The sequence below is a fragment of the Curtobacterium sp. MCSS17_008 genome, from assembly GCF_003234185.1.
In the GTDB taxonomy this organism is placed as follows: domain Bacteria; phylum Actinomycetota; class Actinomycetes; order Actinomycetales; family Microbacteriaceae; genus Curtobacterium.
The window spans coordinates 1-224,685 of record NZ_QKSM01000002.1; the positions used below are offsets into that span (position 1 = coordinate 1).

The window sequence follows — 224,685 nt, forward strand, 5'->3', positions numbered from 1 at the left end:
CCCCGCCGTCCTGCCGTCCCGCCCCGCCGCCTGGTTCTGGTCGCACGACTCGCCGCTCGACTCTGCGAGGGGCGGCGTGTCGTGCGACCTCGGCGACCGCGGGCGGCGTGTCGTGCGACCGCAGGGTGAGGCGGAGCGGAGCCGTGCGTGGCGCGGACGCGGCCAGGCCGGACGGGAGGCCCGGATCGCCGGCACCCCGCGGCCGCCGGTCCGGCGGTGGGTACGCTCGCCGCATGTGGCCGACCGAGCAGGACTGGCGGGTGTCCGTCCCGGGGCTGGTCCGGCGCGCGGTCGAACGCTGGGACCTGCTGCCCGGCGCGCCGTTCCCCGGCGGCAGCGTCTCGCACGTCCTCCCCGTCCGGACGCCCGACGGCGCTGACGCCGTGCTGAAGCTGTCCCTCCCGCACCGCGAGGCCGAGCACGAGGCCGCCGCGCTGGCCTGCTGGGACGGCTGCGGAGCGGCGCGCCTGCTCGCCGTGGACCCGGACGACCCCTTCGTGCTGCTGCTCGAGCGGTGCGACCCCGGCACCCCGCTCGCCGAGCGCGACGACCTGCCCGCGGCCGAGCGTCTGCAGACCGCCGCGGGCCTGCTCACCCGGCTCTGGGCGGCCGGCGTTCCCGACGACGCACCGTTCGAGTCCGTCGCCGACGTCACCGCGGAGTGGGCGACGCTCGTCGAGTCCCGGATGCGGGACCTCGCTCCACCGTTCGACCCGGGGCTCGTCCGCCACGGGGTCGACCTGCTGCGCACGCTGCCGGGCGGGGCCGGGCGCTCGGCGATCGTGCACGGCGACGCGAACCCGGGCAACGTGCTCGCTGCGAGTCGCGAGCCGTGGCTGGTCATCGATCCGAAGCCCATGGTCGGGGACCCGGCGTACGACCTCTGCCCGCTCGTCGTGCAGGTCGACGACCCGTTCCGGGCGGCCGACCCCCAGCACACGGTGCGGGAGCGGATTACACTGCTCGCCGGGTCGACGGGGGAGCCGCCGGAGCGGATCGCAGCGTGGTGCACGGCACGCCTGGTGGAGTCGGCGCTCTGGTCGGTCAGCCGGGGCAGGGTCGAGGACGGTCAGGACGCCGTGGCCCGCGCGGCCGTCACCGCCGCGATCACCGACGCGCCCGGGGCTCAGTCGGTCGCACCCCGCGGCGGATCGACGAGCAGCGCGACGCGATCACGCAGGTAGTCGTCGAGCGGCACGGCCGCACCGGCGGCGGGGGACCACCGGACGACGGGTTCGTCGTCCACCACGGCGAGGACGCCGTCGGCTCCGACGAGCGAGTCGTCGAGGGGGATCGCGACCGCGCCGTGGTTCACCGTGTCGCCCCGGTCGAAGTGCCCCTTCGCCGCGGCCGCCCGGTACGCGCGGCGGACCTCCGCGGACACGGACACGAACTGCTGCCGACCGGGGTCCGTGACGCGCGTGATCCGCCCGGTCGCCCACGCCCGCCCCGCCGTCTCCGGTGACGACCCGAGCAGCAGGGCACCGACGCGCCACACCCGGCCGAGGGACCGGATGGTCGGCTCGCGCCGGATGCCGAGCACTGCCCGGGGCTCGACGTACTCGCCGAGCGCCTCGTCGCGCACCCCCGCGGTGCGGAGCCGGGTGGTGGCCGCGTCGAGCAGCTCCCGGGTCCGGTGCACTGCGTCCGCCACGCCCTCGTCCTCCACGACCCCCGAGCGTAGACCGCGCGGCGCGAGGGGACGCAGGGCGGGGCCCGCCACCGCGGACGCCTCCGCGTTCGCCGGGCCGCGGACGTGTCCACGGGACCGCTCCACGCGTCCGCAGTGCCGGGCCGAGCGGGGCCACGCAGCCACTGGAATGAGCACGCACCCCCGCCGGTTGCACGGTCACGGAACGAGGAGGAGACCCATGGGCATCGTGCGGTGGCTGTTCGACGCGCAGCTCGTCATCGGCGACCAGACCGTGCTCTGGCGCGAGGTGATCGGCAACGTGTTCGGGTTGCTCAGCGCCCTGGGCGGGATGCGCCGCAGGGTCTGGGCGTGGCCCGTCGGCATCCTCGGCAACGTCCTGCTCTTCACCGTCTTCATGGGTGCGCTCTTCGACACCCCGAACCCCGTGAACCTGCTCGGACAGGCGGGTCGGCAGGTCATGTTCATCCTGGTGAGCGTCTACGGCTGGTACCGCTGGACGCACCGCGCGGACGACGCGACGACCGTGGTCGAGCCGAGGTGGGCCTCCTGGTCGACGCGGGGCCTGCTGGTGCTCGCGCTGGTGGGCGGCACCGCCGTCCTGACCCCGCTGTTCCGTGCGCTCGGGTCGTACGAGCCGGTGTGGAGCGACGCGTGGATCTTCGTCGGTTCGGTCCTGGCGACCTACGGCATGGCGAAGGGCTGGGTCGAGTTCTGGCTGGTCTGGGTCGCGGTCGACCTGGTCGGCGTGCCGCTGCTGTTCTCGGCCGGGTACTACGCCTCCGGCCTGATGTACGTCTTCTACGGGGCGTTCACCCTGACCGGCTTCTTCGTGTGGATGCAGCAGGGCCGGAAGCCGTCCGCGGCGCCGGTGACCGTCGGCTGACCTGGACGACCGATGTCGCGTGCCCCCCGCACGGGGTGAAGACATGCGAGCGCTCGTCATGTGGACTGTCGTGATGGCAGACATGCACGGCGCGCCCGTCGAGGACGACGCGTCGCTGGCCGAGCGCATCGTCCGCGGGGCGATCCGGGCGTACCGCCTGCACCCGTACCACGACGTCGACGCCGTCGTCGTCGCCGAGACGTGCGGGCTCGCGCCGGAGGTCGTCGAACGGCTGTTCCCGACCTGGGACGCGCTGCTCCTGGTGACGTACGACCGGTGGGCGCAGCTGCGCGGTACCCGCCGGGCGACCGTCCCCAGGTGCACCGTCGACCACGTCCGCATGACGCTGGCCGAGGACGTCGCCGACCCGGGGCTCGTCCGGGTCCTCGCCGGTGCGGTGACGATCGCGGCGTCGGAGCGGGACTTCGCGGAGTTCTTCCGGAAGCGCTTCGAGGAGTACGTCGAGGAGCTCACCCGCGGGCTGCAGCGCGACGTCGACGCCGGGGCCGAGCAGATCGGCATCCCCGCGTACCAGGCAGCCACCCAGCTGCTCGCGGTGTACGAGGGTCTGCAGGTGCAGATGCTCGTGCGGCCGTACCTCGACGTCCTGGTCGAGTACGACCGTGCCGTGCGGACGCTGCGCCAGGGCTGGCGCACGCCGGAGCCGGTGTCCTGGGACCTCGACGCGGCGCTCGTCCGGAGCTGACCGTCACGCCGCGCGGTGCCTGCCGGGCGCCCGCCCGGCGCTGGAGGCGCTCGAGGCGCTCGGCGCTGGAGGCGCTCGACGGTCCTGCTCAGCGCTCGCGGGGGCGGCCCCGACGCCAGGCGGCGACCTGCCGCAGCGTGACCTTCGACCCGTACTGGGCGACCGAGTGCCGGAACAGGTACTCGGCGAACCAGAGCAGCACCGCCGCGGCGGCGAACACCTCGACGATGCAGACCACCGACTCGGTGACGGACAGGGACCCGACGGCGTTCCGCACCATGGCGGAGATCGGCGTGAACGTCGGGAAGTACGTGAAGAACGCCGCAACCGGGGACGACGGGGTCGTCATCACGAAGAACGCCGCGTAGAGCGGGATGATCAGCGCGAAGATCGCGGCGGACTGCAGCGTCGAGGCGTCCTTGATCGACGGGACCGCCGCTCCGACCACGACGAACAGCCCGCACGCGAGCAGCACCCCGCCGACCAGCAGGAGCGCCCCGACGACCATGCGCCACGGGTCGACCGACAGTCCGCCGAGCCTCGGCGCCACCAGCGGCAGCGCCAGCAGGGCGACCGCGAGCCCGGGCACGGCGACCACGCCGACCTGCACCAGCCCGACGAGCAGCATCGCGAGCACCTTGCCGCGGATGAGGTCACCGGCGGTCACGGCGGTCAGGATCATCTCGGAGATCCGGTTCTCCTTCTCCTCGACGATCACGGTCACCATGCGCGTCGCGAGCAGGACCACGATGCCGAAGAACGCCGCGACGAAGAGCAGGGGCGGCACGATCGACAGCCAGCCCGGCGCCACGCGTCCCTCGTCGTAGGTCGTGAGGTCGGTGGACGGCGGCGACCGGAGGAGTGCGACCGCCTCGTCGTCGCCGACCGAGGCCGCGACGCTCCGCTCGAGCACCCGTTCGGCGAGCGACGAGTACCCGCCGTTCTCGAACAGCCCGCGGTCGGCGGCGTCGAGTCGGATCGGCTCGCTCGACGGTCTCGCCGGGTACTCGACGAACAAATCGAGCGTTCCGGAGCGGACCGCGGCGCGGTCGCCGGCGGGGTCCTCCGAGGGGGAGCCGCCCCACTTCGCCGCCACCGATGCGGACACCAGACCGGAGTGGTCGACGTAGCGGAACGGGGTCTTCGCGGCCGACGCGCTCGACGACACCGACTCGGAGCCGGCGGCCTGCCCGATGCCGACGAGCACCGAGACGAGGACCACCACGATCGGCAGCGCGAGGGTACCGATCCAGAACGCGGGCTTCTTGACGGCGCGGACGAACTCGAAGCGGACGACCGTCCCGAGGCGGCTCACGCGGCCGCCCCGGTCCGTGCGCCGGATCCGACGTCGGCGCGAGGGACGCCCACCGTGTCGTCGGCGCCCGCGTCGTGGCCGTAGACCTGCACGAAGATCTCGTCGAGGGGGATGCGCCGCATCTCGAAGCCGGTGACGTGCACGCCGGCGGACACGAGCGACGCCAGGATGTCCGCGCCGTCCGCGGCGGCCGCCGGTGTCGGCACCAGGTGGGCGACGTGCCCCTCGTGCCGGGCGAGGCGGTACAGGTCGGACCGCGGGACACCGCCGTCGAGCTGCACGCGGGCGACCGCACCGCCGAACGTGTCCTGCACGTCCGGGATGCTCCCGTACGCGGCGGAGCGGCCGTCCTTGAGCAGGAGGATCCGGTCGCAGAGCCGTTCGACCTCGTCCATGTGGTGGGTGACGAGCACGACGGTCGCACCGTCGGCCTTCCGCTCGTCGACCAGGTCGAGGAGCAGCCGACGGTTCACCGGGTCGAGGCCCTTGGTCGGTTCGTCGAGGATGAGCAGTCGCGGCCGGTCCATCATCGTGATGCCGAGCTGCACCTTCTGCTGCTGGCCACCGGAGAGCTTGTCGACACGGAGCTTCGCACGGTCGGCGAGCCCCACACGCTCGAGGTACCCGGTGCTCCACGCGGTCGCCTCGGGGCGACGGAGTCCGCGGAGCGTCCCGAAGTAGGTCATCACGTCGATGACGGACTCCTTGCGGTACAGGCCTCGCTCCTCGGGCAGGTACCCGATGCCGCCGGTCGCCGGGCCGTACGGCGCGCCGTCGACGTACAGGGTGCCGGCGGTCGGGGTCGTGATGCCGAGCAGGGCGCGGATGGTGGTCGTCTTGCCGGAGCCGTTGCTGCCGAGCAGCCCGAACGTCTCGCCGGGCGCCACGTCGAACGACAGGCCGTCGACGACGTCGCGGTCGCCGAAGCGCATGACGAAGTCCCGCACGCTGATGCTGGCGCCACTCATGCAGCCGACCCTACCGGCGGCCTCGGCGAGTTCCGCCCGCCCGTTCCTTCCCAGCGCACGTGCCGTGGGAAGTGAGAACGGGCGTACCTGGTCGAACGGTTCGACCGGGTACGCCCGTTCTCGCCAGGGGTGCCCGGTTCCGGCAGGCAAGCGATGGGACCCGACGGACGGGAGGCACGGTGCCGCCCGCACCGTGCCTCCCGTCCGTCACCCGGTCGCGTCAGGAACGCAACCAGGCGGTCCCCACACCCGACAGCGCGCCGTCTGCCACCGGCGCGGAGGCGAGCAGCAGCTCGCCGGCGGGGAGTGCGTACGGCTCGTCGCCGAACACCGTCACGCTCGTCCAGCCGTTCGGCCGACGGAACGCGAGCACGTCGTCACGACCGGTCTCGAGCCACTCGAGGTGCTCCTCAGTCTGCAGCTGACCGCGCAGGCCCAGCGCCTTCCGGTACAGGCCCAGCGTCGAGTCCGGGTCGGCGTCCTCGGCCTCGACCGACGACTCCGCGAACCAGGCCGGCTGCGGCAGGTGCGAGCCGCCCGGGCCGAACCCGAAGCTCTCGCCGGTCCTCGTCCACGGGATCGGCACGCGGCAACCGTCGCGACCGACGTCGACGCCCGGGTTCCGGAAGAACGCCGGGTCCTGCCGGTCAGCGTCGGGGATGTCGCCGACCTCGTGCAGGCCGAGCTCCTCGCCCTGGTACAGGTACGCGGAGCCGGGCAGCGCGAGCTCGAGGAGCGTCGCCGCCTGCGCCCGACGGAGTCCGAGGGCCCGGTCGAGCTCGTCCTGCGAACCGCCGGCGAGCAGCCACGCGGCGCCCTGCTTCTGCTCGGCGCCGTTCCGCGCGGGCAGTGCGTAGCGGGTGGCGTGCCGGACGACGTCGTGGTTCGAGAACACCCACGTCGTCGACGAGCCGGACTGCTCCGCGAGCCCGAGGTTGAACTCGATGATCGTCCGGAACTGTTGCGCGTCGAAGTCGGCCTCGAGCAGGTCGAAGTTGAACGCCTGGCCGAGGCCCTCGGCGCTGGCGTAACGGGCACGACGGTCGGCGGCGACCCACGCCTCGGCCACTGCGGTGCGAGCCGGCGTGTACTCGTCGAAGACCTGCCGCCACTCGGCGTAGATCTCGTGCACGTCGTCGCGGTCCCAGAGGATGTGCTGCCCGTCCTTCGGGCTCGCGAGCACCTCGGCCCAGGTGGGCAGCTCGCCCGCGGGCAGGTCCTTCGCCAGGCCGTGCGCGACGTCGATGCGGAAGCCGTCGACCCCGCGGTCCGACCAGAAGCGCAGCGTGTGCAGGAAGTCGTCGCGGACCTCGCGGTTCGCCCAGTCCAGGTCGGGCTGCTCCTTGGCGAAGTTGTGCAGGTACCACTGACCGTCGCCCACGGCCGTCCAGGCCGGGCCGCCGAAGATCGACACCCAGTCGGCCGGCGGCTCGCTCTGGTCGGGCCCCGTGCCGTCGCGGAACACGTAGCGGGCGCGGGCCGGGCTGCCCGCCGGCGACGCCAGGGCTTCGCGGAACCACTCGTGACGGTCGCTGGTGTGGTTCGGCACGATGTCGACGATGACCCGGATGCCGGCGCCGTGCAGTGCCTCGACCATCTCGTCGAAGTCGGCGAGCGTGCCGAGTCGCGGGTCGACGTCGCGGTAGTCGTCGACGTCGTAGCCGCCGTCGGCGAGGGCGGACGGGTAGAAGGGGCTGAGCCACACGGCCTCGATGCCGAGCGAGGCCAGGTACGGCACGCGCGAGGTCACCCCGCGGAGGTCGCCGATGCCGTCGCCGTCCGCGTCGGCGAAGGAGCGGGGGTAGACCTGGTAGACGCTCGCCTGGCGCCACCAGGTGTCGGCTTCCGGGGTGGCTGCGGGCTGGACGGCCGGGTCGAGCACGTCGGTCATGGTGGTGGGGGTCCTCTCGGTGGTCGGTGTCGTCACTTGATCGCGCCCTGCGTCACGCCGGCCATCACCCATCGCTGGGTGACGAGGTAGACGAGGATCGCCGGGGCCATCGCCATGAGGTACGAGGCGAACGACACGTTGTAGTTGTTGCTGAACTGCGTCTGGAACATCTGCTGCAGCACCGGCAGGGTCTGCAGTGCCGGGTCCGAGGTGATCAGCGACGGCATCACGAAGTCGTTCCACGACGCGAGGAACGCGAAGATGCCGACGGTGGCGCTCATCGGCGCGAGGAGCGGGAACACCAGTCGCCAGAACACCTGCCCCGTACTCGCGCCGTCGATGCGTGCACTCTCCTCCAGCTCCGCCGGGATCGACCGCAGGAACGCGGTGAAGAGCAGCACGCTGAACGACAGCTGGAACATGACGTGCAGGATCGCGACGCCGACCGGGTTGTCGAGGTGCGCCAGTCCGGTGAGCTTCACCTGCGACAGCGCGAGCACCGGGAACGGCAGGAACATCGCCGCGAGCAGGTAGAAGAACGACCAGCGGAAGAGCCGGCGGTCCCAGTTCCGAGCGATGGCGTACGCGGTGAACGACGCGAGCAGGATCGTGCCGGCGACCGTGATCGCCGCGATGAACACCGAGACCCCGAACGCCCGCGGGAAGTCCGTGAGTTCCCACGCCTGCACGAACCCGTCGACGCTGAACGGAGCGGGGAGCGAGAACGCGTTGCCGTCCACCGCCTGCGACGTCGTCTTGAACGCCATCGTGACGGTGACGTAGAGCGGGACGAGGACGGACAGGGCGCAGAGGACCAGGACGATCGTGACGGGCCAGTTGAACCGCTCGCCGCGCCGCCCGGCGGTGCGGTCGGCGTCCACCGAACGGATCGTGCCCGTGGCGGTGGTGCCGGGGCGCAAGGGTGCTTGCAGGGACATCAGAGCGCTGCCTTCCCGCGGGTCGCCCGCAGCTGGATCACGGCGATCACGACGGCGATCACGAAGAAGATCGTCGCGTTCGCCATCTGGTAGGCGTAGTCGCCGCCGTTGAAGCCCTTGAAGATCGACATCGCCACGCTGGTGGTCGAGGTACCGGGGCCGCCGTCGGTCAGGCCGACGATGATGTCGTACGAGTTCAGGAAGTTCTTGAACCCGATGACCAGGTTGATGAGGATGTACCCCGCGGTGAGGGGTGCCGTGATCGAGACCAGCTGCCGCCACGAGCTGGCACCGTCGAGGGCTGCGGCCTCGTACACCTCGCCGGGGATCGACAGGACGCCCGCGATGTAGATGAGGAGCGTCGACGGGATCGCCTGCCAGGCCGTCACGATGACGATGGCGACCCACGCCAGGTCCGGGTCCGCCAGGATGCTCTGTTCGAGCGGGGCGAACCCGACCGCGGACGCGAGCGCCGGCAGGCTGTTCGCGAAGAGGAACGAGAACACGTACGCGATGACGATGCCGGAGATGACCATCGGCAGCACGAACACCGCGCGGAGTGCGATCTTGCCGCGGATCTTCGACGTCAACGCGATCGCCAGCAGGAACGCGATCGCGTTCACGACGAGCACGGTCACGAGCGAGAACCCGATGGTGAACAGGTACGCCTGCAGGATCGCGGGGTCGGAGAACACGGCGACGTAGTTCGTCAGACCGGTGAACCGGAACTCGCCGAACCCGACGGAGTTCGTGAAGCTCAGCACGATGCCCATCACCGCCGGGAGCGTGATGGCGAGCGTGAAGAGCACGAGCGTGGGGACGAGGAACACGAGGAACAGCGGGTCGACCGGCCTGCGGCGCGCTCGTGCGCCGTTCCGTCCGGTCTGGAGGCGCGGTGCGGCTCCGCCCCGTCGGCGCCGGTCCGCCGTCGTGATCGACTCGGTGGTCGTGGTGGCCATGCGTGGTCTCCTTACGCGGCCGAGCGGAGCGCGAGACGCGCCCAGTCGGCGTCGAGGGTGCGGAGCTGTCGCTGCGGGTCGCCACCGAAGGCGATCGACTGTGCGTAGTTCGCGACGGGGATCTCGGCGGGGATGAGCTGTGAAGCGCCGAGGAAGAAGGCGGCGTCGTCGTAGTACGACTGCATGCCGGCGAGGGCTGGGTTCGACGCCGGGGGAGCGTCCCGCCGGACGCCGAACCCGTTGTTGTCCGCGTTGTACCGGTCGTTGACGGCGGGGCTCATGAGGAACGACAGGAACTCGCGCGCGGCCTCCTGCTTGCGGGACGCCTCCGGGATCCACAGCGCCAGGTCGACGTTGACGCGCACCTTGCGGTCCGCCGGGTCGTCGGTGACGGGGAGCGGGAACGTCCCGAGGTCCATGTCGGGGTTCGTCTTCGCGATCTCGCCGAGCGCCCACGGCCCCTGCAGGTACATGGCCGCCTGCCCCTTCGCGAACGCCGTGTTCCCGTCGCCGTACCCCCGGCTCGCCGCGCCCGCCTGGTGCCACTCCAGGAGCTGGGTCATGCGCTCCATCGGCGCGGCGAACGCCTTCGTGAACGACGGCGCCGAGCCCGTGCCGACCGAGGTCCCGGCCCGCTGCAGCGCGGCGAAGGTGGACGGGACGTCCACCATGCCCCCGATCGAGTAGTCGAACATGCCCTGGGCGATGGTCCAGTTGTCCTTGAACGTGCCGTAGATCGGGGCGATCCCGGCTCGCACCAGTCGCTCGCAGACGTCCGCGAACTCGCTCCAGGTCGTCGGGACGTCGAGTCCCTGCTCGGCGAAGCGGCGCTTGTCGTAGATGACCGACGCCGCGGTCACCGAGTAGGGCAGTGCGCTCCTCCGGCCCGGGTAGTCCGCGGTCTGCTCGAGGAGCGGCCACAGGTCCGGGTTGATCGTCGCGGCCTGCGGGAGGTCCGACAGGTCGGTGAGGGCGCCGTGCTCGACGAACGGTGCGACCGAGAAGTTGTAGTTCCAGCACCCGAGGTCCGGTGGTCGGTTCCGGACGAAGTTCGCGGACATGCTCGACGTCGAGTCCCGGACGACCCGGATCGTCGACTGGCTGTCGTGGAACCTCGCGATGACGTCGTCGAAGTACCCGATGACCTCGGGCTTCGACACGTAGAAGGTGATGGTCTCGGGTCGGCTGCTCGATCCTCCGAGCGGAGCGCACCCGGCGAGTGCCAGGCCCGCCCCGATGCCGCCCGCACCGAGCAGGAACCCGCGGCGGGTGACCCCGGCCGTGCCCCTGGTGGTGGCGTGTGCTTGCACGTCGTCTCCGTCCGTCCGGACCCGGCGTCCCTGCCGTTCCGGTCCTCGTGCCGACGTCGGTGTCGGCTCGCGGGACTAAATCTACCCAGAAAATCTAATCACGCAAGCAACTGGTCCCACGGTAGGGTCGGCGCATGCCACAGCGCCGTGAGACGACCCGCGTGACCAGCGCCGAGACGGTCCTGGCCTACGCGTTCGACGCCGCGGCCTTCACCGCGTCCGAGGCGATCGACGCCACCGGCCTCACCCGGTCGACCGTCCTGGCCGCGTGCACGGAGCTCGTCCGACTGGGGTGGCTGCGTGACCTCGACGACGCCCGGGCTGCGGGGGAGTACCGGAAGGGTCGGCCGGCCAGACGCTACGAGCTCGACGCGGACGCCGGGGTCGTCGTCGGCGTCGACGCCGGGCAGCACCGGGTCACGGCGCTCGTCGCCGACCTGCGGGGTGCGGTGCTCGCCCGGACCGAGGGCGCCCTCGGCGAGTCCGGGCTCGAGGTGCCCGTGCGGCTCGCGGTCACCGAGGACACCGTCGCGTCGGCGCTCGCCGCGGCCGGCGTCGAGCCCGTCCGGGTGCTCGTCACGGTCGTCGGCATCCCCGCCCCCGTCGACGCGACGGGCGCGTCACCCGACGACGGCGGGTTCTGGAACAGCATGAACCCCGGCTTCGCGGGCGTCGTGCCGCACGGCGTCGTCGTGGTGGAGAACGACGCGAACGCCGCCGCCCTGGCGGAGCGACCCTCGTCGGGCGATGCGTCCTTCGCCGCACTGCTCTCCGGCGAGCGCTTCGGAGCCGGGCTCGTCGTCGACGGCGCGCTGCTCCGCGGTGCCCGCGGTGGCGCGGGGGAGCTCCGCGTGCTCGACCTCGTCGACGGGGTGTCCTCGTCCGACGGCATCGGGCGGACGGCGCGGACCCTCGTGCGTGCTGCACGGGCCGAGGGGCTGGTGGACGACGGGTCACTGCTCGGCGGGGACGAGGAACCCGGAGCGGCCGAGGTGTTCGCCGCTGCCGCGCTGCGGGATCCGGTCGCACTCGAGGTCGTCGACCGGCTCGGCGACCGGCTCGCCCGTGTCTGCGTCCTGCTCGCGAGCCTGCTCGACATCGACCGGGTCGTCGTGGCCGGGGCGATCGCCGACGCGGCCGAGCCCGTGATCGACCGCGCCCGCGAACACCTGGCCGCGTGGGAGTACGACCCGACGCCCGAGGTCGTGGCGTCGCGCCTCGGTGGAGACGTCGTCGTGCTCGGTGCCGTCGCCCGCGCCCTCGACACCGTGCACGCCGACCCGCTGGCGTTCCCGCTGCCCGCGGCCCAGGGTGTCGTCACCGCCTGAACGGTGGCGCGGACCCACCTCGAACGCGTGCCGCCCGCCGCGGCCGTCGCACACGTCGACGGTCACGATCCGGTTCCGGTCCTGCGCTCGTCCGGGCGCGACCGGGGCCGCGGCTCCAGACTGGCTCCGTGGCGCTCCGTCCCCTCCTTGCTCCCGCGCTCCTCGGCGTCCTCGCGGTCCTGCTCACCGGATGTGTCGCCGTCGGACCCCAGCAGGGGTACCTCACACTGACCGGCAGCGACGCCGTGGCGCTCCCGCCGTGCGGGTCCCCGGACCCGGTGCCCGTGGCCGCGCTCGCGACGGACGTCCCTGCGGAGTGCGAGCCTGCCGGGCAGGCGCTCGTCTTCCCGGGAGGTGAGCAGGTGCAGCTCCCGGCCGAGACGATCGGCACGGGGGCGCAGGTCTCTGCCTCGGGTGTCGTGCGCTCCTACGTCGGTGTCGGCCGGTACGGCATCGTCGCGGCCGAGTCCGGCTCCGGCTGCTCCGAGGTCCGGGAGTGGGGCACGGCCGAGGGGCTCCGCCGCGTGCACGCCGCGTTCGGCCCCGAGTGGATGTGCGGCTGACGTCCGACCGGCAGGTCGAGACGACCGGCACCGTCCGCGGTTCCCGCCCGGTCTGCCGATCGACTAGAATGTCAGGCCTCACGTGTTCCGCCGCGTTCAGGAGGGGAAGGGTTCGTGCGTCGCCGGGATCGGTCAGGGGTGCTCGGGGTGTCCGCCGTCTTCGTGGCGTGTGGTGTCGCGCAGGCATCGTGGGCGGTGCAGCTGCCCTGGTTCCGCGCGGTGCTCGCGCTGTCCGACGGTGACACCGGACTGCTCACCGCGGCGCTGAGCGCTTCGTGCTGCGCGGGACTCGCCGTCGGCTCGTGCGCCCTGCGACGCGTCCTCGCCCCGCGGGTGCTCTCGTTCGCAGCCGTCGCGATCGTCGTCGGAGCCGTCCTGCTGCAGGCGGTGCCGGCCACCCGCTCCCTCCCCGTGCTCACCACGGCGCTCGCGGTCCTGGGACTCGGCATCGGGACCGCGGACGTCGCGGCGAACGTCCTCGGCGGTTCCGTCGAGCAGCGGACCGGGCGGGTGCTCCTGCCCGTGCTGCACGCCGGGTACAGCGCCGGGCTCGTCACGGGGGCCGTGCTCGGGCTGCTCGCCGGCGAGGGCACGCCGTCGGTCGGTGCCGTGCCGCTCGGGTTGTGCGTGGCCTCGGCACTCACCGGGCTGGTGGCGCTGCGGGTGGCGGAGGGGCGCGCGGACGGTAGCCGCAGCGAGCCGACGCCGACCGCCCGGGGGGCCGGTGTGCCGGTGGGCCGTCGGTCCGCGTGGCACGCGGTGGTGCCCCTCGGGGTGGTGCTCGCGCTCGCAGCGGCCGTCGAGGGCATCGGCGACACGTGGGTGCCGGTCCTCGCAGCTGACCGGACCGCCGGCCCCGTCGGCCCGTCGCCCGCCCTGGTCTACCTCGCCTTCACCGCTGCGGTGCTGGTCAGCCGCCTCGTCGTGCACCTCGCCGGCAGGCGGTGGCCCCGGCTCGTCCTGCTCCGCGCTGCGCTGCTGGTCGGCGGCTCCGGGCTGGTCCTCGTCGTGGTCGACGGGGCGGCACTGCCCGTCGCCGTCGCGCTCTGGGGTGCGGGGACCGGCGTCGCCTTCCCGCTCCTGGTGTCCGAGGCCGCCGCGCGCGGTGCCGCGTCGCCGCGGGTCGTCCCCGCGGTGACGGCCGCCGGGTACGCCGGGTTCCTCCTCGGCCCGGCAGGGGTCGGACTGCTCTCGCAGTCGACCGGACACGGCGTGATCCCCGTGCTCAGCGTCGTGCTGCTCCTCGCCGCGCTCCTCGTGGCCGTGGCGGTCCTCCGGCCGGGGTCGTCGGTGTCGGTCGCTCCGCTCCCCGTGTCGACTGCTCCGCATCCGTCGGCCGCCGACCCCGAGCGTCGGAGCGACCACGTCTCCCGGCTCGCCGCGTCGTCGCTCCGCCGCTGGAGCGCCCGCCGACGGGTCCGTGCGACGCGGCCCGGCCTCGCTGCGACCTCCACGCACCCGACCCCGACGGTGGGCACGCATCCGACGACGGGCGACGTGCGCGTCCCGGGAGGATCGCGAGGAGGCCCCCGGCGGCGTCGGTCAGACCGTCCACCGAGGTGACACACCGTGGGGCGACCGGTGACGTGCCCGCCGGGTCCGTGACCGGTCCTGTCGGCACCCCGGCCACCGTGTCGGCCAGCGTCCGTGCGGTGGGTCTCAGCGGATCACCACGGGAACGTCCGCACCCGAGCCGTCGCCGTCGTGCGAGTGCACGCCGAGCACCGCATCGCCCCGTGGCAGGTCCGCAGGCAGGGCGAAGCGACCGGTGACCGTGAGCGACGGGCCCTCGGGTGTCGGTCGGCCGAGCAGCACGCTGCGGTCCGTCGTTGCCGGGGTGATCGTCACGGTCACGTCCTCGGAGGCGCGGGGAGGCTCCCACCCGTGTCCTCGCACGTCTGGTACAGCCAGTCTGCCCGTCGTCTCGATCCGGTGACGATCCTCCCCGGGACGCCGGAGGTCATCACCACCGCCGGAGCCGTCAGGAGGACGACGACGGGAGCTCGTCCCACAGGTGCGCGATGGACGCGGCGCCGTCCAGCAGCGTGTGGACGTCGACGCTCTCGTCACTCGCGTGCCAGTGGTCCTCGGGGAGGCCGGTGCCGATGAACAGGACCGGCGCGTCGAAGACCCGGCCGAGCAGCTCGGCGGGTCCACCGCCCGCGTTCCCCATGCGACCGGCCGGCCGGCGCCCGTGTCCCGCCTCCAGGGCCCGGACGAGCGCGTCGAGCGCCGGACCGTCCGGTGTGACGTACGGGTCCTGCCCCGTCTCCTCCGGGATCGACAGCTCGTGGGTGAAGCCGTCCGGCAGCCGGTCGGTGACGAACGAGCGCAGCTGCTCGGCGATGGTCGCCACTCGCTGGTGCGGGACCGTCCGGATGCTGATCGTCGCCGTCGCCTCACGGGGGACGACGGCTCGGGGGAACCCCGTGGGGTCGCCGGCCAGGAGCGTCAACACCTCGATCGTCGGGCGGGCCCAGAGCCGTTCCTCGACGGTGTGGCCCGGCTCGCCGACGATGCTCCGGGTCTCGGTGCGGTCCGTCCACACGTCGCTGTCGAACCGCAGGTCCGCCAGCTGCTGCCGACGCTCGTGGGTGATCTCGTCGACGTCGTCGAGGAAGCCCGGCACGACGATCCGTCCGTCCGGGTCGTGCATCGCGGCGAGCACCGCGACGAGGGCGTGCGCAGGGTTGGGGGCCGAACCGGAGACGGCACCGCTGTGCACGTCGCGGGCAGGTCCGGTGACGGTGAGGGTCGCACCCGTGATCCCGCGCATCGAGGTCACGACGGCTGGATCGCCGACCTTCCACTGCAGGGTGTCGGAGAACACGACCACGTCGCACGCCAGCCGGTCGCGCTCGGCGTCCAGGAGCGCCGCGAGGTGCGCCGACCCGAGTTCCTCCTCACCCTCGACGAGGTACTTGAGGTTGACGGCCGGACCCGCGTCGCCACGTCGCTCGAGGTGTGCGCGGAGCCCCCACAGGTGCGCGACGACCTGGCCCTTCGCGTCGGACGCACCGCGGCCGTACAGGCGCCCGTCGCGCCGCACCGGTCGGAACGGCTCGGTCTCCGCCCACTCCTCGGGCTTCGCGTGCCGGACGTCGTGGTGGCTGTAGACCAGGACCGTCGGGCGCGACGGGTCCGTCTCCGTGCAGCCGAACACCGCGGGCGCCGGGCCCGCGCGCAGGATCGCCGTCTCCAGTCCGACCTCCCGCATCGCGCCGGCGAGCCACCGGGCGGACCGTTCGACGTCGGGCTGTCGGTCGGGTTGCGAAGCCACCGACGGGATCTCGACCCACTCCGCCAGCTGGTCGACGACCTCGTCGCGGTGGTGCTCGAGGAAGCGCCGGATCCGCTCGCCGTCGTCGGTGCTCACGCGCCCACCGTCGGGGCGGTCGTGCCGGTCGTCACGTCGGTCGTCACGCCGGTCGTCGCGCCGATCGTCACGTCGCTCGCCGCGAGGGCGACGGCGGCAACGTCGGCGGTGGCCGCGTGGAACGCGCGTTGGCGGGCCGCACCCGTCCCGAACCGGAACAGGTCCGCGGTCCCGCGTTCGACGAGCTGGTCGTCCCCGTTCGCCACGAGGGCGGGCAGGACCTTGGCGAGCAGCATCGCGACGACCTCGGCGGCCGGTGCCGGTGTACCGGTGGTCGGGTCGACGAGCGTCCCGCCCAGCCCGCCGAGCGCCGCGCACCAGTTGGCCAGGCGCAGCGCGCAGACCGAGGCCTGCGGTGCCGTGCCGCCGTTGCGCCACTCCTCGGCCGCCGTGTCGACCAGCGCCCGCGCGAGCCCCGCGACGGTGGCGGTGGTCCCGGCGTCGAGGGGGACGTCGGCGACCCGGATCTCGATCGTGGGGTGCCGGTGCGACAGCCGGGCGTCGAAGTAGAGCATGCCCGGGTCGAGCAGCGTCCCGGTGCCGAGCAGTGCGTCGACCACGCTCCGGTACCGCGCCGCCGAACCGTAGAGCTCCATCGGTCCGGAGGACGGCCACTGGCTCCACGACACCGAGCGCCAGCTCGCGTGGCCCGTGTCGACCCCGTCGTGCAACGGCGAGTTGGCCGTCATCGCGAGCAGGACGGGCGTCCACGTGCGGATGCGGTCGAGGACGGCGACGCCCTCCTCCGGTGACGAGACGGCGACGTGCACGTGCAGTCCGCACGAGAGGACGCGGCGCGGCAGGCTGCCGTACCGCTCGATCATCGCCCGGTAGCGCGGGTCGTCGGTCGGGTGCGGGACCGCCGCCGTCGGTGACGTCGCGAGCGCGGCGGCACGGGCCCCGAACCCCCGTGCCAGACGGTCCGCCAGCGTCCGGTTCGCGGTCACCTCCTCGCCGAGCGCGGTGAGGGACCGGTGCGGGCGGGTGATGACCTCGAGCATCTCGCGGTGCAGCTCCCCGGTCAGCGGCCCGGCGTCACCGGCCGTTGCAGCACGGGCGAGCAGACGCCCCGCCACGGGGACCGGCGCACCGGTCCGCCCGTCGATCAGGAGCAGTTCTTCCTCGACGCCCACGGTCCTCATGGGTCCAGTTGAGTCCGTCCGGCGTTGTTCGGCGCACAGGGTGCCACTTCACGCGGATCGGGCATCCGCCTTGCGCGGGGACGGCGTGCGCGGACCTCGTCGTCGGCCGCGGGGCGGTTCAGCGGGGGAGCGCCCCGAGCACCTCGGCGGCGCGGGCGGCGTCCTCGGCGCTGACGTCCAGGTGGGTCACGAGCCGGACGCTGCGCGGGCCGAGCTGCATCACCCGGACGCCTTGTCGCGCGGCCGCGGTCACGAAGCCGGGCGGGTCGGCGACCTCGGCGAAGACGATGTTCGTGTCGACCGTGGCCGGGTCGACGTCGAGCGCCGCGGCGAGCACCCGGGCGTTCGCGTGGTCCTCGGCGAGTCGGTCGACGTGGTACCGGAGCGCGTGGCGTCCCGCTGCGGCCAGGAAGCCCGTCTGCCGCATGCCGCCGCCGTAGCGCTTCCGCCAGATCCGCGCCGCGTCGACGTGCTGCCGCGACCCGACGAGCACCGAGCCCACGGGAGCGCCGAGGCCCTTCGACAGGCAGACGGACACCGTGTCGTAGCCCTCGGCGAGCTCGCGGAGCGGGGTGCCCGACGCGACGTGGGCGTTCCAGAGCCGGGCGCCGTCGAGGTGCACCGCGATCCCGTGCTCCCGCGCGAAGGCCTGCACGGCGCGGACCTCGTCGACGGGCTGGACGGTGCCGCCGCCGAAGTTGTGCGTGTTCTCGATCGCGATCGCCGTCGTCGACACGCTGTAGGCACCCGCGTTCGGCTCGGCGACCTCGGCGACCGCCGCGGCCACGAGCCGTCCGCGCTCTGACGGCCACGTCCGCGTCGTGATGCCCGAGAAGACCGCGGCGGCGCCGAGCTCCGCACGGACGACGTGGGCGCGCACGTCGGCCAGCAGCTCCTCGCCCGGGGCGACGTGCAACCGGAGACCGAGCTGGTTCGCGAGCGAGCCGGTCGGGGTGAACAGGCCCGCCTCGTGCCCGAGCAGGTCCGCCACCTCCTGCTCGAGGGCGTTCGTCTCCGGGTCCTCCCCGAAGACGTCGTCACCGACCTCGGCCTCGGCCATCGCCCGGCGCATCGCGGGCGTGGGGCGGGTGACGGTGTCGGAGCGCAGGTCGATCGGGGCGTCGGTCACCAGGCAACGCTAACGCGCTGCACAGACCGGCGACGACGCACGTCGCTACCGTGATGCCCATGCAGCCGCCCGCACCCGGATCCCTCCGCATCCTGCACCTGTCCGACACACACCTGACCGGCGACGGCGCCCTGCACCAGGGGTCGGTCGACACGACCACGGCGCTCGACGCGGTCCTGGGGCACGTCGACGGTGTGCCCGGGGTCGGGCTCGTCGTCGTCTCGGGCGACGTGTCCGAGGACGGCAGTGCGGAGTCCTACCGCACCGCTCGCGAGCGGATCGGCGCCTGGGCAGAGCGGCACGGTGCAGCGCTCGTGCTGGTCCCCGGCAACCACGACCTGCGCGAGGGGTTCCGCCAGGTGCTCGCCAACGGGCACGTCCTCGGCGAGGGCGGCAGCCCGCTCGCGCACACCATGGAGTACCTGCCACCGACCGTCCCGGTCTCGGGGCAGACCACCGTCGCGGGCTTCCGCGTCGTGACCGTCGACACGAGCGTGCCGGGAGCCGGGTACGGCGAGCTCAGCGGGACCGCGCTCGAGCGGCTGCGCTCCGCGCTCGCCGAGGAGCCCGTCCCGCACGGCACCGTGGTCGTCCTGCACCACCCGCCGCTGCCCTCGCCGACCCTGCTGCACGAGGCGCTGCGCCTGCAGGACCCCGAGGACCTCGCCGGCCTCCTCGACGGGTCCGACGTGCGCGTCGTGCTCGCTGGTCACCAGCACCACCACGCGGCCGGCTCGCTCGCGGGTGTCCCGGTGCTCGTCGCCCCGGGAGTCGCGAACGACACCGACGTCGTCGGCCCGTACGACGAGGAGTCCGCCCACGTCGCCCACGGAGCGCTCGTCGTCGACGTGGCCGCCGACGGCTCCGTCTGGTCGACCCCGGTGCGCGTCACGGATCCGGACCGCGACGCACTCGCGTTCTCGCTCGACGCCGACACGGTCGCGCGCATCGCGCAGCAGGCCGGACCCGCCGCGCGCTGAGCGCGCCCGGCGCACCACGCGCGGTCCGGAGGTGCGGCGCGGCCCGACCCGCGCCTGGCGTCCGCACCACCGTCGGACGGGAGGCGCGTCGCCGTCCCGACCCGCGCCTCCCGTCCGACGGTCCGCGGCCCGGTACCCCTCGCTCACGGACACCGCTCCGGCGTCGCGAGTACACCGGAGCCATGCCCACGGAAGGAGTCCCCCATGCGCATCGGTAGTGCAGTGCAGTACGACCGGTACGGCGGGTTCGACGTCGTCGACCTCGTCCCGCAGGAACGTCCCGAGCCCGGACCCGGCGACATCGTCGTCGAGGTCGTCGCCGCCGGCCTCAACCACGTCGAGCGGTTCCTCCGCGAGGGGCGGCTGCGCGACCACGTCGAGCTCGAGTTCCCCGCCCACCAGGGCGTCGACTTCGCCGGCATCGTGCGGGCGCGTGGCGCCGAGGTCCGCGACCTGAAGGTGGGCGACGAGGTCATGGGGCACGCGCCCGAGGGTGGCGCGCACGCAACCTGGGTCCGCGTACCCCGCGGTGCCGTGGTCAAGAAGCCCGAGCACGTCGGGTGGGAGGTCGCGGGCGGCCTGTACCTCGCTGGCGCCACCGCCGTGACGATGGTGCGCGACCTGCGCCTCGGCCCGGAGGACACCGTCGTCATCACAGCGGCGGCCGGCGGTGTCGGGCACATCGAGTGCCAGCTCGCCCACGACGCCGGCGCGACGGTCATCGCGCTCGGCAGCCCGCGCAACCACGACTACCTGCGGCAGATCGGCACCCTGCCCGTCGCGTACGGCAACGGGGAGGAGGACCGCATCCGTCAGGTCGCCGGCGGCCGCCCGATCACCGCCTTCATCGACAACCACGGCGACGACGCGGCGAAGGGTCTCGCGGCCCGCCTCGGCGTGCCCGAGGGGCGCTTCGTGTCCTCCGAGCAGCGACGTGACGTCGAGATCCGCTTCCTCCGCGCGCCGGCCGAGGACGAGGAGGCCCGCGAGCTGCTCACCCTGCTCGCCGGGGCCGTACAGGACCGCCGTGTCCAGGTGCTCATCTCGGGGTTCTACCCGTTCGAGTACATCGTCGACGCGTACGAGGACCTGGCGGAGATGCGCTCGCGTGGCAAGGTCGTCATCGGCATGCAGACCGTCGAGACCGGAGCGCGGTTGGACTGGTACCGCTCGGAGAAGGCCCGGGACCTCCGCGACCGGTACGCCGACGAGCGCGGCGCCGACACGGAGACGATGGCCGGCGGAACGGCGAGCCCGGAGGCCTGAGCAGCTCTGCCGACGGGTCGGGCCCGGTGTCCGGTGGGACGCCGGGCCCGACCCGTTCGCGGTCCCGCTGGCGTCAGCTCAGGACGTCCTTCGTGGCGAACCGGCCGTACGCCAGCGCGCCGAAGACGACCACGTAGCCGAGCTGCAGCAGCGTGTTCGACCCGAAGGAGTCGAACGAGATCGGGTCGCGGAGCAGGTCGCCGAACCCGAGCCACAGGTGCGAGAACAGGAACGGGTGCAACCAGTCGAGCTGCGGCAGCTGGTCGAGCACCTGCGACACCCCGGCGAGCACGACCGTCGCCGCCATCGCTCCGACCGGCACCGTCGTCAGCGTCGAGGCGAACAGCCCGATCGCGGACAGGCCGAGCATCGAGAGCGTCACGTAGAGCGCGAGCAGCACCGCGCGTCCGGCGTACGACCACCCGCCGACCTGCGTGCCCGAGAGCAGTGTGACCGGCCCGATCGGGAAGAGCAGCGCGCCGACCGCCGCGCCGACGAGCACGACCAGGAGCGTCGCCGCCAGGCAGAACGCCACCGCGCCGACGTACTTCACCAGGATGAAGCGCACGCGCCCGGTGGGCGCGACCAGCAGGTAGCGGATCGTGCCGTGCGACGCCTCGCCCGCGACGGTGTCGCCCGAGACCACGCCGACGGTGAGCGGGAGGAACAACGGGATCGACACGGTGAGGGCGGTGAAGGCGACGAACAGGCCGTTGTTCGTGATGTCGCCGAGGAACGCCGGACCGCCGGAGTCGGCGTCGGTGGTCAGCCGGACCGCGATCGCGATGAGCACCGGCACCAGTGCGAGGGCACCGAGCATCGCCCAGGTCCGTCGGCGCCGGAACAGCAGGGCGAGCTCGGAGCCGAGCAGGGCGAACGGCCGGGATGACCGCCGGGCGGTGTCAGGCTGCGACATCGAACCCCTCTCCGGTGAGCGCGACGAACAGGTCCTCGAGGGTGCCCCCGCCGACGGCGACCCCACGGACACGGACGTCGGCGCGGACGAGTTCGGCGGTGATCGACTCCGGCAGGAGGTCGGCGGGCAGGTCGGCGACCAGCGTGTCCGCGCCGGCGTCCCGTCGGGGCGTCAGCCCGAGCCGGACCAGCACCGCGGCGGCCTGCCCGACGTCCGGCGTGCGGACGGTGACGGTGCGGCCGCCCGTCGCGCGGAGCTCGTCGAGTGACCCCTGCGCCACCAGGTGCCCGCTCCGCATCACGGCGGCGTGCGTGCAGACCTGCTCGATCTCCGCGAGCAGGTGGCTCGAGACGAAGACCGTGGTGCCGTCGTCGGCGAGGGAACGGATGAGGTGCCGGACCTCGCGCGTGCCCTGCGGGTCGAGCCCGTTCGTCGGTTCGTCGAGCACGAGCAGGTCCCGTGGGGCGAGCAGGGCGTTCGCGAGGCCCAGGCGCTGCTTCATGCCGAGCGAGTACGCGTGCGCCTTCTTGTCCGCCGCGTGCGTGAGGCCGACGCGCTCGAGTGCCGAGGCGACCCGGTCGCGCCGTGTGCGTGGGTCCGAGGTCGGGTCGGCGGCGTCGAAGCGCAGCAGGTTCGCGCGGCCGGTGAGGTACGGGTAGGACGCGGGACCCTCGACGAGGGCGCCGACGCGGGGGAGCACCTCGCGCAGCGAACCCGGCACCGGGCGGCCGAGCACCTCGATCGCGCCGCTCGTCGCCGACGACAGCCCGAGGAGCATCCGGATCGTCGTGGTCTTGCCGGAGCCGTTCGGCCCGAGGAACCCGAAGACCGAGCCGCGGGGGACCGCGAGGTCGACGCCGTCGACGGCGCGCTGCTTCCGGAAGACCTTCACGAGTGCCTCGGTGCGCACCGCGAGCTCCCGCTCGGCCGTGCGTCCGCCGTGCTGGTCGGACCCGGCTCCCGGGGTCACTTCGCCGCGGCGACCAGGGCGGACGCCGGCACGGCGCCGGCCAGGACCCGGCCGTCGTCCGTCAGGTAGACCGACACGAGCGAGGTCTGCACGGCCCGGCCGCCGTCGACCGGCTTCGTCAGCTGGTCGAGGAGCCCGGAGGCGTCGGCGTCGGCGTCGGCGTCGAGCGCGGAGCGGTCCGCCGTGCCCGTGGGCAGCTCGACCACGGTGCCCCATCCGGACCCGGTCACGGTCGGCTCGGTACCGCGACGGTCGTCGCCGTGCCCGCGGGAGCCCTGCCGGTGCTCGTCGGACAGGTCCTCCGTGCGGACCTCGGCGCCCGACGGCGGGGTGAAGTCGAACAGGCGGGCGGCGGGGGCGCCGTAGTCGAGGTCGGTGAACCCGACCTGGAACGCCGGGTCGTCCTGCCCGGCTGCCGTCACGGTGACCCGGAGCGGCAGACCCGTCTGCTGGTCCACCGCCAGCCGGACGCTCCCGACGAGCGTGTCGTCGGACCGTGGCGTGAGCGTGACCTGCCACGCGTCCTGGCCCGCGACGCGGACCGCGGTGGGGTCGGACACACGGGTGGCCGGCGTGATCGCCTGCACCGCGCGGTCGGCCACCTCGGCCGGCGTCGTCGAGCCGGCGGTCGGCGTGCCGGCGGTCGGCGTGCCGGCGCGGTCGGGCAGCGTCACGTGCACCGCCTCGCGCTCCGCCGAGTCCCAGGTCCAGACGTCCGACCCGTTGCGGACGACGTCCTGCTCGGCGAGCTGCTGCGTCAGCTGGAACCGCTGCTTGTCCGGTCCGTCGACGTAGACCCGGGCGGTGTGCGAGGCGGTGAGGAGCCCGAGCACGTCGGACGCACCGTCCTCGAGCGACGATCCGCCGCTGCCGGTGGGGAGCTCGGGCAGGCCGAGGTCGCTCGTCTGCGACAGCGTGCCCGAGTACTGCGCGTCGCGCGACGCGGCGATGCTCGCCAGGACGTCCGCCGCGGTGGGGTCCTTCCCCGCCACCGGATCGGCCGCTGCGTTCGCGATGACCGGCGCGGCGACGGCACCGGCGACGACGACCGGCGCGATGACGGCGGGCAGCCAGGCTGACTTCTTCATCGGTTCCCCTTCGGAGGCTGGGTGGAACGGCGGAACGGTGGAGCGGTGGGTCGCGAGCACCGTACGTCGGGCAGCCGACAGCGCGCTGGGGATCAGCCGTCAGCGGCTCGGGCCGTCGTGTCCGCGCCCACCGGGGCCGAGCCGTCGTACCCGCAGATCGCCCGGACCTTGTCGGCACTCGCCGAGGTGGGGTCGAACGCGTAGCCGAGCCACTCGTGGACCAGGCGGCGGGCGAGCTCGACGCCGACGACCCGCTGCCCCAGGCACAGCACCTGGGCGTCGTTCGACCGCACCGACCGCTCGACCGAGAACGAGTCGTGCGCGGTGACGGCACGGATGCCCGGCACCTTGTTCGCGCTGATCGCCACACCGAGCCCGGTGCCGCAGACCAGCACCGCCCGGTCGGCTCGACCGTCGGCGACCATCCGCGCGGCCTCGACGGCGACGTGCGGGTAGGCGGTGTGCCCGTCGGCGTCCACACCCACGTCGACCACGCGCACCACGCGGTCGTCGGCCTCGAGGTCCCGCTTGAGCACCTCCTTGTAGTCGAACCCGGCGTCGTCCGAGCCGATCACGAGACGGAACGTCATGCCGTCACTCCTTCCTGCTGTGCGGTGTGCACGGCGAGCACCTCGCCCACGCGTGTGAGGACCATCCCCATCGACGTCGCGCCGGCGTCGGGTGTGCCGAGGCTCTTCTGGGCGAGCGGGCGGGCACGGCCGACCCGTGGCGCGAGGTCCGCGGTCGCCGCGGCCGCGTCCACGGCGACCGCTGCCGCCGCTCGCCAGGCCTCGGGCAGTCCCGTACCGGCGGCCACCTCGTCACGCAGTGCGTCGACGAAGGGCAGCAGGGCGTCGAGCAGCGTCTTGTCCCCTCGCGACGCGCCGCCCAGGTGCACGATCGCGTCGGCGAACGCCTGGGCGGCCTCCACGACCTCGCCCGCGCCGATGCACGCGGCGTCGTCACCGAGCGTGCTCCCGAACGCCTCGAGGGCCGCACCCCACAGGACACCGGAGGTGCCGCCCGCGCACGCGGCCCACGCGGCGCCGGCGCGGCCGAGGACGAAGGCGACCCCGGCCTCCCGGTCGGTGTGCTCGACGGCCCGCCGGGCCGCACCCGCCCCCTTCACCATGCCGCGCCCGTGGTCGCCGTCGCCCGCGACGGCGTCGATGCGCCCGAGCGTCTCCTCGGCGTCGCGGAGGAGCTCGTCCACCGCGACGATCGCGGCCCGCGCGGTCGCGGCAGCCGACCGGGAGGCACCGCTCGCCGCCGGCACGACCGTCGCCTCCGCCGTCGCCTCGGCCACCGCCGCAGCCGGCACGAGCGCGGCCACCGGCGCGGCCACCTTGCGGTAGGCAGGCGTGTAGGCGTCCGCGCGCCAGAGCCGCTCGAGCTCGTCGTCGAGCCACTGCAGCGTGAGCGAGCACCCGCCCATGTCCAGGCTGGTGACGAGTTCGCCGACCTCCGGCTCGACCACCTGGAGCCCCGCGCCGGTCAGGAGCGGCAGGACCCGCCCCCACAGCAGGAAGAGCTCCTCGTACTTGGTGTCGCCGAGCCCGTTGAGGACCGGCGCCACCCGGGTGCCGGCACCGTCCGGGCGGTGCGCGAGGAGCCGGTCGACCAGCAGCGAGGCGAGCTCCGACGCGGACAGCACCGGGACGTCCTGGATGCCCGGTTCGCCGTGGATGCCGAGCCCGAGCCCGAGGTGCCCTTCCGGCACGCGGAACAGCGGGGCGGAGGCTCCGGGCATCGTGCAGCCGGAGAACGCGACGCCGATCGTGCGCGTCGCGGCGTTGCAGCGTCGACCGGCCCGCTCGACCTCGTCGAGTGACGCGCCGGCGGCGGCAGCGGCGCCCAGCGCCTTGAACACCGCGAGGTCGCCCGCGATCCCGCGACGATCGGCCGCGGACCGGGCCGAGGCGACGTCGTCGGTGACCGCGACGACGCGGGTCTCGATGCCCTCGGCGCGGAGCCGCTCCGCCGCGAGCCCGAAGTTCATCCGGTCGCCGGCGTAGTTGCCGAAGGACAGGACGACCCCGCGCCCCTGGTCGGCGGCCTTCGCGACGGACCAGACCTGCGCGGCCGAGGGCGAGGTGAAGACGTTGCCGACGACGGCCCCGGTCGCGAGGCCCGGGCCGACGAGGCCGCAGAAGGCCGGGTAGTGGCCGGAACCGCCGCCGACGACGACGGCGACCTGCGGGTCGGCGCCGGCGGTGGGCAGGGAGACGACGCCGCCGTGGACGGCACGGACCCGGTCGGCGTAGAGCGCGGTCCAGCCGGCGAGCTGGTCCTCGGCGAAGTCCTCCGGGGCGTCGTGGATCGTGGTCATGGTGGGGCTGTCCTGTCGTGGTCGAGGCGCGAGGGACGAGGGGAGCGGACCGTGGCGCACGGGGCGCCGGGTCCGGCCAGGTCGCGACGACGGTACACCATCCGGTACTCCAGTCCAGAACATCACGTACTGCTACGGTGGCGTGGTACCCACCGACTCGCAAGGGAGCGACCATGACCACCGACCTCGCCGCGGCCCTCCGTCCGGGCCCCGCCACCGTCGACCTCACCAACGACCTCACCGGCCGCACCGCCCTCGTCACCGGCGGCGCCTCGGGTATCGGCGATGCCGTCGCCCGGGCCTTCGCCGAGCGCGGCGCCCGGGTCGCGATCGTGGACGTCCGCGCCGACGCCGCCGCGTCCGCCGCCGCCGACCTGCCCGCGGTCGCGGCCGGGGCGCACCTCGGACTCGCGTGCGACGTCACCGACGACGACTCGGTCGCGAGGGCCGTGCAAGCGGTCCTCGACGCGGCGGGGTCCGTCGAGGTGCTGGTGAACTGTGCCGGGATCGTCGCGCTCGACGCCGCCGAGGACCTCGGCACCGGGGCGTGGGCGCGCACGCTCGACGTGAACCTCACCGGGACGTTCCGGCTCGCGCAGGCGGTCGGCCGCCACATGCTCGACGCCGGTGCCGGACGGATCGTGAACATCGCCTCGCAGGCCGCGCACGTCGGCCTCGACCGGCACGCCGCCTACTGCGCCTCGAAGGCCGGCGTGCTCGGTCTGACGCGGGTGCTCGCACTCGAGTGGGGCGGCCGCGGGGTCACGGTGAACACGGTGTCGCCGACCGTCGTGCTCACCGACCTCGGTCGTGCGGCCTGGGCGAACGACGCCGGCCTCCGGCACCAGGACGAGATCCCGACCGGCCGCTTCGCGACCCCCGCCGAGGTCGCCGCCGCGGTGCTCTTCCTGGCGAGCGACGCCGCCGGCATGGTGAACGGCGCCGACCTGCGGGTGGACGGCGGGTTCACGATCCGCTGACCGTCGGGCCGGACTACGATCCGAGTGTCGAGCACGAGAAGGGTCCCGTCGCATGTCCTCCGAGAGCACCACCGGAACGGAGGGGGCCCGGGCCCGCTTCCCGCTCGACACCGTCTACCAGGCGGCGCGGATGTACTACCTCGAGGACGCCACGCAGGTCGAGATCGCCTCGCGGCTCGGGGTCTCCCGCCCGACGGTGAGCCGGCTCGTCGCCGAGGCACGTCGCGCGGGACTCGTCCGCATCGAGGTCGTCGACCCGTTCCAGGACGAGACCGTGGCGCTGGCCGAGCGCCTGCAGCTCGTGCTCGGCCTGCGGGCGGTCCACCTGACCGCGGTCACACACCAGGCGACGCTCGGTGCCGACCTGGCCGCGCCGATCGCGACCGCGGTCGAGGGCATGGGCCTCGTGCCGGGGGACGCCGTCCTCATGTCGTCGGGGCGCACGGTGTCCGAGGTCGCGCACCACGGCATGCCCCCGCTCCCGGGCGTCCAGCTCGTGCCGACGGTCGGCGGGCAGACGGACCCGACGCCGTGGTTCCAGACGAACGAGATCACGCGGGCCGCGGCCCAGCACTCCGGGGCGATCCCCGCCTTCCTCTTCGCCCAGGCCCTGCCGTCGCCCGCGATGCGGGCCACGCTCGACGAGGACCCGGCGTTCCAGCACGTCGTCGGGCTCTGGGGTCGGGCGAAGGGCGCCGTCCTCGGCATCGGCGCGCCCACCCCGACGCGCGACGCACTGGCGCGGGGCATCCCCTTCGACGACGCCGTGTTCGACCAGGCCGCCGGGGACGTCTGCCTGAACTTCTTCGCCCCCGACGGCGCTCCCGTCGAGTTCCCGGGGAGCGAGCGCATGGTGCGCACGTCGCGCGAGGTGCTGGCCGGTGTGCCGCACGCCGTCGGGGTGGCGGTGGGTGCTGCCAAGGTGCCGAGCATCGTCGGCGCGGTCCGCGCCCGGATGATCAACGAACTGGTGACGGACGCGGCCACGGCGCGCGCCCTGCTCGACGCGCTCGCCTGACGCGTTGACGCGCTGACGCGCTGACGCGCTGACGGGCTGATGCGGCCGGACCGCGGCGCGCGCTCCGGCCGGACGGGAGGCACGGGGCGGCGTCAGGACGCGCCTCCCGTCCGTCGGCCGGTCACGCCGGTCGCGCGGCCGGCTCCGTGGTGCGGCGCACGTCCCACAGGTGGTGGACGGGGTCGTGCGCGTAGTAGGTGGCGAGGGTCGCCACCGTGAAGACGCTGCCGTCCGACCGGCGGCCGGTGCGCGACAGGGCACCGTCGGGGACCGCCGCGAAGGCGGCTGCCGCCGTCTGCGCCGCCTCGGTGAGCTCCCGGGCGACGACGGCGGGGTCCTGCTCGCCGTAGCGGTCCGCCACGGCCGTGGCGTCCTGGTCCCAGTTCGGGAAGGCCGGGTCGTCCTCGGTGAGCACGAGACGGAGGCGCTCCGCCATCTTCCGGTGGACGTCACGGACGTGCGCGCCGTACTCGAGCGGCGACCACGTGCTGTCGTCCGGACGCGCGCGGACGTCCGTCCGTACGAGCTGCGCAGGCCACGCGGCGGTGTTCTCGGCGATCACGTCGGGCACGTCGCGGAAGGCCAGCGCGGCCCCGTCGAAGCCGCAGTCGGGGCAGGCCGCCCCGATCACCCAGGTCCAGTTCTTCGTGTCCGGTTCGATCGCCACAGCCGAGACGTTACCGCCCCGTGACCTCCGGACCGATCCGCGACGGGGCGCGGATCCGCCCCGACCCCCCTCCGGGTGACACGCCGTTGCCTGTGAATCGCCTGCCGATGACATTTCGGTCGCTCGGTACCGTTGCTGGCTGTTCCGCGCCGGTCCGACCGGCGCACCAGACACCCCGAGGAGATCGCGTATGGGTTCCGACCCCAGCAGTACCACCGCCCGCCCGCCACGACGTCTGCGCCTGAGCGACGTCACGGTGGTCGACCGGAGCATGATGCGCCGCGCCGTCAGCGGCATGGTCGTGGGCAACACCATGGAGTGGTACGACGTCGGGGTGTACGGCTACCTCGCCGTGACGATGGGGAAGGTCTTCCTGCCCACGGCCGAGCCGTCGGTGCAGATCCTGTTCAGCCTCGGTGTCTTCGCGGCGACGTACGTCGCGCGGCCGCTCGGCGGGATCGTGTTCGGCCGGCTGGGCGACCGGCTCGGGCGGCAGAAGGTGCTCGCCACGACGTTGATCCTGATGGCGTCGTCCACGTTCCTCATCGGTGTGCTGCCGACCTGGGCGACGATCGGTGCCCTCGCCCCGATCGTCCTCGTGGTCCTCAAGCTCGCGCAGGGCTTCTCGACCGGCGGTGAGTACGCCGGGGCCACCACCTTCGTCACCGAGTACGCGCCCGACCGTCGACGCGGCTTCTTCGCGAGCATCCTCGACTTCGGAAGCTACATGGGCTTCGCGCTCGGCGCGACGGTCGTGACCGCGCTCCAGGTCGCGCTGGGCGAGGAGACGATGACCGCGTGGGGCTGGCGGCTCCCGTTCCTGCTCGCCGGCGTGATCGGTGTCGTCGCCATCTGGTTCCGCCTGCGCATCGAGGAGTCGCCGGTGTTCCAGGCGACGCAGGCCGCCCAGGAGGCGGCCGCCGCGAACCGCGAGTCCGCCGAGGGCGGGCGTCCCGCCAACGTCCTCGTGATGGTCCGCGACCACTGGCGGCCGATCCTCATCGCGATCATGCTCGTCGGTGCGTCGAACACCGTCGGCTACGCGCTCACCTCGTACATGCCGACCTACCTGACGGACTCGCTCGGCTACTCCGCGCTGGACGGCACCCTGCTCACGATCCCGGTGCTCGTGCTGCTCGCCGTGATGCTCCCGGTGGCCGGACGGCTCTCGGACCGCATCGGCCGGCGCACCGTGATGTGGATCGGTGCCGGCACCACGGTCGTGCTCGTCGTCCCCGCGTTCCTGCTCATCGGACACGGTGCGCAGTGGTCGACCCTCGCCGGCCTCGGGCTGCTCGCGCTCATGACCGCGCTGTGGGTGTCGAACCAGGCCGCCTCGCTGCCCGCGCTGTTCCCCACGTCCACCCGGTACGGCGGCATGGGGTTCGCGTACAACATCGCGATCGCGGTGTTCGGCGGGACGACGCCGCTCATCGTGCAGGCGCTCCTCACCGCGACGGGCGACCAGCTGGCACCGGCGTACTTCCTCATGGCGATGAGCGTCGTCGGGGCGGTCGGCGTGCTCTGCATGCGCGAGTCCTCGCAGCGGCCGCTGCCCGGCTCGATGCCCGCGGTCGAGACCGAGGCCGAGGCCCGCGAGCTCGTGCTCACGCAGGACACGAACCCGAACCTCGACCTGGGGGACCTGCCCTTCGCGGCGCAGGACCAGGCAGACGCGGCCGTGCGGCGCTGAGCCGGGCCGGGCCGGTGCCGCGCGCCGGATGAGGAGTCCGGTCGGGTGGTCACCGGGTCAGTCGTGCCGGTGCTCGTGCGAGGGGTCGAGCGCCGGCCAGACCGGGAACGGGTCGGCCCAGGAGCGCCAGACGTCGGGCCCCGCGAGCAGCTCGCCCGCGGTGAGCAGGGCACGGTCGAGGGCGTGTTCGACGGCGTGCACGTCGAGGCGTTCGCCGACGAACCAGATCGCCTGACCGACGGGGGCGTCCTCGTCCCACGACGGGTTCGCGGTGGGGTCGAGCGCGAGCATGGCCCCGAAGCTCGACCACGACCCGACGTGGTCCGGGCGCGATGCCAGTCGGAAGAACCCCTTCGAGCGCAGGACCCGCCCGTTCGTCCCCGCGCTCAGGTCGTCCGCGATGACGGCTGCGAGGCGCCCCGGGTGGAAGGGCAGCGGCTCGCGGTACCGCATGGTCACGAGGTCGTCACGGGGGTCGCGTCCCGTGTCCGTGCGACCCCCGTCGGTCGAGAGTGCGCGCATCCACCCGGCACCCGAGGCCAGCAGCCGGGCCGCTCCGCCGTTCGACGCCGGGAGGTCGAGCGGACCCCGCAGTGCGGGGGCCGCGACGATCACCGCGTGCGGTGCCATGCGGTGGAGCAGGGCGACGAGGGCTCGCCGCCTCCGCCCCGAGAGCGGCTCGACACGATCGAGCGCGATCACGGTGGCGTACTCGACGAGGGCGACCACGCGCTCGGCGGCGACGAAGGCGTCGTCGACGTCCGACCAGAGCAGGTGCGCGACGTCGTCCGCGCGCAGCACCGCGACCACGTGCCGGAGGACGCGGTCGTCGCCGGTCTCGGAGCGGGCCGCGTTCGCGAGCATCATGCCGACGGCGCGGACGTCGACCTCCGGGGCGAGGGTCACCACCAGGTCGTGGTCCGCGTCGGACCGGAGGGTGCGGTCGAGCTGGTCCCGACGCCCGGCGATGCCCCGCGCCGCGCTCAGGGCGTCACTGGCGACGTGCATGCGGTGTCCGCTGCCGATCCGTGCGGCGACACGGACGGCGTCGGCTTCGTGCAGGGCGGAGACGAGGGTGGTGGCGGCAGGACGCATGTCGGGTAGCCTACATGAAAACCGTTCTCAACAAGGAGGCGGTGACGGAGGAGGAGAACCCGTGAAGGTCCGCAACTCGCTCAAGGCACTGAAGAAGATCCCGGGATCGCAGATCGTGCGCCGCCGCGGCCGCGTCTACGTCATCAACAAGCGGGACCCCCGCTGGAAGGCCCGTCAGGGATGAGACCACGGGGCGTCCGTAGGGTGGGCCCATGCGACTCCTGCTCATCCGACACGGCCAGACCCCCGCGAACGTGAACGGTGTCCTCGACGCCGAGGTGCCCGGCCCCGGGCTGACCGAGCTCGGACAGCAGCAGGCCGACGCACTGCCGAGGGCACTGGCCGACCGGGGCATCGAGCGGCTCTTCGTGTCGTCGATGGTCCGGACGCACGTCACTGCAGCGCCCCTCGCGGCCGCGCTCGGGCTCGATCCCGTCGAACTGCCGGGGCTGCGCGAGATCGAGGCGGGCGACCTGCAGGGTCGGCGCGACCGGACGTCGGTGCAGCTGTACATCTCGACGGTGCACGGCTGGTCGGCCGGCGACCGCAGCGGCAGGATGCCCGGGGGCGAGAGCGGCGACGAGTTCTTCGCGCGGTACGACGACGCCGTGCGGCAGGTCCTGGCCTCGGGCGTCGAGGTGGCGGCGGTGTTCAGCCACGGCGCCGCGATCCGGACCTGGGCGAGCGCGGTCGCGCAGAACACGCCGGACGAGTTCGGCACGCAGCGCCACCTCGAGAACACCGGCATCGTCGAGGTCGAGGGCTCGTTCGAGGACGGCTGGCGGCTGGTCGACTGGGAGGGCGAGCCCGTCGGTGGCGAGGACCTCGTCGACCGGACCGCACAGGACCCGACCGGCGACGCGTTCTGACGCGACCGCACGTCCAGACCGCGTCCCTATCCGCGAAACGCAACGTCGGCGGTTCCTCGCAGCGGTGTGTCGCTGCGAGGAGCCGCCGACGTTGCGTCTTGCGATCCTGCCGGTCCGACTACGCGGGCTGCGCCGCCGTGTGCAGCGGCACGATCACGCCGTGCGACTCGCGCAGGACGTCGAGCGTCCGCTGGACCTCGTCCGCGCGCTCCTCGGTCGTCCAGCCCAGGGTGTCGGCGAGCACGTCGGCCAGCTCGTCGAGCAGGTCGATCGTGACCCCGCCGACGAACGCCAGGTTCGTGCGTCGGAGCACCACGTCGACCAGGTGGACGGCCTGCTCGTGCTGCGCGAAGTACGCGACCTCGGCGCGGGTGAGCGACGGGTCGGACTCGAGCGGCTCCACCGGGCCGTCGGTCAGGGCGTCGACGACCTCGGCCGCGCGGGTGCCGTAGCGCTCGAGCAGTCCCGCGACGACGGACTCGTCCAGGCCGTCGCGGTGCGACGTGATCCAGAGCGCGCGCTGCGCGTCGGTGGTCGGGAAGTCCTTGCCGCCGCCGATCGGCATGCCGGTCGTGTCGACCTTGCGGGCCACGCCGAGCTTCGTCGTGACGTCGCTCGACAGGTGCGCCGCGAGCGCGCGGAAGGTCGTCCACTTGCCACCCACCAGGCTCAGCACGGTGGTGTCCGGCAGACCCGCGATCGGGGTGTCCACGATCCGGTAGTCGCGGGACACGAAGCCGGGGGCGGTGTCCTCGTGGCGGGGGAGCGGGCGGATGCCCGAGTAGCGGTAGACGATGTGCTCGCGGGTCAGCTCGATCTGCGGGAAGACGTGCTCCACGAGGCCGAAGAAGTAGTCGACCTCCTCCTCCGTGCACACGGCCGGCTGCGAGGGGTCGGCGTCGATGTCGGTCGTGCCGATGAGCACGCGGCCCTTGAGCGGGTAGATGAGGACGATGCGGCCGTCGTTGTTCTCGAAGAACAGCTCGCGGCCCTTCGTCGCCTCGAGCAGCTCGTCGTTGTGCACGACGATGTGCGACCCCTTCGTGCCGCCCATGAACTTCGTCTCGCCGCCGAACGCCTCGTTCGTCAGGTCGGTCCAGGGGCCGGATGCGTTGACCACGACGTCGGCGGTGAAGACGAACTCGTCGCCGGTCTCGCGGTCACGGAGCAGGACGCCGCCGTCGCGGGTGCCGGCTGCCTCGACGTAGTTGACGGCGCGGGCGGTCGCGGCCTCGCCGGTGCCCTGCGCGGCCGCGAGGCCGTCCTTGAGCACGTCGAGCGCCAGGCGCTCCGGCTCGTGGACCGAGGCGTCGTAGTACGTGCCCGTGTACTTGAGGTCCTTGTTGAGCGCCGGCATGTCCGCCAGCGCCGCCTTCTTGGTGAGGAAGCGGTGCTTCGGTACCGAACCGCCGTCGCGCGAGAAGGAGTCGTAGATCGTCATGCCGATCTTGATGAGGGCCGCGCCGCGCTCCTTCGTCGAGCGCTGCTTGTGCGTGAGCATGCGCAGCGGGGCGTTCATGATGCCGGAGAAGGTCGAGAAGATCGGCATCGTCGTCTGCAGCGGCTTGACGTAGTGCGGTGCGATGCGGATGAGGCCGTTGCGCTCCTGCACGCTCTCGCGCACGAGGCGGAACTCGCCGTTCTCGAGGTAGCGGATGCCACCGTGGATCATGTGGCTCGACGCGGCCGAGGCCCCGCCGGCGTAGTCGCCGCGCTCGACGAGCACGACGTCGACGCCCTGCAGGGCGAGGTCGCGGAAGGTGGCGATGCCGTTGATGCCGCCACCGACGATGAGGACCTGTGCGTTCGGGCGCTCGGTGAGCGCGGTCACCGTGTTCCGGGGCTGCGTCTTCTTCGACATTGGTGCGTCGCTTCCTTGGGTCGGTTCCGTGGGGGACGACTCCGATGGTGCGCCTGAGTGAGAGGTCGGGCAACTCGTGTGCACGAACGTGCAGCACAGGTGTCCCGCGGTGCGTGACGCGCGCGAGCGACGGCCGGGAGGCGCGACAGGGGTTGCAGAGGCCGTGCACGTCCGTGCATGCTCGATTCCCATGAGTGACGCAGCGCAGCCGATGCGCACGCAGCAGGCGCTGCGCGCAGCGCACCTGTACTACCTGCAGGACCTGACCATGGACGCGATCGCCGACGAGCTCGGCACGTCGCGCTCGTCCGTGTCACGGCTCCTCAAGTACGCCAGGGACACCGGGCTCGTCGACATCCAGATCCGCTCGCCGCTCGACCAGGCCGCGGCCCTCAGCCGGAACATCCGGGCGCGCTTCGGGGTGCACGCGCACGTCGTCCCCGTGCCGGACCACACGAGCGACGTCGACCGGCTCGAGCGGGTGGCGCTCAGCGCGGCCCGGATTCTGACGCAGTACGTCGAGTCGAACATGGTGGTCGGGATCTCGTGGGGGTCGACCGTCAGCGCCGTCAGCCGGTACCTGGTGCCGAAGACCACGCACGGTTCCACCGTCGTGCAGATCAACGGCGCCGCGAACACCCGGACGACGGGGATCGTCTACGCGTCCGAGATCCTGCGGCGCTTCGGTGAGGCGTACGGCGCGTTCGTGCAGCAGTTCCCCGTGCCCGCGTTCTTCGACGACCCGGCGACGAAGGAGATGCTCTTCCGCGAACGGTCGATCCGCCGTGTGCTCGACCTGCACGAGCGGATGGACCTGGTCGTGTTCGGTGTCGGGGCACCGCAGGCCCCGGTGCCCTCGCACGTGTACTCCGGCGGGTACCTGGACCCGGAGGACCGCGACGAACTGGCCGAGGCCGGGGTCGTCGGGGACGTCTCGACGGTGTTCTACCGGGCCGACGGCTCGTGGAAGGACATCGGGGTGAACGCGCGGGCCGGGGCGCCGGACCTCGACACGATCAAGCGCGCGCCACGACGGGTGTGCGTCGTCGCCGGTCGCTCGAAGGCCGCGTCGCTCAAGGGTGCACTGGCCGCGGGCCTGGTCACCGACCTCATCCTCGACGAGAGCGTGGGGCAGGCGATCCTGCAGCCCTGAGTCAGGTCGTGACCTTCCTTGTCGGTGGCCCCACGTAGGTTCTGGTGCATGGTGCCTTCCCACGAGACCCGCGGTTCGTCGGTGTCGGAGCGCTCCGTCCCGTCGGTGTCGCCGCTCCGTGACGGCGGACGCCGCAGCGACAGCCGTTCCTCGCGACGCATCGTCGGGAGCGACGTCGACCAGGCGCTGTCCTTCTTCACCGGCGACTACGACTTCCGTGCACCACGCGTCCGACGCACGCGGCAGCGGACCCACTGGGACTTCGCGGGCGTCGGCGACGAGCTCATGTCCCTCCGATCGTCGCGGTTCCTGGTCGACCTGCGGACCGAGAGCGTCGTGGACGACCAGGTCATCATCGCCTGGCTCCGCTCCGGGTCGAGCACCATCACGTTCGGCGGCCGGTCCGTCGACCTCGAGCCGGGCGTGCCGGTCGTGCTGCCCGACGCGTACGAACTGCACCACCGTGACATCGGTCTCAACCTGGTGCAGCTCGACCGCGACCACGTGCGGTCCGTCGTCGGCGACCCCGACTTCGCGTTCGAGGCCATGCGTCGTCCGACGGCAGAGGGCATCCGGACGTGGCAGTCGGCCGTCCGAGCCCACGCGTCGACCTGGCTCGACGTCGACCGCGAGCTCGGAGCAGCGACACAGCGGAGCATCGTCGACGCCTTCGCCACCGCCGCGGTCGAGGCGTTCCCACACCGCGACCGCTGGCAGTCATCGGTGACGGGGAACGGCCCGGAGCACGTCCGGCTCCGACGGGCGCTGGAGTACGTGCACGCCCACGCGCGTGACCCGATCGGCACACCGGAGATCGCTGCCGCCGCCGGGCTGAGCCCGCGCGGGCTGCAGCAGTCGCTCCGCCGGCACCTCGACCAGACCCCTGGCGACCTGCTCCGCAGTGTCCGGCTCGACGGTGCCCGCGGCGACCTGCTCCGCGGCGACCGCGACGAGACGAGCGTCGCGGACATCGCCCGGGCCTGGGGGTTCGGCCACCTCGGTCGGTTCTCGGCGACCTACCGGGCCCGCTTCGGCGAGCTGCCGAGCGAGTCGCTGCGCGCACGCTGAGCGAGGGTTCGGTGCGTCGGCTCGGAGCACGGCTCCCGCCGAACACGATCGCACAGAATCCGCGTCGGTTTTGCAGATGTTCGGCCGAGGTGCGGCCGGAGCGAACGACGGCGCATCGTGGACCGTACCTGCACCGCCCACGAAGGAGTCCGTGATGCTGATCGGCGTGCCCACCGAGGTCAAGAACAACGAGTACCGCGTCGCCGCCACGCCCGCGGGCGTCGGCGAGCTCGCCCTGCACGGACACCAGGTGCTCGTGCAGGCCGGCGCCGGTGCAGGGTCGTCCTTCTCCGACGACGAGTACCTGGCTGCCGGTGCCACCGTCGTCGACACGGCGGCCGAGGTCTGGGAGCGCGCGGAGCTCGTGCTCAAGGTCAAGGAACCCGTCGTCTCGGAGTACGACTCGATCCGCCCCGGGCAGGTGCTCTTCACCTACCTGCACCTGGCGGCGGACCGTCCGCTCACCGATGCCCTCGTCGCCTCCGGGGCCACGGCGATCGCCTACGAGACGGTGCAGCTGCCGGACCGCTCGCTCCCGCTGCTGTCCCCGATGTCCGAGATCGCGGGTCGGCTCTCGGTCCAGGTCGGCGCGCACCAGCTCATGCGGACGAACGGGGGTCGCGGACTCCTGCTCGGCGGCGTGCCGGGTACCCCGAAGGGCCGTGTCGTCGTGATCGGCGGCGGTGTCGCGGGCGAGCACGCCGCGACGATGGCACTCGGCCTGGGCGCGGAGGTCACGGTGTTCGACATCAGCCTGCCGCGCCTCCGTGCGCTCGACGCCCGGTTCGACGGACGGATCACCACCTTGCGGTCCTCGACCCACGCGATCGCCGACGCACTGCGCGATGCCGACCTCGTGATCGGCTCCGTGCTCATCCCGGGGGCGTCGGCGCCGAAGCTCGTCACCGACGCGATGGTCGCCGACATGCGTCAGGGTGCGGTGCTCGTGGACATCGCCATCGACCAGGGTGGCTGCTTCGAGGGCTCGCGGCCGACCACGCACGACGAGCCCACGTTCGGCGTGCACGACACGGTCTACTACTGCGTCGCGAACATGCCGGGAGCGGTACCGCGCACGAGCACGATCTCGTTGACGAACGCGACGCTGCCGTACGCGCTGGCGATCGCCGACCAGGGGTGGGAGCAGGCGACCGCCGCCGACCCGGCGCTCGCGAGGGGCGTGAACGTGCACGCCGGCCGGGTCGTCAACGAGGCCGTCGCCGCCGCACACGGCCTGGCGACCGCCGCGCACTGACCGGCGGGCGCCGACGGGCCGGCGCCGACGGGCCGCCGCCGACGGGCCGGTGCCGACGGGCCGGGACCGACGGGCCGCGGCGCACGGCGGCAGCCCCCACGCCCCTGACTCACGCCGCGCGCGGCACCGGCCGCCGCCCACCGGCCCAGCCCGCGCGGGTGCGCGCCGCGAGCGTGACGACCACGACGGCCGCGATCGCGATGACCGCCGCGACCGCTGTCGGCACCGAGACGAGCGGGCCGTCGAGCCGGCCGGCCGCGACCCACGCCAGGCCCCAGGACAGTGCGACCGCAGGGGCGAGCCGTCCGCCGCCCCACACCGCCAGGAGCACCCCGACCAGGCCGGCGACCGCGGCGACGAGCACGCCCCAGACGTCCTGCCCGAGCCCGAAGCCCCGGAAGCCCGCGGCCGTCAGCACCGCTGCGGTGTTCGCCGCCGTCGCGACGCAGACCCAGCCGAGGTACAGCCCGAACGTCCCGTCGGTGACGATCGCCTCGACGGCGCCGGACGGCCGGGTGCGCCGCAGCACCGCGAACGCCCGTGCGAGGACGGCCAACAGCGCGACGATGATCGGCTCGCTCGCCCACAGGAACCCGAACTGCACGGACAGGATCCACGCCGCGTTGAGCAGCAGGGACAGCACCGCGGGCACGACCAGGCGCTCGTGGCGCTCGTCGTCGGCGGTGCGGAAGAACTGCCGCACCGCGTACGCGATCAGCCCGACGTAGACGACGCTCCAGATGGAGAACGCCGGTCCGTCCGGAGCGATCGCTGTGGAGGACGCGGAGAGCGCCCCTCCCGCCGCGTCCTGGATGGGCGTCCCGCCCGCAGCCCCCGAGCCGACGAACGCGCCGACCACCGCCGCGACCGCGCTCACCGCGACCGCGATGCGCTTCCAGATCCTCTTCATGTCCGCTCCGTTCGTCAGCATGCTGATGACCTGTACGGTAGGCCCGCCGCCGCGTCCGCCACGCAGCCCGCGCCCAGGTCGGGGAGGCGCCGCCGAGGAACGGAGCGACCCAGCGATGCGTACGGTGGCGTCGTGACCGTCGAGCTCAACACCGTCTACGTCGACCAGATCGCGCCGATGGCGTGCCCCTCGCTCGACGAGACCTTCCGCATGGTGGGGGAGCAGGGCGCCAGCGCGTGCATCGTCCTGCACGAACCGGACGCCGAGGAGCTCGGGGACGTCGCGGTCGCCCTCGGCCTGCACGAGCTCGCCGTCGAGGACGCCGCCGAGGGGCACCAGCGTCCGAAGCTCGAGCGCTACGGCTCGACGCTGTTCACGGTGCTCAAGCCCGCGGTCTACCACGACGGCGCCGAGGAGGTCGAGTTCGGTGAGGTGCACGCGTTCGTCGGTCGGGACTTCTTCCTGGCGGTCGTCGCGGCGGACCCACGCGGTCGGCAGGCCGTCCCGCGAGCGCTGCACCGCATGAGCGGCAAGCCCGGACTGGTCACCGCCGGCCCGCAGGCGCAGCTCTGGGCGCTCATGGACTCGATCGTGGACGGCTACGCACCGGTGATCGACGGCCTCGAGGAGGACATCAACCAGATCGAGGACCAGCTCTTCGCCGGTGTGACCGGGGTGTCGAGGCGCATCTACGAACTGTTCGGCGAGGTCGTCGACTTCCAGCGCGCGGCTCGACCGCTCATCGGCATGATCGAGAACCTGCACCGCGGTGCCGAGAAGTACCACCTGCCGGTGGAGCTGCAGCGGCGGTTCCGCGACGTGCTCGACCACGTGATCCGGACGGTCGAACGCCTCGACACCTTCCGGCAGCTGCTGCAGAACGCCCTGACGGTCGACTCGACCCTGGCCGCGCAGAAGCAGAACGACGACACGAAGCGCATCTCCGGCTGGGCGGCGATCCTGTTCGCCCCGACGCTCATCGCCGCGATCTACGGCATGAACTTCACGCACATGCCCGAGCTGCAGTGGACGTGGGGCTACCCGCTCTCCATCCTCGCGATGGTGCTCTTCGCGGTGGTGCTGTTCGTCGTGTTCAAGGTGAAGCGCTGGTTCTGATCGTCCGGGCGGAAGCGCCGGTTCTGATCGTCCAGCGCGAGTCGCGTTGCGGGAGCGTCCGCCGGCCACCAGGCTCGTGACGTCAACGACGCCGACCGGAGCAACGATGCCGACCACCACGCCGACCTCGCACGACCTCGTCCACCTCAGCGCCGGGGGCGTGTCGCTCGTCCTCGACTGTCGTGACCGGGCGCTCCCTGCCGTGGTGCACTGGGGTGCCGCCCTCGGGCCGCTCGGACAGACCGAACTGGTCGCGCTCGCCGACGCCGACGTCGCACCGGTCGCCCCGAACGAGGTCGACGTCCCCGTCCGGCTCGCACTGCTGCCGGAACCGCACCGGGGCTGGACCGGGCGGCCGGGACTCTCCGGCCACCGTGACGGTCGGGACTGGTCGCCGGCCTTCACGGTCACGGCGCTCGAGGTCGCTGACGACCGCGTCGTCGCCGACGCCGAGGACACCACCGCCGGCCTCGCTGTCCGACTGACCGTCGAGGTGCTCGTCTCGGGGCTCGTCCGCGCCCGCGCCGCGGTGACCAACGCGGCCGACGGGGTCTACACCGTCGACGACCTGACCATCGCGTTCCCGGTGCCGTCCCGCGCCCGCGAGGTCCTCGACTTCGCCGGCCGCTGGGGCAAGGAGCGCACCCCGCAGCGCTGCGAGCTCGTCGTCGGCACCCACGAGCGCGACAGCCGCAAGGGACGGACCGGTTCCGACGCCGCCACCGTGCTGAGCGTGGGGGAGCGCGGCTTCGGCTTCGCCCGCGGTGCGGTCTGGGGCGTGCACACGGCGTGGAGCGGCAACCACCGCCACTTCGCCGAGCGGCTCGCGACCGGTCGCCAGGTGGCCGGGGGCGGCGAGCTCCTGCTGCCCGGCGAGGTCCGGCTGGCCCCCGGCGAGACGTACGAGGGCCCGTGGGTGTACGGCGCGTGGGGTGACGGCCTCGACGACCAGGCCGGCCGCTTCCACCGATGGCTCCGGAGCCGGCCCCAGCACCCCTCGTCCCCGCGTCCGGTGACGATCAACGTCTGGGAGGCCGTCTACTTCGACCACGACCTCGCCCGCCTCACCGACCTCGCCGAGCGGGCCGCGCGGCTCGGGGTCGAGCGGTACGTGCTCGACGACGGCTGGTTCCGGAACCGCCGCGACGACCACGCCGGCCTCGGCGACTGGTACGTCGACGAGGACGTCTGGCCCGACGGCCTCGGCCCGATCGTCGACCGGGTGCGTGCGCTCGGCATGGAGTTCGGCCTGTGGTTCGAGCCGGAGATGGTGAACGAGGACAGCGACCTCGCCCGCGCGCACCCGGAGTGGATCATGCAGGCCGACGGCCGGCTGCCCGTGCGCTCACGCGACCAGCAGGTGCTCAACCTCGCGGTCCCGGAGGCGTACGCCCACGTGCTCGAGCGGATGACGGCGATCATCGACGAGTACGGCATCGACTACGTCAAGTGGGACCACAACCGCGACCTGGTCGAGGCGGGGCACCCCGGCGGCGGCGCGGCGGTGCACGAGCAGACCCTGGCGACCTACCGCCTCATGGCGACGCTCAAGGAGCGGTTCCCGTCGCTCGAGATCGAGTCCTGCTCCTCCGGGGGCGCCCGCGTCGACCTCGCGGTGATCGAGCACACCGACCGCGTCTGGGTGTCGGACGACATCGACCCGTACGAGCGCCAGCACATGCACCGGTGGACGCAGCAGCTCCTGCCGCCCGAGCTCCTCGGTGCGCACGTCGCGAGCGGGGTGAACCACACCACCGGGCGGTTCCACGACGTGTCGTTCCGCGCCGGCACCGCGCTCATCGGGCACCTCGGCATCGAGTGGGACCTGGCGCTCGCCACCGAGGACGAGGAACGCGCGCTCGCGTCCTGGATCGCGCTGCACAAGGAGTGGCGTGCCCTGCTCCACGGCGGCCGGCTCGTCCGGGTCGACGAGGCCGACCCGACGCGCCTGGTGTACGGCGTGGTCGCCGAGGACCGCCGAGCGGCCGCGTTCTTCGTCGCGAGCACGGGCCGGTCCGAGGTGTCCGGCGTCGGCCGGGTGGTCCTCCGCGGCCTCGACCCGGAGACCCGGTACCGCGTCGACCCGGTGGTCGTCGGCGACGGCCCCGGTGTGCAGGCCCCGGCCTGGTGGTCCGGCGACCGCGTCTTCAGCGGGCGCGCGCTCGAGCAGGTCGGCCTGCAGCCGCCGCTCGTGCCGGCGGACTGGGTGGTGCCGTTCCGCGTGACGGCCGTCTGAGCCGACGCGACCAGCGGACGGACGGGAGGGGCGCGCCGGACCCGACCCGCGCCTCCCGTCCGTCCCGTGGCCCGGCACGCGGGCCGCTAGGCTTCCGGTCATGCCGCAGACCGGGAACGCGACACGCACGACCACGCCGGTCTGGGCCCTCAAGCTCGCCGTCATCACCGCGCTCGTCGGGATCTCCGGCGGCGTCGCGGGCATCCTCGTCTGGCTCGCCCTGCAGGCCATCCAGTTCGTCGCCTTCGGGTACCCGTTCGGCGGCCACCTCGAGGCGGCCGACGCGTCGTCCGGGATGCGCCGCTTCCTCGCCCTGACCGCGGCCGGCGTCCTCACCGGCGTCGCCTGGTGGGCGCTCCGCCGCTGGGCGAAGCCGGTCGTGTCGGTGACGGCCGCGGTCGGCGGGAAGCGGATGCCCGCGCTCGCCACCGTCGCGAACGCCGGCGTGCAGATCCTCGCCGTCGGGCTCGGCGCGTCCATCGGCAAGGAGGTCGCGCCGCGGGAGATCGGCGCCTGGCTGTCGCAGCTCGTCACCGCCCGCGCCGGGTTGACCGCTCGCGAGGCTCGGATCCTCGTCGCCTGCGGAGCGGCCGCCGGCCTGGCCGCGGTGTACGACGTGCCGCTCGGCGGGGCCCTCTTCGCCGTCGAGGTGCTGCTCGGCGAGCTGACGTTCGCGACCGCGCTGCCGGCCTTCGCGACGAGCGCGATCGCCGCGTTCACGGCGCGGCTCGTGATCCCGGACGAGGTGCTGTACCACGTGCCCGCGATGCACATGTCGCCGTCGCTGCTCGTCTGGGCGCTCGTCGTCGGTCCGCTGCTCGGGTTCGCCGGGGTCGGCTTCGTGAAGCTGACCAACCGTCTGCAGGGGATGGCGCCGAAGGGCTGGCACCTGCTCGTCGTCCTGCCCGTCGTGTTCGCGATGGTCGGCCTGATCGCCGTGCCGTTCCCGGAGATCCTCGGCAACGGGCGCGCGCTCGGCCTCGTCGCGATGAACGCCACGACCGAGACGCCGACGTTCGCCGGGCTGTCGCCGATCGTCTTCCTCCTGCTCCTCGGCGTCATCCGCACGATCACGACCTCGGCGACCATCGGTGCCGGCGCGGTCGGTGGGACGCTGACGCCGTCGATCGCCATCGGATCGGCGGTGGGCGCTGCGCTCGGCGGGCTCTGGGTGCTGCTCTGGCCCGCTGACGGGTCGAGCCTCGCCGCCTTCGCGTTCGTCGGCGCCGCGGCCTTCCTCGCGACCACGATGCGGGCGCCCTTCACCGCCCTCGTGCTCGTCGTCGAGTTCACGCAGGAGGGCACGGACATCCTCATCCCGTCGCTCCTCGCGATCACCGGCTCGGTCGCGGTCGGGTACCTGCTCGCACGCCGGCGCAGCGCGCAGATGGCCTGAACGCCGTCGGTCCGAGCCGCTGTCGGTCGCCGCTCTCCCCGGACGCGGGCGCGGCGGCGGCCTACCATCGGCCGTGCGCGGGCGACCGGCCCGCACCACGACGAGGAGGCAGCATGGCAGGGTTCGACGACATCGCGAAGAAGGCACAGCGGCTCCTGCAGGACGGCAAGGTCCAGGACGCCCTGAAGAGCGAGAAGGCCGAGGGGGTCAGCGACAAGGTCCTCGACGGCGTCGCCGACGCCGTGAAGAAGGCCACCGGCGGCAAGCACGACGACAAGATCGACGGCGCTCGCGACCAGGCCGACAAGCACATCGGCAACCAGTAGCGTTCCCGCGCCGGGTCCGTCCGCTGTGGGCGATTGGACGCCGGGAGCATCACGGACCACGATTGAGTGGTGACCGTGCTCGCCCCGAACCAGCCGCTGACCGAGTCCGAGGTCGCCGCGATCAAGCGGGACTTCCCGATCCTCCAGCAGGAGGTCGACGGGCAGCCGCTGGCCTACCTCGACTCGGGCGCGACCGCCGAACGACCGCGTCAGGTGCTCGACGCCGAGCGTCGGTTCCTCGAGCAGGACAACGCGGCCGTGCACCGTGGCGCGCACACCCTCGCGGCGCGCAGCACCGACGCGTACGAGGACGCGCGAGCCACGGTGGCCGGCTTCATCGGCGCGGCCGCTCCGACCGAGGTCGTCTGGACGGCGAACGCCACGGACGCCCTCAACCTGGTCGCGTACGGCATCGCCAACGCCAGTCGCGGACGTGGCGGACCGGACGCCGAGCGCTTCCGCATCGGCCCCGGCGACGAGGTCCTCGTGACCGAGGCCGAGCACCACGCAAACCTCGTGCCCTGGCAGGAGCTCGCGGCGCTGACCGGTGCGACGCTGCGGTGGGTGCCCGTCGCCGACGACGGCACGTGGTCCGCCGAGGACGCCGTCTCCCGCATCACCGAGCGCACCAAGGTCGTCGCGTTCGCGCACGTGTCGAACGTCACCGGCATGATCGCCCCCGTCACGGCCGTCGTCGGCGCTGCCCGGGCGCACGGGGCACTCGTCGTCCTCGACGCCTGCCAGTCCGCCCCGCACCGACCCGTCGACGTGCAGGGCCTCGGCGTCGACTTCGCCGCCTTCTCGGGGCACAAGATGCTCGGGCCGAACGGCATCGGCGTCCTGTGGGGCCGCGCCGAGCTCCTCGACGCCCTGCCGCCCTTCCGCACCGGTGGGTCGATGATCACGACCGTGACGATGGAGGGGTCGGAGTACATGCCCGCGCCCGAACGGTTCGAGGCCGGAACGCAGCCGGTGTCCCAGGCCGTCGCGCTCGCCGAGGCGGTCCGCTACCTGCAGCGCATCGGCATGGAGCGCGTCCGCGCGCACGAGGAGCACCTCGCCCGTCGGATGCTCGACGGCCTCGCCGCGGTGCCGGGGATCCGGGTCGTCGGTCCGCCCGCCGGGGTGCCGCGCTCCGGGCTCGTCGCGTTCGACGTCGACGGGGTGCACGCTCACGACGTCTCGCAGTACCTCGACGCCCAGGGCATCGCCGTCCGGTCCGGGCACCACTGCGCACAACCGTTGCACCGTCGGCTCGGGCTCGTCGCGACGAGCCGCGCGAGCACGTACGTCTACACGACCGAGGAGGACGTCGACCGCTTCCTCGCGGCCGTCGGCGAGGTCCGCGGCTACTTCGGAGCGGCCTCGTGACCGGGCTCGACTCGCTGTACCAGCAGGTCATCCTCGACCACGCGAAGGCCCGGCACGGTGACGTCGTGCTCGACGACGCCGATGCGTCGCACTTCGAGCGGAACCCGACCTGCGGCGACGAGATCACCGTCAGCCTCCGCCTCGAGCCCGGCACGGACCGCATCGCCGCGATCGGGTGGCAGGGCGACGGCTGCTCGATCTCGATGGCGTCCGCGTCGGTGCTCACCGACATGGCCGTCGGCCGGACCGTCCCCGAGCTGCTCGAGCTCACCGAAGCGTTCCGGACGATGATGCGGTCGCGCGGGGCCGGGGAACCCGACGATGACGTCCTCGAGGACCTCGTCGCCTTCCACGGCGTCTCCAAGTTCGTGATGCGGGTGAAGTGCGGGATGCTCGCGTGGGTCGCCGCCGAGGCCGCGGCGCGTGAGGCGACAGCGGCCTGACGCACCAGGGCGACCCTCGGGTCAGTCGGTGGGGGCGGCGCCGACGTGCGCGAGCACGACCGGGTCGCTGCACCCGCGGGCGAACCCTGCGATGCGACGATCGATGTCCCGTTGCAGGACGAACACGCCGATCCGCTCGGCGAGCGGGGCCAGCCACGCGGGGCGACAGGTGAAGTTGTAGCGCCAGACGGCGAGTGTCCGGCCGGGGTCGTCCTCGACCGGCGTGAAGCGCCACCCGCCGCCCATCTTCTCGAAGAACCACGAGCCCTTCGTCATCTTCATGCCGACGTTCGACGGCGGGTTGTACGAGACGTACTCGCTCTCCATCCGCAGGCCCGTGCGCTGCACGGTAGAGGTCCGGACGCCCTTCGCCGGCGCGTCGGCGCCGATGAGGTGCTGTCGACGGATGAACGGGTCCCAACGCTTCCGGACCGGTCCCTGCACCTGGGACACCGCGAAGGCCACCTCGACGGGGACGGGAACGACGCAGCGGGACTCGACGATGGGCACGCCGCCATGCTGCCACGGCCCGCCCGCGCGTCACACGGCGTCACCGTGCGTGACGAGCCCGGCTCGCGGACGTAGCTTCGGCGCGTGACCCAGCAGCACGGCGAGCCCCGACAGATCCGCTTCAACGCGTTCGACATGAACTGCGTCGCGCACCAGTCCTCCGGGCTGTGGCGGCACCCCCGCGACCGCTCGCGGCACTACAACGACCTGTCGTACTGGACGGACCTGGCGCAACTGCTCGAGCGCGGGCGCTTCGACGGCATCTTCATCGCCGACGTCCTCGGGACGTACGACGTCTACGGCGGGACGAACGAGGCGGCGCTCCGCACGGGGTCGCAGGTGCCGGTGAACGACCCGATCCTGCTCGTCTCCGCGATGGCGGCGGTGACCGAGCACCTCGGCTTCGGCATCACCGCGGGCACCGCCTACGAGCACCCGTACCCGTTCGCCCGCCGCATCTCGACGCTCGACCACCTGACGAAGGGCCGCATCGGCTGGAACGTCGTCACGGGGTACCTGCCGAGCGCCGCGCGCAACATGGGACAGACCGACCAGCTCTCGCACGACGACCGCTACGACGTGGCGGACGAGTACCTCGAGGTGCTCTACAAGCTGTGGGAGGGCTCCTGGGAGGACGACGCCGTCGTCGAGGACCGCGAGACCGGCGTGTTCACCGACCCGGCCAAGGTGCACCCGATCGAGCACCACGGCATGCACTTCGACGTGCCCGGCATCCACCTGTCCGAGCCCTCGGTGCAGCGGAGCCCCGTCGTCTACCAGGCGGGCGCCTCGCCGCGCGGCATCCGCTTCGCCGCGGAGAACGCCGAGGCCGTGTTCGTCGGCGCCCCGACGGTCCCGCAGCTCGCGGCGACCGTCGGGAAGATCCGTGACGCCCTGGAGGCCGCTGGTCGCGACCGGTACGCCGCCCGCGTCTACACGCTGCTCACCGTCATCACCGACGCCACCGACGAGGCAGCGCAGGCCAAGTACCGCGACTACCTGTCGTACGCGTCGGCCGAGGGCGCGCTCGTGCTCAACTCCGGCTGGATGGGCGTCGACCTGTCGCAGTACGACCTCGACGAGCCGCTCGGGAACATCGAGTCGAACGCGATCCAGTCGGCGGCGGCGAACCTGTCCGCGGCGACGGGTGAGGACGGGTCGAACTGGACGGTCCGGGACATCGCCGAGCACACGGCGATCGGGGGCCTCGGACCGGTTGCGGTCGGGTCGGGCGCGACCATCGCCCAGCAGCTCATCGACATCCAGGAGCAGACCGACGTCGACGGTTTCAACCTCGCCTACGCGGTGACGCCGGGCACGTGGGAGGACGTCATCGAGTTCGTCGTCCCCGAGCTCCGCGCACGCGGGGCGTACCCGGAGGAGTACGTCGAGGGGTCGCTCCGCCACAAGCTGCACGGCCGCGGCGACCGGCTGCCGGACGAGCACCGTGGCGCCCGGTACCGGATCGGCACGCGGGCGACCGTCTGACCGACGCGTCGGGGCGTGCGACGTAGGGTGGTCGGGTGATCGGGTCGTCCTTCGTCGTGCGCACCGCGGACGCCGAGTCGACCGCGGTGGCGTGCGTCGACCTGTGGGTGGCGGCCGTCGCCGACCGTGACGGCACGCCCGCCTCGGCCGCGGTCCGCGAGCGCGCCCAGGCGAAGTTCGCCGCCGAACGGGTGGCGCTGGTGGTCGCCGACGACGACGACGGCGCTCCGGTCGGCTTCGCGCTCGTCACGGCCCCCGGCACCGGCGGGGCACCGAGCGACGCGGCGTACCTCAGCCTGCTCGCCGTGGCCCCCGGGGCGCAGGGACACGGGCTCGGGCGCCGACTCCTCGCGGCGGCGGTGTCCGCCGCTGCCGAGGCCGGGTACGCACACTGCGAGCTGCACGCCCTCGACGACAACGCCCCGGCGCTCGCACTGTACGCGGGAGCCGGGTTCCGCCCGGTCGGAGACCCCTTCCCGCACGCGCTGAGCGGTCGGCCGACCAGGGTCTGGCGGGCGGCCGCAACCGGGTGAGGTGAGGCTCACCTCACCGGCAAACCCCAGGTCAGGCCTGCCTCACCTTGCTGGCACGATGCGCGCGGGCGTGGTTCGATTGCCGCCATGTCGACCGCATCGGACCTCTCCCTCCCCGCCTCCGAGCACGACGCCACCAGCGCCGCCCGGCTCAACTGGCTCCGCGCCGGACTGCTCGGTGCGAACGACGGCATCGTGTCCGTCGCTGCCGTCCTCGTCGGTGTCGCCGGAGCCGGCGCGGGCACCGGACCGGTCGTCGCGGCGGGCACCGCGGCCCTGGTGGGCGGTGCCGTCTCGATGGCCCTCGGCGAGTACATCTCGGTGAGCGGCGCGCGGGACGCCCAGCGGACGGGCCAGGCGGCGCAGCAGGCGCAGCTCGAGGCCGACGCCGAGGATGCTCCCGCGCTCGCCGCGCACTACCGGTCGCTCGGAGTGGAGGAGTCGGTGGCGGACGCCGTCGCGCGCGAGCTCACGCGTCCCGAGGTCCGCCGTCGCCGGGCCGAGGCATCCCTGCAGGACGCCGAGGACGAGATCGTCAGCCCCTGGCGTGCCGCGTGGGTGTCCGCGGCGACCTTCACGGTCGGGGCGCTCCTGCCGTTCCTCGCGATGCTGCTCGCTCCGGAGCCTGCCCGCGTACCGGTCACCGTGACCGCGTCGCTCGTGGCGCTCGCCCTGACGGGGACCACAGGCGCGGTGCTCGGTGGTGCCCGTCGGGGCCGAGCGGCGCTGCGCGTGGTCGTCGGTGGCGCGCTCGCACTCGCGGCGACGTACGTCGCCGGCGCGCTCCTCGGGACCCACGCCCTCTGACCGGACCACCGGGATCGCGTCCACTCCGGATCACCCATGTGCGACCGACCGCCCCGACCCGCCACCGAGGGGACTGACCTCGATCTTGAAACGTCTCGTAGCGGCCCGGCTGTCAGACGCGTTCAGAAGCTCCGCGAAGTGACCCGAGGAGCGCGCCGGCTGTCTTGTACCGGTAGTTGGTGGCGCCAGGCGTGCCTGCGCCGAGCAATCGGACACTGCCGACCAGGTGACCATCATCGGCGCTCGTCACCTTCCAGTCCGAGGGAGACCCGGCCGGTGGGCCTTCGCAGTGGGGACCGGCCATCGAGACGACCGGTACTGTGTCGTCGCGGTCGCTCGACTGCTCGAACGGGGAGCTGCTGACCATGTCTGACGTCATCGAGGCGCAGCTTGACGCGATCTTCGCCGCCCGGAACCGGGAGGACATGCGACCGACCATCGACGCGCTGCTCCCCATCTACAACGAGCACCCGGAGAACCCTCGGGTCCTCTACGAGCTCGGTGGTGCGTACGACACGGCGGGAGACGAGGCGACGGCGCTCGGCTTCTACGAGCGAGCGATAGAAAGAGGATTCGCCGGAGACGTACGACGCCGCTGCTACCTCCAGTACGGCAGCACCCTCCGGAACCTCGGCCGGATCGACGAATCACTCCGGGCCTTCGCACGGGCGCGGGCCGAGTTCCCTGAGTCCGTCGCCCTCGGAGCGTTCGAGGCCTTGACGTTCCACGCCGATGGCCGGCCGAACACCGCAATCGCGAGCCTTCTGGTGCTGCTCGCGGAGCACGTGCACGCCTCGGAGCTCGACCGGTACAAACCGGCCTTGCGCGGCAACGCCGACCACCTCGCCTCACTGGACGCAGGAGACGGCGCCGCTCACCTGGAAGCCCGGTAGGGGATCCTCGTCGTTCCTGTCGGTTGGTCGCCGACGGAGCGTCCACCTGCACAGCCCGCCCAACGAGCGAAGGAGGTCGTCGCATGACAGACCGATTGAACGGCCCTGCATGGATGAAGGCGCTCGGCACGTTCCTCCTGTTGAGCTTCGGTGGAATGATCGTCCTCACGGTCGTCCTGACCAGGGAGATCGGTGTCGCTCCCGCCACGCTCACGATGCTGCCGTCCGTCCTGGTGCTCGCCGTGGGACTCCTCCTGGTGACGGCGTCGGTCCAGGTGGAAGTGGACGACCACATCGAGTTGCGCTTCGTGCCGGTCTGGCGGCGACGACTCGACTACGGCGAACTGGAGACCGTCGAGATCGCTGACCAGACCTGGTACCGGTTCGGCGGCGTCGGACTGCGGTGGAAGGGCAACGCGACCGGATTGATCCTCGGGGACCGGCCGGCCGTGGTCCTCCGCACCCGTGACGAGCACGAGTACGTGGTGCAGTGCCGCGATCCTGCCCGTGTCGCAGACTCCGTGCGCCTGCGGATGGAAGCACGATGACTGAAAGCCCATCCACTCTCGGACGGGCCGACCGCGTCTCCGGCAGACCCCATGGCTCGGGGGCGTTGGTACGGCGCGGCCTGGTCAGCGGGTGCCGAGCGCAGACTCGATCCGACGGATCGTCCGGCGCATCGCGTACTCGTCCTGTGCCGGCTGGTCGTCGGCCACCCACAGGTGGACCGCTCCGGGTCCCGACGTTCTGGGCGCGAGGTGGACCACGATTCCCCATCGATAGGCGACGCCGCGGGGCGTGGGCTCGCTGAACACGTCGAAGCCGAGCACCTCCGAACGGAGGGCGATCGGTGTCCCCTGCCCGTCGTTGCGTGTCGACCAGCTCGTGATCCCCGTCCGGTCGAACCCGAGGTCGCACGGAAACCAGACGCGCAGCCTCGGGCTCCAGGCCGCGAGGTCGGCCGCCGTCGATTCCGTCGCATGCGCGGTGACGAACGCGGTGCCTGGATGGGCCTCGGCCTTCTGCTGAAGGCGCGCCCGCCGGCGGTGGTTGGCCTCGGTGGTGAGGCAGGCGACGCCGAACCCGAACGTGATGAGGATGCCGAGACGGAGCTCGGTAGACAGGGCCCGTCCCCCGTCGGTGCCGATCAGGACCGCGAGGACGATCGTCGCGACACCGAAGACGACCGTGATGGCGGCGAGGAGGATCGTCGACGGGCGCACGGCTCGACGATGCCAGAACCGGACGCGCCGCGGAACGCTCACACGGACACAGTGAGCACGACGTCAGCGGACTGCGAACCGTTCGATGGCCCATCCGCTACCGGACGCTGCTACTGCAGCGCGCATCCGAGGTCGCCGAGGCCGGCCGTGAGGACGTCCGCGAGCAAGTGGGCGTGCGTGCCGTCCGGGTCGAGGTCCGGGTCGTAGACCGTCACCGATGCGCCGACAGCGCGAGGTGCGAGCCCGCGGAGCAGCTCGATCAGCTCCTCGGCCGTGCTGCCGCCCGGGTCGGGACTGTCGACGGCTGGCATCACCGTCGGGTCGAGGACATCGACGTCGACCTGCAACCAGTAGCCGGCAGCATCCGCCGTCGTCTGCAGGGCATCAACGACTGCGGCAGTCCCGCGGGCTCGCCACTCCGAGGTAGGGAGGACCGTACCGACCACGGCGCGGACCTCCGCGAGCTCGGCATCGTCGTCACGACAACCCATGTGAGCAGTCCGTGCAGGGTCGAAGTACGGGCCGGCACCGTCGATGTCCGACACGTCGGGCCAGTGGAGCCCGACCGCGGCCGCCAGGTCTTCCCCAGCCACGCTCGCGCAGTCGTCGCTGTTCCCGGGGTGCCGGAAGTCGGTGTGCCCGTCCACGTGCACCAGTCCGGCGCCACCTCGCGCTTCATCGCGAGGCCGGCTCCGAGGAGCACGCTGCAGTCTCCGCCGACGACCAACGGCGCCGCCCCGGTTGCGAGCACCGTGTCGATGCGGTCCGCGAGCCGCCGCGCATGGTCGATCATCGCGGCCTCGTTCCGCACGACGCCAGGACTGCGGGTCGCGTCGTCGTCGACGTACCGGCCGGCAAGGACCATGCCGGCGTGTCAGGACGACTCCGCCGTCCCTCGCTGCCGAGCACGCTCCTGGTGGGCGGCGAGGTGGACGCGAGTCGCGCCTCCCGGCCGGCAGCGGGGGAGACCGTCAGGCCGGGTCCAGCTGCCGGAGCTGGTCCACGTCCGGCCAGGGCGCCCACTTCGCCCGCGGTGCGTGCAGCAGGTAGGGCTGCGGGGTCGGGTAGGTGACGAGCTCGAGCGTCGACCCCCAGGGCGTACGGGTGTAGACGAAGCGGTTGCCCTCGCCGGCCTCCTCACCGCGCAGCGCGCGCGGGTCGGAGTTGCGGACGGCTCCGGCGACCTCCGCTCGGGCGAGGGCAGCGTCGAGGTCGTCGACGTACAGCGCCAGGTGCTGCCACCCCAGGTCCGACGGGTGCGCGGCGCCGCGCTGGTCCGGCCCGCGGTACTCGAAGAGCTCCAGTCCCGGCCCCTCGGGCAACGCGATCATGCGGATCGCGCCCTGCGCCATCGAGGACGGGATGCCGAGGTAACGGTGCGCCTCCGGCGTGCCGTTCGGCTCGTCGGTGGTCCGGCGCACGTCGTACAGCACCACGGCGTCGAAGGCGGTCACGAAGAACGCCGTCGCCGCGTCGATGTCCGGCACGGTGACGCCGACGTGGTCGATCCGGATGCCCCTGTTCATGCATCGATGATCACGGCGGCTGGTCGGTCGCGTCCGGCCGGCCGCGGAAGCTGCGCCAAACCCTGCGGCATCCCGCACCGGCTGAACCGGTGCACAGCATCGGCCGTCGGAACGCCCGTTCCAGACCGGCCGCCGTGTCACACGACCGTTACACACGGGAAACGGGCGGCGCGAAGAGCCTCCATAGCGTCGTCCACGAGCGGGGACCCCCGCCGCCCACTCCCACGGAGGACGCCTTGGCCACAGAGATCGCGACCCCGGTCGCCGCGCCCCACGCCCCCCGCACGACGTCGTCGGCTGCTGCCGGCCCAGGCGTCGTCAAGCCCGGGTACGACCCGGCGCTCACCAACGAGGACCTCGCCCCGCTGCGCGACCAGCGCTGGTCGAGCTACAACATCTTCGCGTTCTGGATGTCGGACGTGCACTCGGTCGGTGGGTACGTCACCGCCGGGTCGCTCTTCGCCCTGGGCATCGCGAGCTGGCAGGTGCTCGTCGCGCTCGTCGTCGGCATCCTCATCGTGCAGGTCTTCGCGAACCTCGTCGCGAAGCCGTCCCAGCGCACCGGCGTCCCGTACCCGGTCATCAACCGGGCGGTCTTCGGCGTGATCGGCGCGAACGTGCCCGCGGTCATCCGTGGCCTCATCGCGACGGCCTGGTACGGCGTGCAGACCTTCCTCGCCGCGCAGTCGCTCAACATCGTGTTCCTCAAGTTCATCCCCGGCTCGGCCGGGCTGCTCGACCACTCCTTCCTCGGACTGTCCGCGCTCGGCTGGATCTCGTACGGCATCCTCTGGGTCGCGCAGGCAGCACTCTTCTCGATGGGCATGGAGGCCATCCGCCGGTTCATCGACTGGGCCGGCCCCGCCGTCTACGTCGTGATGATCGCCCTCGCCGTGTACCTGGTCGCCAGGGCGGGCATCGGCAACATCTCGCTGACCCTGCACACGGGGGAGCCGATGTCGTTCGGCGCATCGATCCCGGTCATGCTCTCCGCGGTCGCGATCGTCGTCAGCTACTTCTCCGGCCCGATGCTCAACTTCGGGGACTTCTCACGCTACGGACGCTCGTTCCGGGCGGTCAAGCGCGGCAACTTCTGGGGTCTGCCGGTCAACTTCCTGTTCTTCTCGGTGCTCACCGTGCTCTGCGCCAGCGCGACCGTCCCGGTGTTCGGGAAGCTCATCACCGATCCGATCGAGACGGTGCAGGCGATCGACGCGCCCTTCGCGATCCTGCTCGGCGGCCTCACCTTCGTCACGGCGACGGTCGGCATCAACATCGTCGCGAACTTCATCAGCCCCGCGTTCGACTTCTCGAACGTCGCGCCGCGGAAGATCAGTTGGCGGACGGGTGGCATGATCGCCGCCGTCGGCTCGGTGCTGCTGACGCCGTGGAACTGGTACGGCAACGACCAGGCCATCCTCTACACGCTCGGGATCCTCGGCGCCCTGATCGGTCCGCTCTTCGGCATCCTCATCGCCGGGTACTACCTGGTCGCGAAGCAGCGGGTCGCGGTCGACGACATGTACACGACGGACCCCGCCGCCCGCTACTGGTACCGCGCGGGCTGGAACCCGAACGCGATGTGGACCCTGCTGATCGCCGGTGCGGTGTCGGTCGCGAGCGCCGTCCTGCCGCCCGCGACGGGCGTCCTGCCGTGGCTGAGCAACTACAGCTGGTTCGTCGGCTGCGGCCTCGGACTGGTCGTCTTCTGGGCGCTCGAGCGTCGGTCGCCGCGGATGCCGGTGTTGGCAGCGGACGACCCGACGGTCGACGACGGCGCAGCCGCCGGTCGCGACTGACCGGCGAGCGACCCGGCCGGGAGGCGCGACCCGCCTCCCGGCCGGAGCGTCGCGTCCGCCACCTCCTCGGCTCCACCGGTCCGCCCTCGGCCCGTCTCCGCTCGTTCCCACACGGAAGGACCCGCATGCGCATCCGCGTCGTCAACCCCAACACCACGGCCTCGATGACGGCCGCCATCGGCCGCGCGGCCGCCGCCGTCGCCGGCCCCGGCACCGTCGTCGAGGCGGTCACGCCGAGCACCGGCCCGGCCTCGATCGAGAGCCACTACGAGGAGGCCCTCGCGGTCCCCGGGCTCCTGGAGCAGGTCGCGCTCGGCGAGCAGGAGGGGGTCGACGCGTACGTCGTCGCGTGCTTCGGGGACCCGGGGCTCGACGCGGCACGCGAGCTCGCCGCCGGTCCGGTGATCGGGATCGCCGAGGCCGGCTACCACGCCGCCGCGCTGCTCGGGCGCCGGTTCGGCGTGGTCACGACGCTGGCCCGCACGACCGGACGTGCGTGGGAGCTGGCGGAGCGCTACGGGTTCGCGTCCCTGGTGACGGAGATCCGAGCGTGCGAGGTACCGGTGCTGCAGCTCGACGACCCGACGTCCGGCGCGCGGGCGCTCGTCGTCGCGGAGTGCCGGGCCGTGATCGAGGGCGGTTCCGACGCGGTGGTGCTCGGGTGCGCGGGGATGGCGGAGTTCTGCGCCGAGGTCTCGCGGGAGATCGGCGCCCCGGTGGTCGACGGCGTGGCTGCCGCGACGGTGCTCGCGGAGTCGCTCGTGCGGCTCGGGCTGCGGACCGGCAAGTCCGGCGAGTACGCCCCACCGCCGCCGAAGCCGGTGACGGGGTTGCTGTCGGGGTTCACGCTGCAGGCGGTCGACGGGGCATCCAGCCCTGCCCTGCTCACGGGGGTCTCGGCATGACCGCCGCCGCCCCCGCCGACCTGGTGCTCCGCGCCCGGCAGACGTGGGTCGACGGCGTCCTCCGGCCGGCCGCGGTGGTCGTCCGTGACGGCGCGGTCGACGCGGTCCTGCCGTTCGACGCCGAGGTCGCGGCGACCGTGGACCGGACGGTGCCGGACGAGCACGTGCTCCTGCCCGGGCTCGTCGACACCCACGTGCACGTCAACGAACCCGGCCGCACCGAGTGGGAGGGCTTCGCCTCTGCCACCCGTGCCGCGGCGCTCGGCGGTGTGACGACGATCGTCGACATGCCGCTGAACTCGATCCCGGCGACCGTCGACGTCGACGCCCTCGCGGTGAAGCGGGCGAGCGCAGCGGGGCGGGTCGCGGTCGACGTCGGGTTCTGGGGCGGTGCGGTCCCCGCGAACACCGGAACCCTCGACGCGCTGCACGACGCCGGGGTGTTCGGCTTCAAGTGCTTCACGGCGCCGAGCGGTGTCGACGAGTTCCCGCACCTCGAGCCCGCGCAGCTGCGCGCCGCGATCGCGGAGGTCGCCGACCTCGACGCGCTGCTCATCGTGCACGCCGAGGACCCCGACCACCTCGTGCCGCACCAGGCGCTCGGCGGCCGCTACGCCGACTTCCTCGCCACCCGCCCCGGCAGCGCCGAGCAGTCCGCGATCGCGCGGGTCGTCGAGGGAGCGCGCGAGACGGGCGCCCGGGTGCACGTCCTGCACCTCTCCGACGCCGGCGCGCTGCCGCTCCTCCGTGCGGCGAAGGCCGACGGGGTCCGGGTGACCGTCGAGACGTGCCCGCACTACCTGGCGTTCGAGGCCGGGTCGATCCCCGACGGTGCGACGGAGTACAAGTGCTGTCCGCCGATCCGCGACGACGCCAACCGCGACGCCCTCTGGGCCGGGCTGCTCGACGGCACGATCGACTGCGTCGTCTCGGACCACTCGCCGTCGACGGCCGACCTGAAGACCGACGACTGGGGGCTGGCGTGGGGAGGCATCGCCGGGCTCCAGGTGGGCTTCCGCGCCGTCTGGACCGAGGCGGTGCGTCGGGGGATCCCGCTCGAGGTCGTGCTGCCCTGGTTCACCACCGGACCGGCGTCGCTCGTCGGGCTCGCCGACCGCGGACGGATCGTCCCCGGTGCGGTCGCACACCTCGCCGTGTTCGACCCGTCGGTCGAGGACGTCGTCGAGGTCGCCGCACTGGCGCACCGCAACCCGGTGTCCGCCTTCGCCGGCCTGCGCACCGTCGGCCGGGTCGAGGAGACCTGGCTCCGGGGGCGGCTCGTCGCGACGGCCGTCACCGGGGTGGCCGCGACCGAGGGCGCACTCCTGTCCCGGACGCCCGACCCGCAACACGCACGAAACGAACGTTCCGGTATGGTCCTGAACGGAACGGAGGCACCATGACGCAGCCAGTGAACCCGCCCGCCCGACTCCTCATGGGTCCGGGCCCGATCGACGCCGACCCCCGCGTGCTCCGGGCGCTCTCGACGCCGCTCGTCGGGCAGTACGACCCGTGGATGACCGCGACGATGACCGCGACCCAGGAGCGCTACCGCCAGGTCTTCGGCACACACAACGACGCCACGGTGCTCGTCGACGGCACCTCGCGTGCGGGCATCGAAGCGGCGCTGGTCTCGCTCCTGGCGCCCGGCGACCGGGTCCTCGTCCCGGTGTTCGGCCGGTTCGGGCACCTGCTCGCCGAGATCGCCACCCGCGCCGGTGCCGAGGTGCACACCATCGAGACCGAGTGGGGCCAGGTGTTCCCGCCGTCGGTGATCGAGGACGCGGTCCGCCGCGTCCGTCCGAAGGTGCTCGCGATCGTGCAGGGCGACACCTCGACGACGATGAACCAGCCGCTCGACGAGCTCGGCGCGGTGTGCGAGCGACACGGCGTACTGCTCTACACCGATGCGACGGCGAGCATCGGCGGCAACCCGCTCGAGGTCGACGCGTGGGGCATCGACGTGGCGAGCGCCGGGTTGCAGAAGTGCCTCGGCGGCCCGTCGGGCAGCGCCCCGATCACCCTGTCGCCGCGGGCGGTGGCGGTGCTCGACGGCCGCCGGAGCATCGAGGCCGGCATCCGCGAGGCCGACGACGTCGTGTCCGACGATCCGATCCGCTCGAACTACCTCGACCTCGCGATGATCCTCGACTACTGGGGCCCGCGTCGGCTCAACCACCACACCGAGGCCGCGTCGATGCTCTACGCCGCGGACGAGTGCGCCCGCATCCTGCTCGAGGAGGGGCGCGAGGCCGTCGTCGAACGGCACGCCACCGCCGGCCGGGCGATGCTCGCCGGGGTCGAGGCGCTCGGTCTCCGCGTGTTCGGCGACGTCGCGCACAAGATGCACAACGTCGTCGCCGTGGAGATCCCGGACGACGTGGTGGGCGACGAGGTCCGGAGCGCGATGCTCGAGGACCACGGCATCGAGATCGGCACGTCGTTCGGCCCGCTGCACGGTCGTGTCTGGCGGATCGGGACGATGGGCTACAACGCACGGAAGGACACCGTCGTCCGGACGCTCGCCGCGCTCGAGCACTGCCTGCGCCGTGCGGGCCACGCCGTCCCGCAGGGTGCCGGTGTCGACGCCGCGCTCGACGTGCACGCCGGGCAGGGCCTGCCGGTCGCGGCCGGGGTGTCCGCGTGACCCCGGCGGCCGCTGCGACCGCACCGCTCGTCGCGAGCCCGCGGGCGATCGCCGACGCCGCGACGATCGTGCGCTGGTGCGACGCGCTCGCCGCGGTGTCGCAGGACGACGGTCGCACCACCCGCGTGTACCTGTCGCCGGAGCACGCCCGCGTGAACGCGATGGTGGCCGAGTGGATGCGCGACGCCGGGCTCCGCACCTGGCAGGACGCCGCGGGGAACCTGCACGGCGTCGCCGCCGGCGCCACGCCGGACGCGCCCGTGCTGCTCCTCGGCTCGCACCTCGACACCGTGGTGGACGCGGGCCGGTACGACGGTGTCGTCGGCGTCCTCATGGCGATCCGCACCGTCGCCCGGCTCACCGCGTCCGGGCCGCTGCCCTTCGCACTGCAGGTCATCGCGTTCTCCGACGAGGAGGGCACGCGCTTCGGCAAGGCCCTGCTCGGCTCGTCGGCGGTGGCCGGCGTGTGGGACGACGCCTGGTGGGACCTGGAGGACGGTGACGGCGTCACGCTCCGGCAGGCCTTCACCGACTTCGGGCTCGACCCGGATCGCGTCCGCGAGGCGGCCCTGGCCCCGGAACGGCTCGTGGGCTACCTCGAGGCGCACATCGAACAGGGGCCGTACCTCGAGCAGGCCGGGCAGGCGCTCGGCGTCGTCACGAGCATCGCGAGCGCCAGGCGCTTCGCGGTCGAGGCGGTCGGCGAGGCCCGGCACGCCGGCGGCACCCCCTACGAGCGCCGGCACGACGCGCTGCTCGCCGCGGCCGAGGCGGCACTCGCCGTCGAGCGGATCTGCCGTGCGGAGCAGCACGTCGGCACGGTCGGCACGATGTCCGTCGAGCCCGGTGCGGTCAACGTGGTTCCGGGTCTCGCCCGCTTCAGCGTCGACCTGCGGGGCGAGTTCGACGAGGGGCGCGACCGGGTGTGGGAGACGATCACGGCGGCGTTCGACGAGATCGGCGCCCGCCGCGGCGTGACGGTGGCACCGACCGAGGTGCACCGCGCCCCCGCGGTGTTCTGCGCGCCCGCGCTGATGGACGCGGTGCGTGCCGGCATCGCCTCGACGGGGGAGACCGCACCGGCCGAGTTGTTCTCGCGCGCCGGTCACGACGCGATGTCGCTCGGGATCGTCACCGACGTCGCGATGCTCTTCCTGCGCAACCCGGACGGCATCAGTCACCACCCCGACGAGTTCGTCTCCGAGGACGACGTCGCACTCGGCCTCGACGCACTGGCCGTCGCGGTCGAGCGCATCGCCGACGACCGGGCGGCGACCGCGTGAGCGCCGCACCCGACGTCCGCGCTCGCGTCGACGCGGTCTGGGACCGGCTGTCGCCCGCGGAGCGTCGTGTCGCCGCCATGGTCCGCCACGACCCGGAACTGCTGCTGGTCGGGACGTCCGCCGAGCTCGCAGCCGAGTCGGGCACGTCGAAGGCGACGGTCTCGCGGCTCGTGCGCTCCCTCGGCTTCCAGGACGCCGCGGAGGTCCGGCAGGAGCTCATGTCCGCCCGGGGCAGCGGGTTGCCGTGGGCCGCGGAGGACGCCGCGCACGTCGACCAGCGCGCCGTCGAGGCCCGGAACCTCGACGCCGCGTTCGCCTCGCTCGCCCGGGCCGACCGCGTCCGGCTCGCCCGCCGGATCGTCCGCGCGCGGCGGGTGCTCGTCTTCGGGGAGCGCGGCGCGCACCCCGTCGCGATGCAGCTCCGGTCACAGCTGGCGCAGGTGCGTCCGGACGTCCGCATCGGCCCCGCCCCGGGACAGCGACTCGGTGAGGAGGTCGCGGACCTCGACCGCCGTGACCTCGTCGTGCTCGTCACGGTCCGGCGGCACGCGGCCGGAGCCGAGCGCCTCGTGCGGCACTGCGTCGCGACCGGCGCCGACGTGGTCGTGCTCGGGGACCCGACCGCCGCCGTGATCGCGGCACCGGCGGCGACCGCGGTGCTGTGCCCGGTCGACTCACCGTCGGCGTTCGACTCGATGGCGGCGCTGTTCGCCGTCGTGGCCGCGATCGCCAACGACGTCTACGAGGCCTCCGGTCCGGCCGGCAGAGCGCGTGTGGACGCCGTCGCCGCGGCCTACGACGCGCTCGGGGAGCTCGCGGCGCGTTGACCGTCAGCGTCGCGCTCGAGTTCCTCGCGCAACGCTGCGTTCCGCCCTGCGATCAGCTGCGGCACGTACCGTGCCAGCGCGATCCGCTCTGCCGCCCACCCGAGCGGCCCGAGGGGCGCGCGGAAGACGATGTCGTCGACCATCCGCGTGCCGCGGGCCGACGGCTCGAACCGGTGCTCGTGCCGGAACCGCGCGAACGGCCCACGCACCTGTTCGTCGACGAAGCGGCCGGGAGCCTCCGACTCGGTGATCCTGCTCGTCATCCGCCACACGACCCCGAAGTGCCGCGCGCGCCACGTGACGGTCTCGCCCAGGCCGATCGTGCCGGACGTCGTCCCGGCCACCGCCCGCTCGCCGGAGCCGGCCATCGAGCGTTCGTGCGCCCCGACGTCGAGCGACAGTGCGAAGACGCGCTCCGGCGGTGCCGCGATCTCGGTGACCACCCGGAAGGCGATCGTCACGACGTCGGCCAGTCGCCGGAGAGCACGAGCCGGTCGGTCCGGAGCGTCACGGGGTGCACACCGCGAGCCTAGCCACGGCGAGGCGGCACGGTAGCGTCGGCGGCATGACGTTCGACTCCCTCGCCTTCCCGGTCATCGACGGCCACAACGACCTGCCGTGGGAACGCCGCGATTCGCACGACTCCGGTGTCGAGGGCATCGACACCGAGGAGGGCACGCTCCACACGGATCTGCCGAAGCTCCGCGCCGGCGGGGTCGTCGGGCAGTTCTGGTCGGTGTTCGTGCCGTCGGACGACCCCGACCCGGTGCGCACGACGCTGCAGCAGATCGACACCGCCCTGCGGATCGTCGAGCGGTACCCGGAGGACCTGGCGTTCGCGCGGACCGCCGACGACGTGCGGGCGGCCGTCGCGTCCGGCCGGATCGCGTCCCTGCTCGGTGCCGAGGGCGGCCACTCGATCGGCGACGACCTCGCCGTGCTCCGCTCCTTCGCCCGGCTCGGCGTCCGGTACATGACGCTCACCCACAACGACGACACGACGTGGGCGGACTCGGCCACGGGTGCCCGCGCGCACGGCGGCCTGACCGACCGGGGCCGTGAGGTCGTCGCCGAGATGGAGCGCCTCGGCATGCTCGTCGACCTGTCGCACACCGCGCCGGCGACGATGCGGGACACCCTGGACGTCGCCACGCAGCCGGTCGTCTTCAGCCACTCGTCGACCGTCGCGGTCGACGACCACCCGCGGAACGTGCCGGACGACGTCCTCGCCCGACTCGCGGGCAACGGCGGCGTGGTGATGATCACCTTCGTGCCGAAGTTCGTGTCGCGGGCGTGGGCGGACTGGGAGGAGGCCGGTTCAGAGGGCGAGCCCCCGCTCGTGACCGTCGCCGACGTCGCGGACCACCTGGACCACGCCCGCGAGGTCGCGGGCGTCCGCCACCTGGGGCTCGGGGGTGACTACGACGGCACGCCGGTGCTCCCGCCGGACCTGCGCGACGTGTCCCGGTACCCGGTGCTCGCCGAGGAGCTCCGGCGACGCGGGTGGGCCGAGGCGGACCTGCGGGCGCTGGCCGGCGGCAACGTGCTGCGGGTCCTCGAGGAGACGGACGACCGGTTCGCGCGGATCGACGTCGCGGCACGCCCAGGCACGTCAGCGGGCGTCATCGACAGGGGAAACGCCGGGCGCCGTCGCTAGGATCACGGGGGACCACAGCGCCTCCACCGTCGACGGCGCACGACCTGACCCGAAGGACGACAACGGATGACCGGCACCATCTACGACAACATCTCGCAGGCGTTCGGCAACACCCCGCTGGTCCGCCTGAACCGTCTGCCGAAGGCCGACGGGGCCGAGGTCCTCGCGAAGCTCGAGTTCTACAACCCCGGCTCCAGCGTGAAGGACCGTCTCGGCGTCGCCATCATCGACGCGGCCGAGGAATCGGGTGACCTGCGTCCGGGTGGCACCATCGTCGAGGGCTCGTCGGGCAACACCGGCATCGCGCTCGCCCTGGTCGGCGCAGCACGCGGGTACCGGGTCGTCATCACGATGCCCGAGACGATGAGCGTCGAGCGCCGAGCCCTCATCCGCGCGTTCGGGGCCGAGATCGTCCTGACCCCGGGGTCCGAGGGCATGAAGGGCGCCGTCGCCCGTGCCGGACAGATCGTCGACGAGACGCCCGGCGCGGTCCTGGCGCACCAGTTCGAGACCCCGGCGAACGCGGCGATCCACCGCAGGACCACGGCGGAGGAGATCCTCCGTGACACCGAGGGGCACGTCGACGTGTTCGTCGCCGGTGTCGGGACGGGCGGCACCATCACGGGCGTCGGTCAGGTGCTCAAGGAGCGCGTCCCCGGCGTGCAGGTCGTCGCGGTGGAGCCGAAGGACTCCCCGCTCCTGAGCGAGGGCAAGGCCGGCCCGCACAAGATCCAGGGCATCGGTGCGAACTTCGTGCCCGAGGTGCTCGACCGTGCCGTCATCGACGAGGTGTTCGACGTCGAGCTCGAGGACGCACTCCGTGTCGCCCGGGCGCTCGGCACCGAGGAGGGGATCCTGGCGGGCATCTCGTCCGGCGCGATCGTCCACGCCGCCGTCGAGATCGCTGCGCGGCCGGAGAACGCCGGCAAGCGTGTGGTCGCGATCGTGTGCGACACCGGTGAGCGCTACCTGTCGACGCCGCTGTTCGAAGGGCTCACTGCGTGACGCGTGCCGTCCGACGCGGCGTGCTGCGGACGGTCCGGGAGGACCTCGCTGCAGCACGCCGCGGTGACCCCGCCGCCCGGGGTGACCTGGAGAACGCGGTGGTCTACTCCGGCCTGCACGCGGTCTGGACGTACCGCCTGACACATCGACTCTGGACCGCCCGCGGGCTGCCCGGGTCGCGGTTCGCCGCGCGGGTGATCGCGCAGCTCGCGCGCTCCGCCACCGGGATCGAGATCCACCCGGGTGCGCGCATCGGCCGCCGCTTCTTCATCGACCACGGCATGGGGGTCGTGATCGGGGAGACCGCGGTGATCGGCGACGACGTCGTGGTGTTCCACGGCGTGACGCTGGGCGGACGCGGCGGGGAGCACGGTCCGGGGCGCCGGCGTCACCCCGCGGTGGGCGACCGGGTGGTGCTCGGCGCAGGATCGTCGCTCATCGGCGCGATCACCGTCGGCGCGGACTCGGTCGTCGGCGCGAACACGGTCGTGACGAAGGACGTGCCGGCGGGGTCGGTCGTCACCGGCGTCGCCGGCACCGCGCGGCCGAGGTCAGGACACGAGGGCCTCCCGACACTCTGACGCGGCGACGACCCGGGATGACCGAGGCGACGGCCCAGCGGCGACGCGTCAGCTCTTCTCGCAGGCGATGCCGTCGCCGTCGCGGTCCATCTTCTTGTTCGCCTTGTAGAGCGCGTCGTCCTTCTTGACGGTGCCCTTCAGGGCGCGGTGGGTGGTCTTCCCGCCCGAGGTGACCCGGTTCTTCGTCACGGACTTCTTCGCGATGCCGCCGGAGTAGACCTTGTGCACGGCGGTGCAGTTCGCGTAGACCTTCGGGGCGGCGGAAGCGGAGGTCGCTCCGCCGAACACGACCGAGGCGGCGAGGACGGTGGTGGCGGCGGCGACGCCGAGGGTACGGAAAGTGCGCACGGGTGTTCCCCCTGGGAGCGGATCGTGGCCGCTGGCGCGACCGCCGCGACCGCCGCGTCGGGTGCGCGGCGGGTCGATCGTACCCGAGCGGCACTCACGGACGGGTACCCCCCGATCGAGGTGGATGCGGCATCCTGGACCCGTGGACGGCGCAGCACTGCACGAGGTGACGACCCGGACGGCCCTGGCGCTGCCGGCGGTCGAGGAGACACGACCGTTCGGCGAGGGATCCGTCGTGCACAAGGTCGCCGGTCGGATGTTCGTGCTCGCCACGACGCTGCGCGGGGTGCCGATCGTCAACCTGAAGTGCGCGCCGCCGCACGGTGCCGCGCTCGTCCGCGACCACGTCGAGGTCACGCCGGGGTGGCACATGGACAAGCGCCACTGGATCACCCTCGCGCCCGGGGACGGGATCGACGAGACGTTGGTCGAGGACCTCGTGGCGAACTCGTACGACCTCGTGGTCGCCGGTCTGCCCCGAGGCCGCCGCCCGCTGGACCCCGCTCGCCGTCGTGCGGAGGACCCCGCCGCCGATCGGTAGCAGTCGGCGCCAGCGCGCTCGGCCGACGCGGCCCGAGCGGTCGACGGGTCAGACGCGCCCGCGCGCGAGCACCTTCGACACGTCGCGCACGACCTTCGGTGCGAGTCGGTCCCCGGAGTCGAGCACCGCCCTGGCCTGTTCCGGCGTGAGCCCCGCGGAGATCTCGCCGATGGTCACGCCGTGCGCCGGCCGGTGCGTGACGACGACCGGGTCGCCGGCGGCCACCGGTCCCGAGTGCAGCACACGCAGGTAGGCTCCCGGACGGTTCTCGACCGCGAACCGCTTCACCCAGCCGTCGATCCGCATCCGGCGGGCGAAGGTGCCGCACGGCGTGCGGGGGATCGTCACCTCGAGCTCGAGGGTGTCCCCGATCCGCCAGCGCTCACCCGTGACGGCTCCCGTCACGTCCACCCCGCTGGTCCGGAGGTTCTCGCCGAAGAGCCCGGGTGGCACGTCACGGCCGAGCACCTCGGCGAAGTACGCGGCGTCCTCGTCGGCGTAGGCGTACACGGCCTGGTCCTCACCGCCGTGGTGCTTGCGGTCGGCCTGCACGTCGGCGTGGAGCCCGAGCGGTCGGACGCGGACCGGGCCGTCGACGGGACGCTTGTCGATCGCCGTCACACCGATGCTCCCGGAATCGCGGAGGAGCTGTTCGACGCGGCAGACGGCGGTGACGACGGACATGTCACCACTCTGGCGCACGCCGGGACGTTCTGCGAAGTCGTGCGGACACGGTGTGACGATCGGCGCTCCGGTCCCGTCCCACAGGTGGAACCGGGAGGAACCGGAGGATCCCGGCGGACGCCGACACGGCCGTCGCCCGGTCCTCCGCCAGCCGCACGCGTGACCGGTGTCCAGGCATCCCCCACCCCTGACCAGTAGAAGGAACCCGTGCAGCACCAGTCCCTCGCCGACCTCGACGACGCCGTCCTCGCCGGTCGCTCGTCCGACGGTGACGTCCGGGCGTTCGAGGTCCTCATCCGGCGGTACACGCCGCTGCTCCGCGCCTACGCCCGGCGGACCCTCGGGTCCACGGACGAGCTCGACGACGTCGTGCAGGAGACCTTCATCACGGCCTGGAGCCGTCTCGACGCCCTCGCCGACGGCGCGAAGGTCAGGTCGTGGCTCATGCGGATCCTCAGTCGGAAGTGCATCGACCGCATCCGCGCACGGCGCGAGCACCTCGACGTCACCGAGCTCGAGGTCGCAGCGCCCCGTGACGACGCCCCGGAGCGTGTGGCCGAGGCCCGGTCCCGGGAGGAGGCGGTGGAGACCGCCCTCGCCGAACTCCCGGAGGCACAACGGCGGTGCTGGGTCCTGAAGGAAGTGCTCGAGTACCGCTACGAGGACATCGCGGAGGAGCTCGACCTGCCGGTCTCGACGGTGCGCGGCCTGCTCTCCCGCGCGAGGAGGAACATGATCCGTCTCATGGAGGCATGGCGATGACCGGACCCGACGACGTGCGCCTCGACGCACTCGAGCCCGACGACCTCGACGGCCACACGATCGACGAGCTCGCCGACTACCTGGACGCCGGTATGCAGCCGCCGGACCCGAGCATCGACGACTCCGCCGCCTGCCAGAACGCGCTCGCTGCGATCGTCCGACTCCGGCAGTCGTCGCTCGGCTCGCTCGACGTCGCAGCCGCTGCGGAGGCACCTGCGGACGAGTCGTGGGTCGGGGGCGTGCTGGCGAACATCTCCCTCGAGGCGCGAGCCGGCCGGGACGTCCCGCTCCGCCCGACCGCCCCGACGGAGCGGCCCGTGGTGACCGAGGGCGCGATCCGGTCCCTGGTCCGCAACGCGGGCGACCTCGTCCCCGGTGTCGTCGTCGCGCGGTGCGCGCTCGAGGGTGACGTCACCCGACTCGACGCACCCGTCCGTGTGGTCCTCGAACTGGCCGTCCGGTCCGGAGTCCCGATCCCGGCGACGGCGGATCGGGTCCGGCAGGCCGTGGCCGAGGCCCTGGCTGAGGAGACCGACCTGCTGCTCGCCGCCGTCGACGTCCGGGTCCGGGACCTCCTGCCCCCGCTGGCAGAGGACGCTGCGCACCCGCCCGTCCCCGCGACCCCCGACACCGACGAGGAGGACCGCGCATGAGTCCGGACGACGAGACCGTCGCCGCGATCGAGGCCGCGGTCCTCGCTGTGCCCGGCGTCGCCGAGCTCTACCGTGCGAAGCCGACCATCGGCAGTGCCCTCGAGACGGCGAGGCGCCTCGCCGCACGGGCGGCGGTGTCACGGGTCGTGCTCGACGACGGCGTCCTGCGTGTCGCGATCGGCACCGACGGCTCGGTGCCGGCGCCGGCGACGGCGCATGCGGCCCACGCCGCCGCGCTCGCCGCGGCGGCGGAACGGGGTCTCGCGCTCAGCCGGGTCGACGTGCGGGTCGCCCGGATCGGCTGACGGTCCGTCGGCACCACACGACGGACGGGAGGCGCGGCACCGACCGGTCCCGCGCCTCCCGTCCGTCCGCCGGTCGCGGGCGTCACCCGGAAGCGGCTCAGTAGAAGTTGTTGGCCTGCGAGTGCGCCCACGCCGCGCACGGGGTCCCGTAGGCCGCGCTGATGTACTGCAACCCCCAGGTCACCTGCGTGGTGGCGTTCGTCCGCCAGTCCGCCGCGACCGTCGCCATCTTCGATCCGGGCAGCGCCTGCGGGATGCCCGTCGCCCCGCCGTTCGGGTTGACGGCCCGGTAGTCCCAGCCGGACTCCTTGGTCCAGAGGCTGTCGAGGCACTGGAACTGGTCGGCGCCCCAGCCGTACTGTGACGACGCCATCGACGAGGCGGTCGCCTTCGCGCCCGCGACGGTGTTCGCCGCGGCCTGCCGCTCGGCCGCCGCCTCCGCCGCGGCCGCGGCCTCCGCGTCCGCGGCGGCCTTCGCCGCAGCCGCCGCTCGTGCGTCGGCGTCGGCCTTGTCCTGTGCGGCGCTGTCGTCAGCGACCTCGGCGGCCGCGTCCACGGTGGAGGCGATGCGCGAGGTGATCGTCGCACCGGACAGGTCGTGGTACTCCGAGAGGGCCGCCACCTGCCGCTCGAGCGCCTCGGTGTCGGTCTTGTCGTTGGCGTCCGCGATGACGGTGCGGGCGGTGGCGATGGTCGCCGCCGCCTGCGCCCGGTCGAGCGAGGCGCCGTGCAGTGCCGGTTCGGGCGACGCGCTCGTCGACGGGACGCCGAGCGCGTCGCCGATCGCCGGTTGGGTGCCGACGGCGGCGATGCCGCCGACCAGTGCCACCGCGGCGGCGCCGCCGGTGACGAGGGCGGCGCGGCTGCGGAGGGCTCTGCGGACGCGTCGGCCCGGGGTGTCGAGTGCCTGACGTCGGGTGGTCGGGGTGTGGGTGGGGAGTTCAGGGGTGTTGCGCGTCATCGGTTCCGGTGGTCGGCCGGCTGCTGCCGCGGTGCCCGCGCACGCCGTGGTCCGGCACGCGGGGTGGGGGAGCGTGCTCGGTCGTCGTGGGGGAACCGCGAGCCGGGGGAGGACCGGACGGTGGTGTGGGGCCCGTCCGTCCGCCGCTGGGGGCCGTGCGGCCGCCTGCTCGGGCGAAGCCGACACGATGACGCGTCAGCCTGGACGGGGCGTCCAGGGCGGCTGGCAGAACCGTCCGTCCACCCTTCGGTAACGGTTCGGTAACGCCCGACTCAGCGGACGTCGTTGGGAGCTTCCTGGACGCGGTCGCCCTGGCCGATCCGCTCGAGGGCGCCGAGGGCCGCGGCGACCGCCTCGACGTCCTCGGTCGGCAGGTCCGCGATGAGTGCGGCGACGATCCCGGTGCGGTCGGAGCGGGCACGTTCGACGGCGGCGATGCCCTCCGGCGTGGCCGACACCATGAATGCGCGGCCGTCGCGGGGATCTGCCTCGCGCGCGATGAACCCGCGCTGTTCGAGCTCCGTCAGGATCCGGGTCATGGTCGGCTTCGTGACCACCTCGATCCGCGACAGGTCGCCGGGGCGCAGGGGGCCCTCGGCCTGGATCGTCGCGAGCGCGGAGACGAGTCCGTAGCCGAGCGCGGCCGAGTCGGTCCGTGCGCGCCGGTTGATGCGACCGACGGCGGCGGCCAGGCGCGCGGCGATCTCGGTGCGGTCCGGCTGGCGGTTGCTCATGCGGTGCTCCGGGGCGTCGGGTCGAGGCGGGTCGGAGCGATGCTACCGGTCGCCGGAGGCGCGTGGCCGACAGGACGAGCGGGCAGGTGACTCGGACGGTAGCGACCGCCCGGAAGGGTCCGGACGGGCGTTCCTGTACAGGCGCTCAGGGTGACTCAGGACCGGACGTGGTGCTTCTCGCCCGGCAGCAGGTGGATCGCCTCGGTCGCGAGCTCGGCGGCGACGTTGTCGCCGGACTCGGTCGCCGCACGCAGCCGTCGGAAGTCGGCCGTCAGGCGGTCCCAGTCGATGAGTTCGTCGAGGTTCGGCAGGCGGAGGCGGAACGCGAGTCCGTCCGTCGTGTCGCGGCAGACGCGCTGCAGGTTCTCGTTGCCGCAGGCGTCGACGTACAGCCCGAAGACGTCGAGCGCGTCGCGGTTCACGGCCGGCACGTCGTGCGCCTCGAGCTCCGCGATCGTCCGGTCGAGCTGCGCCCGGATCTTCTTCCGGGTCGACGCGGTCAGGCGGGGGACCGCCAGGCGGACGACGCCGCCGAACAGCACGCCGAGGGTCTGCATCGCCTCGACGACCTCCTCCGGCTTCGGCGTGGTGACCCGGGTGTAGCGGTTCGGGGCCATCTCGATGAGCCCGGCGCGGGCGAGCTGGCTCAGCGCCTCGCGGATGGGGGTGCGGGACACGCCGAGCCACGCGATGAGCTCGTCGTCGTTGAGTCGCTCGCCCGGCTCGAGCGTGCCGTCCATGATGGCGGCGTGGATCTTGTGCCGGACGGTGTCGCGGAGGAGCTGGTGCTCGGTGGGGGCGCTGCTGGGGACCGGCATGCGGGTGTCCTCGTTCTCGGTGGACGATCGTGTCGGCGCCGGACCGGTCGGTGCGGACGCGTCATCACCGTACCTGGTGTGTGAACGGTCGTCCGTCGTCCCGTCGCCGTCCGGGCACGCTCAGCCGCCGACGTCGAGCAGGCGGACCGTCAGGGGGTCCTCCGTACCGTGGAACCAGCGGTCGAGCACCGCGCGGAAGGGCGCCGCGTCCTCCGCCGCGTGGGCGAAGAGCGTCATCGACGACCGGGCCTTCATCGCGTCGATGCCGCCGAACAGGTCGTCCGCGCTGCGGGCAGGCGCCGTGGCGGCCACCCGCGCGGCCTCGACCAGGCGGGGCCCGAGCAGCGGGTGCGCCAGGTACGCCCTCGCCTCGTCGAGCCCGTCGATCGCGTAGTGCTGCGCGGTCGCGCTCCGGCCGAGTCCGGCGAGCTGCGGGAAGACGAACCACATCCAGTGCGACCGTTTCCGGCCGTCGCGCAGCTCCGCCAGGGCCTGATCGTGCACACCCTCCTGGGCGCGGACGAAGCGTTCGAGGTCGCCGTCGCTCACCGGACCACGTCCCCCCACGCGTACCGCACGGTGGTGCCGTCGACCACGAGCAGCGAGTCCGGCTCACGGTCGAACAGCCCGGGCACGCCCACCGCGTCCGGCAGGTCGCCCTCGAGTCGCTCGAGCCGGGCGGACCGGATCGTCAGCGGCGGGTGCTGGCGCTGCCAGAAGAGCGTCTGCGCCAGGTGGCGCGCGTGGATGCCGGCGCGCGTGGTGAGCTCGACCGCGAGCGGGGAGTCGACGACGTCGCCCGCGGTGACCCGGACGACGGCGTCGTGCCGCGGTCGCGTCGTGCTCGGTCGACGGGTGCGCACGACGTCCCGCATCCAGCGGACGGGGTGGGCCGCCCGTGCGGGATGCCGGACGGACCGGTGGTCCAGCGTGTCCCCGCGGCGCGTCGCCCGGACGTGCGCGAACGTGTACGGCACGCCGAGGAGCGTGTTCGCCGCCACGATGGCGGGGACGTGGCCGGTGTCGACCGTGCGGTAGACGATGCCCCGCCGACCCCGGGCGTCCACGGTCGGCACCTCGATCGTCACCTCGGTCATCGAGCCGAGCCGACGCGACGGCGGGAAGGGCGGGACCGCCGTCTCCCGGAACACGTAGGCGGTGAGGCCGACCCACGCGCTGCCGTCGACGACGTCCGGCCGGGTGCCGCGCGGGACGAGCCGTGCGAGCGACGCCGGATCGTGGCGCCAGTGCGCGAAGACGATGTCCTCCCATGCGTGCACCGCGACGGGGCGGTGCAGCAGCGGGACGGCCGCGCGGCCGCGTGTCGCCTCCGTCACCGCGTCGGCGCGTGACGCCCGACGCGCACGGCCCAGGCGACGAGCGGCGCCTGCAGGGGCAGCCGCAGCACGGACACGAGCCGGGCCGCGCGGGAGGAACGGGGGCTGTCGAGCAGGTCGCCGGCCATCTTCACGTTGGCGGGGAAGACCGCGAGGAACAGCGCGGCCGCCGCCCAGCCGGACGCCCGGCGGGTCGTGGGGACGGCGAGCCCCGCGGCGATGCCGAGCTCGGCGGCGCCGGACGCCAGGGTGGTCAGGCGCGGCGGCAACCCGGACGGCACGATCCGGTCGTAGCCGCGGGGCCGCAGGAAGTGGGTGACGCCGGCGCCGCCGAGGAGCACGGCGAGCATCGTGGCCGTCCGGGTGGCGCGTCGTGCGCGCTCGCGTCGTCGCATGGCCCCATCGTGCCCGCGGCAGCCGCGCACCGGCTCAGGTCAGCGCGGTCGCGACGAGGTCGAGCACGGCCGTCGCGACGTCCGCCTTGCTGCCGGAAACCTCCCGCACGACGTCGCCGCCCGGTACCAGGACCTCGATGGCGTTCTCCTCGCGCTCGAAGCCCGCGTTCCACCCCACGTGGTTCACCACGAGCAGGTCGGCCGGCTTCCGGGCGATCTTCGCGCGGCCGAGTGCGATCCGCGCCGCACGGTCGGGCTCGGTCTCGGCCGCGAACCCGACGATGATCTGACCGGTCCGGCGCGTGGCGACCAGGTCGGCGAGCACGTCGGGGTTCCGGACCAGCTCGAGCGTCATGGTGTCGCCCTGGTCGTCCTTCTTGAGCTTGTCGGGGCGGACCTGGGCCGGCCGGTAGTCGGCGACGGCGGCCGTCATCACGACGACGTCGGCCTCGGCCGCGGCGGCGTGCACGGCATCGGCGAGCTCCTGGGCGGAACCGACCGGCACGACCCTCGCCCCGAGCCCGTCCGTCAGGCCGCCGTCGACGTTCGCCGCCACCAGGGTCACGTCCGCGCCCCGACGGACGGCGTCGGCGGCGATCGCCACTCCCTGGCGGCCGCTCGAGCGGTTGCCGACGAAGCGCACCGGGTCGAACGGCTCGCGCGTGCCGCCGGCGCTGACGACGACACGGACCCCGGCGAGGTCGCCCTGGTCGCCCCGCGCACCGGTCGCGGTCGACGCGCCTGCGGGGACACCGGCGGGGAGGCCCGCCCCACCCCCGTCGGACCGGCCCGGCTCAGCGGACGGCTCGAGCACCGCGAGGGCCGCGGTGACGATGTCCTCGGGCTCGGCCATCCGGCCGATGCCGGCGTCGTCGCCCGTGAGCGCCCCGACCACGGGGCCGACGAAGCGGACGCCGCGACCCTGCAGGGTCCGGACGTTGGCGCGGGTCGCGGGGTGGTCCCACATCTGCGGGTGCATCGCGGGGGCGACGACGACCGGGGCCTCGGTCGCGAGCAGGGTCGTGCCGAGCAGGTCACCGGCCAGTCCGGCGGCCATGCGCGCGAGCGAGTCGGCGGTCGCCGGCGCGACGACGACCAGGTCGGCCCGGCGGCCCAGCGCGACGTGCCGCACCTCGGCGACGTCGTCCCACACGCTCGTCGTCACGGGGTTCCGGCTGAGTGCCTCGAGCGTCGGCAGTCCGACGAAGCGCAGTGCGCCCTCGGTCGGGACGACGTGCACGTCGTGGCCGCGCTTGACGAGGTCGCGGACGACCCCGACGGCCTTGTAGGCGGCGATGCCGCCGGTGATCCCGACGACGACGGACAGACGGCGACCTGCTGCAGCATCCACGTCGGTCACGCTACCCGGCGTGCCGTGCGAGGATCGAGCCCATGTGCACCGTCGTCGTCCGCGTCGACCCCGCCGCCGCGTGGCCGGTCACCGTGCTCGCGCTCCGCGACGAGTCGCCGGACCGCCCCTGGGACGCCCCGGCCGCGTGGTGGCCCGACCGCGACCCGACGATCCGCGGTGTGCGGGACCGGTCGGCCGGGGGCGCGTGGCTCGCGGCGTCGGACCACGCCGGGCTCGCCGTCGTGCTGAACCGGGCCGAACCGGTGCCGAGCGACGACGGCACCTGGACCACCCGCGGGGTGCTCCCGCTCGACGCCGTGACCGGTGCCGTGCCGGGCGCGGACGGCTCCCTGCCGACGACCAGGGCCTTCAACCTGGTCCGGGCCACCGCCGAGGGGGTCGCGGTCGACACCTGGGACGGAACCGCGGTCCGCACGACCACGCTCGGCCCCGGCGTGCACATGGTCACGCACGGTGCCCCGGACGACCCCGCTGCGCCGCGCATCGGCCGGTGGCTCGACGCCTTCCGCAGCGCGCCCGCCCCGAGCGGTCCGCCCGTGCTCGCTCCCTTCGACGAGCTCCGGACCGCCGACCTCGGCGACGACGCGGGCGACGGGTGGAGCGGTTGGTTCGGGGTGCTCGCCGAGTCGTCCGCCCTCCCTGCGGACGATCCGGACGCGATCCTCCGCGACGCCGTCGAGCCGGAGGGGCACGTCGCGACGCTGTCCGTCGTCGCCGCGGCGATCGGCCGGGACCGGACCGTCCTGCAGCACGCGCGACTCGAGCGACCCGGACGCCTCGACGGTTCCGTGGAGCTGCACCGGGCCTGACCGCGGCCGCCTCTGGTCCCGGAGGTGGCGTGGCGGCGGCGCGTCGTGCCTCCCGTCCGGACCGGGGGTGCGGTCAGTCGGGGGCGTGCGTGTCCGTGAGGTCCTCGGCGACCGCCCAGAGCGAGCGGGCGAGGTCCGCGCTGCGCGCCGAGCGCGGCACCGACACCGTGGTGGTCGGCCCCGTGAGGCCGCCGAACCCGGACGGTCCGTAGTAGGCGCCGCCGACCGCCGCTGGACCCACAGCGGCGTACAGGAGCGGCTCGGCCCCCTGCTCGACCGCCTGCGTGAAGGGGAGGGCGCGGTCGCGGGACCGGACCGGGTGGGAGCGCCCGAGCGAGCGGCCCGCGGACTGCAGGTTCGTGCGGGTGTAGCCGGGGTGGGCCGCCGTGCTGACGAGGGGCCAGTCCCGCTCGACGGACAGCCGGTGCAGGTGCAGGGCGAGGAGCAGGTCCGCGAGCTTCGACTGCGCGTACGCGCGCCAGCCGTTGTAGCCGCGCTCCCACTGCAGGTCGGCGAAGCGGATGGTGCCCGGGATCGCGGCGAGGCTCGACATGGTCGCGACCCGCGGGGCGGGACGCGCGCCGGCGCGGGGGGCGGCCCGCAGCAGCGTCGGCAGCAGCAGGTTCGTCAGTGCGAGGTGGCCGAGGAAGTTCGTGCCGAACTGCAGCTCGAACCCGTCCGTCGTCTCGAAACGCCGCGGCGGAGCCATGACGCCGGCGTTGTTCACGAGCACGTCGAGCGGGCGGTCGTCGGCAGCGATGCCCGTGGCGAATCGGCGCACGCTGGCGAGGTCGGCGAGGTCGAGCTCCCGCACCTCGACGTCGGCCGTGGGGTGCGCACGGCGGATCCGGTCCGCCGCGTCGTCCCCCTTCGACGGGGTCCTGACCGCCAGGACGACGCTCGCACCCGCGCCGGCCAGGCGCTTCGCGGTCTCCTCGCCGGTGCCGCTGTTGGCGCCCGTGACGACGATGCGGCGCCCGGCCTGGTCGGGGATGTTCGGCATGCGCGCGACCGTACGCGTGCGGGGCTGGCCGATCGCCGTGCACCGTGCTATATTCATGCAAACGCATCGATCAGGAGGCGCGCATGAGCAACGCATTCGGCACCGACCGTCCCTCGGACGTCCCGCCGCCCGCACCCGAGCGGATCGGCTCGGTGCAGCTCGGTCTCGACACCTTCGGCGACGTCACCGAACGGGCGGACGGTTCCCTGCGCTCGGACGCCCAGAGCATCCGCGACGTCATCGACCAGGCGGTGCTGGCGGACGAGGTCGGCATCGACTTCATCGGCGTCGGCGAGCACCACCGCGAGGACTTCGTGGTGAGCGCGCCCGAGGTCGTCCTCGCCGCGATCGCCGCCCGGACGTCGCGCATCCGCATGGGCAGCGCCGTCACGGTGCTGTCCTCCGACGACCCGGTCCGGGTCTACGAACGCTTCGCGACGGTCGACGCGCTGTCGGACGGTCGCGCCGAGGTGATCCTCGGCCGGGGGTCGTTCACCGAGTCCTTCCCCCTCTTCGGCTACGACCTGTCCGACTACGAGGTCCTGTTCGAGGAGAAGCTGCAGCTCTGGAACGCGCTCCGCGGCGGCGACGCCGTCACGTGGTCCGGCACCAAGCGTGCCTCCCTCACGGACCAGGACGTCTTCCCGAAGCTCGAGCACGGCCCGATCCCGACGTGGATCGGCGTCGGCGGATCGCCCCAGTCCGTCATCCGCGCGGCGTCCTACGGGCTGCCGCTGTTCCTCGCCATCATCGGCGGGCAGCCGGCGCAGTTCGCCCCGTTCTCGCGGCTCTACCGACAGGCGCTCACGCAGCTCGACCTCCCGCAGCAGCCGATCGCGATGCACTCGCCGGGCTTCGTCGCCGAGACCGACGAGGAGGCCGCCGAGCGCTACTGGCCGTACCACAAGGCCGTCACCGACCGACTCGGCCGGGAGCGCGGCTGGCCGCCCCTCGACGCCGCCCAGTACCAGGCCGGCCTGTCCGCAGGCGGGTCGCTCTACGTGGGGTCGCCGGAGACCGTGGCGCGGAAGGTCGCGCGGAACATGCGGATCCTCGGCGTCTCGCGGTTCGACATGCGGTACGCGACCGGTCGCCTGCCGCACGAGGACATGATGCGCTCGATCGAGCTCTACGGCACGCGGGTCGCTCCGCGGGTGCGCGAGCTGCTGGCCGAGCCGGTCCCGGTGCCGTAGCGGACGCCGTCGCTGTCGTCCGGGAGGCCCGTCCCGCTCCGCCACGTCGGCTCACGGCGGCGGCGGGTACGGTCCAGGGCATGTCGCCCCGTGCCAACATCGTCGAGCGTCGGTTCCGTGGTCGGATCATGGGCGTCGGGACGACGTCGGGCGTCCGGTTCGTCGTCGGGATGTGGGAGCGCTCGCCGTTCGGGGCCTTCACGGACGTCTTCGTGGAGCAGCCCGACGGGTCGAGCGTGCTCCTCGCCCCGGACGAGATCGTCGCCGCCTACGTCTCCGGGACGTACCGTTTCGACACCGTCTCGGTCGTCGACGTGCGCGCCCGCCGGACCGCCCGCGGCCTCGAACTCGACGCGGGCCCGCTCCGCGCCACGATCGACGTCGGGACCATCTCCCCGCTCGGTCGGGTCCTGCGCATCGTGCCGAAGCCCGTGGCGCGTGACCCCCGGTGGCTGGCGGCGATCGACCCGATCGCCCGCCTCGTCGCCCCCGGGGCCGGGACGGCCGGCACCGCAGGCGGAGGACGCCGCGAGTACTACGGCGTGACCGGGGCGCACGACGTCACCGCGGTGCGCGGGTCGTGGGCGGGGGAGCCGCTCGGTGCCCTGGCACCGCTCGACCCGCCCGTGGCGTTCGGCTTCGCATCGATGCCACGAGTGCCCCAGGTCGTCGACGTCGAGACGACCATCCGCGAGCCCGCCGCCTGACCCGGGCTCGTCGGCGTGCTCGTGCTCGTGCTGGGCCCGTGCTCGTGCTGGGCCCCTGCTCGTGCTCGTGCTCGTGCCCGTTCCTTCCCATGACGACCGCGATGCCTGGTCGTTTCGGGCGTACCTGGCGTTCCCGGAGGGCCAGGTACGCCCGTTCACGCCAGGTACGCCCGTTCACGCCAGGTACGCCCGTTCACGCCAGGTACGCCCGTTCTGGCCAGGCGCGCGCCGGGCAGGTCCCAGCGACGAGGGGCACACTGGCCGGAACGGAACGCGCCCGGGCAGTGCCCGGCCGGACGTCGAGCACAACGGGGCGCACGACGAACAGGAGCATCATGACCGACACGCAGGCAGACCAGCGCGCAGCCATCTCGGACATCGTCCACGGTGCCCGCACCGCCCTGCTCACCACCGTCAGCGAGGACGGACAGCTGCACGCACGGCCCCTGGCCGTGCAGGACAAGGCGTTCCACGGGACGCTCCGCTTCCTGGTGCAGGACGGCAGCGAGAAGGTGGCGGACATCGCGCGCAACCCGCACGTCAACGTGGCCATCGAGTCGCAGGGCGGGTACCTCTCCATCGCGGGCACCGCGACGGTGACGCGCGACGAGTCCGTCGTCGACGAGCTCTGGTCACCGTTCGCCGAGGCCTGGTTCCCGGACGGCCGACAGGACCCGACGATCCGGCTCCTCACCGTCGAGGGCGACTCCGTCGAGTACTGGACGCAGGACACCGGCCCGGTGGGGAGTCTAGTGCAGACCCTGAAGGCCGCCATCGGCAAGCAGAGCCAGCCCGACACCGGCCACCACGGCACCGTCGAGCTCTAGCGGGACCCCTCGTCCGCGGGGAACGCAACGTCGGCGGTTGCTCGCAGCGCTACCGCACTGCGAGCAACCGCCGACGTTGCGTTCCGCGAGGGCGCGGGCGTCAGGGCGGGCCGAGCAGCCAGAGCACCGCGACGAGCACCGGCTGGCCGAGCAGTGCGCAGCTGACGAAGGTCCAGCGCATCCAGGGCCGGGCGACGAGCTCGGGGGAGCCGAACAGCGGCGCGAGCGGCATGAGCAGCCGGGGCGTCGAGGCCATCGGCAACGACACCGCGAAGATGTAGAGCGCGTAGGCGGCCGAGTACAGCACCGTCGTCGACCCGAGCCGCCGGGTCGAGCGTCGGAGGAGCCACACCGGGTACGCCACGAGCAGGAACACCACGATGAGGATGCCGCCGACGCCGAGCCACCGCGCGGCGATGAGGAACCACGGGGTCATCGGCGTGAACTCGACCCGTCCGATGAAGTTCACCCACCACGACATCTCGGTCTCGAGGTACGCGTCCGGCCGCCCGGTCACGTACGCGGCGATGGCGGGCCACGCGAGTCCGGCGGTGGCCATCACCACACCGGCCGCCACGACACGGACCCGCTCGGCGAGGGGGAAGGCGTCGAGCGACCGCACCCCGGTCCCCGCGGCCTCGCGACGTGCGCGGACCCAGCGGACGAGCGCGACGACCCCGAGCAGGAGCGGCACCGCGAGCGCCCCCGGACGCGTGAACGCCGCGACGACCCCGAGCGCCGTCAGCAGGCCGTAGCGTCGGCGTTCGAGCGCGAGGAGCGCCCCGAAGGTGAGTGCGAGGAAGGTGCTCTCCGCGTACCCGACCTGCAGCAGGAACGACAGCGGGCCGCACGCGAAGAAGAACACGGCCCACATCGCCGCGGCGTGCCCGGCGTGGTCGCTGACGAGCCGGTGCAGCAGGAAGGTCGCGACGAGCCCGGCGACGAGGGCGACGAGCGGTGCACCGACCGCGAACGGGACGCCCGTCGACGCCGTCAACATGCGGATGGCGAAGGGGAACGCCGGCAGGAACGCCCACGCGTTCTGCGACACGTGGCCGGCTTCGTCGAGGGGGAGCGTGGTGGGGTACCCGTGCACGGAGATCTGCTCGTAGTACTGCCCGTCCCACGCCGTCAGGAACGCGCCGAACCCGTGCTCGTTGCCCCAGATCGCGTTGTCCGGCATCGCCCGTGCCATGAGCGGGTAGGCCAGCGCGAGCCAGACCGTCGACACGATGCGGCCACCACCCCAGACGAGCAGCACCGCGGCCCACACGGGGAGGCTCGTCGCGAGGTCGACGATGCGGCGACGACCGTTCGCGAGCGACCCGGGGACGGCGCCGTCGTACCGGCTCACCGGCCCGTTCCGTCCGACGCAGGGCTGATGAGGGGCACCCTCCGAGGGTATCCAGGCGATCCTGGCATCCGCCGCACCGGCCGCCAGGCTCGTCGCCGGGTGCGCGGGCCGACCCGGCCCGCCGGGTGGTCGGCCGTCGTCGCGGCGGCGACCCGTGCCTCCCGGCCGGGCGCGGCCCCTCGCGCTCCCTGAGCGGAACCTCACCGTGCCGGCGGCGACGGCGGTGCGCTGGACGCGTCGCGCGGTCGGTCCGGCGGGCCGCGCGTGCAGAAACCGAGCGGGCATAGCATTCGACGTGACATGACGACGATGACGACGACACGACGGCGGGGGAGCACGGCGGTGGCCGTGCTCGTCGCCGGCACCTTCTTCATGGAGCTCCTGGACGGCACCATCCTGGCGACGGCCGCCCCGGCGATGGGACGGGATCTCGGGGTCGACTCGGCGGCGATCGGCGTCGCGATCACCGCGTACCTCGTGACCCTCGCCGTGTTCATCCCGGTGAGCGGGTGGCTCACCGACCGCGTCGGGTCGCGCACGGTGTTCGCCGGCGCGATCGCCCTGTTCACGCTCGCCTCCGCGCTCTGCGCCGCGTCGACCGGGCTGGTCGAGTTGACGCTCTGGCGCATCCTGCAGGGCCTCGGAGGAGCGCTCATGGTGCCGGTCGGGCGGCTCGTCGTGCTCCGCAGTGCCGGACGCGAGCAACTCGTCACCGCGATCGCCATCCTGACCTGGCCGGCGCTCGCGGCCCCGATCATCGCGCCCTTCGTCGGCGGGGTCCTCGTGGACACGTTGAGCTGGCACTGGATCTTCCTGGTGAACATCCCGCTCGGGGTCGTCGCCTTCGTCGCGGCGCTCGTGCTCGTCCCGCAGGAGCGCGCCCCCGAGCGGGTGCCGTTCGACTGGCTCGGGTCGTTGCTCGCCTGCGTCGGGCTCGGGTCCCTCGTGGTGATGGCGTCGCTGCTCGCGCTCGACACGGTCCCGCTCGTCGCGGTCGTCGCCTCCGGCGTCCTCGGCGCGGTGTGCTGCTGGCTCGCCGTCCGGCACTTCCGTCGGGCACCGCACCCGATCATGGGGCTCGGCTCGTTCCGCCTCGAGACCTTCCGCGTCTCGCACGCCGGCGGCAGCCTGTTCCGGCTCGCCGTGTCGGCCGTGCCCTTCGTGCTGCCGCTGCTGTTCCAGGACGCCTGGGGGTGGAGCGCGGTCCTCGCGGGCTCCGCGGTGCTCTGGGTGTTCGTCGGCAACCTCGGGATCAAGCCCATGACGACGCCGTTCCTCCGCTGGTTCGGCTACCGTCCGGTGATCGTCGTGTCGAGCGCGGTCGCGGCGCTGAGCGTCGTCGCGATGGTGTTCCTGACCGAGGACACCCCCTTCTGGCTGCTCGCCGTGCTCCTCGTGGTGAGCGGTGCCGCACGGTCGGTCGGCTTCACGGCGTACAACACCATCGCCTTCGCGGACGTCGAACAGGCGGACATGACGCCGGCGAACACGCTGTCCTCGACGCTCCAGCAGGTCGCGGCGGGCTTCGGCGTCGCCGTCGCCGCAGTCGTGATCCGTGCGGCGGCGGGGCTCGGCGGGACCGGGCCCTACGACGTGGCGTTCTCGGTGATCGCCGTGCTGCTCGTCGTCGCGTGCGTCGAGGGCGTGCTGATGAGCCGGACGGCGGGGGACACCGTGCGGCCGGCCCGGCGGGTGCGCGCCTGACGGCGGGGGACACGGTCCGGGTGGCGTCGCGCGCCCACCTGACGGCATCCGTTCCCGGCACGGTCACACGCGCGAAACCCGCGGTGCGCTACGGTCACAGCAACTGTCGGCGACAGCCGAGTACGGTTGCCGCGGCAGGGTGACCGAGACACCCAGGACGGAAGGCAGCATGGCCGGGCCACAGCACCAGGGGACGATCGCGGGCGAGACCGCCGTGCAGCCCACCGAGCTGCGTGTCGTCAGCTACAACCTCCGCGAGCACACCGCGAACAGCGAGCTCGCCGCCCTGGCCGAGGCCTCGCAGGCCGACGTCATCTGCGTGCAGGAGTGCGACAGCAACGACCTCGCTCCGAGCGTCGCGGGGCTGTCACTCGCCGCCTCGACGAAGGCGAACCGGCTCGGCCTGGCGATCTACAAGCGCGACGACCGGTTCGAGCTGCAGGACTTCAGCATCCACTCGCTGCAGAAGTCCCTGCACGACCGCGTCCTCGCCCCCGCCCACGAGCGGCTGATCGCCATGCACCTCCGCGACACCGAGGCCGACGCCGAGGTCATCGTGGCCTCGTTCCACGCGTCGCCGCTCACCGCCACGAACTCGCTGCGCCGCAAGCAGATCGAGGCCGCGCACCAGTTCGTCCGCGACCTCTCCGACGAGGCCCCGGCGATCATGGTCGGTGACTTCAACTACCCCTGGTTCCAGACGAACCTGCGGCGGAAGATCGAGCAGCACGGGTTCGCGCTGTCGCTCTCTGACCAGCCGACCTACCTGCGCTACCGGAAGTTCACGGGCCACTTCGACTTCGCGACGAGCGTCGGCCTGCACATCGCCGGCGTGGAGACCCTGCCCGCGGGCATCTCGGACCACCGTCCGATCCTGGTGCGTGCCCACTACGAGCACCCCGGCACCGCGACGGCCGCCGTCGAGGTCCCGGAGACCCCGACGGCCTGACGCGGCCAGCCCCCGCGTCCCGTTCGCACACCACACTGTCGCCCGGCCGTCCTGGTCGCACGACGCGCCGTCGCGCGGCCGTCCTGGTCGCACGACACGCCGTCGCGCGGGTTCGTGAGCGGCGAGTCGTGCGACCGGAGCACCCGCCGGCACCGCGCCCGCGGCGCAACCACACGACGGACGGGAGACGCGGTGCCAGCCGGCACCGCGCCTCCCGTCCGTCGTCGCTGGCGTCGCGTCAGCGCCGCAGGGTCGCCCGCGCCAACCGGTTGCCGATGAACTGCCCGAGCTGCACGATGACCACGATCGCCGCCACCGACACGTAGACGATCCACCAGTCGTACCGCTGCGAGCCGTACACGATCGCGTACTCGCCGAGGCCGCCACCGCCGATGAGGGCGCCCTGGGCGGTCATGTCGACGATGCCCACGAAGATGAACGTGTAGCCGAGGATGAGCGGTCCGACGCCCTCGGGGATGAGCACCGTGAGCAGGATGGACACCGGGTGCGCTCCCGACGCCCGCGCTGCCTCGACCACGCCCGGGTCGACCGCGAGCAGGTTCTGCTCGACGATCCGGGACACCGCGAACGACGCCGCGAGCGAGATGGCGAACGTCACCGCGGGGACACCGATCGTGGTCTGCACGGCGACCCGCGACAGGGGCGCGATGGCCGCGAGGAAGATCACGAACGGGATTGGCCGCACGATGTTCACGACCACGTTGACGATCGTGTACACCGCGCGGTTGCCGAGCAGGTTGCCCGGTCGGGTCGCGTACAGGACGAGGCCGAGTGCGAGCCCGATGACCCCGGCGACGACGAGCGAGACGAGCGTCATCACGAGGGTGTCGCGGATCGCGGCGAAGAACACGTCCGACGTGTCGATCACGCTCTGGAAGCCGTTGCCGTTCACGCTGCTGCCTCCTCGTCGACGGTGATCCGCCCGTCCCGCAGGGCATCGAGCGCCCGGTCGACGGCGGAGGGGTCGTCCGCCGTGAGCTCGTAGGTGAGCGATCCGATGCGCCGCTCGCGGATCTCGCCGACCCCGCCGAACACGAGCTCCGCGGAGACGCCCGCCGTGCGGAACGCGGCGTCGACCCGGTTCTGCAGGCCGACCTCGTCGGTGATCTGCACGGTCACGAGCCGACCGCGGTGGTGTTCGCGCAGCCGCGTGAGCTGCTCGGCGGATGGGCGGTCGTGCAGCGCGGTGCGGACGAAGCGCTGCGCGGCACCCGTCTGCGGCGAGGCGAAGACGTCGTAGACGTCCCCGACCTCGACGACGCGGCCCTGTTCCATCACGGCGACCCGGTCGGCGATCTGCCGCACCGCGTCCATCTCGTGGGTGATGACGATGATCGTCACGCCGAGCTCCCGGTTGACGCGGCGCAGGAGCGCGAGGACCTCGGACGTGGTCTCCGGGTCGAGGGCACTCGTGGCCTCGTCGGCGAGGAGCAGCTCGGGGTTCGAGGCGAGCGCGCGGGCGATGCCGACGCGCTGCTTCTGCCCGCCGGAGAGCTGCTCCGGGTAGGCGTGCGCCCGTTCGAGCAGCCCCACGAAGTCGAGGAGCTCGGCGACGCGGCGGTCCCGCTCGTCCTTCTCGACGCCCGCGACCTTGAGCGGGTACGCGACGTTGCCGGCGATCGTGCGGGAGCGGAACAGGTTGAACTGCTGGAAGATCATGCCGATCTTCCGGCGTGCCAGGCGGCGGTCCCGCTCGGGGATCGCCGTCAGTTCCTGCCCGCCGACGGTCACGCTGCCGGACGACGGCAGCTCGAGCGCGTTGACGAGGCGGACGAGCGTGGACTTGCCGGCGCCGGAGTACCCGATGACGCCGAGGACCTCTCCCTGGTGCACGTCCAGGGAGACGTCCTCGACGGCCACCACGGTCTCGCCGGTGTCGGCGCGGCGGTAGTGCTTGGAGACGCCGCGGAGTTCGACGAGGGCGGGCACTACTGCTTGGCCGCCTTCGCGTCCTGCTCGACCTTCGCGAGCTCGTCCTGCAGCTTCTCGGCGCTCTCGTCGCGGGCGACGGCCTCGGGCAGGTCCTTCGCGAACGCCTCCTGCACGGCCGGGTCCTGGAACAGCTCCGCCAGGTCGAGGTACGTCTCGTTGTCCTTGTCGGCGTCGCGCACCGCGAAGACGTTCACGTAGGGGGCGGCGCTCGCGCTCGACGGGTCGTCCTGGTAGATGATGTCGCTCGTGGGGAGCTTCGCGGCGGTCGCGAAGTTGTTGTTCACCACGGCGGCGGCGACGGAGCCCTGCTGCAGCGCGTTGGCGGTCTGCGAGGCGTCGAGCGGCTGGACGTCGACCTTCGACGACTCGACGTCGGTCGTGGTCGAGAACGCCGACCCGCCGTCCTCGAGCTCGAGGAGCCCGGTGGCCTGCAGGATGAGCAGCGCGCGGGCCTGGTTGATGGAGTCGTTGGGGATCGCGACCTTCGCGTTCTCCGGCAGCTCGCTCGTCTTGTCGTACTCCGTCGCGTAGAGCGGCAGCGGGTAGACGGCGGTCGAACCGATCGGCTGCAGGTCGTCGTTCGACGTGACGTTGTAGTCCGCCAGGTACTGGATGTGCTGGAACTGGTTGATGTCCAGCTGGCCGTCCTTGAGCGCCGGGTTCGGCAGCGAGTAGTCCGAGAAGTTCGTCAGCTCGACCGTCACGCCGAGCTCGTCCTTCGCGAGCTTCGTGTAGGTGCTCCAGTAGCCGAGCGACTTGTCGGCGACACCGATCGTGACGGTCTTGTCGGAGCCGCCGCCGGAGGCTGCGTCGTCGGACCCACCGGAGCGGACGGCGGCCACGACGACGGCGACGACGATCGCGACCACGACCACCGCCGCGGCGATGATCCAGCCGACGGGGCGCTTGCCCTTCGGCTTCTGGGGCAGGACGGGTGCTGCGGACATGGGGTGCTCCTCGTGGGGACGTGCCCGGACGGGCGGGGCGAGCCCGGACGGCTGCGTGCACGGGCGGTGCTGTGGCGGCCGCGGGTCCCCGCGGCACGCGTTCGAGTGTGACCGCCGCCGGCTCGCCGTGGCCAATCCGTTCCGCCGTGTTACATCGGGACGACTTCTCCACAGGTCACGTCCGGGGCCCCGAGGACGCAGCGCCGGTTGGTTGACTCGGACCGTGCGCAGCATCGAACTCGTCCTCGCCCCCGATCCCGACGCCGCCGTGCGTGCTGCGTGGGACGCCCTGATCGCCGCCGACCTGCCGAGCCTCGGGCGCTCGGGCACGAACAGTCCGCACGTCACGCTCGCTGCCGGCGACGACCTGCCGGTGCCGGACGGCTTCGACGTGCCGGTGCCGACCTCCGTCCGGCTCGGCGGGCTCCTGCTGTTCCCCGCCGGCCCGGACCGGTCGGTGTTGGTCCGCGCGGTCGTCGTCGACCCGGAGCTGGCCGCCTTCCACGCCGCGGTGCACCGGGTCGCGCCGGACGCCGTCGAGACCTCGTCGCCGGGCGCGTGGTCGCCGCACGTCACGTTCGCGCGTCGTGTCCGCGACGCCGACCTGCCGCGGGCGGTCGCCGCACTGCGCGCAGCGCCCCTGCCCGAGACCCTGACGATCGGCGGTGTCCGGCACTGGGACGGGGAGACGAGGACGGTCACCCCCGTCGCGTGACGCCAGCGAGGCCACGACCGGTCGGGAGGCACGGCTCAGGTCCGCAGGACCCGCTCGCCGAAGGCCGATGCGAACGTCCGCTCCGGGTCGGCCGCCGCCACCAGTCGCCGGAAGTCCGGCAGCCGCGGCCACAGTGCCGAGACCGCGTCCGCGTCCAGCGAGCTCATCTTCCCCCAGTGCGGGCGGCCGTCGAACGGGGCCAGCCGGGCCTCGAGGTCGGGCAGCAGCGCCGCGACCTCCGTCGGGTGCTTCTGCCAGGTGAAGGCGATGCAGAGGACGTCCTCGCCCTGCGTCGGGCTGAGCCAGTACGGGTCCGCCGCCATCGTCCGGAGTTCGCAGACGTGCAGGTGCGGCTGGATCCGGTCCGCGAGCCCGCGCACGGCCTCGAGTGCGGCGGCGGCGTGCCGCAGCGGGACGAAGTGCTCGCTCTGCACCTCGGACCCGACGCTCGGCACCGCGTCGATCGGGAAGTGCGGCAACCGGTCCCACCACGGGCCGACGGAACCGTCCCGCGCGGTGTGATGTCCGTCGGCGGGTCGCCCGGGCAGCCGCGGCGCGCCGAGCAGTGCGTCGGGGACGGTGACGTCGTCGGCGCCGTCGGGGACGCGGGACTTCACCAGCACCTCGCTGACCCGGTCCCCGAAGACGGTGTACGAGCACACCGAGTACGCCGCGGCGTGAACGTCGGCCACGTGTGCGACGAACCGCTCCCAGGGGATCGGTCCGTACGTGTCCTGGCGCATGCGGTAGGTGGGCTCGACGTCGACCTCGACGCGCGTGACGATGCCGAGCAGTCCGAGGTGCAGGACGGCTCCGTCGAAGTCGTCGTCGCCGCGCCGCAGCACGCGTCGGGACCCGTCCGCGCCGAGCAGCTCGAACGACCGCACGGCGGTGCTGAGCGACCCGAGCGTGGTCCCCGAGCCGTGCGTCCCGGTGGCGATCGCGCCGCCGATCGAGATGTGCGGCAGCGATCCGGTGTTGTGCAGGGCGACCCCGGCGGCGTCGAGCTCGGGTGCGACGAGTCCGTAGCGGGTGCCGGCACCCATGGTCGCGGTGCCCACCGCGGAGTCGACGACCAGGTCGGTGGGGATGCCGGTCAGGTCGAGGAGCACACCGGACGTGTCCGCGACGTCGTTGAACGAGTGGCGGGTGCCGAGGCCGTGCACCCGCGATGCCCTGGCGACGACCTCGGCGGCCTCGTCGATCGTCCGCGGTCGCACCACCCGTTCGGCCGAGTAGGTGACCGTGCCGGACCAGTTCAGCTCAGGCGTCGTCGACCGCATGGCGCCCACGATGCCAGGTCCGCGCGGGCGGGGCACCGTGGGCGGGACGGGGCTCAGTGCATCGCGGGCGCACCGGCGGGGGCGCCCTCGGGGGCCTCCGGGCGGCGGACCAGCGACGACGTCAGGATCCCGAACAGCGAGATCACCCCGCCGACCAGGAAGGCCGTCTGCACGCCGGACGCCGTCGCCGATGCGACCCCGGACGCGTCCGCGTCGGCTCCGGCCGTGGCGGCGCCGATCGTCAGCAGCGTCACGAACAGTGCCGTACCGGCCGCGCCGGCCAGCTGCTGCGCCGTGCCGAGCACCGCGCTGCCGTGCGAGTACAGCTTCGGCGGCAGCCCCCCGAGCGCCGCGGTGAACAGCGGCGTGAAGGTGAGCGCGAGGCCGATGCTCAGCACGACGTGGGCGCCGAGCACGAACCACACGCTGGTGTCGACGCCGACCGTGGAGAGCGCCCAGAGCACGGCGCTGATGATGACCGAACCGGGCACGAGCAGCACGCGGGGGCCGCGTCGGTCGTAGATCCGGCCGACGACGGGGGAGAGCAGGCCCATGACCAGGCCACCGGGCAGGAGCAGCAGGCCGACGGTCAGGACCTCGAGGCCGAGCACGCGCTCGAGGTAGATCGGCAGCAGGATGAGCGTGCCGAACATGGCCATGAAGCTGAGCCCCATCGCCACGATCGGCAGGGTGAAGCCCTTCGTGCGGAAGGTCCGGAGGTCGAGCAGGGCGCTGTCCGTGCGCTGCAGGCGGGTCTGCCGGAACACGAAGACCGCGAGGGCCGCGAAGCCGACGACCAGCGCAAGGACGGGCACGAGCGGCCCGGTCGATCCCGACTCGCCGAAGCTCGAGAGCCCGAACACGATCCCGCCGAAGGCGACGGCGGACACCACGACCGAGAGGACGTCGAGCGGCGCACGACGAGGTGTGGTGACGTTGCGCACCTTGAGCGCCCCGAGCACGAGGGCGGCGACGGCGATCGGCAGCACGAAGCCGAAGAGCCAGCGCCAGGTGAAGGCGTTCAGGATGAGGCCGGAGATCGTCGGGCCGACGGCCGGGGCCACCGAGATGACGATCGAGATGTTGCCCATGATGCGACCGCGGTGTGCGGGCTCGACGAGGTTGAGGACGGTCGTCATGAGCAGCGGCATCATGATCGCGGTGCCGCTGGCCTGCACGATCCGGCCGACCAGGAGCAGGGGGAAGCCCGGGGCCACGAGCGCGACGAGCGTGCCGGCGGAGAACAGCGTCATGGCCGCGATGAACACCTGGCGGGTGCTGAAGCGCTGGAGCAGGAAGCCCGTGATCGGGATGACCACCGCCATCGTCAGCAGGAAGCCGGTGGTGAGCCACTGCCCGGTGGCGGCGGAGATGTCGAGGTCCTCCATCAGCCGGGGCAGTGCGACGCCCATGATCGTCTCGTTGAGGATGACGACGAACGCGGAGACGAGCAGCAGCCCGATCACGAGTCGGGTCTCGCCGGCGGAGGGCTGCGAGACGCTCCCGGTGCGCGGGGCGGAATCGACGGCCTGGGTCATGCGGGGCTCCTGGTGGTGATCACGTGCGGCGACGAAGGGGGCGCGGGCGGCGCAGACAGGGCAACCGCCTGGACGGACCCGAGTATTCCGCGTTCGCGTGACCTCCTCGTGAACGGGCTGGTCACCGCAGGATCGCGAACCCGTCGCCGTCGCCGTGCGGCACGACGCTCCGCAGCGCGACGTCGGTCACCGTCGCCGTCGGCGGTCCCGTGCGCAGCAATCCCACGAGTGCGTCCACCGCCTCGGACGGCCCCTCGGCCTCGACCTCGACCGTCCCGTCGAACAGGTTCCTGGCGTACCCGGCGAGCTCGAGCCCGTCCGCCTTGCGTGCTGTCCAGTACCGGAAGCCGACCCCCTGGACGGAACCCGACACCACGGCGTGCACCCTCGTCACCGTCGTCATGCCGCCAGGCTACGGGCGGTCGGGACGGCGCAGGTTACGGCGCTGTTCCGGTCTGGTGACACGGCTGATAGTGTCATTACAACCCGAACACTTCGAGTCAGATTGACCTGAACCCGCATGAGCGCATCGTCCGACGGCATCCGCGTCGCGGTCTCCACCGTCATCGTGGCGCTGCGCCCGCACCCCGACACCGGCGCTCCGGCGCTGTGGATGCCCCTCGTGCGACGGGTGACCGATCCGTACGAGGGGTCGTGGGCGCTCCCGGGCGGGTGGGTCGGCACGGACGAGGGGCTCGAGGACTCGGCGGCCGCACGCCTGCGCGAGACCACCAACGTGCAGCCGCGCTACCTCGAGCAGCTCTACGCGTTCGGCGACGTCGACCGGTCCCCGACCCGGGTCGTCTCGATCGTCTACTGGGCGCTCGTGCACCCGGACGAGGCGGACTCGGTGCCCGACGACTGGAACGTGCGCTGGTTCCTGGCGGACGAGCACCCGCCGCTGGCCTTCGACCACGACCGGATCGTCGACTACGCGCTCTGGCGCCTGCGCAACAAGGTGTCGTACTCCCGCATCGCGCAGGCGTTCCTGGGGGACCGGTTCACCCTCGCCGAGCTCCGCGGCGTCTACGAGGCGGTGCTCGGACGGACCCTCGATCCCGCGAACTTCCGACGGCAGGTCGCGCAGGGTGACGCCGTGCTGCCCACCGACGAGACGACGAGCGGGGACCGCCACCGTCCGGCCCGGCTCTACCGCTCGAACCCAGACTTGGCGTACGCCGACAACGGGCCGCTCACGGCCCCGGCCACCGCGAAGCCCCCGACCCGATAGGAACCACCGTGTCCATCGCGCTCACCATCGACCGCATCTCGAACGGCAGGGCCGCCGGCAGCACCTGCACCCCCGACCTGGCGATGCCCAGCTGGGCGGTCGACGCCCTGCCCGGCTACGGACCGGGCTCGTCGATGTCCGACGTCATCCCGACGACCGCTCCGCGCCAGGGGAAGATCCCGGACGAGTACCAGCACGCCACCGACGAGGAGCTGCACGAGCGGATCGAGCGGGCGAAGGCGACACTGGGGGACCGGGTCGTCGTGCTCGGGCACTTCTACCAGCGCGACGAGGTCGTGCGGCACGCGGACTTCCTCGGCGACTCGTTCCAGCTGGCCAACGCAGCCCTGACGAAGCCCGACGCCGAGGCGATCGTGTTCTGCGGCGTCCACTTCATGGCGGAGACGGCGGACGTCCTCGCCCGTGACGACCAGCGGGTCATCCTGCCGAACCTCGCCGCTGGCTGCTCGATGGCCGACATGGCCGACATCGACAGCGTCGAGGCGGCCTGGGCCGAGCTGACCGCGGTGTACGGCAGCGAGCCGGACGCCGACGGGCGCGTCCCGGTGATCCCCGTCACCTACATGAACTCCGCCGCCGACCTCAAGGCGTTCTGCGGACGCAACGGCGGGATCGTCTGCACCTCGTCGAACGCCGCGACGGTGCTCGAGTGGGCTTTCGAACGCGGGCAGCGCGTCCTCTTCTTCCCCGACCAGCACCTCGGCCGGAACACCGCCAAGGCGATGGGGATCAGCACCGACCTCATGCCGATGTGGAACCCGCGGAAGCCACTCGGCGGCAACTCCGTCGCCGACCTCGAGGCGGCCCGCGTGGTGCTCTGGCACGGCTTCTGCTCCGTCCACCGCCGGTTCACGGTCGAGCAGATCGAGCAGGCCCGACGGGAGCACCCGGGCGTCCAGGTGATCGTCCACCCCGAGTGCCCGATGGCCGTCGTCGACGCCGCGGACGCCGCGGGCAGCACCGACCTCATCCGCCGGACCGTCGCGGCCGCCACCGAACCGACCACGTTCGCGATCGGCACCGAGATCAACATGGTGAACCGCCTCGCCGCCGAGTACCCGCAGCACACGATCTTCTGCCTCGACCCGGTCGTCTGCCCGTGCTCGACGATGTACCGGATCCACCCCGGGTACCTCGCCTGGGTGCTCGAGGCACTCGTCCGCGGCGAGGTCCTGAACGAGATCGTCGTCCCGGCGGACGTGCAGGCCGACGCCCGGGTCGCGCTCGAGCGCATGCTCGCCGCGAAGCCGCGCGGCTGACCGGCGCGACGCCCGACCCGACCCGGACCGAGACCGAGAGCAGCAGGGAGCACACCGTGCACGTCGTCATCGTCGGGTCCGGCATCGCCGGGCTCACCGCCGCGATCCGCGCGAGCACGCGGCACGACGTCACGCTCGTGACGAAGGGCGGGCTCGCGGACGGCGCGACCGCCGCAGCGCAGGGCGGCATCGCCGTCGCGCTCGGCGCCGACGACTCCGTCGCCCTGCACGAGCGCGACACCCACACCGCCGCCGCCGGCAGCGCGGACGCGCGGGCCGTCGCCGTGCTCTGCGCCGACGGGCCGGCCCGCGTCCGCGACCTCGTGGCGCTCGGTGTCCCCTTCGACCGGACCGGTGACGCCGCGTCCCTCGAGCGCCACGGCGACGACCTGGCCCGCGGACGCGAGGCGGCGCACGGCCGCTGGCGCGTCGTGCGCGCCGACGGTGACGCCACCGGGGCAGCGATCGAGCGGACGCTGGTGGCGGCCCTGCTCCGACGACACGTCACGGTCCTGGAGCGCACGTGCCTCACCGACCTGGTCCTCCGCGACGGCGCCGTCGTCGGGGTCGACGTGCTCGACCTGTTCGGCGAACCCCAGCGGATCCTCGCCGACACGGTCGTGCTCGCTTCCGGGGGCGCCGGGCACCTGTACCGCGAGACCACGAACCCGCTGGTCGCGACCGGTGACGGCGTCGCCGCCGCGTGGCGCGCCGGCGCGGTCGTCGCCGACCTGGAGTTCGTCCAGTTCCACCCGACCCGACTCGCCGTGCCCGGCGGCGGACTCGTCTCCGAGGCGGTCCGCGGCGAGGGGGCCGTGCTCCGCGACGCATCCGGGCGCCGCTTCATGCCGGCGGTGCACCCGGACGCCGAGCTCGCCCCGCGCGACGTCGTCGCGCGGGGGATCGCCGCGGCGGTGCGCGACCAGGACGGCGAGCCCGTCCTCCTCGACGCCACCGGTCTGGATCCCGCGTTCCTCGTGGGACGCTTCCCGGGCCTCACCCGAGCGACGCGGGCGGCCGGGTTCGACTGGACCCGCGAGGGCGTCCCCGTCGCCCCGGCCGCCCACTACGCGATGGGCGGTGTCGCCACCGACGCCGAGGGCCGCACGAGCCTGCCCGGGCTCCTCGCCGTCGGCGAGGCGGCCTGCACCGGCGTCCACGGCGCGAACCGGCTCGCGTCGAACTCGCTGCTCGAGGGACTGGTCTTCGGCGTCCGCGCCGCGGACGCCGTCGGCGTGCCGCGTCCCGCGCGCCTGCGTCTGCGCGGTGACGTCGCGCTGCCCGTTCACGCGGTCCCGGACGACCGGGCGACGCACGAGGCGGCGGTGGTCCGTGCCTCCCGTCCGGACCGCACCGCTCACCGGTCGGGAGGGGACCGTCGGTCGGGAGGCACGGACCACCGTCCCGACGTCGACGACGTCCGCCGAGCGGTCCAGACCGAGATGACGGAGCGGGTCGGGCTGCTCCGCGACGCGACGGGACTCGCCGCGGCCCGGCGTGCACTGGCAGCGCTCCGTCCGCCCACACCGCGGACGGTGCGCGACCACGAGGACCGCGCACTGCTCGACCTGGCACGGGTGACGGCGCTCGCGGCCGAGGCCCGCACGGAGTCCCGGGGCGCGCACGCGCGGACCGACCATCCCGACACCGACCCGTCCGTGCCGGCCAGCACCGCATGGGTGCGCGCCACGCGCCCGGGAGCCGCCACCGACCCCGTCGTCACCGAATCGACCGTCCCACAGGGAGTCCCCGCATGACCAGCACCACCGGAGCCGTCGCCGGAGCGACCGCCGTCGCCCCGTCCGATCCCGGCTCGATCCCGCCGCACGCCCTGCGTCGGGTCGTCGAGACGGCGCTCGAGGAGGACGCGCCCTGGGGTGACGTCACCAGCGAGACGCTCATCCCGGCGGATGCGGTCGCGACCGCCGTCCTCGCCGCTCGGGAACCGGGCGTGCTCGCCGGCGGCGGCGTCTTCACGGCGGTGATGCAGGCGGTCGACCCGACGATCCGCACCGAGCTGCACGTGTCCGACGGGTCGGCGTTCACGGCGGGTCAGGTCCTGGCGACCGTGTCGGGACCCGCGCGGGCGGTGCTCCGGGCCGAGCGGGTCGGCCTCAACCTCGTGCAGCGGATGTCGGGCATCGCGACCCTCACCGCGCGGTACGTCGAAGCCGTCGCCGGCACCCGGACCCGTGTCGCCGACACCCGGAAGACCACTCCGGGCCTGCGCGCGCTCGAGCGGTACGCGGTGCGCTGCGGCGGCGGGCACAACCACCGGAACTCGCTCTCCGACGCGGTGCTCGCCAAGGACAACCACCTGGCGGTGCTCCTCGCCGGCGGGACCTCGATCGGGGACGCCGTCCGCGACGCTCGGCGTCGCCTCGGACACACCGTGCACCTGGAGGTCGAGGTCGACCGGCTCGACCAGGTCGAACCCGTGGTCGCGGCTGGCGTCGACACGATCATGCTCGACAACTTCACGCCCGAGCAGCTCGTCGAAGGGGTGCGGCTCGTCGCGGGCCGCGCGCTCGTCGAGGCCTCCGGTGGGGTGTCGCTCGAGACCGTCGGCCGGATCGCCCGCACCGGCGTCGACGTCGTCTCCGTCGGCGCGCTGACCCACTCGGCCCGCGCGCTCGACCTCGGGCTCGACGTCGACGTGACGACCGCCGTCGACTGAACGCCCGTGTTCTACCTGGACCGCGCCGCGACCACCCCCGTGCGCCGCGAGGTGCTCGAGGCCATGTGGCCCTACCTGACCGGTGTCTTCGGCAACCCCTCGTCGCCGCACGCGGTGGGCGACGCGGCCGCCCGCGGGCTGGCCGACGCCCGTGCCGCGGTCGCGACGTTCCTCGGCTGCCGACCGGGCGAGGTCGTGTTCACGTCCGGGGGCACCGAGGGGGCGAACACCGCCGTGAAGGGCATCGCGCTCGCCGCACCGCGTGGTCGCCACGTCGTCACGAGCGCGATCGAGCACGAGGCCGTCCTCGAGAGCTGCCGGTACCTCGAACGGCACCACGGCTTCGACGTCACCGTCGTCCCGGTCGCCCCCGACGGGCTGGTGTCCCCGGAAGCGCTCGCCGCCGCGGTCCGGCCGGACACCACCCTGGTGTCCGTCGCGCACGCGGACAACGAGATCGGTACCGTGCAGGACCTGCCGGCACTCGCCGCGGTCGCGCACGGCGTCGGCGCACGCTTCCACACCGACGCGGTGCAGAGCGCCCCGTGGCTGCCCGTGGGGCTCGACCGGCTCGGGGTCGACGCGCTGTCGTTCTCGGGACACAAGCTCGGTGCCCCGAAGGGCACGGGCGTGCTCGCGGTCCGCGGCGGGGTACCGCTCGAACCGCTCCTGCACGGCGGTGGCCACGAGCGGGGGAGGCGCTCGGGCACGGAGGACGTCGCCGGCGCCGTGGCGATCGCCACCGCGGTCGCGATCGCCGCTGCCGAGCGCGACGACGCTGCCGCCCGCGCCACGGGGACGCGGGACGCACTCGTGCGGGGCGTCCTGGCGTCCGTGCCCGGCGCGGTGCTGACGGGGGCCGCCGAGCGGCGGCTCCCGGGACACGCGTCGTTCTGCTTCCCCGGGGTCCCGGACGGTCCGGCTGCTGTCAACGGCGAGACCGTCCTGCTCGAGCTCGAGCAGCGCGACGTCGTGTCGTCGTCGGGGAGCGCCTGCGCAGCCGGGAGCACGGAGGCGTCCCACGTCCTCACCGCGCTCGGTCTGTCGGCGGACACCGCGAGGACGGCGCTCCGGTTGACGTTCGACGCGGGCCTGGCGGACGAGGACGTCCCGGTCGTCGTGGCCGCGGTGGCCGAGGCCGTGGCGACCGTGCGCGCCCTCGTCTAGACGTGTACTAGACGTTCTACTCCATTGTTGGGGTCGTGTCCCCCCTTCTGCGGACAGCGCTCGTCCGTCACGATGGGGGCATGGCGAACGCGATCACGACCCGGGCTCGGCGGGGGGACCACTTCCGGGCGGTCCAGCTCCTCCCGGCCCCGGCCACGGTCGTCGCGCTCGCCGTCGCCGCGCAGCACGACCTCGGAACCGCCCCGTTGGGCGTCATCGCGACCGTGGGCGCCCTCGCCACCGTGGCCAGCGCGCTGCTGCCGATGGCCCACCCCGCGGCACTCCGTCGCTCGATGCCCGCACCGAGCGAGACCGACCGGTACCGAGGGGACACCGGCCAGCGCTGAGGAACACCACCGAGACCAGCACCGTGCGGTCCCGTCCCCCGTGGGACCCGCGGTGCCCCGACCGGACACGGAACCCCTGACCGTGTCCGGCGCGGGGCACGACATCCCCTGTCGTCGTGCCCCGGCGAACGCCGCGCCCGTCGTGGACGCGGCGCCGGACCCTGATCGGCGCCGCACCCCCTGTCAGTCCACGACGGGTCGCGGTGCCGTCACCGCTGCCGCGGAGTCCGGCGGTTCCGGTGTGCCCGGCCACACGTAGTCCAGGTCGTCGGGCACGTCCGGGAACAGCGGGCGGTAGTGCTCCGGCGCCTTCTGCACCAGCTTCGACCGGTGCGACCGGTGCACGGCCGGGTCGGCGTTCCACGCGGGGACCAGGAAGTCCCCGCGCTCGTACGCCGCGAGGTCCTCCGGCACCCGGCCGAGGTCGAGCAGCGTCTTCTCGAGGCAGGTGTCGGCGTGTCCGCGCTCGAGCCAGACCCGGCACGTCGCGTCCTGGTACGCCATGAGCGCCGGTCGGTACCCGCGCCACATGGCGACGACCGGGTGGTGCTGCCACCCGTAGTCCGGCAGGGTCAGGGCACGCATGACCTGGAGCGTCTCGACGCGCTGCTTGCCCAGCCGCTTGTCGTCGAGCACCTCGGCGGAGGCGCGGAAGTCGGCGTACGGCAGGAACGTCTGCATCACCCGGACGCTACGCCGGGCGGCTGGCACACGACACAAGACGTCACACCCGAGCAGGCTCGCGGACGGCGTGTGAGCATCGAGCGCATGGACGGAGCACTCGTCGTCGGCGTCAGCGGCAGCCCATCGGACCCCTCGCGCACGTCGACCCTCGTGGCGGCGACCGTGGCGCGGCTCGCCGAGGACCTGCCGGACGCCCGGACCCGGACCGTCGAGATCGGTCCGCTGCTGGCCGACCTCGGGGCTGCGGGGTCGCGGGAGGCGATGGCACCGGCGACCCGTGAGGCCCTCGAGACGGTCGAGGCCGCCGACGTCCTGGTCGTCGGCAGTCCCGCGTTCCGTGCCGCGTACTCCGGCGCCTTCAAGCTCTTCTTCGACTGGGTCGGCCAGTACGACCTCGTCGACACCCCCGTGCTCCTGACGGCCACCGGCGGCAGTGACCGGCACGCCCTGCTCGTCGAGCACCAGATGCGTCCGCTGTTCGGGTTCTTCCAGTCGACGACCCTGCCGCTCGGCGTGTTCGGCAACGAGCGGGACTTCACGAAGCGGGAGGGTGGCTACGACATCGCGAACGTCGACCTCGAGCTGCGCATCGACCAGGCGGTCCGGCGGGCGCTGCCGATCGTCCGCGGGGGCTTCGCGGCCGTCGGCGCCGAGGTGCGTCGCCCCGCTGACTTCTGACCCGTCCGCGAGGCCGCTCCGGTCGCACGGCACGCCGTCGGCGTCCCGTTCCGGTCGCACGGACATGCCGCCGGCGTCCCGTTCCGGTCGCGAGACATGCCGCCGGCGTCCGTTGCGGTCGCGAGACATGCCGCCGGCGCCAGAGGTGAGCGGCGTGTTGTGCGACCAGGGCTGCCGCCACGAGTCACCGGGAAGCGGGGAGCGAGGCGCCTCCACGGGGCGGACGGGAGGCGCGGGGCGGCGCCGCCACGGGCCTCCCGTCCGGTGACGCGCGGGCGGGGCGGCGTGTCAGGCCAGCAGCGACGCGACGTGCGCGACCGCCAGGCGGTAGCCGTCGGCACCCGCGCCGGCGATCACTGCGGTGGCGGCGGTCGCGACGTGGTCGACGTGCCGGAACGGCTCCCGCTTCCACGTGTTCGACAGGTGCACCTCGACGACGGGGACGCCCAGGGCCTCGACCGCGTCGTGCAGGGCGACCGAGGTGTGCGCGTACGCGGCGGGGTTGATGACGACGCCCGCGAAGTCGTCGAGCGCCTCGTGCAGCCACTCGACGAGCTCGCCCTCGCGGTTGGTCTGCCGGAAGTCCGCCTCGAGGTCGTGCACGGCCGCCTCGGTGTGCACGATCGCCTCGAGCTCGGCGAGTGTCACGGTGCCGTACTGTGCCGGGTCGCGGCGCCCGAGGATGTCGAGGTTCGGCCCGTTCAGGACGAGGATCCGCCGCGGACGCGTCGTGGTGTCGGTGACCGGCTCGCTCATGGGGAGAGCCTACCGAGCAGGAGGGCGGACGGGACGGCGATCCATGCCCCGGCTATGTGAACGGTCACATCGAGGTGTAACGTTCCCGTCCGGGTCGGCGCAGTTGCCGACTGCAACACATCGATGTGGAGATCGCATGGTTCTCGCTGCGGCGACCAACGGGATCCGGCTCGAACTGGGCTGGGTCGACTACTTGATGATCATCGTGTACTTCGCGGTGGTCATCGGCATCGGGTTCACCGCCAGACGGCAGGTGCGCACGAGCATGGACTTCTTCCTGTCGGGCCGCTCGATGCCCGCCTGGATCACCGGCCTGGCCTTCGTCTCGGCGAACCTCGGCGCGACCGAGATCCTCGGCATGGCGGCGAACGGCGCCGAGATCGGCATGGCGACGCTGCACTACTACCTCATCGGCGCGGTGCCGGCGATGGTGTTCCTCGGCCTCGTGATGATGCCCTTCTACTACGGCTCCAAGGTCCGCTCGGTGCCGGAGTTCATGCTCCGCCGCTTCGGCAAGGCCCCGCACCTGGTGAACTCGATCGCCTTCGCGGTGTCGAACGTGCTCATCGCGGGCATCAACCTGTACGCCATGGCCATCGTCATCGAGGCGATGCTCGGCTGGCCGGAGTGGCTCGCCATCCTGGTGTCCGCCGCGTTCGTGCTCGCCTACATCACCCTCGGCGGCCTCTCGAGTGCGATCTATAACGAGGTCATGCAGTTCTTCGTGATCATCGCCGGCCTCGTGCCGCTGACGATCGTCGGCCTGCACCGCGTCGGCGGGTGGGGCGGCCTGACCGAGGCGATCAAGGAGACGCAGGGCGTGCAGCACCTGCAGACCTGGGTCGGCACCGGCATCGGCGACGTGACGAACCCGATCGGGGCGAACTGGCTGGCGATCGTGCTCGGCCTCGGCTTCGTGCTGTCCTTCGGCTACTGGACGACGAACTTCACCGAGGTGCAGCGCGCGTTCTCGGCGAAGAACATGTCGGCCGCTCGTCGTACGCCGCTCATCGCCGCGATCCCGAAGCTCTTCATCCCCTTCATCGTCGTCGTCCCCGGTCTCATCGCCGCGGCGGTCGTCGGCAACCAGTTCGCCTCGGGTGAGCTCACCTACAACGACGCCATCCCGAAGCTCATCCAGATGTACCTGCCGACGGGTGTGCTCGGCATCGCGGTCACGGGTCTGCTCGCATCGTTCATGGCGGGCATGGCGGCGAACGTGTCCTCGTTCAACACCGTCTTCACCTACGACATCTGGCAGCGCTACATCAAGCCGAACATGCCGGACCTGCACTACCTGCAGACCGGTCGCTGGGTCACCGTCGTCGGCGTGGTCGTCGGCATCGGCACGGCGTTCCTCGCCGCGCAGGCCGGCAACATCATGACGTACATGCAGACGCTGTTCTCGTTCTTCAACGCTCCGCTGTTCGGTGTCTTCATCCTCGGCCTGCTCTGGAAGCGGATGACCACGCAGGGCGCGCTGTGGGGCTACGTGCTCGGCATCGTCACGCCGACCATCACGTGGATCGCCTACCTGGTGAACCCCTCGCTGTTCTCCACGGCCACGGCCGAGACGATGTACGGCGCGATCATCTCGTTCGTCACCGTCCTCGTCGTCGGCGTCCTGGTGTCGCTCGCGACGAAGCCGAAGGACGTGTCCGAGCTCGGCGGCCTGGTGTACGGCGTCGGCAAGATCGACATGACGGCGGGTGCCGTCGCGACCGACACCGCCTGGTACCGCTCGCCCGCGCTGCTCGGCACGGTCGCGCTCGTGCTGTGCGTCGCCCTCTACCTGCCGTTCCTCTAGGCCCGGACCCGAAGGAGTACTCCCATGCGTGAGGACACCACCACGTTCACCGAGGAGCAGGCGGCCCTCGTCCGCTCCACCCGCCGACTCGACCTGCGCCGGATCCTCGGCGGCCTGTTCGTGCTCTACGGCGTGATCACCACGATCGTCGGCATCGTCCACTGGGACAGCGACCCGGAGAAGACCGGCGGCATCCACATCAACCTCTGGGTCGGGCTCTCGCTGCTCGTCGGCGGTCTGCTCTTCTTCCTGTGGGACCGGCTGAACCCGGTCTCGGCGGAGGACATCGTCGGCCAGGCCGAGGCCGAGGCGGACCAGCGTGCCGAGGGCGAGGGGCGCGAGCTCGCCTGAGCCGTCGCGCCCACGGGCGCCCGGTGAGAACGGGCGTACCTGGTGAGAACGGGCGTACCTCGTCGGTCGATCCGACCAGGTACGCCCGTTCTCGCTTCCCACTTCGAGCGTTCTGGGAAAGAACGAACGGCCGGGAGGCGCGGGTCGGTTCCGCCACGGAACGGTTGCGCCCGGCTCGCAGCAGGGCCAGGTTGGTGGTGACGAAGGGAACCGCTGTGGAACAGATGGTGTTCATCAACCTGCCGGTCGCCGACCTCGACCGGGCGGTCGGCTTCTACGAGGCGCTCGGGTACACGGTGGACCCGGAGTTCACCGACGAGACCGCCGCGTGCATCGTCGTGAGCAGCGCCGTGTACGTGATGCTCCTCACGCACGCGAAGTTCCAGGAGTTCACCGACAAGACGATCGCCGACCCGGGCACGATCGAGGTGATCAACTCCCTCAGCGCCGCCTCGAAGGACGAGGTGCACCGGATCGTCGACGCCGCCGTGCTGCACGGCGGGAACGAGGACCGGCCGGAGATGGACCTCGGCTCCATGTACCAGCGGAGCTTCACCGACCCCGACGGGCACCGGTGGGAGTACGTGTGGATGGACCAGCAGGCGATGACCGACGGTCCGCCCGCGGAGTGACGCCGCCCGTCGGTCGTCCACGCCAGGATGGGGTGGTGAGCACCGATCCCGCGGCCGCACCGTCCTCCGACCTCGTGATCGGCGAGGACGGTCTCGCCCGTCCGGTGTGGGCCTCGGTCGACCCGGTGCTCCGCGCGTACTACGACGTGGAGTGGGGCATGCCGGTCCGCGACGAGCGCGGGGTGTTCGAGCGGCTCTCGCTCGAGGCGTTCCAGTCCGGACTGTCGTGGCGCACCATCCTCGCGAAGCGGCCGGCGTTCCGCGCGGCCTTCGCCGACTTCGACCCCGATGCGGTCGCCGGGTTCGACGAGGACGACGTCGCACGCCTGATGGCGGACGCCGGCATCGTCCGGAACCAGGCGAAGATCCGGGCGACGATCACGAACGCGAACGCGACGGTGGCGCTCCGGGCCGACGGCGGCCTGGCCGACCTGGTCTGGTCGTTCCGCCCCGCCGAGACGCCCGCCCCGCGGACCGCGGCCGAGGTCCCGACGACGTCGCCGGAGTCCGTGGCGCTCTCGAAGGCGCTCCGGAAGCGGGGCTTCGCGTTCGTCGGGCCGACGACGATGCACGCGCTGATGGAGGCACTGGGCATCGTCGACACCCACCTGGTCGGCAGCCACCGACGCGGCACCTCCGGCGTCTGGGACTGATCCGTCGCGCTCAGGTGAGCGGGAGCTGCATCTGCGTCGCGGTGACGCGGTACCCGAGCGCCGCGTACAGGTCCTGCGCGCCGGTGTTGTAGCCGAAGACGTTGAGCCCGATGCTCGTGGCTCCGTTCTCGCGGGCGACCCGGTGCCCAGCCTCGATCGCGCGTCGTGCGTGTCCGCGGCGGCGGTGCTCCTCGTCGACCTCGACGTCGAACACCCACCACTCGGTGCTGCCCGCGCTGAACGGACCGATCCACAGGTACCCGACGACGGCGTCATCGTCGTCGACCACGTCCCACACGAAGTGCTCCGGGAGGGGAGCGCCGTCCGGGAACCACTGGTCGAGCGAGCGCTGCTGGTTCGCCTCCGCCTGCTCGCGGGACTCACCGGCGCGCACGCGCGACTCGACGTACTCCGCCATCGTGCGGTCGAGCCAAGCCGGGATCGCCGACGCGGGCATCGGGACGAGTCGCGTGCCGGTCACCGGTTGCCCTTGGACCCGCGCTTCGGCTTGCCGTTGCCGAGCCGCTGGGTGCCCGGGCGTCCGGAGCCGCGCGGCTTCCGGGCGCCCTTGCCCCCGGCCTTGCCACCGGAGGCCTGCTTCGCGGTGGCCTTGCCGCCGCCGGAACCACCACGGGACCCACGCGTGCCGCCGTCGTCCGCGCGACCCGTGCCTCCCGGACGGTCCGCTGCGTTCCGCGAACTGTTGGCGGTGCGGCCCCGGACGACGCCGATGAACTCCTCGGTGGTGTCGGATGCGTCGGCGTCCCGCCACACGAGCGCGATGCGGGTGCCGTCGGCCCCGTCGAGCGGCTTGGCGACGAGGTCCTTGCGGCTGGCGGCGCGGAAGAGCGACTGCGGGAGCACGACCACCCCGACGTTGGCCTCGACCAGGTCGAGCGCACCGGACACGTCCGCCGGGACCGGACCGGCGTCGACGACGTGCACGTCGGCGAGGTCGGCCTCGGTCACCGTGTCGGCGGTCGAGAGGGGACCGTCCTTCGGCATCGCGACGACCGCGGTCTCGGTCCAGAGCGGGATGGCGTTGAGGTGCGCGCCGACGGGCATCCGCGCGAAGGCCATGTCGGCCTCGCCCGTGAGCGCGTCGTCGACGCCGTCGGGGCCGATCGGCAGCAGGCCGAGCTCGGCGTCCGGGAAGCGTTCCCGCCAGACCCGGACCCACTTCGCGGGGGAGACCCCCGGGACGAAGGCGATGGTGAGGGCCGCGGTCATGCAACCGAGTGTAGGGGCCGTACCCTTGTACCCATGGCGCAGGAACAGACGATGAAGCCGGAGACGGCTGCGAAGAAGCTCGGCATCCTGCTGGCGGCAGCCCCGGAGTCGTTCCGCGCGGAGCCGGTCACGCGGACCGCCTTCGACGAGCTCCGCACGCAGCCGCCGACGTGGCTCGAGGAGCTCCGGCGCGACGGACCGCACCCGCGCCCCGTGGTCGCGCAGAAGCTCGGCGTGTCCATCTCCGGGCTCGTCCGCGCCGGCGTCGACGAGCCGCTGACCACCGCCGAGATCAAGGCGCTGCTGCAGGAGATGCCCGAGTGGCTCGTCCGCGAGCGTGCGACCCAGGCCGAGGTGCACGCCGAGAACGCCCGCGTGAAGCAGGAGCGGGCGGAGAAGGCCGCCGCGCGCGCCCAGGACTGACCCACCGGATCCACCGTGACCGCCGTGCACGAGACCGTCGCCGACGCGATGCTCGTCGTGCCGCAGTTCGCATCGGTGTGCTGCATCGTCGGTGACCGGTACCGGCCCCGCCCCGCCGTCATCGTGCCCGCGACCGTGATGCTCGTGGCGATGCTCCTGCCCGTCGTCCAGGCGGGGACGTCGTGGACACTGCTGGCCGCGACGGTCCTGCTGCTCCTCGCGCCGCTGCCGGTCGTGCGTCGCCGCCGACCGGACGGCCGCCGCGCGGAGCCGATGGACGTGCACCGGGCGCTGTCCTCGGTCGTCATGGCCGGCATGCTCCTGACGGGGCACGCCAGCGGCCTCACCGACGGACACACCGGGCACGGGATCGCGCTCTCGGCGGTGCTCGGTGCCGGCGTCATCGGCTACTGCGCGTTCAGCGGCTGGCTGCTCCGGTACGAGTGGGCGCGTGAGGACCGCCGTGCCGTCCGGAGCGGCGAGGTGTTCGCGATGACCGTCGCCGTGGTCGGGATGACGCTGGCGATGTAGCGGTGGCGTCGTCCAGCGGTAACGTCAGGGCGTGTCCGACCGTCCCGTCCGCCGCCCCGACCCCGCTCCGCGTCTCGACGATGTCGACGAGCGCATCCTCTGGACCCTCGCCGCCGATGCCAGGATGCCGAACAACCGGCTCGCCGCCGCGGTGGGCGTAGCCCCGTCGACCTGCCTCACCCGGGTGCGGGCGCTCGAGGACGCGGGGCTCATCCGCGGGTACCGCGCGGACGTCGACGTCGCGAAGCTCGGGTTCGCGATCGAGGCGATGGTGTCCGTGCGGGTGCACGCAGCCGCTCGGCACGAGCTCCGGGACTTCGCGAAGCGCCTGCTCCGCGTGCCGGTCGTGCAGGACGTCTCGTTCCTGGCCGGCGACAAGGACTTCCTCGTGCACATCGCCTGCACCTCGACCGAGCAGCTGCGGGACTTCGTCGCGGACGAGCTCAGCGGGGACCCGGCGGTGGCGACGACGCAGACGAACATCGTGTTCGAGCGGCTCGTCGCCGACCGGGCGCACCAGGGCCGCTCGTTCGACGAGCTCCGGCGCTGGCGCGCCTGAACCGGCGGTCTACCGGCGCGTGCGGGTCATCGGCACGTGGGGGATGGCGTCCTCGAGGAAGTCGTCCCCGGACCGGACGAACCCGAACCGGCCGTACCACTGCTCGAGGTGCGCCTGGGCGTTGATCGCGATCGAGGGGGAGCGCGACTCGGCGATCGCCGCCTCCATGAGCTGCGCTCCGAGACCCTGCGAACGGGCGTGCCGGGCCGTGGCGACACGTCCGATGCGCTCGGTGCCGTCGTGCTCGCGGAGCAGGCGGAGGGTCGCGTCGACGGTGCCCCGACCCGCCCAGAACTGCAGCGTGCCGGGCTCGAGGTCGCGACCGTCGATGTCCGGGTACGCACACTCCTGCTCGACGACGAAGACGTCCTGCCGCAGGCGGAGGATCTCGTGCAGCGTCACGATGTCGAGGTTGCGCGTCGGGGCGTTGAAGATCGAGACCACGTCCGGCCTTTCCTGAGAGTTCTTCCCGAATCCGGGTGTGGTCCGGGAACGGTCGGCGTACAGTGCCGGTCAACCACTCTACGTGCGCAGCCGAGATCAGGAGGTGAGCGCATGGACCAGCCGTTGCGCGACCCCTGGCGCGTGCTGCTCCGGTACGCCGTCGTCGGCGTCGGTGTCGCTGCTGCCCTCGTGCTGCTCTCGCTGCTGGTCGGGACGCGTCCGGCAGCCGCGGCCCAGTCGCCCGCGCAGCACCGCGGACTGGTCGGCGGCCTCGTGCAGGACGTCGGAGGGGCCGTGCAGGGCGTGGCCAGCGGTGTCGGGAAGACCGTCGGCACGGCCGGTGCGCCGGCCCGGCCCACGGCTCCTGCTCCGGTTCCTGCGGCTCCGGCACCTGTGGCTCCCGCTCCCGCTCCCGCTCCTGCTCCGGCGCAGCCCGTTCCGGCTCGCCCGGCGCCGGCCACGCCGCCGGTACACGCCGCGCCGGCGGCGCCGGCGGCGCCGGCGGCGCCGGCCGCGCCGGCGGCGCCGACCGGTCAGCGCGGCGATGGCTCGACGGAGGCCGCCATGCCGCACGCGCCCGCTGCGGCGCCCCACCCGGCCACCAGCGCTCCGACGGCGACCAGCCCCGCGACGGATCGCCGCGACGGCGGGGTGAGCAGCGCCTCCCGGCCGCTCACCGACACCGTCACCGGTGTGCTCCGACCGGTCACCGACACCGTGCAGACGATCGCCGACGCACGACCCGTCACGGGCGTCGTCGACACCGTCGACACCACGGTCGGGTCGCTCCCGGTGACGCGCGACCTGCTCGGCGACGACACCGTCGACACCGTCACCGCGCCGGTGACCGGCCTCGTCGACGACGTGGTCGGCACCGTCGGTACGACCGTCGGCTCGGTGCCCGGCACCGTCGAGCAGGTGCTCCAGCCCGTCGAGGGCATGCTGCCCCTCCCCGCCACGCCGGTCCTGCCGCTCCCGGTCGCGCCGACCCTGCCGGCCCCGTTGCCGCCCGTCCTGCCGGGAGGAACGACGCCCCTGCCCGGCGCCGCCCCGGCCCCGGTGGGCGGTCCCGTCGGCGAGCCCGCGGGCACCGGTCCCGTCACGGGCACGTCCGGTACGGGCGGCACCGACGACACGTCGCCGCAGCTCGACGCGGGGGCATCGTCCACCCCGCTCGTGGGAGCGCCCGACGCCGCTCCGGCAGCGCTCGGCGGCACGGCCGCCCCGGGCGTGGACGCCGGGGCTCCCGTCGCCGCTGCTGCCGTCGACGCGGTCCTGACCGCGGCGACGCTCGGCGGCGACGCGCTGCTCGTCCCGGCGGACGGTGACGGCCAGCACGGCCTCCCGTTCGGCCCCGATGCCCCCGGCGTCACTGGCGGCGCCCCCTCCGGTTCCGCGGGCGCTGCGCCCGTCGGGATCGACGGCACCGCCGGCGTCCGGTTCTCCCTCGCCGCGGGGTCGCGCGGCACCCTCGCCGACGACGCGGTCCCCGCTTCGGTCGTCGGCGACCACGACGTCGCTCCTGACTGAGATCGGTGCGCCTGTCCGGCACGACAGGCACGCACCACCCGACCGCGATCGCGGTCGGGGACAGATCTCGATCAGTGAGGAACGAACGATCATGAACAAGTACGTCTCGAGAGGGCTCTGGTTCACCCTCTTCGTCGGAGGCCTGACGGTCGGAGGGGCAGCGGCAGCCAACGCCGCGACGACCTCCGGCACGGACGGCATCCTGTCCGGCACCCAGGTCGCGCCGTCCGTGACCGCGCCCGTGTCCGTCACCGGGAACGCCCTCGGGGTGGTCGGTGACGCCGAGTCCGCGGCGGCGGCCCCGGCCCCGGCCGCTGCTCCGGCACCGACCGCTGCTCCGGCCCCGACGGCTGCTCCGGCCCCGACGACGTCCGGTGCGGACGGCGTCGTGTCCGGGACGCAGGTCGTCGGTGACGCCACCGCCCCGGTGACGGCGACGGGGAACGCGATCGCGGTGGCCGGTGACGCGGTCGCCGCGCCCACGTCGTCGTCGACTCCCGCGACGAGCACTCCGGCGGCGCCGGAGCCGAGCTCGGCACCGGTGACCTCCGGTTCGGACGGAGTGGCCTCGGGGACGCAGGTCGCCCCGGTCGTCTCGGTCCCGGTGACCGTGAGCGGGAACGGGATCGGCGTGCTCGGTGACGGTTCGGCGACGGGTTCGGCGCCCGCGGCTGGGTCGGGGTCGGGTTCCTCGGCTCCGACCGCCGGTGGCACGACCTCCGGTGATGACGCGGTGCTCGGTGGCACGCAGGTGTCCCCGGTCGTCGACCTGCCGATCACGATCGGCGGGAACGGGATCGGCGTCGTCGGTGATGGTTCGGCGACGGGTTCGGCGCCGGCGGCTGGGTCGGGGTCGGGTTCCTCGGCGCCGACGGCCGGTGGCACGACCTCCGGTGATGACGCGGTGCTCGGTGGCACGCAGGTGTCCCCGGTCATCAGCCTGCCGATCACGATCGGCGGGAACGGCATCGGCATCGTCGGTGACGGCATCACCACCCCGGGCGCCACGCAGGGCACGAACCCCGGTACGGACCCCGGTACGGACCCGGGCGCGAACCCCGGTACCGACCCGGGCACGGACCCCGGTACGGACCCGGGTACCGACCCCGGTACGACCCCCGGCACGGACCCGGGCACCGACCCCGGTACGACCCCGGGGACGGACCCCGGCACCGACCCGGTCACGACCCCCGGCGACGGCACCGACGGTGACGACACCTCCGGCACCGTCCTGCCGGGAGTGACCACGGTCCCGGTGGCGGCCACCGGCTCGACCGCAGCCGGGACGGTCGTCGCGACCAGTGCCTCCCGTCCGGCGGTGACGGCAGCTGCCGCCACCGGCACGGGGACCGCGGCCGACACGCAGCCGGCGCTGGCGTACACCGGCGCCGGGTCGCAGACCGTGCCCGCAGGCATCGCGCTGCTGCTCCTGCTCCTCGGAGCCGGCGCGCTGGCGCTCCGCAAGCGGATCGCCTGACACGAGGGGTCGGAGGGGCACCGTCCGCGGTGCCCCTCCGACCCGTGCCACCGGGCGCCGACCTCCTGCGAGCGGTCCGCATCGCCGAGACGCCGAGCGGTGGGTGGGACGCCGTCCTGTCCGGAGCCGTCTCGCCGCGGGGCGGCTTCCCACCGTGCGGCCGCTCCGGACGGGAGGCCCGTGGTGACCCCGCCCCGCGCCTCCTGTCCGTTCCCCGTCCCGCAGCACCCGTGTCACGCGACGCAACGCTCCGGGACGGACGGTCGGGGGCGTGGGGTATCGTTCCGGGTACGCAAGCGCTCCGGGGTCGGTGCAAGTCCGAACCGGTGGTGACAGTCCACGAGCTGACGACGGGTGCGAACCCGACCGATGCTGACCCGGTGGGATTCCGGGACCGACGGTGAGAGTCCGGATGGGAGGAAGCGCTGGCGGACAGGTCCTGCCCTCGCATGCGGGGTGCCACGGCCGGTCCGTCGATGCCGACGATCGTCGAGCGCCCCGGAGTCCCGTTGAGAGGACACCAGTGTTCACCGGCATCATCGAGGAACTCGGCACCGTCACCGCCGTCGAGCAGCACGGCGACTCCGTCGCGCTCACCGTCCGCGGCCCGAAGGTGGTCGCCGACGCACGGCACGGCGACTCCATCGCCACGAGCGGCGTCTGCCTGACCGTGGTCGAGCAGACCGACGAGACCTTCACCGCCTTCGTCATGAAGCAGACGCTCGACATGAGCGCCCACGGCACGCTCGCCGTGGGGGACCGCCTCAACCTCGAGCGCGCGGCCTCGGTCGGCGACCGGCTCGGCGGCCACATCGTGCAGGGCCACGTCGACGGCACCGCCACCGTGCTCGGGACCGACGACGGCGACGGGTGGCGGCGGGTACGGTTCTCGCTCGCGCCGGACCTCAGCCCGCTCGTCGTCGACAAGGGCTCGGTCGCGGTGGACGGCGTCTCGCTGACCGTCAGTGCCGTCTCGCCCGAGGACACCCCGTCGACCGACGCCTGGTTCGAGGTGAGCCTCATCCCCGAGACGCTCGAGGCGACCACGCTCGGCGCGCGGGTCCCCGGGGACCGGGTCAACATCGAGACCGACGTCCTCGCGCGGCACGTGCGCCGCATGCTGCGGCTCGACGCCGCCACGGCACCCGTCCTGGAGGCACGGTGACCGCCGTCGGGACCCCGCACGCCGCGCAGGCGGCCGGGCCGGTCCTGTCCAGCGTCGAGGACGCGGTCGCCGCGATCGCGGCGGGGCGTCCGGTGATCGTCGCCGACGACGAGCACCGTGAGAACGAGGGCGACGTGATCCTCGCCGCGGAGCTCGCGACGCCGGAGTGGATCGCGTGGACCGTCGCGCACTCGTCCGGGTTCATCTGTGCCCCCGTCAGCGCCGCGATCGCCGACGCCCTCGACCTGCCGCCGATGGTCGACCGGAACGAGGACGTCCGCGGGACGGCGTACACCGTGACGGTGGACGCGGCCACCGGTGTGACGACCGGCATCAGCGCGCACGACCGCGCCCGGACGCTGCGGGTGCTCGCCGACCCGACGTCGGAGCGCGAGGACCTGCACCGCCCGGGACACGTCGTCCCGCTGCGAGCACGACCCGGCGGCGTCCGTGAACGGGCCGGGCACACCGAAGCCGCGATCGAACTGGTCACCGCAGCCGGGCTCCGTCCCGCCGCGGCGATCTGCGAGATCGTCGGCGAGGACGGCGAGATGATGCGTCTGCCGGCACTCGTCGAACTCGGGGCGCGCGAGGGCGTGCCCGTCATCACCATCGCCGCACTCGTCGATTGGCTCGACGCGGCCGACCGGGCAGCGGCGACGTCCGTGCCCACGGAAGGAACGACACGATGAGCGGAGCAGGAGCCGCGGAACGCGACCACGTCGACGGGACGGGGATCCGGGTGGCCATCGTCACCGGGCAGTGGCACGAGACGATCGCCGGGGGGCTCCTCGCCGGGGCGCAGCGCGAGGTCCAGCGCCTCGGAGCGACCGCGCAGGTCGTCCCGGTCCCGGGGAGCTTCGAGCTGCCGGTCGTCGCGAAGACCGCCCTCGAGGCCGGGTTCGACGCGGTGGTCGCCCTCGGGGTGATCATCCGGGGTGGCACGCCGCACTTCGAGTACGTGTCGAGTGCGGCCACCAGCGGGCTCACCACGGTGGCGATCGAGACCGGCAAGCCGGTCGGGTTCGGCGTGCTGACCCTCGATGACGAGCAGCAGGGGATCGACCGAGCCGGGCTGCCCGGCTCGAAGGAGGACAAGGGGGCCGAGGCCGCGCACGCGGCGATCGCCACCGCGGTGTCGCTGCGGAGCCTCCGCCAGCTCGCCTGAGCCCGCACATCGCCGACGGTCGACGCCGCCGCGCTGGGCCACCCACCCACCACGAAGCGCCCCGCGCCACGGAACACCCGTGGTGCGGGGCGTTTCGTCGTGTGTGGACGGAGCGCCTCCCGACGTGTAGGTTTTGAACATGTTCGAAAATGCCGGCGGACCGGTCAGCAAACGGGATCGCACGCGTGCGCGCATCCGCGAGGTCGCGCTGCGGTCCCTCCGTGAGCAGGGCTACGACGGGACGACGATGCGTGGGATCGCAGCGGCGGCCGGGCTCTCGGTGGGGAACGCGTACTACCACTTCCCGACGAAGGACCACCTCGTGCAGGAGCTCTACGTCGAGGTGCAGCACCAGCACGTCGCCCTGGCGGAGCCGGCGCTCGAGGGGGTGGACGACCTGACCGACCGGGTCGGGGTCGTGGTCCGGACCGGCCTGTCGAACCTGTCCGCGTGGCACACGATCGCACCGCAGTTCCTCACCACCGCGATCGCACCGGACTCGCCGAACAACCCCTTCTCCGCGGAGTCCGCACCCGCGCGCGACGCCGTCCTCGGGCTCTTCGACGGTGCGGTCTCGGGCGCGAGGACCCGGCTGCCCGACGACCTGCAGGCCGACCTGCCGCGCGCGCTGTGGACCGCATACCTGCTCGTCACGCTCTTCTGGGTGTACGACACCTCGCCGGGGCAGCGACGGACCGAGCGCCTGGTGGACGCGGCGCTCGGCATCCTCCGCTTCGCGCTGCCGATGCTCCGCGTGCCGCCGTTCCGGCGTTCCGTCACCCGCATCGTCGGCATCGTCGCGGGGCGGGACGCATGAGCGGGCCCGCGGACGAGGGTCAGCCGCTCGGTCCCGCGCCCGGGTTCCCCGTCGCACCCCCGGTCGGGTCGCCCGCGCACCCGCCGGTCGCGCCCGTGGGACGGACCTGGACCTTCGCCGACTCGGTCGACCTCGAGGCACGCGCGTACGGCTGGATGATCGGGGTGGTGCTGCCCGTCCTGAGTCTCCTGCCGACGCTCGTCGGCCTGGCCGTCATGGTCTCCTCGCGCGACGTCGGCCTGTCGGACGCGACCGCCACGCTTCCCTGGGTGCTCCTCGTCCCGCTGCTCTCGGCGGTACCGACCTTCGTCGCGGCCTTCCTCGTCCTCCCGGTGACCTGGCTCGTGGGACGTCGGCTCCGGCGGGTGCGGTCCGACCGGGCACACGTCGCGTGGACGGCGCTCACGGCCGGGGTCCTCGCGACCGTCTCCACCATGGTGGTCGCCCTCGCGATGACGAGCGGGACCGGTGACCCCTTCGCGTTCGCCTGGTCGAGCCTGCCGATGGGACTCGCGGCCGGGGTGGCGGGTGCCCTCGCCCGGCGGGGACAGCTGCGGACAGCCCGCCGCCGCAGTGACGCCGGCGCAGGGGAGGAGCCCGGGCGGCGCGCCTGAGGACCGCGCGGTGTCGACCCGCGGAACCGGCATCGAACCAGCTGTGGGGGGTGGTTCGATGTCGGCTCCGGAGGGCGACAGTGCGGACGACGACGGCCCCGTACCTCTCGCGAGGTACGGGGCCGTCGTGGTGTGGCTGCGGTTACTTCTTGCCGAAGACGTGGATCGGCAGGAAGAACGAGATGGTCATGAGGAGCAGTCCGCCCATGAAGACGAACCCCTGGCCCGACTCCACCTGGAACGCGAACCCGAACAGGTACATCGACACCAGCAGCAGCAGGATCGAGAAGAAAGCGGCGATGACGCGGCCCACAGTGGTACCTCCGGTTCGAGCGGGTGGATCACGGCCAGTCTATCCCCAGGAAGGCAGGGACCGGTTCACCCGCGTCACGAGGACGGCCGGTTCACGCGCCCGGTCGGGTCGCGATGAGGCGGTCGACGACCGCGAGCAGGGCGTCCATGTCGACCGTGCCCCGGTTCGGGCGGAGGTCGGTGGCGATGGCCGCCCCGAGCGACGCCTGGTGGTACAGCCCGTCGCCCAGGAGCTTCACCGCCTGCGCCGTCGGCACGTCGCCGAGCGCGTCGACCAGGGTCTCGAGCCAGGCGTTCTCGGTCTCGTCGAGGGTGCGGCCGGCTTCTTCGTACCCGGCCTGCTGCAGGCGGCTGGCGGCGAGCAGGGCGAGGTCGAGCTCGCTCCCCACGTAGAGGCAGTTGCGCACGAAGTAGCGCGCGGCGCCGTCCTCGGCCTCGCGCATCCGGTCGACGTCGATCGCCGACAGGTCGGAGAGCCGCTCGCACAGCCCCTCGACGAGCGCGGCCTTCGAACCGAAGTGGTACAGCAGACCGCCCTTCGAGACACCGGCCCGTGCGGCGACGGCGTCGAGGGTCGCCGGACGCTCGCCCTCCTCGCACACGATGGCGACGAAGCTGTCCAGGACGCGGTCACGGGCACTTGCCATGCGGACGAGTCTAGGGAACCGTCCGGACCGTGACGACCGGTCGGTTCCGTGAACGTTCACGAACGCCTTGTCGCGCAGCACCGGCGCGGATAGCGTCGCCGTGACCGTGAAGGTGCACGACACGAACAGGATCCGCATGTCAGCGCAGACCGCGACCCCCTCGACCACACCCTCCGGCGACCCCGCCGCCGAGGGCACGACCGGCCCGGGATGGGCCGTCCTCGGCCCGGGCGGCATCGCCCGGCGCTTCCTCGCACAGCTCCCCGCGAGCACCGGCACCCTCGTGGCCGCGGGCAGCTCGTCCCCGGAGCGCGCGCAGGCCTTCGCCGGTGAAGCCGCCGGACACGGCTTCACCGACGTCCGCGCCGGGGCGTACGACGCGGTGCTCGCCGACGACCGGGTCGACGCCGTGTACGTGTCGACCGTGCACACCGGGCACGCCGACCTGGTGCTCCGTGCCCTCGACGCCGGGAAGGCCGTGCTCTGCGAGAAGCCGCTCGCACCGAACCACGGCACCGCGATGGCGCTCGTCGACGCCGCACGCCAGGCGGGCCTGCCCCTGGTCGAGGCCTACATGTACCGCTTCCACCCGCAGACCGCGGCCCTGCTCGACCTGGTCCGCGAGGGCGCCGTCGGCGAGGTCACCCACGTCGACGCCTCGTTCGCCTTCCGCGCCGGGGAGCGCACCGGGCGCCTGTTCGACGTCGACACCGCCGGCGGCGGGATCCTCGACGTCGGCGGCTACCCCGTCACGATGGCGTCCGCCGTCGTCCAGGCAGCCACCGGCGTCGCCGTCGCCGAGCCGGTCGAGCTCACCGCGACCGGCACCCTCGGACCGACCGGCGTCGACGAGTGGACGGTCGCACACCTGACCTACCGCGACGGGACCACCGCGAGCGTCCGGACCGGCGTGCGCGTGCAGGACGAGAACGCCGTGACCGTGCACGGCACCCGCGGCCGGATCGTGCTGACCGACCCGTGGACGCTCTCCGACGACCCGACGATCACGGTGCACACCGTCGACGACGACCCCGGCACACGCTCGTTCCCGGGGGCCCGGCCCTACGCCCTCGAGGCGGACGCCACGACGGCGGCCCTGGCGTCCGGTGCCGTCGAGGCCGCGCAGATGACCCTCGACGAGACGCTCGCCACCGCCCGGACGCTCGACCGCTGGCGCGCGGCCATCGGACTGCGCTACCCGTTCGAGGCGGAGACCGCGGACGTCCCGACCGTGAGCGGCCGTCCGCTGCGGGTGCGGGACGACGCCCCGATGCGGTACGGCGAGGTCCCCGGCGTCGGCAAGCGGATGTCGCGCCTGGTGATGGGCGTCGACAACCAGCCCGACCTCGCCCACGCCAGCGCGCTCTTCGACATGTTCGTCGAGCAGGGCGGCAACGTCTTCGACACCGGGTACATCTACGGCGGTGGCGTGCTCGAGGGCCGGCTCGGCAGGTGGATCGAGAACCGCGGGATCCGCGACGAGGTGGTGGTGATCACGAAGGGCGCCCACACCCCGTACTGCGACCCCGAGTCGATCACCCGGCAACTGCTCGAGAGCCTCGAACGCCAGGGCACCGACCACGCGGACGTGTACATGATGCACCGCGACAACCCCGACGTGCCGGTCGGCGAGTTCGTCGACGTGCTCGACGAGCACCGCCGCGCCGGGCGCATCCGCGTGTTCGGCGGCTCGAACTGGAGCCCTGCGCGCTTCGACGAGGCGAACGCCTACGCCGCGGCCAACGGCAAGCACGGCTTCGAGGTCCTCAGCAACCACTTCGGGCTCGCCGAGGCGTACGACGTGCCGTGGGACGGCTGCGAGCACGCGACCGACCCGGCGTCGAAGCGGTGGCTCGAGGAGCGCCAGGTCCCGCTGCTGCCCTGGTCGTCGCAGGCCCGCGGGTTCTTCACCGGACGCGCCGCGCCGGACGACACGAGCGACGCGGAGCTCGTGCGCTGTTACTACTCGGACGCCAACTTCGAGCGTCTCCGTCGCGCGCGGGAGCTCGGCGAGCAGTACGGCGTGCCGGCGACGGCGATCGCCCTGGCGTACGTGCTGCACCAGCCGTTCCCGACGTTCCCGCTGTTCGGTCCGCGGACCATCGGAGAGGCGCGGTCCTCGATGACGGGACTGTCGGTCGAGCTCAGCCCGGAGCAGGTCGCGTGGCTGGACCTGCGCGCCTGACCCGGACCGAGGTGACGGACGATGCGGCCGGGGCCGGACCGGTCGCGCCCGCGTCGCTCGGCCGCACGCCCCGCACGGTCGGGCTCCCGACGAGCCGCGCGACCATCCACGACGTCGCCTCGGCCGCCGGGGTGTCCCGCCAGACGGTGACCCGCGCGATGAACGGTCTGTACGGCATCAGCGAGACGACCAAGGAGCGCGTGCTCGCCGCGGCCGCCGCGCTCGACTACCGACCGTCCCGGTTCGGCCGCGGGCTCGTCACGGGTGGGGACCGTCAGCTCGGGCTGGTGGTCAACGACCTGCGCAACCCGTACTCGCCCGAGCTCGCCGCCGCCGTGCTCGGGCTCGCGGCGGCACGCGGGTGGGACGTCATGCTCGCCGACGTGGGCCTCGCCGGGGACTCGGACCGTGCGGTGCAGGCGCTCGGCCAGCAGACCGACGTGGTCGTCGGCTACCTCGGTGCCCGGGCACCCGAGTGGATCGAGCGCCTCGGACCCGTGCCGGTCGTCGAGCTCGACCCCGCCGGCGAGGTCCTCCGCGGTGCGGTGCGCATCGACCCCACCGAGGGGATCGAGGAGCTCGCCGACCACCTGGTGCGGACGGGGGTGCGGCACCCGGTCATCGTCGACGCGTCGGACACGGGACGCCCGAGCAGCCGCGGTCGGCTCATGCTCGACGCGCTGCGACGCCGCGGCTACCTGCCCGAGGTCGCGGTCGCCGACGCCCCCACGTCGGAGCACGGTGCCGCGATGGCCGCGCGTGCACTCGAACGGTTCCGACGTGTCGACGCGGTCCTGGCGTTCAACGACCTGATGGCGCTCGGTGTGCTCGCCGCCTGTCGACGTGCGGGGGTGGACGTGCCGGGAGACGTCCGTGTGGTGGGCGTCGACGGGCTCGCGCTCGGGACGCTCGTCGCGCCGACGCTCACCACGCTCGCGGTCGACCTCGACGCCGTGGCGCGCGAGGCGCTCGACCTGGCACTCGGCATGCTCGCGGGGGAGTCGCCGCGCTCCGGCGCGGCCGTGCAGCGCACGGTCCGGCACCGGCTGCTGCTGCGCGAGTCCGCCTGAGCGACCACGGTCGGCGGTGGCCGGCCAGGCGGACGGGAGGCCCGTGGTGACGCAGCCACGCGCCTCCCGTCCGCCGGTTGGTTGCCGTTGCAACCAGGACCGTCCAGACGGTACACTTACGGAGTCCTGACGGGGCGCGTGTGCATTCCGCGTCCCGTCTCGTCTGCCCCATCGAAGTGTCCGCCGTCGACCTGGTCCGGCTCGTTCCCCAGGGAGTCACCGTGTCCGCACTGCTCACCAGCCCCGTCGCCACCGCCGTCACCGGCAGCCGCGCCCGACGGTTCGCGGCGCTCGCCGTGCTGATGCTCCCGGTGCTGCTCATCTCCGTCGACAACACCGTGCTGAGCTTCGCGCTGCCCACGATCGCCCGCGCCCTCGACCCGAGCGCGACGACCCAGCTGTGGATCGTCGACGCCTACCCGCTCGTGCTCGCCGGCCTGCTCGTCGTGATGGGCAGCATCGGCGACCGCATCGGCCGGCGTCGGATCCTCGTCGTCGGCGCGACCGGCTTCGCGCTCCTGTCCGTCGCCGCCGCCTTCGCGACCGAGGCCTGGATGCTCGTCGCGGCCCGCGCGGTGATGGGTGTCTTCGGCGCGATGCTCATGCCCGCGACGCTCTCGATCATCCGCAACGTGTTCGTCGACGCGGGGGAGCGCCGCGTCGCGCTGGCCGTCTGGTCGACCATGTTCGCGGCGGGCAACGCCCTCGGCCCCCTCGTCGGCGGCGTCCTGCTGGCGCACTTCCACTGGGGCGCGGTGTTCCTCGTCGCCGTGCCGATCCTCGTGCTCATGCTCGTGGGCGTTCCCTTCTTCGTCCCGGAGTCCCGCGACCCGCGGCCGGGGCCGGTCGACGTGCCGAGCATGCTCCTGTCGCTCGGCGCCCTCGCCCCGACGGCATGGGCGATCAAGTCGGTCGTGCACCCGGAGGAGCGCGGCTTCGCGATCGCCCTGCTCGCGGTGGGCGTGCTCTGCGGCATCGCCTTCGTGCGGCGCCAGCTGCGGAGCCGTACGCCGATGCTCGACCTGCGGCTGTTCCGGAGCACCGCCTTCACGGGCAGCGTGCTCATGAACATGGCGGCGATGTTCTCGCTCACCGGGTTCCTGTTCTTCATCGCCCAGCACCTGCAGCTCGTCGCCGGGCTCGACCCGTTCGCCTCGGGACTGGTGCTCGTGCCGGGCTCCGTCCTGACCATCGTCGCCGGGCTCGTCGTCGTACCGATCGTCGCGCGGGTGGCGCCACGCTGGGTGGTCGCCGTCTCCCTGACCTTCTCGGCCGCTGCCTACGCCATGGTCTCCGTGCTGGGGCACCACGCGTCGATCGTCGCGCTGGCGTTCGCCTTCGTGCTGCTCGGCATCGGCATCGGCGCGTCCGAGACGGTGACGAACGACCTGATCATCTCGACGGCCCCGGCGGACAAGGCCGGGGCGGCCTCGGCGGTGTCCGAGACCGCGTACGAGATCGGTGCGGTGCTCGGTACGGCCGTGCTCGGGACGATCCTCGCGACGGCGTACCGGGCGCACGTGGTGGTGCCCGACGGGCTGAGCGGCTCGGCGCACACCGCGGCGCAGGAGACCCTCGGTGGAGCGGTGTCGGCGGCGGCGGACCTCGGCGGGACCGCGGGGCAGGCGCTGCTCGAGAGTGCCCGCGCGGCGTTCGACTCCGGCGTCACGATCACCGGCGCGGTGGCGGCGGTGCTCATGCTCGTCGCCGCCGCCGCGTCCGTCGTGATGCTCAAGCGCGACTGATCCGCCTGCGGTCCCGCGGACCGCGCGACCCGTCCGTGGAGCAGGAGACGTCGGGTCAGCACGACGCACCCGACGTCTCCTGCTCCATCGACCGGCCGATCCCGTCTCGCCGGACCCGATCCCGGTCGTCCGGCGCGCCCGGGATCGGGTGAACCTGGGAATGGTTGACCAGAACCCGTGTTGAGGTCCTACGTTGGGACGTGGCCGCGCAGCCGCGGTCCAGCTCACCCGGAGGAACCCCACGACTGCCATGCCCGACGAAGCACCGGCCACGACCGCCGACGCGTACAAGGCCGCCTTCCGCGGACACCCCGCCGGTGTCGCGGTCATCACCGCCGAGGGCCCGGACGGCCCGACGGGACTCACCGCCTCCAGCGTCGCGAGCGTGGCGGTCGACCCGCCCGTCCTCGTGTTCTCGCTGTCGACGAAGTCCGGTTCCGCCGGCGTCGTGCTCGGCGCCGACGTCTTCGTCGTGCACCTCGTGGACTCGCTGAGCGTCGGACTCGCCAAGCGGTTCGCCGCGACCGGCAGTCCGGCGGCCGACGACCCGATGTGGGGCACGCTCCCGACGGGCGAGCGGTACCTCCCCGCCGCCGCGACCGCCCTGCGGTGCCGGCCGCGGTCGACCACCGAGATCGGTTCGTCCACCGTCGTCGTCGCCGAGGTCCTCGACATCGTCGTCGGCCAGGAGCACGGCGAGCCGCTCGTCTACCACAACCGGGAGTTCCACTCCCTCTCCGATCGTTCCCGGCTCTCCTGAGCCGAGGAGCCCGCACCGCCAACCCCTGATCGAAAGGACCTCGCAATGGCCGAGTACACCCTGCCCGAGCTGCCGTACGACTACGCCGCGCTCGAGCCGCACATCAGCGGCAAGATCATGCAGCTGCACCACGACAAGCACCACCAGACCTACGTCACGGGTGCGAACACCGCGCTCGAGCAGCTCGCCGAGGCGCGTGGGTCCGGCAACCTCGCGAACGTCAACAAGCTCGAGAAGGACCTCGCGTTCAACCTCGGCGGTCACGTCAACCACTCGATCTTCTGGACCAACCTCGGCCCGGACACCAAGGTCCCGGAGGGCGAGCTCGCCGCCGCCATCGACGAGTTCTTCGGCTCGTTCGAGCAGTTCCAGGCGCAGTTCAACGCCGTCGCCACGGGCATCCAGGGCTCCGGCTGGTCGGTGCTCGCCTGGGACCAGGTCGGCCAGAAGCTCACGACCTTCCAGCTGTTCGACCAGCAGGGCAACGTGCCGCTCGGCGTCGTCCCGATCTTCATGCTCGACATGTGGGAGCACGCCTTCTACCTCGACTACCTCAACGTCAAGGCCGACTACGTCAAGGCCGTGTGGAACATCGTCGACTGGGAGAACGTCGCCGCTCGCTTCGCGAACGCCAGGTCGCAGTCGTTCGTCACCCTGTGACGTGATCGTCGGTCACCACGGTGACCGACCGACGGACGGGAGGCGCGGTGCCGGTGGGCACCGCGCCTCCCGTCCGTCGTGCGTGCCGGTCGACGATCAGGCGGCCGCCAGCCGGGCGCTCGTCGCGAGGTCCCGCGCGATGCCCCGCAGCGCACCGTCGACGTCGGCGCGGTCCGGATCCACCAGTGCGGCCCACTGGGCGCCGCGAGCGGCCTCGACCGCGGCACGGGCCGTGCGGTCGGCCTCGACGTCGCAGTGGCCGTGCGCACGGCACCAGGCGGCGAGTTCGGCCACGCGGCGTCGGTGCAGGCGTTGCTGCCGGTCGCGGCCGTCGAGGGACTCGACGCACCCGAGCTCGAACGTGAGTCGGACCGCGAGCGCGCGCTCCGGGCACGCCAGGCCGCCGAACACCGCGATGAGGTGCTCGACGAGCGAGGACGGGTCTGCGTCCGGGGCGAGTGAACGGTCCTCGGCGGCGGACACGTGGTCGACGACGGCGTCGATGAGGGCCTCGCGCGTGCCGAAGTGGTAGACGATCGGGTACGCGCTCGTGCCGAGCATGCGTCCGAGGCTCCGGACCGAGGCGTCCTCGAGCTTGGTGTCCCGGAGGTGCCGGGCGACCTTCGCGACGATGGCGGGCTTGAGGGTCGGGTCGGGTCTCCTGGGCATGGTCCCTCCGGCGCTGTCTCGAGTGATGGTCCACGACCGCGCGAGCACGATCATCTGGAATGTTAGCGGATCGGTCTGCTCCAGGGGTGGTCGACCGGAGGACGTCTGTGACCCGTCGAACCGGAGGAATGCTCGCCTCCTCGTAGGATGGTGGTCGTGTCACCTCCTCCCGATCCCGTCTCGACCCCGTCACGGCCCGCAGCACCACGTGCCGGACGCCGGGACGCCGGGCGGCGCCGCGGGGTCGGGAAACGCTTCCTGGTCGTCGAGGACGTGCTCGACGGCGTCCTCGTCCAGACCACCGCCGCGACGACGTGGGTGCACGACCCGAGCGCGGTCATCCGACACCGTCCGGTGGGTGCCGCGGGCAACGCAGCGACCTGGCTCGGCTGGCTCGGCGCCGAGGTCGACCTCGTCACCCGCGTCGGCGTCGACGACGTCCTGCGCCACGAGCGGTCCCTCGCGGCTGCCGGTGTCCGTGCCCACGTCCGGTACGACGCCTGCACCCCCACCGGTGCGCTCGTGTCCGTCCGGAACGACGAGGGCCGCACGACGATGTCGGACCCGGCCGCGGGCGGTGCGCTCTGCGCGGACGACGTCCCCGGCGACCTCGTGACGCGGGCCGACATCGTCCACCTCACCGGTGCGGCGATGCTCGGCGGCGGCGGCGGCGGCATCGGCGGTGGTGCGGAGCGCATCGCGGACCTCGTCACCCGGGCGCGGTCGGGCGGGGCTCGGGTGTCGCTGGACCCGTCGTCGGCGGCGGTCGTGCGGGCCATCGGCTCCGGGGCGGCGATTGCGGCGCTCGCCGGCGTCGACGTGCTCTTCCCGAACGTGTCGGAGGCCCTCGCGTTGTCCGGTGCCCCGCGACTGCCCGAGGCCCTGCGGCGGTTGACCGAGGTCGTGCCGTTGGTCGTCGTGACGACCGGTGCGGACGGTGCGGTCGTCGGGCGGGCGGGTCGTTCCCCGCTGCGCGTCCCGGCGGTGCCCACCGAGGCGGTCGACACCGTCGGCGTGGGTGACGCCTTCGCCGCGGGCTTCCTGCGCGCATGGGCGACCGATCCCGTGCGGGTCGGCTCGGCCGCGCGGGAGGGCACGAGGCTCGCTGCCCGGGCGCTCGGGTTCGTCGGGGGCAGGCGTCCCGTCTAGCCGCCGGGCGCGCAGGTCGTCCCGGACGGTGCCCGGTGTGCCCGGTCGGCCGGCCAGCCGGTCGGCCGGTCCTCCGTCAGCTGCCCGCGCCCCGGCTGGTGCTCGGCGTGCTCGTCCCGCCGGTCAGCGCTCGGCGGGCTCGGCCGTCACGACCAGGGTCTGCACGCGACCAGCGGCGAGCGGGGCGAGCCGGATCTCGACCCGGAGACGTCCCGCGCTGCCGGGCAGCCACCACCAGAGCTGCGACGGCACACCGGAGTGCTCCTCCACCGGTTCGGCACCGAGGTCCGCCCCGACGGCGTGCACGGCCTGGAGCAGTGCGCGCCGACGCGAGGACCAGGGCCGGTCGAGCGGCACGTTCGGGGTGCAGACCGCCGCTCCGAGGTCGGCAGCCTCGCGGTCGTCCACCTCGTCGGACGCCCACGCCCGGAGGAGCGCCGACACCGACGTCCGGGCAGCCCGGGTCGCGTCGAGCGTGCGCTGGACGCCGATCGCCGGCTGCGACCCGGCACCGGTCGCCGTCGAACCCGCCGGGCGTTCGGCCAGCGCCTCGGCGAGCAGGGCGTCGAAGGCCCGGTCGGCCGCGACGGAGACCTTCGCCTGGGTCGCGTTCTCGAACGCCACCACCCCGAGCCCGAGCTCGGTCGACCACCGCATGTGTGCGGAGAAGCCGGGGTACCCGCCGGAGTGCGAGACGATCTCACCGGATCGGGCGTCCTGCTCGACGAAGAGTCCGAAGCCGTAGGCGGTCGCCCGGGCCGACCCGGGGACGACCGACGGCGGCACGACCCGCATCGCCTGCTGCATCGTCCTGCGGTCGGCGGGGGAGAGCGGTCCGGCTTCCGGCACGGCGGACGAGGCGGACGCCAGGTGCCGGGCCCACCGCGACAGGTCGCGCACGGTCGAGAACAGGCCGCCGATCGCCGAGAAGGCGCCGGGCCCGGTCATCGGCTGCGGCGTCCAGACGCCGTCGTCGTCGCGCTGGCCGGTCACGACGTGACCGTGGGCCTCGGCGGCGCTGAACACGGTGTCCGTCAGCCCGAGCGGCCGGAGCACACGGTCCGTCGCAGCCTGGGGGAACGACGTCCCCGCTGCCCGGGCGACCGCGCGGCCGAGCAGTGCGTACCCCGTGTTCGAGTACGCGAAGCGCGTACCGGGTACCGAGTCGAAGAGCAGGCCCGCCCGGAGCACCGCGTCGAGGTCGTCGTCGCCCATCGACTCCTGTCGGTCCGCCCACGGATCGTCGGTCGGCAACCCACCCGACATCGTCAGGAGCATCCGCAGCGTCGGGACGGGTGCGTCCGACGAGGGCAGCTCCACCGCGGCGAAGGCAGGGACGGCGTCGGTGATCGGCGCGTCGAGGTCCACGAGCCCGTCCGCGACGAGCGTGAGCAGCGTCGCCGCGGTCACGCTCTTCGTGCACGATGCGATCCGGTAGACCGTGTCGGCATCCGGCGCACGCCCGTCGCCGCGGTCGCCGTGACCGCCGGAGGCGACGAGGCCCGTCCGGTCGAACACGCCCCACACGCTGCTCGGCGCGGTGCCCGAGGCGACCCGGTCACGGAAGACCGCGTCGATCCCGTCGAGGACAGCGGGCGACGGGGTCATGCGCGGCGCATCTGCTCGTAGGCGTCGAGCGCACGCTGCCGCGAGGCCCTGAGGTCGACCATCGGTTCGGGCCGGTCCTCGTCCGCCGGCACCCAGCGTCGCACGTACTCGCGGTGCGGGTCGAACCGCTCGAGCTGCCGATCGGGGTTGAAGACACGGAAGTACGGCGCGGCGTCGAAGCCCGACCCGGCGACCCACTGCCAGTTGCCGGCGTTGTTCGCGGGGTCGGCGTCCACCAGGGTGTCCCAGAACCACTGCTCCCCGATGCGCCAGTCGACGAGCAGGTTCTTGACGAGGAAGCTCGCCGCAGCCAGCCGCACGCGGTTGTGCATCGCGCCCGAGTGCCAGAGTTCCCGCATGCCGGCGTCGACCAGGTCGTAGCCGGTCCGGCCCTGCCGCCACCGGTCGAGCTCGTCCTCGTCGACCTCGCGCCAGGGGAACGCGTCGAACTCGCGCCGCACGTTCACCGTCGCGATGTCATCGCAGTGGAAGTACTCGTTCCAGTTGAACTCACGCCAGGCGAGCTGCCGGAGGAACGCCGGGGCCTGCCGGCGCTGCGCGGGGTCGAGGTCGCCGTGCAGACGGTGCCAGACCTGGTACGGGCTGACCTCGCCCCAGCGCAGGTGCGGGGAGAGGTCGCTCGTCGCGCCCATCGCCGGCTCGTCCCGCTGGTCGTAGTCCTCGAGGGCGTCGTGCACGAACTGCTCGAGCTTGCGGTGTGCGCCGGCCTCGCCGGGGTCCCACGCGTCGCGGAGGCCGCCGGCCCAGTCCGGCTCCGTGGGCAGCAGCCCCCAGGCGTCGAGGTCGTCCGAGTCCACCTCCGCCGGACCGGGGAGGTCACGGGGCGTGGGCAGCGGGTGCCGCGGCTCGGGCATGGCCTGCGCTGCGCGCCAGAACGGGGTGAACACCTTGTACGGCTCGCCCTGTCCGGTGCGCACCGTCCACGGCTCCCAGAGCAGGTTGGCCGCGAAGCTGTGGGCGTCCTTGCCGTCATCGACGAGCGCGCTCTTGATGCCGGCGTCGAGGTCGCGCTCCACCCTGCCGTACCGGCGGTTCCAGTAGACGGCGTCGGCACCGGCCTGCGCGACGAGTTCGGGGACCACCCGGGCCGCACTGCCGCGGCGGAGCACCAGTCGCGAGTCCCGGTCGCGGAGCTCCGCGTCGAGCGCGGCGAGGGAGTGGTGCAGCCACCACCGGCTGGCGGCGCCCACCGGGCGGATGCCGGGCGTCTCCTCGTCGAGCACGACGACGACCGTCACCGGCCCGCCGTGGTCGATCGCCGCCCGGAGCGCGGGGTTGTCCCCGAGGCGCAGGTCCTCGCGGAGCCAGACGACGGCGCCGCTCATGCCCGGACCCGGCCGGCGTCGCGGTCGCGCCGGTCGGACCCGCCGGCGGCGACGCGGAGCTTCGTGCAGAGCTCGGTGAGGGTGCGGAGCTCGTCGTCGTCGAGTCCGGCGCCGACCTGCTCCGCGATCGTCTGGGCGTGCTGCACGGCGACGGACCGGTACACGTCGAAGCCGCGCGCGGTGAGGGCGACGATGACCCCGCGTGCGTCGGTCGGGTCCGGCTGCTTCTCGACGATGCCGCGGGACGCCAGTCGGTCGACCAGTCGGCTCACGCTCGGTTGCGTCAGGAGCAGGTGGCCGGTCAGGTCGCGCATCCGGCAGCGGCGGCCGGGCTGCGTCGACAGGTTGAAGCACACGTCGTACTCGTTGAACGAGATCTCGCCACCCGGGAAGTCGGCGTTGAGCGCCCGCATCACGGTCACCTGTGCCCGGAAGAGGGCTTCCCAGGCCGCGACGGCCGTCGCCTTGTCGCTGCGGCGTGCGTCGTCCACGGTCGCCATCCCTCCGGTTGTACGGTCAACCCACACTACCGACGAGGGGCGACAGCGAGAGCAGCGCACGGGGGACAGCGTCGGACGCGGCGGGGAGGCTCGTCCCGACAGGACGGAGGCCGGTCGCCTTCTGGGCGACCGGCCTCCTCCCTTGCACCAAGAGTGTCCTGCAATCACATTCCGCAGACCGTGCCACAGCAAACACTGCCTGCGCGATCGACTGTATAACGGCACGGTAACGGCGCGCCAGCGTGTCCCGGATCCGTTCGCTGCGAGTTCACCGAACGGCTCCGGTGCGGATCAGAAGAGGTCGGGCGACGGCGTCGACGCGTAGCGCACCGCGACGTCCGCGTGCCGGTCGAACCGGTAGCCGACACCGCGCACCGTCCGGACGATCTCCTCGAACGCGCCGAGCTTCGACCGCAGACGACGCACGTGCACGTCGATGGTGCGCTCGTTCGGGGTCTCGTCCTCGCCGTCGGACCACAGGCCGTCGATGATGGCGGCGCGGTCGACCGTCTGGCCCTCGCGGAGGACGAGGAACTGGAGGAGCTCGAACTCCTTGTACGTCAGGGGGGCGGCCTCGCCGTCGAGCGTCACGCGCTTCCGCGAGATGTCGATGACGACCCCGGTCTCCTCGGGCTCGGGCTTCTCCGCCTGCTTCCGCGCGGCCACGGCGGAGCGGTCCTGCAGCGCGAGGCGCACGACGTCGACGTCACGCCCACCGGAGCCCTCGGCGGCCACCGCGACCGCGGCGTAGGTCTCCGACGAGGGGACGAGCTGCGCGGTCAGGGCCTTGAGCTGCTCGACGACCGCCGCGAGCGTCGTGCCGGCCGCGGCGGCGGCGGCCTCGTCGATGCCGACGTAGAGCGCGAAGCCGCGTGCCTCGGTGCCCTCCGGCAGCGCACGGTTGCGCTGCGGGGCCACGACCGGGCTGGTCGGGATGCCGCTCGGGACCGGCGGGGCCACCGGCTGCCGGCGCGGGCGGATCGGGGTGACGGTGCCGAGGTCGGTCGAGGCCGGGACGACGGTGCGGGGCTGGGCGATGGTGAGCGACATGGCGGTCCTCCGGGCGGGTGGCTGCGGTGTGGTGCACCGCGGCGGTGTCGAATGCGTCGGTCCGGGTACGGCGGATCGCCGTGTCGCCCAGCGGTCCTGCGGTGGACCGGGGCCTCCCGGGAGGTACGGGTGCCGGTGACTCGTGGGCTCGCAGTGCCTGCGCGTCGTCGAGGTGGCGTCACCCGGGGATCACACGCGCGCGACCGGGGTGGTGTCGCGGGGGATCCGGCTGGAACGGGTACCGATCAGGCACACATTCGACAACGCATGACCGCCGTCGTCGGCATCATCATGCCGACGGTCCCCAGGGCCTCGCAGAGGACTCGGGTGGACACGGTTGCAGTCATGGGACGAGTATCGGCGGTATACCAAGGCGCTGTCAACCGTCCGCCCGGACGGTGACGGGAGTGGACAGCGCCCGGTGCGTCCTGCGCGAGACGCCCCCGCCCGCGCAGCCCCACCGGACGGCGGGAGCCACGCCGACGGGGGCGTCTGGGGACGGGGAGCTACTCGGCGAGGCCGTAGAGGCGGTCGCCGGCGTCGCCGAGGCCCGGGACGATGTAGCCGTTCTCGTCGAGCTTCTCGTCGAGCGCGCCGAGGACGATGCTCACGTTGCGGTCGCCGACGGCCTGCTCGACGGCGGCGAGGCCCTCGGGAGCGCCGAGGATGCACACGCAGGTGACCTCCTCGGCCCCGCGGTCGAACAGGAAGTCGATCGCCGCGGCGAGGGTGCCGCCGGTCGCGAGCATCGGGTCGAGCACGAAGCACTGGCGGCCGGACAGGTCGTCGGGCAGGCGCTCGGCGTAGGTCTGCGGTTCGAGCGTGGCCTCGTTGCGGGCCATGCCGAGGAAGCCGACCTCGGCCGTCGGGACGAGCTTGACCATGCCCTCGAGCATGCCCAGCCCGGCACGCAGGATCGGCACGACGAGCGGGCGGGGCCTGGCAATCGCGACGCCCGTGGTCCGCGCGACGGGCGTGTCGATCGGGGTGGCCGTCACGCGGACGTTCCGCGTCGCCTCGTACGCCAGGAGCGTGACGAGCTCCTCGGTCAGGGCGCGGAAGGTCGGGGAGGGTGTGGTCCGGTCGCGGAGCACCGAGAGCTTGTGGGTGATGAGCGGGTGGTCGGCGACGTGGACTCGCATGGGATCGAGCGTACCGTGCCGATGGGGCAGGATCGACGCGTGGAACACCCAGCCGCCCGCCCGTTCACCGCGGCGATGGACCTCGCCCTCGTCGAGGCCCGTGCCTGCCTCGCCACCGGCGACGTCCCGGTCGGGGCGGTCGTGCTCGACGCCGCCGGCACGGTGGTCGCGGCCGGTCGGAACGAGCGCGAGGCCCGGCAGGACCCCACGGCGCACGCCGAGGTGCTCGCACTGCGGGCCGCGGCCGCGGTGACGGGGGACTGGCACCTCGCCGAGCACACCCTGGTCGTCACGCTCGAGCCGTGCCCGATGTGCGCCGGAGCAGCGCTCGCCGCACGCGTCCCGCGCATCGTGTTCGGCGCGTGGGACCCGAAGGCCGGGGCGAGCGGCAGCGTCTACGACATCGCCCGCGACCGACGGCTGCCGCACCGGTCCGAGGTCGTCGCCGGGGTGCGTGAGCAGGCCTGTGCGGACCTGCTCGACGCGTTCTTCCGCGAGCGGCGCTGACCGCTGCGGGTGGCCTCGCACCCTCCGGAGCGCCGCGGCCGACTCGTCCTCAGTCGGCGGCGCGGATGACGATCGCCTCGGTGGGCGGGCGGGGGCCGGTCCGGAGCACGTCCGGCTCGACGTAGATCACCCGGGCGATCGGCACGGCGTCGCGGATGCGCTGCTCGACGGTGTCGATGCCCGCCGCCACGTCGCCGAGCCGTCGGTCGCCGTCGACCGCCACCTTCATGCCGACCATGAGTTCGTCCGGCCCGAGGTACAGCGTCTTGAGGTGGACGATCGAGTCGACCTCGGGGCCGTCGAGGGCTGCCGCCGTGATCCGCTCGACGTCGGCGACGCTCGCCCCCTCGCCGACGAGCAGGCTCTTCGTCTCGATGCCGAGCACCACGGCCACGGCGATGAGGAGCAGGGCGATGAGGATCGTGCCGATCGCGTCGAACACACCGTTGCCCGTCACGACGGTGAGGCCGACGCCGAGCAGTGCGAACACGAGGCCGGTGAGGGCAGCGGTGTCCTCGAGCATCACGACCGGCAGCTCGGGCGCCTTCGCCCGGCGGACGAACTGGACCCACGACTGCGAGCCCTTCTGCGGACGCGCCTCGCGCAGGGCGGTGCGGAGCGAGAACCCCTCGAGTCCGATCGCGATGACGAGCACGGCGACGGGGAGCCACCAGTTCGTGAGCGGGTGCGGGTCGGCGAGCTTCTCGATCCCCTCGTACAGCGAGAAGACACCGCCGATGGTGAACAGGATGATGGAGACGACGAAGGCGTACACGTAGCGTTCGCGTCCGTGGCCGAAGGGGTGCTCCTGGTCCGCGGCGCGTCGGGCGCGCCGACCCCCGAGCAGGAGCAGGAGCTGGTTCGCCGAGTCCGCGAGGGAGTGCACGCCCTCGGCGAGCATCGCCGCCGAACCGCTGATCGCCGCCGCGACGAACTTGACGATCGCGATCCCGATGTTCGCGGCGAGTGCGGCGAAGATCGCCTTCGTGCCTCCCGAAGCGCTCACGGCTGTCCCTTCTCCCTGGCCTGCACCGACGCCCTGACCGGACCGATCCTAGGCGCGGGTGCTGGGTATGGTCGGGAGCATGACGATCGAACTGCCCCGCACCGCGATGCTCGGCGTCGGCTCCATGTCCGGCAGCATCCTCGAGGGCCTGCTCGCCGCAGGCCTCGACCCGGCGACCGTGACGCTCACCACGAGGTCCGAGGCCTCGGCGGCGGCATGGCGCGCGCGCGGACTGGAGGCGACGGCCACGGACACCGATGCGGACGCGAACCGGAACGCCGTCCGCGGTGCCGGACTCGTCCTGCTCGGGGTGAAGCCGTACCTGGTCGGCGACGTCCTCGACGAGGTCGCGGCGTCGCTCCACCCCGGCACCGTGGTCGTGAGCGTCGCGGTCGGCACCACGCTCGCCGCGATGGAGGCGCGCGTGCCCGCCGGGATCCGCGTCGTCCGTGCGCTGCCGAACACCCCGATCGGGGTCGGGCACGGCGTCACCGGGATCAGCGCCGGGTCCACGGCGGACGACGACGCGGTCGCACTGGCGTCGAGCGTCTTCGCCGCGTCCGGGCAGGTCATCGAGGTGCCGGAGACGCAGCTGGACGCCCTGTCCGCCGTTTCGGGTTCCGGACCCGCCTACGTCTTCCTGCTCGTCGAGCAGTGGCAGCAGGCCGCCGAGGGGCTCGGCTTCACCCCCGAGCAGGCCGCGACGATGGTGCAGGGGACCCTGCGGGGGGCCGTCGAGCTCCTCGCCGCCTCGGGACGGGAGCCCGCGGACCTGCGCCGTGCCGTCACCAGCCCGAAGGGCACCACCGAGCGCGCCGTCGCCGTCCTGCAGGAGGCCGACCTGGCCGCCACGTTCACGCGCGCGTCGCGCGCGGCCGTCGCGCGGGCCGAGGAGATCGCGGCCTCGTGACGGACGGGAGGCGCGTGGCGGTGCCGCCCCGCGCCTCCCGTCCGTCCGGTCGTCGCCCCGGGCGGCGCCTACTCGAGCGCCGCGAACCGCTCCAGGTCCGTCTCGGTCCCGGACACGATGATGACGTCGTCCTCGCCGATGACGCTGTCCGGCGTGGCCGGTACGAACGCCTTCCCCGGTGACTTGATGCCGAGGACCGTGAGACCGTGGCGGGTCCGGATGACGGTCGTCGCGAGGTCCTTGCCGCGCACCGCGCGCGGCGGGAACATCTTGACGACCGCGAAGTCGTCGTCGAACTCGATGAAGTCGAGCATGCGGCCCGAGACGAGGTGCGCCGTGCGTTCGCCGGCCTCGCGTTCCGGGTAGACGACGTGGTTCGCGCCGATGCGGGACAGGATCGTGCCGTGCGACCGGCTGACGGCCTTCGCCCAGATCTGCGGGATGCCGAGGTCGACCAGGTTCGAGGTGATGAGCACGCTGGACTCGAGGTGCGAGCCGACGGCGACGACCGCGATCGCGAAGTCCTGCGCACCGATCTGCCGCAGGGCGTCGATGTCCGTCGCGTCCGCCTGGACGGCGTGCGTGACGCGGTCGGACCACTTCTGGACGAGCGAGGCGTCGGTGTCGACCACCAGGACCTCGCGGTGCTGGCGCTCGAGCTGGCCGGCGGTCGCGGCGCCGAACCGGCCGAGGCCCAGGACGAGCACGGGCGCGTCGTGGCTGACGGCCCCGGTGACGGGGTGGGGTGCGCGGCGGTCGGCGCGGGGGCGGCGGTCAGCCAACGATCGGCCTCTCCTCGGGACGGCGGAACAACTGCCGGCTCTGGCTGGCTGCCAGCGCGGCGGCGATGGTCACTGTACCGACCCGGCCCAGGAACATCGTGGCGGCGAGGACGTACTTGCCCGCTTCGGGGAGTTCACCGGAGATCCCGGAGCTCAGACCGCAGGTCGCGAACGCGGAGATGACCTCGAAGAGCACGCGGTCGAGCGAGTCGCCGGTGATCTGCAGCAGGACGACCGTCATCACGGCGACGATCGTCGCTCCCCAGAGCACGACCGCGACCGCCACGCGCAGGACGTCGCCGGGGATGCGGCGCCCGAACGCCTCCATGCCCTGGCGACCGCGTGCCTCGGCGACGGCGGCCAGGAACAGCACGGCCAGGGTCGTCACCTTGATGCCACCGGCCGTCGACGCCGATCCGCCACCGATGAACATGAGCATGTCGGTGACGAGCAGGCTGGCGCCGTGCATCTGCTCGACGTCGATCGTGGCGAACCCGCCCGACCGGGTCATGGTCGAGAAGAACAGGGCCTGGAAGGCCGTGTGCCCGGCGCCCGCGTCCCCGAGGGTGCGCGGGTTCGACGCCTCGAGTGCCGTGTAGACGACCGCGCCGAGGACGAGCAGCACCGCGCTCGTGGCCAGGGTCAGCTTGACGTGGATCGGCCAGCGGCGCGGCGTGCGGAACTGCTTCGTCACCGCCCGGATGACGGGGAACCCGATCGAGCCCGCCACCACCGCGACCATGAGGAGGGAGAGGAACCAGTAGTCGTTCGCGAAGGGGACCAGGCCCTCGGCGTTCGGTGAGAACCCGGTGTTCGTGAACGCCATCGCCGCGTAGTAGAAGGCATCCCCGACCGCGGTCCAGAACGGGTACCCCGCCGCCAGCACGGACGGCAGCAGGAGGAGCCCGATGGCGACCTCGATCGTGAGGGTGCTGACCGCGACGGTGAGGAGCAGCGTGCCGACCTCGCCGAGCCGCACGGCCTGCCCCTCCGGCACCGCTCCGGAGTGCGTGCGGAGCGGGTTCGAGTCGCCGGCGGCGATGAGCTTCGCCCGGAGTCCGAGCCGTCGGGTGACGACGAGGCCGAGGATCGAGGCGAAGGTGAGGACGCCGACGGCCCCGATCTGCGTGCCCACGACGATGAGGACCTTGCCGAACACGGACCAGTGGGTGGCCATGTCGACCGTCGCCAGACCGGTGACGCACACCACCGACGCGGCGGTGAACAGCGCGTCCGCGAAGTGGGTGGGGCTCCGGTCCGCGGCGGCCCACGGTGTCATGAAGAGAGCCGTGAAGATGAAGATGAGCACGACGAAGACGAGGATCGCGAGCCGTGACGGGGACGACCGCAGGATGCCGAGCGCCCCGTCCAGACGCCGCCTGGCCCCGCTCACCGGCGGGTGCCGGTTGAGCGGCTCGGTGCGGTCGAGCATCGTGTGCCTCCGGAGCCGTGGGCAGGTCAGCGGACATGGTACATGCGTGTCCGTCCGGCTAGCCTTGCCGCATGGCCGACATCTTCACCGTCGTGGCGGACCCGACCCGGCGGGAGCTGCTCGGGGCGCTGCTCACGGCGTACGGGTCGGACACCACCGGCGGCGAGCTCAGCGTCGGACAGCTCGTCGAGAAGATCGGCGTCAGCCAGCCGACCGTGTCGAAGCACCTACGGGTCCTGCGCGACCACGGCCTGGTCTCCAGCCGCGAAGAGGGCCAGCACCGCTTCTACCGCCTCGACCCGGAGCCGCTCGTCCGGCTCGAGGAGTGGGTGGTCCCCTTCACGGGTGCGGTCGACGCGGACGGCACGCCGGCGACCACCTCGTGGACGCTGGACGGGCAGCCGGTGTCGGTCCGCCGGACCGGTACCGCGGGGCGGTCCACCGTCGAGGTCGGCACCGAGCTCGGCCGCGTGATGGCCGAGGCCTCGCACCGCGCGACGGCGGCGTTCACCGGTGCGCAGCAGGGCTGGGAGCGCGTCGTCGACCGGAGCCGGAAGCGCTTCACCCGCCGCGGCGAGGACGACTGACGCGGTCGTTCGTGTGCCGGCTCGGAGTCTCCTGGACACGCGGTCGCACGCGCCCCTACACTCACCCTGACCACACAGGTCACACCGACCCCGTGCTCGTGCACGGCCACCCGAAGGCGGACCATGACCGGCAGTTTCGACGACGTGCGCTTCCTCACCGTCGCTGAGGTCGCCGAGATGATGCGCGTCTCGAAGATGACCGTCTACCGGATGGTGCACGCCGGCGAGCTGCCCGCCATCCGCTTCGGTCGTTCGTTCCGGGTGCCCGAGTCGGCCGTCGCCGAGCTCCTGCGCGGCGGCATCGCCGACGCCGGCTGACGCTCGTTCGACAGGACCGCTGCGCTCCGCTAGACTCGGCCGGGTTGATTTTCCGCGGTCTCTTCGGGCCCGGTGTCCACACATCTGCATCGTTCCGAGCGAGGTCCACTATGGGTTCTGTCATCAAGAAGCGTCGCAAGCGCATGGCGAAGAAGAAGCACCGCAAGCTCCTTCGCAAGACGCGTCACCAGCGTCGCAACAAGAAGTAAGTCCAGTACTTGCACCCGAAGCCCCGGTCCGCCGGGGCTTTCGTGTTCCCGGGGCCGGTTATGGTGGGGACATGCCCGCCGTGACCCTCCTGACGAAGCCCGGCTGCCACCTCTGCGACGACGCACGCCCCGTCGTCGAGCAGGTCGTCGCAGCGCACCCCGGTGTCACCCTCGAGGAGCGGTCGATCCTCGACGACGACGCCCTGCGCGAGGAGTACGCCGAGGACATCCCCGTCGTCCTCGTCGACGGCCGGGTCCACAGCAACTGGCACGTCGATGCCGCCCGGCTGCACCGTGCCCTCGAGAAGGCCGAGGCCCGCGCGTGATCCACCACGTCGTCTCCTGGACCCTGCGCGAGGACCTCGACCGCGCAGCGATGATCGAGCACATCCGCGAGCTGCTGACCGGGCTCGTCGGCACGATCGGGTCGATCCGCTCGCTCGAGGTCGTGGAGAACGTCGCGTACCCGGGGAAGAACCAGGACGTCGCGGTCGTCGCGACCTTCGACGACCTCGCTGGGCTCGACGAGTACCAGGTCCACCCCGACCACCAGGCTGCTGCGGCGGAGATCCGCAGACTCGTCACGGGGCGGGCCGCCATCGACTGGGAGGGCTGATCGCGCCTCCCGACCGGCGGGCTCGTGCCCGCGGCGTCCGGACGCCGCCGGTGGAGCAGAAGACGTCGCCTCCCCGAGCGGGAGGCGACGTCTTCTGCTCCACCGAGACGACAGGGCGACACAGCGTCCCGTCGCCCGGCGTCCCCTACGGGGTCAGGCGCGTCGGACCGCGGAACAGGTACGTGACCTCGCGGATGGACGGCTCGTGCAGCGCGAGCATGAGCACGCGGGCCAGACCCATGCCGAACCCGCCGTGCGGCGGCACGCCGTAGCGGAAGAAGTCGAGGTACCAGCCGAGCTCCTCCGGGTCGAGGCCCTTCTCGACGGCCTGCGCCTCGAGGGTCTCGACGCGGTGCTCGCGCTGGGCGCCCGTGGAGATCTCGGCACCGTTGAACAGCAGGTCGTAGCTGTTCGTGAGCGTCGGGTCGTCGGCGTGCCGCATGTGGTAGTACGGCCGGATCGAGGCGTCGTAGTCGGTGACGAACACGAACTCGGAGCCGTGCGTCTCCTTCGCCCAGGCGCTCACGCGGCGCTCGCCCTCGGGGTCGAGGTCGCCGTCGGCGCGGACGACCTCGTAGCCGCTGTCGGCCACGATCTTCCTGGCCTCCGCCAGGGTCACGCGCGGGAACGGGGCGGTCGGCACGACGAACTCGAAGCCGAAGACCTCCTCGATCTCCTTGCCGTACTTCTCCTTGACCGCGGTGAAACCGGCGACGAGGAGCTCCTCGTGCATGGCCATGACGTCGTGGTGCGACTCGACCCAGGAGATCTCGGCGTCGACGCTCGTGAACTCGGTGGCGTGGCGGCTCGTGAAGGACGGGTCCGCACGGAAGGCGTCCGCGATCTCGAAGACCGCGCCGAAGCCGGCCGGCTGCGCCATCTGCTTGAAGTTCTGCGGCGACTGCGCCAGGTAGGCGGTCGTCTCGAAGTACTCGAGCTGGAAGAGCTCGGCGCGCGACTCGGACGCCGACGCCATGAGCTTCGGCGTGTGGATCTCGATGTAGTCGCGCTCGACCCAGTACGTGCGGAAGGCGTGCTCGAGCGTCGTCTGGATGCGGAAGATGAGGTTCTGCTTGCGGTTGCGCAGGTCGAGGAAGCGCCAGTCGAGGCGCTTGTCGAGCGACGAGTCGTCCGCGATCGGCGTCTCGGGGATGGCCGCGCTGACGACCTCGAGCGAGCCGACCTTGACCTCGAGACCCCCGAGCTTGACGCGCTCGTCGTGCTTCAGGGCGCCCCGGACGTGCACGAAGGTGCCGTGGGCCAGGCCGGAGATCTCGTTCGTGATGCCGAGGGCGAGCTGGGCGGCGTCGTCGCCGTCCTCGGCCTCGCGGGTGGCCGGGTTCACGAGCTGCGCGGCGCCGGTCTCGTCGCGGAGCACGACGAACTGGACCTTCTTCTGGTCGCGGACGGTCTCCACCCAGCCGGCGACGGCAACGGGGCCGTCGGGGAGGGCGGCGAGGTCGGCGATGCGGGTGCGTTCGATCACGGTCGTCGAGTCTACGGCCTCCTCCACAGGTGGGGTCGCGGCGTGCGCGCTCCACAGGTCCTGCCGGGAGGCGCGGGTCGGCCCCGGCCGGTCCGTAGCGTCGTGTACGTGGTCGGGTCGCGAGTCGAGAGGGGTCCTGCGGATGACGGCAGACGGAGGACGGCCCGCGGCCCGTCCGCCCGTGGCGGTGGCGGCGGTGTCATCGGTGTCGTCGGCGGCGGCGGCAGCGGCGGCGCTGTCGTCGGCCGGTCAGGGGAGCGAAGCGCGCAGGCTGCTGAGCGTGCCGATGAACTCCTCGGCCATGCCGGCCCGTTCGACGAGCTTGGCGTGCCGGGCGCGGGCGTCGTCGAGGGAAGCGTCGAGTCGCGCCGCGAGTGCCGTCTGGTCGTCCGGGGTCGCATCCGCCAGGGCGTCGACGACGCGCAGCAGCTCCGCCATCTCGTCCAGGGTGAAGCCGAGGGGCTTCATCCGCCGGATGACGAGCAGCCGCTCGAGGTCCTGGGCGGTGTAGACCCGGAAGCCGCCGGTGGTCCGGCCACTCGGCACCAGGAGCCCGACCTCGTCGTAGTGCCGGATGGTCCGGAGGGACATGCCCGCTCGCTCGGCCAGTTCGCCGATGTGCATGGTGCCGTCGGCAGTCGGTCCGGGGGAGTCGGTGGAGCTCACGGTCGCCATGGTGGCAGACCTCCTTCCGTCGTCGCTCGGAGCGGACGTCCCAACCCTACCCTCACGTCAGGGTAGGGTTGCCAGCGATGTCCCTCGCACCGCACGCGCCCACGGCGCCCAGCGTCCTCAGCGCCCTCCGCTCGCCCCGTCTCCTCACCCGCGAGGTCCTGGCGGGTGTCGTCACCGCGCTCGCCCTGATCCCCGAGGCGATCTCGTTCTCGGTCGTCGCCGGCGTGGACCCGGCCGTGGGGCTGTTCTCGAGCGTCGTCATCGCGGTCGTCATCTCGATCGTGGGCGGCCGACCCGCCATGATCTCGGCCGCCGCCGGTTCGGTCGCGCTCGTGATCGCCCCGCTGGTCCGCGACCACGGCGTCGCCTACCTCGTCCCGGCGGTGGTGCTCGGCGGGGTGTTCCAGCTCGTGCTCGGCTTCGTCGGGGTGGCCAGGCTCATGCGGTTCATCCCGCGCAGCGTGAACGTCGCGTTCGTCAACGCCCTGGCCATCCTCATCTTCACCGCGCAGCTGCCGAACCTGTTCGGCGACGAGGTCCCGCCCGTGGTGTGGCCGCTCACGGCGCTCGGCGTCGGCATCATCATCGCGTTCCCGTTCCTCACGAAGGCCGTCCCCGCGCCGCTCGTCGCGGTCGTGGTGGTCACGGCGATCACGATCGTGTTCGGCGTCGCCGTGCCGACGGTCGGCGACGAGGGAGCGCTCCCCACCGCGCTGCCCGGCTTCGGTGGCATCACCGTGCCGCTGACCCTCGAGACGCTGCAGATCGTCGCGCCCTACGCGTTCGGCGTCGCGATCGTCGGGCTCATCGAGACGCTCCTCACCGCACAGCTGGTCGACGCCCTCACCGAGACGCGGTCGAGCGCCTGGCGCGAGTCCTGGGGACAGGGCGTCGCCAACATCGCGTCCGCCTTCTTCGGCGGCACGGGCGGGTGCGCGATGATCGGTCAGACGGTCATCAACGTGAAGACCGCCGGCGCCCGGACCCGCGTGTCGACCTTCGCTGCCGGCGCCTCGGTGCTCGTCCTGACGATCGTGCTGCACGACCTGGTCGCGCAGATCCCGATGGCGGCGTTGACCGCCGTCATGCTCATGGTCTGCGTCGCGACCTTCGACTGGCACAGCGTCCGGCCGCGCACCCTCGGGCGGATGCCGCTCGGCGAGACGGCCGTCATGGTGATCACCGTGGTGGTCGTCGTCGCCACGGACAACCTCGCCACGGGCGTCCTGGTCGGCGTGGTGGTCGCCGCGCTCGTCTTCGCGCGCCGGGCCGCACACGTCGTCTCCGTCGTCCGCGAACCGGTGGACGAGCACACGGTGCGGTACCGGGTGCGGGGCGCGCTGTTCTTCGCGTCGTCGAACGACCTGGTCACCCGGTTCTCCTACGCCGAGGACCCGGAACGGGTGATCGTCGACATGTCGGACGCACACGTGTTCGACGCGAGCACGGTGGCGGCGCTCGACGGCATCGAGCAGCGGTACGCGCGGCACGGCTCGTCCGTCGAGGTCGTGAACCTCAACACCGGGTCGGTCGCCCTGCACGGCAGGTTGACCGGCCGGTTGGGCTGACCGGGGTCGCGCGCCGCCGAGGGGGACTGATGGGCTGACCGGGGTCGCGCGCCGCCGAGGGGGACTGAACGGTCGCACATCCGTGAATCCGCTGTGGGGCGGGTGGGGGCGGTGGAGCGACCTAGACTGGAACTCATGCCCGCGACACGGATCCACCTCGTCCGGCACGGCGAGGTCCACAACCCGGGGCGAGTGCTCTACGGTCGGCTGCCCGGCTTCGGCCTGAGCGAGCTCGGCACCCGGATGGCCGCCGCGTCGGCGGACGCGTGGCACGACGCCGGCGTCGACGTCCGACGCATCGTCGCCTCGCCGCTGCAGCGGACGCAGGAGTCGGCGGCACCCTGGGCCGCCGCGTACGGGCTCGACGTCTCGCTCGACGAGCGCCTGATCGAGCCGACGAACCGGTACGAGGGCCAGCGCCCCGGGTTCACGAAGCGCTCGATCGGCCGTCCGGCCGAGTGGCCCTGGATCGCGAACCCCTTCCGCCCGAGCTGGGGCGAGGCGTACGAGTCGATCGCCGAGCGGATGCTCGCCGCCGTCACCTCCGCGTGGGAGAGCGTCGACGGTGGCGACGTCGTCCTCGTCAGCCACCAGCTGCCCATCTGGATGGTGCACCGCAAGCTCGCGGGGGAGCCGCTCTGGCACGACCCGCGCAGGCGACGCTGCGACCTCTCCAGCATCACGACCCTCGAGCGTGTGCCCGCCACCTCGTCCGGTCGCTTCACGGAGGTCGGGTACGCGGACCCCGCGCAGTCACTGCGCGTCTCCGCCGTCGACGAAGGAGCAGTCTGATGTCCACTCACAGCCGGATGGTCGCCGTCGCGGCGTCGGCGGTGATCGCAGCCGTGGCGCTCGCCGGGTGCTCGTCGTCGAACGACCAGCTCTCGGAGCAGTACGGCAGCGGGACGACGCAGAACTACATCTCCGGCGACGGTGCGGTGACCGAGGTCGCGGCGGACGAGCGCGCCGCCCCCGTCGACTTCACCACGAAGGACTCCGACGGGGACACGATCTCGTCGAAGGACCTCCGCGGCAAGGTGGTCGTCCTCAACTTCTGGTACGCGGGCTGCCCGCCGTGCCGTGCCGAGGCGAAGTACCTCAACCAGGTGCACGACGAACACGCGGACGACGACGTGGCCTTCATCGGCGTCAACGTGCGTGACGAGGAAGGCACCGCGGCGGCCTTCGAGCGCACCTTCGACGTGCAGTACCCGACGGTGCTCGACGCCCGCGACGGCGCGATGCAGCTCGCCCTCTCGGGACAGATCGCGCCGAACGCCGTGCCCGCGACCATCGTGCTGGACAAGCAGGGCCGCGTGGCTGCCCGCGTCCTCGGCGCCGTCGACGGCCCGAGCATCCTGCAGACCCTGGTCGGCGACGAGCTCGACGGCAAGGCGTCCTGACCCGTGTCCGGCAACCCCTTCGCCGACGCGATCCTGAGCGGCCAGATGCTGGTGGCGCTGCCCGTCGCCGTGCTGGCCGGGCTGGTGTCGTTCCTGTCCCCGTGCGTGCTGCCGCTCGTGCCCGGCTACCTGGGCTACGTCGGCGGCATCGCCGAGGGCGGGCAGCGTCGGGGTCGGGTCGTGCTCGGGGTGGTGCTCTTCGTGCTCGGGTTCACCGCGGTGTTCGTCGCCTACACGACGGTGTTCGGGGCGCTCGGCTTCTGGCTGGTGCGCTGGCGTGACCTCATCACCCAGGTGCTCGGCGTCGTCGTGATCGCCATGGGGCTGGTGTTCGTCGGACGCTTCACCTTCCTGCAGCGCACCGTCAAGCCGTCGTGGACCCCGGCGACCGGGCTCGTCGGAGCACCGCTGCTCGGCATCGTGTTCGGGCTCGGCTGGACCCCCTGCCTCGGTCCGACCCTCGCCGCGATCAACCTGCTCAGCGTCCAGTCGGGCAGCGCGTGGCAGGGCATGTGGCTCGGTGTCGCGTACTGCCTCGGCCTCGGGGTCCCCTTCGTCCTGGTCGCACTCGGTGCCGGTTGGGCGACCGGGGCGATCCGGGCCGTGAAGCGCCACATGCGCACCGTCAACATCATCGGAGGAGCGATCCTGATCGTCATCGGTCTGCTCATGGTCACCGGTATCTGGTCGGCCGTCATGTCGAGCCTCGGGGCGGTGATCCAGAGCTTTGTCCCCGCGGTCTGAGCCCGACACCACCCCCGAGCCCGACACCACGCCCGAGCGCAGCGGCGCCGGGCAGACGAACGTCGACGACACCGCATCCGGTGCCGACCCGATGCGACCGTCGGACCACGTCGACAGTGCTGCTCCGGCGCGCGGTGACGACGGCCGGGTGACGCAGCCCAGGCTCGGCTTCGTCGGGTACCTGCGCTTCGCCTGGCGCCAGTTGACGAGCATGCGCACGGCGCTCTTCCTGCTCATGCTGCTCGCCCTGGCGGCGATCCCGGGCTCGCTCGTGCCCCAGCGCACGGCGGACCCGAACGGCGTCGTGCAGTACAAGGCGGACCACCCGCAGCTGTTCCCGGTGCTCGACGCGCTGCAGGTCTTCGACACGTACACCTCGGTGTGGTTCTCGGCCATCTACCTGCTGCTCTTCGTGTCGCTCATCGGCTGCATCGTCCCGCGCACCAGGCACCACTGGCAGGCGCTCCGCACGCGGCCGCCGAGGACGCCGGTCCGCCTCGGGCGACTGGCGGGCTACCGGTCCGTACCGGTCGACGCGACCAGCACGACGGGCGCGACCGGTGGGACCGACACGACCGGTGGGGCCGACGCGACCAGCACGACGAGCGCGACCGGTGCCGCCGACGCGACCACGGGCCTCCCGTCCGTCGACCACGCCGTGACACGCGCGATGGCGCTCCTCAAACGGTCCGGGTACCGCGTCGAGCGCTTCGGTGACTCGGTCAGCGCCGAGCGCGGGTACCTGCGCGAGACCGGCAACCTCGTCTTCCACGCGGCCCTCGTCGGCGTCCTCGTCGCGGTCGGGGTCGGTGGCGGCTTCAGCTACACCGGGCAGCGGCTGCTGGTCGAGGGACAGACGTTCTCCAACGTCCTCGGCTCCTACGACTCGTTCAACCCCGGTCGGTGGTTCCGGCAGTCGGACCTGCAGGGCTACAACCTGACGCTCGACAAGTTCACGACGACGTACGAGGAGCAGAACCTCGACGCCCTCGGTCAGGCGCTCGACTACTCGGCGACGGTGACGAGCCAGGAGAAGGGCCAGGCGGCGGAGACGAGCCGCATCGGCGTGAACGAACCGCTCTCGGTCGGCGGCACGAACGTCTACCTGCTCGGCAACGGGTACGCGATGCAGGTCACCGTCCGTGACGGCGAGGGGGACGTGGCGTTCCAGGACGTCGTGCCGTTCCTGCCGGAGGACGCGAACTACACCTCCACCGGCGTCATCAAGGTGCCGGACGCGTCGCCGTCGCAGCTCGGCCTGGTCGGGTTCTTCTACCCGACGGCGTCGAAGCTGTCGACCGGCGCCTTCGCGAGCGCCTACCCGGACGCGCAGAACCCGCTGCTGACGCTGCAGGTGTACCGCGGCGACCTGGGCCTCGACAGCGGCGTCCCGCAGAGCGTCTACTCGCTCGACACGAGCGGCCTCGAGCAGATCGCGGGACGGCAGTCGGACACGGCGAGCATCGAGCTCGAGCCCGGTGAGACGAAGACGCTGCCGGACGGTACGGGGTCCATCACGTTCGACGGGGTGAAGCGGTACGTCTCGCTCGACGTCCACCACGACCCGTCGCAGCTCTTCGTGGCCGGTTTCGCCGTGCTCGCGACGCTCGGCCTGCTCACCTCGTTGTTCGTGCCGCGCCGGCGCGTGTGGGTGAAGGCCGTCCCGCGCAGGGGCGCGGAGCACGGCGAGTACGACCTGGAGTACGCCGGCCTGGCGCGCGGCGAGGACCCCAACCTCGAGCGCGCCGTCGACGACATCGCACGCCGACACCTGTCGGACCTCGGAGTTAGGATTCCCGCGTGAACGACATGACGACGAACCTGGCGACCTACTCGGTCGTCCTGACGTACTCGGCCATGGCGGTCTACGTCATCGCGTTCATCTCGTTCGCGCTCGACATGGCGAAGCGCGCGGGTGAGGTCACCACCGCCGCCGGCGGCGGTGCCGCTGCCCCGGCCGAGCGCACGGTCGCGACGGTGCAGGGCGGCACGGTCGTGCTCGAGAAGGTCGACAGCACCGCCGGTCGTCCCGGCGGGGGCGGGACGAAGTTCGAGCGCGTCGGCATGGCCATGACGATCCTCGCGCTCGTGCTGCACGTCGGGGCCACCGTCCTGCGCGGCATCGCCGCGGACCGGGTGCCGTGGGGCAACATGTTCGAGTTCTCGCTCACGGGCACGGCGCTCATCACGCTGATCTTCCTGCTCGTGCAGTTCTGGCAGAACCTGAAGTTCCTCGGCGTCTTCATCACCGGGCTGACGATCATCCTGCTCGGCATCGCGACGGTGAACTACTGGGTGCCCGTCGTGCCGCTGCAGCCCGCGCTGCAGTCGTACTGGCTGGTCATCCACGTGTTCGTCGCCATCGCCGGTACGGGCTTCTTCGCGCTGGGCGCCGGGCTCGCCGTCGCGCAGCTCGTGCAGACCCACCGCCAGGGGCGTCCCGCTTCGGGCAGGCTCCGGTTCATGGAGACCCTGCCGGACGCCGACCGGCTCGAGGTCCTGACCTACCGCGTCCTGCTCGTCGGCTTCGTGCTCTGGACCTTCACGCTCATCGCGGGTGCGATCTGGGCCGAGCGTGCGTGGGGCCGCTACTGGGGGTGGGACACCAAGGAGGTCTGGACCTTCATCATCTGGGTCGTCTACGCCGGGTACATCCACGCCCGGGCGACCCGCGGCTGGCGTGGTGCCCGGTCCTCGTGGCTGGCGCTCATCGGGTTCGCTGCCGTGATGTTCAACTTCTCGGTCGTCAACGTGTTCTTCAAGGGTCTGCACAGCTACTCGGGCCTGTGAGCCGCTGACGGGTCCGCCGGACGTGCCCGCCCCGGCGGGCGGGCCGCTCAGGCCGCAGCGAGCAGTCCGTGCACCCGTTCGAGCCGGGCGAGCCACCATGCTCGCCGCTCGGGCGACGCCGCGTTGCGCTCGAGCAACTCCCTGGAGGCCTCCGCACGCCGCACCGGCACCCGGCCGCCCGCGGGCAGCAGCGGCGTCGGCGTGACGTCCGACTCGAACATCGCCGCGGTCCCGAGGCCGGCCGCGAACCCGGGGGTCATGGCCTCCGCCGCCAGGAACGCCCCCATGCCGAGCCCGACCGAGGTGTCGAGCGCGCTGGAGACCACGCACGGCAGCCCCGCGTCCGCGACCACGGCCTGCGCCGCCGTCACACCGCCGAGGGGTTGGGCCTTCACGACGAGCACGTCCGCCGCTCCGGCACGGGCGACCGCGAGCGGGTCCGCCGCCTTGCGGACGCTCTCGTCGGCGGCGACCCGGACGCCGAGCCCGGCGGTCCGGGTGCGCAGGGCCGCGAGTTCGGGCACGGTCCGGCAGGGCTGCTCGGCGTACTGCAGGTCGAACGGGGCCAGACGTTCGAGCGCGTCGACGGCCTGGTCGAGCGTCCACAGGCCGTTCGCGTCCACACGGACCGCGGCGTCCGCGCCCATCACCCGCCGGACCTCGGCGACCCGTGCGACGTCGTCGTCGACGGTCGTACCGGGTTCGGCGACCTTCACCTTGGCGGTCGTGCAGCCCGGGTAACGAGCCAGGAGACCGGCGACGGCGTCGGGCGCGATCGCGGGGACCGTGGCGTTGACCGGGACGGAGTCGGCTGCCGGCTCGTGGTCGGTCCACCCGAAGTCGACCGCTGCGCGGAGCCAGGCGGCGGCTTCGGCGTCGTCGTACTCGACGAAGGGCGAGAACTCGGTCCAACCCGCCGGTCCGCGGAGCACGAGGGCCTCCCTGACGGTGATGCCGCGGAAGCGGACGCGCATCGGGAGGGCGACGACGTGCGCATCGGCGGTGAGGTCGGCGAGGTCGGGGAGCACACCCCATCCTCCCGCACGAGGGCCGGGGCCGTGCCGGCGTGCACGCCACCGGTCCGGGTGGTCACGTCCAGGCCACCCGCTGGTTCCTCGGAGCCGACCGCCAGGGCCGGGCACTAGCATGCATCGGTCGGCCGACCGCCGACGGCGCCGCGGAGCACCGCGGCAGGTTCGTGCAGCGACCGAGGAGAGGGAGGGCCGGTGGCGTCGGATCCGCAGCAGCGCGCCGCAGCCCAACGGGCGGCCGCGCAGCGCACGGCGGCGCAGCGTGCGGCGATGCAGCGTGCTGCGGCGCAGCGTGCGGCGGCGCCCGGGGGAGCGGCGCAGCGACCGGCGGCACCAGGGGGCGCGGCGCAGCGGGCTGCGGCACCATCCACCGCGCAGTCGAGGACGCGGGCCGGGGCAGCTCGCCCGGGTGCCGGATCCGCCGGGGACTTCGAGCGCCTCATGCAGCGGAACACCGTCGACACGCGGACGCTCGCGACGGCCGGCCGTCGTCGGAGGAACCCGGTCACCGGCAAGATCGCCCTCGGCCTGGCGGTGGTGTCCGCCGCCGTCGACGCGAGCGCCTTCGCCGTGTTCATGGGCGGCGACACGACCTTCGCCTTCGGCATCTGCTTCGTGGTCGTCTTCCTCACGCTCATCGCGGCCGTGCTCGGCTTCATCGCCGCGGTCGGGTCGTTCGGCCGTTGGTACGGCGTGGTCGGGGTGGTGCTGGCGTTCTTCGCGAACCCCGTCATCCTGATCGTGCTGCTCGTGGTCGTCGCGCCCGAGGCCCTGTCGGGGATGTAGCGACGCGGGATCGCGTCCCACCGGGACACCCCGACGGCAGGGGTGGCCGGATACGGTGGGGTCATGGCAGCTCCCGTCTCCGACCTGTTCGACCCCGACGTCTGGACCGCCGCCCCGGTCGCGGAGCACTTCACCGACATCACGTACCACAAGCACGTCTCGCAGGGGATCGTCCGGGTGGCGTTCGATCGTCCCGAGGTGCGGAACGCCTTCCGTCCCCGCACGGTCGACGAGCTCTACCGGGCGCTCGACGACGCCCGGCAGGACCCGCACGTCGGTGTCGTCCTGCTCACGGGCAACGGACCGAGCCCGAAGGACGGTGGGTGGGCCTTCTGCTCCGGCGGCGACCAGCGCATCCGTGGCCGGAGCGGGTACCAGTACGTCGGGGACGAGGGCGCCCCGCCCGAGGGCGTCGACCCGGCCGCGGCGCAGGCGTCGATGGGTCGGCTGCACATCCTCGAGGTGCAGCGCCTCATCCGCATGATGCCGAAGGTCGTCATCGCCGTGGTGCCGGGGTGGGCCGCCGGCGGCGGGCACTCGCTGCACGCCGTCGCCGACCTGACGATCGCGAGCGCGGAGCACGGTCGGTTCAAGCAGACCGACGCCGACGTGGGCTCGTTCGACGGCGGGTACGGCAGCGCCTACTACGCCCGACAGATCGGACAGAAGCTGGCGCGCGAGGTCTTCTTCCTGGCCGAGGAGTACTCGTCGCAGCGTGCGTACGAGATGGGTGCGGTCAACAGGGTCGTCCCGCACGAAGACCTCGAGCGTGAGGCGATCCGGTGGGGCGAGACGATCCTCGGCAAGTCGCCGACGGCGATCCGGATGCTGAAGTACGCCTTCAACGCCATCGACGACGGGATGGTCGGCCAGCAGGTCTTCGCGGGCGAGGCGACGCGGCTCGCCTACGCCTCGGACGAGGCCGTCGAGGGCCGCGACGCGTTCCTCGAGAAGCGGAAGCCCGAGTGGACGTCGTTCCCGTGGCACTACTGACGCCTGGTCGCCGCCCGTGAGCCGGCCGCTGGTGGCGCTGGGCGCGTCCGACCCGGTGGCGGTGCTCCGCGGTCTGGAGGCTGCACTCGCCGGCGGCCCCGCGCTCCTCCCCGTCGCCGAGGGGGCACCGTCGCTGCCGACGCCCGCTCCGTCGCAAGTCGCGCAGCGGGTCGCCCTGGTGGTCGAGACGAGCGGGTCCACCGGCACGGGCAAGCGCGTGGCGCTGTCGGCCGACGCCCTCCTCGCCGGCGCCGCATCCGCCGACGCCGCCCTCGGCGGCCCGGGCCGGTGGGTCCTCGCGCTCCCGACGCACTACATCGCCGGACTCAACGTCCTGACCCGGTCGGTCACGGCGGGCACCACGCCGGTCGTCCTCCCGCAGGGGCACTTCGACGCGCGGTCGTTCGCGGACGCGGTCGACCGGCTCGACGTCGGCCCCGATGCCCCCCGCCGCTACACCTCGCTCGTCCCGGTGCAGCTCGCCCGCGTGCTCGAGGATGCACGGGCCACCGCCGCCGCGACGCGGTTCGACGCCGTCCTGGTCGGCGGGCAGGCCACCCCGGCACCACTGCGGCAGCGGGCCCTCGACGCCGGGATCCGCGTCGTCACGACCTACGGCGCCAGCGAGACCAGCGGCGGGTGCGTCTACGACGGTACGCCGTTCGGGACCGTCCGGACCGAGCTCGTCGACGGCGCGTTGGAGCTCGCCGGGCCGATGCTCGCCGAGGGCTACCTCGACGACCCGGAGCGCACGGCCCGCACCTTCACGGACCGGGACGGGCATCGCTGGTACCGCACCGGTGACGCGGCCGCCATCGGTGAGGACGGACGGGTGCGCGTGCTCGGACGGCTCGACGACGTCATCGTCTCCGGCGGCGAGAAGGTCCCGCTCGGCGCCGTCGAACGACGGGTCCGGGAGCTCCCCGGGCAGGACACGGCCGTGGTGACACGCCGGACGTCGGGGGAGTGGGGCGAGGTGCCGGTCGTCGTGACCGAGCAGCCGCTCGACCTCGACACCGTGCGGGCGCACGTCGGTGACGCCCTCGGGCGCGCAGCGCGGCCGGCGGACGTGGTGGTGGTCGACGCACTGCCGATGCTCGCGTCCGGCAAGCCCGACCGTCGGGCCGTCCGTGCCCTCGTCGACCCGACGGGGGCACCGACCACGTAGTCGGCGCGGATACGATGGACGGCCGTGGCACGTACGAAGAACACGACCCCGGCCAGGCGCCGCAGCGGCAACCCCGCGAAGGCCGCGGGACCGCGGCGCACGAAGCAGCGGGCGACCGCGCGCGACTGGATCGGCGGAGCCCGGCTCCGCACCCTCACGCTCGGCGTCGTCCCGGTCGTGCTCGGGACCGGAGTGGCGTTCGTCGACTCCGGCGAACCGGGCGACTTCGGGAGCTACCTCGGCCGTGACCACCACCTGGCGGTCGCGCTCCTCGCCCTCGCGGTCGCGCTGTTCCTGCAGATCGGCGTGAACTACAGCAACGACTACTCGGACGGCGTCCGGGGCACCGACGAGTTCCGCGTCGGCCCGGCCCGGCTGACCGGTGCGGGGCTGGCGAAGCCGCGCACCGTGCTCACCGTCGCGTTGACGTTCTTCGGGCTCGCGGCCCTCGCCGGGCTGGTGATCGTGCTGCTCACCGGGCTGTGGTGGCTGCTGCTCGTCGGGGCCGCGGCGATCGTCGCCGCCTGGTTCTACACCGGCGGGAAGAAGCCGTACGGCTACAACGCGCTCGGCGAGGTCTTCGTCTTCGTGTTCTTCGGCCTGGTCGCCGTGCTCGGGACCCAGTACGTGCAGATCCGCGAGGTGACGGCGAGCGGCTGGGCGGCAGCGGTCGCCGCGGGCTTCTTCGCCTGCGCCGTCCTCATGGTGAACAACATCCGCGACGTCGACGAGGACCGGCAGGCGGGCAAGCGGACCCTGGCCGTCGTCGTCGGACGCCCGATCGCCCGGGTGCTGTTCGGCCTGTTCCTGATGCTGCCGTACGTCGTGCTGCTCTGGTTCGTGCTGCTCTACTTCCGCACCGGCTTCGCGTACTTCTCGCTGCTGCTCGCGCTCCCGGCGCTCGCCATCGGGGTCTCGTCGCGGAAGCCCCGCGAGCTCATCACCGCGCTGCAGCTGTCGTCGTTCGCGTCGCTGGCGTACGGCGTGGTGCTCGGACTGACCCTGGTGCTCCTGCCCTAGGCCGGCCGGCCGGCCGTCCGGGTCAGTCGGCGTCGGGCTCGCGGCGGCTGCGGTGCCGTTCGGTGTCGGAGACGGGAGGAACGGCAGGGCCCTCGGTGGCGGTGTCAGTGGCGGTGTCGGTGCCGGTGGCGTCGGTGTCGGCGGCGTCGACGAAGTCGTCCTCGAAGTCCGAGTCCGCGTCACGCTCCGGACGACCGCGCCGCGACGCGATGTTCGACGTGACCTGTCCACGCAACCCGGGCAGCGCGATGTAGGACACGAGCAGGCCGATGAGGGCGGCACCGATCGCCGCCCAGTACCACCTCAGTCCGACGAGGAGCAGGACGGCCAGCGCCGCGGCGAAGATGCCGAGCCGGGCAAGGGTGTAGACGAACCACGCTTTCACCCGTCGAGTCTACGGAACGGCGCCGGGACGTCGGCTGACGGGCAGGTCGGTCCCAGGAGCGCTGCCTACACTCCGGGGATGGTCCGTCTGTGGTTGATCGTCGCCGTCGCCGCCGTGGCCTTCACGGTCTACGCGGTCATCGACTGCGCGACCATGCCACCCCAGCGCATCCGCTCCCTGCGGCGCGGGTGGTGGGTCCTCCTCGTGCTCGTCCTCCCCGTCCTCGGCGGGGTGCTCTGGTTCCTGCTCGGTCGCGCCCCCGCGGCCCCCGGACCGACGCCCCGGTACCGTGGACCCGAAGACGACCCGGACTTCCTCGGTGGCCCCCGTGCCGCCGGGCCGCACCGCACCGGAACGGACCAGGACGACGCAACCCTCCGAGACCTCGAAGACCAGTTCCGTGACGAACGAGACGACGACAGCCGCCCCGATCGCTGACGGTCCCGCCGGCTCCGGCAGCCCCGCCACGGACTTCTCGCTCGCACTGCTGCGCGAACTCGCCCGCGCGGGGGTGACCGACGTCGTGGTGAGCCCGGGCTCCCGCTCCCAGGCGCTGGCACTCGCCGCGGTCGCCCTCGAACGGGCCGGCGGCACCACGGTGCACGTCCGGCTCGACGAGCGCACCGCCGGCTTCTTCGCGCTCGGGCTCGCCGTCGAGTCGGGCCGACCGGCCGCGGTGGTCACCACCTCCGGCACCGCCGTCGCCAACCTGCACCCGGCCGTCCTCGAGGCGTACCACTCCGGCGTGCCGATGATCGTGCTCAGTGCCGACCGTCCCGACGAGCTCCGGGGGATCGGCAGCAACCAGACCACGGTGCAGCCCGGGCTCTTCGGACCGGCGGTCGCCTTCGTCCGCGACGTGCAGGCTCCGACCGCCGGAGGGGGCGACGTCGAGGTCGACGCCGTCCGGTCCCTCGCGCGCGAGGCGGTCGCGGTCGCCGCCGGACACGCCGGGCAGCCCGGACCGGTGCAGCTCAACGTCGCGTTCCGCGAACCGCTGTCCGCCGGACTCCGCGCCGAGGACGTCCAGGGCGTGCCGGACGAGGAGGTCGACACCGACCGCGCCCGCCGCCGGGTGCACACCGGACTGCCGGTGGCCGAGCTCGCGCCCGACGACGAGCCCGCGACGGTCGTCATCGCCGGACACGACGCCGGCGAGGACGCCGAGCGCATCGCCTGGGAGCTCGGGGCGCCGCTGCTCGCCGAGGTCTCGAGCGGCGCGCGGTTCGGACGCAACCTCGTCGTGGCCTACCGCGACCTGCTCCGCGAGCCGGAGCTCGGCGGCGCGGTCCGTCGCGCCGTGGTGCTCGGGCACCCCACCCTCAGCCGTGAGGTCCCCGCGCTCCTGCAACGGTCCGACGTGGAGACCGTCGTGGTCCGCGGTCCGGGGGCCGACCCGTACGACCCGGCACGGGCCTCGCGACCGGACGCGGCGACCACCTTCGTGTCGGACGTCCGCGTGACGGGCCGCACCACCCCGGCACACCGTGCGTGGGTCGGCCGGTGGGTGACGTCCAGTCGCGCGCTCCTCGGCGACGGCGACGCCGGTCCGGACCTCGACGCGAAGCGCTCGGGGGACCGCGCCGAACGCAACCGCTACCTGCGTGACGAGGTGGCGCTCCGGCGCCGTCCCGTCGACCGGACGATGCTCGTCGACGCCGTCTGGGGCGCCACCTGGCCGCACGACCGGCTCGTGCTGGGTGCCTCGCAGCTCATCCGGGTCGCCGACGCGCACGTGCCGGGCAAGAAGCTGCGCGTGCACGCGAACCGTGGGCTCGCCGGGATCGACGGCACCGTGTCGACGGCGCTCGGCATCGCGGCTGCGCTCGAGCGGACGGCGGACTCCGTCGGGACGACACGGGTGCTCGTCGGGGACCTGACGTTCCTGCACGACCTCGGCGCCTTCGTCACGGGGGTCGAGGAACGGACGCACCGCGTGCAGGTCGTCGTCGGCAACGACGCCGGCGGGGCGATCTTCCGCGGGCTCGAGGTCGCGGCGACCACACCGGACGCGGACATGCGCCGGATGATGACGACGCCGCAGCACGTCGACGTCGAGCGGGTCGTGACGGGGCTGGGCTGGGAGTACCGGCGTGCGGCGACGTGGGGCGACCTGGAGGCCGTGCTCACCGACCCGGCGCAGCGTCTCGTCGTCGAGGTGCCACTGGCCGGCTGACGGCCGCGGCGCGGTCGCCGCGTCAGGCCAGCGCGTCGCGCATCGGCCGGAACTTCAGTGCGGTCTCCGCGACCTCGCGCGCGGGGTCGGAGCCGGCGACGATGCCGGCGCCCGCCCACGCCCGGACGGTGCCGTCGGTGTCGATCCGGGCGCTGCGCAGTGCGAGCATCCACTCGCCGTCCCCGTTCGCGCCGAGCCAGCCGACCGGTCCGGCGTACCGCCCGCGGTCGACGCCCTCGAGCTCGGCGACCAACCGCACCGCGACGTCGGTCGGCGTGCCGGCGACCGCCGCCGTGGGGTGCAGCGCGTCGGCGACGTCGAGCGAGGTCGTCCCCACCGGCAGCGTCGCGCGGACGTCGGTCGCCAGGTGCCACAGGTTCGGCAGCTGCAGGCGGAACGGCTCCGGGTCGGCCCGCAGGTCGCTCGCGATCGGGCGCAGCGCCTCGAGCAGGCTCGCGATCGCGAACCCGTGCTCCTCGACGTCCTTCGCGCTCGACGCCAGGGCCTCGGCGGCAGCACGGTCGGACACGGCGTCGGTGCCGCGCGCGGCGCTGCCGGCGAGCACCCGTGCGGAGAGCTGCGTGCCGTCCGTGCGCGCGAGCGTCTCCGGGGTCGCGCCGACCAGGCCGTCGACGGCGAAGGTGACGCACTGCGGGTACGCGGCGGCGAGGTCCAGGAGCACGGCGCGCCGGTCCGCACCGGCGGGGAGCGTGCCCACCAGGTCCCGCGCGAGCACGACCTTCTCGGCCTCACCCGCGGTGATCCGCCGCACGGCGTCGGCCACGGCCGCGGCGTAGCCGTCCTCGTCGACCTGACCGGGCCCGAGGACGACCGAGACGTGTCCGCCGACGGCGGGCACGGGCACCGAGGTGCGCGAGAACCCGAGCGGCGCCGGGTCGGGCGTCGTGTCGACCGCGGTCAGCCAGGCCTTCCCGCGGCGCTTGCCGACCACCACGCGCGGGACGACGAGGACGCTCTCCTCCGCGGAGTCGTCGGCGAACGCGAACGAGCCGAAGGCCACCAGGCCGGTGCCCCGCAGCTGCACCGGGTCGTCGACCGTCGCGCCGCGGACGAGCTCGCGCCAGACCGCGGAGGCCTGCCGCATCCGCTCCGGGCCGGAGAACGAGAACCGCAGTGCCTCGCCGATCCCGACGATCCCGTCGCCGTTCCGCACGAAGGCCAGCGGCGCGTCCCGCAGGGTGTGGCGGAGGACGTCCCCCGGGTCGTCGAGGATCCGGGTCGAGACCGTGAGCGAGGGGGCCGCCGTGGTGGTTCGGGTCACGGACCGATCGTACGCGCGCGCCGGCCCGCGGACCCCGGCCGTGCGTCCGGGCACCTGCGAGCCGTGACCTCTAGGATGGTGCGGTGAGCAGAGCGGACCTGAGCAAGCGGCCGGACGAGGTGGCGGCCATGTTCGACGACGTCGCCGCGAAGTACGACCTCACGAACGACATCCTCTCGGCGGGCAACGCTCCGCTGTGGCGCGTCGCGACGGTCCGTGCGGTCGACCCGCAGCCGGGGGAGCGGGTGCTCGACATCGCGGCGGGCACGGGGACGAGTGCCGCTGCCCTGGCGAAGAGGGGTGCGGACGTCACGGCGCTCGACCTGTCCGCGGGCATGATCGCCGTCGGGCGTGAGCGCCACCCCGAGATCACGTTCGTCGAGGGCGACGCGGAGCACCTGCCGTTCGACGACGACACGTTCGACGCGGTCACGATCTCGTTCGGGCTGCGCAACGTCAACGACCCGATGCAGGCGATCACGGAGATGCTGCGGGTGCTCAAGCCCGGCGGCCGCGTGGTCATCTGCGAGTTCTCCACGCCGCCGATGGCGCTCCTGCGCTTCGGCTACGGCGCGTACCTCAAGCGCGTGCTCCCGGGCATCGCGCGCCTGTCGAGCAGCAACCCCGCCGCCTACCGGTACCTGGCCGAGTCGATCGAGGCGTGGCCGGACCAGCAGGTCCTCAGCCAGTGGCTCCGCGGCGTCGGCTTCACGATGGTCGCGCACCGCAACCTCACCGCCGGCATCGTCGCGCTGCACCGCGGCCGGAAGCCCGTCGCGGGGACGGTCCGCGAGTCGGTCGCCCGTCGGGCGAAGGCGCGCCGCGAGCACCAGCACACCGGCGAGCAGCCGAGCGTCGACCCCTCCGACGCCTGACCGGTCCCTCGACCCCGAACACGGAGCAGCACTTGAACCCGAGCGTCCCGGTCGCACGTCGCGCACCGAGCCTCCGCGCCTCGCTGGGCATCGGCGAGCGGTTGTTCGCCACGCCGTCCGAGCGACGCTTCATCACCGCCGTCGACGACGGACTCGAGCTCGTCGAGCAGGGCCTCGAGGAAGCCATGCGATCCACGGACACGCTCGCGGACACCACGAGCCGGTACCTGTTGTCGGCGGGCGGCAAGCGGATCCGGCCGACGCTGACGCTCCTCATCGCGCAGCTGGGCGAGGGCGTCACGGACGCGGTCGTCAAGGCCGCGGTGAGCATCGAGACGACCCACCTGGCCTCGCTGTACCACGACGACGTCATGGACGAGGCGCCCGTGCGACGCGGGGTCCCCGCCGCCCACGTGACCTACGGCAACAACGTCGCGATCCTGACGGGCGACCTGCTGTTCGCCCGCGCCAGCCTCATCACCGCCGACCTCGGCGCCGAGGGCATCCGCATGCAGGCCGAGACCTTCCAGCGCCTCTGCATGGGCCAGCTGCACGAGACGACGGGCCCGCAGGCCGAGGACGACCCCGTCGAGCACTACATCCAGGTGCTCAGCGACAAGACCGGCTCGCTCATCGCCACCGCGGCGCGCGCCGGGGTCATGTTCTCCGGAGCGGACCGCGCCTACCTCGACGCCGTCGGCACGTTCGGCGAGAAGGTCGGCGTCGCCTTCCAGCTCGTCGACGACGTCATCGACCTCGCACCCGCGAAGGACCGGACCGGCAAGATCGCCGGCAACGACCTGCGTGCGGGCGTCGACACCCTGCCGCTCCTGCAGCTCCGTCGCCTGGCCGCCCGTGACGACGGCGCCGCCACGTTGCTCGCCCGCATCGAGCACGACGTGAAGGACGCCCCGGACGACGCGGTCGACTCGGCGCCCTACCAGTCGGCCGTCGCCGCCCTGCGCGAGCACGAGGCGACCACCGCCACCCGCGCCGTCGCCGTCCGCTGGGCGGAGGAGGCGGTCGCAGCGCTGGAGCCGCTGCCCGACGGCACCGTGAAGCGCGCGCTGACCCGCTTCGCCGAGTCCGTCGTCGAGCGCAGCCGCTGACCCGAGGGTCCACCGCCACCGACCGGGAGCACCCCGCCCGAACGAACTGGAGACATCAGTGCCCACCCTCCGACTCGCCATCGTCGGCGCCGGCCCCGCCGGGATCTACGCCGCCGACATCCTGCTGCGCGAGGCCCACGGTTACGACGTGTCGATCGACCTCTTCGAGCAGCTCCCCGCGCCGTACGGCCTGGTCCGCTACGGCGTCGCCCCGGACCACCCGCGCATCAAGGGCATCGTGAACGCCCTGCGCGACGTGCTCGACCGCGGTGTCGTGCGGCTGTTCGGCAACGTGCGCTTCGGCGAGGACATCACCCTCGACGACCTCAAGCAGCACTACAACGCGGTGCTGTTCTCAACGGGGGCGGTCAAGGACGCCGACCTCGACGTCCCGGGCATCGACCTCGACGGCTCGTACGGCGCGGCCGACTTCGTCAGCTGGTTCGACGGCCACCCCGACGTCCCGCGCACCTGGCCCCTCACCGCGTCCAGCGTCGCGGTCATCGGCAACGGCAACGTCGCCCTCGACGTCTCGCGCATCCTGGCGAAGCACGCGGACGACCTGCTGCCGACCGAGATCCCGGCGAACGTGTACGAGGGTCTCAAGGCCTCCCCGGTCACCGACGTGCACGTCTTCGGGCGCCGTGGCCCCGCCCAGGTGAAGTTCACCCCGCTGGAGCTCCGCGAGCTCGGCGAGCTGCGCGACGTCGACATGATCGTGTACGACGAGGACTTCGACCACGACGAGGCGTCGCGCACCGCGATCCAGACGAACAAGCAGGTCATGGTGATGAACCGTGTCCTCGAGCAGTGGCGGACCCGCGAGGTCGGTGCGGCGAGCCGCCGCCTCCACCTGCACTTCTACGCGAAGCCCGTCGAGCTCGTCGGTGAGGACGGGCGCGTCAGCGCACTGCGGTACGAGCGCACCCGTCCGAACGGCGAGGGCGGCGTCGAGGGGACCGGCGAGTTCCGGGAGGTCCCGGTGCAGGCGGTCTACCGCGCGGTCGGGTACTTCGGCTCGCCGCTGCCCGGCGTGCCCTTCGACGAGCGCACCGGCGTCATCCCCAACCGCGAGGGCCAGGTGCTCGACGAGGACGGTGCGCCGCTCCCGGGCGTCTACGCCACCGGGTGGATCAAGCGCGGCCCGGTCGGCCTCATCGGACACACGAAGTCCGACGCGATGGAGACCGTCCAGCACATCGTCAACGACCAGGCCTCGTGGTGGGCGCCGGCTGACCCCTCGCCCGAGGCCGTCCCGGCGCTGCTCCGCGAACGGGGTGTCGACTACACCGACCTCGACGGCTGGCACGCGCTCGACGAGCACGAGCAGGCGCTGGGCGCCGCGGAGGGACGCGAACGCATCAAGGTCGTGCCGCGCGACGAGATGGTCGACGTCTCGCTCCGCCGCACCGGCTCGGCCACGAGCTGAGCCCGCAGCGATGACCAGCGCACGCCCCGCACCGCCCACCGCGTCGCGGGGCGTGCTCGTCCCGCCGGACCGGCTGCAGGGGGTCGACGTCGCCCGGGCGCTCGCGCTGCTCGGCATGATGGCCGCGCACATCGGCGGGATCGCAGACGAGCTGGACTGGACGGACCCCGCGACCTGGTCGGCCGTCGCGCACGGCCGACCGTCGACGCTCTTCGCGGTGCTCGCCGGCGTCTCGATCGGCCTGACGAGTGGTCGGGCCAACCCGCCGGGGCCGCCGGTCATCGGCCGTGTGCGCGCGCGGCTGGCGGTGCGCGCGGTCGCCGTCGTCGGCATCGGTCTCGCGCTCATGGCGCTCGACACCCCGGTCTACGTCATCCTCCCGACGTACGGCGCGCTCTTCCTGCTCGTTGTGCCCGTCCTGCGGCTGCGTCCGGCCACGCTCCTCGTGCTCGCCGGTGTCTGCGCGCTGGCGTCGCCGTTCGCCGCGGTCGCCGTCGCGCCCGCCTACGCCGGCGCCGGGATGTGGGAGGTCCAGCTCGGACTCGTGTACCCGGTGGTCACCTTCCTGGCGTACGTGCTGGTCGGCCTGGCGGTGGCCCGACTCGGTCTGGGCCCACGCCGCGGATCCCCGGACGACGCGCCCGCGGCGGACGGGCCGCGCCTGTGGCGGGAGGCGCGGCGCACGCAGGTCGCGCTCCTCGTGTCCGGCACGGCCGTCGCCACCATCGCCTACGGCATCGGGAACCTCCTCGCGCCGGTCCCCGTGGACGCCGTGCTCGCCTTCCCCGGCGTCCCGTGGGCCCCGGCGTACAGTTCGCCGTCGGAAGCCCTCGCGCAGGTGCTGTTCTCGCCTCGTGACCACTCGTCGTCGGTGGTCGACGTGTGCGGCACGGCCGGGGTGGCGGTCGCGGTGATCGCCCTGTGCACGTTGCTCGTCGACGGTCGGGGGAGGACCGTCGCGCGGATCGCGTACCCGCTGACCGCCGTCGGGTCGATGCCGCTCACGGTCTACGCCGGCCACCTCGTCGTGATCGCGTTCCTGCCCGAGTACCCGGAGTCGGGCACGGCATGGGCCTGGTTCGCCGTCGGATCGGTGCTGTTCGCGATGTCGTGGCGGGCGTTCCTCGGCCGGGGACCGCTCGAGCGTGTGGTCGCACGGCTCGCCGGGCTGGTGCCGTCCCCGCGCTGACGCAGGCCCGGCGAGCGCACCGGGGGAGGTGGGTCGAGCCTCCCGGCCGGCCCTACTGCAGTGCCGCCGTGAGCCGCGCGACGTTGTCGAGGACCTGCGAACGGCGCGGCCGCTCGAGCCACGCGTCGAGCGTGAGCTCGAACGACGCGTCCTTGTAGGCGGACTGCACGTCCCGCAGCGCGTCGACGAACCGCTTCCCGCGCACCATGACGGAGACCTCGAGGTTCAGGCTGAAGGACCGCATGTCCATGTTGCTCGACCCGATCACCGACACGTCGTCGTCGATCGTGAAGTGCTTGGCGTGCAGGATCGTCGGGGCCCGGTACAACCAGATCTTCACGCCCGCGCGCAGGAGTTCCTCGTAGTAGGAACGCTGCGCGTGCCACGTCATCGCGTGGTCGCCCATCTCGCCGACGAAGAGCTCGACCTCGACGCCACGCTGCGCGGTCGTCGTGATCGCGTACAGCATCGAGTCGTCGGGCACGAAGTACGGCGAGGTGATCGAGACCTTCTCCTGCGCCGCGTACAGCAGCGCGTTGAACAGGCGCAGGTTGTTCTCGCCGTCGAACCCCGGTCCGGACGGCACGACCTGGCAGTCGAGGGCGTCACCGCGGTCGGCGCGGTGGACCGGGTCGCTCTCGCGCAGCAGCAGCTCGTCGGTCTCGCTGTACCAGTCGGTCACGAACAGGGCGTTGAGGCCGGCGACGACCGGCCCCTCGAACCGGGCGAACAGGTCCTTGTAGACCATGCCGCGCTCGAGGTGCGACTTCAGGTCGTACGACTTGTCGATGAGGTTCTGCGAGCCGGTGAACGCGACCGACCCGTCGATGACCATGATCTTCCGGTGGTTCCGCAGGTCGGGGCGCTGGAACTTCCCCTGGAACGGCTGGAGCGGCAGCATGAGGTGCCACTCGATGCCGGCTCGGTCGAGGAACGCGAGCGTGTCCTTGTAGCCCGGGTAGCCGCGGCTCGCCCAGTGGTCGAGCAGGAACCGGACGGTGACCCCGCGCGCTTGCGCGCGGGCGAGTGCCTCGAAGTACGGTCGCGTCGTGTCGTCGAGCGTCGCGATGTAGAACTCGACGTGCACGAAGCGACGGGACTGGTCGATCGCCCGGGCCATCTCCTGGATCGACTCGTCGTAGTCCGGGTACAGTTCCGCGGAGTTGCCGCCCACGAGGGGCATCGCGCCCAGCTCGCGGTTGAGCTTCGTCACGCTCTCGAGCCACGGCGGCCACGGGTGGTCGTGACGCACCCGCTCGATGCCCTCGGTCTGCTCGAGGATGTACGCGTTGATCTCGGTCTGCTTCTCACGTCGTGACCTCGGCAGCTTCGTGGACCCGATGACGAGGAAGACGACGAACCCGATGTACGGGATGAGGAAGATCGCGAGCAGCCAGGCGGTCGCGGTCTGCGGCTTCCGGTTGTACGGGACGTAGATGATCGAGAAGACACGGATCGCCAGGTCCAGCAGGACCAGGAGAACGGTGATCGCGACGCCGAGCCAGTGCTCCACGAGGGACGGCGCTAGCGGAAGTTGATGAACTGCAACGGCACGTCGAACTCTTCACCCTTGAGGAGCTGGATCGTGTTCTGCAGGTCGTCACGGCTCTTCGACGAGACGCGGAGCTCGTCGCCCTGGATCTGGCTCTTGACGCTCTTCGGCGCGTTCGCGCGGAGGAAGGCGCCGATCTTCTTCGCGACGTCCTGCTCGATGCCGTTCTTGAACTTCACCTCGATCCGGTACTCCTTGCCCGAGGGGTACGGGTCGCCGGCGTCGAGGCTCTTCAGCGAGATGTTCCGCTTGATCGCCTTGCTCTGCAGCACGTCGAGGACGGCCTTCGCACGCTCCTCGGAGTTCGCCTTGATGAGCACGTCGTCGCCGCTGAAGGCGATCGACGCGTCCGCGCCCTTGAAGTCGTACCGCTGCTCGATCTCCTTGGCGGCCTGGTTGAGGGCGTTCTCCGCCTCCATCTTGTCGACCTTGCTGACCACGTCGAAGGAACTGTCTGCCATGCGGGACAGCCTAACGGCGGACAGGTGGGCAGGTCGGGCCCCGCCGTGCGGGTGGTGACGAGCGGGTGCCCACCGGTACCGGTGGAGGAGCGGGCGGACGGCGGGGTGGTCACGAGCACCCTCCGGGATCCGCTATGCTCTTCAGCGCGCCTTCGGTTGGTGACCACACCGGCCGGGTGCGCACATGGCGAGTTACCCAAGCGGCCAAAGGGATCTGACTGTAAATCAGCCGGCGTAGCCTTCGGGGGTTCGAATCCCTCACTCGCCACCGTGCCGAGAGCAGCCCCGTCCGATCCGGACGGGGCTGTCCTCGTTCCGGCAGGCTGTGCTCGCTCCGGCGCACTGTCCTCGTTCCGGCAACCGGTTCGTTCCGGCAAGCTGGGGGCATGCCGGAGATGCTCACGCCCGCCCAGTTCGCCGACCTCGCCGAGTCCATCGCCCGCGAGGCCGCAACCCTCGCCGCCCGCAGGCGCGCAGAGGGGGTCGAGGTGGCCGACCGGAAGTCGAGCATCGTCGACGTCGTGACGGCCGCGGACCGCGAGGTGGAGGAGCTCATCCGCTCCCGCATCGCCCAGGCGCGCCCGGACGACGGCTTCCACGGCGAGGAATCCGGATCCGACACCGGTTCGACGGGCATCACGTGGGTGGTCGACCCGATCGACGGCACCGTCAACTACCTGTACGGCAGCGAGCAGTACGGCGTGAGCATCGGGGTGGTGCGGGGGAGCGCCGACCCGACGACGTGGCAGGCCGTCGCCGGGGTGGTCGTCGCGCCCGCGACCGGCAGCGTGTACCAAGCCGCCTCCGGCGAGGGCGCGACGCGCGACGGCGAGCCGCTGCGGGTCGCCTCGCCGGCCTCGCTCGCCGAAGCGCTCGTCGCCACGGGGTTCGGCTACACCGCCGACCGTCGACGGGAACAGGTCGCGGTGCTCGCGGGTCTGATCGGCGAGGTGCGCGACGTCCGTCGCGCGGGAGCCGCGTCGCTCGACTGCTGCGCCGTGGGTGCCGGGACCCTGGACGCGTACTACGAGCGCGGGATCAACCCCTGGGACATGGCCGCGGGGTCGCTGGTCGCCGCGGAGGCCGGTGCGACCGTCCGCATCTGGGAGGCCGGCGGTACCCGGTCCTTCCTGTTCGCCGCGCCCGCCGTCGCCGACGAACTCGAGTCGCTGGTTCGGCGGCTCGAGGGCGAGGTGCTCGGGAGCTGACCACGTCGGCGCAGCGTGCGCGACCGGACGGGACCCTCGCTCCGTGCGGCACTGCACGGTCGTGCACACGACTGGCGGTGGGCGACGCCCCCTGCTAGCGTGCTGCAGTCCCGTTACCTGCTCGTTACCAACGAGCGCCTCCGTGCCCCGATCAGGATCAGCCCCGAACACATGCCCCACGCCTCCCAGCAGACCGCGCAGACGCCCACCCGGACCGACACCGCGACCGAACCGGTCGTGCACCTGACCCGACGCGCGCGCATCGAGGCCGAGCGTCGGGCGGCGGCATCCCGGTCCGTCGTGGTCGCAGGCGTGTCCGCAGCGTTCGGCACCGCGCCGACCGCGCCCGCGGAGCCGGCCTCCGTGTCGCCCTCGTTCGACGAGCTCGTCGCGCCGACGACGCCGGTGGCCCCGGTCTCGCCGATCGACCTCGCCCCGACGTCGCCGGCGTTGCCCGCGCCCTCGGCCGGTGCCGTCACGCCGCCCGCTCCCGCGTCCCCGGACGTCGCACCCGTCGTCGACGCGACACGGGCCCCGACACCCCCGGCCGCCGGTCCCCGCCGTGTGCTCGGACAGGTCCCGCCGTCGCGTCGCCCGGTCCGCGCCGACCGCGCCACGTCCGCGGTGCACGTCGACCGTGCGACCAGGCACATCGCCGCGGCGCCGACGGGTGCGGCGGGCGCGCGTCAGCAGGCCGACCGCGGCACATCGTTCCGCCGTGCCGCCTCACGGGTGACCGCGGTCGGCGCCCTCCTCTTCACCGCCGGTCTCGTCGTGTCGACGTCGCTCCCGGCGCAGGCGCTGTGGGTCCCGCCGGCGGACACCACGTCGGCGCGCACGACCGCCGCCGGCGCCGCGCAGTCGCTCAGCGTCGGCGATGCGGCCGGCGACGCCGAGACCACCCGTGACGCGTACTCGGTGACCTCGGCCGCCCAGTACGCGAACGTCGACGCGTCGTCGTTCTCGAACGACCCGGACGGCACCATCCAGTGGCCGTTCCTCACCGGCGTGCCGATCACCTCGGGCTTCGGTGGCCGCCAGGTCGCGGGTTGCTCGTTCTGCTCGACGAACCACATGGGCGTCGACTTCGCGCCGGGCGAGGGCACCCCGATCCGATCCGTCGCCGCGGGCACGGTCATCAAGGTGCAGGCCAACGACGGCGGCTTCGGCAACGACGTGTGGGTGCAGCACGACGTCGACGGCAAGCAGTTCGTCAGTGTCTACGGCCACATGAAGGACGGCACGTTCAAGGTGGTCAAGGGCCAGCAGGTCGCCGTGGGCGACGAACTCGGCGAGGTCGGATCGACCGGCAACTCGACGGGGCCGCACCTGCACCTGGAGATCCACGTCGACGGTGTCCCGGTGGACCCGCTGACCTGGCTGCGAGCCAACGCGAACTAGCGGAGGAGCGGCGGCACGCCCGGGCGTCACGTCCGGTTCCTGACCACCGCCGCCCGTCTGCTATTCTCGTGTGGTGCCGCCGAGCGGCACTCGCCCCGATAGCTCAGTGGCAGAGCACTTCCATGGTAAGGAAGGGGTCGTCAGTTCAATCCTGACTCGGGGCTCCGACCCGGAGCTGTTCTCGCTCCGGATCTCTGGCGGGGTAGCTCAGTTGGTTAGAGCACACGACTCATAATCGTGGGGTCACGGGTTCAAGTCCCGTCCTCGCTACCACAGGCCCGGCGGCCAGCTCGCCGGGCTTTCGTCGTTCCCGGGCTCCGCTGTTCTCTGGCGCTGCATCGTCTGGGCTGTGTCGTTCCGGGTCTGTGCCGTTCTCGGGCTGTGCTGTTCTCGGGCTGCGTCGTCGCGCGCCGCATCATCGCCGGGCTCCGCCGCCCGTCCGGCCCGACCGTTCCTTCCCATGACGAGTGCTGTGCCCGGCGGGATCGGGCGTGCCTGATGGTTCCTCTCGACCAGGTACGCCCGTTCCCACCAGGTACGCCCGTTCTGCCCGGGGACATCGGCAGCGCGCGCCGGAGCACGACGCCGCTGCGCATCGGCAGCGCGCGCCGCAGTACGACGCCGCAGCGCATCGGCGGCGCGCGAGCCGCAGCACGACGCCCGCGGCCGACCCTCGCCTCGACGGCCGACGTGCGGCTCAGCGCGGGGGAGCGGTCAGCACGCCCGCGCTGCGGAGCGCCCGCTCGAGGGTCGCCTCCACCTGCTGCCACGCACTCCGCCGCCGACCGGCACCGATGCTCCCGCCGGACACCGCCGTGCCGTGCTGGGCGTGCCGCAACGTGATCGTGGTCGACGTCCCCGTGACGGTCGTCGACAGCTCGTAGCGTCGGAACTCCCGGGACGGGTGCACCAGCGCCCCGAGCAGGATCGTCAGCAGCCGGTTCCCGGTCGTCGCGGTGATCGTCCCACCCGTCGACTCGACCCGGTGCCCGGTCTCGCGGAGCGCCGCCCCGGCGACCTCCATGGCGGTGCACCGGTCTCCCGTGTGCACCGCGTACTCCGTCGTGTGCTCCATGCGTTCCTCCCCGACCCCGGAGTCGTCCCCCGACGTCCCCCCGGACGCCGTGGGCCGAGCATAGCCGATGCAAGCTCATGGATCGATTGTGTGTCGTGGGCGCTCGGTAGACTCGTCGTCGTGTCTGTGAACCCCGAGCTCGTCGGCAGGACGTTCCCGCCGGCCCAGCCCTACCTGGTCGGTCGTGAGAAGGTGCGGGAGTTCTCGCGCGCCGTGTTCGCGACGAACCCGATCCACCACGAGCCCGAGGCGGCTCGCGCCGCCGGGTACGCCGACGTCGTCGCGCCGCCGACCTTCGCGGTCGTGGTGCAGGAGGCGACGCTCGCCCAGCTCCTGGCGGAGCCCGACGCCGGCATCGACTTCTCGCGCGTCGTGCACGGCGAGCAGTCGTTCACCTACGACCGCCCGATCGTCGCCGGTGACGAGCTCACCGCGACGCTCACGGTGACGAGCGTGAAGACCCTCGGCGGCAACGCGATGGTCACGGCCGAGAGCACGATGAACGACGCCGCGGGGGAGCACGTCGTCACGGCGACGTCCACCCTCGTGGTCCGAGGAGACGACGCATGACCACCGCACCCGTCACCGCGCTCGAGGTCGGCACGATCGTGGCCGAGCGCGAGGTCCACCTGACCCGCGACGCGCTCGTCCGGTACGCCGGCGCCTCCGGGGACTTCAACCCGATCCACTACCGCGACGACGTCGCCGCGTCCGTCGGGCTGCCCGGCGTCCTCGCCCACGGCATGCTCACCATGGGCCTGGCCGTCCAGCCCGTGTCCGAGTGGCTCGGCGACCGCGGCTGGGTCCAGCGCTACGGCGTCCGCTTCACCCGACCGGTGGTGGTCGACCCGGAGCAGGGCGCGACCGTCGGCGTGGTCGCCAAGGTCGGCACGGTCGACGACGAGGGCCGTCCGCAGCGCATCGACCTCACCGTGACCGCCGCGGGGCAGACCGTGCTCGGCAAGGCGCAGGTCACGGTGGTGTTCCGCTGACCGGGACGACGCGGCTGGCCGACCTCACCACGTTCCGCGTGGGCGGTCCCGCGACGACGCTCCTGACCGCCGAGACCACCGACGAGCTCGTCGCCCACACGCACACCGCGTGGCAGGACGACGAGTGGCTCGTGGTCGGCGGCGGCAGCAACCTGCTCGTCGCCGACGACGGCTTCGCCGGCACCGTGGTGGTCGTCCGCACGCGCGGCGTCACCGCCGAGCCGGACGCGGACGGCGTCACCGTCCGCGTCGCGGCCGGTGAGCCGTGGGACCGTTTCGTCGCCACGACCGTCGAGAACGGCTGGACGGGACTGGAGGCCCTCAGCGGCATCCCGGGAACGGTCGGCGCCGCTCCCGTGCAGAACATCGGCGCGTACGGGGTCGAGCTCTCCGACGTGCTCAGCGCCGTCGACCTCCTCGACGCGTCGACGGGGGAGCGTGCGTGGGTGCCCGCCGCCGAGCTGGCGCTCGGCTACCGCACCTCGACGTTGAAGCACGGTCGGCGCGGCGTCGTCCTCACGGTGGAGTTCCGGCTGGGCACCGCGGCGGGCGCCGGTGTCCCGGTCCGCTACGCGCAGCTCGCCGGCTCGCTCGGGGTCGAGCTCGGTACCCCCGTCGACCCGGTGACCATCCGAGAGACGGTGCTGCGCCTGCGGTCCTCGAAGGGCATGGTGCTGGACGACGCGGACCCGGACACCTGGAGCGCGGGGTCGTTCTTCACGAACCCGATCGTCTCGGCGGCCTTCGCCGAGACCCTGCCCGCCGATGCTCCCCGGTGGCCCGCCGGCGACGACGTCAAGCTCAGCGCCGCCTGGCTCATCGAGCACGCCGGGGTGCACCGCGGGTACGCGGTCCCCGGGTCGCACGCGGCGATCTCGTCGAAGCACACCCTGGCGCTCACCAACCGTGGTGGCGCGACCGCGGCCGAGGTCGCCGAACTGGCGCGCTACGTCCAGGTGACCGTCCTGAACCGCTTCGGGGTCTCGCTCGTGCCGGAACCCGTCGTGGTCGGCGACCTGCTCGCCGCGGGCTGAGCGCCGGACGCGCGCCGCGCCTCCCGGACGACGCGGATCAGGAGATCAGGCGGAGAAGAACTCCGTGAGACGGCGGACACCCTCGGCGATGTCGTCGTCGCCGAGTGCGTAGGACATGCGGATGTAGCCGGAGGGGCCGAAGGCCTCACCCGGGACGACCGCGACCTCGGCGTGCTCGAGGATGAGGTCCGCCAGCTCGAGCGTCGTGGTCGGGGTGGTGCCGGCCCACTCGCGGCCGAGCAGGGCCGTGACGTCCGGGTAGACGTAGAAGGCGCCCTTCGGCGTCGGGGTGACGAAGCCAGGGATGGCGTTCAGCCCCTCGACGATGGTGCGGCGGCGGCGGTCGAAGGCCTCGCGCATGGCCTCGACCGGCTCCTGCGGGCCGGTCAGCGCCGCGATCGCGGCGCGCTGCGACACGTTCGCGACGTTCGAGGACAGGTGCGACTGCAGGTTCGACGCGGCCTTCACGGCGTCCGCCGGCCCGATGAACCACCCGACGCGCCAACCGGTCATCGCGTACGTCTTCGCGACGCCGTTCACCAGGATCGTGGTGTCGGCGAGGGCGGGGACCGCCTCGAGGACGCCGGTGAACCGGACGTCGTCGTAGAGCAGGTCCTGGTAGATCTCGTCGCTGATCACCCAGATGCCGTGCTCGAGCGCCCACTCACCGATCGCCTTCGTCTGCTCGGCGGAGTACACCGAGCCGGTCGGGTTCGACGGCGAGCAGAACAGCAGCGCCTTCGTCCGCGGTGTGCGCGCGGCCTCGAGCTGCTCGACCGTGACGAGGTAGTCCTGGTCGCTGCCGGCGAAGACCTCGACCGGGGTGCCGCCGGCCAGGCGGATCGCCTCGGGGTAGGTGGTCCAGTACGGAGCGGGGAGCAGGACCTCGTCGCCCGCGTCGACGATCGTCTGGAACGCCTGGTAGACGGCCTGCTTGCCGCCGTTCGTCACGACGACCTGCGACGGGTCGACGGTCACGCCGGACTCGCGGGCGGTCTTCTCGGCGATCGCGCGCTTCAGCTCGGGCAGGCCGGTGGCCGGCGTGTACCGGTGGTTCGCGGGGTCCTGGACGGCCAGGACGGCTGCCTCGACGACGTGCTGCGGCGTCGCGAAGTCCGGCTCGCCGGCGGCGAACGAGATGACCGGGCGGCCGGCTGCCTTGAGCGCCTTGGCCTTCGCGTCGACCTTCAGCGTCGCGGACTCGGCGATCGCGGCGATCCGCGAGGCGATGCGCGGGTGGTCGGTGGTCGCGTCGACGGCGTGCTGGACGGACTCGTGGGCGGTGGACTCGGGGCCGGGGGCTGCGGTGCTCACGGGCGCCAGCCTACCGGCGCGGCACGCCGGGGAGGCGGTCAAGTGGACAGCGTGTGACGGACTCCCGTACACTCGACCACCGGTGCACGGAACGGTGACGGGACGTGCCCCGGGGGTTCAACCCCTCCTAGGGCGGTGGCTCAATTGGTAGAGCAGCGGTCTCCAAAACCGCAGGTTGCAGGTTCGAGTCCTGTCCGCCCTGCAAGTCTGGAAGGTGTGAAGTTGGCGAGCAAGGACATGGAAACGACGACGGACGACGTCGTCGCGAAGGCGAAGGCCGACCGCGCCGAGCGCGGTGGCCCGTTCGCCGCCATCGCCCTCTTCATCCGCCAGGTCATCGGCGAGCTCCGCAAGGTCGTCACGCCGACGCGCAAGGAGCTCTTCAGCTACACCGGCGTCGTGCTCGTCTTCGTCGTCGTGATGATGATCCTGGTGTCGATCCTCGACTTCGTCTTCGGTCTCGGCGTCGGCTACGTCTTCGGCAACGGTCCCACGGTCTGATCCGACGTCGGCTGGCCCGGTGTCAGCTGTCCTGGCCGGATCCCGACAGGAGTACGGTCGCCCCGAGACCGCGACGGACGCGCACCGCTCCGGCCGAACACCCGATCCGCACCACCGAACGGAAAGAATCGACAGTGTCTGACAACTCCCGCGACGACATCGACCTCGCCACGGCTGCCGAGCAGTCCTCCGAGGTCGAGGAGAACCAGGAAGGCGACGTCGAGACGAGCGAGGGCCGTTCGGTCGAGTCCGCCGAGGAGCGCGCCATCTCGGTCGAGGACCAGGACGACGAGTCCCTCGGTCTGAGCGACGAGCCGGACGACGGCACGGTCGACGCCTCCATCGACGAGGCCCTCACCGCGCTCTCGGAGGCCCGCGACCCCGAGGCCGACGCCGTCGTGGACGACGCGCTCGAGATCGACTCCGCCGACGAGGCCGAGGCTGCCGTCGAGGCGGTCGAGGACGAGGAGGAGACCGAGCTCGAGGACGTCACCGCCGCCGAGGCGAACGAGACGCTCGCCGCCGACGAAGCCCTCGAGGACACCGAGGACGAGGCCGCCGAGGTCGACCCGTACGAGGCGTTCAAGGCCGAGCTGCGGATGAAGCCGGGCAAGTGGTACGTCATCCACTCCTACGCGGGCTTCGAGCGTCGCGTGAAGTCGAACATCGAGAACCGCATGGTCTCGATGTCGATGGAGGACTCGATCTACCAGGTCGAGGTCCCGATGGAGGACGTCGTCGAGATCAAGAATGGGCAGCGCAAGCTGGTCACCCGCGTCCGGATCCCCTCGTACGTGCTCGTCCGCATGGACCTGAACGAGGACTCGTGGTCGGTCGTCCGCCACACCCCGGGTGTCACCGGCTTCGTCGGCAACGCCCACAACCCGACGCCGCTCCGTTTCGACGAGGCGTTCGGCATGCTGAAGTCCCTGGTCCAGGTCGCCGAGGCCGCTCCGGCCAAGGGCGGCGCGAAGTCCGGCGGTGCCGCCCAGGCGCAGCCGCAGGCCGAGGTCGACTTCGAGATCGGCGAGACCATCACCATCAAGGAAGGCTCGTTCGCGGGCCTGCCGGGTTCGATCTCCGAGATCAAGCCGGAGAGCGGGAAGCTCACCGTCCTCGTCTCGCTGTTCGAGCGCGAGACCCCGGTCGAGCTCAGCTTCGACCAGGTCACGAAGCTCTAGGTCGTCCCCACCCATCGGCCTGGTCCCGAGGATCAGGTAGACTACTGAGGTTTGGCCCCGCGCGCTGCGGCGTGCGGGGCTTCACCGCGGTCCGGATCCGCCGGGCCAGCGGGAGAGTGCACGGGTCCCCGTGCGTTCGATTCCAGGAGGAAGCACAACATGGCACCGAAGAAGAAGGTCACGGGCCTCATCAAGCTGCAGATCAACGCGGGCGCCGCCAACCCGGCCCCGCCGATCGGTCCTGCGCTCGGTCAGCACGGCGTGAACATCATGGAGTTCTGCAAGGCGTACAACGCTGCGACCGAGTCGCAGCGCGGGAACGTCGTGCCGGTCGAGATCACCGTCTACGAGGACCGTTCGTTCACGTTCGTCCTCAAGACCCCGCCGGCCGCGGAGCTCATCAAGAAGGCCGCGGGTGTGCAGAAGGGGTCCTCGACCCCGCACACGGTCAAGGTCGCGAAGATCTCGATGGACCAGGTCCGTCAGATCGCCGAGACCAAGCAGGCCGACCTGAACGCCAACGACATCGAGCAGGCCGCGAAGATCATCGCCGGCACCGCTCGTTCGATGGGCATCACGGTCGAGGCGTAAGCCTCAGCGCCACACACACCCCGACCCCTTTCCGTGGGAGAGCCTCGCCGGCTCGTCAACCACGTAGCTCCTGAGGAGAACACCATGGCGAAGAAGTCCAAGGCCTACCAGGCCGCGGCCGCGAAGATCGAGGCCGACAAGTTCTACACCCCGACCGAGGCCGTCGCCCTCGCGAAGGAGACCGGCTCGGCGAAGACCGACTCCACCGTCGAGGTCGCGCTGAAGCTCGGCGTCGACCCCCGCAAGGCCGACCAGATGGTCCGCGGCACGGTCATCCTGCCGCACGGCACGGGCAAGACCGCCCGCGTCATCGTCTTCGCCGTGGGCGCTGCGGCCGAGGCCGCCATCGCCGCCGGCGCCGACGAGGTCGGTGGCGACGAGCTCATCGCGAAGGTGGCCGACGGCTACACCGCGTTCGACTCCGCCGTCGCGACGCCGGAGCTCATGGGCAAGGTCGGTCGACTCGGCAAGGTGCTCGGCCCGCGTGGCCTCATGCCGAACCCGAAGACCGGCACCGTGACCCCGAACGTGGCCCAGGCCGTCAACGACATCAAGGGCGGCAAGATCGAGTTCCGCGTCGACAAGCACGCCAACGTGCACTTCGTCGTCGGCAAGGCCTCGTTCACGCCGGAGCAGCTCGACGAGAACATCTCGGCCGCGCTCGAGGAGATCGTCCGCCTCAAGCCGTCCGCGTCGAAGGGCCGCTACATCACGAAGGGCGCCGTCTCGACGACCTTCGGGCCGGGCATCCCGCTCGACGTCAACGCCATCTGATCGACTGATCGGATCAGGAAGGCCCGCACCGTTCCCGGTGCGGGCCTTCCTGCGTGTCCGGACCTCTTCGCGGCAGTCGCCCTCGCGGTGTCCGCTGCGGGTCTAGACGCGGAACGTTCGGAGCTTGTCGAGCACCATGTCGGCGAGCTGCACGAGGCCGCGGATCTGCTCGTCGTCCCGGTCGACCCACCGGCACTCGGGTTCGTCCGCCACGGGCACGAAGTCGTCGTGCCGCTCCCAGACGAACAGGGTCCGGTCGGCGCCGAGGACGTACTGCTGCCACCACACCTGACGCAGGTAGTGCCGGGGGATGCTCCGCCAGGCCTTGCCGGTCGTCTTGATCTCGGCGAGCACGAGGCGCTGCGACGCGTCGTACCCGACCCCGTCCGGTGTCGCGAGGTGGGCCCGGTTCGTGCTGGCGTGGAACAGGTGGGCGGACGGTTCGATGCCGTGCGTCGCCGCGACCCACGCGGCGATCACCGGCTCGCGGTCCTTGCCGTGCTCGGTCCAGGCGTTGCCGGAGAACCGGGACCCGTAGCGCTTGTCCGCGACCACCGCTTCGACGGCGCGCAGGGAGGCGAGCCGGGCGACGTCGGTGGCGGTGATGCCCATCGCACGGGCGCGGAGCCACGCGACCCGGTCGGAGGAGTGCGCGACGATGCGCTCGGTGTGTCCGCGCAGGGCGGTGAAGGCACCGCGTGCCGGGACGGGTGCAGGGGGAGCCGACCGCGCACCGGACGCGGCCGGACCGGGGGACGCAGGGCGTTCCTCCAGGCCGGGGTCCAGGTCGCCCCACAGGGTGGGCTGCACGATCGTCACCCGACGATTCTCACCCCGCGGGCCGCCACGGCGCGAACCGACGCGCGCGGCGTCCGCGCTCAGGAGACGAGCGCGCGGCCCTCGGCGTACGCGACGAGCTCGTCGACGCCGACGGGGGAGAGCGCGTACCCGATCGCGAGCGCGGCGGCCCCCTGGAGCGCGGCGACGGAACCCGCGCGGGACTGCGCGATGACCAGGTGCTCGGTGGCCAGGGGCATGGAGCGGGCGTAGACGACCTCGCGGACACCGGCGAGCAGGTGCTCCCCGGCGCGGGTGATCGAACCGCCGAGCGCGATCACCGACGGGTTCATCAGGGACACGCAGGTCGCGAGCACCTCGCCGATGTCCCGACCGGCCTGGCGCACCGCTCCGATCGCGTCGAGCTCCGACCGGTTCACCAGGTCGATGACGTCACCGCTCGTCTGCACGTCGTGTCCCTTCGCGCGCAGGGCGCGGGCGATGGCGGGACCGGACGCGACGGCTTCGAGGCAGCCGGTGTTGCCGCAGTGGCACGGCACGTCGCCGGCGCGGGACACCCGGACGTGCCCGATGTCGCCCGCGGTGCCCTGGGCGCCCCGGCGGAGTTGCCCGTCCGACACGATCCCGGACCCGATGCCGGTCGCGACCTTCACGAACAGCAGGTGGTCCACGTCGGGCCAACCGTGTTCGCGTTCACCGAGGGCGGCGATGTTCACGTCGTTGTCGAGCAGCACGTGCGCCGCCACGTGCCCCCGCAGCCACCCGGGCACGTCGAAGCCGTCCCACCCGGGCATGATCGGCGGGTTCGCGGGGCGACCGGTGGAGAACTCGACCGGGCCGGGCACGCCGATGCCGATGGCGACGACGTCGTCGCGGACGCGGCCGACCTCGGCGAGGAGCTCGTCGATGGTCTCGACCAGCCAGGTGAGCGTCGGGACGGGGCCGGCGGCTATGTCGATCCGCGCCTCGCGGGTGGCCAGCGGTGCCGCGACGAGGTCGGTCACGGCGACGCGACCGTGCGAGGCGCCGAGGTCCGCGGCGATCACCAACCGGGCGCGCGGCACGAGGGCGACCTGCGCTGGCGGGCGGCCGCCGGTGGACGCGGCGGTCTCGACCGGTCCGACCAGCCCGACGTCGATGAGCGCGTCCAGGCGCACGGCGATCGTCGAGCGTGCGAGTCCCGTCAGGGCGGCCAGCTCCGCCCGGGTCCGCGGCACACCGTCGCGGAGGATCTGGAAGAGCTCGCTCGTCCCGACCGGAGGCGACGCTGCCGTCCGGGTGAAGTCGACCATGTCGGGAGTGAAGCACACATCCATCGCGCCACGCAACGAAGATCGTCGAGGAGGTCACAACTTTTGCTTGACCGCCGTCAGAAGGGGCCATAGTGTGACGCTCGATCACTGACGATCCACCATCTCGACGAGGAGAACACCTGGTGACGCAACCCCTGTCGGTCCAGCTCTACACCGTGCGCGACGCCCTCTCGGCCGACCTGCCCGGCACGCTCCAGCGCATCGCGTCCATCGGCTACACGAACGTCGAGGCCTTCGGCTTCGTCGACCGCGCCGAGGAGCTCCGGGACGCCCTGGCCGCCGCCGGCCTGCAGGCACCCAGCGGGCACGCGCGGCTCCTGGACGCCGGCGAGCAGGACCTCGAGCGCATCCTCCGGGCGAGCACGACCATCGGGTTGACGACGCTCATCGACCCGCACATCGACGAGGCGCGCTGGACGACCCGCGAGGACGTCGAGGCGATCGCCCGTGAGCTCAGCGCCCTCGCACCCCGCGCCGCGGACCACGGGCTCGTGCTCGGCTACCACAACCACGCGTTCGAGTTCTCGAACCGCATCGACGGCGTCAGCGCCTACGAGGTCTTCGCCGACGCCCTGTCCGACGACGTCGTGCTCGAGCTCGACACCTACTGGGTGCAGGTCGGCGGCGACGACCCGGTGGCGATCATCGGCAAGTACGGCGACAAGGTGCAGTTCCTGCACGTCAAGGACGGCGACGGCTCGCACGACGACAAGCAGCAGGTCGCGGTCGGCAACGGCGTCATGCCGATCCGCGAGATCGTCGCGGCGGCACCGGACGCGCTGCACGTCGTCGAGCTCGACGACCACGAGGGCGACGTGTTCCAGGCCGTCGCCGACTCCTACACGTTCCTCGAGGGGGCACGCGCATGACCGACACCGCACTGGACCAGCAGGGCACCGCCACGACGCGGACCGGTCCCGTCGGCGTCGGCGTCATCGGCGCGGGTGTCATCTCCGACCAGTACCTGTCGAACCTCACGGTGTTCCCCGACGTCGAGGTCCGGTTCATCGCGGACATCGACGAGCCGCGCGCCGCCGCCCAGGCCGAGAAGTGGGGCGTCGCCGGGTCCGGCACGGTCGAGGAGCTCCTCGCCGACGACGACATCGAGATCGTGGTCAACCTGACGATCCCCGCCGCCCACGTCGAGGTCGCGATGCAGGCCCTCGCCGCGGGCAAGCACGTCTGGGGCGAGAAGCCCTACGCCCTCGACCGCGAGAGCGCCGCGCAGCTCCGCGACGCCGCGGTCGCCGCCGGCAAGACCGTCAGCGTCGCACCGGACACGTTCCTCGGCGCCGGGCTGCAGACCGCCCTCCGGACCATCCGCGAGGGCCGCATCGGCACGCCCCTCAACGGGCTGACGCTGTTCCAGAGTCCCGGCCCCGAGTCCTGGCACCCGAGCCCCGAGTTCCTGTTCGCGTACGGGGCGGGCCCGCTGTTCGACATCGGCCCGTACTACATCACGACCCTCGTGCAGGCGTTCGGTCCGGTGGCGAAGGTCACCGCGACGGCGTCGAGGTCCCGCGCCACGCGCATGATCGGTTCCGGTCCGAAGGCGGGCACGGAGTTCCCCGTCGAGGTCCCGACGAACCACTCCGCGCTCATCCAGTTCGAGGACGGGGGGAGCGCGCAGAGCGTCTTCTCGTTCGAGTCGGACCGTGGCCGGACCGGCTTCGTCGAGATCGCGGGCGAGACCGGCACGGTCGTCTTCCCCGACCCCAACGAGTTCGACGGGGACACCGAGCTCTACGCGCTGGGCGCCGAGGAGCCGGAGACGATCCCCGCCGTGGGGTCCACCTACTCGCGCGGCACCGGCGTGGTCGACCTGGCCCGCTCGATCCGCGCCGGCCAGGGGAACCGGGTCCCCGGCGCCCTCGCCTTCCACGTCCTCGACGTGATGGTCTCCATCGCCGAGGCCGCCGAACGTGGTGAGACCGTGCTCGTCCAGAGCACCGTCGAACCCTCCCCGACCCTCCCCGAGGGCTGGGACCCCGCGGAGTCGACCCTGTCCTGACCGGGACGGGGCGCACACCGCTCGCGGGTCGGCACCGACGTCGGCCCGCACCCACACAGCAGCACCCGACACCTCCAACCCTCAGCACCATCTCAACGACGAGAAAGTAGAGAGTCATGCGCACTGCCATCCGCGCACTGGCCATCACCGCGGCCGCGGCACTCACCGTGACCGGCCTGACGGCCTGCTCCTCCGGGTCGTCCGGTTCCTCCGGTGACTCGAAGACGCTCACGTACTGGGCGTCGAACCAGGGCACGTCCCTGCAGAACGACAAGGAGGTGCTCACCCCCGTCCTCGAGAAGTTCACCGAGGAGACCGGGATCAAGGTGGACCTCCAGGTCATCGGCTGGAACGACCTGCAGAACAAGATCCAGACCGCCGTCACGTCGGGCCAGGGCCCCGACGTGGTCAACATCGGCAACACGTGGGCGACCTCGCTCCAGGCCACCGGCGCCTTCCAGGAGTTCGGTGACGCGGAGATGGAGGCCATCGGCGGCGCCGACAAGTTCGGCAAGGTCGCGCTCTCCACCGGAGGCGCGCCGGGCGAGACGGTCACGAGCGTCCCGCTCTACGGCCTTGCCTACGGTCTCTACTACAACAAGCAGATGCTCGCCGACGCCGGCATCGAGCCCCCCACCACGTGGGAGGACATGGTCGCCGCCGCGGAGAAGCTGACCGCCGACGGCAAGTACGGGTTCAGCCTCGCGGGCGGTTCGTACACCGAGAACTCGCACTTCGCGTTCATCAACTCGGCGCAGAACGGCGGCGAGTGGTTCGACGAGGACGGCAACCCCACCTTCACGTCGAAGGAGAACGTCGACGGCATCAAGCGCTACCTCGACCTCATGCAGGACGCGAAGGTCGCGAACCCGTCGAACGCGCAGTACGACAACGCGACGCAGTCGACCACGGACTTCGCGAAGAAGAAGGCCGCGTTCATCCTCAACCAGAACAACGCGAACGCGACGATCGAGTCGCTCGGCATGAAGTCGGACGAGTACGGCGTGGTCGCGCTGCCGGCACCGGAGGGCGGCGAGCAGATCGCCAGCTTCCCCGCCGGCATCAACCTGTCGATCTTCAAGAACACGGACAACAAGGACGGCGCGCTGCAGTTCGTCAAGTACATGACGAGCATGGACACGCAGACGACGCTCGACAAGCCGTACTCGGCGCTGCCGGTCCTCGCCGAGGCCGCGGACTCCGTCGAGGACGAGCAGACGAAGACGTTCCTCGACATCTACAACAACAAGGCGAAGCCGCTCCCGCTGGTGCCCGCCGAGGACCAGTTCGAGTCGACGGTCGGCAAGGCGATGAACGACATGTTCGCCAAGATCGCCACCGGCTCGACGGTGTCCGAGAGCGACATCGAGTCGGCGCTGCAGACGGCTCAGGACCAGGTGTCCCAGGCCGCCGGTTGATCCGCCCGGAGGCCCGGACCGCGTCCGTCAGGACGCGTCCGGGCCTCCGCCCCTCGGCTGGCCACCGTCACGCACCCCCTGTGCGGACGCACCAGCAGCCCCGCACCCGGCCAGCGCGCCGGGGGTGAGCCGATCGGCTCACGTCTGCCGTTCCTCCAGGCCGCTGCCACGGCCGGACGGACGAAGCACCCGATCCCATCCTCGCCGGAAGGCCACCACCCATGTCCACCTCGGTCCTGCCCGACTCCGAGCGCATCGACCTGACCCACACGAAGGCGCCGACGCTGTCGGGTCCCCAGCCGGGTCGGAAGCCGAAGCGCCACTGGCTGCCGTACGCGCTCGTCGCACCGGCCATCCTGTTCGAGCTGCTCATCCACATCGTCCCGATGCTCGTCGGCATCTGGATCTCCTTCATCCAGCTCACCAAGTACTTCATCGCGAACTGGGGCGCCGCTCCCTTCGCCGGGTTCCGCAACTACGCCGTCGTCGTCGACTTCGACCAGGCCATCGGTCGGGGCGTCCTCAACTCCTTCCTCGTCACCTGCGCGTTCACGGTGCTCGTCGTCGGGCTGTCCTGGGTGCTCGGCATGGCCGCCGCGGTGGCGCTGCAGAAGCCGTTCGCGGGCCGCGGCCTGTTCCGCACGCTCTTCCTCGTGCCGTACGCGCTGCCGATGTACGCGGGCGTCATCACCTGGAAGTTCATGTTCCAGCGGGACACCGGCGCGCTCAACCACCTGCTCGTCGACCAGCTCGGGCTGTTCGGCGGGAACGCCCCGTTCTGGCTCATCGGCAACAACGCCTTCGTCGCGGTCGTCGTCGTGGCGATCTGGAAGACCTGGCCGTTCGCGTTCCTCATGCTGATGGCGGGCCTGCAGTCCGTGCCGAACGACGTGTACGAGGCCGCCTCCGTCGACGGCGCGAAGCCCTTCCGTCAGTGGCGGTCGATCACCCTGCCGATGGTGCGCCCGGTGAACGTGACGCTCGTGCTCGTGATGTTCCTCTGGACGTTCAACGACTTCAACACGCCGTTCGTGCTGTTCGGCTCGACCGCGCAACCCCCGGCGGCCGACCTGCTCAGCTTCCACATCTACAACGCGTCGTTCATCACCTGGAACTTCGGCTCCGGTGCCGCGATGAGCGTCCTGCTCCTCATCTTCCTGCTCATCGTCACGGGCATCTACCTGGCCGTGACCAACCGGAGGTCCGTCCGTGCGTGAGACAGTCGGCGCCAAGTCCTTCAAGATCGTCACCCTGGTCGTCCTGACCCTGTTCACGGTCGTCCCGCTCTACGTCATGGTGACCACGGCGATGAAGCCGCTCGGTGACGTGCAGGACAACTTCACCTGGATCCCGTCGAACATCACGATCCAGCCGTTCATCGACATGTGGTCGACGGTGCCGCTGGGTCGGTACTTCGTCAACTCGCTCGTGGTCTGCACGGTCGCGACGGTGTTCTCGCTGATCATCGCGACGTTCGCGGCCTACGGTGTCTCGCGCTGGAACTTCAAGGGCAAGAGCGCCTTCACCACCGCGGTGCTCTCGACGCAGATGTTCCCGGGCGTGCTGTTCCTGCTCCCGCTGTTCCTCATCTTCACGAACCTCGGCAACGCGCTCGGCGTCCAGCTGGTCGGGTCGTGGCTCGGCCTGATCATCACGTACCTGACGTTCACGCTGCCGTTCTCCATCTGGATGCTCGCCGGCTACTTCGAGACCATCCCGCGCGAGCTCGACGAGGCCGCGATGGTCGACGGTTCGGGCCCGATGGGCGCGCTGTTCCGGGTGATCCTGCCCTCGGCGCGTCCGGGTCTCGTCGCGGTCGGGATCTACTCGTTCATGACGGCCTGGGGCGAGGTCCTCTTCGCGTCGGTCATGACGAACGGGCTCGGCTCCACCCTGGCGGTCGGTCTGCAGCAGTACTCGACGCAGACGAACGTGTACTGGAACCAGGTCATGGCGGCGTCCCTCGTGGTGTCGATCCCCGTGGTGCTGGCGTTCCTCATCGTGCAGCGCCAGTTCGTCGCCGGCCTGACCGCGGGCGCGGTGAAGTAGGCCTTCCGCCCACCGCAAGACACCGGTGTTCGCGCTCGACGCCCCCGCAGGACGCGGTGCGCAGCGCGAACACCGGTGTCTTGCCGTTCAAGCGACCACGGCACGACGTCGAACCGACAGGATGGGACCATGACCGAGACCCGAGGGCGCCAGCTGCAGCCCGGCCAGGCGAGCCGCGTGCACGTGTACGACGTCGAGACCCGGTCCGCCCGGCTCGTGTTCTCGTCCGACACCGTGCTGGTCGAGGCACCGAACGTCCTCGACGAGCGGACGCTCGTCCTCAACGGCGACGGGGACCTCTGGCTGCTGCCGCTGCCGGCCGACGACACCGTGCTCGACGAGACCGCGCTCGTCCGGGTGCCGATGCCTGGGGTCGACGAGATCAACAACGACCACGTGCTCGACCCGTCGGGGGAGTCCGTCGTCGTGAGTGCGCGCGACGGCGAGCTGTACCGCGTGCCCCTGCCCGAGGGCGGCGCGGCGACCCGGATCACCGACACCGCCGCCGTGCTGCCGGTGGTGCGGAAGTACTACCTGCACGGCATCGCCCCGGACAGATCGGCACTCGCCGCGATCGTGGGTGAGCGGACCCCGGAGGGCGTCTGGACCACGGACGTCGCGCTCGTCGACCCGTCGTCCGGCGTCACCACGTTCCTGACGCGCGACGCGCACCCGGATGACGGCTGCGCGATCACCCCCGACGCCGGCACCGTGCTGTTCAACACCGAGCGGTTCAGCCCGGGGACGGCCCAGCTGGCCGCGCTCCGGCTCGACGAGCGGGCGGACCCCGTCGGTCCCGTGCAGATCACCGGTGACGAGCGGGTGAACTGGTTCCCGCACCTGTCGCCGGACGGGTCGCACCTGCTGTACCTGTCGTACGGACCCGGCGTGCACGGCCACCCCGCCGACCAGCGGGTGGAACTCCGCCTGCTCCCGGGCTCCCTCGCCCGCGGAGCCCGCATCGCCGTCGTGCCGGAGACCCTCGTCACGCTCGACGGCGGCCAGGGCACGGTGAACGTGCCGCCGTGGTCGCCGGACTCGCGGTGGTTCGCCTACTGCGACTACCCGGTGGGCTGACGGGCCCGGGGCGACCGAGACCCGCGCGTGCGGGCGGCCCCGCGACGGTGAGACCGCGGGACCGTCCGCCTGCCCGAGACCGGACGTGGGGCCGCGCACCGCTCGGCTACAGCTCGCGCACGCGGCCCTGCTCGATGCGCAGGCGGCGCTCTGCGCGCTTCGCCACCCACGAGTCGTGCGTGACGATGACCACGGTCAGTCCGCGCTCCCGCCACTGCTTCTCGATGATCGCCGTGATCTCGTCGCGCGTCGACTCGTCGAGCGCGCCGGTCGGCTCGTCCGCCAGCAGCACGCTCGGGTCCTTCACCAGCGCCCGCGCGATCGCCACGCGCTGCTGCTGACCGCCGGACAGCTCCGCCGGCAGGTGGTCGAGTCGCTCGCCGAGCCCGACCTCCTGCAGCGCGGCCGTCGCCCGCGAGCGCACCTCGGCCTTCGACCGGTTCGCGAGCGACCCGGCGAAGGCGGTCTCCACGTTCTCGAGCGCGCTCAGGGTCGGGATGAGGTTGAAGCCCTGGAACACGAACCCGATCTCGGTCGCCCGCAGGTCGGTCAGCGCCCGGTCGCCGAGCTCCGTGACGTCGTGCTCGCCGAGCAGCACCTTCCCGGAGGTCGGTCGGTCGAGTGCTCCGAGCATCTGCAGCAGCGTCGACTTGCCGCCGCCGGTCGGCCCCTGGATCGCGACCAGCTGCCCCTGCGGGATGGTCAGGTCGACGTCCGTCAGCGCGGTGACGGTCCGGTTCTTCTGCGTGTACGTCTTGCGCACGCCCTGCAGACGGTAGACCGGACGGGAGGCGCGGCCCGCCTCCGTCGCGGGCGCTGTGGTGGTCGGGGTGGTCGGGATGGTCACGGGTGCTCCTGACGGGGTGTCGTTCGTCGTGTCGTTCGTCGGTCCGGTCATCAGGCCACGCTCCGGAGCGCTTCGGCCGGGCGGAGTCGGCTCGCCCGCCACCCGCCGAGCGCCCCGGCGAGGAGCCCGCCGAGGATCGCGAGCCCGATGGCGAGCAGGATCACCCCGACCGTCACGGGGGCGTGCAGGACGACGTCGGTCGTGCTCGCGGTGCTCCCGCCTCCGCCGAACCCACCGGCCGGGGCGCCGCCCGTGGTGCCGCTGCCCGCGGCAGCGGTCGCCCCGCCGCCGGGCATGCCGCCGCCACCCATCGCCCCCCGGCCGGACGTCGAGGCGCTCGCCGAGACGGTCGGGGCGACGACGTTCACGACGAGGATGCCGACCAGTCCGACGACCGCACCGATGACGCCGCCGAGGAGTCCCTGCACGAGCGACTCACCGGCGACCTGCCGGGTGATCCGACCGTTCGACCACCCGATCGCCTTCAGCGTGCCGAACTCGCGGGTGCGTCGGGTGACGCCCGAGATCGTGAAGAGGACGGCGATGAGGAACGCTGCGGCGAGGACCACGATCGACAACCAGGTGCCGAGGTCCGACACGAGGGTGGACGCGGTGCTGAGCGAGCCGGAGACGCTCGAGGCGAGGTCGGACTCGGTCGAGACGGTCGCGCTGGGGAGATGCTCCTCCAGGGAGGACTCGACGGTGCTGACGTCGGACGAGGACCCGGCGGCGACGAAGATGGACGTGACCTCCCCGTCGAGGTCGGCGAGGGACTGCGCGGTGTCGAGCGGGACGTACGTGTTCGACGTCGTGGTGCTCGACGATCCGGTCGAGGCGACGATCCCGATCACGGTGAACGTCTCCCCGCCGATGTCGAGGGTGTCACCGACGGCCTTGTCCTCGCTCTCGGCGTAGGCGCTGTCGAGCACGACGACGTCCTTGCCGGCGTCCTTCGCGGCGAAGGTGCGGCCCGCGGTGGTCTCGGTGCTCGTGAGCGGGCCGACCGCGGCGCCGGAGACCGGGATGCCGGTGACGGTGAACGAGTCGACGCCGAACGAACCGCCACCGAAGCCGCCGCCTCCGTCACTGCCGCCGCTGGGCGGACCCTGCTGTGCGCTGCTGCCGGAGTCGGTGCTGCTGCTGCCCTGCTGCACCTGGCCGGAGAACGTGGTGTTCTCCAGCGTGAGGACGCCGGTCGCGGCCTCCACCCCGGTGGTGCCGGTGACCGTCGCGAGGTCCGACGCATCCAGCGTGCTCGACCCGCGGGCGACGGTGAGCCGCGACTGCGACAGCTCGGTCGAGCCGCTGTCGCTGCCCGAGCGGCTGCCGAAGTCGAAGGACGGGCGCCCGGTGCTCGACGACGAGGGTTGCTCGGTCTTCGTGACCGTGATGTCGGTGCCGACGCCGTACACGGACTGCAGGACGCTCGTCTGCGCTGCCTGCACGCCGCTCGCGACGGACGACACGATGACGACCAGGGCGATCGCGAGCGCCATGCCGACGGCGACGACGACCGTCTGCTTCCTGCGGTTCGTGAGCTCGCGCCTGAGGTAGGTCAGGAACATGGTTCTCCTCGGTGTTGGGGACGAGGAGACGCTAGGGATCGAGTCCATGAGCAGGCCTGCCGGATCCCATGGAACGCATGAGGAAGCGGATGCACAGGCGGGTCATCGGCGCGTCCCAGACGCCTCATAGGAACCTCTCCGATCCTCGAGGACGTGACCATCTCCCAGCCCGCCGCAGCCCCTCGCCTCACCCGCGCCGACGGCACCCCGTTGCGCATCCTCGTCGTCGACGACGAAGCCAGCCTCACCGACCTGCTCTCCATGGCGCTGCGGTACGAGGGCTGGGAGGTCAAGAGCGCGAACGGTGGCCAGCAGGCCCTGGCGACCGCGCGCGAGTGGAAGCCCGACGCGATGGTGCTCGACGTGATGATGCCGGACCTCGACGGGCTGCAGGTGCTCGGCAGGCTCCGTCAGAACGACGACGACACCCCGGTGCTGTTCCTCACCGCGAAGGACTCCGTCGAGGACCGTGTCACCGGGCTCACCGCGGGCGGCGACGACTACGTCACCAAGCCGTTCTCGCTGGAGGAGGTCGTGGCACGCCTCCGCGGGCTCATCCGTCGCTCACAGATCTCGGTCTCCGAGGCCGGCGACCCGCGCATCGTCGTCGGCGACCTCGTGCTCGACGAGGAGTCGTACGAGGTGTCCCGCGCCGGACGGCCGATCGAGCTGACCGCCACCGAGTTCGAGCTCCTCCGCTTCCTCATGCGCAACCCCCGGCGTGTGCTGTCGAAGGCGCAGATCCTCGACCGCGTGTGGTCCTACGACTTCGGCGGCAAGTCGAGCGTCGTCGAGATCTACATCTCCTACCTGCGCAAGAAGATCGACGCGGGGGAGACGCCGATGATCCACACGGTGCGCGGCGTCGGGTACGTCATCAAGCCGACGTCCTGAGCGGCACCCCGTGACACTCCGTCGCCGCCTCGTCCTGAGCATCGTCGCGCTCGTCGTCGCCGTCAGCGCGGTCATCGGTGCCGGGAGCATCATCGCGCTGTTCTCCATCCAGCGGTCGGCGATCGACGAGCAGCTCTCCTTCGCGACGAACCGCGCACAGCGGTCGGTCGAGCAGCAGGGCCCGGGCGGTCCCGGCCTCGAGATCGGCCGACCGAGCGGGCAGTCCGCCGGGACCCTGACCGTCTACTTCCTGGACGGGGACGCCACGTTCGGGAGCGTCCTCGACAACGCCGGCGACATCGACCGGCTCGCGGCGTCCGCGGTCCGTCCGCTGGGCGACGTCACGGTCGACGGTGCGGCGCACACCGTGGACCTCGGCAGCGACCTCGGCCGCTACCGGGTCACCGCCGTGTCGCTCGGACCCGCCGTGCTCGTCGTCGGCCTGCCGATGGCGCCCGTGTACGAGAGCGTCTGGAAGCTCTTCGGGGTGGTGCTCGTCGTCACCGCGCTCGCCCTCCTGGTCGCGATCGCGCTCGCCGCGGTCGTCGTCCGCCGGTCGTTGCGTCCGCTCGAGCGGGTCGCCGAGACCGCCTCGTCCGTCGCCCGGATGCCGCTCGAGCGCAGCGACGCGCTCGACGGCGTCCGCGTCCCCGACACCGACCCGCGCACCGAGGTCGGCCGCGTCGGCACCGCGTTCAACCGAATGCTCGGGCACATCGCCGGCGCGATGCAGGCCCGGGAACGGTCCGAGCAGCAGGTCCGGCAGTTCGTCGCCGACGCCTCGCACGAGCTCCGCACGCCGCTCGCGTCGGTCCGCGGGTACGCCGAGCTCACCAGGCGCATGGGAGCGGACCTGCCGCCGGACGTCGTCTACGCGATGAGCCGGATCGAGTCCGAGTCGCTCCGGATGACCTCGATGGTCGAGGACCTGCTGCTCCTGGCCCGACTCGACGAGGGGCGCGAGGTCCGGTTCGACGACGTCGACCTCACGGGGCTGGTGCTCGACGCGGTCAACGACGCGCACGCCGCGTCACCGGGCCACGTCATCGAGGTGGACGTGCCCGAGGAACCCGTCGAGGTGCAGGGCGACGCGGCACGCCTGCATCAGGTGATCGTCAACCTCCTCACCAACGCGCGGACCCACACCCCCGAGGGCACGCGCATCACCGTCGGCATCGCGCGCGTCCCCGGCGGCATCGACCTGACGGTGCGCGACGACGGGCAGGGCATCGACGCGGCGTTCCTGCCGAAGCTGTTCGAGCGGTTCGCGCGGGCCGACAGCTCGCGATCACGGAGCGCGGGGTCGACGGGACTCGGACTCGCGATCGTCGACGCGGTCGTGCAGGCGCACGGCGGGAGCGTCGAGGTCGCGAGCGTGCCGGGGGACACCGTGTTCACGGTGCACCTGCCCGCCACGCGTTGACGGACGGGAGGCGCGTGACGGGCCCGTACCGGGCCTCCCGTCGGTGGTTGGCCGGCACCAACCCGCTGTGCTACGCTTCTCGAAGCCAAAGACCGCCGGTTGTCTGCGCGCTTGCGTGCAGACCGAAGGCCCTCATCCATGAGGCAACCAGCGCAGGTGTTCAGACCCACTCCTCCCGTTCGCGGGGGAGCAGCTCCGAGCCTCTGCGCCGGAGCTTTTTTCATGTGTGGTGGACCTGGGGCTGCCGGCAAGAACCCCAAGGAGAACCATGGCGAACAAGGAAGCTGCGGTCGCCGAGCTCACGGAAGCATTCCAGAGCTCGAACGCCGTTCTGCTCACCGAGTACCGCGGTCTCACGGTGGCGCAGCTCAAGGAGCTCCGCACCAGCATCCGTGAGCACGCCACGTACGCCGTGGTGAAGAACACGCTGACCAAGATCGCGGCGAACAACGCCGGCATCACGTCGTTCGACGACGAGCTCGCCGGTCCGTCCGCTCTCGCCTTCGTCCACGGTGACACCGTCGCCGTCGCGAAGTCGCTGCGTGCATTCGCCAAGGCGAACCCCCAGCTCGTGGTCAAGGGCGGTTACTTCGACGGTAACCCGCTCACCGCGACCGAGGTGGACAAGCTCGCCGACCTCGAGTCCCGTGAAGTCCTGCTCGGCAAGCTCGCCGGCGCCTTCAAGGCCTCGCTGTTCGGTGCTGCGTACCTGTTCCAGGCACCCCTCTCGCAGGCCGTCCGCACCGTGGACGCCCTCCGCGAGAAGCAGGAGTCCGCGGCCTGACCAGGCACGCGTTCATCAACCACACGTACTAAGTAGTAGGAGAAAATCATGGCGAAGCTTTCGCAGGACGAGCTCATCGAGGCCTTCAAGGAGCTCACGCTCATCGAGCTCTCGGACTTCGTGAAGAAGTTCGAAGAGGTCTTCGAGGTCACCGCGGCCGCTCCGGTCGCCGCTGCCGCTCCGGCCGCCGCCGGTGCCCCGGCCGAGGCCGCTGAGGAGAAGACCGAGTTCGACGTCATCCTCAAGTCCGCTGGTGACAAGAAGATCCAGGTCATCAAGGAGGTCCGTGGCCTGACGTCGCTCGGCCTCGGTGAGGCCAAGGCGCTCGTCGAGACCGCCGACGCCAAGATCCTCGAGGGTGTCAACAAGGAGACGGCCGACAAGGCGAAGGAGACGCTCGAGGGCGCCGGCGCCACGATCGAGCTCGCGTAAGTACCCCTTACGGCTCTTCACGGAGGCCGCTGCCCCTCGGGGTGGCGGCCTTCGTCGTGCCCGGCGCGCGACCGCAGCGTGCCGGGCCGCCGTGGCGACCGGCGGCGGACGGAGCCACACCTGTGGAGGGCGGTTCGCGCCTCGCGGCTGTGGACGAGTCTCGGCGGCGCTCCTGCGAGCCACGGCGGGAGTCGGGCGAGACTCGTGCTGACCGACGCATCTCGTGCCCTGCGGCGAGAGATGTGTCGTTCAGCACGAGACTCGGCCTGCTCAGTGCGCGCCGCGCGGCGCGCACGTCAGCGCAGCGTGCTGCGGCGGCGGCCGTAGGCCAGGTAGAGCACGGCGCCGACGACCATCCAGAGGCCGAAGGCGATCCACGTGCCGACGCCGAGGAACACCGCGAGCAGGACGCAGCACAGTGTGCCGAGCACCGGGACGACCGGGAACAGCGGGACGCGGTACGAGCGCTCGAGGTCCGGGCGGGTGCGACGGAGGACGATCACGGAGACGTTGACGAGCGCGAAGGCCACGAGCGTGCCGATGCTCGTCGCGTCGGCGAGCTCGCCCAGCGGCACGAGCGCTGCCACGACCGCGACGACGACGCCGACGATGAGGGTGTTCGGCACGGGGGTCCCGGTGCGGTGCGAGACGCGACCGAAGACCGGCGGCACCATGCCGTCCCGAGCCATCGTCAGCAGGATCCGCGTCTGGCCGTACAGCACGGTGAGCACGACGCTCGCGATGGCGACCACGGCGCCGACCGAGAAGACGAGGGCGACGACGGGCTGACCGGTGACCTCGACGACGATGCGGACGAGCGAGGCCTCGTCGGACGAGAACGAGGTCCACGGGCGAGCGCCGACCGCGGCGACGGCGACGAGGATGTACAGCGTCGTGACGATCGCGATCGAGCCGATGATGGCGCGTGGCAGGTCGCGGCGGGGGTCCTTCGCCTCCTCGCCGGCGGTGGACGCCGCGTCGAACCCGATGTACGAGAAGAACAGGCGGGACGCGGCGGCCGTCACGCCGGCGGCGCCCATCGGCGCGAGCGGCGCGAAGTTCTGCGACGAGAACGCGGTGAACGCCACGACGACGAAGAACACCAGCAGCGCGATCTTCACGACGACCATGACCGTGTTCGCCCAGGCGCTCTCGCGGGCACCGGGCAGCAGGACCGCCGTCGCCAGGAGCACGAGGACCGCTGCCGGCAGGTTGACGACGCCGCCGTCGCCCGGGGGTGCGGCGATCGCGGCGGGCAGGTGCAGGCCGAACACCCGGAGCGTCTCGTCGACGTACTCGCTCGCACCGACCGCGACGGCGGCCACGGAGACGGCGTACTCGAGCACGAGGCACCAGCCGCACACCCAGGCGATGCCCTCGCCCATCGTGGCGTAGGTGTACGAGTAGCTCGACCCCGAGGTCGGCACGGCACCGGCCATCTCGGCGTACGACAGGGCGGACAGCAGGGCGGCGACCCCGGCGAGGACGAAGGAGATCCAGACCGCGGGACCCGCGAGGGGCACGGCGGTGCCCAGCACCACGAGGATGCCCGTGCCCAGGGTCGCCCCCACGCTGATCATCGTGAGGTGCCACACGCCGAGGGAGCGTCGGAGCGGCTCGCCGTTCACGCCTGCCGCGGCCTCGGCCTGCAGCTGTTCGATCGGCTTGCGGCGTGCGAGCTGCTGCCGGAGCGACGTGGGGCGGGAGGGCGCGGACGTCATGGGACCTCGGTGTGGGCGGGGGAAGGGGGACGGACGATGGTCGCACGGCCCCTGAACGGGGTCAAATACGCCGAGGGCTGACGACCGCTGCCCGGCTGGCCGGCCCGGGTTACGTTGGTCCCATGAGCATGGGCCACGGGATGCGTGCGGGCGGTCCCCGCGGCGGCGGGCGGATCTCGAGCGGTGACGTCACGGCGCAGAAGGCCGCCAACGCCGAGGCGCCGCGCATCCCGCACCTCGTCCGGCGCATCGCGGGGCTCTTCGCGCCCCACCGCCGGTCCATCGTGCTGACCGTCGCACTCGTGCTGCTCGGCGCCGCGCTCTCGGTCGTGCCCCCGCTCCTGACCCAGCAGGCCTTCGACCGCGGGCTCTTCCCGCCGTCCGGCCGCCCGGACGTGCCGGTGCTCCTCGAACTCGTCGGCGGGATGATCGCGCTCTGGATCGCGAGCGCCGGCATCGGCATCTGGCAGACCCACCTGACGGCGACGGTCGGCAACCAGGTGATGGGCGCGATGCGCATGCGGCTCTTCGCGCACCTGCAGCGCATGGAGCTCGCCTTCTTCACACGGACGAAGACCGGCGTGATCCAGTCGCGGTTGCAGAACGACGTCGGCGGGGTCGCGAGCGTGCTGAACAACACGATCTCGTCGGTGCTCGGCAACACCGTGACGGTGATCGCCGCGGTGGTGGCGATGCTGCTGCTCAGCTGGCAGATGACACTGGTCGCCGTCGTCCTGCTCCCGCTGCTCGTCATCGCCCAGCGTCGGGTGGGCCAGGTGCGTGCCCGGATCGCCGCCCAGACGCAGGAGTCGCTGTCCGACATGACGGCGATCACACAGGAGGCCCTGAGCGTCTCCGGCATCCTGCTCGCCAAGAGCTTCAACCAGCAGCGCAGCGAGACGCAGCGGTACGGGGACGAGAACCGGAACCAGATCCGGCTGCAGGTGCGCCAGCAGATGTCCGGCCAGTGGTTCTTCGCCATCGTCCAGGTGTTCCTGTCGATCATCCCCGCGGTCATCTACCTCGTCGCCGCCTTCCTGATCATCGGGGACGTCCCGATCACCGCCGGCACGATCGTCGCCTTCACGACGGTGCAGTCGCGACTCCTGTTCCCGACCGTCGGGCTGCTGCGGGTGGTGCTCGACCTGCAGACGTCGGGAGCGCTCTTCGCGCGCATCTTCGAGTACCTGGACCTGCGTCCCGCGATCACCGACGCACCGGACGCGCGCCCCGTCGACGGATCGCGTGTCGGGCACGTGGCGTTCGAGGACGTCACCTTCACCTACCCGGACGGCGATCCCGACGAGCCGACGCTCCGTGGGGTGTCCTTCGAGCTGCAGCCCGGCCGGTTCGCCGCCTTCGTCGGGCCCTCCGGCGCGGGGAAGACCACCATCTCCTACCTCGTGCCGCGCCTGTACGAGGCGACCGCGGGGTCCGTCCGGTTCGCCGGGGCGGACGTACGCGACATCGAGCACGAGGACCTCGTGCGGCACGTCGGCGTCGTCAGCCAGGAGACGTACCTGTTCCACGCCTCCATCGGCGACAACCTGCGGTACGCGAAGCCGGACGCCACCGACGAGGAAGTCGAGCGCGCGGCCCGCGCGGCGAACATCCACGAGACGATCACGTCGTTCCCGGACGGCTACGACACGGTCGTGGGGGAGCGGGGCTACCGGTTGTCCGGCGGTGAGAAGCAGCGGATCGCGATCGCGCGCGTGCTCCTCAAGGACCCGCCGGTGCTCGTGCTCGACGAGGCGACGAGCGCCCTCGACTCCATCTCGGAGCGGGTCGTGCAGACCGCCCTCGACACCGCTGCCGCAGGGCGCACGACGATCTCGATCGCGCACCGACTGTCGACCGTCCGCGACGCAGACGTCATCTTCGTGCTCGACCACGGCCGCATCGTCGAGCAGGGCACGCACGACGAACTCCTCGAGCGCGACGGCACGTACGCCGCGCTCCACCGGCAGCAGAACGCGGCGTCGACATCGTTCGTCGCATCCCAGCAGGCACTCGGCCCCGCGACCTAGACTCGGCCGGGTGCGTTACGCGAACTCCGTCGTCGACCTGGTCGGCGACACCCCGCTCGTCCGACTGAACCGTGTCACCGACGGGATCCGGGCGACCGTGCTGGTGAAGGTCGAGTACCTGAACCCGGGCGGCTCGTCGAAGGACCGCATCGCGACCCGGATCATCGACGCGGCCGAAGCGTCCGGTGACCTGCGCCCCGGCGGCACGATCGTCGAACCGACCTCGGGCAACACCGGCGTCGGGCTCGCCCTCGTCGCCCAGCAGCGCGGGTACCGGTGCGTGTTCGTCCTGCCCGACAAGGTGGGTGAGGACAAGCGGAACGTCCTGACCGCGTACGGCGCCGAGATCGTCGTGACGCCGACGGCGGTGGCCCCCGACGACCCGGAGTCCTACTACTCCGTGTCCGATCGGCTCGTCCGTGAGATCCCGGGGGCCTACAAGCCGAACCAGTACGCGAACCCGAACGGGCCGCGCAGTCACTACGAGACGACCGGGCCGGAGATCTGGCGCGACACCGAGGGGCGGATCACCCACTTCGTCGCGGGCGTCGGGACCGGTGGCACCATCACCGGTGTCGGCCGGTTCCTCAAGGAGGCCTCGGACGGACGCGTCCGCATCGTCGGCGCCGACCCCGAGGGCTCGGTCTACTCGGGCGGCTCCGGCCGGCCGTACCTGGTGGAGGGCGTCGGCGAGGACATCTGGCCGCCCGCCTACGATCCCGAGGTCCCAGACGACATCATCGCGGTCTCGGACGCGGAGTCGTTCGCGATGACCCGGAGGCTCGCGCGCGAGGAGGGCCTGCTCGTCGGCGGCTCGAGCGGCATGGCCGTCGTCGCCGCACTGCGCGCCGCCCGCGACCTCACCGAGGACGACGTCGTCGTGGTGCTCCTGCCCGACGGCGGCCGCGGCTACCTCGGCAAGATCTTCAACGACCGCTGGATGCGCTCCTACGGCTTCGCGGACACCGACGACGCCCGCACCGTCGGCTCGGTCGTCGCCGACAAGGACGGCAGGCTGCCCGACCTCGTGCACGCGCACCCGTCGGACACCGTCCGCGACGTGGTCGACATCATGTCGACCTACGGCGTCTCGCAGATGCCCGTCCTCAGTGCCGAGCCGCCCGTCGTCATCGGCGAGGTCGTCGGCGCCGTGGCCGAGAAGGACCTGCTCCAGCAGGTCTTCACCGGAGCCGCCGCGATGACCGACGCCGTCAGCGGCTCCGTCGGCGACCCGCTGCCCCTGATCGGCATCGGCGAGTCCCTGTCCGCAGCCCGTCGCGCCCTCGAGACGGTGGACGCGCTGCTCGTCGTCGATGACGGCAAGCCCGTCACCGTGCTCACCCGCCACGACCTGCTCACGTCGCTCTCCGCGTGACGCACCGACCCACGAGGAAGACCCGCAGCATGACCGAGTTCGCCACCCGCGCCGTCCACGCCGGCCAGGACCCCGACGCAACGACCGGCGCCGTCATCCCGCCCATCCACGTCACCTCCACCTACGTGCAGGACGGCGTCGGGAACATGCGGAACGGCTACGAGTACTCCCGCGGCGGCAACCCCACACGCGACGCGCTGCAGACCCTGCTCGCCGACCTCGACGGCGGCGTCGCGGCGTTCTCGTTCGCGTCCGGTCTGGCCGCAGAGGACGCCCTGCTGCGCGCCCACCTCGAGCCGGGCGCCCGGGTCGTGATGGGCAACGACGTGTACGGCGGCACGCACCGTCTGGTGAACCGGCTGCACGTGCCGTGGGGCGTCGAACTGGTCGTCGTCGACATGAGCGACGTCGACCTGGTCCGCGCCGCCCTCGAGGGCGCCCCCGCGAAGACCGTGCTCTGGGTCGAGACCCCGACGAACCCCCTCATGAAGATCGCGGACATCGCCGTGCTGTCCGAGGTCGGGCACGCCGCGGGTGCCCTGGTGGTCGTCGACAACACGTTCGCGTCCCCGTACCTGCAGCAGCCGCTGTCGCTCGGAGCGGACGCGGTGTCGTACTCGACGACGAAGTACCTCGGCGGCCACTCGGACGTGGTCGGCGGCGCGGTCGTCCTGCGCGACGAGGCGTTCGCGGAGCAGGTCGGCTTCCTGCAGTTCGGCGCGGGCGCGATCGCGTCGCCGTTCGACGCGTTCCTCACCACCCGCGGGATCAAGACGCTCCCGATCCGGATGGAGCGGCACTCGTCCAACGCGCAGGCCGTCGCCGAGGCGCTGGTCGGCGCTCCCGGGGTGGAGCGCGTCTACTACCCGGGGCTCGCCGACCACCCCGGCCACGAGGTCGCGGCGAAGCAGATGCGCGGGTTCGGCGGCATGCTGTCGGTCGCCCTGTCCGGCGGCCCCGAGGCGGCGAAGCGCTTCGTCGAGTCGACCGAGGTCTTCTCGCTCGCCGAGTCGCTGGGCGGTGTCGAGTCGCTCATCGGCTACCCGAGCGAGATGACGCACGCGTCGGTGAAGGGCACCGAGCTGGCGGTGCCGGAGAACGTCGTGCGCCTGTCGGTCGGCATCGAGGACGCCGGCGACCTGGTGGCGGACGTCCTGCAGGCGCTGTCCAGGTGAGCGCGGCCCGCTGACGGGGCGTGACGGACGGGAGGCTCCCCACCGGGCCGGCGGGGAGCCTCCCGTTCGTCACGTTGCCCTGTCGGCTCGTCGGTGTGCGCCCCTGGGTCGGCCCGGCGAGCAGCGCGGCGGGGTCCTCGCCCGGATCCCTCCCGGGCGGTAGCGTGGCAGTCCGACCGAGCGGAGGACAGCGAGTGCGCACCATCGTCGTGGCCGTCCTGATGGGAGCCACCCTCGCCCTGACCGGGTGCCAGGGTGCGACGACCGCTGCGCCGACGCCGGTGCGGAGCACGGACCTGACGAGCTCCGACGGCGGTTTCGACCGGAACGCCCTGGTCGGCGTGGTGCTGGCGGACGGTGACGACCGGCTCGCGGCGGACCTCCGGGACGGCCTCGACGACGCCGGGTTCCGACCGGACGTCCGTCTCGCTCCGGCCGACGGAGCCGCCGCCGCGCAGCGTCGGGCGGTGGACGAGCTCGTCCGCGGCGGGGCGAAGGCACTGCTGGTGCGGGCGGTGGACGCGGACGCGTTGACCGGCGTCGTCCAGACCGCACACGACGCCGGCGTGGTGGTCGTCTCGCTCGGTGACGGCGTGCCGACGAGCGGTACCGGGGGCGACGGGGTGTCAGCCGACCACCGTGTCCACGAGTCGGACGATCCGGCGGTCACCGCGCGGACGGCGGTCGACGTGGTGCGGTCGCTGCAGCGCGGCGAGCGGCCGGACGCCGACGACTGACCTGCTCGCCCCCGTGCGGGCGCGGGACGGCGGTCCGGGGTCTCCCGGTCAGTGCCACCAGGCCGGGAACGACAGCGTGATCGTCTCGACCAGGGACCTGCGGGAGCGACGCGGTCCCGCCAGCCAGGCCTCGATCGCGCCGACGAACCCCTGGGCGACGAAGCCGGCGGCGACGTCGTCGAGCAGCGGCGGGCGCGTCGCGGGGTCGAGCTCGCGGATGTGCTGCGCGCTCGACACCGTGAAGTGCTCGACCAGCATGCGGTGCAGTGCGGCGTCCTCGGTGTCGGGCAGCCCGCGGGCGTAGATGTCACGGTGCGAGACGACGTGCTCCACGACGGCGTCGATGCCCCGACGGGTGATCGCGGCGAGCTCGTCCGGACCGGCACCGCGCGCCGATGCGGTACGGCGGGCGTCGAGGTCGTCCTCGCGGATGCGGTCGAGCTCGGGGGTGAGCACCTCGGCGAGCAGCGATCCGGGGGAGACCGCGTGGGAGTAGAAGGTCGCGCGGTTGATGCCGGCGGCCCGTGTGACGTCGGCCACCGTGATGGCCGAGACGGGCCGGTCGGCGGCGAGTCGGAGGATCGCCTCGCGCAGCGCTGCCGTGGTGTGCAGGATCCGGGCGTCGACCACGACACCACCCCCTCTTCGTTCCGTCCGCTCGACGCGGTCCCGAGCAGTCCGACGCTACCGCATGGCGACCGCGCGGACGGGACACTGCGCGCGGTGTGAGGGGGCGGATCACGCGGGAGCGTTCCGAGAGCGCTCACGCAGCCCGTAGGATGGTTCCGCGGCCGAATCGATTCGATCCGACACGACGGACCACCTCCGGCGTCCGCGACCAGCACCGCACCCGGCACCCGTGCCCGCCCCGTCGGCCCCGTGGCTCCGGGGCCGGTCCGTGTGCCGCCCCCTGTGCCGGCCCTGCCCGTGCAGACCCTCCCTGTGCCCGTCTCTCCCCGTGAAGGACCGCTCGTGACCGCGCCCGCCACCACCGGCTCGCTCCGCGTCGTGCTGCACCCCGGTGACTCGCTCACCCGTGGCCAGCGCCTCGTCTACGTCTTCGTGCTCGGCGCGCTCACCGCGCTCGGGCCGTTCACCATCGACCTGTACCTGCCGGCGTTCCCCTCGCTCGAGCACGAGTTCGGGATCAGTGAGGGCGCCGTCCAGCTCACGCTCACGGCGACGACGCTCGGCTTCGCGGTCGGACAGCTGCTCGTGGGCCCGTGGAGCGACAAGGTGGGACGGCGGCTGCCGCTCATCATCGCGACCTCGGTGCACGTCGCCGCCTCGGTGGGCGCCGCGCTCGCCCCGGACGTCGAGGTGCTCGCACTCTTCCGCGTGCTCCAGGGCATGGGGGCCGCGGCCGGTGGTGTCGTCGCGATGGCGACCGTGCGCGACCTGTTCGGCGGGAAGCCGCTGGTGCGGATGCTGTCCCGCCTGGCCATGGTGAACGGTCTCGCGCCGATCCTCGCGCCGCTCATCGGCTCGCAGATGCTCCAGTTCGTCAGCTGGCGCGGCGTCTTCGTGTTCCTCGCCTGCTACGGCGCGGCGGTCGTCATCGCGTCGTCGCTGCTCATCGTCGAGACCCTGCCGCCGGAACGCCGCCGGGAGGCCGGACACTCCACCATCGGGCAGCGGTACAAGGCCCTGTTGTCCGATCGGATCTTCGTCGGCGTCGCGCTCATCGGCGCGATGGTGTTCAGCGGCCTGTTCTCGTACCTCAGCGCGTCGCCCTTCCTGTTCCAGACCGTCTACGGGCTGGACGCGCAGCAGTACGGACTGCTCTTCGCCGTGAACTCGATCGGCGTCGTCGTGGGTGTGCAGGTGTCCTCGCGGCTGGCGCAGCGGGTCGGTCCGCAGTGGATCCTGGCCTGCGCGACGGCGACGCTGTTCGTCGCGGCCGTGTCGATCATCGTGCTCGACCAGCTCGGCGCCGGGCTCGTCGGGGTCCTCGTGCCGCTGTGGTTCTTCATCGCCGCGTGCGGGTTCACCTTCCCGCTCGTCCAGGTGATCGGGCTCGCGGCCCACGGCAAGGAGGCCGGTACCGCCGCGTCGCTCCTCGGCGCGCTGAACTTCGGCGTCGCCGGACTCGTCTCACCGATCGTCGGCCTGCTCGGCATCGACGCCGCGACGCCGATGGCCGGTGTCATGGCGTGCACGTCGACGGTCGCCGTGTTCGTCCTCTGGGTGGTCGTCCGACCGCGGACGGTCCCGGCGCTCTCGCACTGAGGGGACGCACGGACGACCCGGCGGACGGCCGTCCTCCGACCACGCGGAGGCGCTCCGTGCGACGGCGTCGTCCCACCGGCGACCAACCCACTGCCGGCCGACCCACTGCCCGGCCGAGGCGTTGTCCCGGTCGGGTACTGGTGGGGCGATCGTCACGGTGACGGACGAAGCGGTGCGCCGACACCGGTCGCGTCGCCGCTGACGTGGTCTCGGGGTCAGCGGGTCAGGGCGCCCACGGTCTCGACCGCGACGAGGCCGGCCACGATGCACACCGCGACGGCGCCGATCGCGAGCACGCCCGCACGGCGCTCGTACCAGGTGCGGCTCCCGGGCCAGCGGCGGGTGGCCTCGCGTACGTCGACCGGACGGCGCTCGTGCTCGACCGGGACGTCGAGGGTCTCGAGCACGCGGTCGAGGGCGGCGTCGCCCCACACGTCGGCGCCCATCCGGAACAGGTGCACACCGTCGGCGTCGAAGGCGAGCAGCTCGCGCGTCGTGCGGTCGGCCGAGGCGCCGTAGGTCGGCGCGACCACGATCCGCTGCACCCGGTCGCGGGCGATCCGACGGTTCGGGGTGAGGACGGCGTTGAGCACGACCGAGTCCGAGTCGATGCCGAGGAACGCCTGGCCGAGACGGACGAAGAGGACACCGACCAGGACGGCGAGGACGACGACGAGCGACGCGACGAGGGGCCACCAGCGCACCGGCAGCGAGACCCAGACCAGGGCGACCGCGAGCGGCACCGCGGAGAACACGACGCTGAGCACCGTGGACCGCACGAGCGAGCGACGCGGGCGGAGGAGCACGTCGAAGACCGGCGTCCGCAGCCGTCCGGCGGCTGGCATCGTCGCTTCCCCCACGTGGGTCTCCTCACCCCTCGGGCGCGCGGGCAGGCGCGAGCGCCCGTCCGCGGGCGACGCCCCTGCCGCCCGCTGCACCGTGACCGACCCGTCCCGGGGTCGTCCGTCTGCACAGACTAGGGGGTGCGACGGGCGGGAGGACAGTCCGTTCCACCCCGGAGCGGCGTGTTCCGGCCAGATCGGGTGCGACGGGGTGCAGGCGTGTCCCGCGTGCGGGGGACGTCGGGCGCCGGGAACGACAGCAGGCGCGCCCACCGGGTGGGCGCGCCTGCTGGTCCTCGTACTGCTGTCGGCGGAGAATGGGGGATTCGAACCCCCGAGGGCTTGCACCCAACACGCTTTCCAAGCGTGCGCCATAGGCCACTAGGCGAATTCTCCCGGTGCCATCTCGCGATGACGACACCCCATGGTACAGGTCTCCAGGGGTGCTCACGACCACTCCGTCCACCTGGCCCGGGACTCCCAGAGCGTACGGTGGCCGCGCGACTAGCCTGGGACCGTGTCGACCCGCATCTACATCACGTCAGCAGAAGGACACACGGGCAAGAGCACGGTCGCCCTCGGTGTCCTCGAGACACTCGCGCGGTCCGTCGGACGGGTCGGCGTGTTCCGACCGGTCGCCCGGTCGGTCGCCGAGCCCGACTACGTGCTCGAGCTCCTGCTGCAGCACAGCGCGGTCGGGCTGTCGTACGACGAGGCGGTCGGCGTGACCTACGACGACGTGCACGCCGATCCGGACGCGGCCCTCGGCACGATCCTCAACCGCTTCGCCCAGGTCGAGCGGCAGTGCGACGCGGTCGTGGTGCTCGGGTCCGACTACACCGACGTCGGCAGCCCCACCGAGCTCTCGTTCAACGCGAAGGTCGCCGCGAACCTCGGCGCACCCGTGCTCCTCGTGCTCGGCGGTCGCGATGCAGCCGAGCGGGGCGCTCGCACCCCGGACGCGATGGCGCAGGTCGCGGACGTCACGACGAGCGAGCTGCGGGCGGCGCACGCGCAGCTGCTCGGCGTCGTGGTGAACCGCGCCGACCCGGACGACCTGGCAGCGATCGTCGCGAGCGTCGAGCGCGCCGTGCGGGACGACCACCCGGACACACCGGTGTGGGCGATCCCGGAGGACCGGGTGCTCGTGGCGCCGACGGTCCGCGCGCTGCTCGACGCGACGGACGCGACGCTCGTCCGCGGCGACGAGGCGCTGCTCGACCGCGAGGCCCTCGGCACCGTCGTGGCCGGCATGAGCATGGAGAACGTCCTGCCCCGGCTGATCGAGGGCGGGATCGTCGTCGTGCCGGGGGACCGCAGCGACGTGCTCCTCGCCACCGTGCTCGCGAACCAGTCGGAGACCTTCCCGAGCCTCGCTGGTGTGATCCTCAACGGCGGGTTCGACACCTCCCCGCAGATCACCCGGTTGCTCGAGGGTCTGTCCAGTTCGCTGCCGATCGCCCGGAACGACCTCGGCACCTACGACACCGCGCTCCGCATCACGCACACGCGGGGTCGCCTCGCTGCCGACTCGCCACGCAAGGCCGACCTGGCGCTGGCGCTCTTCGAGCAGCACGTCGACGCGGACGCCCTGCGCGATCGTCTGCAGCTCACGCCGTCCGGTGTCGTCACACCGCTCATGTTCGAGCACGGACTGCTCGATCGTGCGCGGCAGTACGGCAAGCGCATCGTCCTGCCGGAAGGGGACGACGACCGCATCCTGCACGCCGCGTCGACGCTGCTGGCGCGGCAGGTCTGCGACCTCACGATCCTCGGCGAACCGGCCACGATCCGGGCCCGAGCGACCGAGCTCGGGCTCGACCTCGAAGGTGCCCAGCTCGTCAGCCCGTTCGACCCGGAGCTGCGCGAGCGCTTCGCCGAGGAGTACACGCGGCTCCGGGCCCACAAGGGCATGTCCATCGAGCTCGCGCGGGACACCGTCACCGACGTCTCCTACTTCGGCACGCTCATGGTCCAGCTCGGGTTGGCGGACGGCATGGTGTCCGGCGCGAAGCACACCACCGCGCACACGATCCGCCCGTCCTTCGAGATCATCAAGACCCGTCCGGACACGTCGATCGTGTCGAGCGTGTTCCTCATGGCCCTCGCGGACCGCGTGCTCGTGTACGGCGACTGCGCGGTGATCCCGGACCCGACGAGCGAGCAGCTCGCGGACATCGCGATCTCGTCGGCGGAGACCGCGACGCAGTTCGGCATCGACCCGCGAGTGGCGATGCTCAGCTACTCGACCGGCGACAGCGGCACCGGTGCGGACGTCGACAAGGTCCGTGCCGGCACGGCGTTCGTCCGCGAGCGGCGCCCAGACCTGCTCGTCGAGGGGCCCATCCAGTACGACGCCGCCGCCGACCCCACGGTCGCGCGCACGAAGATGCCGGACTCGCCCGTGGCGGGCCGTGCGACGGTGTTCATCTTCCCGGACCTCAACACCGGCAACAACACGTACAAGGCCGTGCAGCGCTCGGCCGGCGCGGTCGCCATCGGGCCGGTGCTCCAGGGGCTGCGCAAGCCGATCAACGACCTGTCCCGCGGCGCGCTCGTCAGCGACATCGTCAACACCGTGGCGATCACGGCGATCCAGGCCGGCACCGCGACCGACGCGGCCTGACGGACCTGGCCTGACAGACCCGGCCGCACCGCGCCTCCCGTCCGACACAGAAAGTGACCACGAAGTGACCGCAGCCCTCGTCGTGAACTCCGGATCGAGTTCGTTCAAGTACCAGCTCATCGAGCTCGAGGGCGAGCGCACGCTCGCCTCGGGCCTCGTCGAGCGCATCGGGGAGTCCACCGGCTCGTGGAAGCACACCAACGCCCTGACGGGGGAGTCGTCGTCGAACGAGTCGGCGTCCGTGCCCGACCACGCGGCGGGGTTCCAGGCGATGATCGACGCCTTCGCGAAGGTCGGGCCGTCGTTCGACGAGCACCCGCCCGCCGTCGTCGGCCACCGCGTCGTGCACGGCGGGACCACGTTCGACCGCGCGACCGTCGTCACCGGCGAGGTCGAGCAGCAGATCGAGGACCTCAACAGCCTCGCCCCGCTGCACAACCCGGCGAACCTCGAGGGCATCCGCGCGGCGAAGCAGGTGTTCTCGGACGTGCCGCACGTCGCCGTCTTCGACACGGCGTTCCACCAGACGATGCCGCCGCACGCCTACACCTACGCGATCCCCGCGGACCTCGCCGAACGGTACCGGATCCGCCGGTACGGCATGCACGGCACGAGCCACAAGTACGTCTCCGAACAGACGGCGGTGTTCCTGGACCGCCCGCTGTCCGAGCTGAAGACGATCGTGCTGCACCTGGGCAACGGCGCGTCCGCCGCGGCGATCGACGGCGGGCGGTCGATCGAGACGTCGATGGGCCTGACGCCGCTCGAGGGGCTCGTCATGGGCACGCGGTCCGGTGACCTCGACCCGGCGGTGCTCATCCACCTGCACCGCGAGGCCGGTCTCGGCTTCGACGAGCTCGACACGATGCTCAACAAGCAGTCCGGGCTCCTCGGCCTGACCGGCAACGGTGACATGCGCGACGTGCAGGACGCGGCGCTCGGCGGTGACGACGAGGCCGAGGCGGCGCTCGCCGTGTACCGGCACCGGATCCGCCGCTACGTCGGGGCGTACACCGCGCAGCTCGGCGGGCTGGACGCGGTGGTGTTCACGGCCGGCGTGGGCGAGAACAACGCGCTGCTCCGGCGACGGGTGCTCGCCGGGCTCGAGCACCTCGGCATCGAGATCGACGCCGACCGGAACGAGCTGCACTCGAAGGAGGCGCGGCTCATCTCCACTGACGCGTCCCGTGTCGCGGTGCTCGTCATCCCGACGAACGAGGAACTCGAGATCGCGCGGCAGTCGGCGGAGGTGGCGCTGTAGGGCAGCGCTGCCGCGCCGCCGCGCTGCGCTGCGCGAGACGCCGCACCGCGGGTGAGACGCCGCCGGATCCGGCGGCGCCTCACGTCCCGGACGGCGTCTCGCGTCGACGGCCCGGTGTCGATCGGGCGGCTGCGAGCCCACCCGGGCCGGCGAGCGACGGACCCGTCGCGGCCGGTCAGCTGATGGCGTGCAGGGCCGCGGGGATCGGGGTGTTCCCGCTCGTCACCTCGAACTGCACGCCGACCGCCGTGTCGTCGAGCAGCGCGTGCAGGACGACCGCGGCGACGTCCGCGCGGGGGATCGAGCCACGGGGGACCGTCCGACCGACGTGCACGGTGCCCTGCGGTGGCGTGTCGAGGAGTGCTCCCGGACGGACGATCGTCCACCGGAGGTTGCGCATGCGGATGTTCGCGTCCGCCTCGGCCTTGGCGCGGAGGTAGACCTGGAACACGTCGGCCTCGGTCCTGGCCGGCACCTCGGCACGATCGGGGTCGTAGGTGTCCGCCGCCATCGCGGAGATCATCACGTACCGCTGGATGCCGATCCGCTCGGCAGCGTTGGCGAGCAGGATCGCGGCGTCCCGGTCGACCGTGAGCTTGCGTTCGGCGCCGCTGTTCGGACCGGCGCCCGCGGCGAAGACGACGGCGTCGACGCCGCGCAGTCGCAGGCCCAGTTCGTCGTCGTCCAGCTGTTCGAGGTCCGCCACCAGGGCGGTCGCGCCCTGCTGCTCGACGTCGGTCACGTGAGCGGGGTTGCGGATGATCGCGACGGCGTCGTGCCCTGCATCCGTGATGAGTCGGGCGAGGAGCAGTGCGATCTGGCCGTGTCCTCCGGCGATGGCGATCTTCATGTGTTCGATACTGCCCGTTCCGTCCGGTAGACTTCCGGAGGCTCCTCACGTGACGCCATCCAGGCCAACTCCCCCAGGGCGGAAACGCAGCAAGGGTAACCGGGCTCTGGCGGGTGCGTGAGGAGTCTTCTCGTTGCTGCGTGCGGCGTCGCTCCGTGCTCCGCGATCGGCCGGGAGGCGCGGAGCCGCCTCCGTGTCCCCGCCCCTCCACAGGTGGTCGCGCGGGCCGCGCGCTGTCGGCCGTCCCGGCTACCCTTGTCGCGTGGTCACCGCCCTGTATCGCCGTTACCGGCCCGAGAACTTCGCCGAGCTGATCGGACAGTCGCAGGTCACCGACCCGCTGCGGACCGCGCTGCGGACGAACCGCGTGAACCACGCCTACCTCTTCAGCGGTCCCCGGGGCTGCGGCAAGACGACGTCCGCCCGCATCCTCGCGCGCTGCCTGAACTGCGCCGAGGGGCCGACCGACACGCCGTGCGGCGTCTGCCCGAGCTGCGTCGAACTCGCCCGCGGCGGCGGCGGCTCCCTCGACGTCATCGAGATCGACGCCGCGAGTCACAACGGCGTCGACGACGCGCGCGACCTGCGGGACCGCGCCGTCTTCGCCCCGGCTCGCGACCGCTACAAGATCTTCATCCTGGACGAGGCGCACATGGTGACGCCGCAGGGCTTCAACGCGCTCCTCAAGCTGGTCGAGGAACCGCCCGAGCACGTGAAGTTCATCTTCGCCACCACCGAGCCGGAGAAGGTCATCGGCACCATCCGGTCCCGGACCCACCACTACCCGTTCCGGCTGGTCCCGCCGGCGACCATGCTCGAGTACGTCGAGCAGCTCTGCGCGCAGGAGTCGGTCTCGGTCGCGCCGGGTGTGCTCCCGCTCGTCGTGCGCGCCGGCGGGGGATCGGTGCGCGACACCCTGTCGTTGCTCGACCAGCTCATGGCCGGCAGCGAGGACGGTGCGATCGCCTACGAGCGCGCCGTCGCGCTCCTCGGGTACACCGACGCCGCGCTCCTCGACGACGTGGTCGACGCGCTCGCCGTGGCCGATCCGGCATCGGCGTTCGCCGCCATCGACCGGGTCGTGCAGACCGGGCAGGACCCGCGCCGCTTCGTCGAGGACCTGCTCGAGCGCCTGCGCGACCTGATCGTCGTCGCGGCCACGAACGAGAGCGCCGCGGCGGTGCTGCGCGGCGTCTCGCCGGAGGAGCTCGACACCATGACGCGCCAGGCGGGCGTGTTCGGCGCGACGGCGCTCTCGCGCTCCGCCGACATCGCCAACCGCGCGCTCACCGAGATGACCGGTGCCACGTCCCCTCGGCTGCACCTCGAACTCATGACCGCTCGCATGCTCGTCCCCGAGGCGGACGACACGCAGCGTGGGGCCCTCGCCCGGGTCGAGCGCCTCGAGCGCCGGGTCGGCGTCGGCGACGCCGGCGGACACCCGGCGTCGGCTCCGACCGCCCCGTCGGACGGGGCGAGCGCTCGTCCCGCCGATGCCTCGACCACCCGAGTGCAGCCGGACGGCGGGCGTGCCCCGGCCCCGTCGGCGGAGCAGGCCGCCGCGACCGGCCCGTCCGCTGTCTCCATGGCGCAGTCCGTTCCCGCCGCGTCCAAGGAAACGCCGTCGCGGACCGAGCCGCCGGCTGCACAGCGCGACCCCGGGGCCGCCGTCCGTGATGCCGCGGCCTCGTGGGCCGCCGTGGCACCGAGCACGACGGACGCCCCGGCCTCGTCGGGCCGGGCCTCGTCGGGCCGGGCCGCGTCTGACCCTGCTGTGCCGGCCCGTCCCCAGGCCGCGGCTCCGCAGGAGCCCGCGGGCACCGCGAACGGCTCGTCCACGGGGCAGGGCACTGCTGTGGGCGACGAGCCCGTCGTCCGTCCCGTCGCCGCCGTCGGGTTCCAGCAGCTCCGTGACGCCTGGCCCCAGGTCGTCGAGCACGTGCAACGTGCCCGGCGCTCCGCCTGGTCGGTCGTGGTCACGGCGCAGGTCACCGCGCTCCGTGACGACGTGCTCACCCTCACGTTCCCGAGCCACCAGGACGTGGCGTCCTTCAAGGAGATGTCCGACCCGTCGACGAGCGTGAGCGAACTGCTCCGCTCGGCGATCATCGACGTCCTCGGCATCCGGGTGAAGTTCGTCGCCCGCGGCCCCGGGCAGCAGCGTCCCGCCGGTGCGACCGGTGCTACCGGTGCAGACGGTGGTCGGCCCCAGCCGACGCAGCCCACGGGGGCGGTGCCGCAGCGGCCGACGCAGCCGACGGGGTCGCCGCAGCAGCAGCCGACGGGGTCGACGGGGTCGCCGCAGCAGCGGTCCGGTGGCGCGACGTCGCAGGCGAGCGGATCGCCGCAGCAGGACGAGCGGCAGCAGGCGCCACGGCAGGCCGTGCAGCAGCCGCAGCAGACGGCGCCGCAGCAGGCCGCGGCGCAGCGGGTCACCGCCCCGGCGCCGCAGCGGACGACGCAGGCGGAGCAGCACGCGCCCGAGGAGCGACGACAGCAGTCGTCGGGCTCGCCGCAGCAGCCGACCGGACAGCAGGAGCCGGCGACGACGCAGGGAGCACCCGAGCCGGCACCGGGCTCGAGCGGACCGGTCACGGACTGGGTGGTGGCCGCGATACCCGCCACCGACCCGACGGCCGGTGTGGTCCCGGAACACCTCGAACCGAGTTGGTCCGCCCCCTTCGGCACCACCGACACCGGGGAGCCCGTCGCGCCCGTCACGCCGGTGTCCGACCCCGCTGCCGATGCCGCGCTCGCCGCGCAGCTCCGCCCGGCCTCGACGCTCGGCGGCGGCGCAGAGCGCCCGCAGTCCGCAGTGCCGGCCCCGGCGTCGGTGTCCAGCACCCCGGCGGCGCCGGGCGCCGGGCCCACGGCACCGGCAACCGGCCCGGACGTGCCGGTCGACGACTACCCGCTCGACGACGACCCCTACGACGACGGTGCACCGTTCCCGGATCCGGGAACGGTGCCGTCCCAGCCCCAGCAGACGCCGACGCAGCGCCCGGCGGGCACGGCACCGGACCGGACCGGACCGGTGCAGCCGGCTCCGACGCAGTCCGCTCCCGCGCAGTCGGCGCCGGGGCAGCAGCGTCCGGCCACGCCCCAGGTGCGCCGCACCCCCGTGGCCGGCCGCTACGGCGAGGCCGTCGTCCGTGAGATCCTCGGCGCCCAGTTCATCGAGGAGACCGCCCTGCACGAGGAAGGCGCCTGATGTACGACGGCATCGTCCAGGACCTGATCGACGAGTTCGGCCGCCTGCCGGGCATCGGACCGAAGTCGGCGCAGCGCATCGCGTTCCACATCCTGCAGACCGAGTCGTTCGATCCCGCACGGCTGTCCGAGCTCCTGGCCGAGGTCAAGGAGAAGGTCCGCTTCTGCGAGATCTGCGGCAACGTCACGGAGAACGTGCAGTGCAGCATCTGCCGCGACCCGCGCCGGTCCCCGAGCGTGATCTGCGTCGTGGAGGAGGCGAAGGACGTCGCCGCGATCGAGCGCACGCGCGAGTTCCGCGGGCTCTACCACGTGCTCGGCGGCGCGATCAGCCCGATCGACGGCGTCGGCCCGGACGACCTGCGGATCCAGCAGCTCATGACGCGCCTGGCCGACGGCACCGTGGACGAGGTGATCATCGCGACCGACCCGAACCTCGAGGGCGAGGCGACCGCGACCTACCTGAGCCGCCTGCTCGTCCCGATGGGCATCCGCACCACCCGGCTGGCGTCCGGACTGCCGGTCGGTGGTGACCTGGAGTACGCGGACGAGGTCACGCTCGGCCGCGCGTTCGAGGGTCGCCGCGTCGTCGGGAACTGAGACCGACCCCGCGCAGGATCGTTGCGTCGGCACCGGCTGGCACGCAACATCCGCGGAACACCCTCTACGATTGACAGACCGCGCGATCGTCGCGGAACCATCGTCCCCGGGAGTACCAGCCAGTGGCCCTGATCGTGCAGAAGTTCGGTGGATCGTCCGTCGCGGACGCCGAGAGCATCAAGCGCGTGGCGAAGCGGATCGTCCAGACGAAGAAGGCCGGCAACGACGTGGTCGTGGCCGTCTCGGCGATGGGCGACACCACCGACGAGCTCGTCGACCTCGCGCACTCCGTCACGCCGATCCCCGCTGGTCGCGAGCTCGACATGCTGCTGACCGCGGGGGAGCGCATCTCGATGGCGCTGCTCGCGATGGCGATCAAGAGCCTCGGTGTCGAGGCGTCGTCGTACACCGGCAGCCAGGCCGGCATGCTCACCGATGCGCAGCACGGCAAGGCCCGCATCGTCGACGTCACCCCCAAGCGCGTGCGCGAGGCGCTCGACGCCGGGCACGTCGCGATCGTCGCCGGCTTCCAGGGCTTCAACCGCACGACCGGTGAGATCACCACGCTCGGCCGCGGTGGGTCCGACACGACGGCCGTCGCCCTCGCCGCGGCGCTCGACGCCGACGTCTGCGAGATCTACACCGACGTCGACGGCATCTTCACGGCGGATCCCCGCGTCGTGCCGAAGGCGCAGAAGGTCGACCGGATCACCAGCGAGGAGATGCTCGAGCTCGCCGCGTCCGGCGCCAAGGTCCTGTACATCCGTGCCGTCGAATACGCCCGCCGGCACGGCGTCACCCTGCACGTCCGTTCCTCGTTCAGCAACGCCGAGGGCACCATCGTCTACAACCCTGCAGAGGGGGAAACCGTGGAAGAACCGATCATCACCGGCATCGCCGGAGATCTCTCCGAGGGCAAGATCACCGTCGTCGGTGTGCCCGACACCCCGGGCAAGGCCGCCGAGATCTTCACGATCGTGGCCCGCGCCGGCGCGAACATCGACATGATCGTGCAGAACGTGTCCGAGGCCGTGACGGGCCGGACGGACATCTCCTTCACGCTGCCGAAGGACCAGGGGCAGGGCGTGCTGACCGCGCTCGAGGTCGCGAAGGCCGACATCGGGTACGAGGGCATCCAGTACGACGACCAGATCGGCAAGCTCGCCCTGGTCGGCGCCGGCATGCGCACCAACGCGGGCGTCTCCGCGGCGCTGTTCCGCGCACTGCACGAGGCCTCGATCAACATCGAGATGATCTCCACCTCGGAGATTCGCATCTCCGTCGTCACCCGTGCCGACACCCTCAACGAGGCCATGCGCGTCGTGCACAAGGCCTTCGGCCTCGACGCCGACCAGGAAGCCGTCGTCTACGCCGGCACCGGGCGCTGACCACGGCACCCGCCGCACCGGCACGACCCACGAGCAGGAGCACCACATGAGCACCACCGTCGCCGTCGTCGGCGCCACCGGCCAGGTCGGCGCCGTGATGCGCCGTCTCCTCGAGGAGCGCGCGTTCCCGGCCGACCGCGTCCGGTTCTTCGCCAGCGCCCGGTCCGCGGGCACCACGCTGCCGTTCCGCGGCGAGGAGATCGTCGTCGAGGACTCCGAGACCGCAGACCCGTCGGGCATCGACATCGCCCTGTTCTCGGCCGGTGCCACCGCCTCACGTGCGCTCGCGCCGCGGTTCGCCGCTGCCGGCGCACTCGTGGTCGACAACTCGAGCGCCTGGCGCATGGACCCCGACGTCCCGCTGGTCGTGAGCGAGGTGAACCCACACGCCATCGACGACGCCCCGAAGGGCATCATCGCGAACCCGAACTGCACGACGATGGCGATCATGCCGGTCCTCAAGGTGCTCGACACCGAGGCCGGTCTCCGTCGTCTCGTCGCCACGACGTACCAGGCGGTCTCGGGGTCCGGGCTCGCCGGGGTCGAGGAGCTGCTCGGTCAGGCGAAGGCCGCGCTCGAGCAGGACGCCGCCGCGCTCACCCACGACGGCGCGGCCGTGACCTTCCCGGAGCCGGTCAAGTACGTGCGCCCGATCGCGTTCGACGTGGTCCCGCTCGCGGGTTCCATCGTCGAGGACGGCATGGGCGAGACCGACGAGGAGAAGAAGCTCCGCAACGAGAGCCGCAAGATCCTCGAGCTGCCCGACCTGCTCGTCGCCGGCACCTGCGTCCGTGTCCCGGTCTTCACCGGGCACTCGATCTCGGTGCACGCCGAGTTCGCGCAGCCGCTGACGCCCGAGCGCGCCGCCGAGCTGCTCGCGGCAGCCCCGGGCGTCGAGCTCGCCGACGTGCCGACGCCGCTCCAGGCAGCGGGGCAGGACCCGTCGTTCGTCGGCCGCATCCGCGCCGACCAGTCCGCGCCCGAGGGGCGTGGCCTGGCGCTGTTCGTCAGCAACGACAACCTGCGGAAGGGCGCCGCGCTCAACGCGGTGCAGATCGCCGAGACGATCCTCGAACGCCGGACGGTGGCCGCCTAGGCAGACCGCCGGTCGCGAGGCGACCACGGGTCGCGACGCGACCGACACGCAGGACGGGAGGCCCGTGGCGAGACCGCCACGGGCCTCCCGTCCGTCGTGCCCGCCCTGTCAGCCCGCGCTTGTAGGATCGACGGGTGGCAGTGAAGCAGGTGGATCCGATCGACGTCGTCCTGGTCGGGGGAGGGATCATGAGCGCCACGCTCGGCGCCATCATCCACCGCCTCGAACCCACGTGGAAGATCCGCGTGTACGAGCGTCTCGGGTCCGTCGCGCAGGAGTCCTCGAACCCGTGGAACAACGCCGGGACCGGTCACTCCGCGCTCTGCGAACTGAACTACACGCCCGAGATGCCCGACGGCCACGTCGACATCGCCAAGGCCGTCACGGTCAACGAGCAGTTCCAGGTCTCCCGGCAGTTCTGGGCGCACCTGGTCGAGACGGGCGCACTGCCGCAGCCGTCGAACTTCATCAACCCGACCCCGCACATCTCGTTCGTCTGGGGGGCCGAGAACGTCGAGTACATGCGGAAGCGGTACGAGGCACTCAAGGACCACCCGCTCTTCGCCGGCATCGAGTACTCGGACGACCCAGCCCGGATCCGCGAGTGGGCGCCCGCGCTCATCCCGGGTCGCAAGAAGGACCAGCCGATCGCGGCGACGTACTCGGAGGCCGGTTCCGACGTCGACTTCGGATCGCTCACCCGGCAGCTCTTCGACGAGCTCGAGATCGCCGGCGTCGAGTTCGAGCCGTCGCACGAGGTGAGGAAGATCACGCGCTCGAAGGTGTCCGAGGGCTGGGCCCTCGACGTCCGGAACGAGGTCGGCCGGTCGACGCAGCGCATCGCGGCGAAGTTCGTCTTCGTCGGCGCCGGTGGCGGTGCCCTGCACCTGCTGCAGAAGTCGGGGATCCCGGAGATCCGCGGGTACGGCGGCTTCCCGGTGTCGGGCGAGTTCCTCCGCACGGACGAGCCCGAGGTCGTGCAGAAGCACGCCGCGAAGGTCTACGGCAAGGCGAGCGTCGGCGCTCCGCCCATGTCGGTCCCGCACCTCGACACGCGCATCGTCGATGGCAGGGCCTCACTGATGTTCGGCCCCTACGCCGGCTTCAGCCCGAAGTTCCTCAAGCAGGGTTCGCTGCTCGACCTCTTCCGGTCGATCCGACCGCACAACCTCCGGCCGATGCTCAGCGTGGCGTTCTCGAACTTCGACCTGGTCCGGTACCTCGTGGGGCAGCTCCTCGCGTCGAAGCAGACGAAGTTCGACGCCCTGCGGGACTTCATGCCGACCGCCGAACCGGACAACTGGCACCGCATCACGGCGGGGCAGCGCGTGCAGGTGATCAAGCCGGACCCGGAGAAGGGTGGCGTGCTGCAGTTCGGGACCGAGGTCATCACCTCTGCCGACGGCTCGATCGCGGGCCTGCTCGGCGCGAGTCCCGGAGCGTCGACGGCGGTGCCGATCATGCTCACGATGCTGCAGCGGTGCTTCCCGGACCGCTGGGACGCCTGGGCCCCGATGGTCCGGACGATGGTCCCGACCTACGGGAAGGACCTCGGCGCTGACCCGCAGTTGGCCGACCGGACGCTCGAGCACACCGCGAAGGTGCTGGGCCTGCACCACTGACCCGTCGCCGCTTGCACCGAGTTCGAACGTGTGTTCGAATGAGGGCATGCGGTGGAGTGGGCAGGCGATCGGTGCGGAACACGACGACGCGCTCCCGGGTCTCGAGTCGAACAGCGGGCTGGTCCGCAGCGTCACCACCCCGGAGTTCGCGGGCGTGACCTTCCACGAGGTACTGGCGAAGAGCGCACTCAACCGGGTGCCGGCGGCGGACGGCAGCGGCACCTACGGGTGGACGATCAACCCGTACCGCGGCTGCAGCCACGCGTGCGTGTACTGCTTCGCCCGGCCGACGCACACCTACCTCGAGTTCGACGGCGGTGCCGACTTCGACCAGCAGATCGTCGTGAAGACGAACGTCGCCGACGTCCTGCGGCGCGAGCTCCGTCGGCCGAACTGGGACCGGCACCCGGTGGCCCTCGGCACGAACACCGATCCGTACCAGCGCGCCGAGGGGCGCTACCGCCTGATGCCCGGCGTCATCCGCGCGCTGGCCGAGTCGGGGACGCCGTTCAGCATCCTGACCAAGGGCACGTTGCTCCGGCGCGACCTGCCGCTCCTGGTCGAGGCAGCACGGTCGGTGCCGGTCGACCTGGCGATGTCGATCGCCGTGTACGACGACGCCCTGCAGCAGCAGGTGGAGCCGGGCACGCCGACGACGGCCGCGCGCCTGGCGACGGTGCGGGCGATCCGCGACGTAGGGCTCGAGTGCTCCGTGTTCCTCATGCCCGTCCTGCCGTTCATCACCGACACCCGCGCGCACCTGGACGACGCCGTCGGGCGCGCTGCCGCCGCCGGGGCGTCGAGCGTCACCTACTCGGCGCTGCACCTGCGCCCCGGGGTGAAGCCGTGGTGGTTCTCGTGGCTGCAGCAGACCCGGCCCGACCTGGTCGCCCGGTACCGCTCGATGTACCTCGACAACACCTACGCCCCGGCCGACTACCGACGGTGGCTGGCAGAGCGGGTGCGCCCGATCCTGCGCGCGCACGGACTGGGGCCGGGACGCGTCGATCCGACGACCGGTTCCATGGGCTTCAGCGATCGTCGGGCCGACCTCGTCCCGGACCGGACCGCTGCGTCGACGGCGCCGACGGGGTCCCGACCGGGGATCTCGAACGGGCACCGGGTGCCCGTGTCGCTCGACGAGCAGTCCCGTCCGACCACCTCACCGCTCAAGCGGGCCGACCCCGACTGGGACCGCCGGTCCGCGGTCGTCGGCACTGCCGCCGGCGTGGGAGGCCCCACGTTGTTCTGAGGAGAGTCCACCTTCCGCGTCCGGGGGACACCCCGTGTCGGCGATCGGCGGTAACATCGAGCGGGTCGCCGGACCGTGCTCGATTCGGGGTACACGACAGCTCCCGCGCGGTCGTGACGGCCAGCGACCGGACGACTCCCGGAAGGACCCTCGACCCGTGCTCGGCATCCCCACGCACCTCGCTCCGCGGGTGAACGCGTGGTCGACCGTGCGTGCCTTCCACGCCGCGGCGGTCGGGTCGATCGTCGCCGCGGCGGTCACGCTGCTGCTCTACCGGCTCGCCGAACCGGAGGTCCGTGTCGCCGGCGCTGTGCTCGCGCTGCTGCCGATGCTCGGGATGATCGGCGTGCACGTGCAGCTCGGCACGTGGCGGTCCGCGGTCGCCTTCCTGCTCACCGGCGGTGTCTGCACGTGGTGGTTCACGGTGATCGTGCAGCGCGAGGTGCCCGCTGGGTGGGTGACCAGCTCCCTGCTGTCGCTCGCGGTGGTCCCGCTCGTGCTGGTCGGCGGCGCCGGAGCCGTCGCGGGACGCGTCGTGCTCTGGTCCGTTGGGGGGTTCCTGGTCGGGCGTCTCGCGGCCTCGATCGCCCTGCTGCAGGCCGGGGGACCGCCGCGGCCGCTCGTCCTGGCCTGGATCACCCTCGGTTTCGTGGTCGCGCTCGTGCTGTTCACCAGCCGGAACACGGCGCGGTCGGAGCGGGTCCAGCCCGAGCTCCTGCGCTCCGCGCGCGAGGAGCACGTCTCCGCCTACCGAGCCGGTGTCGAAGCCGAGGCCGCGGCCATCCTGCACGACACGGTGCTCAACCACCTCGGGGCCATCGCGCTGGCGCCCGACGGTCCGATGGACGCGCAGCTCGCCCGGACGGTCGAGGCCGACGTCGCCATGCTCACCGGCAGGCAGTGGCTCGCGCCGCAGGACCCCGCCGGCGAGCCGGACCCGGACGCCGCGGTCGCCGCGTTCACCGCGATGGTGGACGAGTACCGGGCCGATGGGCTCGAGGTCGCGGTCACCGGTGACCCCGCCGCCCTGTCCCGCCTCGACGCGTCCGGCATGACCGCACTGCTCCGCGCCGTCGGCCAGTGCCTGGCGAACGTCCGCAAGCACGCGGGCACCGACGCGGCAGAGGTGAGCGTGTTCGACGACGGTGCGTCGTGCACGGTCATGGTGGTGGACGACGGGCGTGGGTTCGACGAGCAGGAGACCGCGTCCGACCGGATGGGTCTGCGCGGCTCGGTGCGGGAGCGCATCGGCCGGGTCGGCGGCGACGTGCAGGTCTGGTCCTCGCCGGGCTCCGGGACCAGCGTGATGATGACCGTGCCCTACGAGCCGGTCCGGAGTCCTGCCGACGACGCCGGGTCCTACGCCGCGACCGGCGAGTCCGATCGGGGGAACACCCGGTGAGCCGGGTGGACGCGGTGCGCGCGGCGGCCCGGGGCTCGAGGACGGCGCAGCAGTACGACCCGCTCGGAGCGATGGGATCACGGCCGCTCGCCGTGGTGCTCGGCGCAGGCGGGGTGCTGTGGGCGGTCCTGGTGTCGGTGTTCGACCGCGACGTGCCCGGGTCCCCGACGCTCAGTGCCCTCACCGTGCTGCTCCTGGCGGCGTCCGGTGCCGTGGTGATCGCCGCGTCGTCGCCGTTCCGGGCCCCGTTCCCGCGGTGGGCCTACGTGCTGCACGTCGTCCTGCTCGGCGCAGCGTCGGTGGCGAGCGTCGCGGCGCAGTGGGGCCCCGACCGGAACGCCCTCAACGACTTCATGTGCCTGCTCACCGCGACCGGCATCGTGGTGGTCGCACCGTACCGACCGTGGCGGGAACTGGCGATCGGCGGTGCGGTGCTCGCGGTCGTCGACGCCGCCACGTGGGGCGTCGCGGCCTCCGTGTTCCCGCACCAGGTCCCCGTCTCCGTCGCCGCGTTCCTGAGCGCTGCGCCGACGCTCGTGCTGACCGCGGCGTCCGTGGTCTTCGCGTGGACCTTCGGCGGGCTGGCGGAACGGGTGCAGATCCGCGCGGGCTCGTACTCCGTCGCCCGTGCCGAGCGCGACGGCATCGCCGCGAGCGTGCAGCAGGACCGCTCCGTGATCCTCGCCCGCGACGTCGCGCCGTTCTTCGCCGAGCTCCGCACACGCGAGGTCATCACCGACGCGGACCGTGCCCGCGCCCGCACGATCGCGGACGGCATCCGGCGGGCCATGGTGGCCGACGCCGACCGGACGTGGTTCGAGTACGCGGTCGTCGTCGACGGTGGGTCGACCGAGTCCGTCGACGACCCGGACGGACTCATCGCGACCCTCGACGCCGACCAGCGGACGGTCGTCCGGACCTTCCTGCGTGCCGCCCTCGGCGCGGCCACCGTCGACCCGTCCCGCTTCCACGCCACCGTCCGGCGCGCGGAGGAACCCGGCGCGTCCGCCGACCGCGTCACGGTGCGGATGGAGGTCGCCGTCGACGACTCCGACGTCGGCATCCACCGCACCTTCGATCCGTACTTCGCGGTGCTCCGCGTGACCTTCCCCGACCTCGACGTCGCGGTCCGACCATCGTCCCTCGCACTAAGGTTCTCGTATGACCAGCACTGACCCGACCCGGACCACGGAGGGCGTGCCCCCGCTCCCGCAGCCCGGAACCCGACGCGTGCGGCTGGCGATCCTCGACGACCACGAAGTGCTGCTCGACAGCCTGTCGAGCTGGATCGCCGTGAACGCCTTCGACTTCGACCTCGCCCTCACAGCGCACACGTGGCTCGAGATGGTGCACAGCGAGAACTTCCCGACGGACCTCGTGTTCCTCGACTTCCAGCTCAAGGAACCGGTGTCCATCGAGGCGCGGGTGCGCACCTGCCGCGCGGCCGGCGCGAAGGTGATCGTGCTCTCGAGCGTCGACAGCCGCGAGTCCCGCGACCGTGCCCTCGCGGCCGGCGCAGCGGCCTTCCTCTCGAAGTCGTTGCCGATGCGCGAGGTCATGGACATCGCGCGCGAGGTCATGGGCGTCTCCCGCGAGACCCCGCCGCAGCGCGACTGGCGCCCGCTGCCGACCGGGGCGAACGCCCACCAGCGTCCGAAGCTCAGTGCGGGCGAGGAAGAGGCGCTGCGCCTGTACGTCTCCGGCTACTCGACGAACGAGGTCGCCGCGCAGATGAACGTGCAGTACGAGACCGCGAAGACCTACCTGCGTCGCGTCCGCGAGAAGTACAGCAAGGTCGGTCGGCCCGCGTCGAAGAAGTCGGACCTCATCCGCCGTGCCGCCGAGGACGGGTTCCTCGCGTAGTGGCGAAGCTCTACTTCCGGTACGGCGCGATGAACAGCGGCAAGAGCACCGGGCTCCTGCAGGCGGCGTACAACTACGAGGAGCGCGGGCAGCGCGTGCTGCTGGCCAAGCCCTCCGTGGACACGAAGGGCGATCGGGAGATCGTCTCCCGCCTCGGGGTGACGCGTGCGGTCGACGTCGTGTTCGCTCCGCACGACGACGTCCGTGCTGCCGTGGCCGATGCCGGCGCCACCGACCCCGAGTCGGACCGACTCGACGGCATGGTGCGGGCGGTGAGCTGCGTGCTCGTCGACGAGGCGCAGTTCCTCACCCCGCGCCAGGTCGACGACCTGCTCCGGATCGCGGTGCTCGACGACGTCCCGGTGCTCGCGTACGGCATCCGCACCGACTTCCGCACCGAGGCCTTCCCGGGGAGCGCCCGGCTGCTCGAGGTCGCGCACTCGCTCGAGGAGCTGAAGACCATCTGCCGCTGCGGTCGCAAGGCGGTCTTCAACGCGCGCAAGGTCGACGGCCGCTTCGTGTTCGACGGGTCGCAGGTCGCGATCGACGGCGTCGACGTCACCTACGAGTCGCTCTGCGCGAACTGCTACCTCAGCGAGTCCGGCGGGCGACTCGACGGCGAGCTCGCGCACTGACCCGGCATCCGGGCACGCCGTGACCAGGTGACGGACGGGAGGCCCGTGGCGGCGCCGCACCGCGCCTCCCGTCCGCCGTCGCTGGCGGAATGCGGCCGCCGTGGTACCGGTTGCACCCCGCATGAGCGACGCCACCGTGCACCTGTCCGTCCTCGACCTGGCCACGCGCGAGTACGGTCAGTCGAACACCGAGGCCCTGCAGGGCTCGATCGACATGGCCGTGCACGCCGAGCAGCTCGGCTACGAGCGCATCTGGGTGGCGGAGCACCACGGCATGCCGGGCATCACCTCGTCCGCGCCGGCGGTCCTGCTCAGCGCGGTGGGGGCCGCGACGTCGCGGATCCGGATCGGGTCCGGCGGCGTCATGCTCCCGAACCACGCGCCGCTCGTGGTCGCGGAGCAGTTCGGCACCCTGCGCGCGCTGTACGGTGACCGCGTCGACCTGGGCATCGGACGGGCCCCCGGCACCGACGGCGCCACCGCGATGGCGCTCCGTCGCACCGACCGTCTCGACGTGGACGACTTCCCGCAGCAACTCGCCGACCTCATCGGCTTCTTCACCGGGATGGACGAGGCGAACCCGCTGTCGCGCATCCGCGCCGTCCCCGGGTACGGCGACGTCCCGGAGTTCTGGCTGCTCGGGTCCTCCGGCTACAGCGCGCAGGTGGCCGGCGCGCTCGGCGTCTCCTTCGCCTTCGCGCACCACTTCGCGTCGGACAACACCGAGGCAGCGCTCGCGCTGTACCGGGACTCCTTCCGGCCGTCGCGGTTCCGGCAGACGCCCAACGCCCTCATCGGCGTGCAGGTCGTGACCGACGAGGACCCGGCGGTCGTCGAGGAGCAGAGCGCCCCGGGCATGATCTCGTTCATCCGGATGCGGCAGGGCGCGAAGCCCGAGCCGGTGTCGATGGAGGAGGCGCGGGCGTACGAGTTCTCCGACCTGGAGCGGCGGTTCATCGCGGCGCGGACCGAGCGGCAGGCCTACGGCTCGCGCGACCAGGTCGCGGCGAAGATCAACGACCTCGTCGCGTCGACCGGCGCCGACGGCGTGATCGTCGCCCCGGGGGCGGCGCAGGCGCGGTACCGGCACCAGGCGCTCGACGTGGTGGCGGCGCTGCAGGCCGAGGGGCGGCTCGTCCCGGCCGGCGCGACGGTCTAGCCGTCCCGCCGGTCAGCCGAGCAGACCGAGTCGGGTCGCAGCGGTGATCGCGGCGACCCGGGTGCCGACGTCGAGCTTCCGGTACACGTTGTAGACGTGTCGCTTCACCGTCCCGGTCGCGAGGCCGAGTTCGGCGGCGATCTCGGCGTTCGAGCGTGCGGCAGCGACCAGCCGGAGCACCTCGAGTTCGCGGTCGCTGAGCGGCGTACCCGCGCGAGCGCCGCTGACGAGGTCGACGGGGAACGTCACGGGGGCCGCGTCGGTGCGGGTCGCTCGGACGATGCGGTCGACGAGTTCCCTGCTCGGGGTGTCCTTCGTGACGAAGTCGACCGCCCCCGCGTCGAGCAGTGCCCGACGCAGGACCGCGTCGCGGTGCATCGTGAGCACGACGACCCTGATGTGCGGGTGGGTGCGTCGCACCGTCGCGATCGTGGTCCGCGCCGGAGGGCCGTCGAGTTCGACGTCCAGCAGGAGCACGTCGATGGCGGCCGCCTCGGGGGAGTCCAGGACGACGGACGGACGCGCGCCGTGCGCCACCACGCGGATGGTGGGCGCGGCCGACAGGAGCGCCGCGAGCCCCTCGCGGAAGAGGCGGTGGTCGTCGACGAGTGCGACGTGTGTGATGCCGCTCACAGGGATCCCCTCGGGACGGTCAGGCGGACGGTCGTGCCGGCACCCGGAGCGCTCTCGACGTCGAGCCGGGCACCGAGGACGCCGGCGCGTTCCCGCATCGTGCGCTGGCCGAGACGGCCCTCGGCATCGCCACCGGGCGTGAACCCGGGGCCGTCGTCACGCACGGTGACCACGACGGTACCGGGGGACCAGGCGAACGTCACCGTGGCCGTCGACCCGGGAGCGCGCTTCCGACGGTTGGTGAGCGCCTCGAGGAGGATCGTCAGCGCTTCCTCGGCCTTCCAGTTCGGCAGCGTGCCGACGACGCCCGTCGTCGTGATCGTCAGGAGGTCGTCCCCGGGGAACAGGTCGTCCACGTGCCGTCGGAGCGCGTCGTCGAGCCGGTCGTCACCGACCCGCGCGTGGAGGGAGACGGCGAGGTCCTGCACGTCGGTCAACGCGGCACGGAGCAGGCGTCCGGCGGCTTCGAGCTGCTCCGTCCGGTCCGGTGCCGGGGGATCGGTGAGGAGCACCAGGTCGAGCCGCTGCAGCCCGGCGAGGACGCCGTGGGCGACCCGGTCGTGCAGGTCCCGCGCGAGCTGGGTCCGCGCGTCCAGGTTCGCCGTGGTCACGCGCTGCCGGAGGGCCTCGGTGTAGGCGATCGCCCCGGCCGGGAACCGGCTCCAGACGCCCGCGTGCAGGGCGCGGGCGGCGCGGAGCACCTCGGCGGGCGTGCGGGCTCCGACCTCGTCCACGAACACCGGCAGGTACGCGTCGAAGAGCATCTCGGCGGCGAGCATCGCGCCGGCCGGGTGCTGGGCGTGCTCGGCGTGCAGGGCGCCGGTGGCGAGGTGCTCGGGGTCGAGGTAGCGATCGCTGACGATGGCGGGAGGACCGTCCCCGGCGTAGCGCGCGTGGGCGTCCGCGACCATCGACGTCACGTTCTCGAACAGGCTCTGCGCGAGGACGGGATCGTCGGCGAGGTGCGGGAAGCGGGCGCCGATCTCCGCGAGGACCACGGCGAGCGGGGCGGGGAGCGTCATGACGGTTGCGAGCGTAGCGGGGACGGCTCGCGTGACGGAACCGGTCTGCGCCGAGTGTGCCTGTGGACACAGTGCGGTGCGGCGCCGGCGGGTCAGGAGGGAAAAGAGAAGCCCGGGTCCGAAGACCCGGGCTTCCTCACTGTCTCAACACAGTGTCGGGGTGACAGGATTTGAACCTGCGACCTCCTCGTCCCGAACGAGGCGCGCTACCAAGCTGCGCCACACCCCGCGGTGTGATCACTCCGAACCGGAGCGACCAGGAAAGTCTACCGGACGTCAGGGGGTGCTCACGACCATCCGCGGAACCCCCGGGCGCGTCGCGACGGGGCGCGGCCTACGACGTCCGGGCGGTGAGCGTCACGACGACCGCCTCGGGGCGGCAGGCGAACCGCACGGGTGCGTAGATCGACGTGCCGATGCCCGCGGACACCTCGAGCCACGACCAGTGCCCGCGGTGCTGCCACCGGTGCAGGCCGCTGACGTACCGGCGGGGGAGGTCCGAGTTGGTGACGAGCGCGCCGACACCGGGCACCTGCACCTGGCCGCCGTGCGTGTGCCCGGCGAAGACGATGTCCGCGCCCTGGTCGACGAAGGCGTCGAGCACCCGGCGGTACGGTGCGTGCGTGATGCCGATCGCCACCGGTGTCGGACCATCCTCGTCCTCGGTCCACGGCACGCTGCTGCGCATCTCGTCGACGTTCGTCGGGAGCAGATCGAGCCGGTCCCAGTCGCGGTGGGCGTCCGAGGTGCCGAAGAGTTCGAGACGGGACCCCCGGAGCTCGATCGCGTGCGCCTGGTCGTTGACGTCGAGCCACCCGAGGGACTCGAAGAACGCGGTCTGCCGGTCCACGTCGAGGTCGACCGGTGCGCGGTGCGTGTGCGCGCGGCTCGGGCCACCGAAGTACCGGAGCGGGTTGCGGGGGGAGGGGCCGAAGAAGTCGTTCGAACCGTGCGCGAAGGCACCGGGAACGCCCCGGAACGGCTCGAGCGCGTACTCGACCGCGGCGTTGGCGGTCGGGTGACCGAGGTTGTCACCGGTGTTCACCACGAAGTCCGGCTCGACCAGGCTCAGGTCGCGCAACCACTGCTGCTTGTCGGCCTGCCACGGGGCCATGTGGATGTCCGACAGGTGCAGGACGGTCACGTCCCGCGAACCCGGCGGCAGCACCGGCACGGTCTCCCAGCGGATGCCGAAGCGGCGACGCTCGACCAGGGAACCCCACGCCGCCGTCACCGTTCCGGCAGCCGCACCAGCGGCGAGGACGCCGAGCGTGGCGCGGCCGCGGCTCACCGGCAGCCCTTCGGCGCCTTGCCGTCCTTCGTCCCGAAGAGCTGGAGCGTGATCGTCGAGTCCTTCGCGACCGCGGAACCCTCTCCGGGGTCGACCGCCGCCACCTTGCACTGGTCGTCACGGCCGCCCTTGGCGTAGTCGTCCGAGACCGTGATCTTCGTGAAGCCCTCGCTCTGCAGGGCGTTGCGGGCGCCACCGGCGCTCTGCCCCGTCACCTGGGGAACGCTGGCCTGGCTGCCGTCCGTCGCGTACACCGTCACGCTGGAGCCCTTCGACAGCAGCGTCCCGGCGGCCGGCGAGGTCGACGACACCGTGCCCGGTGCCCCGCCGCCTGGCTGCGTGCCGCCGTCCACGTAGGTGAAGCCGGCGCCGGCGAGCGTCGCACGGGCATCGTCCGCGCTCTTGCCGCGCACGTCGGGCACGTTGATGCTGTTGCCGCGGAGCGCGGTCTGCGAGGGCTCCGGGAACGGCTCCGCCGGGTGCAGCTGGTTGACCGGGATCATGGCCTGCTGCCAGACGTGCGCACGCTGCGAGGCGTACGAGCCGTACCCCGCGGTGTTGTAGTAGTGCCGCAGGTTGTTCTTCGCACCGTCGGTGTTGCCCTGCCAGTAGGCGGTGGCGACCTTCGAGCTCGCGCCGACGAGCCAGATCTGGTCGGCGTCGTCGGTGGTGCCGGTCTTCGCGAACAGCTGCGTGCCGTCCGGGGTCTGCGCGCCCTGCGCCGTGCCGTACTGGACGGTCCCGCGCATCGCGTAGGCCGCGGAGGCGGCGACGGCCGGGTCGAGCACCTGCTTGCACTGCTTCGGCTGGCCACCGAGCTTCTTGCCAGCCGCGTTCGTGATCTCGTCGATCGCGATCGGCGCGCAGTACGTGCCGCCGTTCGCGATGGTCGCGTACGCCGAGGCCATCGTGAGCGGCGCGATGTTGTTCGTGCCGAGGATCGACGACGGGTACGCGTTCAGCTCGGTCTTCTCGTCGGCGGAGTGTACCCCGAGGTCCTGTGCCGTCTGGCGGATGTCGCAGAGGTCGAGCTTGGCGGCCATGGACGCGAACGCGGCGTTCACGGAGAGCGCCGTCGCCCGTGCCACGGTGTACTGGCCGTTCTCGCCGGCGGAGTCGTTCTTCGGCGCCCACGGCGAGGTGATCGTCGAACCGCACTGGGTCCACTGCGAGGTGTTGTGCGGGGTGCCGTTGACGCTCTCGTTGAGCCCGTGCCCGGCCTTCAGCCAGTCGAGCAGCGTGAAGACCTTGTAGGTCGAGCCGACCTGGAAGCCGATCGACCCGCCGTACTCCTTGTCGACGCTGTAGTTGATCGACGTCGCGGTGGGCGGCGACTGCAGGGACTGGTCGTAGTCCTTGTTCTGCGCCATCGTCAGGATCCGGCCGGTCGAGGCCTCGACCGAGTTGAGCGCGCCGCCGAGCTGCAGCCGCGACTCGGTGTTCGGGTCGTAGGTGTTGAGCAGGTCCTTCTGCTGACCGTTCAGGTTGATGTCGAGCGTCGTCTGGATCTTGTAGCCGCCGTTGCGCCACGCCTGGTCGCGCTCCTTCTGCGTCCCGCCCAGCTGCGACATCTTCTTGACGACCTTGACGGCGTAGTCACAGAAGAACTGCGCGCCGTTGCCCGCGGCCGACTGGCAGCCCTGGTTCGGCTCCGTCAGGTGCACGTAGTCCTTGGGGTCCGAGGCGATGGCCTCGTCGAACTCGGCCTTGCTCAGGTGCTTCTGCGCGTACATCGACTTGAGGATGACGTCGCGTCGAGCCTTGTTCGCCTCGTAGTTCTTCTCGCTCGCCAGGTTCCGCGTGTTCGGGGACTGGACGATCGCGAGGATCGATGCCGCCTCGGCCGGGGTCAGGTCGGTGGCGGACTTGTTGAAGTAGTGCTGCGCGGCGGCCTGCACGCCGTACGTCTGGTCGCCGAAGTACGCGATGTTCAGGTAGCCGGTCAGGATCTCCTTGTGCGAGTACTTCTTCGCCAGGCCGATCGCCAGCTTCATCTCCTCGAGCTTGCGGGGGATGGTCTGCTCGACCGCGTCGTTGTACGCCTTCTCGCGCTCTTCCTGCGTCGGGAGCTCGAGGGCCTGCTGCATCTTGATGTTGCGGACGAGCTGCATGGTGAGCGTCGACCCGCCGCCGGACTCGCCCAGCCCGCCGGCGATGCTGCCCACGCCTGCGCGCACGAGCGAGGTCATGTCGACGCCGCCGTGCTCCCAGAAGCGCTTGTCCTCGCCGTCGATGGCGGCGTGCTTCAGCTCGTCGCTGATCTGGTCGTACTTGAGCTCCTCGCGGTTCTGGTCGTAGACCGTCGCCAGCTTCACCGGCTGCCCGTTGGCGTACGCGTAGATCTCGTTGCGCTGCGGCAGGTCACCGATCTCGATGTACTCCGGCAGCGACTCGAACACGCCGATCGTCGAGGTCGTCGTGACGCCGGCCACGGCGATCGCCGGGGTGACCCCGATGGTGACCAGCAGGCCGGCGAGCGCGCTGAATCCGACGAAACCGACGAAGGCGCCGATCGCGGAGACGGGCTTGGTCCGCGAGGCAGACTTCTGGGCAGACATAGGATGCAGCCTAAACGACGCTCACGACCGGAAGGCTGGCAAGGAACCGCATGACTCGCTGGGAGTACTTCACCACGCCCCTGATGATCCACAACACCGCCGCGATCCTGAACGCCCACGGGGACGAGGGGTGGGAACTGGTCCAGGTCGTCACCGGCCCGGAGGGTGGCCTCGTCGCCTACCTGAAGCGCCCGAAGGCCGACGCGTGAGCATCGCGGACCGCCTGGCCGAGCTGGGGCTGTCGATCCCGTCCGTCGCGGCACCGGTCGCCGCCTACGTCCCCGCTGTCGTCACCGGCCGGTACGTCCACACGGCGGGCCAGCTGCCCTTCGTCGACGGCGCGCTGTCCGTCACCGGCAAGGTCGGCGCCGGGGTGGACCCGGAGACCGCGGCGGCCGAGGCCCGCACCGCGGTCCTGAACGCCCTCGCCGCCGTGCAGTCGGTCGCGGGCTCGCTCGACCGGGTCGCGCGCGTCGTCAAGGTGACGGTCTTCGTCGCGTCCGACCCGTCCTTCACCGGCCAACCGGCGGTCGCCAACGGCGCGTCGACGCTCGTCGGCGAGGTCTTCGGCGATGCCGGTGTCCACGCGCGCAGCGCGGTGGGCGTCGCGGTGCTCCCGCTGGACGCGCCGGTCGAGGTCGAGCTGGTGGTGGAGCTGACCGACTGACGGAACGTCAACGACGCGCCTGCAGCGAGCCGCGCCTCCCGGACGAACGGTCTGGAGGCGCGGCTCGCGTCGTCCCCGCTACAGGAGTTCCGCGATGGTCGCCATGATCGTCGGGTCGGCGAGCGTCGTCGTGTCGCCGATGCGGCGGCCCTCGGCCGCGTCGCGGAGGAGCCGGCGCATGATCTTGCCGGAGCGCGTCTTCGGCAGCTCGGGCACGACGACCACCTGGCGGGGCTTCGCGATCGCGCCGATGCGCTTGCCCACCCAGTCGCGGAGCTCCTTCGCGACGGCGTCGCGGTCGACGTCCACCGCGGCCTCGGCGGTGAGGATCACGAAGGCGACGACGGCCTGACCGGTGGTCTCGTCGGCGGCGCCGACGACCGCGGCCTCGGCGACGCCCTCGTGCCCGACCAGTGCCGACTCGATCTCAGCGGTCGACAGCCGGTGCCCGGACACGTTCATGACGTCGTCGACGCGGCCCTGCACCCAGATGTCGCCCTCGCCGTCCAGGCGGGCGCCGTCGCCGGCGAAGTACCGACCGGGGAACCGTGACCAGTAGGTCTCGACGAAGCGGTCCGGGTCCCCCCAGATGCCACGCGCCATCGACGGCCACGGCTCGGTGATGGTGAGGTAGCCGCTCTCGCCCGGGTCGACCCGCTCGCCGTCCTCGTCCACGATCTCGGCGACGATGCCCGGCAGCGGCGTCTGGGCGGCTCCGGGCTTCAGCTTCGTCACCCCGGGCAGGGCGGAGATCATGATCGCGCCCGTCTCGGTCTGCCACCACGTGTCGACGATCGGGGTCCGGTCGTGGCCGATGACCTGGCGGTACCACTGCCACGCCTCCGGGTTGATGGGCTCGCCGACGCTGCCGAGCAGGCGGAGCGTCTCGAGGCTCCGGGCCTCGGGGACCTGCCGGCCGGCCTTCATCGCGGCGCGCACGGCGGTCGGGGCGGTGTAGAGGACCGTGACGCCGTAGCTGTCGACGATGTCCCACCAGCGGCCGGGCTCCGGCTCGTCGGGCGTGCCCTCGTACAGCACCTGGGTGACGCCGTTGGCGAGTGGCCCGTAGACGACGTACGAGTGCCCGGTGATCCAGCCGATGTCCGCGGTGCACCAGTAGACGTCCTTCTCCGGGTGCATGTCGAACACGTTGCGGTGCGTGTACGCCGCCTGCGTCAGGTAGCCGCCGGAGGTGTGCACGATGCCCTTCGGCTTCCCGGTCGTGCCCGACGTGTAGAGGATGAACAGGGGCGTCTCGGCGGGGAAGGCCTGCGCCTCGTGCTCGGGACCGGCCTTCGCGAGTTCCTCGTGCCACCACAGGTCGCGATCCGTCCACGCGACGTCGTTGCCGCCGCGCCGGACGACGAGCACGTGCTCGACGCTGTCCGTGCCCTCGCCGGTCAGGGCCTCGTCGACGGCGGGCTTCAGCGGCGACACCGCACCGCGACGCCACCCGCCGTCAGCGGTGACGACGAGCTTCGCACCCGCGTCCTCGATGCGGGCACGGAGGCTCTCGGCGCTGAAACCGCCGAAGACGACGGAGTGCACGGCGCCGATGCGTGCGACCGCGAGCATCGCGACGACGGCCTCCGGGACGAGCGGCATGTAGACGACCACGCGGTCGCCGGGGCCGACGCCGAGTGAGGTGAGCATGTTCGCGGCTCGCTGGACCTCGGCGGCGAGCTCGGCGTACGTGATGCGCCTGGTGTCGCCCGGCGCGCCCTCGAAGTGGATCGCGACCCGGTCGCCGTTGCCCGCGCGCACGTGCCGGTCGACGCAGTTCTCGGCCACGTTCAGCGTGCCGTCGTCGAACCAGGTCGCGAAGGGCGCGCCCGACCAGTCCAACGTGCGTGTGAACGGGGTGCGCCAGTCGAGGAGCGTCCTGGCCTGGGCCGCCCAGAACGCCTCGCGGTCCGCGGCGGCCGCGTCGTGCAGGTCCGCTCGGGCGACGGCGTCCGCGACGAACTCCGCCGGCGGAGCGAAGGTGGGGCCGTCCTGGTGACGTTCGTCGGCCTCGGTCGGTGTGGACATCGGTGTCCTCTCGCGTCGTTGCGGCAGGGGTGCAGTCGGAGACTACCCCTCGTCCGGTCGCCGTTCGCGACCCGGAGCGCGCGGTGTCGGACGACCGTGCCGGAGGGGTTGCCGAGCAGGGTCGTTCATGGGGTACAGTGGTTCCTGCCGGACTCGTTTCCGGCGGCACCGGGTCGGATTCCCCCCAATCCTCCGATGTCGAGGCGGCACCAGTTCCCCCCAACCGGTGCCGCCTCTTCTTTTTGTGCGACGGGTGTCGAGCAGCCGGACTGCGAGCGATCGGCCGATCCGCGTCCTGGTGCGGAAGAGTGGACAGAACTGTCCACGCCCTCGTCGCACGGTCGCAGCGGCGAGTCGCTCCCGAGGTGCATCGGTACCGCGTGGTTCGGTCGGCGACGCGGCTCGCCGCGCCGCAGCGCGACGGTGGTACCGAACGGGGTACGGCTTTGCGTTCCGGGGTACAAAAGCGTCCGCTGCCGGTGGGCTGCCCTGTCCTCCACAGACATGTGGATTCCTCCCGCTGCGCGGGCTTGTCGTCCTAGCGTCGGCGGCATGCACCGACACCGAGCCGAGGCCTCCGCGAGCGACCGCGGGGACTCGGGCCGCCGGCGCGCCGACGAGCCCGCGGTGGCCCCGTTCCTGCCCGGTGTCGACCGACCCCGCCGACGGCGCACCCTCGACACGGCCGACTTCGAGGAACTGGCCGCACTCGTCGGCGACGCCGCGACGACCGACGTCCTGGTGCTCGGCGGGCGCGGCACGTGGGTCGACCGGGGGCGGGGGCTCGAACGCGTGCGGCCGGAGCTGTCCGAACGGCGCGTGCGGGCGCTCGCGTCGGAACTCGTCGCACTCGGCGGGCGGCACGTCGACGAGACGACGCCGTGCGCCGACGTCCGGCACGGCGACGGCGTGCGGGTGCACGTGGTCCTCGCGCCGGTGTCGGTGGGCGGGACGGCGCTGTCCATCCGCCTGCCCCGCCCCGAACGGCCGACCCTCGCCGAGCTGGAACGGCTCGGTGCGTTCCGGGCCGTCCCGCGCAGGGTGCTCGAGGGCGCGGTGGCCGAGCGGCGGAACGTCCTGGTCACCGGCGCGACCGGGAGCGGCAAGACCACCGTGCTCGCGTCGATGCTCGGCGCGGTGCCGCACGACGAGCGGATCGTCACCGTCGAGGACGTCGCCGAGCTCCGCGTGGACCACCCGCACGTCGTGTCGCTCGAGGCGCGACAGGCGAACGCCGAGGGGGTCGGAGCCCTCGGCCTGGACCGACTCGTGCGCGAGGCCCTGCGCATGCGGCCGGACCGTCTCGTCGTGGGGGAGTGCCGCGGAGCCGAGGTCCGCGAGCTCCTCGGCGCCCTGAACACCGGCCATGCCGGTGGTGCCGGGACGCTGCACGCCAACGGGCTGCCCGACGTCGGAGCCCGCCTCGAGGCACTGGGGGCGCTCGCCGGGCTCGGCCCGCAGGCGCTCGCGCGTCAGGTCGTCAGCGCCGTCGACCTCGTCGTGCACGTCGAGCGGAGGTCGTCGTGGCGGGGCGTGGTCGCCGTCGGGGAGTTCGCCGTCGACCACGACGGCCGGCTCGAGGTCCGCCCGGTCCGCGGGACCGTCCACGCGTGACACGCCGCGCGGCACCGGCTGACGACCCGGCGGTCGTCGCGCGGACGCTCGACCGGGTGGCGGTGCTCGTCGGCGCAGGGGTGCCGCCGCCGCGGGCCTGGGCGCTCGTCGGTGGTCGTCCGGACCACGTGTCACCGGCCTGGCGGGACGTGCGGGTCGTCCTCGAGGTCGCGGCCCGCACCGGCGCGCCCTCCGCACGCGCCCTGCGAGCGCTGTCGACCGCGATGCGACGGAGCGCTGCCGCGGACCGGGCCGTCCGGGTGGCCCTCGCCGGACCGCGGGCGAGCGCGCGGGTGGTGCTCGCGTTGCCGCTCCTCGGGCTCGGTCTGGGGTCGAGCTGGGGCGCCGGTGCCCTCGAGGTGCTCCTCACCCGTCCACTGGGCTGGGCGTGCTGCGTCCTGGCGGCAGGTCTGGTGGTCGTCGCCCAGCGGTGGTCGCGCCGGCTCGTGCTCCGCGCCACCCCGGACGGGCACATCCCGGGGATCGTCCTCGACGCCTGGGCGGTCGCACTGTCCGGCGGTGGTGCCTGGTCGGCCGCCGAGGAGACCGTGCGCGAGGCGCTCGCCGGGGCCGGCCGCTGCTGCGACGACGTCCGCGACGCCGAGTCGTGGGCACGGGTGCGCGACGTGCTGGAGCTGAGCCGTCGCGCCGGTGTCCCGGCAGCGGCCCTGCTCCGCGCCGCGGCCGAGGACGTCCGGGACGACGCGGCGGCGGCGGGACTGGCCGCGGCCGAGCGGCTGGCCGTGCGGCTCGTGCTGCCGCTCGGGACGTGCGTGCTGCCGGCGTTCGTGCTGGTCGGGGTCGTGCCCGTCGTGGTCGGGGTCCTGTCCTCCACCGTCGGTGGTCTCCGCTGAACGGTCCACAGATCGCGCGGAGCCCCTGCGCCGGGTCGGCGCGGTCGGAGATCGTCGACGCACCACAGAGGAAGGGGAACGACCATGATCCACACCACCACTCCGCCGCGACCGCGGACCCGGGCGGCACGCGCAGCACGCCGCTGGGCCGATGACCGCGGATCCGCGACGGCGGAGTACGCCGTCGTCATCCTGGCGGCGGTCGCCTTCGCCGGCGTCCTCGTCGCGGTGATGCGCTCGGGCGAGGTCCAGCAGATCCTGACCGACCTCGTCCGCGGGGCGCTCGTCCCGTGAACACCGGGGTCGTGCGTCCGCGGTGCGGTCGCGCGGACGTCGGGTGGGGACCGGACCGCGGCAGCGTGAGCGTCGAGTTCGCGGTCGGACTGCCGCTCGTCGCGCTCGTGCTCGTGTCCCTCGTCGCCGGCGTCGTGCTCGCCGACCGGGTCGGCCGGTTCCAGTCGGCTGCGGGGGTCGCTGCACGGGCCCTCGGCCGTGACGACGACCGGACGGCCGCCACGGCACTCGCCGTCGGCGCGCCGGGAGCGACGTCCGCCGTGCAGCGGGGCGGCGGGCTGGTCTGCGTCGTGGTCCGGGGCTCGGCACCGGGGCCGTTCGCCCTCCTGCCGCTCCGCGCGACGGGGTGCGCGGCCGAGGGCGGCCGGTGACCGCGGTGGCCAGACCGCTCCCGACCACATCGGGCGACGAGCGCGGGTCGGCGACCCTGCTCCTCGTCGCGGTCGTCGCCGTGGCGCTCGTCGTCGGGACGGCCGCACTCGGCGGAGCGCGGACGCGTGTACTCGACGCACGTGCCCGGGCCTCGGCGGACGCGGCGGTGCTCGCGGCCGCGGCCGTCCTGGTCGGGCGGGTCCCGGGAGCGCCGTGCCCGGTGGCGGGGCGGGTCGCCGCGGCGAACGGCACCGTGCTCGGCAACTGTGCCACGACCCGCGCGACCGCCCGGGTGCGGGTCGTCGCCGGGTCGGGACCGTTCGCCGTGAGCGCAGTCGCCGTCGCGGGCCCCGCAGTCGGGTCGTGCGAACAGTGTGTGTATGGTGTGCACGTCGGCCCCCGGTCACCGTTGTCCCGGTCGACCCGGACCCCGCTGCGGTCCAGGGCCGGCACGCACCATCGATCAAGGAGTCACGTGCCAGGCACGAAGAAGCTCGTGATCGTCGAGAGCCCCGCGAAGGCGAAGACGATCGCGCAATACCTCGGCGACGGATACGAGGTCCAGGCGTCCGTCGGACACATCCGCGACCTCGTCGAGCCGAAGAACCTGCCCGCTGAGCTCAAGAAGGGCTCGCTCGGCAAGTTCTCGGTCGACGTCGACAACGGCTTCGAGCCCTACTACGTCGTCTCCGACGCGAAGAAGAAGACGGTCACCGAGCTGAAGCGGGCGCTCAAGGACGCCGACGAGCTCTACCTCGCGACCGATGAAGACCGCGAGGGCGAGGCCATCGCGTGGCACCTGCTCCAGGTCCTCAAGCCGAAGGTGCCCGTCAAGCGCATGGTGTTCCACGAGATCACGAAGGAGGCCATCCAGCGCGCGCAGGAGGCCACCCGTGAGCTCGACACCGCGCTCGTCGACGCGCAGGAGACCCGCCGCATCCTCGACCGCCTGTACGGGTACGAGGTCTCGCCGGTGCTCTGGCGCAAGGTCGGACCGGGGCTGTCCGCCGGCCGAGTGCAGTCCGCGGCGACCCGTCTCGTGGTCGACCGCGAGCGCGAGCGCCTGGCCTTCGTGTCCGCGAACTACTGGGACCTGACCGCCCGGTTCGAGAAGGCGGGGGACTCCGCGTTCACGGCCCGCCTCGCCCGGCTGCAGGGCACGCGCGTCGCGTCCGGCCGCGACTTCGACGACCGCGGCGCGCTCAAGGGCGACGCCGTCCGGCTCGACGAGGCCTCGGCGGCAGCGCTCACCGCGGTGCTCGAGGGTGCTGGCGACGCGGTCGTGCGCAGCGTCGAGTCGAAGCCGTACACGCGACGACCGGCCGCGCCGTTCACCACGTCGACGCTGCAGCAGGAGGCCGCGCGCAAGCTCCGGTTCTCGGCACGCCAGACGATGAGCGTCGCGCAGTCGCTCTACGAGAACGGCCACATCACCTACATGCGTACGGACTCGTCGTCCCTGTCGCAGCAGGCGGTGACCGCCGCGCGCAAGCAGGCCTCGGCCCTCTACGGACCGGAGACGATCCCGGACAAGCCGCGGAGCTACGCCGGCAAGAGCAAGAACGCGCAGGAGGCCCACGAGGCCATCCGTCCCGCCGGTGACACCTTCCGCACCCCCTCCGAGATGGACGGCGTGCTGCGTGGCAACGACTGGAAGCTCTACGACCTCATCTGGAAGCGCACCGTCGCCTCGCAGATGGCGGACGCGAAGGGCTCGACGGCGTCGGTCGTCCTCGGCATCACGTCGCCGGACGCCGTCGCGGGCATCGCCTCGACCGCGGACGGCACGGACGCCGAGTTCACCGCGTCCGGCACGGTCATCACGTTCCGCGGGTTCCTCAACGCGTACGAGGAAGGCCGCGACGAGGAGCGCCACGGCGGCGGGGAGAACGGCGACGCCAAGCTGCCGCAGATGGCCGAGGGCGACCACCTCGGCGTCGACGAGGTCGAGGCGAAGGGCCACGACACGTCGGCACCGCCGCGCTACACCGAGGCGAGCCTCGTCAAGACGCTCGAGGAGCTCGGCATCGGCCGCCCGTCGACCTACGCCGCGATCATCTCCACGATCATGGACCGCGGCTACGTCACCCAGCGGGGGAGCGCCCTCGTGCCGAACTGGATCGCGTTCAGCGTGGTCCGGCTGCTCGAGGACCACTTCGCCGACCTCGTCCAGTACGACTTCACCGCGGGGATGGAAGAGGACCTGGACCGCATCGCGAGCGGCGACGAGGACCGGGTCGACTGGCTCAAGGAGTTCTACTTCGGCGGCGGCGACCAGCGTGGTCTGCGGACGGTCATCGACAACCTCGGTGAGATCGACGCCCGGGACATCAACTCGGTCGAGCTCGCGCCGGGGCTGACCCTGCGCATCGGGCGCTACGGGCCCTACATCGAGGTGCCGAGCGACGACCCGGAGAAGCCGCGCCGCGTCAACGTGCCCGAGGACCTGGCGCCCGACGAACTCACCGCCGAGAAGGCGCAGGAACTCGTCGACGCGCCGGTCGTCGGCGACCGTGTCGTCGGGATCAACCCGGAGACCGGCAAGGAGGTCCTGGCGAAGGACGGCCGCTTCGGCCCCTACGTGACCGAGCGGACCCCGGAACCGGAGCCGACCGTCGACCCGTCCACCGGAGAGGTCGTCGAGCCCGCCGCCGCTCCGGAGAAGGCCGCGTCGACCGCGAAGGCCGCGTCGACCGCGAAGGGCGCGAAGACTCCCGCGAAGAAGACGACCAAGAAGGCCGCGGCGCCGAAGGAGCGCACGGCGTCGCTGTTCAAGTCGATGGATCCGCAGACCGTCGACCTCGAGACCGCGCTGAAGCTCCTCGACCTGCCGCGCGTCGTCGGCAAGGACCCGGAGTCCGGCGAGGACATCACGGCCCAGAACGGTCGCTACGGTCCGTACATCAAGAAGGGCACGGACACCCGGACGCTGCCCAGCGAGGACGCGATCTTCGACGTCGACCTGCCCGGCGCGCTCGAGCTGTTCTCGCAGCCGAAGTACGGCGGACGACGGGCGGCCACCGCGGCGCTCAAGGAGTTCGACGCGGACCCCGTGTCCGGCAAGCCGATCAAGGTGAAGGACGGCCGCTTCGGCCCGTACGTCACCGACGGTGAGACGAACGCGACGATCCCGCGCGGCGAGGACGTCGAGGCGGTCGACCACGCGCGGGCCGTCCAACTCCTGGCGGACAAGCGCGCCAAGGGGCCGGTGAAGAAGAAGGCGCCGGCGCGGAAGACCGCGGCCAAGAAGAAGTGACCGGTCGGTTCATCACCCTCGAGGGTGGCGACGGCGCGGGCAAGACGACGCAGGCCGAGCTCCTCACCGCGTGGCTCGAGGAGCACGGCCGCACGGTCGTCCGTACGCGGGAGCCCGGCGGCACCGACCTCGGGCAGCGCATCCGCGAGATGGTGCTGCACGAGCGTGGTCACGTGGCGCCGCGTGCGGAGGCACTGCTCTACGCGGCCGACCGCGCACACCACGTCGAGACGGTCGTCCGGCCGGCACTGGATCGCGGCGAGGTCGTGCTGCAGGACCGGTACATCGACTCGTCGGTCGCGTACCAGGGGGTCGCCAGGGGGCTCGGTGCGGAGCGCATCCGGTCGGTGTCCGAATGGGCGGCGAGCGGGCTCGTGCCCGACCTCACCGTGCTGCTCGACCTCGACGTCACGGCCGGACGCGCCCGGGTCGCCGCGGCACGCGGGGACACCTTCGACCGACTCGAGTCCGAGGCCGCGACGTTCCACGAGACCGTGCGGCGGGCGTTCCTGGACGCAGCGGCGGCGGAACCCGAGCGGTTCCTCGTCGTCGACGCGTCCGCGTCCGCCGAGGTCGTGCAGTCCGCGATCCGAGCCGCGGTCGGCCCGGTCGTGGGCATCGACGGCGACGGTGCCGCGTGACGGTGGCGGCTGACAGGATGACCCCGTGAGCGTGTGGGACGGCCTGACCGGTCAGGAAGAAGCGGTCGCGGCGCTCCGAAGCGCGGCCGAGGCGCCCGACGGCACCGGCGGGATGACCCACTCGTGGCTCATCACCGGTCCGCCCGGCTCCGGCAGGTCCAACGTCGCCGCCGCGTTCGCCGCGGCCCTCGTCGGCTCCGGACCGGACGATGAGCACACCCTGCGGCAGATCACCGCGCGGACCCACCCCGACGTCTCCGTCCTGACCACCCAGCGGGTGATCATCACCATCGACGAGATCCGGCAGCTCGTCACGTCGTCCCACTACTCCCCGTCGGTCGGGCGGTACCGGGTCGTGATCGTCGAGGACGCCGACCGCATGACCGAGCGCACCTCGAACCTGCTGCTGAAGGCGCTCGAGGAACCGCCCGAGCGGACGGTGTGGATCCTCTGCGCCCCGAGCGAGGCCGATCTGCTCCCGACGATCCGTTCGCGTGTGCGTTCGGTCCGACTGCGCGTGCCGGGCATCGAGTCCGTCGCGGACCTCATCGTCGCGCGCACCGGCGTGGAACGCGCCCTCGCCACCGATGCCGCCCGCCAGGCGCAGAGCCACATCGGGATGGCGCAGCGCCTCGCGACGAGCGAGGACGCCCGCGACCGACGACGCCGGACGCTGGAGACCGTGCTCGGCGTGCGCTCGGTCGGCGACGCCGTGATGGCCGCCGCCGAGCTGCTGGCCGTGGCGGACGAGGACGCGAAGGCGATCACCCAGCAGCGCGACACCGAGGAACGGGACGCGGCACTCCGGTCGCTCGGGGTGGAACCCGGCGGGACCGTGCCGCCCGCGCTCCGCTCGCAGTTGCGCGCGCTCGAGGAGGACCAGAAGCGTCGCGCAACCCGGAGCCTGCGTGACGGGCTCGACCGCATCCTCGTCGACGTGTCCTCGCTCTACCGCGACCTGCTGCTGCTCGGGCTCGGGGCGCCCGCGGAGCCGGTGAACCTGGCGATGCGCGAGCAGCTCGACCGGGCGCTCGAGGTCGTGCCGCCCGCAGCGGCGCTCGAGGTGCTCGACGCCGTCGCGCTGGCGCGTCAGCGGATCGCGGCGAACGTCGCGGCGTTGTTGGCGCTCGAGGCACTGCTCGTCACGATCGCCCGCGCCACGCGCTGACCGTCCGGCCTGCGGGCACCCCGGGGTCCGTCAAGAGACCCTTCGCATCCCTGCAGCCGGTCGCTCGGCTCGACGTGAGAAGATCGCGACATGCCCGACGCCGCACCCGGCCTCCGCGAACGCAAGCGCCGCGCCACCCGTCTCGCGATCCAACAGGCCGCGCTGCGCATCGCGCTCGAGTCCGGCTGGCCCGCCGTCACCGTCGACGAGATCGCCCGACGTGCTGACGTCT

At 72.5% G+C, this 224,685-nt stretch carries 223 protein-coding genes, 6 tRNA genes, 1 other RNA gene, 1 pseudogene and 1 riboswitch (1 of these 232 only partly in view); of the genes and pseudogenes, 149 read left to right on the forward strand and 82 right to left on the reverse strand.

Going from position 1 to position 224,685, the window contains the following annotated elements; translation table 11 throughout:
- Positions 1-233: 233 nt before the first annotated feature.
- Entirely contained in the window at positions 234-1,184 is a 951-nt protein-coding gene (locus DEJ23_RS02735) for an aminoglycoside phosphotransferase family protein (protein ID WP_111238755.1), read from the forward strand.
- Here the strand turns inward: DEJ23_RS02735 and DEJ23_RS02740 are convergent.
- Positions 1,127-1,654 (reverse strand): hypothetical protein, encoded by a 528-nt coding sequence (locus DEJ23_RS02740; RefSeq protein ID WP_258375226.1) that lies wholly within the window; start codon positions 1,652-1,654, stop codon positions 1,127-1,129. The genes DEJ23_RS02735 and DEJ23_RS02740 overlap by 58 nt on opposite strands.
- A 217-nt stretch (positions 1,655-1,871) precedes the next feature.
- Between DEJ23_RS02740 and pnuC the strand changes: the two genes are divergently transcribed.
- Both pnuC and DEJ23_RS02750 read left to right on the forward strand, forming a co-directional pair.
- Positions 1,872-2,537, forward strand: coding sequence for a nicotinamide riboside transporter PnuC (pnuC, locus tag DEJ23_RS02745; RefSeq protein WP_111238756.1), 666 nt, complete (start codon positions 1,872-1,874; stop codon positions 2,535-2,537).
- A 73-nt stretch (positions 2,538-2,610) separates the two neighbouring features.
- On the forward strand, positions 2,611-3,243 hold the full coding sequence (locus DEJ23_RS02750; RefSeq protein WP_146240173.1) for a hypothetical protein: 633 nt from the start codon (positions 2,611-2,613) through the stop codon (positions 3,241-3,243).
- An 88-nt stretch (positions 3,244-3,331) separates the two neighbouring features.
- Here DEJ23_RS02750 and DEJ23_RS02755 read toward each other — a convergent pair whose 3' ends face one another.
- From DEJ23_RS02755 to DEJ23_RS02780, 6 genes are all read right to left on the reverse strand, one after another.
- Positions 3,332-4,558 carry an ABC transporter permease gene (locus DEJ23_RS02755; protein ID WP_181429083.1) on the reverse strand — a complete coding sequence of 409 codons (1,227 nt, stop codon included), beginning with the start codon at positions 4,556-4,558 and terminating at the stop codon, positions 3,332-3,334.
- Positions 4,555-5,526 carry an ABC transporter ATP-binding protein gene (locus tag DEJ23_RS02760; RefSeq protein ID WP_111238758.1) on the reverse strand — a complete coding sequence of 324 codons (972 nt, stop codon included), beginning with the start codon at positions 5,524-5,526 and terminating at the stop codon, positions 4,555-4,557. The genes DEJ23_RS02755 and DEJ23_RS02760 overlap by 4 nt, the downstream gene beginning before the upstream one ends.
- Positions 5,527-5,746: 220 nt before the next feature.
- Positions 5,747-7,417 carry a glycoside hydrolase family 13 protein gene (locus DEJ23_RS02765; RefSeq protein ID WP_111238759.1) on the reverse strand — a complete coding sequence of 557 codons (1,671 nt, stop codon included), beginning with the start codon at positions 7,415-7,417 and terminating at the stop codon, positions 5,747-5,749.
- Between the two features lie 32 nt (positions 7,418-7,449).
- Positions 7,450-8,355, reverse strand: coding sequence for a carbohydrate ABC transporter permease (locus DEJ23_RS02770; protein ID WP_181429084.1), 906 nt, complete (start codon positions 8,353-8,355; stop codon positions 7,450-7,452).
- Positions 8,355-9,314 (reverse strand): carbohydrate ABC transporter permease, encoded by a 960-nt coding sequence (locus tag DEJ23_RS02775; RefSeq protein ID WP_111238760.1) that lies wholly within the window; start codon positions 9,312-9,314, stop codon positions 8,355-8,357. Before DEJ23_RS02775 ends, DEJ23_RS02770 begins: the two co-directional genes overlap by 1 nt.
- A gap of 11 nt (positions 9,315-9,325) precedes the next feature.
- Positions 9,326-10,624, reverse strand: a complete 1,299-nt coding sequence (locus DEJ23_RS02780; protein ID WP_111238761.1) for an ABC transporter substrate-binding protein — start codon at positions 10,622-10,624, stop codon at positions 9,326-9,328.
- Positions 10,625-10,758: 134 nt separating this feature from the next.
- Between DEJ23_RS02780 and DEJ23_RS02785 the strand changes: the two genes are divergently transcribed.
- The 3 genes from DEJ23_RS02785 (at position 10,759) to DEJ23_RS02795 (ending at position 14,078) form a co-directional block, all read left to right on the forward strand.
- Positions 10,759-11,952: an ROK family protein gene (locus DEJ23_RS02785; protein WP_111238762.1), complete on the forward strand. Its 1,194-nt coding sequence runs from the start codon at positions 10,759-10,761 to the stop codon at positions 11,950-11,952.
- Positions 11,953-12,080: 128 nt separating this feature from the next.
- Positions 12,081-12,515 (forward strand): hypothetical protein, encoded by a 435-nt coding sequence (locus DEJ23_RS02790; protein WP_111238763.1) that lies wholly within the window; start codon positions 12,081-12,083, stop codon positions 12,513-12,515.
- A gap of 147 nt (positions 12,516-12,662) precedes the next feature.
- Positions 12,663-14,078 carry a sugar MFS transporter gene (locus DEJ23_RS02795; protein ID WP_220034173.1) on the forward strand — a complete coding sequence of 472 codons (1,416 nt, stop codon included), beginning with the start codon at positions 12,663-12,665 and terminating at the stop codon, positions 14,076-14,078.
- Between the two features lie 96 nt (positions 14,079-14,174).
- Here DEJ23_RS02795 and DEJ23_RS02800 read toward each other — a convergent pair whose 3' ends face one another.
- The 4 genes from DEJ23_RS02800 to DEJ23_RS02815 all read right to left on the reverse strand — a co-directional run bounded on the left by DEJ23_RS02800 (position 14,175) and on the right by DEJ23_RS02815 (position 18,162).
- A complete protein-coding gene (locus DEJ23_RS02800; protein WP_146240175.1) occupies positions 14,175-14,363 on the reverse strand; it encodes a hypothetical protein in 189 nt (62 codons plus the stop codon).
- 133 nt (positions 14,364-14,496) lie between these two features.
- The gene (locus DEJ23_RS02805) at positions 14,497-15,891 is read right to left on the reverse strand and encodes a M20/M25/M40 family metallo-hydrolase (RefSeq protein WP_220034174.1); all 1,395 of its coding nucleotides are present in this window, start codon (positions 15,889-15,891) and stop codon (positions 14,497-14,499) included.
- Positions 15,888-17,033, reverse strand: coding sequence for a glutamate--cysteine ligase (locus DEJ23_RS02810; protein ID WP_111238766.1), 1,146 nt, complete (start codon positions 17,031-17,033; stop codon positions 15,888-15,890). The genes DEJ23_RS02805 and DEJ23_RS02810 overlap by 4 nt, the downstream gene beginning before the upstream one ends.
- 118 nt (positions 17,034-17,151) lie before the next feature.
- Positions 17,152-18,162, reverse strand: coding sequence for a low specificity L-threonine aldolase (locus DEJ23_RS02815; protein WP_111238767.1), 1,011 nt, complete (start codon positions 18,160-18,162; stop codon positions 17,152-17,154).
- 59 nt (positions 18,163-18,221) lie between these two features.
- Here DEJ23_RS02815 and DEJ23_RS02820 point away from each other — a divergent pair, with 59 nt between their 5' ends.
- Both DEJ23_RS02820 and DEJ23_RS02825 read left to right on the forward strand, forming a co-directional pair.
- The gene (locus DEJ23_RS02820; RefSeq protein ID WP_111239015.1) at positions 18,222-19,142 is read left to right on the forward strand and encodes a metallophosphoesterase; all 921 of its coding nucleotides are present in this window, start codon (positions 18,222-18,224) and stop codon (positions 19,140-19,142) included.
- A gap of 204 nt (positions 19,143-19,346) precedes the next feature.
- Positions 19,347-20,408: an NADP-dependent oxidoreductase gene (locus DEJ23_RS02825; RefSeq protein WP_111238768.1), complete on the forward strand. Its 1,062-nt coding sequence runs from the start codon at positions 19,347-19,349 to the stop codon at positions 20,406-20,408.
- 73 nt (positions 20,409-20,481) lie between these two features.
- Here DEJ23_RS02825 and DEJ23_RS02830 read toward each other — a convergent pair whose 3' ends face one another.
- The 5 genes from DEJ23_RS02830 to DEJ23_RS02850 all read right to left on the reverse strand — a co-directional run bounded on the left by DEJ23_RS02830 (position 20,482) and on the right by DEJ23_RS02850 (position 25,711).
- Positions 20,482-21,324 (reverse strand): ABC transporter permease, encoded by an 843-nt coding sequence (locus tag DEJ23_RS02830; RefSeq protein WP_111238769.1) that lies wholly within the window; start codon positions 21,322-21,324, stop codon positions 20,482-20,484.
- Entirely contained in the window at positions 21,311-22,294 is a 984-nt protein-coding gene (locus tag DEJ23_RS02835; RefSeq protein ID WP_111238770.1) for an ABC transporter ATP-binding protein, read from the reverse strand. The genes DEJ23_RS02830 and DEJ23_RS02835 overlap by 14 nt, the downstream gene beginning before the upstream one ends.
- On the reverse strand, positions 22,291-23,382 hold the full coding sequence (locus DEJ23_RS02840; RefSeq protein WP_111238771.1) for an outer membrane lipoprotein carrier protein LolA: 1,092 nt from the start codon (positions 23,380-23,382) through the stop codon (positions 22,291-22,293). The genes DEJ23_RS02835 and DEJ23_RS02840 overlap by 4 nt, the downstream gene beginning before the upstream one ends.
- A gap of 92 nt (positions 23,383-23,474) precedes the next feature.
- Positions 23,475-23,972 (reverse strand): ribose-5-phosphate isomerase, encoded by a 498-nt coding sequence (locus DEJ23_RS02845; RefSeq protein WP_111238772.1) that lies wholly within the window; start codon positions 23,970-23,972, stop codon positions 23,475-23,477.
- Positions 23,969-25,711 carry a dihydroxyacetone kinase family protein gene (locus DEJ23_RS02850; protein ID WP_111238773.1) on the reverse strand — a complete coding sequence of 581 codons (1,743 nt, stop codon included), beginning with the start codon at positions 25,709-25,711 and terminating at the stop codon, positions 23,969-23,971. Before DEJ23_RS02850 ends, DEJ23_RS02845 begins: the two co-directional genes overlap by 4 nt.
- Before the next feature lie 173 nt (positions 25,712-25,884).
- Here DEJ23_RS02850 and DEJ23_RS02855 point away from each other — a divergent pair, with 173 nt between their 5' ends.
- Complete coding sequence (locus DEJ23_RS02855) at positions 25,885-26,691, forward strand: GolD/DthD family dehydrogenase (protein WP_111238774.1); 807 nt, start codon at positions 25,885-25,887, stop codon at positions 26,689-26,691.
- A gap of 52 nt (positions 26,692-26,743) precedes the next feature.
- Positions 26,744-27,709: a sugar-binding transcriptional regulator gene (locus tag DEJ23_RS02860; protein WP_111238775.1), complete on the forward strand. Its 966-nt coding sequence runs from the start codon at positions 26,744-26,746 to the stop codon at positions 27,707-27,709.
- Between the two features lie 121 nt (positions 27,710-27,830).
- Here DEJ23_RS02860 and DEJ23_RS02865 read toward each other — a convergent pair whose 3' ends face one another.
- Entirely contained in the window at positions 27,831-28,376 is a 546-nt protein-coding gene (locus DEJ23_RS02865) for a DinB family protein (protein WP_111238776.1), read from the reverse strand.
- Between the two features lie 190 nt (positions 28,377-28,566).
- On the opposite strand from DEJ23_RS02865, the gene DEJ23_RS02870 reads away from it, so the two are divergent.
- Entirely contained in the window at positions 28,567-30,069 is a 1,503-nt protein-coding gene (locus DEJ23_RS02870; RefSeq protein WP_111238777.1) for an MFS transporter, read from the forward strand.
- Positions 30,070-30,126: 57 nt separating this feature from the next.
- On the opposite strand, the gene DEJ23_RS02875 is transcribed toward DEJ23_RS02870, so the two are convergent.
- On the reverse strand, positions 30,127-31,164 hold the full coding sequence (locus DEJ23_RS02875) for a GTP-binding protein (RefSeq protein ID WP_111238778.1): 1,038 nt from the start codon (positions 31,162-31,164) through the stop codon (positions 30,127-30,129).
- Positions 31,165-31,225: 61 nt separating this feature from the next.
- Between DEJ23_RS02875 and ykgO the strand changes: the two genes are divergently transcribed.
- Together ykgO and DEJ23_RS02885 are read left to right on the forward strand one after the other, a co-directional pair.
- Positions 31,226-31,348, forward strand: coding sequence for a type B 50S ribosomal protein L36 (gene ykgO, locus DEJ23_RS02880; protein WP_058743312.1), 123 nt, complete (start codon positions 31,226-31,228; stop codon positions 31,346-31,348).
- Positions 31,349-31,376: 28 nt separating this feature from the next.
- Positions 31,377-32,033: a histidine phosphatase family protein gene (locus tag DEJ23_RS02885; protein WP_111238779.1), complete on the forward strand. Its 657-nt coding sequence runs from the start codon at positions 31,377-31,379 to the stop codon at positions 32,031-32,033.
- Positions 32,034-32,151: 118 nt separating this feature from the next.
- Here the strand turns inward: DEJ23_RS02885 and DEJ23_RS02890 are convergent, their stop codons facing one another.
- Positions 32,152-33,894 (reverse strand): glycerol-3-phosphate dehydrogenase/oxidase, encoded by a 1,743-nt coding sequence (locus tag DEJ23_RS02890; protein ID WP_111238780.1) that lies wholly within the window; start codon positions 33,892-33,894, stop codon positions 32,152-32,154.
- A gap of 190 nt (positions 33,895-34,084) precedes the next feature.
- Between DEJ23_RS02890 and DEJ23_RS02895 the strand changes: the two genes are divergently transcribed.
- The 3 genes from DEJ23_RS02895 (at position 34,085) to ald (ending at position 37,370) form a co-directional block, all read left to right on the forward strand.
- Entirely contained in the window at positions 34,085-35,047 is a 963-nt protein-coding gene (locus tag DEJ23_RS02895; RefSeq protein ID WP_258375227.1) for a sugar-binding transcriptional regulator, read from the forward strand.
- Between the two features lie 48 nt (positions 35,048-35,095).
- On the forward strand, positions 35,096-36,115 hold the full coding sequence (locus DEJ23_RS02900) for an AraC family transcriptional regulator (RefSeq protein ID WP_111238781.1): 1,020 nt from the start codon (positions 35,096-35,098) through the stop codon (positions 36,113-36,115).
- A gap of 154 nt (positions 36,116-36,269) precedes the next feature.
- Positions 36,270-37,370 (forward strand): alanine dehydrogenase, encoded by a 1,101-nt coding sequence (gene ald, locus DEJ23_RS02905; RefSeq protein WP_111239017.1) that lies wholly within the window; start codon positions 36,270-36,272, stop codon positions 37,368-37,370.
- Positions 37,371-37,479: 109 nt separating this feature from the next.
- On the opposite strand, the gene DEJ23_RS02910 is transcribed toward ald, so the two are convergent.
- Positions 37,480-38,301, reverse strand: a complete 822-nt coding sequence (locus tag DEJ23_RS02910; RefSeq protein WP_258375228.1) for a tryptophan-rich sensory protein — start codon at positions 38,299-38,301, stop codon at positions 37,480-37,482.
- 111 nt (positions 38,302-38,412) lie between these two features.
- Between DEJ23_RS02910 and DEJ23_RS02915 the strand changes: the two genes are divergently transcribed.
- The 6 genes from DEJ23_RS02915 to sufU all read left to right on the forward strand — a co-directional run bounded on the left by DEJ23_RS02915 (position 38,413) and on the right by sufU (position 45,168).
- Positions 38,413-39,396 (forward strand): magnesium and cobalt transport protein CorA, encoded by a 984-nt coding sequence (locus DEJ23_RS02915; protein ID WP_375342259.1) that lies wholly within the window; start codon positions 38,413-38,415, stop codon positions 39,394-39,396.
- 106 nt (positions 39,397-39,502) lie between these two features.
- Entirely contained in the window at positions 39,503-41,632 is a 2,130-nt protein-coding gene (locus DEJ23_RS02920; protein WP_111238782.1) for an alpha-galactosidase, read from the forward strand.
- Between the two features lie 100 nt (positions 41,633-41,732).
- The gene (locus tag DEJ23_RS02925; RefSeq protein WP_111238783.1) at positions 41,733-43,028 is read left to right on the forward strand and encodes a chloride channel protein; all 1,296 of its coding nucleotides are present in this window, start codon (positions 41,733-41,735) and stop codon (positions 43,026-43,028) included.
- Positions 43,029-43,141: 113 nt separating this feature from the next.
- Positions 43,142-43,354: an Rv0909 family putative TA system antitoxin gene (locus DEJ23_RS02930; RefSeq protein ID WP_111238784.1), complete on the forward strand. Its 213-nt coding sequence runs from the start codon at positions 43,142-43,144 to the stop codon at positions 43,352-43,354.
- Positions 43,355-43,429: 75 nt separating this feature from the next.
- Complete coding sequence (locus tag DEJ23_RS02935; RefSeq protein WP_111239020.1) at positions 43,430-44,725, forward strand: aminotransferase class V-fold PLP-dependent enzyme; 1,296 nt, start codon at positions 43,430-43,432, stop codon at positions 44,723-44,725.
- Positions 44,722-45,168 (forward strand): Fe-S cluster assembly sulfur transfer protein SufU, encoded by a 447-nt coding sequence (gene sufU / locus DEJ23_RS02940; protein ID WP_111238785.1) that lies wholly within the window; start codon positions 44,722-44,724, stop codon positions 45,166-45,168. The genes DEJ23_RS02935 and sufU overlap by 4 nt, the downstream gene beginning before the upstream one ends.
- Positions 45,169-45,189: 21 nt before the next feature.
- Here the strand turns inward: sufU and DEJ23_RS02945 are convergent, their stop codons facing one another.
- Positions 45,190-45,678: an SRPBCC family protein gene (locus tag DEJ23_RS02945; protein WP_111238786.1), complete on the reverse strand. Its 489-nt coding sequence runs from the start codon at positions 45,676-45,678 to the stop codon at positions 45,190-45,192.
- Positions 45,679-45,762: 84 nt separating this feature from the next.
- Between DEJ23_RS02945 and DEJ23_RS02950 the strand changes: the two genes are divergently transcribed.
- The 5 genes from DEJ23_RS02950 (at position 45,763) to DEJ23_RS02970 (ending at position 49,947) form a co-directional block, all read left to right on the forward strand.
- Positions 45,763-47,166 carry an LLM class flavin-dependent oxidoreductase gene (locus DEJ23_RS02950; RefSeq protein ID WP_258375229.1) on the forward strand — a complete coding sequence of 468 codons (1,404 nt, stop codon included), beginning with the start codon at positions 45,763-45,765 and terminating at the stop codon, positions 47,164-47,166.
- 35 nt (positions 47,167-47,201) lie between these two features.
- Positions 47,202-47,699, forward strand: coding sequence for a GNAT family N-acetyltransferase (locus tag DEJ23_RS02955; RefSeq protein ID WP_111238787.1), 498 nt, complete (start codon positions 47,202-47,204; stop codon positions 47,697-47,699).
- Positions 47,700-47,786: 87 nt separating this feature from the next.
- The gene (locus DEJ23_RS02960) at positions 47,787-48,506 is read left to right on the forward strand and encodes a VIT1/CCC1 transporter family protein (RefSeq protein WP_111238788.1); all 720 of its coding nucleotides are present in this window, start codon (positions 47,787-47,789) and stop codon (positions 48,504-48,506) included.
- A gap of 365 nt (positions 48,507-48,871) precedes the next feature.
- Positions 48,872-49,399, forward strand: a complete 528-nt coding sequence (locus tag DEJ23_RS02965; RefSeq protein WP_111239022.1) for a tetratricopeptide repeat protein — start codon at positions 48,872-48,874, stop codon at positions 49,397-49,399.
- 83 nt (positions 49,400-49,482) lie between these two features.
- Positions 49,483-49,947: a hypothetical protein gene (locus DEJ23_RS02970; RefSeq protein WP_146240176.1), complete on the forward strand. Its 465-nt coding sequence runs from the start codon at positions 49,483-49,485 to the stop codon at positions 49,945-49,947.
- Between the two features lie 84 nt (positions 49,948-50,031).
- Here the strand turns inward: DEJ23_RS02970 and DEJ23_RS02975 are convergent, their stop codons facing one another.
- The 3 genes from DEJ23_RS02975 to DEJ23_RS02985 form a co-directional block, all read right to left on the reverse strand.
- The gene (locus tag DEJ23_RS02975) at positions 50,032-50,622 is read right to left on the reverse strand and encodes a hypothetical protein (RefSeq protein WP_111238790.1); all 591 of its coding nucleotides are present in this window, start codon (positions 50,620-50,622) and stop codon (positions 50,032-50,034) included.
- Between the two features lie 110 nt (positions 50,623-50,732).
- Positions 50,733-51,275, reverse strand: coding sequence for an arginase family protein (locus tag DEJ23_RS02980; protein WP_309147071.1), 543 nt, complete (start codon positions 51,273-51,275; stop codon positions 50,733-50,735).
- A 318-nt stretch (positions 51,276-51,593) separates the two neighbouring features.
- Positions 51,594-52,148 carry a VOC family protein gene (locus DEJ23_RS02985; RefSeq protein ID WP_111238791.1) on the reverse strand — a complete coding sequence of 185 codons (555 nt, stop codon included), beginning with the start codon at positions 52,146-52,148 and terminating at the stop codon, positions 51,594-51,596.
- A gap of 236 nt (positions 52,149-52,384) precedes the next feature.
- Between DEJ23_RS02985 and DEJ23_RS02990 the strand changes: the two genes are divergently transcribed.
- The 6 genes from DEJ23_RS02990 to DEJ23_RS03015 all read left to right on the forward strand — a co-directional run bounded on the left by DEJ23_RS02990 (position 52,385) and on the right by DEJ23_RS03015 (position 59,609).
- On the forward strand, positions 52,385-53,947 hold the full coding sequence (locus DEJ23_RS02990; protein ID WP_111238792.1) for an NCS1 family nucleobase:cation symporter-1: 1,563 nt from the start codon (positions 52,385-52,387) through the stop codon (positions 53,945-53,947).
- 125 nt (positions 53,948-54,072) lie between these two features.
- Positions 54,073-54,852 carry an aspartate/glutamate racemase family protein gene (locus DEJ23_RS02995; protein ID WP_111238793.1) on the forward strand — a complete coding sequence of 260 codons (780 nt, stop codon included), beginning with the start codon at positions 54,073-54,075 and terminating at the stop codon, positions 54,850-54,852.
- Positions 54,849-56,255 carry an allantoinase AllB gene (allB, locus tag DEJ23_RS03000; RefSeq protein ID WP_111238794.1) on the forward strand — a complete coding sequence of 469 codons (1,407 nt, stop codon included), beginning with the start codon at positions 54,849-54,851 and terminating at the stop codon, positions 56,253-56,255. The genes DEJ23_RS02995 and allB overlap by 4 nt, the downstream gene beginning before the upstream one ends.
- Entirely contained in the window at positions 56,252-57,499 is a 1,248-nt protein-coding gene (locus tag DEJ23_RS03005; protein ID WP_111238795.1) for an alanine--glyoxylate aminotransferase family protein, read from the forward strand. The genes allB and DEJ23_RS03005 overlap by 4 nt, the downstream gene beginning before the upstream one ends.
- Positions 57,496-58,782 carry an allantoate amidohydrolase gene (locus tag DEJ23_RS03010; RefSeq protein ID WP_111238796.1) on the forward strand — a complete coding sequence of 429 codons (1,287 nt, stop codon included), beginning with the start codon at positions 57,496-57,498 and terminating at the stop codon, positions 58,780-58,782. Before DEJ23_RS03005 ends, DEJ23_RS03010 begins: the two co-directional genes overlap by 4 nt.
- Positions 58,779-59,609, forward strand: coding sequence for a MurR/RpiR family transcriptional regulator (locus DEJ23_RS03015; RefSeq protein ID WP_111227881.1), 831 nt, complete (start codon positions 58,779-58,781; stop codon positions 59,607-59,609). The genes DEJ23_RS03010 and DEJ23_RS03015 overlap by 4 nt, the downstream gene beginning before the upstream one ends.
- Here the strand turns inward: DEJ23_RS03015 and DEJ23_RS03020 are convergent.
- A complete protein-coding gene (locus DEJ23_RS03020) occupies positions 59,576-60,070 on the reverse strand; it encodes an SRPBCC family protein (RefSeq protein ID WP_111238797.1) in 495 nt (164 codons plus the stop codon). The genes DEJ23_RS03015 and DEJ23_RS03020 overlap by 34 nt on opposite strands.
- Before the next feature lie 104 nt (positions 60,071-60,174).
- Between DEJ23_RS03020 and DEJ23_RS03025 the strand changes: the two genes are divergently transcribed.
- From DEJ23_RS03025 to epsC, 3 genes are all read left to right on the forward strand, one after another.
- Complete coding sequence (locus tag DEJ23_RS03025) at positions 60,175-61,266, forward strand: dipeptidase (RefSeq protein ID WP_111238798.1); 1,092 nt, start codon at positions 60,175-60,177, stop codon at positions 61,264-61,266.
- Between the two features lie 66 nt (positions 61,267-61,332).
- Entirely contained in the window at positions 61,333-62,271 is a 939-nt protein-coding gene (gene cysK / locus DEJ23_RS03030; protein WP_111238799.1) for a cysteine synthase A, read from the forward strand.
- The gene (epsC, locus tag DEJ23_RS03035) at positions 62,268-62,852 is read left to right on the forward strand and encodes a serine O-acetyltransferase EpsC (protein WP_258375231.1); all 585 of its coding nucleotides are present in this window, start codon (positions 62,268-62,270) and stop codon (positions 62,850-62,852) included. The genes cysK and epsC overlap by 4 nt, the downstream gene beginning before the upstream one ends.
- 48 nt (positions 62,853-62,900) lie before the next feature.
- On the opposite strand, the gene DEJ23_RS03040 is transcribed toward epsC, so the two are convergent.
- On the reverse strand, positions 62,901-63,200 hold the full coding sequence (locus tag DEJ23_RS03040; RefSeq protein WP_111238800.1) for an excalibur calcium-binding domain-containing protein: 300 nt from the start codon (positions 63,198-63,200) through the stop codon (positions 62,901-62,903).
- 142 nt (positions 63,201-63,342) lie between these two features.
- On the opposite strand from DEJ23_RS03040, the gene DEJ23_RS03045 reads away from it, so the two are divergent.
- Positions 63,343-63,741, forward strand: a complete 399-nt coding sequence (locus tag DEJ23_RS03045) for an MmcQ/YjbR family DNA-binding protein (RefSeq protein ID WP_111238801.1) — start codon at positions 63,343-63,345, stop codon at positions 63,739-63,741.
- Positions 63,742-63,789: 48 nt separating this feature from the next.
- Here DEJ23_RS03045 and DEJ23_RS03050 read toward each other — a convergent pair whose 3' ends face one another.
- Positions 63,790-64,425, reverse strand: coding sequence for an MOSC domain-containing protein (locus DEJ23_RS03050; RefSeq protein WP_111238802.1), 636 nt, complete (start codon positions 64,423-64,425; stop codon positions 63,790-63,792).
- A gap of 207 nt (positions 64,426-64,632) precedes the next feature.
- On the opposite strand from DEJ23_RS03050, the gene DEJ23_RS03055 reads away from it, so the two are divergent.
- From DEJ23_RS03055 to DEJ23_RS03065, 3 genes are read left to right on the forward strand one after another with little or no spacing between them, the layout of a single operon-like run.
- Positions 64,633-65,187, forward strand: a complete 555-nt coding sequence (locus DEJ23_RS03055) for an RNA polymerase sigma factor (protein WP_111238803.1) — start codon at positions 64,633-64,635, stop codon at positions 65,185-65,187.
- Complete coding sequence (locus DEJ23_RS03060; RefSeq protein WP_111238804.1) at positions 65,178-65,840, forward strand: Asp23/Gls24 family envelope stress response protein; 663 nt, start codon at positions 65,178-65,180, stop codon at positions 65,838-65,840. The genes DEJ23_RS03055 and DEJ23_RS03060 overlap by 10 nt, the downstream gene beginning before the upstream one ends.
- Positions 65,837-66,145, forward strand: a complete 309-nt coding sequence (locus DEJ23_RS03065) for a hypothetical protein (RefSeq protein ID WP_111238805.1) — start codon at positions 65,837-65,839, stop codon at positions 66,143-66,145. The genes DEJ23_RS03060 and DEJ23_RS03065 overlap by 4 nt, the downstream gene beginning before the upstream one ends.
- Before the next feature lie 97 nt (positions 66,146-66,242).
- Here the strand turns inward: DEJ23_RS03065 and DEJ23_RS15870 are convergent, their stop codons facing one another.
- From DEJ23_RS15870 to DEJ23_RS03100, 7 genes are all read right to left on the reverse strand, one after another.
- Complete coding sequence (locus DEJ23_RS15870; protein WP_258375232.1) at positions 66,243-67,106, reverse strand: hypothetical protein; 864 nt, start codon at positions 67,104-67,106, stop codon at positions 66,243-66,245.
- Positions 67,107-67,378: 272 nt separating this feature from the next.
- Positions 67,379-67,840, reverse strand: a complete 462-nt coding sequence (locus tag DEJ23_RS03075) for a MarR family winged helix-turn-helix transcriptional regulator (protein ID WP_111238806.1) — start codon at positions 67,838-67,840, stop codon at positions 67,379-67,381.
- 155 nt (positions 67,841-67,995) lie between these two features.
- Complete coding sequence (locus DEJ23_RS03080; protein WP_111238807.1) at positions 67,996-68,658, reverse strand: GntR family transcriptional regulator; 663 nt, start codon at positions 68,656-68,658, stop codon at positions 67,996-67,998.
- A gap of 120 nt (positions 68,659-68,778) precedes the next feature.
- Entirely contained in the window at positions 68,779-69,207 is a 429-nt protein-coding gene (locus tag DEJ23_RS03085; protein WP_111238808.1) for a DUF1810 domain-containing protein, read from the reverse strand.
- Positions 69,204-69,995 carry a YqjF family protein gene (locus tag DEJ23_RS03090; protein ID WP_181429085.1) on the reverse strand — a complete coding sequence of 264 codons (792 nt, stop codon included), beginning with the start codon at positions 69,993-69,995 and terminating at the stop codon, positions 69,204-69,206. Before DEJ23_RS03090 ends, DEJ23_RS03085 begins: the two co-directional genes overlap by 4 nt.
- Positions 69,992-70,390, reverse strand: a complete 399-nt coding sequence (locus DEJ23_RS03095; protein ID WP_111238810.1) for a hypothetical protein — start codon at positions 70,388-70,390, stop codon at positions 69,992-69,994. Before DEJ23_RS03095 ends, DEJ23_RS03090 begins: the two co-directional genes overlap by 4 nt.
- A gap of 34 nt (positions 70,391-70,424) precedes the next feature.
- The gene (locus tag DEJ23_RS03100) at positions 70,425-71,717 is read right to left on the reverse strand and encodes a phosphopantothenate--cysteine ligase family flavoprotein (RefSeq protein WP_111239024.1); all 1,293 of its coding nucleotides are present in this window, start codon (positions 71,715-71,717) and stop codon (positions 70,425-70,427) included.
- Positions 71,718-71,782: 65 nt separating this feature from the next.
- Between DEJ23_RS03100 and DEJ23_RS03105 the strand changes: the two genes are divergently transcribed.
- Entirely contained in the window at positions 71,783-72,571 is a 789-nt protein-coding gene (locus DEJ23_RS03105; RefSeq protein ID WP_111238811.1) for an NRDE family protein, read from the forward strand.
- A 73-nt stretch (positions 72,572-72,644) separates the two neighbouring features.
- Here DEJ23_RS03105 and DEJ23_RS03110 read toward each other — a convergent pair whose 3' ends face one another.
- The gene (locus DEJ23_RS03110) at positions 72,645-73,574 is read right to left on the reverse strand and encodes an SDR family oxidoreductase (protein ID WP_111238812.1); all 930 of its coding nucleotides are present in this window, start codon (positions 73,572-73,574) and stop codon (positions 72,645-72,647) included.
- Between the two features lie 83 nt (positions 73,575-73,657).
- On the opposite strand from DEJ23_RS03110, the gene DEJ23_RS03115 reads away from it, so the two are divergent.
- The 3 genes from DEJ23_RS03115 to DEJ23_RS03125 all read left to right on the forward strand — a co-directional run bounded on the left by DEJ23_RS03115 (position 73,658) and on the right by DEJ23_RS03125 (position 76,301).
- Entirely contained in the window at positions 73,658-74,767 is a 1,110-nt protein-coding gene (locus DEJ23_RS03115; protein ID WP_258375233.1) for an LLM class flavin-dependent oxidoreductase, read from the forward strand.
- Between the two features lie 80 nt (positions 74,768-74,847).
- Positions 74,848-75,474, forward strand: a complete 627-nt coding sequence (locus DEJ23_RS03120; RefSeq protein ID WP_220034176.1) for a hypothetical protein — start codon at positions 74,848-74,850, stop codon at positions 75,472-75,474.
- Between the two features lie 335 nt (positions 75,475-75,809).
- Positions 75,810-76,301: a pyridoxamine 5'-phosphate oxidase family protein gene (locus DEJ23_RS03125; protein WP_111238813.1), complete on the forward strand. Its 492-nt coding sequence runs from the start codon at positions 75,810-75,812 to the stop codon at positions 76,299-76,301.
- Between the two features lie 100 nt (positions 76,302-76,401).
- Here DEJ23_RS03125 and DEJ23_RS03130 read toward each other — a convergent pair whose 3' ends face one another.
- Positions 76,402-77,655, reverse strand: a complete 1,254-nt coding sequence (locus tag DEJ23_RS03130; protein ID WP_111238814.1) for a hypothetical protein — start codon at positions 77,653-77,655, stop codon at positions 76,402-76,404.
- Positions 77,656-77,955: 300 nt separating this feature from the next.
- On the opposite strand from DEJ23_RS03130, the gene DEJ23_RS03135 reads away from it, so the two are divergent.
- Together DEJ23_RS03135 and DEJ23_RS03140 are read left to right on the forward strand one after the other, a co-directional pair.
- On the forward strand, positions 77,956-79,359 hold the full coding sequence (locus tag DEJ23_RS03135) for an MFS transporter (protein WP_220034177.1): 1,404 nt from the start codon (positions 77,956-77,958) through the stop codon (positions 79,357-79,359).
- Positions 79,360-79,528: 169 nt separating this feature from the next.
- On the forward strand, positions 79,529-80,308 hold the full coding sequence (locus tag DEJ23_RS03140; RefSeq protein WP_111238815.1) for an endonuclease/exonuclease/phosphatase family protein: 780 nt from the start codon (positions 79,529-79,531) through the stop codon (positions 80,306-80,308).
- Between the two features lie 238 nt (positions 80,309-80,546).
- On the opposite strand, the gene DEJ23_RS03145 is transcribed toward DEJ23_RS03140, so the two are convergent.
- Genes DEJ23_RS03145 through DEJ23_RS03155 form a run of 3 tightly spaced genes read right to left on the reverse strand, consistent with a single transcriptional unit; the run spans position 80,547 to position 83,208 of the window.
- Positions 80,547-81,221, reverse strand: a complete 675-nt coding sequence (locus DEJ23_RS03145; RefSeq protein WP_111238816.1) for a methionine ABC transporter permease — start codon at positions 81,219-81,221, stop codon at positions 80,547-80,549.
- On the reverse strand, positions 81,218-82,258 hold the full coding sequence (locus tag DEJ23_RS03150) for a methionine ABC transporter ATP-binding protein (RefSeq protein ID WP_111238817.1): 1,041 nt from the start codon (positions 82,256-82,258) through the stop codon (positions 81,218-81,220). Before DEJ23_RS03150 ends, DEJ23_RS03145 begins: the two co-directional genes overlap by 4 nt.
- The gene (locus DEJ23_RS03155) at positions 82,258-83,208 is read right to left on the reverse strand and encodes a MetQ/NlpA family ABC transporter substrate-binding protein (RefSeq protein WP_111238818.1); all 951 of its coding nucleotides are present in this window, start codon (positions 83,206-83,208) and stop codon (positions 82,258-82,260) included. The genes DEJ23_RS03150 and DEJ23_RS03155 overlap by 1 nt, the downstream gene beginning before the upstream one ends.
- A 223-nt stretch (positions 83,209-83,431) precedes the next feature.
- Here DEJ23_RS03155 and DEJ23_RS15590 point away from each other — a divergent pair, with 223 nt between their 5' ends.
- The gene (locus DEJ23_RS15590; protein ID WP_181429086.1) at positions 83,432-83,923 is read left to right on the forward strand and encodes a 2'-5' RNA ligase family protein; all 492 of its coding nucleotides are present in this window, start codon (positions 83,432-83,434) and stop codon (positions 83,921-83,923) included.
- Positions 83,924-83,958: 35 nt separating this feature from the next.
- Here DEJ23_RS15590 and DEJ23_RS03165 read toward each other — a convergent pair whose 3' ends face one another.
- The 3 genes from DEJ23_RS03165 to DEJ23_RS03175 all read right to left on the reverse strand — a co-directional run bounded on the left by DEJ23_RS03165 (position 83,959) and on the right by DEJ23_RS03175 (position 87,147).
- Positions 83,959-85,206, reverse strand: coding sequence for an FAD-binding protein (locus DEJ23_RS03165; RefSeq protein WP_111238820.1), 1,248 nt, complete (start codon positions 85,204-85,206; stop codon positions 83,959-83,961).
- A 53-nt stretch (positions 85,207-85,259) separates the two neighbouring features.
- Positions 85,260-86,744, reverse strand: coding sequence for an MDR family MFS transporter (locus DEJ23_RS03170; RefSeq protein ID WP_111238821.1), 1,485 nt, complete (start codon positions 86,742-86,744; stop codon positions 85,260-85,262).
- Between the two features lie 121 nt (positions 86,745-86,865).
- Positions 86,866-87,147 (reverse strand): acylphosphatase, encoded by a 282-nt coding sequence (locus DEJ23_RS03175; RefSeq protein WP_181429087.1) that lies wholly within the window; start codon positions 87,145-87,147, stop codon positions 86,866-86,868.
- A gap of 117 nt (positions 87,148-87,264) precedes the next feature.
- Here DEJ23_RS03175 and DEJ23_RS03180 point away from each other — a divergent pair, with 117 nt between their 5' ends.
- From DEJ23_RS03180 to DEJ23_RS03205, 6 genes are all read left to right on the forward strand, one after another.
- The gene (locus tag DEJ23_RS03180; RefSeq protein ID WP_111238822.1) at positions 87,265-87,975 is read left to right on the forward strand and encodes an NUDIX domain-containing protein; all 711 of its coding nucleotides are present in this window, start codon (positions 87,265-87,267) and stop codon (positions 87,973-87,975) included.
- 8 nt (positions 87,976-87,983) lie between these two features.
- Positions 87,984-89,255: a quinolinate synthase NadA gene (nadA, locus tag DEJ23_RS03185; protein WP_111238823.1), complete on the forward strand. Its 1,272-nt coding sequence runs from the start codon at positions 87,984-87,986 to the stop codon at positions 89,253-89,255.
- Positions 89,256-89,311: 56 nt separating this feature from the next.
- Positions 89,312-91,012 carry an L-aspartate oxidase gene (locus DEJ23_RS03190; RefSeq protein ID WP_111238824.1) on the forward strand — a complete coding sequence of 567 codons (1,701 nt, stop codon included), beginning with the start codon at positions 89,312-89,314 and terminating at the stop codon, positions 91,010-91,012.
- Positions 91,009-91,932, forward strand: a complete 924-nt coding sequence (gene nadC / locus DEJ23_RS03195) for a carboxylating nicotinate-nucleotide diphosphorylase (protein WP_111238825.1) — start codon at positions 91,009-91,011, stop codon at positions 91,930-91,932. Before DEJ23_RS03190 ends, nadC begins: the two co-directional genes overlap by 4 nt.
- A gap of 6 nt (positions 91,933-91,938) precedes the next feature.
- Positions 91,939-93,099, forward strand: coding sequence for a cysteine desulfurase family protein (locus DEJ23_RS03200; protein ID WP_111238826.1), 1,161 nt, complete (start codon positions 91,939-91,941; stop codon positions 93,097-93,099).
- A gap of 80 nt (positions 93,100-93,179) precedes the next feature.
- Entirely contained in the window at positions 93,180-93,446 is a 267-nt protein-coding gene (locus DEJ23_RS03205) for a hypothetical protein (RefSeq protein WP_111238827.1), read from the forward strand.
- Between the two features lie 183 nt (positions 93,447-93,629).
- Here DEJ23_RS03205 and DEJ23_RS03210 read toward each other — a convergent pair whose 3' ends face one another.
- A complete protein-coding gene (locus DEJ23_RS03210) occupies positions 93,630-94,127 on the reverse strand; it encodes an MSMEG_6728 family protein (protein WP_111238828.1) in 498 nt (165 codons plus the stop codon).
- A gap of 87 nt (positions 94,128-94,214) precedes the next feature.
- Here DEJ23_RS03210 and DEJ23_RS03215 point away from each other — a divergent pair, with 87 nt between their 5' ends.
- Positions 94,215-94,808 carry an NAD(P)H-dependent oxidoreductase gene (locus DEJ23_RS03215; RefSeq protein ID WP_181429088.1) on the forward strand — a complete coding sequence of 198 codons (594 nt, stop codon included), beginning with the start codon at positions 94,215-94,217 and terminating at the stop codon, positions 94,806-94,808.
- A gap of 288 nt (positions 94,809-95,096) precedes the next feature.
- Here the strand turns inward: DEJ23_RS03215 and aroQ are convergent, their stop codons facing one another.
- Positions 95,097-95,564, reverse strand: a complete 468-nt coding sequence (gene aroQ, locus DEJ23_RS03220; RefSeq protein ID WP_111238830.1) for a type II 3-dehydroquinate dehydratase — start codon at positions 95,562-95,564, stop codon at positions 95,097-95,099.
- A gap of 136 nt (positions 95,565-95,700) precedes the next feature.
- Here aroQ and DEJ23_RS03225 point away from each other — a divergent pair, with 136 nt between their 5' ends.
- The 4 genes from DEJ23_RS03225 to DEJ23_RS03240 all read left to right on the forward strand — a co-directional run bounded on the left by DEJ23_RS03225 (position 95,701) and on the right by DEJ23_RS03240 (position 99,007).
- Entirely contained in the window at positions 95,701-97,371 is a 1,671-nt protein-coding gene (locus DEJ23_RS03225; protein WP_111238831.1) for a sodium:solute symporter family protein, read from the forward strand.
- A gap of 24 nt (positions 97,372-97,395) precedes the next feature.
- The gene (locus tag DEJ23_RS03230) at positions 97,396-97,722 is read left to right on the forward strand and encodes a hypothetical protein (RefSeq protein WP_111238832.1); all 327 of its coding nucleotides are present in this window, start codon (positions 97,396-97,398) and stop codon (positions 97,720-97,722) included.
- Between the two features lie 197 nt (positions 97,723-97,919).
- Positions 97,920-98,354 carry a VOC family protein gene (locus DEJ23_RS03235; protein ID WP_258375234.1) on the forward strand — a complete coding sequence of 145 codons (435 nt, stop codon included), beginning with the start codon at positions 97,920-97,922 and terminating at the stop codon, positions 98,352-98,354.
- 35 nt (positions 98,355-98,389) lie between these two features.
- Positions 98,390-99,007, forward strand: a complete 618-nt coding sequence (locus tag DEJ23_RS03240; RefSeq protein ID WP_111239029.1) for a DNA-3-methyladenine glycosylase I — start codon at positions 98,390-98,392, stop codon at positions 99,005-99,007.
- 10 nt (positions 99,008-99,017) lie between these two features.
- On the opposite strand, the gene DEJ23_RS03245 is transcribed toward DEJ23_RS03240, so the two are convergent.
- Positions 99,018-99,488, reverse strand: a complete 471-nt coding sequence (locus DEJ23_RS03245; protein WP_111238834.1) for a GNAT family N-acetyltransferase — start codon at positions 99,486-99,488, stop codon at positions 99,018-99,020.
- Positions 99,485-100,237, reverse strand: a complete 753-nt coding sequence (locus tag DEJ23_RS03250) for a LysR family transcriptional regulator substrate-binding protein (protein ID WP_111238835.1) — start codon at positions 100,235-100,237, stop codon at positions 99,485-99,487. Before DEJ23_RS03250 ends, DEJ23_RS03245 begins: the two co-directional genes overlap by 4 nt.
- 33 nt (positions 100,238-100,270) lie before the next feature.
- Between DEJ23_RS03250 and DEJ23_RS03255 the strand changes: the two genes are divergently transcribed.
- The 3 genes from DEJ23_RS03255 to DEJ23_RS03265 are packed head-to-tail and all read left to right on the forward strand — an operon-like array spanning position 100,271 to position 101,750.
- Positions 100,271-100,660, forward strand: coding sequence for a DUF5997 family protein (locus DEJ23_RS03255; protein ID WP_111238836.1), 390 nt, complete (start codon positions 100,271-100,273; stop codon positions 100,658-100,660).
- Positions 100,661-100,675: 15 nt separating this feature from the next.
- Positions 100,676-101,191, forward strand: coding sequence for a hypothetical protein (locus DEJ23_RS03260; protein ID WP_111238837.1), 516 nt, complete (start codon positions 100,676-100,678; stop codon positions 101,189-101,191).
- A gap of 31 nt (positions 101,192-101,222) precedes the next feature.
- Positions 101,223-101,750: an Lrp/AsnC family transcriptional regulator gene (locus tag DEJ23_RS03265; RefSeq protein ID WP_111238838.1), complete on the forward strand. Its 528-nt coding sequence runs from the start codon at positions 101,223-101,225 to the stop codon at positions 101,748-101,750.
- Between the two features lie 9 nt (positions 101,751-101,759).
- On the opposite strand, the gene DEJ23_RS03270 is transcribed toward DEJ23_RS03265, so the two are convergent.
- A complete protein-coding gene (locus DEJ23_RS03270; protein ID WP_111238839.1) occupies positions 101,760-102,194 on the reverse strand; it encodes a GNAT family N-acetyltransferase in 435 nt (144 codons plus the stop codon).
- A gap of 111 nt (positions 102,195-102,305) precedes the next feature.
- Here DEJ23_RS03270 and DEJ23_RS15595 point away from each other — a divergent pair, with 111 nt between their 5' ends.
- The 7 genes and pseudogenes from DEJ23_RS15595 (at position 102,306) to DEJ23_RS03310 (ending at position 108,965) form a co-directional block, all read left to right on the forward strand.
- On the forward strand, positions 102,306-103,724 hold the full coding sequence (locus DEJ23_RS15595; protein ID WP_181429089.1) for a hypothetical protein: 1,419 nt from the start codon (positions 102,306-102,308) through the stop codon (positions 103,722-103,724).
- 91 nt (positions 103,725-103,815) lie between these two features.
- Positions 103,816-105,201 carry a hypothetical protein gene (locus tag DEJ23_RS03285; protein ID WP_181429090.1) on the forward strand — a complete coding sequence of 462 codons (1,386 nt, stop codon included), beginning with the start codon at positions 103,816-103,818 and terminating at the stop codon, positions 105,199-105,201.
- Between the two features lie 294 nt (positions 105,202-105,495).
- A riboswitch (FMN riboswitch) is annotated at positions 105,496-105,629 on the forward strand.
- 95 nt (positions 105,630-105,724) lie between these two features.
- Positions 105,725-106,366: a riboflavin synthase gene (locus DEJ23_RS03290; RefSeq protein ID WP_111238842.1), complete on the forward strand. Its 642-nt coding sequence runs from the start codon at positions 105,725-105,727 to the stop codon at positions 106,364-106,366.
- Between the two features lie 44 nt (positions 106,367-106,410).
- Positions 106,411-107,025, forward strand: a pseudogene (gene ribB / locus DEJ23_RS03295) (3,4-dihydroxy-2-butanone-4-phosphate synthase); the annotation flags it as partial.
- 29 nt (positions 107,026-107,054) lie between these two features.
- On the forward strand, positions 107,055-107,534 hold the full coding sequence (ribH, locus tag DEJ23_RS03300) for a 6,7-dimethyl-8-ribityllumazine synthase (protein ID WP_111238843.1): 480 nt from the start codon (positions 107,055-107,057) through the stop codon (positions 107,532-107,534).
- A 139-nt stretch (positions 107,535-107,673) separates the two neighbouring features.
- Positions 107,674-108,351: a TetR/AcrR family transcriptional regulator gene (locus DEJ23_RS03305; RefSeq protein WP_111238844.1), complete on the forward strand. Its 678-nt coding sequence runs from the start codon at positions 107,674-107,676 to the stop codon at positions 108,349-108,351.
- Positions 108,348-108,965 (forward strand): hypothetical protein, encoded by a 618-nt coding sequence (locus tag DEJ23_RS03310; protein WP_111238845.1) that lies wholly within the window; start codon positions 108,348-108,350, stop codon positions 108,963-108,965. The genes DEJ23_RS03305 and DEJ23_RS03310 overlap by 4 nt, the downstream gene beginning before the upstream one ends.
- Before the next feature lie 142 nt (positions 108,966-109,107).
- Here DEJ23_RS03310 and DEJ23_RS15600 read toward each other — a convergent pair whose 3' ends face one another.
- Positions 109,108-109,278 (reverse strand): hypothetical protein, encoded by a 171-nt coding sequence (locus DEJ23_RS15600; RefSeq protein WP_181429091.1) that lies wholly within the window; start codon positions 109,276-109,278, stop codon positions 109,108-109,110.
- Positions 109,279-109,369: 91 nt separating this feature from the next.
- Positions 109,370-109,924: a TetR/AcrR family transcriptional regulator gene (locus tag DEJ23_RS03315; protein WP_111227195.1), complete on the reverse strand. Its 555-nt coding sequence runs from the start codon at positions 109,922-109,924 to the stop codon at positions 109,370-109,372.
- Positions 109,925-110,060: 136 nt separating this feature from the next.
- On the opposite strand from DEJ23_RS03315, the gene DEJ23_RS03320 reads away from it, so the two are divergent.
- The 5 genes from DEJ23_RS03320 (at position 110,061) to DEJ23_RS03340 (ending at position 116,344) form a co-directional block, all read left to right on the forward strand.
- The gene (locus DEJ23_RS03320) at positions 110,061-112,109 is read left to right on the forward strand and encodes an aldo/keto reductase (RefSeq protein ID WP_111238846.1); all 2,049 of its coding nucleotides are present in this window, start codon (positions 110,061-110,063) and stop codon (positions 112,107-112,109) included.
- Positions 112,088-113,179 carry a LacI family DNA-binding transcriptional regulator gene (locus DEJ23_RS03325; protein WP_258375235.1) on the forward strand — a complete coding sequence of 364 codons (1,092 nt, stop codon included), beginning with the start codon at positions 112,088-112,090 and terminating at the stop codon, positions 113,177-113,179. Before DEJ23_RS03320 ends, DEJ23_RS03325 begins: the two co-directional genes overlap by 22 nt.
- Positions 113,180-113,400: 221 nt before the next feature.
- The gene (locus tag DEJ23_RS03330; protein WP_111239032.1) at positions 113,401-114,924 is read left to right on the forward strand and encodes an MFS transporter; all 1,524 of its coding nucleotides are present in this window, start codon (positions 113,401-113,403) and stop codon (positions 114,922-114,924) included.
- 250 nt (positions 114,925-115,174) lie between these two features.
- The gene (locus DEJ23_RS03335; RefSeq protein WP_111227193.1) at positions 115,175-115,684 is read left to right on the forward strand and encodes a flavin reductase family protein; all 510 of its coding nucleotides are present in this window, start codon (positions 115,175-115,177) and stop codon (positions 115,682-115,684) included.
- A 45-nt stretch (positions 115,685-115,729) separates the two neighbouring features.
- Entirely contained in the window at positions 115,730-116,344 is a 615-nt protein-coding gene (locus DEJ23_RS03340; RefSeq protein ID WP_111238847.1) for a superoxide dismutase, read from the forward strand.
- Positions 116,345-116,440: 96 nt separating this feature from the next.
- Here the strand turns inward: DEJ23_RS03340 and DEJ23_RS03345 are convergent, their stop codons facing one another.
- Positions 116,441-117,013 (reverse strand): TetR/AcrR family transcriptional regulator, encoded by a 573-nt coding sequence (locus DEJ23_RS03345; RefSeq protein WP_146240179.1) that lies wholly within the window; start codon positions 117,011-117,013, stop codon positions 116,441-116,443.
- Positions 117,014-117,169: 156 nt separating this feature from the next.
- Here DEJ23_RS03345 and DEJ23_RS03350 point away from each other — a divergent pair, with 156 nt between their 5' ends.
- On the forward strand, positions 117,170-118,162 hold the full coding sequence (locus DEJ23_RS03350) for a carbohydrate kinase family protein (RefSeq protein ID WP_181429092.1): 993 nt from the start codon (positions 117,170-117,172) through the stop codon (positions 118,160-118,162).
- Between the two features lie 123 nt (positions 118,163-118,285).
- On the opposite strand, the gene DEJ23_RS03355 is transcribed toward DEJ23_RS03350, so the two are convergent.
- From DEJ23_RS03355 to upp, 5 genes are all read right to left on the reverse strand, one after another.
- Entirely contained in the window at positions 118,286-119,770 is a 1,485-nt protein-coding gene (locus DEJ23_RS03355; RefSeq protein ID WP_111238850.1) for a serine hydrolase, read from the reverse strand.
- Positions 119,767-121,116 (reverse strand): deoxyribodipyrimidine photo-lyase, encoded by a 1,350-nt coding sequence (locus DEJ23_RS03360; RefSeq protein WP_111238851.1) that lies wholly within the window; start codon positions 121,114-121,116, stop codon positions 119,767-119,769. Before DEJ23_RS03360 ends, DEJ23_RS03355 begins: the two co-directional genes overlap by 4 nt.
- Positions 121,113-121,616 (reverse strand): MarR family winged helix-turn-helix transcriptional regulator, encoded by a 504-nt coding sequence (locus tag DEJ23_RS03365; protein WP_111238852.1) that lies wholly within the window; start codon positions 121,614-121,616, stop codon positions 121,113-121,115. Before DEJ23_RS03365 ends, DEJ23_RS03360 begins: the two co-directional genes overlap by 4 nt.
- 291 nt (positions 121,617-121,907) lie before the next feature.
- On the reverse strand, positions 121,908-122,666 hold the full coding sequence (locus DEJ23_RS03370; RefSeq protein WP_111238853.1) for a winged helix-turn-helix domain-containing protein: 759 nt from the start codon (positions 122,664-122,666) through the stop codon (positions 121,908-121,910).
- Positions 122,667-123,172: 506 nt separating this feature from the next.
- Complete coding sequence (gene upp / locus DEJ23_RS03375; protein WP_111238854.1) at positions 123,173-123,808, reverse strand: uracil phosphoribosyltransferase; 636 nt, start codon at positions 123,806-123,808, stop codon at positions 123,173-123,175.
- Positions 123,809-123,883: 75 nt separating this feature from the next.
- Between upp and DEJ23_RS03380 the strand changes: the two genes are divergently transcribed.
- On the forward strand, positions 123,884-124,315 hold the full coding sequence (locus DEJ23_RS03380) for a nucleoside deaminase (RefSeq protein WP_111239033.1): 432 nt from the start codon (positions 123,884-123,886) through the stop codon (positions 124,313-124,315).
- A 49-nt stretch (positions 124,316-124,364) separates the two neighbouring features.
- On the opposite strand, the gene DEJ23_RS03385 is transcribed toward DEJ23_RS03380, so the two are convergent.
- A complete protein-coding gene (locus DEJ23_RS03385) occupies positions 124,365-125,321 on the reverse strand; it encodes a cation diffusion facilitator family transporter (RefSeq protein ID WP_111238855.1) in 957 nt (318 codons plus the stop codon).
- Positions 125,322-125,400: 79 nt separating this feature from the next.
- Here DEJ23_RS03385 and proC point away from each other — a divergent pair, with 79 nt between their 5' ends.
- Positions 125,401-126,231: a pyrroline-5-carboxylate reductase gene (proC, locus tag DEJ23_RS03390; protein ID WP_111239034.1), complete on the forward strand. Its 831-nt coding sequence runs from the start codon at positions 125,401-125,403 to the stop codon at positions 126,229-126,231.
- Positions 126,232-126,299: 68 nt separating this feature from the next.
- Here proC and DEJ23_RS03395 read toward each other — a convergent pair whose 3' ends face one another.
- Entirely contained in the window at positions 126,300-126,938 is a 639-nt protein-coding gene (locus DEJ23_RS03395; RefSeq protein WP_111238856.1) for a TrkA family potassium uptake protein, read from the reverse strand.
- A gap of 67 nt (positions 126,939-127,005) precedes the next feature.
- Entirely contained in the window at positions 127,006-128,445 is a 1,440-nt protein-coding gene (locus DEJ23_RS03400) for a TrkH family potassium uptake protein (protein WP_111238857.1), read from the reverse strand.
- 71 nt (positions 128,446-128,516) lie between these two features.
- Here DEJ23_RS03400 and DEJ23_RS03405 point away from each other — a divergent pair, with 71 nt between their 5' ends.
- The 5 genes from DEJ23_RS03405 (at position 128,517) to DEJ23_RS03425 (ending at position 130,175) form a co-directional block, all read left to right on the forward strand.
- Positions 128,517-129,032 carry a helix-turn-helix transcriptional regulator gene (locus DEJ23_RS03405; RefSeq protein ID WP_111238858.1) on the forward strand — a complete coding sequence of 172 codons (516 nt, stop codon included), beginning with the start codon at positions 128,517-128,519 and terminating at the stop codon, positions 129,030-129,032.
- 123 nt (positions 129,033-129,155) lie between these two features.
- Positions 129,156-129,350, forward strand: a complete 195-nt coding sequence (locus tag DEJ23_RS03410) for a helix-turn-helix domain-containing protein (RefSeq protein WP_111238859.1) — start codon at positions 129,156-129,158, stop codon at positions 129,348-129,350.
- Between the two features lie 110 nt (positions 129,351-129,460).
- Positions 129,461-129,559, forward strand: coding sequence for a 30S ribosomal protein bS22 (locus DEJ23_RS03415; RefSeq protein ID WP_003792170.1), 99 nt, complete (start codon positions 129,461-129,463; stop codon positions 129,557-129,559).
- A 71-nt stretch (positions 129,560-129,630) separates the two neighbouring features.
- Positions 129,631-129,885 (forward strand): glutaredoxin family protein, encoded by a 255-nt coding sequence (locus DEJ23_RS03420; RefSeq protein WP_111238860.1) that lies wholly within the window; start codon positions 129,631-129,633, stop codon positions 129,883-129,885.
- Positions 129,882-130,175, forward strand: coding sequence for a Dabb family protein (locus DEJ23_RS03425; protein ID WP_181429093.1), 294 nt, complete (start codon positions 129,882-129,884; stop codon positions 130,173-130,175). The genes DEJ23_RS03420 and DEJ23_RS03425 overlap by 4 nt, the downstream gene beginning before the upstream one ends.
- Before the next feature lie 145 nt (positions 130,176-130,320).
- Here DEJ23_RS03425 and aspS read toward each other — a convergent pair whose 3' ends face one another.
- Complete coding sequence (aspS, locus tag DEJ23_RS03430; RefSeq protein WP_111239036.1) at positions 130,321-131,661, reverse strand: aspartate--tRNA(Asn) ligase; 1,341 nt, start codon at positions 131,659-131,661, stop codon at positions 130,321-130,323.
- Between the two features lie 249 nt (positions 131,662-131,910).
- Positions 131,911-132,285 carry a MerR family transcriptional regulator gene (locus DEJ23_RS03435; protein ID WP_258375244.1) on the reverse strand — a complete coding sequence of 125 codons (375 nt, stop codon included), beginning with the start codon at positions 132,283-132,285 and terminating at the stop codon, positions 131,911-131,913.
- A gap of 128 nt (positions 132,286-132,413) precedes the next feature.
- On the opposite strand from DEJ23_RS03435, the gene DEJ23_RS03440 reads away from it, so the two are divergent.
- From DEJ23_RS03440 to ccsB, 6 genes are all read left to right on the forward strand, one after another.
- A complete protein-coding gene (locus DEJ23_RS03440; protein WP_111238862.1) occupies positions 132,414-133,904 on the forward strand; it encodes a SulP family inorganic anion transporter in 1,491 nt (496 codons plus the stop codon).
- 135 nt (positions 133,905-134,039) lie between these two features.
- Entirely contained in the window at positions 134,040-134,696 is a 657-nt protein-coding gene (locus DEJ23_RS03445; RefSeq protein ID WP_111238863.1) for a histidine phosphatase family protein, read from the forward strand.
- On the forward strand, positions 134,696-135,307 hold the full coding sequence (locus DEJ23_RS03450) for a TlpA disulfide reductase family protein (protein WP_111238864.1): 612 nt from the start codon (positions 134,696-134,698) through the stop codon (positions 135,305-135,307). The genes DEJ23_RS03445 and DEJ23_RS03450 overlap by 1 nt, the downstream gene beginning before the upstream one ends.
- A gap of 45 nt (positions 135,308-135,352) precedes the next feature.
- Complete coding sequence (locus DEJ23_RS03455) at positions 135,353-136,051, forward strand: cytochrome c biogenesis CcdA family protein (protein ID WP_111239038.1); 699 nt, start codon at positions 135,353-135,355, stop codon at positions 136,049-136,051.
- A gap of 91 nt (positions 136,052-136,142) precedes the next feature.
- Entirely contained in the window at positions 136,143-137,855 is a 1,713-nt protein-coding gene (locus tag DEJ23_RS03460) for a cytochrome c biogenesis protein ResB (protein ID WP_111239037.1), read from the forward strand.
- A 5-nt stretch (positions 137,856-137,860) separates the two neighbouring features.
- Positions 137,861-138,841: a c-type cytochrome biogenesis protein CcsB gene (gene ccsB / locus DEJ23_RS03465; protein WP_111239039.1), complete on the forward strand. Its 981-nt coding sequence runs from the start codon at positions 137,861-137,863 to the stop codon at positions 138,839-138,841.
- A gap of 47 nt (positions 138,842-138,888) precedes the next feature.
- On the opposite strand, the gene DEJ23_RS03470 is transcribed toward ccsB, so the two are convergent.
- Positions 138,889-139,869: an o-succinylbenzoate synthase gene (locus DEJ23_RS03470; RefSeq protein WP_258375236.1), complete on the reverse strand. Its 981-nt coding sequence runs from the start codon at positions 139,867-139,869 to the stop codon at positions 138,889-138,891.
- Positions 139,870-140,067: 198 nt separating this feature from the next.
- Here DEJ23_RS03470 and DEJ23_RS15605 point away from each other — a divergent pair, with 198 nt between their 5' ends.
- The 4 genes from DEJ23_RS15605 (at position 140,068) to DEJ23_RS03495 (ending at position 143,839) form a co-directional block, all read left to right on the forward strand.
- The gene (locus DEJ23_RS15605) at positions 140,068-140,658 is read left to right on the forward strand and encodes a hypothetical protein (RefSeq protein WP_181429094.1); all 591 of its coding nucleotides are present in this window, start codon (positions 140,068-140,070) and stop codon (positions 140,656-140,658) included.
- A 63-nt stretch (positions 140,659-140,721) separates the two neighbouring features.
- The gene (locus DEJ23_RS03485) at positions 140,722-141,651 is read left to right on the forward strand and encodes a 1,4-dihydroxy-2-naphthoyl-CoA synthase (protein ID WP_111238868.1); all 930 of its coding nucleotides are present in this window, start codon (positions 140,722-140,724) and stop codon (positions 141,649-141,651) included.
- A 16-nt stretch (positions 141,652-141,667) separates the two neighbouring features.
- Positions 141,668-142,819, forward strand: coding sequence for an AMP-binding protein (locus DEJ23_RS03490; RefSeq protein ID WP_111238869.1), 1,152 nt, complete (start codon positions 141,668-141,670; stop codon positions 142,817-142,819).
- A 24-nt stretch (positions 142,820-142,843) separates the two neighbouring features.
- Positions 142,844-143,839, forward strand: coding sequence for a 1,4-dihydroxy-2-naphthoate polyprenyltransferase (locus DEJ23_RS03495; RefSeq protein WP_111238870.1), 996 nt, complete (start codon positions 142,844-142,846; stop codon positions 143,837-143,839).
- A gap of 22 nt (positions 143,840-143,861) precedes the next feature.
- On the opposite strand, the gene DEJ23_RS03500 is transcribed toward DEJ23_RS03495, so the two are convergent.
- Positions 143,862-144,224, reverse strand: a complete 363-nt coding sequence (locus DEJ23_RS03500) for a DUF4229 domain-containing protein (RefSeq protein ID WP_111238871.1) — start codon at positions 144,222-144,224, stop codon at positions 143,862-143,864.
- Positions 144,225-144,302: 78 nt separating this feature from the next.
- On the opposite strand from DEJ23_RS03500, the gene DEJ23_RS03505 reads away from it, so the two are divergent.
- Both DEJ23_RS03505 and menD read left to right on the forward strand, forming a co-directional pair.
- On the forward strand, positions 144,303-144,662 hold the full coding sequence (locus DEJ23_RS03505) for a PLDc N-terminal domain-containing protein (RefSeq protein ID WP_111238872.1): 360 nt from the start codon (positions 144,303-144,305) through the stop codon (positions 144,660-144,662).
- The gene (gene menD, locus DEJ23_RS03510) at positions 144,625-146,400 is read left to right on the forward strand and encodes a 2-succinyl-5-enolpyruvyl-6-hydroxy-3-cyclohexene-1-carboxylic-acid synthase (RefSeq protein ID WP_111238873.1); all 1,776 of its coding nucleotides are present in this window, start codon (positions 144,625-144,627) and stop codon (positions 146,398-146,400) included. Before DEJ23_RS03505 ends, menD begins: the two co-directional genes overlap by 38 nt.
- 22 nt (positions 146,401-146,422) lie before the next feature.
- Here the strand turns inward: menD and DEJ23_RS03515 are convergent, their stop codons facing one another.
- Complete coding sequence (locus DEJ23_RS03515; RefSeq protein ID WP_111239040.1) at positions 146,423-147,682, reverse strand: isochorismate synthase MenF; 1,260 nt, start codon at positions 147,680-147,682, stop codon at positions 146,423-146,425.
- An 83-nt stretch (positions 147,683-147,765) separates the two neighbouring features.
- On the opposite strand from DEJ23_RS03515, the gene DEJ23_RS03520 reads away from it, so the two are divergent.
- Genes DEJ23_RS03520 through DEJ23_RS03535 form a run of 4 tightly spaced genes read left to right on the forward strand, consistent with a single transcriptional unit; the run spans position 147,766 to position 152,284 of the window.
- Positions 147,766-148,557: a demethylmenaquinone methyltransferase gene (locus DEJ23_RS03520; RefSeq protein WP_111238874.1), complete on the forward strand. Its 792-nt coding sequence runs from the start codon at positions 147,766-147,768 to the stop codon at positions 148,555-148,557.
- Between the two features lie 32 nt (positions 148,558-148,589).
- Positions 148,590-149,666, forward strand: a complete 1,077-nt coding sequence (locus DEJ23_RS03525) for a polyprenyl synthetase family protein (protein WP_111238875.1) — start codon at positions 148,590-148,592, stop codon at positions 149,664-149,666.
- Positions 149,667-149,724: 58 nt separating this feature from the next.
- Complete coding sequence (locus DEJ23_RS03530; RefSeq protein WP_111238876.1) at positions 149,725-151,095, forward strand: FAD-dependent oxidoreductase; 1,371 nt, start codon at positions 149,725-149,727, stop codon at positions 151,093-151,095.
- A 10-nt stretch (positions 151,096-151,105) separates the two neighbouring features.
- Positions 151,106-152,284, forward strand: a complete 1,179-nt coding sequence (locus DEJ23_RS03535; RefSeq protein ID WP_111238877.1) for a heparan-alpha-glucosaminide N-acetyltransferase domain-containing protein — start codon at positions 151,106-151,108, stop codon at positions 152,282-152,284.
- Between the two features lie 52 nt (positions 152,285-152,336).
- On the opposite strand, the gene cls is transcribed toward DEJ23_RS03535, so the two are convergent.
- Both cls and DEJ23_RS03545 read right to left on the reverse strand, forming a co-directional pair.
- The gene (gene cls, locus DEJ23_RS03540) at positions 152,337-153,797 is read right to left on the reverse strand and encodes a cardiolipin synthase (RefSeq protein ID WP_111238878.1); all 1,461 of its coding nucleotides are present in this window, start codon (positions 153,795-153,797) and stop codon (positions 152,337-152,339) included.
- Positions 153,798-153,808: 11 nt separating this feature from the next.
- The gene (locus tag DEJ23_RS03545; RefSeq protein ID WP_111238879.1) at positions 153,809-154,297 is read right to left on the reverse strand and encodes a YajQ family cyclic di-GMP-binding protein; all 489 of its coding nucleotides are present in this window, start codon (positions 154,295-154,297) and stop codon (positions 153,809-153,811) included.
- Positions 154,298-154,483: 186 nt separating this feature from the next.
- Between DEJ23_RS03545 and DEJ23_RS03550 the strand changes: the two genes are divergently transcribed.
- The 5 genes from DEJ23_RS03550 to DEJ23_RS03570 all read left to right on the forward strand — a co-directional run bounded on the left by DEJ23_RS03550 (position 154,484) and on the right by DEJ23_RS03570 (position 157,179).
- Positions 154,484-154,565, forward strand: a tRNA-Tyr gene (locus DEJ23_RS03550).
- Positions 154,566-154,683: 118 nt separating this feature from the next.
- Positions 154,684-155,505, forward strand: a complete 822-nt coding sequence (locus DEJ23_RS03555) for an inositol monophosphatase family protein (protein ID WP_111238880.1) — start codon at positions 154,684-154,686, stop codon at positions 155,503-155,505.
- A 171-nt stretch (positions 155,506-155,676) separates the two neighbouring features.
- Positions 155,677-156,906, forward strand: a complete 1,230-nt coding sequence (locus DEJ23_RS03560) for a M23 family metallopeptidase (RefSeq protein ID WP_111238881.1) — start codon at positions 155,677-155,679, stop codon at positions 156,904-156,906.
- Positions 156,907-156,998: 92 nt separating this feature from the next.
- Positions 156,999-157,070: transfer RNA gene (locus DEJ23_RS03565), tRNA-Thr, on the forward strand.
- Between the two features lie 32 nt (positions 157,071-157,102).
- Positions 157,103-157,179 (forward strand) — tRNA-Met (locus DEJ23_RS03570).
- A 424-nt stretch (positions 157,180-157,603) separates the two neighbouring features.
- Here the strand turns inward: DEJ23_RS03570 and DEJ23_RS03575 are convergent.
- The gene (locus DEJ23_RS03575; protein WP_111238882.1) at positions 157,604-157,981 is read right to left on the reverse strand and encodes a hypothetical protein; all 378 of its coding nucleotides are present in this window, start codon (positions 157,979-157,981) and stop codon (positions 157,604-157,606) included.
- A 120-nt stretch (positions 157,982-158,101) separates the two neighbouring features.
- Here DEJ23_RS03575 and DEJ23_RS03580 point away from each other — a divergent pair, with 120 nt between their 5' ends.
- From DEJ23_RS03580 to DEJ23_RS03590, 3 genes are read left to right on the forward strand one after another with little or no spacing between them, the layout of a single operon-like run.
- Positions 158,102-158,551, forward strand: coding sequence for a MaoC family dehydratase N-terminal domain-containing protein (locus DEJ23_RS03580; protein WP_111239041.1), 450 nt, complete (start codon positions 158,102-158,104; stop codon positions 158,549-158,551).
- Positions 158,548-158,973: a MaoC/PaaZ C-terminal domain-containing protein gene (locus DEJ23_RS03585; RefSeq protein WP_111238883.1), complete on the forward strand. Its 426-nt coding sequence runs from the start codon at positions 158,548-158,550 to the stop codon at positions 158,971-158,973. Before DEJ23_RS03580 ends, DEJ23_RS03585 begins: the two co-directional genes overlap by 4 nt.
- A complete protein-coding gene (locus DEJ23_RS03590; RefSeq protein WP_111239042.1) occupies positions 158,970-160,007 on the forward strand; it encodes a UDP-N-acetylmuramate dehydrogenase in 1,038 nt (345 codons plus the stop codon). Before DEJ23_RS03585 ends, DEJ23_RS03590 begins: the two co-directional genes overlap by 4 nt.
- A gap of 45 nt (positions 160,008-160,052) precedes the next feature.
- On the opposite strand, the gene DEJ23_RS03595 is transcribed toward DEJ23_RS03590, so the two are convergent.
- A complete protein-coding gene (locus DEJ23_RS03595; RefSeq protein WP_111239043.1) occupies positions 160,053-161,237 on the reverse strand; it encodes a pyridoxal phosphate-dependent aminotransferase in 1,185 nt (394 codons plus the stop codon).
- A 213-nt stretch (positions 161,238-161,450) separates the two neighbouring features.
- Between DEJ23_RS03595 and DEJ23_RS03600 the strand changes: the two genes are divergently transcribed.
- The 5 genes from DEJ23_RS03600 (at position 161,451) to rplA (ending at position 164,368) form a co-directional block, all read left to right on the forward strand.
- Positions 161,451-161,523, forward strand: a tRNA-Trp gene (locus DEJ23_RS03600).
- Between the two features lie 35 nt (positions 161,524-161,558).
- Complete coding sequence (secE, locus tag DEJ23_RS03605) at positions 161,559-161,822, forward strand: preprotein translocase subunit SecE (RefSeq protein ID WP_111238884.1); 264 nt, start codon at positions 161,559-161,561, stop codon at positions 161,820-161,822.
- Positions 161,823-161,956: 134 nt separating this feature from the next.
- Positions 161,957-163,003 carry a transcription termination/antitermination protein NusG gene (gene nusG / locus DEJ23_RS03610; protein ID WP_111238885.1) on the forward strand — a complete coding sequence of 349 codons (1,047 nt, stop codon included), beginning with the start codon at positions 161,957-161,959 and terminating at the stop codon, positions 163,001-163,003.
- Between the two features lie 159 nt (positions 163,004-163,162).
- Positions 163,163-163,594 (forward strand): 50S ribosomal protein L11, encoded by a 432-nt coding sequence (gene rplK / locus DEJ23_RS03615; protein WP_017888638.1) that lies wholly within the window; start codon positions 163,163-163,165, stop codon positions 163,592-163,594.
- 84 nt (positions 163,595-163,678) lie between these two features.
- Positions 163,679-164,368, forward strand: coding sequence for a 50S ribosomal protein L1 (gene rplA / locus DEJ23_RS03620; protein WP_111238886.1), 690 nt, complete (start codon positions 163,679-163,681; stop codon positions 164,366-164,368).
- 102 nt (positions 164,369-164,470) lie between these two features.
- On the opposite strand, the gene DEJ23_RS03625 is transcribed toward rplA, so the two are convergent.
- Both DEJ23_RS03625 and DEJ23_RS03630 read right to left on the reverse strand, forming a co-directional pair.
- On the reverse strand, positions 164,471-165,049 hold the full coding sequence (locus tag DEJ23_RS03625; protein ID WP_258375245.1) for a YqaJ viral recombinase family protein: 579 nt from the start codon (positions 165,047-165,049) through the stop codon (positions 164,471-164,473).
- 197 nt (positions 165,050-165,246) lie between these two features.
- Positions 165,247-166,458, reverse strand: a complete 1,212-nt coding sequence (locus DEJ23_RS03630; protein WP_111238888.1) for an ROK family transcriptional regulator — start codon at positions 166,456-166,458, stop codon at positions 165,247-165,249.
- A 143-nt stretch (positions 166,459-166,601) separates the two neighbouring features.
- Between DEJ23_RS03630 and DEJ23_RS03635 the strand changes: the two genes are divergently transcribed.
- The 6 genes from DEJ23_RS03635 to DEJ23_RS03660 all read left to right on the forward strand — a co-directional run bounded on the left by DEJ23_RS03635 (position 166,602) and on the right by DEJ23_RS03660 (position 173,034).
- Positions 166,602-167,348 carry a sugar phosphate isomerase/epimerase gene (locus tag DEJ23_RS03635; RefSeq protein WP_111238889.1) on the forward strand — a complete coding sequence of 249 codons (747 nt, stop codon included), beginning with the start codon at positions 166,602-166,604 and terminating at the stop codon, positions 167,346-167,348.
- Positions 167,345-168,490 (forward strand): Gfo/Idh/MocA family protein, encoded by a 1,146-nt coding sequence (locus tag DEJ23_RS03640; protein ID WP_111238890.1) that lies wholly within the window; start codon positions 167,345-167,347, stop codon positions 168,488-168,490. Before DEJ23_RS03635 ends, DEJ23_RS03640 begins: the two co-directional genes overlap by 4 nt.
- 116 nt (positions 168,491-168,606) lie before the next feature.
- Positions 168,607-169,908, forward strand: coding sequence for an ABC transporter substrate-binding protein (locus DEJ23_RS03645; protein ID WP_111238891.1), 1,302 nt, complete (start codon positions 168,607-168,609; stop codon positions 169,906-169,908).
- Between the two features lie 221 nt (positions 169,909-170,129).
- The gene (locus tag DEJ23_RS03650) at positions 170,130-171,125 is read left to right on the forward strand and encodes a carbohydrate ABC transporter permease (protein ID WP_181429095.1); all 996 of its coding nucleotides are present in this window, start codon (positions 170,130-170,132) and stop codon (positions 171,123-171,125) included.
- Positions 171,118-171,957 (forward strand): carbohydrate ABC transporter permease, encoded by an 840-nt coding sequence (locus DEJ23_RS03655; protein ID WP_111238892.1) that lies wholly within the window; start codon positions 171,118-171,120, stop codon positions 171,955-171,957. The genes DEJ23_RS03650 and DEJ23_RS03655 overlap by 8 nt, the downstream gene beginning before the upstream one ends.
- 129 nt (positions 171,958-172,086) lie before the next feature.
- Entirely contained in the window at positions 172,087-173,034 is a 948-nt protein-coding gene (locus DEJ23_RS03660) for a biopolymer transporter Tol (protein ID WP_111238893.1), read from the forward strand.
- Between the two features lie 106 nt (positions 173,035-173,140).
- On the opposite strand, the gene DEJ23_RS03665 is transcribed toward DEJ23_RS03660, so the two are convergent.
- Both DEJ23_RS03665 and DEJ23_RS03670 read right to left on the reverse strand, forming a co-directional pair.
- Positions 173,141-173,932, reverse strand: a complete 792-nt coding sequence (locus DEJ23_RS03665; protein ID WP_111238894.1) for an ABC transporter ATP-binding protein — start codon at positions 173,930-173,932, stop codon at positions 173,141-173,143.
- On the reverse strand, positions 173,932-175,446 hold the full coding sequence (locus DEJ23_RS03670; RefSeq protein ID WP_111238895.1) for an ABC transporter permease: 1,515 nt from the start codon (positions 175,444-175,446) through the stop codon (positions 173,932-173,934). Before DEJ23_RS03670 ends, DEJ23_RS03665 begins: the two co-directional genes overlap by 1 nt.
- Positions 175,447-175,599: 153 nt before the next feature.
- Between DEJ23_RS03670 and DEJ23_RS03675 the strand changes: the two genes are divergently transcribed.
- The 4 genes from DEJ23_RS03675 to rplL all read left to right on the forward strand — a co-directional run bounded on the left by DEJ23_RS03675 (position 175,600) and on the right by rplL (position 178,979).
- A complete protein-coding gene (locus DEJ23_RS03675; RefSeq protein WP_111238896.1) occupies positions 175,600-176,340 on the forward strand; it encodes a response regulator transcription factor in 741 nt (246 codons plus the stop codon).
- A 10-nt stretch (positions 176,341-176,350) separates the two neighbouring features.
- On the forward strand, positions 176,351-177,763 hold the full coding sequence (locus DEJ23_RS03680; RefSeq protein ID WP_111238897.1) for a cell wall metabolism sensor histidine kinase WalK: 1,413 nt from the start codon (positions 176,351-176,353) through the stop codon (positions 177,761-177,763).
- 268 nt (positions 177,764-178,031) lie between these two features.
- The gene (gene rplJ / locus DEJ23_RS03685) at positions 178,032-178,547 is read left to right on the forward strand and encodes a 50S ribosomal protein L10 (protein WP_111238898.1); all 516 of its coding nucleotides are present in this window, start codon (positions 178,032-178,034) and stop codon (positions 178,545-178,547) included.
- Between the two features lie 48 nt (positions 178,548-178,595).
- Positions 178,596-178,979, forward strand: coding sequence for a 50S ribosomal protein L7/L12 (gene rplL / locus DEJ23_RS03690; protein WP_111238899.1), 384 nt, complete (start codon positions 178,596-178,598; stop codon positions 178,977-178,979).
- Positions 178,980-179,275: 296 nt separating this feature from the next.
- On the opposite strand, the gene DEJ23_RS03695 is transcribed toward rplL, so the two are convergent.
- Positions 179,276-180,700: an APC family permease gene (locus tag DEJ23_RS03695; RefSeq protein ID WP_111238900.1), complete on the reverse strand. Its 1,425-nt coding sequence runs from the start codon at positions 180,698-180,700 to the stop codon at positions 179,276-179,278.
- Positions 180,701-180,828: 128 nt separating this feature from the next.
- Between DEJ23_RS03695 and DEJ23_RS03700 the strand changes: the two genes are divergently transcribed.
- The 4 genes from DEJ23_RS03700 to DEJ23_RS03715 all read left to right on the forward strand — a co-directional run bounded on the left by DEJ23_RS03700 (position 180,829) and on the right by DEJ23_RS03715 (position 186,017).
- Positions 180,829-182,730 carry an ABC transporter ATP-binding protein gene (locus DEJ23_RS03700; protein WP_111239045.1) on the forward strand — a complete coding sequence of 634 codons (1,902 nt, stop codon included), beginning with the start codon at positions 180,829-180,831 and terminating at the stop codon, positions 182,728-182,730.
- A gap of 10 nt (positions 182,731-182,740) precedes the next feature.
- On the forward strand, positions 182,741-184,105 hold the full coding sequence (locus DEJ23_RS03705; RefSeq protein ID WP_111238901.1) for a cystathionine beta-synthase: 1,365 nt from the start codon (positions 182,741-182,743) through the stop codon (positions 184,103-184,105).
- A 29-nt stretch (positions 184,106-184,134) separates the two neighbouring features.
- The gene (locus tag DEJ23_RS03710; protein ID WP_111238902.1) at positions 184,135-185,280 is read left to right on the forward strand and encodes a cystathionine gamma-synthase; all 1,146 of its coding nucleotides are present in this window, start codon (positions 184,135-184,137) and stop codon (positions 185,278-185,280) included.
- A gap of 194 nt (positions 185,281-185,474) precedes the next feature.
- Positions 185,475-186,017 (forward strand): substrate-binding domain-containing protein, encoded by a 543-nt coding sequence (locus DEJ23_RS03715; protein ID WP_111238903.1) that lies wholly within the window; start codon positions 185,475-185,477, stop codon positions 186,015-186,017.
- Positions 186,018-186,065: 48 nt separating this feature from the next.
- On the opposite strand, the gene DEJ23_RS03720 is transcribed toward DEJ23_RS03715, so the two are convergent.
- Entirely contained in the window at positions 186,066-186,647 is a 582-nt protein-coding gene (locus tag DEJ23_RS03720) for a TetR/AcrR family transcriptional regulator (RefSeq protein WP_111238904.1), read from the reverse strand.
- 342 nt (positions 186,648-186,989) lie between these two features.
- Here DEJ23_RS03720 and DEJ23_RS03725 point away from each other — a divergent pair, with 342 nt between their 5' ends.
- Positions 186,990-188,246, forward strand: coding sequence for a multidrug effflux MFS transporter (locus DEJ23_RS03725; protein WP_181429096.1), 1,257 nt, complete (start codon positions 186,990-186,992; stop codon positions 188,244-188,246).
- A 215-nt stretch (positions 188,247-188,461) separates the two neighbouring features.
- On the opposite strand, the gene DEJ23_RS03730 is transcribed toward DEJ23_RS03725, so the two are convergent.
- Both DEJ23_RS03730 and DEJ23_RS03735 read right to left on the reverse strand, forming a co-directional pair.
- The gene (locus DEJ23_RS03730; RefSeq protein ID WP_111238906.1) at positions 188,462-189,106 is read right to left on the reverse strand and encodes a hypothetical protein; all 645 of its coding nucleotides are present in this window, start codon (positions 189,104-189,106) and stop codon (positions 188,462-188,464) included.
- A gap of 293 nt (positions 189,107-189,399) precedes the next feature.
- Positions 189,400-189,484 (reverse strand) — tRNA-Ser (locus DEJ23_RS03735).
- A 121-nt stretch (positions 189,485-189,605) separates the two neighbouring features.
- Here DEJ23_RS03735 and pta point away from each other — a divergent pair.
- Positions 189,606-191,714 (forward strand): phosphate acetyltransferase, encoded by a 2,109-nt coding sequence (gene pta / locus DEJ23_RS03740; RefSeq protein ID WP_111238907.1) that lies wholly within the window; start codon positions 189,606-189,608, stop codon positions 191,712-191,714.
- Between the two features lie 64 nt (positions 191,715-191,778).
- The gene (locus DEJ23_RS03745) at positions 191,779-192,975 is read left to right on the forward strand and encodes an acetate/propionate family kinase (RefSeq protein ID WP_111238908.1); all 1,197 of its coding nucleotides are present in this window, start codon (positions 191,779-191,781) and stop codon (positions 192,973-192,975) included.
- A 175-nt stretch (positions 192,976-193,150) separates the two neighbouring features.
- Here DEJ23_RS03745 and DEJ23_RS03750 read toward each other — a convergent pair whose 3' ends face one another.
- Complete coding sequence (locus tag DEJ23_RS03750; protein WP_111238909.1) at positions 193,151-193,825, reverse strand: SDR family oxidoreductase; 675 nt, start codon at positions 193,823-193,825, stop codon at positions 193,151-193,153.
- A gap of 36 nt (positions 193,826-193,861) precedes the next feature.
- On the opposite strand from DEJ23_RS03750, the gene ffs reads away from it, so the two are divergent.
- The 12 genes from ffs (at position 193,862) to DEJ23_RS03810 (ending at position 208,052) form a co-directional block, all read left to right on the forward strand.
- Positions 193,862-193,958: signal recognition particle sRNA small type (gene ffs / locus DEJ23_RS03755), an RNA gene on the forward strand.
- Between the two features lie 129 nt (positions 193,959-194,087).
- Positions 194,088-197,036 carry a DNA polymerase III subunit gamma and tau gene (locus tag DEJ23_RS03760; RefSeq protein ID WP_111238910.1) on the forward strand — a complete coding sequence of 983 codons (2,949 nt, stop codon included), beginning with the start codon at positions 194,088-194,090 and terminating at the stop codon, positions 197,034-197,036.
- Positions 197,036-197,635 (forward strand): recombination mediator RecR, encoded by a 600-nt coding sequence (gene recR / locus DEJ23_RS03765; protein WP_111238911.1) that lies wholly within the window; start codon positions 197,036-197,038, stop codon positions 197,633-197,635. The genes DEJ23_RS03760 and recR overlap by 1 nt, the downstream gene beginning before the upstream one ends.
- 122 nt (positions 197,636-197,757) lie before the next feature.
- Positions 197,758-199,023 carry an aspartate kinase gene (locus tag DEJ23_RS03770; protein ID WP_111238912.1) on the forward strand — a complete coding sequence of 422 codons (1,266 nt, stop codon included), beginning with the start codon at positions 197,758-197,760 and terminating at the stop codon, positions 199,021-199,023.
- A 46-nt stretch (positions 199,024-199,069) separates the two neighbouring features.
- Complete coding sequence (locus DEJ23_RS03775; RefSeq protein ID WP_111238913.1) at positions 199,070-200,119, forward strand: aspartate-semialdehyde dehydrogenase; 1,050 nt, start codon at positions 199,070-199,072, stop codon at positions 200,117-200,119.
- Positions 200,120-200,253: 134 nt separating this feature from the next.
- Positions 200,254-201,741 (forward strand): malate:quinone oxidoreductase, encoded by a 1,488-nt coding sequence (locus tag DEJ23_RS03780; protein WP_111238914.1) that lies wholly within the window; start codon positions 200,254-200,256, stop codon positions 201,739-201,741.
- Between the two features lie 46 nt (positions 201,742-201,787).
- The gene (locus tag DEJ23_RS03785) at positions 201,788-202,993 is read left to right on the forward strand and encodes an Rv2578c family radical SAM protein (RefSeq protein WP_111238915.1); all 1,206 of its coding nucleotides are present in this window, start codon (positions 201,788-201,790) and stop codon (positions 202,991-202,993) included.
- Between the two features lie 157 nt (positions 202,994-203,150).
- On the forward strand, positions 203,151-204,395 hold the full coding sequence (locus DEJ23_RS03790; protein ID WP_111238916.1) for a sensor histidine kinase: 1,245 nt from the start codon (positions 203,151-203,153) through the stop codon (positions 204,393-204,395).
- The gene (locus tag DEJ23_RS03795) at positions 204,392-205,570 is read left to right on the forward strand and encodes a hypothetical protein (RefSeq protein WP_146240180.1); all 1,179 of its coding nucleotides are present in this window, start codon (positions 204,392-204,394) and stop codon (positions 205,568-205,570) included. Before DEJ23_RS03790 ends, DEJ23_RS03795 begins: the two co-directional genes overlap by 4 nt.
- On the forward strand, positions 205,557-206,258 hold the full coding sequence (locus DEJ23_RS03800; RefSeq protein WP_258375237.1) for a response regulator transcription factor: 702 nt from the start codon (positions 205,557-205,559) through the stop codon (positions 206,256-206,258). Before DEJ23_RS03795 ends, DEJ23_RS03800 begins: the two co-directional genes overlap by 14 nt.
- Positions 206,258-206,893: a thymidine kinase gene (locus DEJ23_RS03805; RefSeq protein ID WP_111238918.1), complete on the forward strand. Its 636-nt coding sequence runs from the start codon at positions 206,258-206,260 to the stop codon at positions 206,891-206,893. The genes DEJ23_RS03800 and DEJ23_RS03805 overlap by 1 nt, the downstream gene beginning before the upstream one ends.
- Before the next feature lie 121 nt (positions 206,894-207,014).
- Positions 207,015-208,052 (forward strand): LLM class flavin-dependent oxidoreductase, encoded by a 1,038-nt coding sequence (locus DEJ23_RS03810; protein WP_111238919.1) that lies wholly within the window; start codon positions 207,015-207,017, stop codon positions 208,050-208,052.
- Positions 208,053-208,064: 12 nt separating this feature from the next.
- Here DEJ23_RS03810 and DEJ23_RS03815 read toward each other — a convergent pair whose 3' ends face one another.
- The 5 genes from DEJ23_RS03815 to DEJ23_RS03835 form a co-directional block, all read right to left on the reverse strand.
- Entirely contained in the window at positions 208,065-208,685 is a 621-nt protein-coding gene (locus tag DEJ23_RS03815; protein ID WP_111238920.1) for a response regulator transcription factor, read from the reverse strand.
- Complete coding sequence (locus DEJ23_RS03820) at positions 208,682-209,707, reverse strand: sensor histidine kinase (RefSeq protein WP_111238921.1); 1,026 nt, start codon at positions 209,705-209,707, stop codon at positions 208,682-208,684. Before DEJ23_RS03820 ends, DEJ23_RS03815 begins: the two co-directional genes overlap by 4 nt.
- A 155-nt stretch (positions 209,708-209,862) precedes the next feature.
- Positions 209,863-209,936: transfer RNA gene (locus tag DEJ23_RS03825), tRNA-Pro, on the reverse strand.
- Between the two features lie 105 nt (positions 209,937-210,041).
- Positions 210,042-210,998 carry a metallophosphoesterase gene (locus tag DEJ23_RS03830; protein WP_111238922.1) on the reverse strand — a complete coding sequence of 319 codons (957 nt, stop codon included), beginning with the start codon at positions 210,996-210,998 and terminating at the stop codon, positions 210,042-210,044.
- The gene (locus tag DEJ23_RS03835; protein WP_111238923.1) at positions 210,995-213,556 is read right to left on the reverse strand and encodes a transglycosylase domain-containing protein; all 2,562 of its coding nucleotides are present in this window, start codon (positions 213,554-213,556) and stop codon (positions 210,995-210,997) included. Before DEJ23_RS03835 ends, DEJ23_RS03830 begins: the two co-directional genes overlap by 4 nt.
- Before the next feature lie 50 nt (positions 213,557-213,606).
- Between DEJ23_RS03835 and DEJ23_RS03840 the strand changes: the two genes are divergently transcribed.
- Both DEJ23_RS03840 and DEJ23_RS03845 read left to right on the forward strand, forming a co-directional pair.
- Complete coding sequence (locus DEJ23_RS03840) at positions 213,607-213,765, forward strand: DUF4177 domain-containing protein (RefSeq protein ID WP_111227112.1); 159 nt, start codon at positions 213,607-213,609, stop codon at positions 213,763-213,765.
- Positions 213,762-214,223, forward strand: coding sequence for a RidA family protein (locus tag DEJ23_RS03845; RefSeq protein ID WP_111238924.1), 462 nt, complete (start codon positions 213,762-213,764; stop codon positions 214,221-214,223). The genes DEJ23_RS03840 and DEJ23_RS03845 overlap by 4 nt, the downstream gene beginning before the upstream one ends.
- A gap of 78 nt (positions 214,224-214,301) precedes the next feature.
- Here DEJ23_RS03845 and acs read toward each other — a convergent pair whose 3' ends face one another.
- On the reverse strand, positions 214,302-216,254 hold the full coding sequence (gene acs / locus DEJ23_RS03850; protein ID WP_111238925.1) for an acetate--CoA ligase: 1,953 nt from the start codon (positions 216,252-216,254) through the stop codon (positions 214,302-214,304).
- Between the two features lie 552 nt (positions 216,255-216,806).
- On the opposite strand from acs, the gene DEJ23_RS03855 reads away from it, so the two are divergent.
- The 8 genes from DEJ23_RS03855 to DEJ23_RS03890 all read left to right on the forward strand — a co-directional run.
- Positions 216,807-217,868 (forward strand): CpaF family protein, encoded by a 1,062-nt coding sequence (locus DEJ23_RS03855; RefSeq protein WP_181429097.1) that lies wholly within the window; start codon positions 216,807-216,809, stop codon positions 217,866-217,868.
- A complete protein-coding gene (locus DEJ23_RS03860; RefSeq protein WP_181429098.1) occupies positions 217,865-218,722 on the forward strand; it encodes a type II secretion system F family protein in 858 nt (285 codons plus the stop codon). Before DEJ23_RS03855 ends, DEJ23_RS03860 begins: the two co-directional genes overlap by 4 nt.
- An 84-nt stretch (positions 218,723-218,806) precedes the next feature.
- Positions 218,807-219,016, forward strand: a complete 210-nt coding sequence (locus DEJ23_RS03865) for a DUF4244 domain-containing protein (protein ID WP_111238928.1) — start codon at positions 218,807-218,809, stop codon at positions 219,014-219,016.
- Between the two features lie 65 nt (positions 219,017-219,081).
- The gene (locus DEJ23_RS03870) at positions 219,082-219,387 is read left to right on the forward strand and encodes a TadE family type IV pilus minor pilin (protein WP_258375238.1); all 306 of its coding nucleotides are present in this window, start codon (positions 219,082-219,084) and stop codon (positions 219,385-219,387) included.
- Positions 219,388-219,863: 476 nt separating this feature from the next.
- Positions 219,864-222,644 carry a type I DNA topoisomerase gene (gene topA / locus DEJ23_RS03875; RefSeq protein WP_111239048.1) on the forward strand — a complete coding sequence of 927 codons (2,781 nt, stop codon included), beginning with the start codon at positions 219,864-219,866 and terminating at the stop codon, positions 222,642-222,644.
- Entirely contained in the window at positions 222,641-223,285 is a 645-nt protein-coding gene (gene tmk / locus DEJ23_RS03880) for a dTMP kinase (RefSeq protein WP_111238929.1), read from the forward strand. Before topA ends, tmk begins: the two co-directional genes overlap by 4 nt.
- 25 nt (positions 223,286-223,310) lie before the next feature.
- Positions 223,311-224,453 (forward strand): DNA polymerase III subunit delta', encoded by a 1,143-nt coding sequence (locus tag DEJ23_RS03885; RefSeq protein WP_111238930.1) that lies wholly within the window; start codon positions 223,311-223,313, stop codon positions 224,451-224,453.
- A 90-nt stretch (positions 224,454-224,543) separates the two neighbouring features.
- Positions 224,544-224,685 carry the beginning of a TetR/AcrR family transcriptional regulator gene (locus DEJ23_RS03890; RefSeq protein ID WP_111238931.1) on the forward strand. The gene runs 494 nt beyond the window's last position, so the window shows 142 of its 636 coding nt (coding positions 1-142); it begins with the start codon at positions 224,544-224,546; its stop codon lies beyond the right edge, outside the window.

Bases quoted from the DNA above. Each gene is read 5' to 3' on its own strand.
- DEJ23_RS02750 (WP_146240173.1), top strand. From the start codon at position 2,611: ATGGCAGACATGCACGGCGCGCCCGTCGAGGACGACGCGTCGCTGGCC.
- DEJ23_RS03440 (WP_111238862.1), top strand. From the start codon at position 132,414: ATGTCCCTCGCACCGCACGCGCCCACGGCGCCCAGCGTCCTCAGCGCC.
- DEJ23_RS03660 (WP_111238893.1), top strand. From the start codon at position 172,087: ATGACCGAGACCCGAGGGCGCCAGCTGCAGCCCGGCCAGGCGAGCCGC.
- DEJ23_RS03785 (WP_111238915.1), top strand. From the start codon at position 201,788: ATGCGGTGGAGTGGGCAGGCGATCGGTGCGGAACACGACGACGCGCTC.
- DEJ23_RS03080 (WP_111238807.1), bottom strand. From the start codon at position 68,658: ATGCCGGTCCCCAGCAGCGCCCCCACCGAGCACCAGCTCCTCCGCGAC.
- DEJ23_RS02985 (WP_111238791.1), bottom strand. From the start codon at position 52,148: ATGAACAGGGGCATCCGGATCGACCACGTCGGCGTCACCGTGCCGGAC.
- allB (WP_111238794.1), top strand. From the start codon at position 54,849: ATGACCGCCGCCGCCCCCGCCGACCTGGTGCTCCGCGCCCGGCAGACG.
- DEJ23_RS03455 (WP_111239038.1), top strand. From the start codon at position 135,353: ATGCTGGTGGCGCTGCCCGTCGCCGTGCTGGCCGGGCTGGTGTCGTTC.
- DEJ23_RS03365 (WP_111238852.1), bottom strand. From the start codon at position 121,616: ATGGCGACCGTGGACGACGCACGCCGCAGCGACAAGGCGACGGCCGTC.
- DEJ23_RS03800 (WP_258375237.1), top strand. From the start codon at position 205,557: ATGACCAGCACTGACCCGACCCGGACCACGGAGGGCGTGCCCCCGCTC.
- DEJ23_RS02995 (WP_111238793.1), top strand. From the start codon at position 54,073: ATGCGCATCCGCGTCGTCAACCCCAACACCACGGCCTCGATGACGGCC.
- DEJ23_RS02855 (WP_111238774.1), top strand. From the start codon at position 25,885: ATGACCACCGACCTCGCCGCGGCCCTCCGTCCGGGCCCCGCCACCGTC.
- DEJ23_RS03665 (WP_111238894.1), bottom strand. From the start codon at position 173,932: ATGACCGGACCGACGAACGACACGACGAACGACACCCCGTCAGGAGCA.
- DEJ23_RS02830 (WP_111238769.1), bottom strand. From the start codon at position 21,324: ATGTCGCAGCCTGACACCGCCCGGCGGTCATCCCGGCCGTTCGCCCTG.
- DEJ23_RS02960 (WP_111238788.1), top strand. From the start codon at position 47,787: ATGTCGACCGCATCGGACCTCTCCCTCCCCGCCTCCGAGCACGACGCC.
- DEJ23_RS02930 (WP_111238784.1), top strand. From the start codon at position 43,142: ATGGCAGGGTTCGACGACATCGCGAAGAAGGCACAGCGGCTCCTGCAG.
- DEJ23_RS03410 (WP_111238859.1), top strand. From the start codon at position 129,156: ATGACCGGCAGTTTCGACGACGTGCGCTTCCTCACCGTCGCTGAGGTC.
- DEJ23_RS03450 (WP_111238864.1), top strand. From the start codon at position 134,696: ATGTCCACTCACAGCCGGATGGTCGCCGTCGCGGCGTCGGCGGTGATC.
- DEJ23_RS02870 (WP_111238777.1), top strand. From the start codon at position 28,567: ATGGGTTCCGACCCCAGCAGTACCACCGCCCGCCCGCCACGACGTCTG.
- DEJ23_RS03435 (WP_258375244.1), bottom strand. From the start codon at position 132,285: ATGCACATCGGCGAACTGGCCGAGCGAGCGGGCATGTCCCTCCGGACC.
- DEJ23_RS03360 (WP_111238851.1), bottom strand. From the start codon at position 121,116: ATGAGCGGCGCCGTCGTCTGGCTCCGCGAGGACCTGCGCCTCGGGGAC.
- DEJ23_RS03775 (WP_111238913.1), top strand. From the start codon at position 199,070: ATGAGCACCACCGTCGCCGTCGTCGGCGCCACCGGCCAGGTCGGCGCC.
- DEJ23_RS03695 (WP_111238900.1), bottom strand. From the start codon at position 180,700: ATGACGTCCGCGCCCTCCCGCCCCACGTCGCTCCGGCAGCAGCTCGCA.
- DEJ23_RS03125 (WP_111238813.1), top strand. From the start codon at position 75,810: ATGACCGACACGCAGGCAGACCAGCGCGCAGCCATCTCGGACATCGTC.
- rplK (WP_017888638.1), top strand. From the start codon at position 163,163: ATGGCACCGAAGAAGAAGGTCACGGGCCTCATCAAGCTGCAGATCAAC.
- recR (WP_111238911.1), top strand. From the start codon at position 197,036: ATGTACGACGGCATCGTCCAGGACCTGATCGACGAGTTCGGCCGCCTG.
- DEJ23_RS03865 (WP_111238928.1), top strand. From the start codon at position 218,807: ATGATCCACACCACCACTCCGCCGCGACCGCGGACCCGGGCGGCACGC.
- DEJ23_RS03545 (WP_111238879.1), bottom strand. From the start codon at position 154,297: ATGGCAGACAGTTCCTTCGACGTGGTCAGCAAGGTCGACAAGATGGAG.
- DEJ23_RS03120 (WP_220034176.1), top strand. From the start codon at position 74,848: ATGTCGCCCCGTGCCAACATCGTCGAGCGTCGGTTCCGTGGTCGGATC.
- DEJ23_RS03180 (WP_111238822.1), top strand. From the start codon at position 87,265: ATGAGCGCATCGTCCGACGGCATCCGCGTCGCGGTCTCCACCGTCATC.
- DEJ23_RS03165 (WP_111238820.1), bottom strand. From the start codon at position 85,206: ATGCGGTCGACGACGCCTGAGCTGAACTGGTCCGGCACGGTCACCTAC.
- DEJ23_RS02890 (WP_111238780.1), bottom strand. From the start codon at position 33,894: ATGTCGAAGAAGACGCAGCCCCGGAACACGGTGACCGCGCTCACCGAG.
- DEJ23_RS03650 (WP_181429095.1), top strand. From the start codon at position 170,130: ATGTCCACCTCGGTCCTGCCCGACTCCGAGCGCATCGACCTGACCCAC.
- DEJ23_RS03555 (WP_111238880.1), top strand. From the start codon at position 154,684: ATGCCGGAGATGCTCACGCCCGCCCAGTTCGCCGACCTCGCCGAGTCC.
- DEJ23_RS02875 (WP_111238778.1), bottom strand. From the start codon at position 31,164: ATGCGTCCTGCCGCCACCACCCTCGTCTCCGCCCTGCACGAAGCCGAC.
- DEJ23_RS03170 (WP_111238821.1), bottom strand. From the start codon at position 86,744: ATGACCCAGGCCGTCGATTCCGCCCCGCGCACCGGGAGCGTCTCGCAG.
- ccsB (WP_111239039.1), top strand. From the start codon at position 137,861: ATGACGACGAACCTGGCGACCTACTCGGTCGTCCTGACGTACTCGGCC.
- DEJ23_RS03285 (WP_181429090.1), top strand. From the start codon at position 103,816: ATGAACAAGTACGTCTCGAGAGGGCTCTGGTTCACCCTCTTCGTCGGA.
- DEJ23_RS02970 (WP_146240176.1), top strand. From the start codon at position 49,483: ATGACAGACCGATTGAACGGCCCTGCATGGATGAAGGCGCTCGGCACG.
- DEJ23_RS02765 (WP_111238759.1), bottom strand. From the start codon at position 7,417: ATGACCGACGTGCTCGACCCGGCCGTCCAGCCCGCAGCCACCCCGGAA.
- aroQ (WP_111238830.1), bottom strand. From the start codon at position 95,564: ATGAGCGAGCCGGTCACCGACACCACGACGCGTCCGCGGCGGATCCTC.
- DEJ23_RS03710 (WP_111238902.1), top strand. From the start codon at position 184,135: ATGACCGAGTTCGCCACCCGCGCCGTCCACGCCGGCCAGGACCCCGAC.
- DEJ23_RS02775 (WP_111238760.1), bottom strand. From the start codon at position 9,314: ATGGCCACCACGACCACCGAGTCGATCACGACGGCGGACCGGCGCCGA.
- DEJ23_RS02735 (WP_111238755.1), top strand. From the start codon at position 234: ATGTGGCCGACCGAGCAGGACTGGCGGGTGTCCGTCCCGGGGCTGGTC.
- DEJ23_RS03400 (WP_111238857.1), bottom strand. From the start codon at position 128,445: ATGCTCGACCGCACCGAGCCGCTCAACCGGCACCCGCCGGTGAGCGGG.
- DEJ23_RS03645 (WP_111238891.1), top strand. From the start codon at position 168,607: ATGCGCACTGCCATCCGCGCACTGGCCATCACCGCGGCCGCGGCACTC.
- DEJ23_RS03060 (WP_111238804.1), top strand. From the start codon at position 65,178: ATGGCGATGACCGGACCCGACGACGTGCGCCTCGACGCACTCGAGCCC.
- DEJ23_RS02965 (WP_111239022.1), top strand. From the start codon at position 48,872: ATGTCTGACGTCATCGAGGCGCAGCTTGACGCGATCTTCGCCGCCCGG.
- rplL (WP_111238899.1), top strand. From the start codon at position 178,596: ATGGCGAAGCTTTCGCAGGACGAGCTCATCGAGGCCTTCAAGGAGCTC.
- acs (WP_111238925.1), bottom strand. From the start codon at position 216,254: ATGTCCACACCGACCGAGGCCGACGAACGTCACCAGGACGGCCCCACC.
- pnuC (WP_111238756.1), top strand. From the start codon at position 1,872: ATGGGCATCGTGCGGTGGCTGTTCGACGCGCAGCTCGTCATCGGCGAC.
- DEJ23_RS02910 (WP_258375228.1), bottom strand. From the start codon at position 38,301: ATGCTGACGAACGGAGCGGACATGAAGAGGATCTGGAAGCGCATCGCG.
- DEJ23_RS03110 (WP_111238812.1), bottom strand. From the start codon at position 73,574: ATGCCGAACATCCCCGACCAGGCCGGGCGCCGCATCGTCGTCACGGGC.
- DEJ23_RS03405 (WP_111238858.1), top strand. From the start codon at position 128,517: ATGGCCGACATCTTCACCGTCGTGGCGGACCCGACCCGGCGGGAGCTG.
- DEJ23_RS03750 (WP_111238909.1), bottom strand. From the start codon at position 193,825: ATGAAGATCGCCATCGCCGGAGGACACGGCCAGATCGCACTGCTCCTC.
- upp (WP_111238854.1), bottom strand. From the start codon at position 123,808: ATGCGAGTCCACGTCGCCGACCACCCGCTCATCACCCACAAGCTCTCG.
- DEJ23_RS03335 (WP_111227193.1), top strand. From the start codon at position 115,175: ATGCCCGACGAAGCACCGGCCACGACCGCCGACGCGTACAAGGCCGCC.
- DEJ23_RS03835 (WP_111238923.1), bottom strand. From the start codon at position 213,556: ATGTCTGCCCAGAAGTCTGCCTCGCGGACCAAGCCCGTCTCCGCGATC.
- DEJ23_RS03535 (WP_111238877.1), top strand. From the start codon at position 151,106: ATGACCAGCGCACGCCCCGCACCGCCCACCGCGTCGCGGGGCGTGCTC.
- DEJ23_RS02820 (WP_111239015.1), top strand. From the start codon at position 18,222: ATGCAGCCGCCCGCACCCGGATCCCTCCGCATCCTGCACCTGTCCGAC.
- DEJ23_RS03700 (WP_111239045.1), top strand. From the start codon at position 180,829: ATGGGCCACGGGATGCGTGCGGGCGGTCCCCGCGGCGGCGGGCGGATC.
- DEJ23_RS02770 (WP_181429084.1), bottom strand. From the start codon at position 8,355: ATGTCCCTGCAAGCACCCTTGCGCCCCGGCACCACCGCCACGGGCACG.
- DEJ23_RS02810 (WP_111238766.1), bottom strand. From the start codon at position 17,033: ATGAGGACCGTGGGCGTCGAGGAAGAACTGCTCCTGATCGACGGGCGG.
- secE (WP_111238884.1), top strand. From the start codon at position 161,559: ATGGAAACGACGACGGACGACGTCGTCGCGAAGGCGAAGGCCGACCGC.
- DEJ23_RS03855 (WP_181429097.1), top strand. From the start codon at position 216,807: ATGCACCGACACCGAGCCGAGGCCTCCGCGAGCGACCGCGGGGACTCG.
- DEJ23_RS03560 (WP_111238881.1), top strand. From the start codon at position 155,677: ATGCCCCACGCCTCCCAGCAGACCGCGCAGACGCCCACCCGGACCGAC.
- DEJ23_RS02760 (WP_111238758.1), bottom strand. From the start codon at position 5,526: ATGAGTGGCGCCAGCATCAGCGTGCGGGACTTCGTCATGCGCTTCGGC.
- DEJ23_RS02885 (WP_111238779.1), top strand. From the start codon at position 31,377: ATGCGACTCCTGCTCATCCGACACGGCCAGACCCCCGCGAACGTGAAC.
- DEJ23_RS03255 (WP_111238836.1), top strand. From the start codon at position 100,271: ATGGCGCAGGAACAGACGATGAAGCCGGAGACGGCTGCGAAGAAGCTC.
- DEJ23_RS03355 (WP_111238850.1), bottom strand. From the start codon at position 119,770: ATGACCCCGTCGCCCGCTGTCCTCGACGGGATCGACGCGGTCTTCCGT.
- DEJ23_RS03445 (WP_111238863.1), top strand. From the start codon at position 134,040: ATGCCCGCGACACGGATCCACCTCGTCCGGCACGGCGAGGTCCACAAC.
- DEJ23_RS03205 (WP_111238827.1), top strand. From the start codon at position 93,180: ATGGCGAACGCGATCACGACCCGGGCTCGGCGGGGGGACCACTTCCGG.
- DEJ23_RS15595 (WP_181429089.1), top strand. From the start codon at position 102,306: ATGGACCAGCCGTTGCGCGACCCCTGGCGCGTGCTGCTCCGGTACGCC.
- DEJ23_RS15870 (WP_258375232.1), bottom strand. From the start codon at position 67,106: ATGACGCGCAACACCCCTGAACTCCCCACCCACACCCCGACCACCCGA.
- DEJ23_RS03005 (WP_111238795.1), top strand. From the start codon at position 56,252: ATGACGCAGCCAGTGAACCCGCCCGCCCGACTCCTCATGGGTCCGGGC.
- rplJ (WP_111238898.1), top strand. From the start codon at position 178,032: ATGGCGAACAAGGAAGCTGCGGTCGCCGAGCTCACGGAAGCATTCCAG.
- DEJ23_RS03175 (WP_181429087.1), bottom strand. From the start codon at position 87,147: ATGACGACGGTGACGAGGGTGCACGCCGTGGTGTCGGGTTCCGTCCAG.
- DEJ23_RS03050 (WP_111238802.1), bottom strand. From the start codon at position 64,425: ATGTCCGTCGTCACCGCCGTCTGCCGCGTCGAACAGCTCCTCCGCGAT.
- DEJ23_RS03310 (WP_111238845.1), top strand. From the start codon at position 108,348: ATGAGCGGGCCCGCGGACGAGGGTCAGCCGCTCGGTCCCGCGCCCGGG.
- DEJ23_RS03250 (WP_111238835.1), bottom strand. From the start codon at position 100,237: ATGACCGCGGCCCTCACCATCGCCTTCGTCCCGGGGGTCTCCCCCGCG.
- DEJ23_RS03320 (WP_111238846.1), top strand. From the start codon at position 110,061: ATGTCAGCGCAGACCGCGACCCCCTCGACCACACCCTCCGGCGACCCC.
- DEJ23_RS03215 (WP_181429088.1), top strand. From the start codon at position 94,215: ATGGACGGAGCACTCGTCGTCGGCGTCAGCGGCAGCCCATCGGACCCC.
- DEJ23_RS02860 (WP_111238775.1), top strand. From the start codon at position 26,744: ATGTCCTCCGAGAGCACCACCGGAACGGAGGGGGCCCGGGCCCGCTTC.
- DEJ23_RS03840 (WP_111227112.1), top strand. From the start codon at position 213,607: ATGACTCGCTGGGAGTACTTCACCACGCCCCTGATGATCCACAACACC.
- DEJ23_RS03105 (WP_111238811.1), top strand. From the start codon at position 71,783: ATGTGCACCGTCGTCGTCCGCGTCGACCCCGCCGCCGCGTGGCCGGTC.
- ribH (WP_111238843.1), top strand. From the start codon at position 107,055: ATGAGCGGAGCAGGAGCCGCGGAACGCGACCACGTCGACGGGACGGGG.
- DEJ23_RS03415 (WP_003792170.1), top strand. From the start codon at position 129,461: ATGGGTTCTGTCATCAAGAAGCGTCGCAAGCGCATGGCGAAGAAGAAG.
- DEJ23_RS03575 (WP_111238882.1), bottom strand. From the start codon at position 157,981: ATGGAGCACACGACGGAGTACGCGGTGCACACGGGAGACCGGTGCACC.
- DEJ23_RS03135 (WP_220034177.1), top strand. From the start codon at position 77,956: ATGACGACGATGACGACGACACGACGGCGGGGGAGCACGGCGGTGGCC.
- DEJ23_RS02785 (WP_111238762.1), top strand. From the start codon at position 10,759: ATGCCACAGCGCCGTGAGACGACCCGCGTGACCAGCGCCGAGACGGTC.
- cysK (WP_111238799.1), top strand. From the start codon at position 61,333: ATGACCGGCACCATCTACGACAACATCTCGCAGGCGTTCGGCAACACC.
- DEJ23_RS03025 (WP_111238798.1), top strand. From the start codon at position 60,175: ATGACGTTCGACTCCCTCGCCTTCCCGGTCATCGACGGCCACAACGAC.
- DEJ23_RS02920 (WP_111238782.1), top strand. From the start codon at position 39,503: ATGCCGACCACCACGCCGACCTCGCACGACCTCGTCCACCTCAGCGCC.
- DEJ23_RS02850 (WP_111238773.1), bottom strand. From the start codon at position 25,711: ATGACCACGATCCACGACGCCCCGGAGGACTTCGCCGAGGACCAGCTC.
- DEJ23_RS02825 (WP_111238768.1), top strand. From the start codon at position 19,347: ATGCGCATCGGTAGTGCAGTGCAGTACGACCGGTACGGCGGGTTCGAC.
- DEJ23_RS02925 (WP_111238783.1), top strand. From the start codon at position 41,733: ATGCCGCAGACCGGGAACGCGACACGCACGACCACGCCGGTCTGGGCC.
- DEJ23_RS03460 (WP_111239037.1), top strand. From the start codon at position 136,143: ATGCGACCGTCGGACCACGTCGACAGTGCTGCTCCGGCGCGCGGTGAC.
- DEJ23_RS03505 (WP_111238872.1), top strand. From the start codon at position 144,303: ATGGTCCGTCTGTGGTTGATCGTCGCCGTCGCCGCCGTGGCCTTCACG.
- DEJ23_RS02840 (WP_111238771.1), bottom strand. From the start codon at position 23,382: ATGAAGAAGTCAGCCTGGCTGCCCGCCGTCATCGCGCCGGTCGTCGTC.
- proC (WP_111239034.1), top strand. From the start codon at position 125,401: ATGACGATCGAACTGCCCCGCACCGCGATGCTCGGCGTCGGCTCCATG.
- DEJ23_RS03075 (WP_111238806.1), bottom strand. From the start codon at position 67,840: ATGAGCAACCGCCAGCCGGACCGCACCGAGATCGCCGCGCGCCTGGCC.
- DEJ23_RS03380 (WP_111239033.1), top strand. From the start codon at position 123,884: ATGGACCTCGCCCTCGTCGAGGCCCGTGCCTGCCTCGCCACCGGCGAC.
- DEJ23_RS03095 (WP_111238810.1), bottom strand. From the start codon at position 70,390: ATGCGACGACGCGAGCGCGCACGACGCGCCACCCGGACGGCCACGATG.
- DEJ23_RS03345 (WP_146240179.1), bottom strand. From the start codon at position 117,013: ATGCCCAGGAGACCCGACCCGACCCTCAAGCCCGCCATCGTCGCGAAG.
- DEJ23_RS03315 (WP_111227195.1), bottom strand. From the start codon at position 109,924: ATGGCAAGTGCCCGTGACCGCGTCCTGGACAGCTTCGTCGCCATCGTG.
- DEJ23_RS03670 (WP_111238895.1), bottom strand. From the start codon at position 175,446: ATGTTCCTGACCTACCTCAGGCGCGAGCTCACGAACCGCAGGAAGCAG.
- DEJ23_RS03485 (WP_111238868.1), top strand. From the start codon at position 140,722: ATGGCAGCTCCCGTCTCCGACCTGTTCGACCCCGACGTCTGGACCGCC.
- DEJ23_RS03225 (WP_111238831.1), top strand. From the start codon at position 95,701: ATGGTTCTCGCTGCGGCGACCAACGGGATCCGGCTCGAACTGGGCTGG.
- DEJ23_RS02895 (WP_258375227.1), top strand. From the start codon at position 34,085: ATGAGTGACGCAGCGCAGCCGATGCGCACGCAGCAGGCGCTGCGCGCA.
- DEJ23_RS03115 (WP_258375233.1), top strand. From the start codon at position 73,658: ATGAGCAACGCATTCGGCACCGACCGTCCCTCGGACGTCCCGCCGCCC.
- DEJ23_RS03370 (WP_111238853.1), bottom strand. From the start codon at position 122,666: ATGTCGCTCACCATCGCCCAGCCCCGCACCGTCGTCCCGGCCTCGACC.
- DEJ23_RS03585 (WP_111238883.1), top strand. From the start codon at position 158,548: ATGACCACCGCACCCGTCACCGCGCTCGAGGTCGGCACGATCGTGGCC.
- DEJ23_RS03140 (WP_111238815.1), top strand. From the start codon at position 79,529: ATGGCCGGGCCACAGCACCAGGGGACGATCGCGGGCGAGACCGCCGTG.
- ald (WP_111239017.1), top strand. From the start codon at position 36,270: ATGCTGATCGGCGTGCCCACCGAGGTCAAGAACAACGAGTACCGCGTC.
- DEJ23_RS03340 (WP_111238847.1), top strand. From the start codon at position 115,730: ATGGCCGAGTACACCCTGCCCGAGCTGCCGTACGACTACGCCGCGCTC.
- DEJ23_RS03065 (WP_111238805.1), top strand. From the start codon at position 65,837: ATGAGTCCGGACGACGAGACCGTCGCCGCGATCGAGGCCGCGGTCCTC.
- DEJ23_RS03210 (WP_111238828.1), bottom strand. From the start codon at position 94,127: ATGCAGACGTTCCTGCCGTACGCCGACTTCCGCGCCTCCGCCGAGGTG.
- rplA (WP_111238886.1), top strand. From the start codon at position 163,679: ATGGCGAAGAAGTCCAAGGCCTACCAGGCCGCGGCCGCGAAGATCGAG.
- DEJ23_RS03420 (WP_111238860.1), top strand. From the start codon at position 129,631: ATGCCCGCCGTGACCCTCCTGACGAAGCCCGGCTGCCACCTCTGCGAC.
- DEJ23_RS03305 (WP_111238844.1), top strand. From the start codon at position 107,674: ATGTTCGAAAATGCCGGCGGACCGGTCAGCAAACGGGATCGCACGCGT.
- DEJ23_RS03630 (WP_111238888.1), bottom strand. From the start codon at position 166,458: ATGGTCGACTTCACCCGGACGGCAGCGTCGCCTCCGGTCGGGACGAGC.
- DEJ23_RS02845 (WP_111238772.1), bottom strand. From the start codon at position 23,972: ATGACGTTCCGTCTCGTGATCGGCTCGGACGACGCCGGGTTCGACTAC.
- DEJ23_RS03820 (WP_111238921.1), bottom strand. From the start codon at position 209,707: ATGACGCTCCCCGCCCCGCTCGCCGTGGTCCTCGCGGAGATCGGCGCC.
- DEJ23_RS03155 (WP_111238818.1), bottom strand. From the start codon at position 83,208: ATGTCCGCAGCACCCGTCCTGCCCCAGAAGCCGAAGGGCAAGCGCCCC.
- DEJ23_RS03810 (WP_111238919.1), top strand. From the start codon at position 207,015: ATGAGCGACGCCACCGTGCACCTGTCCGTCCTCGACCTGGCCACGCGC.
- DEJ23_RS02900 (WP_111238781.1), top strand. From the start codon at position 35,096: ATGGTGCCTTCCCACGAGACCCGCGGTTCGTCGGTGTCGGAGCGCTCC.
- DEJ23_RS03230 (WP_111238832.1), top strand. From the start codon at position 97,396: ATGCGTGAGGACACCACCACGTTCACCGAGGAGCAGGCGGCCCTCGTC.
- nadC (WP_111238825.1), top strand. From the start codon at position 91,009: ATGACCAGCACCACCGGAGCCGTCGCCGGAGCGACCGCCGTCGCCCCG.
- DEJ23_RS03640 (WP_111238890.1), top strand. From the start codon at position 167,345: ATGACCGACACCGCACTGGACCAGCAGGGCACCGCCACGACGCGGACC.